Annotated in this window: 192 protein-coding genes, 4 tRNA genes, 2 pseudogenes and 1 riboswitch (2 of these 199 running past the window's edge); of the genes and pseudogenes, 108 read left to right on the plus strand and 90 right to left on the minus strand. The window is 72.6% G+C overall.

Annotated features, from left to right (window positions below; all coding sequences use genetic code 11):
• Nucleotides 1-407, minus strand: the start of a protein-coding gene (locus AC5WAM_RS23385) for a transglycosylase domain-containing protein (protein ID WP_495518692.1). Its footprint begins 1,519 nt before the window's first position; 407 of the gene's 1,926 nt are visible here — the first part of the coding sequence; its start codon is at nucleotides 405-407; its stop codon lies off the left edge, out of view.
• Nucleotides 408-738: 331 nt separating this feature from the next.
• Between AC5WAM_RS23385 and AC5WAM_RS23390 the strand changes: the two genes are divergently transcribed.
• From AC5WAM_RS23390 to AC5WAM_RS23400, 3 genes are all read left to right on the plus strand, one after another.
• A complete protein-coding gene (locus AC5WAM_RS23390) occupies nucleotides 739-1,737 on the plus strand; it encodes a DUF1648 domain-containing protein (protein WP_495518693.1) in 999 nt (332 codons plus the stop codon).
• A 378-nt stretch (nucleotides 1,738-2,115) separates the two neighbouring features.
• Nucleotides 2,116-3,294 carry a GNAT family N-acetyltransferase gene (locus tag AC5WAM_RS23395; protein ID WP_495518694.1) on the plus strand — a complete coding sequence of 393 codons (1,179 nt, stop codon included), beginning with the start codon at nucleotides 2,116-2,118 and terminating at the stop codon, nucleotides 3,292-3,294.
• Nucleotides 3,295-3,296: 2 nt separating this feature from the next.
• On the plus strand, nucleotides 3,297-4,520 hold the full coding sequence (locus AC5WAM_RS23400) for a DegT/DnrJ/EryC1/StrS family aminotransferase (RefSeq protein WP_495518695.1): 1,224 nt from the start codon (nucleotides 3,297-3,299) through the stop codon (nucleotides 4,518-4,520).
• A gap of 43 nt (nucleotides 4,521-4,563) precedes the next feature.
• Here AC5WAM_RS23400 and AC5WAM_RS23405 read toward each other — a convergent pair whose 3' ends face one another.
• Complete coding sequence (locus tag AC5WAM_RS23405; protein WP_495518696.1) at nucleotides 4,564-5,235, minus strand: nucleotidyl transferase AbiEii/AbiGii toxin family protein; 672 nt, start codon at nucleotides 5,233-5,235, stop codon at nucleotides 4,564-4,566.
• Nucleotides 5,236-5,402: 167 nt separating this feature from the next.
• On the opposite strand from AC5WAM_RS23405, the gene AC5WAM_RS23410 reads away from it, so the two are divergent.
• Nucleotides 5,403-5,858, plus strand: a complete 456-nt coding sequence (locus AC5WAM_RS23410; protein WP_495518697.1) for a hypothetical protein — start codon at nucleotides 5,403-5,405, stop codon at nucleotides 5,856-5,858.
• 1 nt (nucleotide 5,859) lies between these two features.
• Here the strand turns inward: AC5WAM_RS23410 and AC5WAM_RS23415 are convergent, their stop codons facing one another.
• From AC5WAM_RS23415 to AC5WAM_RS23425, 3 genes are all read right to left on the minus strand, one after another.
• Complete coding sequence (locus tag AC5WAM_RS23415) at nucleotides 5,860-6,393, minus strand: flavoprotein (protein ID WP_495518698.1); 534 nt, start codon at nucleotides 6,391-6,393, stop codon at nucleotides 5,860-5,862.
• A gap of 179 nt (nucleotides 6,394-6,572) precedes the next feature.
• A complete protein-coding gene (locus AC5WAM_RS23420) occupies nucleotides 6,573-7,580 on the minus strand; it encodes a PP2C family protein-serine/threonine phosphatase (RefSeq protein ID WP_495518699.1) in 1,008 nt (335 codons plus the stop codon).
• Between the two features lie 466 nt (nucleotides 7,581-8,046).
• On the minus strand, nucleotides 8,047-9,357 hold the full coding sequence (locus AC5WAM_RS23425; protein WP_495518700.1) for a hypothetical protein: 1,311 nt from the start codon (nucleotides 9,355-9,357) through the stop codon (nucleotides 8,047-8,049).
• Nucleotides 9,358-9,791: 434 nt separating this feature from the next.
• Between AC5WAM_RS23425 and AC5WAM_RS23430 the strand changes: the two genes are divergently transcribed.
• The 7 genes from AC5WAM_RS23430 to AC5WAM_RS23460 all read left to right on the plus strand — a co-directional run bounded on the left by AC5WAM_RS23430 (nucleotide 9,792) and on the right by AC5WAM_RS23460 (nucleotide 17,943).
• Nucleotides 9,792-11,954, plus strand: a complete 2,163-nt coding sequence (locus AC5WAM_RS23430) for an ATP-binding protein (protein WP_495518701.1) — start codon at nucleotides 9,792-9,794, stop codon at nucleotides 11,952-11,954.
• Between the two features lie 1,358 nt (nucleotides 11,955-13,312).
• Entirely contained in the window at nucleotides 13,313-13,624 is a 312-nt protein-coding gene (locus AC5WAM_RS23435; protein WP_495518702.1) for a hypothetical protein, read from the plus strand.
• A 345-nt stretch (nucleotides 13,625-13,969) separates the two neighbouring features.
• Complete coding sequence (locus AC5WAM_RS23440; RefSeq protein ID WP_495518703.1) at nucleotides 13,970-14,698, plus strand: hypothetical protein; 729 nt, start codon at nucleotides 13,970-13,972, stop codon at nucleotides 14,696-14,698.
• A gap of 507 nt (nucleotides 14,699-15,205) precedes the next feature.
• A complete protein-coding gene (locus tag AC5WAM_RS23445; RefSeq protein ID WP_495518704.1) occupies nucleotides 15,206-16,411 on the plus strand; it encodes a helix-turn-helix domain-containing protein in 1,206 nt (401 codons plus the stop codon).
• 250 nt (nucleotides 16,412-16,661) lie between these two features.
• Entirely contained in the window at nucleotides 16,662-16,898 is a 237-nt protein-coding gene (locus tag AC5WAM_RS23450) for a DUF7848 domain-containing protein (protein WP_495518705.1), read from the plus strand.
• Between the two features lie 235 nt (nucleotides 16,899-17,133).
• Complete coding sequence (locus tag AC5WAM_RS23455) at nucleotides 17,134-17,577, plus strand: ATP-binding protein (RefSeq protein WP_495518706.1); 444 nt, start codon at nucleotides 17,134-17,136, stop codon at nucleotides 17,575-17,577.
• Between the two features lie 102 nt (nucleotides 17,578-17,679).
• The gene (locus tag AC5WAM_RS23460; RefSeq protein ID WP_495518707.1) at nucleotides 17,680-17,943 is read left to right on the plus strand and encodes a hypothetical protein; all 264 of its coding nucleotides are present in this window, start codon (nucleotides 17,680-17,682) and stop codon (nucleotides 17,941-17,943) included.
• 40 nt (nucleotides 17,944-17,983) lie between these two features.
• Here the strand turns inward: AC5WAM_RS23460 and AC5WAM_RS23465 are convergent, their stop codons facing one another.
• Entirely contained in the window at nucleotides 17,984-18,523 is a 540-nt protein-coding gene (locus AC5WAM_RS23465; protein ID WP_495518708.1) for a hypothetical protein, read from the minus strand.
• Here AC5WAM_RS23465 and AC5WAM_RS23470 point away from each other — a divergent pair.
• Nucleotides 18,479-19,207: pseudogene (locus tag AC5WAM_RS23470) on the plus strand (recombinase family protein); the annotation flags it as partial. The gene AC5WAM_RS23465 and the pseudogene AC5WAM_RS23470 sit on opposite strands and share 45 nt — an antisense overlap.
• Nucleotides 19,208-19,818: 611 nt before the next feature.
• On the opposite strand, the gene AC5WAM_RS23475 reads toward AC5WAM_RS23470, so the two are convergent.
• Nucleotides 19,819-19,891 (minus strand) — tRNA-Arg (locus tag AC5WAM_RS23475).
• Nucleotides 19,892-20,121: 230 nt separating this feature from the next.
• On the opposite strand from AC5WAM_RS23475, the gene AC5WAM_RS23480 reads away from it, so the two are divergent.
• The 3 genes from AC5WAM_RS23480 to amaB all read left to right on the plus strand — a co-directional run bounded on the left by AC5WAM_RS23480 (nucleotide 20,122) and on the right by amaB (nucleotide 24,345).
• Nucleotides 20,122-21,228, plus strand: coding sequence for an NAD(P)/FAD-dependent oxidoreductase (locus AC5WAM_RS23480; RefSeq protein WP_495518709.1), 1,107 nt, complete (start codon nucleotides 20,122-20,124; stop codon nucleotides 21,226-21,228).
• A 43-nt stretch (nucleotides 21,229-21,271) separates the two neighbouring features.
• Nucleotides 21,272-22,732: a 2-oxoadipate dioxygenase/decarboxylase gene (gene hglS, locus AC5WAM_RS23485; RefSeq protein ID WP_495518710.1), complete on the plus strand. Its 1,461-nt coding sequence runs from the start codon at nucleotides 21,272-21,274 to the stop codon at nucleotides 22,730-22,732.
• A gap of 86 nt (nucleotides 22,733-22,818) precedes the next feature.
• On the plus strand, nucleotides 22,819-24,345 hold the full coding sequence (amaB, locus tag AC5WAM_RS23490; RefSeq protein ID WP_495518711.1) for an L-piperidine-6-carboxylate dehydrogenase: 1,527 nt from the start codon (nucleotides 22,819-22,821) through the stop codon (nucleotides 24,343-24,345).
• 28 nt (nucleotides 24,346-24,373) lie between these two features.
• On the opposite strand, the gene AC5WAM_RS23495 is transcribed toward amaB, so the two are convergent.
• The 3 genes from AC5WAM_RS23495 to AC5WAM_RS23505 form a co-directional block, all read right to left on the minus strand.
• Entirely contained in the window at nucleotides 24,374-24,895 is a 522-nt protein-coding gene (locus AC5WAM_RS23495; RefSeq protein ID WP_366791623.1) for a GNAT family N-acetyltransferase, read from the minus strand.
• Nucleotides 24,896-25,021: 126 nt separating this feature from the next.
• Nucleotides 25,022-25,837: an SDR family NAD(P)-dependent oxidoreductase gene (locus AC5WAM_RS23500; protein WP_366791624.1), complete on the minus strand. Its 816-nt coding sequence runs from the start codon at nucleotides 25,835-25,837 to the stop codon at nucleotides 25,022-25,024.
• Nucleotides 25,838-25,924: 87 nt separating this feature from the next.
• Nucleotides 25,925-26,215, minus strand: a complete 291-nt coding sequence (locus AC5WAM_RS23505) for a hypothetical protein (RefSeq protein WP_495518712.1) — start codon at nucleotides 26,213-26,215, stop codon at nucleotides 25,925-25,927.
• Between the two features lie 385 nt (nucleotides 26,216-26,600).
• Between AC5WAM_RS23505 and rho the strand changes: the two genes are divergently transcribed.
• Nucleotides 26,601-27,869 carry a transcription termination factor Rho gene (gene rho / locus AC5WAM_RS23510; RefSeq protein WP_495518713.1) on the plus strand — a complete coding sequence of 423 codons (1,269 nt, stop codon included), beginning with the start codon at nucleotides 26,601-26,603 and terminating at the stop codon, nucleotides 27,867-27,869.
• A gap of 14 nt (nucleotides 27,870-27,883) precedes the next feature.
• On the opposite strand, the gene AC5WAM_RS23515 is transcribed toward rho, so the two are convergent.
• On the minus strand, nucleotides 27,884-29,215 hold the full coding sequence (locus tag AC5WAM_RS23515; protein WP_495518714.1) for a M6 family metalloprotease domain-containing protein: 1,332 nt from the start codon (nucleotides 29,213-29,215) through the stop codon (nucleotides 27,884-27,886).
• Nucleotides 29,216-29,572: 357 nt separating this feature from the next.
• Here AC5WAM_RS23515 and AC5WAM_RS23520 point away from each other — a divergent pair, with 357 nt between their 5' ends.
• Both AC5WAM_RS23520 and AC5WAM_RS23525 read left to right on the plus strand, forming a co-directional pair.
• A complete protein-coding gene (locus AC5WAM_RS23520; protein WP_366791628.1) occupies nucleotides 29,573-30,241 on the plus strand; it encodes a TetR/AcrR family transcriptional regulator in 669 nt (222 codons plus the stop codon).
• A 269-nt stretch (nucleotides 30,242-30,510) separates the two neighbouring features.
• Nucleotides 30,511-32,040: an MFS transporter gene (locus AC5WAM_RS23525; protein WP_366791629.1), complete on the plus strand. Its 1,530-nt coding sequence runs from the start codon at nucleotides 30,511-30,513 to the stop codon at nucleotides 32,038-32,040.
• Nucleotides 32,041-32,089: 49 nt separating this feature from the next.
• On the opposite strand, the gene AC5WAM_RS23530 is transcribed toward AC5WAM_RS23525, so the two are convergent.
• From AC5WAM_RS23530 to AC5WAM_RS23540, 3 genes are all read right to left on the minus strand, one after another.
• The gene (locus AC5WAM_RS23530) at nucleotides 32,090-32,626 is read right to left on the minus strand and encodes a MarR family winged helix-turn-helix transcriptional regulator (protein ID WP_172384826.1); all 537 of its coding nucleotides are present in this window, start codon (nucleotides 32,624-32,626) and stop codon (nucleotides 32,090-32,092) included.
• A 69-nt stretch (nucleotides 32,627-32,695) separates the two neighbouring features.
• Nucleotides 32,696-33,865, minus strand: coding sequence for a questin oxidase family protein (locus AC5WAM_RS23535; RefSeq protein ID WP_495518715.1), 1,170 nt, complete (start codon nucleotides 33,863-33,865; stop codon nucleotides 32,696-32,698).
• Nucleotides 33,866-33,913: 48 nt separating this feature from the next.
• Nucleotides 33,914-34,450 carry a GNAT family N-acetyltransferase gene (locus AC5WAM_RS23540; protein WP_242719074.1) on the minus strand — a complete coding sequence of 179 codons (537 nt, stop codon included), beginning with the start codon at nucleotides 34,448-34,450 and terminating at the stop codon, nucleotides 33,914-33,916.
• A gap of 216 nt (nucleotides 34,451-34,666) precedes the next feature.
• On the opposite strand from AC5WAM_RS23540, the gene AC5WAM_RS23545 reads away from it, so the two are divergent.
• Nucleotides 34,667-35,671 carry a sigma-70 family RNA polymerase sigma factor gene (locus AC5WAM_RS23545; protein ID WP_138960222.1) on the plus strand — a complete coding sequence of 335 codons (1,005 nt, stop codon included), beginning with the start codon at nucleotides 34,667-34,669 and terminating at the stop codon, nucleotides 35,669-35,671.
• Between the two features lie 137 nt (nucleotides 35,672-35,808).
• On the opposite strand, the gene AC5WAM_RS23550 is transcribed toward AC5WAM_RS23545, so the two are convergent.
• Nucleotides 35,809-36,792 (minus strand): helix-turn-helix transcriptional regulator, encoded by a 984-nt coding sequence (locus AC5WAM_RS23550; protein WP_495518716.1) that lies wholly within the window; start codon nucleotides 36,790-36,792, stop codon nucleotides 35,809-35,811.
• Nucleotides 36,793-36,908: 116 nt separating this feature from the next.
• Here AC5WAM_RS23550 and AC5WAM_RS23555 point away from each other — a divergent pair, with 116 nt between their 5' ends.
• The 6 genes from AC5WAM_RS23555 (at nucleotide 36,909) to AC5WAM_RS23580 (ending at nucleotide 43,319) form a co-directional block, all read left to right on the plus strand.
• Nucleotides 36,909-38,444: an MFS transporter gene (locus AC5WAM_RS23555; RefSeq protein WP_495518717.1), complete on the plus strand. Its 1,536-nt coding sequence runs from the start codon at nucleotides 36,909-36,911 to the stop codon at nucleotides 38,442-38,444.
• Nucleotides 38,445-38,646: 202 nt separating this feature from the next.
• On the plus strand, nucleotides 38,647-39,414 hold the full coding sequence (locus tag AC5WAM_RS23560; RefSeq protein WP_366791633.1) for a DeoR/GlpR family DNA-binding transcription regulator: 768 nt from the start codon (nucleotides 38,647-38,649) through the stop codon (nucleotides 39,412-39,414).
• Entirely contained in the window at nucleotides 39,411-40,361 is a 951-nt protein-coding gene (gene pfkB / locus AC5WAM_RS23565) for a 1-phosphofructokinase (RefSeq protein WP_495518718.1), read from the plus strand. The genes AC5WAM_RS23560 and pfkB overlap by 4 nt, the downstream gene beginning before the upstream one ends.
• 82 nt (nucleotides 40,362-40,443) lie before the next feature.
• A complete protein-coding gene (locus AC5WAM_RS23570; protein WP_495518719.1) occupies nucleotides 40,444-42,471 on the plus strand; it encodes a PTS fructose transporter subunit IIABC in 2,028 nt (675 codons plus the stop codon).
• 90 nt (nucleotides 42,472-42,561) lie between these two features.
• Nucleotides 42,562-42,954 carry a hypothetical protein gene (locus AC5WAM_RS23575; protein WP_366791636.1) on the plus strand — a complete coding sequence of 131 codons (393 nt, stop codon included), beginning with the start codon at nucleotides 42,562-42,564 and terminating at the stop codon, nucleotides 42,952-42,954.
• Nucleotides 42,955-43,055: 101 nt separating this feature from the next.
• The gene (locus AC5WAM_RS23580; protein ID WP_366791637.1) at nucleotides 43,056-43,319 is read left to right on the plus strand and encodes a hypothetical protein; all 264 of its coding nucleotides are present in this window, start codon (nucleotides 43,056-43,058) and stop codon (nucleotides 43,317-43,319) included.
• A gap of 81 nt (nucleotides 43,320-43,400) precedes the next feature.
• Here AC5WAM_RS23580 and AC5WAM_RS23585 read toward each other — a convergent pair whose 3' ends face one another.
• The 4 genes from AC5WAM_RS23585 to AC5WAM_RS23600 form a co-directional block, all read right to left on the minus strand.
• On the minus strand, nucleotides 43,401-44,174 hold the full coding sequence (locus AC5WAM_RS23585; protein ID WP_366791638.1) for a DUF6227 family protein: 774 nt from the start codon (nucleotides 44,172-44,174) through the stop codon (nucleotides 43,401-43,403).
• Between the two features lie 204 nt (nucleotides 44,175-44,378).
• Nucleotides 44,379-45,611, minus strand: a complete 1,233-nt coding sequence (locus tag AC5WAM_RS23590; RefSeq protein ID WP_366791639.1) for a L,D-transpeptidase — start codon at nucleotides 45,609-45,611, stop codon at nucleotides 44,379-44,381.
• Nucleotides 45,612-45,942: 331 nt separating this feature from the next.
• Nucleotides 45,943-47,061, minus strand: a complete 1,119-nt coding sequence (locus AC5WAM_RS23595; protein WP_495518720.1) for a P1 family peptidase — start codon at nucleotides 47,059-47,061, stop codon at nucleotides 45,943-45,945.
• 74 nt (nucleotides 47,062-47,135) lie between these two features.
• Nucleotides 47,136-48,347 carry a low temperature requirement protein A gene (locus AC5WAM_RS23600; protein ID WP_366791641.1) on the minus strand — a complete coding sequence of 404 codons (1,212 nt, stop codon included), beginning with the start codon at nucleotides 48,345-48,347 and terminating at the stop codon, nucleotides 47,136-47,138.
• A gap of 299 nt (nucleotides 48,348-48,646) precedes the next feature.
• On the opposite strand from AC5WAM_RS23600, the gene AC5WAM_RS23605 reads away from it, so the two are divergent.
• On the plus strand, nucleotides 48,647-48,865 hold the full coding sequence (locus AC5WAM_RS23605; protein ID WP_366791642.1) for a hypothetical protein: 219 nt from the start codon (nucleotides 48,647-48,649) through the stop codon (nucleotides 48,863-48,865).
• Between the two features lie 40 nt (nucleotides 48,866-48,905).
• Here the strand turns inward: AC5WAM_RS23605 and mscL are convergent, their stop codons facing one another.
• The 6 genes from mscL to AC5WAM_RS23635 form a co-directional block, all read right to left on the minus strand.
• Nucleotides 48,906-49,403, minus strand: coding sequence for a large conductance mechanosensitive channel protein MscL (mscL, locus tag AC5WAM_RS23610; protein WP_366791643.1), 498 nt, complete (start codon nucleotides 49,401-49,403; stop codon nucleotides 48,906-48,908).
• Between the two features lie 138 nt (nucleotides 49,404-49,541).
• Nucleotides 49,542-50,210, minus strand: coding sequence for an RcpC/CpaB family pilus assembly protein (locus AC5WAM_RS23615; protein ID WP_495518721.1), 669 nt, complete (start codon nucleotides 50,208-50,210; stop codon nucleotides 49,542-49,544).
• Nucleotides 50,211-50,509: 299 nt separating this feature from the next.
• Nucleotides 50,510-51,361: an S-methyl-5'-thioadenosine phosphorylase gene (locus AC5WAM_RS23620; protein WP_495518722.1), complete on the minus strand. Its 852-nt coding sequence runs from the start codon at nucleotides 51,359-51,361 to the stop codon at nucleotides 50,510-50,512.
• A gap of 100 nt (nucleotides 51,362-51,461) precedes the next feature.
• Entirely contained in the window at nucleotides 51,462-51,794 is a 333-nt protein-coding gene (locus tag AC5WAM_RS23625) for an FmdB family zinc ribbon protein (protein ID WP_495518723.1), read from the minus strand.
• Between the two features lie 67 nt (nucleotides 51,795-51,861).
• Nucleotides 51,862-53,133 carry an MFS transporter gene (locus tag AC5WAM_RS23630; RefSeq protein WP_495518724.1) on the minus strand — a complete coding sequence of 424 codons (1,272 nt, stop codon included), beginning with the start codon at nucleotides 53,131-53,133 and terminating at the stop codon, nucleotides 51,862-51,864.
• A gap of 470 nt (nucleotides 53,134-53,603) precedes the next feature.
• Nucleotides 53,604-55,103, minus strand: coding sequence for a potassium/proton antiporter (locus AC5WAM_RS23635; protein WP_495523640.1), 1,500 nt, complete (start codon nucleotides 55,101-55,103; stop codon nucleotides 53,604-53,606).
• Between the two features lie 228 nt (nucleotides 55,104-55,331).
• On the opposite strand from AC5WAM_RS23635, the gene AC5WAM_RS23640 reads away from it, so the two are divergent.
• Nucleotides 55,332-58,172, plus strand: a complete 2,841-nt coding sequence (locus AC5WAM_RS23640; protein ID WP_495518725.1) for a penicillin acylase family protein — start codon at nucleotides 55,332-55,334, stop codon at nucleotides 58,170-58,172.
• Nucleotides 58,173-58,264: 92 nt separating this feature from the next.
• On the opposite strand, the gene AC5WAM_RS23645 is transcribed toward AC5WAM_RS23640, so the two are convergent.
• Nucleotides 58,265-58,876, minus strand: coding sequence for a 5-formyltetrahydrofolate cyclo-ligase (locus tag AC5WAM_RS23645; RefSeq protein ID WP_366791649.1), 612 nt, complete (start codon nucleotides 58,874-58,876; stop codon nucleotides 58,265-58,267).
• A 94-nt stretch (nucleotides 58,877-58,970) separates the two neighbouring features.
• Here AC5WAM_RS23645 and galU point away from each other — a divergent pair, with 94 nt between their 5' ends.
• From galU to AC5WAM_RS23680, 7 genes are all read left to right on the plus strand, one after another.
• On the plus strand, nucleotides 58,971-59,873 hold the full coding sequence (galU, locus tag AC5WAM_RS23650) for a UTP--glucose-1-phosphate uridylyltransferase GalU (RefSeq protein WP_172384844.1): 903 nt from the start codon (nucleotides 58,971-58,973) through the stop codon (nucleotides 59,871-59,873).
• 3 nt (nucleotides 59,874-59,876) lie between these two features.
• Nucleotides 59,877-61,253 (plus strand): molybdotransferase-like divisome protein Glp, encoded by a 1,377-nt coding sequence (gene glp / locus AC5WAM_RS23655; protein ID WP_495518726.1) that lies wholly within the window; start codon nucleotides 59,877-59,879, stop codon nucleotides 61,251-61,253.
• Nucleotides 61,254-61,384: 131 nt separating this feature from the next.
• Entirely contained in the window at nucleotides 61,385-61,876 is a 492-nt protein-coding gene (moaC, locus tag AC5WAM_RS23660; RefSeq protein ID WP_366791650.1) for a cyclic pyranopterin monophosphate synthase MoaC, read from the plus strand.
• Nucleotides 61,873-62,406 carry a MogA/MoaB family molybdenum cofactor biosynthesis protein gene (locus tag AC5WAM_RS23665; protein WP_138960200.1) on the plus strand — a complete coding sequence of 178 codons (534 nt, stop codon included), beginning with the start codon at nucleotides 61,873-61,875 and terminating at the stop codon, nucleotides 62,404-62,406. Before moaC ends, AC5WAM_RS23665 begins: the two co-directional genes overlap by 4 nt.
• Nucleotides 62,403-63,026, plus strand: a complete 624-nt coding sequence (locus AC5WAM_RS23670) for a GNAT family N-acetyltransferase (protein ID WP_366791705.1) — start codon at nucleotides 62,403-62,405, stop codon at nucleotides 63,024-63,026. Before AC5WAM_RS23665 ends, AC5WAM_RS23670 begins: the two co-directional genes overlap by 4 nt.
• 305 nt (nucleotides 63,027-63,331) lie before the next feature.
• The gene (gene sepX, locus AC5WAM_RS23675; RefSeq protein ID WP_495518727.1) at nucleotides 63,332-64,615 is read left to right on the plus strand and encodes a divisome protein SepX/GlpR; all 1,284 of its coding nucleotides are present in this window, start codon (nucleotides 63,332-63,334) and stop codon (nucleotides 64,613-64,615) included.
• 113 nt (nucleotides 64,616-64,728) lie between these two features.
• Nucleotides 64,729-64,802, plus strand: a tRNA-Ala gene (locus AC5WAM_RS23680).
• A gap of 79 nt (nucleotides 64,803-64,881) precedes the next feature.
• Here AC5WAM_RS23680 and AC5WAM_RS23685 read toward each other — a convergent pair.
• Nucleotides 64,882-65,775 carry a sigma-70 family RNA polymerase sigma factor gene (locus tag AC5WAM_RS23685; protein ID WP_495518728.1) on the minus strand — a complete coding sequence of 298 codons (894 nt, stop codon included), beginning with the start codon at nucleotides 65,773-65,775 and terminating at the stop codon, nucleotides 64,882-64,884.
• Between the two features lie 76 nt (nucleotides 65,776-65,851).
• Between AC5WAM_RS23685 and AC5WAM_RS23690 the strand changes: the two genes are divergently transcribed.
• The 3 genes from AC5WAM_RS23690 (at nucleotide 65,852) to AC5WAM_RS23700 (ending at nucleotide 68,338) form a co-directional block, all read left to right on the plus strand.
• Nucleotides 65,852-66,559, plus strand: a complete 708-nt coding sequence (locus AC5WAM_RS23690; RefSeq protein WP_366791653.1) for an FMN-dependent NADH-azoreductase — start codon at nucleotides 65,852-65,854, stop codon at nucleotides 66,557-66,559.
• An 83-nt stretch (nucleotides 66,560-66,642) separates the two neighbouring features.
• Nucleotides 66,643-67,107: a hypothetical protein gene (locus AC5WAM_RS23695; RefSeq protein ID WP_495518729.1), complete on the plus strand. Its 465-nt coding sequence runs from the start codon at nucleotides 66,643-66,645 to the stop codon at nucleotides 67,105-67,107.
• 13 nt (nucleotides 67,108-67,120) lie between these two features.
• Nucleotides 67,121-68,338 carry a sensor histidine kinase gene (locus AC5WAM_RS23700; protein ID WP_495518730.1) on the plus strand — a complete coding sequence of 406 codons (1,218 nt, stop codon included), beginning with the start codon at nucleotides 67,121-67,123 and terminating at the stop codon, nucleotides 68,336-68,338.
• Between the two features lie 283 nt (nucleotides 68,339-68,621).
• On the opposite strand, the gene AC5WAM_RS23705 is transcribed toward AC5WAM_RS23700, so the two are convergent.
• Entirely contained in the window at nucleotides 68,622-69,101 is a 480-nt protein-coding gene (locus AC5WAM_RS23705; protein WP_366791656.1) for a GNAT family N-acetyltransferase, read from the minus strand.
• A gap of 75 nt (nucleotides 69,102-69,176) precedes the next feature.
• On the opposite strand from AC5WAM_RS23705, the gene AC5WAM_RS23710 reads away from it, so the two are divergent.
• Nucleotides 69,177-69,965: an exodeoxyribonuclease III gene (locus tag AC5WAM_RS23710; RefSeq protein ID WP_366791657.1), complete on the plus strand. Its 789-nt coding sequence runs from the start codon at nucleotides 69,177-69,179 to the stop codon at nucleotides 69,963-69,965.
• Between the two features lie 158 nt (nucleotides 69,966-70,123).
• Nucleotides 70,124-71,143, plus strand: a complete 1,020-nt coding sequence (locus AC5WAM_RS23715) for a DUF6528 family protein (RefSeq protein WP_366791658.1) — start codon at nucleotides 70,124-70,126, stop codon at nucleotides 71,141-71,143.
• A 95-nt stretch (nucleotides 71,144-71,238) separates the two neighbouring features.
• On the opposite strand, the gene AC5WAM_RS23720 is transcribed toward AC5WAM_RS23715, so the two are convergent.
• Nucleotides 71,239-71,865: a MerR family transcriptional regulator gene (locus AC5WAM_RS23720; protein ID WP_366791706.1), complete on the minus strand. Its 627-nt coding sequence runs from the start codon at nucleotides 71,863-71,865 to the stop codon at nucleotides 71,239-71,241.
• 231 nt (nucleotides 71,866-72,096) lie between these two features.
• Here AC5WAM_RS23720 and AC5WAM_RS23725 point away from each other — a divergent pair, with 231 nt between their 5' ends.
• The 3 genes from AC5WAM_RS23725 to AC5WAM_RS23735 are packed head-to-tail and all read left to right on the plus strand — an operon-like array spanning nucleotide 72,097 to nucleotide 75,451.
• The gene (locus AC5WAM_RS23725; RefSeq protein ID WP_495518731.1) at nucleotides 72,097-73,641 is read left to right on the plus strand and encodes a flavin-containing monooxygenase; all 1,545 of its coding nucleotides are present in this window, start codon (nucleotides 72,097-72,099) and stop codon (nucleotides 73,639-73,641) included.
• Complete coding sequence (locus AC5WAM_RS23730; RefSeq protein ID WP_495518732.1) at nucleotides 73,638-74,579, plus strand: alpha/beta fold hydrolase; 942 nt, start codon at nucleotides 73,638-73,640, stop codon at nucleotides 74,577-74,579. The genes AC5WAM_RS23725 and AC5WAM_RS23730 overlap by 4 nt, the downstream gene beginning before the upstream one ends.
• Nucleotides 74,576-75,451, plus strand: coding sequence for an SDR family oxidoreductase (locus AC5WAM_RS23735; RefSeq protein WP_495518733.1), 876 nt, complete (start codon nucleotides 74,576-74,578; stop codon nucleotides 75,449-75,451). The genes AC5WAM_RS23730 and AC5WAM_RS23735 overlap by 4 nt, the downstream gene beginning before the upstream one ends.
• Nucleotides 75,452-75,839: 388 nt before the next feature.
• Here the strand turns inward: AC5WAM_RS23735 and AC5WAM_RS23740 are convergent, their stop codons facing one another.
• The gene (locus AC5WAM_RS23740; protein WP_144003910.1) at nucleotides 75,840-76,025 is read right to left on the minus strand and encodes a hypothetical protein; all 186 of its coding nucleotides are present in this window, start codon (nucleotides 76,023-76,025) and stop codon (nucleotides 75,840-75,842) included.
• A 92-nt stretch (nucleotides 76,026-76,117) separates the two neighbouring features.
• Nucleotides 76,118-79,393: a S41 family peptidase gene (locus AC5WAM_RS23745; protein ID WP_495518734.1), complete on the minus strand. Its 3,276-nt coding sequence runs from the start codon at nucleotides 79,391-79,393 to the stop codon at nucleotides 76,118-76,120.
• Between the two features lie 201 nt (nucleotides 79,394-79,594).
• On the opposite strand from AC5WAM_RS23745, the gene AC5WAM_RS23750 reads away from it, so the two are divergent.
• A complete protein-coding gene (locus AC5WAM_RS23750) occupies nucleotides 79,595-80,185 on the plus strand; it encodes a TetR/AcrR family transcriptional regulator (protein ID WP_495518735.1) in 591 nt (196 codons plus the stop codon).
• Between the two features lie 108 nt (nucleotides 80,186-80,293).
• Nucleotides 80,294-82,537, plus strand: a complete 2,244-nt coding sequence (locus AC5WAM_RS23755) for an MMPL family transporter (RefSeq protein WP_495518736.1) — start codon at nucleotides 80,294-80,296, stop codon at nucleotides 82,535-82,537.
• 19 nt (nucleotides 82,538-82,556) lie between these two features.
• Here AC5WAM_RS23755 and AC5WAM_RS23760 read toward each other — a convergent pair whose 3' ends face one another.
• A complete protein-coding gene (locus AC5WAM_RS23760; RefSeq protein ID WP_366791665.1) occupies nucleotides 82,557-82,925 on the minus strand; it encodes an SsgA family sporulation/cell division regulator in 369 nt (122 codons plus the stop codon).
• 265 nt (nucleotides 82,926-83,190) lie between these two features.
• Here AC5WAM_RS23760 and AC5WAM_RS23765 point away from each other — a divergent pair, with 265 nt between their 5' ends.
• Genes AC5WAM_RS23765 through AC5WAM_RS23780 form a run of 4 tightly spaced genes read left to right on the plus strand, consistent with a single transcriptional unit; the run spans nucleotide 83,191 to nucleotide 87,039 of the window.
• Nucleotides 83,191-84,297, plus strand: coding sequence for an energy-coupling factor ABC transporter permease (locus AC5WAM_RS23765; protein ID WP_495518737.1), 1,107 nt, complete (start codon nucleotides 83,191-83,193; stop codon nucleotides 84,295-84,297).
• 1 nt (nucleotide 84,298) lies between these two features.
• A complete protein-coding gene (gene cbiQ, locus AC5WAM_RS23770) occupies nucleotides 84,299-85,060 on the plus strand; it encodes a cobalt ECF transporter T component CbiQ (protein ID WP_495518738.1) in 762 nt (253 codons plus the stop codon).
• Nucleotides 85,048-85,806 (plus strand): energy-coupling factor ABC transporter ATP-binding protein, encoded by a 759-nt coding sequence (locus tag AC5WAM_RS23775; RefSeq protein ID WP_138960179.1) that lies wholly within the window; start codon nucleotides 85,048-85,050, stop codon nucleotides 85,804-85,806. Before cbiQ ends, AC5WAM_RS23775 begins: the two co-directional genes overlap by 13 nt.
• Before the next feature lie 36 nt (nucleotides 85,807-85,842).
• Nucleotides 85,843-87,039, plus strand: a complete 1,197-nt coding sequence (locus AC5WAM_RS23780) for a serine hydrolase domain-containing protein (RefSeq protein ID WP_495518739.1) — start codon at nucleotides 85,843-85,845, stop codon at nucleotides 87,037-87,039.
• A 205-nt stretch (nucleotides 87,040-87,244) separates the two neighbouring features.
• Here the strand turns inward: AC5WAM_RS23780 and AC5WAM_RS23785 are convergent, their stop codons facing one another.
• From AC5WAM_RS23785 to AC5WAM_RS23800, 4 genes are all read right to left on the minus strand, one after another.
• A complete protein-coding gene (locus AC5WAM_RS23785; RefSeq protein WP_495518740.1) occupies nucleotides 87,245-88,096 on the minus strand; it encodes an EamA family transporter in 852 nt (283 codons plus the stop codon).
• Nucleotides 88,093-88,623, minus strand: coding sequence for a YbaK/EbsC family protein (locus tag AC5WAM_RS23790; protein ID WP_495518741.1), 531 nt, complete (start codon nucleotides 88,621-88,623; stop codon nucleotides 88,093-88,095). Before AC5WAM_RS23790 ends, AC5WAM_RS23785 begins: the two co-directional genes overlap by 4 nt.
• Nucleotides 88,624-88,839: 216 nt before the next feature.
• Nucleotides 88,840-90,570 (minus strand): penicillin-binding transpeptidase domain-containing protein, encoded by a 1,731-nt coding sequence (locus tag AC5WAM_RS23795; protein ID WP_366791569.1) that lies wholly within the window; start codon nucleotides 90,568-90,570, stop codon nucleotides 88,840-88,842.
• Nucleotides 90,571-90,841: 271 nt separating this feature from the next.
• A complete protein-coding gene (locus AC5WAM_RS23800; RefSeq protein ID WP_495518742.1) occupies nucleotides 90,842-92,470 on the minus strand; it encodes a penicillin-binding transpeptidase domain-containing protein in 1,629 nt (542 codons plus the stop codon).
• A 351-nt stretch (nucleotides 92,471-92,821) separates the two neighbouring features.
• Between AC5WAM_RS23800 and AC5WAM_RS23805 the strand changes: the two genes are divergently transcribed.
• The gene (locus AC5WAM_RS23805) at nucleotides 92,822-93,589 is read left to right on the plus strand and encodes a polysaccharide deacetylase family protein (RefSeq protein WP_366791567.1); all 768 of its coding nucleotides are present in this window, start codon (nucleotides 92,822-92,824) and stop codon (nucleotides 93,587-93,589) included.
• A gap of 841 nt (nucleotides 93,590-94,430) precedes the next feature.
• Here the strand turns inward: AC5WAM_RS23805 and AC5WAM_RS23810 are convergent.
• From AC5WAM_RS23810 to kilB, 18 genes and pseudogenes are all read right to left on the minus strand, one after another.
• The gene (locus AC5WAM_RS23810) at nucleotides 94,431-95,654 is read right to left on the minus strand and encodes a tyrosine-type recombinase/integrase (RefSeq protein WP_495518743.1); all 1,224 of its coding nucleotides are present in this window, start codon (nucleotides 95,652-95,654) and stop codon (nucleotides 94,431-94,433) included.
• A gap of 79 nt (nucleotides 95,655-95,733) precedes the next feature.
• Nucleotides 95,734-95,976 (minus strand): helix-turn-helix transcriptional regulator, encoded by a 243-nt coding sequence (locus AC5WAM_RS23815; RefSeq protein ID WP_495518744.1) that lies wholly within the window; start codon nucleotides 95,974-95,976, stop codon nucleotides 95,734-95,736.
• A 174-nt stretch (nucleotides 95,977-96,150) separates the two neighbouring features.
• Nucleotides 96,151-97,311 carry a DUF3631 domain-containing protein gene (locus AC5WAM_RS23820; RefSeq protein WP_495518745.1) on the minus strand — a complete coding sequence of 387 codons (1,161 nt, stop codon included), beginning with the start codon at nucleotides 97,309-97,311 and terminating at the stop codon, nucleotides 96,151-96,153.
• Entirely contained in the window at nucleotides 97,308-97,664 is a 357-nt protein-coding gene (locus AC5WAM_RS23825; protein WP_495518746.1) for a hypothetical protein, read from the minus strand. Before AC5WAM_RS23825 ends, AC5WAM_RS23820 begins: the two co-directional genes overlap by 4 nt.
• On the minus strand, nucleotides 97,661-98,572 hold the full coding sequence (locus tag AC5WAM_RS23830) for a bifunctional DNA primase/polymerase (protein ID WP_495518747.1): 912 nt from the start codon (nucleotides 98,570-98,572) through the stop codon (nucleotides 97,661-97,663). Before AC5WAM_RS23830 ends, AC5WAM_RS23825 begins: the two co-directional genes overlap by 4 nt.
• An 82-nt stretch (nucleotides 98,573-98,654) precedes the next feature.
• Complete coding sequence (locus tag AC5WAM_RS23835; RefSeq protein WP_495518748.1) at nucleotides 98,655-98,834, minus strand: hypothetical protein; 180 nt, start codon at nucleotides 98,832-98,834, stop codon at nucleotides 98,655-98,657.
• Nucleotides 98,831-99,565: an exonuclease domain-containing protein gene (locus AC5WAM_RS23840; protein ID WP_495518749.1), complete on the minus strand. Its 735-nt coding sequence runs from the start codon at nucleotides 99,563-99,565 to the stop codon at nucleotides 98,831-98,833. Before AC5WAM_RS23840 ends, AC5WAM_RS23835 begins: the two co-directional genes overlap by 4 nt.
• Nucleotides 99,566-99,578: 13 nt before the next feature.
• On the minus strand, nucleotides 99,579-100,043 hold the full coding sequence (locus AC5WAM_RS23845; RefSeq protein WP_495518750.1) for a hypothetical protein: 465 nt from the start codon (nucleotides 100,041-100,043) through the stop codon (nucleotides 99,579-99,581).
• A 204-nt stretch (nucleotides 100,044-100,247) separates the two neighbouring features.
• A complete protein-coding gene (locus AC5WAM_RS23850) occupies nucleotides 100,248-102,380 on the minus strand; it encodes an FtsK/SpoIIIE domain-containing protein (protein WP_495518751.1) in 2,133 nt (710 codons plus the stop codon).
• Nucleotides 102,381-102,422: 42 nt separating this feature from the next.
• A complete protein-coding gene (locus AC5WAM_RS23855; RefSeq protein WP_495518752.1) occupies nucleotides 102,423-102,980 on the minus strand; it encodes a hypothetical protein in 558 nt (185 codons plus the stop codon).
• A gap of 28 nt (nucleotides 102,981-103,008) precedes the next feature.
• Nucleotides 103,009-103,197, minus strand: a complete 189-nt coding sequence (locus tag AC5WAM_RS23860; protein ID WP_495523786.1) for a hypothetical protein — start codon at nucleotides 103,195-103,197, stop codon at nucleotides 103,009-103,011.
• Complete coding sequence (locus AC5WAM_RS23865; protein WP_495523787.1) at nucleotides 103,185-103,739, minus strand: hypothetical protein; 555 nt, start codon at nucleotides 103,737-103,739, stop codon at nucleotides 103,185-103,187. Before AC5WAM_RS23865 ends, AC5WAM_RS23860 begins: the two co-directional genes overlap by 13 nt.
• Nucleotides 103,624-104,040, minus strand: a pseudogene (locus tag AC5WAM_RS23870) (DNA cytosine methyltransferase); the annotation flags it as partial. The pseudogene AC5WAM_RS23870 and the gene AC5WAM_RS23865, both read right to left, overlap by 116 nt.
• The gene (locus tag AC5WAM_RS23875; RefSeq protein WP_495518753.1) at nucleotides 104,037-104,945 is read right to left on the minus strand and encodes a DUF2637 domain-containing protein; all 909 of its coding nucleotides are present in this window, start codon (nucleotides 104,943-104,945) and stop codon (nucleotides 104,037-104,039) included. The gene AC5WAM_RS23875 and the pseudogene AC5WAM_RS23870, both read right to left, overlap by 4 nt.
• Nucleotides 104,942-105,163, minus strand: coding sequence for a hypothetical protein (locus AC5WAM_RS23880; RefSeq protein ID WP_495518754.1), 222 nt, complete (start codon nucleotides 105,161-105,163; stop codon nucleotides 104,942-104,944). Before AC5WAM_RS23880 ends, AC5WAM_RS23875 begins: the two co-directional genes overlap by 4 nt.
• Nucleotides 105,160-105,426: a DUF6284 family protein gene (locus AC5WAM_RS23885; RefSeq protein WP_495518755.1), complete on the minus strand. Its 267-nt coding sequence runs from the start codon at nucleotides 105,424-105,426 to the stop codon at nucleotides 105,160-105,162. Before AC5WAM_RS23885 ends, AC5WAM_RS23880 begins: the two co-directional genes overlap by 4 nt.
• Nucleotides 105,427-105,683: 257 nt before the next feature.
• Nucleotides 105,684-105,863, minus strand: a complete 180-nt coding sequence (locus AC5WAM_RS23890; protein ID WP_172382929.1) for a hypothetical protein — start codon at nucleotides 105,861-105,863, stop codon at nucleotides 105,684-105,686.
• 97 nt (nucleotides 105,864-105,960) lie between these two features.
• Entirely contained in the window at nucleotides 105,961-106,413 is a 453-nt protein-coding gene (kilB, locus tag AC5WAM_RS23895; protein WP_495518756.1) for a plasmid transfer protein KilB, read from the minus strand.
• Nucleotides 106,414-107,071: 658 nt separating this feature from the next.
• On the opposite strand from kilB, the gene AC5WAM_RS23900 reads away from it, so the two are divergent.
• Entirely contained in the window at nucleotides 107,072-108,079 is a 1,008-nt protein-coding gene (locus tag AC5WAM_RS23900) for an NsdA family TPR-like regulatory protein (protein ID WP_495523641.1), read from the plus strand.
• Here the strand turns inward: AC5WAM_RS23900 and AC5WAM_RS23905 are convergent.
• Together AC5WAM_RS23905 and AC5WAM_RS23910 are read right to left on the minus strand one after the other, a co-directional pair.
• Nucleotides 108,063-108,851, minus strand: a complete 789-nt coding sequence (locus tag AC5WAM_RS23905; protein WP_495518757.1) for an NUDIX domain-containing protein — start codon at nucleotides 108,849-108,851, stop codon at nucleotides 108,063-108,065. The two genes, AC5WAM_RS23900 and AC5WAM_RS23905, sit on opposite strands and share 17 nt — an antisense overlap.
• A 217-nt stretch (nucleotides 108,852-109,068) precedes the next feature.
• Nucleotides 109,069-110,811, minus strand: coding sequence for a dolichyl-phosphate-mannose--protein mannosyltransferase (locus tag AC5WAM_RS23910; RefSeq protein ID WP_366791566.1), 1,743 nt, complete (start codon nucleotides 110,809-110,811; stop codon nucleotides 109,069-109,071).
• Nucleotides 110,812-110,873: 62 nt separating this feature from the next.
• On the opposite strand from AC5WAM_RS23910, the gene rsmI reads away from it, so the two are divergent.
• The 10 genes from rsmI (at nucleotide 110,874) to AC5WAM_RS23960 (ending at nucleotide 124,042) form a co-directional block, all read left to right on the plus strand.
• Nucleotides 110,874-111,785, plus strand: coding sequence for a 16S rRNA (cytidine(1402)-2'-O)-methyltransferase (rsmI, locus tag AC5WAM_RS23915; protein ID WP_366791565.1), 912 nt, complete (start codon nucleotides 110,874-110,876; stop codon nucleotides 111,783-111,785).
• A 360-nt stretch (nucleotides 111,786-112,145) separates the two neighbouring features.
• A complete protein-coding gene (locus AC5WAM_RS23920; RefSeq protein ID WP_366791564.1) occupies nucleotides 112,146-112,574 on the plus strand; it encodes a hypothetical protein in 429 nt (142 codons plus the stop codon).
• A gap of 62 nt (nucleotides 112,575-112,636) precedes the next feature.
• On the plus strand, nucleotides 112,637-113,506 hold the full coding sequence (locus tag AC5WAM_RS23925) for a TatD family hydrolase (RefSeq protein ID WP_366791563.1): 870 nt from the start codon (nucleotides 112,637-112,639) through the stop codon (nucleotides 113,504-113,506).
• Nucleotides 113,507-113,665: 159 nt separating this feature from the next.
• Nucleotides 113,666-115,174, plus strand: coding sequence for a resuscitation-promoting factor (locus AC5WAM_RS23930; RefSeq protein ID WP_495518758.1), 1,509 nt, complete (start codon nucleotides 113,666-113,668; stop codon nucleotides 115,172-115,174).
• 239 nt (nucleotides 115,175-115,413) lie between these two features.
• Nucleotides 115,414-116,283: a 16S rRNA (adenine(1518)-N(6)/adenine(1519)-N(6))-dimethyltransferase RsmA gene (rsmA, locus tag AC5WAM_RS23935; RefSeq protein ID WP_495518759.1), complete on the plus strand. Its 870-nt coding sequence runs from the start codon at nucleotides 115,414-115,416 to the stop codon at nucleotides 116,281-116,283.
• Nucleotides 116,280-117,167, plus strand: a complete 888-nt coding sequence (locus AC5WAM_RS23940; RefSeq protein ID WP_366791560.1) for a 4-(cytidine 5'-diphospho)-2-C-methyl-D-erythritol kinase — start codon at nucleotides 116,280-116,282, stop codon at nucleotides 117,165-117,167. Before rsmA ends, AC5WAM_RS23940 begins: the two co-directional genes overlap by 4 nt.
• A gap of 84 nt (nucleotides 117,168-117,251) precedes the next feature.
• Nucleotides 117,252-119,057: an ABC-F family ATP-binding cassette domain-containing protein gene (locus tag AC5WAM_RS23945; RefSeq protein WP_366791559.1), complete on the plus strand. Its 1,806-nt coding sequence runs from the start codon at nucleotides 117,252-117,254 to the stop codon at nucleotides 119,055-119,057.
• A 146-nt stretch (nucleotides 119,058-119,203) separates the two neighbouring features.
• The gene (locus AC5WAM_RS23950; RefSeq protein ID WP_495518760.1) at nucleotides 119,204-121,036 is read left to right on the plus strand and encodes an outer membrane protein assembly factor BamB family protein; all 1,833 of its coding nucleotides are present in this window, start codon (nucleotides 119,204-119,206) and stop codon (nucleotides 121,034-121,036) included.
• 49 nt (nucleotides 121,037-121,085) lie between these two features.
• A complete protein-coding gene (locus tag AC5WAM_RS23955; protein WP_495518761.1) occupies nucleotides 121,086-123,044 on the plus strand; it encodes an outer membrane protein assembly factor BamB family protein in 1,959 nt (652 codons plus the stop codon).
• 290 nt (nucleotides 123,045-123,334) lie between these two features.
• Entirely contained in the window at nucleotides 123,335-124,042 is a 708-nt protein-coding gene (locus AC5WAM_RS23960; RefSeq protein WP_495518762.1) for a helix-turn-helix transcriptional regulator, read from the plus strand.
• Between the two features lie 295 nt (nucleotides 124,043-124,337).
• Here the strand turns inward: AC5WAM_RS23960 and AC5WAM_RS23965 are convergent, their stop codons facing one another.
• Together AC5WAM_RS23965 and AC5WAM_RS23970 are read right to left on the minus strand one after the other, a co-directional pair.
• A complete protein-coding gene (locus tag AC5WAM_RS23965; RefSeq protein ID WP_366791555.1) occupies nucleotides 124,338-124,610 on the minus strand; it encodes a hypothetical protein in 273 nt (90 codons plus the stop codon).
• Nucleotides 124,611-124,628: 18 nt separating this feature from the next.
• Nucleotides 124,629-126,314, minus strand: coding sequence for a sodium:solute symporter family protein (locus AC5WAM_RS23970; protein ID WP_495518763.1), 1,686 nt, complete (start codon nucleotides 126,312-126,314; stop codon nucleotides 124,629-124,631).
• A gap of 256 nt (nucleotides 126,315-126,570) precedes the next feature.
• Between AC5WAM_RS23970 and galT the strand changes: the two genes are divergently transcribed.
• From galT to galK, 3 genes are read left to right on the plus strand one after another with little or no spacing between them, the layout of a single operon-like run.
• Complete coding sequence (gene galT, locus AC5WAM_RS23975) at nucleotides 126,571-127,620, plus strand: galactose-1-phosphate uridylyltransferase (RefSeq protein ID WP_495518764.1); 1,050 nt, start codon at nucleotides 126,571-126,573, stop codon at nucleotides 127,618-127,620.
• A complete protein-coding gene (gene galE / locus AC5WAM_RS23980) occupies nucleotides 127,620-128,579 on the plus strand; it encodes a UDP-glucose 4-epimerase GalE (protein WP_366791552.1) in 960 nt (319 codons plus the stop codon). Before galT ends, galE begins: the two co-directional genes overlap by 1 nt.
• Nucleotides 128,580-128,586: 7 nt before the next feature.
• The gene (galK, locus tag AC5WAM_RS23985; protein WP_495518765.1) at nucleotides 128,587-129,732 is read left to right on the plus strand and encodes a galactokinase; all 1,146 of its coding nucleotides are present in this window, start codon (nucleotides 128,587-128,589) and stop codon (nucleotides 129,730-129,732) included.
• 173 nt (nucleotides 129,733-129,905) lie between these two features.
• Here the strand turns inward: galK and AC5WAM_RS23990 are convergent, their stop codons facing one another.
• The gene (locus AC5WAM_RS23990; RefSeq protein ID WP_366791550.1) at nucleotides 129,906-130,361 is read right to left on the minus strand and encodes a GNAT family N-acetyltransferase; all 456 of its coding nucleotides are present in this window, start codon (nucleotides 130,359-130,361) and stop codon (nucleotides 129,906-129,908) included.
• Nucleotides 130,362-130,596: 235 nt separating this feature from the next.
• On the opposite strand from AC5WAM_RS23990, the gene AC5WAM_RS23995 reads away from it, so the two are divergent.
• The gene (locus AC5WAM_RS23995) at nucleotides 130,597-131,376 is read left to right on the plus strand and encodes a LuxR C-terminal-related transcriptional regulator (protein WP_138960158.1); all 780 of its coding nucleotides are present in this window, start codon (nucleotides 130,597-130,599) and stop codon (nucleotides 131,374-131,376) included.
• On the opposite strand, the gene tamR is transcribed toward AC5WAM_RS23995, so the two are convergent.
• Nucleotides 131,335-131,832, minus strand: a complete 498-nt coding sequence (tamR, locus tag AC5WAM_RS24000; RefSeq protein WP_138960157.1) for a MarR family transcriptional regulator TamR — start codon at nucleotides 131,830-131,832, stop codon at nucleotides 131,335-131,337. The two genes, AC5WAM_RS23995 and tamR, sit on opposite strands and share 42 nt — an antisense overlap.
• A gap of 280 nt (nucleotides 131,833-132,112) precedes the next feature.
• On the opposite strand from tamR, the gene AC5WAM_RS24005 reads away from it, so the two are divergent.
• Together AC5WAM_RS24005 and AC5WAM_RS24010 are read left to right on the plus strand one after the other, a co-directional pair.
• A complete protein-coding gene (locus tag AC5WAM_RS24005; RefSeq protein WP_495518766.1) occupies nucleotides 132,113-132,958 on the plus strand; it encodes a trans-aconitate 2-methyltransferase in 846 nt (281 codons plus the stop codon).
• On the plus strand, nucleotides 132,958-133,326 hold the full coding sequence (locus tag AC5WAM_RS24010) for a VOC family protein (protein ID WP_495518767.1): 369 nt from the start codon (nucleotides 132,958-132,960) through the stop codon (nucleotides 133,324-133,326). Before AC5WAM_RS24005 ends, AC5WAM_RS24010 begins: the two co-directional genes overlap by 1 nt.
• A gap of 2,350 nt (nucleotides 133,327-135,676) precedes the next feature.
• Here AC5WAM_RS24010 and AC5WAM_RS24015 read toward each other — a convergent pair.
• The gene (locus AC5WAM_RS24015; protein WP_138960154.1) at nucleotides 135,677-136,396 is read right to left on the minus strand and encodes a TetR/AcrR family transcriptional regulator; all 720 of its coding nucleotides are present in this window, start codon (nucleotides 136,394-136,396) and stop codon (nucleotides 135,677-135,679) included.
• A complete protein-coding gene (locus tag AC5WAM_RS24020) occupies nucleotides 136,393-137,406 on the minus strand; it encodes an acyl-CoA desaturase (protein ID WP_366791548.1) in 1,014 nt (337 codons plus the stop codon). Before AC5WAM_RS24020 ends, AC5WAM_RS24015 begins: the two co-directional genes overlap by 4 nt.
• A gap of 311 nt (nucleotides 137,407-137,717) precedes the next feature.
• Between AC5WAM_RS24020 and ppc the strand changes: the two genes are divergently transcribed.
• Both ppc and AC5WAM_RS24030 read left to right on the plus strand, forming a co-directional pair.
• Nucleotides 137,718-140,480, plus strand: a complete 2,763-nt coding sequence (gene ppc, locus AC5WAM_RS24025) for a phosphoenolpyruvate carboxylase (protein WP_495518768.1) — start codon at nucleotides 137,718-137,720, stop codon at nucleotides 140,478-140,480.
• A gap of 134 nt (nucleotides 140,481-140,614) precedes the next feature.
• Entirely contained in the window at nucleotides 140,615-143,869 is a 3,255-nt protein-coding gene (locus AC5WAM_RS24030) for a hypothetical protein (protein ID WP_495518769.1), read from the plus strand.
• 189 nt (nucleotides 143,870-144,058) lie between these two features.
• On the opposite strand, the gene pth is transcribed toward AC5WAM_RS24030, so the two are convergent.
• From pth to AC5WAM_RS24060, 6 genes are all read right to left on the minus strand, one after another.
• A complete protein-coding gene (gene pth / locus AC5WAM_RS24035; protein ID WP_366791546.1) occupies nucleotides 144,059-144,655 on the minus strand; it encodes an aminoacyl-tRNA hydrolase in 597 nt (198 codons plus the stop codon).
• Between the two features lie 90 nt (nucleotides 144,656-144,745).
• Complete coding sequence (locus AC5WAM_RS24040) at nucleotides 144,746-145,333, minus strand: 50S ribosomal protein L25/general stress protein Ctc (RefSeq protein WP_366791545.1); 588 nt, start codon at nucleotides 145,331-145,333, stop codon at nucleotides 144,746-144,748.
• A gap of 185 nt (nucleotides 145,334-145,518) precedes the next feature.
• Nucleotides 145,519-146,508 (minus strand): ribose-phosphate diphosphokinase, encoded by a 990-nt coding sequence (locus AC5WAM_RS24045; protein WP_366791544.1) that lies wholly within the window; start codon nucleotides 146,506-146,508, stop codon nucleotides 145,519-145,521.
• Nucleotides 146,509-146,679: 171 nt separating this feature from the next.
• Nucleotides 146,680-148,137 (minus strand): bifunctional UDP-N-acetylglucosamine diphosphorylase/glucosamine-1-phosphate N-acetyltransferase GlmU, encoded by a 1,458-nt coding sequence (gene glmU, locus AC5WAM_RS24050; protein WP_495523642.1) that lies wholly within the window; start codon nucleotides 148,135-148,137, stop codon nucleotides 146,680-146,682.
• A gap of 125 nt (nucleotides 148,138-148,262) precedes the next feature.
• Nucleotides 148,263-148,333: transfer RNA gene (locus AC5WAM_RS24055), tRNA-Gln, on the minus strand.
• A gap of 11 nt (nucleotides 148,334-148,344) precedes the next feature.
• A complete protein-coding gene (locus tag AC5WAM_RS24060; protein ID WP_495518770.1) occupies nucleotides 148,345-149,205 on the minus strand; it encodes a hypothetical protein in 861 nt (286 codons plus the stop codon).
• A 177-nt stretch (nucleotides 149,206-149,382) separates the two neighbouring features.
• On the opposite strand from AC5WAM_RS24060, the gene AC5WAM_RS24065 reads away from it, so the two are divergent.
• On the plus strand, nucleotides 149,383-150,714 hold the full coding sequence (locus tag AC5WAM_RS24065; RefSeq protein ID WP_495518771.1) for a sensor histidine kinase: 1,332 nt from the start codon (nucleotides 149,383-149,385) through the stop codon (nucleotides 150,712-150,714).
• 171 nt (nucleotides 150,715-150,885) lie between these two features.
• On the opposite strand, the gene AC5WAM_RS24070 is transcribed toward AC5WAM_RS24065, so the two are convergent.
• Both AC5WAM_RS24070 and AC5WAM_RS24075 read right to left on the minus strand, forming a co-directional pair.
• Nucleotides 150,886-151,377, minus strand: coding sequence for an SUKH-3 domain-containing protein (locus AC5WAM_RS24070; protein ID WP_366791540.1), 492 nt, complete (start codon nucleotides 151,375-151,377; stop codon nucleotides 150,886-150,888).
• 67 nt (nucleotides 151,378-151,444) lie between these two features.
• The gene (locus tag AC5WAM_RS24075) at nucleotides 151,445-152,044 is read right to left on the minus strand and encodes a YwqJ-related putative deaminase (protein ID WP_366791539.1); all 600 of its coding nucleotides are present in this window, start codon (nucleotides 152,042-152,044) and stop codon (nucleotides 151,445-151,447) included.
• A gap of 247 nt (nucleotides 152,045-152,291) precedes the next feature.
• On the opposite strand from AC5WAM_RS24075, the gene AC5WAM_RS24080 reads away from it, so the two are divergent.
• From AC5WAM_RS24080 to AC5WAM_RS24090, 3 genes are all read left to right on the plus strand, one after another.
• A complete protein-coding gene (locus AC5WAM_RS24080) occupies nucleotides 152,292-153,281 on the plus strand; it encodes an SMI1/KNR4 family protein (RefSeq protein ID WP_366791538.1) in 990 nt (329 codons plus the stop codon).
• An 8-nt stretch (nucleotides 153,282-153,289) separates the two neighbouring features.
• Nucleotides 153,290-156,157, plus strand: coding sequence for an SUKH-4 family immunity protein (locus AC5WAM_RS24085; protein ID WP_495518772.1), 2,868 nt, complete (start codon nucleotides 153,290-153,292; stop codon nucleotides 156,155-156,157).
• 296 nt (nucleotides 156,158-156,453) lie between these two features.
• Entirely contained in the window at nucleotides 156,454-157,371 is a 918-nt protein-coding gene (locus AC5WAM_RS24090; RefSeq protein WP_495518773.1) for a cellulose-binding protein, read from the plus strand.
• Here the strand turns inward: AC5WAM_RS24090 and AC5WAM_RS24095 are convergent.
• The 3 genes from AC5WAM_RS24095 to AC5WAM_RS24105 form a co-directional block, all read right to left on the minus strand.
• Nucleotides 157,329-158,960: a sodium/solute symporter gene (locus tag AC5WAM_RS24095; RefSeq protein ID WP_495518774.1), complete on the minus strand. Its 1,632-nt coding sequence runs from the start codon at nucleotides 158,958-158,960 to the stop codon at nucleotides 157,329-157,331. The genes AC5WAM_RS24090 and AC5WAM_RS24095 overlap by 43 nt on opposite strands.
• Nucleotides 158,953-159,594 (minus strand): DUF485 domain-containing protein, encoded by a 642-nt coding sequence (locus AC5WAM_RS24100; protein ID WP_495518775.1) that lies wholly within the window; start codon nucleotides 159,592-159,594, stop codon nucleotides 158,953-158,955. The genes AC5WAM_RS24095 and AC5WAM_RS24100 overlap by 8 nt, the downstream gene beginning before the upstream one ends.
• A gap of 186 nt (nucleotides 159,595-159,780) precedes the next feature.
• Nucleotides 159,781-161,457: an MFS transporter gene (locus AC5WAM_RS24105; RefSeq protein WP_495518776.1), complete on the minus strand. Its 1,677-nt coding sequence runs from the start codon at nucleotides 161,455-161,457 to the stop codon at nucleotides 159,781-159,783.
• Nucleotides 161,458-161,979: 522 nt separating this feature from the next.
• Between AC5WAM_RS24105 and AC5WAM_RS24110 the strand changes: the two genes are divergently transcribed.
• The 4 genes from AC5WAM_RS24110 to mfd all read left to right on the plus strand — a co-directional run bounded on the left by AC5WAM_RS24110 (nucleotide 161,980) and on the right by mfd (nucleotide 169,822).
• Nucleotides 161,980-162,768: an ABC transporter ATP-binding protein gene (locus AC5WAM_RS24110; RefSeq protein WP_138960139.1), complete on the plus strand. Its 789-nt coding sequence runs from the start codon at nucleotides 161,980-161,982 to the stop codon at nucleotides 162,766-162,768.
• Complete coding sequence (locus AC5WAM_RS24115) at nucleotides 162,765-165,347, plus strand: ABC transporter permease (protein ID WP_495518777.1); 2,583 nt, start codon at nucleotides 162,765-162,767, stop codon at nucleotides 165,345-165,347. The genes AC5WAM_RS24110 and AC5WAM_RS24115 overlap by 4 nt, the downstream gene beginning before the upstream one ends.
• 212 nt (nucleotides 165,348-165,559) lie before the next feature.
• Nucleotides 165,560-166,144 carry a phospholipase A2 gene (locus tag AC5WAM_RS24120; RefSeq protein WP_366791531.1) on the plus strand — a complete coding sequence of 195 codons (585 nt, stop codon included), beginning with the start codon at nucleotides 165,560-165,562 and terminating at the stop codon, nucleotides 166,142-166,144.
• A 138-nt stretch (nucleotides 166,145-166,282) separates the two neighbouring features.
• Nucleotides 166,283-169,822 (plus strand): transcription-repair coupling factor, encoded by a 3,540-nt coding sequence (gene mfd / locus AC5WAM_RS24125; RefSeq protein WP_495518778.1) that lies wholly within the window; start codon nucleotides 166,283-166,285, stop codon nucleotides 169,820-169,822.
• A 67-nt stretch (nucleotides 169,823-169,889) separates the two neighbouring features.
• Here the strand turns inward: mfd and AC5WAM_RS24130 are convergent, their stop codons facing one another.
• The gene (locus AC5WAM_RS24130; protein ID WP_495518779.1) at nucleotides 169,890-170,315 is read right to left on the minus strand and encodes a nuclear transport factor 2 family protein; all 426 of its coding nucleotides are present in this window, start codon (nucleotides 170,313-170,315) and stop codon (nucleotides 169,890-169,892) included.
• 236 nt (nucleotides 170,316-170,551) lie between these two features.
• Between AC5WAM_RS24130 and AC5WAM_RS24135 the strand changes: the two genes are divergently transcribed.
• Both AC5WAM_RS24135 and AC5WAM_RS24140 read left to right on the plus strand, forming a co-directional pair.
• Nucleotides 170,552-171,289 carry an HNH endonuclease family protein gene (locus AC5WAM_RS24135; protein WP_495518780.1) on the plus strand — a complete coding sequence of 246 codons (738 nt, stop codon included), beginning with the start codon at nucleotides 170,552-170,554 and terminating at the stop codon, nucleotides 171,287-171,289.
• Nucleotides 171,290-171,411: 122 nt separating this feature from the next.
• Nucleotides 171,412-172,176, plus strand: coding sequence for an N-acetyltransferase (locus AC5WAM_RS24140; RefSeq protein WP_495518781.1), 765 nt, complete (start codon nucleotides 171,412-171,414; stop codon nucleotides 172,174-172,176).
• A 99-nt stretch (nucleotides 172,177-172,275) separates the two neighbouring features.
• On the opposite strand, the gene AC5WAM_RS24145 is transcribed toward AC5WAM_RS24140, so the two are convergent.
• Entirely contained in the window at nucleotides 172,276-173,091 is an 816-nt protein-coding gene (locus tag AC5WAM_RS24145) for a hypothetical protein (RefSeq protein ID WP_495518782.1), read from the minus strand.
• Between the two features lie 315 nt (nucleotides 173,092-173,406).
• Between AC5WAM_RS24145 and AC5WAM_RS24150 the strand changes: the two genes are divergently transcribed.
• From AC5WAM_RS24150 to AC5WAM_RS24215, 14 genes are all read left to right on the plus strand, one after another.
• A complete protein-coding gene (locus AC5WAM_RS24150) occupies nucleotides 173,407-175,524 on the plus strand; it encodes an N-6 DNA methylase (protein ID WP_495523643.1) in 2,118 nt (705 codons plus the stop codon).
• 292 nt (nucleotides 175,525-175,816) lie between these two features.
• Entirely contained in the window at nucleotides 175,817-176,320 is a 504-nt protein-coding gene (locus AC5WAM_RS24155) for a hypothetical protein (RefSeq protein ID WP_495518783.1), read from the plus strand.
• On the plus strand, nucleotides 176,317-177,855 hold the full coding sequence (locus AC5WAM_RS24160; protein ID WP_138966599.1) for a serine/threonine-protein kinase: 1,539 nt from the start codon (nucleotides 176,317-176,319) through the stop codon (nucleotides 177,853-177,855). Before AC5WAM_RS24155 ends, AC5WAM_RS24160 begins: the two co-directional genes overlap by 4 nt.
• A 179-nt stretch (nucleotides 177,856-178,034) precedes the next feature.
• The gene (locus tag AC5WAM_RS24165) at nucleotides 178,035-178,673 is read left to right on the plus strand and encodes a SurA N-terminal domain-containing protein (RefSeq protein ID WP_495518784.1); all 639 of its coding nucleotides are present in this window, start codon (nucleotides 178,035-178,037) and stop codon (nucleotides 178,671-178,673) included.
• Between the two features lie 150 nt (nucleotides 178,674-178,823).
• Nucleotides 178,824-179,801 (plus strand): nucleoside triphosphate pyrophosphohydrolase, encoded by a 978-nt coding sequence (locus AC5WAM_RS24170; RefSeq protein WP_495518785.1) that lies wholly within the window; start codon nucleotides 178,824-178,826, stop codon nucleotides 179,799-179,801.
• A gap of 243 nt (nucleotides 179,802-180,044) precedes the next feature.
• Nucleotides 180,045-181,340: a cytochrome P450 family protein gene (locus AC5WAM_RS24175; RefSeq protein ID WP_366791522.1), complete on the plus strand. Its 1,296-nt coding sequence runs from the start codon at nucleotides 180,045-180,047 to the stop codon at nucleotides 181,338-181,340.
• Nucleotides 181,341-181,469: 129 nt separating this feature from the next.
• The gene (locus tag AC5WAM_RS24180) at nucleotides 181,470-182,576 is read left to right on the plus strand and encodes a LysM peptidoglycan-binding domain-containing protein (RefSeq protein WP_495518786.1); all 1,107 of its coding nucleotides are present in this window, start codon (nucleotides 181,470-181,472) and stop codon (nucleotides 182,574-182,576) included.
• A 191-nt stretch (nucleotides 182,577-182,767) separates the two neighbouring features.
• A riboswitch (cyclic di-AMP (ydaO/yuaA leader) is annotated at nucleotides 182,768-182,953 on the plus strand.
• Nucleotides 182,954-182,957: 4 nt separating this feature from the next.
• The gene (locus AC5WAM_RS24185; protein ID WP_366791520.1) at nucleotides 182,958-183,698 is read left to right on the plus strand and encodes a transglycosylase family protein; all 741 of its coding nucleotides are present in this window, start codon (nucleotides 182,958-182,960) and stop codon (nucleotides 183,696-183,698) included.
• Nucleotides 183,699-183,965: 267 nt separating this feature from the next.
• Complete coding sequence (gene eno, locus AC5WAM_RS24190; RefSeq protein ID WP_138960126.1) at nucleotides 183,966-185,246, plus strand: phosphopyruvate hydratase; 1,281 nt, start codon at nucleotides 183,966-183,968, stop codon at nucleotides 185,244-185,246.
• A gap of 81 nt (nucleotides 185,247-185,327) precedes the next feature.
• Nucleotides 185,328-185,825: an FtsB family cell division protein gene (locus AC5WAM_RS24195; RefSeq protein ID WP_366791519.1), complete on the plus strand. Its 498-nt coding sequence runs from the start codon at nucleotides 185,328-185,330 to the stop codon at nucleotides 185,823-185,825.
• A 30-nt stretch (nucleotides 185,826-185,855) separates the two neighbouring features.
• The gene (locus AC5WAM_RS24200) at nucleotides 185,856-186,377 is read left to right on the plus strand and encodes a DUF501 domain-containing protein (protein ID WP_495518787.1); all 522 of its coding nucleotides are present in this window, start codon (nucleotides 185,856-185,858) and stop codon (nucleotides 186,375-186,377) included.
• A gap of 200 nt (nucleotides 186,378-186,577) precedes the next feature.
• Nucleotides 186,578-187,534, plus strand: a complete 957-nt coding sequence (locus AC5WAM_RS24205) for a Ppx/GppA phosphatase family protein (RefSeq protein ID WP_495518788.1) — start codon at nucleotides 186,578-186,580, stop codon at nucleotides 187,532-187,534.
• Nucleotides 187,535-187,976: 442 nt separating this feature from the next.
• Nucleotides 187,977-189,362: an NAD(P)/FAD-dependent oxidoreductase gene (locus tag AC5WAM_RS24210; protein ID WP_366791517.1), complete on the plus strand. Its 1,386-nt coding sequence runs from the start codon at nucleotides 187,977-187,979 to the stop codon at nucleotides 189,360-189,362.
• A 237-nt stretch (nucleotides 189,363-189,599) separates the two neighbouring features.
• Nucleotides 189,600-190,952, plus strand: coding sequence for a class I SAM-dependent methyltransferase (locus tag AC5WAM_RS24215; protein ID WP_495518789.1), 1,353 nt, complete (start codon nucleotides 189,600-189,602; stop codon nucleotides 190,950-190,952).
• Nucleotides 190,953-191,003: 51 nt separating this feature from the next.
• On the opposite strand, the gene AC5WAM_RS24220 is transcribed toward AC5WAM_RS24215, so the two are convergent.
• Together AC5WAM_RS24220 and AC5WAM_RS24225 are read right to left on the minus strand one after the other, a co-directional pair.
• Nucleotides 191,004-193,523 carry an ABC transporter permease gene (locus AC5WAM_RS24220; protein WP_495518790.1) on the minus strand — a complete coding sequence of 840 codons (2,520 nt, stop codon included), beginning with the start codon at nucleotides 193,521-193,523 and terminating at the stop codon, nucleotides 191,004-191,006.
• Between the two features lie 147 nt (nucleotides 193,524-193,670).
• Entirely contained in the window at nucleotides 193,671-194,444 is a 774-nt protein-coding gene (locus AC5WAM_RS24225) for an ABC transporter ATP-binding protein (protein WP_495518791.1), read from the minus strand.
• A gap of 530 nt (nucleotides 194,445-194,974) precedes the next feature.
• Here AC5WAM_RS24225 and AC5WAM_RS24230 point away from each other — a divergent pair.
• The 3 genes from AC5WAM_RS24230 to AC5WAM_RS24240 all read left to right on the plus strand — a co-directional run bounded on the left by AC5WAM_RS24230 (nucleotide 194,975) and on the right by AC5WAM_RS24240 (nucleotide 197,664).
• Nucleotides 194,975-195,057 (plus strand) — tRNA-Leu (locus tag AC5WAM_RS24230).
• Nucleotides 195,058-195,364: 307 nt separating this feature from the next.
• Nucleotides 195,365-196,549, plus strand: a complete 1,185-nt coding sequence (locus tag AC5WAM_RS24235) for a 4-hydroxybenzoate 3-monooxygenase (protein WP_495518792.1) — start codon at nucleotides 195,365-195,367, stop codon at nucleotides 196,547-196,549.
• Between the two features lie 203 nt (nucleotides 196,550-196,752).
• The gene (locus AC5WAM_RS24240; protein ID WP_495518793.1) at nucleotides 196,753-197,664 is read left to right on the plus strand and encodes a Bax inhibitor-1/YccA family protein; all 912 of its coding nucleotides are present in this window, start codon (nucleotides 196,753-196,755) and stop codon (nucleotides 197,662-197,664) included.
• A gap of 155 nt (nucleotides 197,665-197,819) precedes the next feature.
• Here AC5WAM_RS24240 and AC5WAM_RS24245 read toward each other — a convergent pair whose 3' ends face one another.
• Nucleotides 197,820-198,050 carry a DUF4287 domain-containing protein gene (locus AC5WAM_RS24245; RefSeq protein ID WP_138960116.1) on the minus strand — a complete coding sequence of 77 codons (231 nt, stop codon included), beginning with the start codon at nucleotides 198,048-198,050 and terminating at the stop codon, nucleotides 197,820-197,822.
• A gap of 101 nt (nucleotides 198,051-198,151) precedes the next feature.
• On the opposite strand from AC5WAM_RS24245, the gene AC5WAM_RS24250 reads away from it, so the two are divergent.
• A complete protein-coding gene (locus AC5WAM_RS24250; protein WP_366791512.1) occupies nucleotides 198,152-198,463 on the plus strand; it encodes a hypothetical protein in 312 nt (103 codons plus the stop codon).
• 35 nt (nucleotides 198,464-198,498) lie between these two features.
• Here AC5WAM_RS24250 and AC5WAM_RS24255 read toward each other — a convergent pair whose 3' ends face one another.
• The 3 genes from AC5WAM_RS24255 to AC5WAM_RS24265 form a co-directional block, all read right to left on the minus strand.
• Nucleotides 198,499-199,311, minus strand: a complete 813-nt coding sequence (locus AC5WAM_RS24255) for a hypothetical protein (protein WP_495518794.1) — start codon at nucleotides 199,309-199,311, stop codon at nucleotides 198,499-198,501.
• A 269-nt stretch (nucleotides 199,312-199,580) separates the two neighbouring features.
• Nucleotides 199,581-200,801: an acetyl-CoA C-acetyltransferase gene (locus AC5WAM_RS24260; RefSeq protein ID WP_366791510.1), complete on the minus strand. Its 1,221-nt coding sequence runs from the start codon at nucleotides 200,799-200,801 to the stop codon at nucleotides 199,581-199,583.
• A gap of 593 nt (nucleotides 200,802-201,394) precedes the next feature.
• On the minus strand, nucleotides 201,395-202,393 hold the full coding sequence (locus AC5WAM_RS24265) for an SGNH/GDSL hydrolase family protein (protein WP_495523644.1): 999 nt from the start codon (nucleotides 202,391-202,393) through the stop codon (nucleotides 201,395-201,397).
• A 234-nt stretch (nucleotides 202,394-202,627) separates the two neighbouring features.
• Between AC5WAM_RS24265 and AC5WAM_RS24270 the strand changes: the two genes are divergently transcribed.
• A complete protein-coding gene (locus AC5WAM_RS24270) occupies nucleotides 202,628-204,019 on the plus strand; it encodes a cystathionine beta-synthase (RefSeq protein WP_366791509.1) in 1,392 nt (463 codons plus the stop codon).
• Nucleotides 204,020-204,395: 376 nt separating this feature from the next.
• Here AC5WAM_RS24270 and AC5WAM_RS24275 read toward each other — a convergent pair whose 3' ends face one another.
• Nucleotides 204,396-204,824 (minus strand): hypothetical protein, encoded by a 429-nt coding sequence (locus AC5WAM_RS24275; protein ID WP_366791508.1) that lies wholly within the window; start codon nucleotides 204,822-204,824, stop codon nucleotides 204,396-204,398.
• Nucleotides 204,825-204,865: 41 nt separating this feature from the next.
• Nucleotides 204,866-206,278 carry a purine-cytosine permease family protein gene (locus AC5WAM_RS24280; protein WP_495518795.1) on the minus strand — a complete coding sequence of 471 codons (1,413 nt, stop codon included), beginning with the start codon at nucleotides 206,276-206,278 and terminating at the stop codon, nucleotides 204,866-204,868.
• Nucleotides 206,279-206,394: 116 nt separating this feature from the next.
• Here AC5WAM_RS24280 and AC5WAM_RS24285 point away from each other — a divergent pair, with 116 nt between their 5' ends.
• Nucleotides 206,395-207,228 carry a MurR/RpiR family transcriptional regulator gene (locus AC5WAM_RS24285; protein ID WP_366791506.1) on the plus strand — a complete coding sequence of 278 codons (834 nt, stop codon included), beginning with the start codon at nucleotides 206,395-206,397 and terminating at the stop codon, nucleotides 207,226-207,228.
• A 7-nt stretch (nucleotides 207,229-207,235) separates the two neighbouring features.
• Here AC5WAM_RS24285 and hutI read toward each other — a convergent pair whose 3' ends face one another.
• The 4 genes from hutI to hutU form a co-directional block, all read right to left on the minus strand.
• A complete protein-coding gene (gene hutI / locus AC5WAM_RS24290; RefSeq protein ID WP_495518796.1) occupies nucleotides 207,236-208,405 on the minus strand; it encodes an imidazolonepropionase in 1,170 nt (389 codons plus the stop codon).
• A gap of 240 nt (nucleotides 208,406-208,645) precedes the next feature.
• Nucleotides 208,646-209,995, minus strand: coding sequence for a formimidoylglutamate deiminase (locus AC5WAM_RS24295; protein ID WP_495523645.1), 1,350 nt, complete (start codon nucleotides 209,993-209,995; stop codon nucleotides 208,646-208,648).
• Complete coding sequence (locus tag AC5WAM_RS24300; RefSeq protein ID WP_366791575.1) at nucleotides 209,992-211,194, minus strand: allantoate amidohydrolase; 1,203 nt, start codon at nucleotides 211,192-211,194, stop codon at nucleotides 209,992-209,994. Before AC5WAM_RS24300 ends, AC5WAM_RS24295 begins: the two co-directional genes overlap by 4 nt.
• 80 nt (nucleotides 211,195-211,274) lie before the next feature.
• A complete protein-coding gene (hutU, locus tag AC5WAM_RS24305) occupies nucleotides 211,275-212,933 on the minus strand; it encodes a urocanate hydratase (protein WP_366791504.1) in 1,659 nt (552 codons plus the stop codon).
• A 116-nt stretch (nucleotides 212,934-213,049) separates the two neighbouring features.
• On the opposite strand from hutU, the gene AC5WAM_RS24310 reads away from it, so the two are divergent.
• Together AC5WAM_RS24310 and AC5WAM_RS24315 are read left to right on the plus strand one after the other, a co-directional pair.
• Nucleotides 213,050-214,438 carry a type III PLP-dependent enzyme domain-containing protein gene (locus AC5WAM_RS24310; RefSeq protein ID WP_495518797.1) on the plus strand — a complete coding sequence of 463 codons (1,389 nt, stop codon included), beginning with the start codon at nucleotides 213,050-213,052 and terminating at the stop codon, nucleotides 214,436-214,438.
• A 104-nt stretch (nucleotides 214,439-214,542) separates the two neighbouring features.
• Nucleotides 214,543-215,910, plus strand: a complete 1,368-nt coding sequence (locus AC5WAM_RS24315; RefSeq protein WP_366791502.1) for an APC family permease — start codon at nucleotides 214,543-214,545, stop codon at nucleotides 215,908-215,910.
• Nucleotides 215,911-216,025: 115 nt separating this feature from the next.
• Here AC5WAM_RS24315 and AC5WAM_RS24320 read toward each other — a convergent pair whose 3' ends face one another.
• The gene (locus tag AC5WAM_RS24320; protein ID WP_495523646.1) at nucleotides 216,026-216,979 is read right to left on the minus strand and encodes an RNA polymerase sigma factor SigF; all 954 of its coding nucleotides are present in this window, start codon (nucleotides 216,977-216,979) and stop codon (nucleotides 216,026-216,028) included.
• 271 nt (nucleotides 216,980-217,250) lie between these two features.
• On the opposite strand from AC5WAM_RS24320, the gene AC5WAM_RS24325 reads away from it, so the two are divergent.
• From AC5WAM_RS24325 to AC5WAM_RS24350, 6 genes are all read left to right on the plus strand, one after another.
• Nucleotides 217,251-217,619: an STAS domain-containing protein gene (locus AC5WAM_RS24325; protein ID WP_138960103.1), complete on the plus strand. Its 369-nt coding sequence runs from the start codon at nucleotides 217,251-217,253 to the stop codon at nucleotides 217,617-217,619.
• Between the two features lie 342 nt (nucleotides 217,620-217,961).
• Complete coding sequence (locus tag AC5WAM_RS24330) at nucleotides 217,962-218,474, plus strand: ATP-binding protein (RefSeq protein WP_366791500.1); 513 nt, start codon at nucleotides 217,962-217,964, stop codon at nucleotides 218,472-218,474.
• A 187-nt stretch (nucleotides 218,475-218,661) separates the two neighbouring features.
• A complete protein-coding gene (locus AC5WAM_RS24335; RefSeq protein ID WP_495518798.1) occupies nucleotides 218,662-219,417 on the plus strand; it encodes an LPXTG cell wall anchor domain-containing protein in 756 nt (251 codons plus the stop codon).
• 17 nt (nucleotides 219,418-219,434) lie between these two features.
• Nucleotides 219,435-220,376 (plus strand): COG1470 family protein, encoded by a 942-nt coding sequence (locus tag AC5WAM_RS24340; RefSeq protein WP_495518799.1) that lies wholly within the window; start codon nucleotides 219,435-219,437, stop codon nucleotides 220,374-220,376.
• Complete coding sequence (locus AC5WAM_RS24345; protein ID WP_495518800.1) at nucleotides 220,373-221,527, plus strand: hypothetical protein; 1,155 nt, start codon at nucleotides 220,373-220,375, stop codon at nucleotides 221,525-221,527. Before AC5WAM_RS24340 ends, AC5WAM_RS24345 begins: the two co-directional genes overlap by 4 nt.
• Before the next feature lie 89 nt (nucleotides 221,528-221,616).
• On the plus strand, nucleotides 221,617-222,933 hold the full coding sequence (locus AC5WAM_RS24350) for a hypothetical protein (protein WP_495523647.1): 1,317 nt from the start codon (nucleotides 221,617-221,619) through the stop codon (nucleotides 222,931-222,933).
• Nucleotides 222,934-223,178: 245 nt separating this feature from the next.
• Here AC5WAM_RS24350 and AC5WAM_RS24355 read toward each other — a convergent pair whose 3' ends face one another.
• Both AC5WAM_RS24355 and AC5WAM_RS24360 read right to left on the minus strand, forming a co-directional pair.
• Nucleotides 223,179-224,030: an alpha/beta hydrolase family protein gene (locus tag AC5WAM_RS24355; RefSeq protein ID WP_366791497.1), complete on the minus strand. Its 852-nt coding sequence runs from the start codon at nucleotides 224,028-224,030 to the stop codon at nucleotides 223,179-223,181.
• Between the two features lie 165 nt (nucleotides 224,031-224,195).
• Nucleotides 224,196-225,686: a peptide MFS transporter gene (locus tag AC5WAM_RS24360; RefSeq protein ID WP_366791496.1), complete on the minus strand. Its 1,491-nt coding sequence runs from the start codon at nucleotides 225,684-225,686 to the stop codon at nucleotides 224,196-224,198.
• A gap of 530 nt (nucleotides 225,687-226,216) precedes the next feature.
• Between AC5WAM_RS24360 and AC5WAM_RS24365 the strand changes: the two genes are divergently transcribed.
• Both AC5WAM_RS24365 and AC5WAM_RS24370 read left to right on the plus strand, forming a co-directional pair.
• Entirely contained in the window at nucleotides 226,217-226,894 is a 678-nt protein-coding gene (locus AC5WAM_RS24365) for a response regulator transcription factor (protein WP_366791495.1), read from the plus strand.
• A gap of 366 nt (nucleotides 226,895-227,260) precedes the next feature.
• On the plus strand, nucleotides 227,261-227,585 hold the start of the coding sequence (locus AC5WAM_RS24370) for a sensor histidine kinase (RefSeq protein WP_366791494.1). It continues 947 nt past the right edge of the window; 325 of the gene's 1,272 nt are visible here — the first part of the coding sequence; the start codon lies at nucleotides 227,261-227,263; the stop codon falls past the right edge of the window.

A 227,585-nucleotide genomic window follows, 5' to 3' on the forward strand; every position in this document is an offset into this window, starting at 1 on the left:
CTCGCCATGCTCGCCACGGCCCGCAGCAGGCCCTTGGGGGAGACGCCCGAATCGCTGTAGAAGCTGGCGTTCTCCGCGGCGATGGCGGCGTTGCGGACCGCCACGGGCACCTCGTCCAGCGGGATGTTCTGCCGGTTGACGTCCCCGGTGCTGACCATCTGCGTGCCGTCGGCCCAGTAGTACACGTTGGCCTCCTGCTGCGCCGCCGCGTTCTCGTCGGGGATGTCGACGGCCGCGTAGACGTAGGCGAAGAGCCCGCCGATGGCGCCGCCGCACAGCCCGAACGCGCTGAGCCACTGCCGCCAGGAGGGCAGCCAGCGGCGCACCCCCCGACGGCCGCGCCGCGGATAGTCGATGAGCCGGCGCCGCCGACGGTCCTTGGCGCTGCGCGCCGAGTGTGTGCCCATGCTGGAGGAGAAGTGAAAAACCTGCGCGAGGTTGAGCGCCAAGCTGTCAGCTCTTCGTAACAAGCCGCAGGTCAGGGCGTGTTGGCAGCAAACGGACGAATGGCGTCCGATGGGGCGAGCCGGTTTTTGGTGCCCTGGCGCGCGGCGGGTGGGCGCCGGGGCGCGCCCGTACGCGGGACGGGCGGGGGCCGGGTCTGTCTCGTGCGCGCGACGAGTGGGCGCCGGGTCCCGCCCGGCCGCGCGGCGGTTGGGCGCCGCGTCTCGCCAGGTCCCGGCCGGACGGGGCGAGTTACGGTGGGAGCGGCCTCGTCGGACTGATCAAGGGGGAGCCGTGGGCGGCGCAGGGGCGGACCGGGGGAGCGGGCGGCGGCCGTGGGGCGCCCTGGGCGCGAGTGCCGCGCCCCTGCTTCTGCTCCTCGCGCTGCCGCTCGCGGCGGCCCACCGGCTCCCCGACCGGCTCGCCACGCACTGGAGCGGCGGCTCCGCGCGCCCCGACGACTCGATGCCGCTGTGGGCGGCGACGCTGTTCCCCGCGCTGATCTGGGCGGTTGCCGCCGGGGGCACGCTGCTCGCGGGCCGCCGAGCGGACACCTGGCGCGCGGCCGTGCTGCTGCCCGCGGGCGTGGCGCTCGTCGGCGCGCAGGCGGCGATCGTCCGGGCCAACGTGGACCACGCCGACTGGCGCGACGCGGAATCGGCGCCCGTGTGGGGCGTGGCCGTGGCGGTGGCCGCCGTGGCGGCCGCGGTCCTGGGAGTGCTGCTCTCCCGCCGCCGGGCGCCGGACGCCCCGCCGCGGGCCGCCGCCCCGCACGCGGAGCTCGCGCCCGGTGAGCCCGTCGACTGGGTGTCCCGCACGTCGAGCCCCTGGATGCACGCGCTCGCCGCGGTCTTCGGCGCGGGGGCGGCGGCCGCGGCCGTGGTGTCGGTGGCCGGGCTCACCGACCCGCTGTGGCTGCTGGCCGCGCCCTTCGCCCTGGTCGCCGTCACCTGCCTGGGCTGCGCCTCCGTCGAGGCGGCCGTCACCGAAGCGGGGCTGCGGGTCTCGTTCGGCCCGCTCGGCTGGCCCGTGCGCCGCTGGGCCCCGGAGACCATCGAGACCGCGTACGCGGAGCACCGCACGCCCGGCCAGGTCGGCGGCTGGGGCTACCGCCTGAGCGGCCTCGGCACGACGGTGATGCTGCGCGCCGGGGAGTGTCTGGTCGTCCGGGCCAAGGGGAAGGCCTTCGCGGTGTCGGTGGACGACGCGGAGCGCGGGGCGGCGCTCCTGAACGGGCTGAACGAGCTGAACGCGCTGGGTGCGCGCCGTGCGCCGGGCGCGCGCAACCCCTGACGGCACCGCAGGCACCCTTGACAGGGTGCGTACTGCTTCGCCAGGTTTGAGCCGCGTCGGAACGGTTGGAGGACCGTCCGCCGGAGGGGCATGACGCGCACAGTGCCATGGGGGATTTGGGGGGAGGGGTCGCCCGTGCGATCCGTCAGGAAGGCTCCGCGCGCCCCGGGGATCCGGGCCGGAGCCGAGGGAATCCGGAACGGGTCCGAGGGAACCCGGACCGGAGCCGAGGGAACCCGGGCCGGAGCCGAGGGAACCCGGGCCGGTTCCGGAGTGCCGTCGCCCGCGGCCCGAGGCGCCGCCTCCGCGCGGCACCGCCCCCGCGTCCAGCGCATCGCCCGCGAGGCCGCACCGGCGCAGAAGGGCGGTTGATCCGACGTGGACATCGAGATCCACAGACCCGAGAAGCTGACCGACTCCCTGCGCGCGGCCTGGTACCGGGCCATGGACGAGTCGCCCGACTACGCCAACCCCTTCCTGGCACCCCAGTTCGCGGCCGGCATCGGCGGCTACCGGGGCGGGGCGCGGGTCGCGGTGCTGCGCGAGGCCGGCGAGGCCGTCGGCTTCTTCCCGTACGAGCGCAACGCCGTCGGCGTGGGCCGGGCCGTCGGCCTCGGCCTGTCCGACTGCCAGGCCCTCGTGCACCGCCCCGGAATCACCTGGAACGCCCGGGAACTGCTGCGCGCCTGCCGTCTCTCCGCCTTCGAGTTCGACCACCTGGTGGAGGAGCAGAAGCCCTTCGGCCGGTACGTCACGGGGATGTTCGACTCGCCCGTGATCGACCTGAAGGACGGCGACGACGACGTCGGCTACCCCGAGTGGCTGCGGGGCGCGTACCCGGGCATCGCCAAGACGACCCTGAAGAAGGAGCGCCGCCTGGGGCGCGACGCGGGCGAGATGCGCTTCGTCTTCGACGAGCGCGACCCCGCGCCGCTGCGCCAGCTCATGCGCTGGAAGTCCGCCCAGTACCGCAGGACCGGGCGCATGGACCGCTTCGCACGGCCCTGGATAGTCGACCTGGTACGGCACTTCTCCCAGGTCAGGGACGAGCACTTCACCGGCGTCCTCTCCGTCCTCTACGCGGGCGACCGCCCGGTGGCCGCACACTTCGGGCCGAGGTCGCGCACGGTCTTCGCCTGCTGGTTCACCGCGTACGACCCCGACTTCCGCTACTACTCGCCCGGCCTGATCATGCATCTGCGCCTTGCCGAGGCGGCGCGCAGGGACGGGGTGCGGCTCATGGACCTGGGGCGCGGCGACAAGGAGTACAAGAACTGGCTCAAGACCCGCGAGCTGCGCGTCGGCGAGGGCTTCGCGACGCGGCCGCACCCGGTGGCCGCGGCGTACCGCCTGTGGCGCAGACCGGTGCGCGGGCTGCGGAACACGGTCCTGGCCCACCCCCGCCTCCGGGACCCGGCGGACCGCCTCCTGAAGACGGCGGGCGCCCTGCGCACGGGCGCGCCGGACACCCGGCGAAGCCCCGAACGCACCGCACCACCGGCACCTCAGGCACCTTCTCAGCGCGACCCCCAACAGGCTCCTCGACGAAAGAGGTGACGATGCCGTACGGCTCACGGCTCGCCGCGACGATGACGCGGCGACTGGGACGCGAATGCGTCTACACGCCCTCGGCACGCCTGGCCCTCTACCTCGCGCTGCGGCGCTGGTGCAGGCCCGGCGCCCGGGTGCTGATGTCGCCGGTGAACGACGACGTGATCCTCTTCGTCGTCCTCGCGGCGGGCCTGCGCCCGGTGCAGGCCCCGGTCTCCCCCTGGACGGGAAACATCGACCCGGCCGCCGTACCCGACGCCACCTGGGCCTCCGTGGACGCGGTCCTCACCACGAACCTCTACGGCATGCCCGACCGCGTCGTCGAACTCAAGGCGCGCTGCGACGAACTGGGCATCCCGCTCTTCGAGGACGCCGCGCACGCGATCGGCACGCACGTGGACGGGCAGCCGGTCGGCACCTTCGGGAAGGCCGCGGCCTTCAGCCTGTCCAAGCACGTGGCGGGCATGGCGGGCGGATTCCTCGCCGTCGAGGACGCGCGCACCCGCCGCGAGCTGGAGGTGCTGCGCGACGACCTGCTTGTCCCCGGCCGCCTGCGCGAGGACGTGTACACGACCGTGCGTCCCCTCGCGCGTTCGGCCGTACGCGGACTGCACCTGGTGCGCCCGGTGTGGCGCACCCTCCAGCGCCTCGGCCTCCTCGAACGCGACTCCTTCCGCATGCCCCTGCACGCGCCGCGCCTCTCGGGCTGCGCGCACCGGGCGCCGAACCTGTCCGCGTACGAGCCGTGGGTCCGGGTCGACCTGCACGGCTACCGGGCCCGTCACGGGGCGCTGGTGCGGGGCCAGTTGGGGCTGCGCCTGGCCGGGCTCGACGCGGGGCTCACCCGGCGCAGGGCGGGGGTCGCCGAGCTCTCCGGCACCATCTGGGCCACGCCGGAGCTCCGCGCCCGCGCCACCGACGACGGCCCTCCCGCCCTCTTCCGGGCGCCCCTCCTGGTCCGCGACCGCGACGCGCTCGTCGACCGCCTCGTCCGGCGGGGCGTGGTCTGCGGCTACATCTACGACCCGCCGCTCGACGACTACGCGGGCGCCGAGTTCGTCGACCCGTCCCCCGACCCGACGGCCGCCCGCTGGTTCGCCTCCCACGTCCTCCCCGCCGACCCCCTCCTCGCCCACCACATCGCCACGGCCCTCACCAAGGAGTCCGCGGCCCCGGCCCGCTATCCGACCGCGCCCATCACACGGGCGCGGCCCACGCCCGTGGTCAACTGAGCCACACCCTGGGCGACATGGCCACACGGGGGGGCGCGGCACGTCACGCGTCCTCCGGGGCGGCCAGTTCCTGGAGGCGTTCGGCGATGTCGTCCGCCCACTCCTGGGCCCACCGGCGGAGGGCGTCGACGGCTCGGGGGTCGAGGCCGCACGAGGCGAACTCCCCGTCGTCGATCCACTCCGTGCCGCCCAGGCGGGCGTGCAGGTCGGTGAGGTCGAAGGCGTCGCGGGCGTGCCGCCGGCCCAGTTCCTCCAGTTCGACGCGGCTCCAGCGGTCCGCGGCGGCCCGGACGTCGACGAGGTCGCGGGCGAGGCCCCGGTCGGCGAGGGCGCGCACCTTCGTGCCGACCGTGTCCTCCAGGGACAGGACGAGCCCGTACTCGCTCAGCACCGGCGGCCGCCAGAAGGCCTCCTTCTGGACGGAGACCTCGCACTCACCGCCGCCGACGGGATCGGCGACGGCCATCCGCGCGGACAGCGGATCCGTCTCCCACCCCCACACGTCCCACCCGCGCCCCTCGATCCCCGTACACACCAGCGCGACGATCCCGTCCATCCCCTCCGGGCTCTCGGTGGCGAACTCAAGGCTCCCGCCGGACTCCCCGGCGAGCCCGTGCACCCGCACGGCACCCCCACCCGCGAGCACGAGCGGGTACCAGGCCCCCGCCTCCAGCACATCGACGACGAGCCGGAGCCGCAGCTCGGCGGGGCTCATAGGGGGATCCGCCCGAAGGGCCCGGCGAGGAGGGAAGACGACGTTGTTGACATGCCTGGATTATCGCCGCTGCCACTCTGCTCGACCCACTCGGCAAGTCGCGCTCAGAAACGGCCTCTTGGCGGTCGGGGCCGTCGGGGCTTTCCTGGACTCCAGGGGAGGGACCCATGGCCGACGAGAGTGATGTCCTGCTCGAACTCTGGAAGGGGCAACGCGACGAGGCCCGGCAGATGGAGAACCAACGAGCGGCGCTGACCAACATCGTGATCCTCGTGGCGGCGGCCGCGCTGGGTTTCCTGACGCAACAGGGCCACCTGGAGCTTTCGTCGCTCGGCGTGACAGTACCGCTGTGCTTCCTGGGAGCGTTCGGCGCGGCCGCGAGCAGCAAGTACGGGGAGCGCTGGGCCGTCCACTCGGGCCTGGCCGACCGCCTCCGGGACGAGCTGGCGGCACGCCACCCGCACCTGGACCTGGACGCCCTCGTCGCGGCGAACCGGACCGAGCACCGCGCGGAGTTCCCGTTGGCCTCCCGGATGCGCGTCTGGATCCTCTGGGTGGCGCTCCACACGGCCATCGGGGCGTGCGGGCTTCTCCTCAGCCTGTGGATCGTGGTCACCCAGTAGCTCAGGCGGCGCCGGTCAGCCGCCACTTGGCGGCAGCGAGCGCGGCGTCCCACGTCTTGTCCGTCGCCGCTTCGGGGGCGAAGCCGTCCTCGCCGTGCAGGACCGTGACCCCTTGCTCGCGCAATTCCACGACGCTCCGGTCCAGTTGCCGGTGCCGGGCGTACGCGGCGCTGACGCACGGCGCCGTCACCGTCGGAACGCCCTTGCCGACGGCCTCGGCGGCGACCCCCACCACGAAGTCCTGAGTGAGCCCGAGGGCCCAGGAGTTGATGCTGTTGAACGTCGCGGGCGCGAAGAGGATCACATCCGCCCGGGGCCAGACGTCCGGCTCGCCGGGAAGCGCGTAGGCGCTGCGCACCGGATGCCCGGTCAGCACGGCGAGCCCGTCCAGGCTCCCGTCCAGCCACCGCGCCGCCGTCGGCGTCAGCCCGAGACAGACGTCCCACCCGTCGGCCTGCGCCGCCTCGATCACCTTCGCCACGTCGAAGAGCGGCGGCGCGGCCGAGCCGAACAAGTACAGAGTCGGAGGGGTCATACACCCATCCCACCCCGCCCGGTGGATCACGCGCAACAGGCCCCGGAACCGCGTGCATACCGGCCCCCGGTATGCGCGGCTCCACCGGATCGAGGGCGACCGGCACGGCACGCTGCAACGGTTTCGTTCTGATTCGTTCCAGGAGGGGTGGTCGCGGAGCGCCCCGTGCCGACGATCGCCTACGGCTCCCTACGTGCTGCGGGGTTCGAGGGCCGGGCAGGGGGCGAGAGGGCGAACATGCTGGTCGGCTGGCACAGGGCGAGCGCGATGTCGTCGGCCGGTGCGCGGCCCGTGTGCGTGGCCACCATGGCGTACAGCGTGTCCAGCGCGTCGGAGGGGGAGAGCACGGTCAGTGCGTCACCAACCCGTTCGAGGAGCGGAAAGTCGACGCCGTTCGCATCGCGTGCCTCGCTCAGGCCGTCGGTGTAGAACAGCAGCCGATCCCGCCCCGTGAGATAGAAGCGGTACAGCTGCGGCTTCGGGTGCAGGCCCAACGGGGGCGCGGGCTCAAGTGGTTCCAGCAACCTGACCTGCTTGCCTGCCCGTACGGGCGCGGGGTGCCCGCAGTTGACGATGCGGACCTCGCCCGGGGCGAACTCGGCGAGCAGGGCGGTGACGAAGTCCTCCGCCCCCAGTTCCGGGGCGAGCCTGGCGTCCAGGGCCGTCGCCAGGTCGGCGAGGTCGGGGGTGAGATAGGCAAGGTCCTTGAAGGCCCCGATGGTCGCCGCGGTGGCCCGCAGGGCGTCCAGGTCGTGGCCGCGTACGTCCCCGATGAGCAGGCGCACTCCGTACGGGGTGTGGGCGACGTCGTACAGATCCCCGCACACCGACGCCCCCTGCGCGGCACAGCGGTGCCGGGCGCACACCTCGATGCCGCCGAACTCCACCGAGATCGGCCGCAGGATCGCGTTCTGGGACGCCTGCGCGACATCGGTGGCCCGGGCCAGTGCGGCCGCATCGGCCGTGTGCCGGGCGGCGTCGCGAACGGACAGCGCGCCTCCGGCCAGCAGGGCGAGGAACTCGATTCCGAAACCCGGAGTCACCATGAGACCGTTCGTGGCGCCCGCCCCGAGAGCGAGCAACAGCGCCAGGGCCGCCACCGCTGCGGTGCGCCGCGCGTCCAGGCGGGCGGAGGCCAGTACAGGACCTATGACCAGTACGGCGACTCCCAGGTGCCAGCTGCCCATACCGCTGCAGATGGCGAGCAGGCCACTCACCCCCAGCGCGAGCCCCGGTCGCCACCGGCTGCGCCAGTTCCGCGTGCTCGTCTTGAGCCACCTCCGCCCGACTGCCCTGACGGCCATGCGCGGCCCCGGCCTCCCCCCGCGCCTCGTGAGCCCGCGGTAGAGGTCGGCCACTCTGGTCCAATGTGCCTGCGTGTAGGGCCGGTTGACCGGAGTGGAGGGAGGGTTGATCGGTCGCTTTCGTCGTCGTGCGGTCATGTGAGCGCCTTGCTCGAATAGGCGGGCCTCTCGTGACATGCGCGGCCCGGGGGCGTAGCCGGGCAACGGACTTGGGAGAGGGCGCCGTGGCGCAGCGCGCCCACGCCCGCGCTTCGCGAGGGAACCCCCCGTTGCGCCCGGGTATGGACAAGGGACGGCGGTGGTCCAGGGTTGCCGCCCCGGATCACCGCCGCCGTCCTCTGTGGTCGCCCTAGCCCTGGAGCTTGGCCAGGGCGAAGTCGAGCCCGGTGCTGCTCGATGTCGCGCCTCCGGCGATGAGAATGTCGTCGCTGCCGGTCAGCGCGATGCCGCGAGCGACATCGGCCCCGCCGGAGAAGTCGACGGTTGCCTTGCCGTCCCCGCTGAAGCCGGTGTCCAGGCTGCCGTCGGAGTTGTAGCGGACGACGAGGGCGTCCCCGTCGACGGGGTCGACGGGGAACACGACGGTTTCGCCGGTCAGTCCGGCAACGACGATCTTGCCGTCGCCGTCCACGGCGACGGCGCGTGCCTCGTCGGCGCTCAGGGCGTTCACGTCCGTGGTGACCTTGCCGTCTCCGCCGAAGCCGGTGTCCAGGCTGCCGTCGGAGTTGTAGCGGACCACGCCGACCTTGATGGGGCCGGTGGTGCCGAACGGCTCGGGGGCGTCGACCGCGCCCGCGAGCACGTAGTCCCCGCCGGGCGCCTGGGTGAAGCCGAACGCGATGTCGGAGAGCCCGTTGAAGTCGGTGGTCACGATGCCGTCGCCGCTGAAGCCGGTGTCCAGGCTGCCGTCCGAGTTGTACCGGACCAGCAGGAAGTCACTGTTGGCGGTGCCGGCCGCGATCAGCTTCCCGCTGGACAGCTCCTCCAGCGCGAAGAGGTGGTCGCCGGTGCCGAAGTCGGTGGTCACGACGCCGTCGCCGCCGCCGAAGCCGGTGTCCAGGGTGCCGTCCGCGTTGTAGCGGGCGATGAAGGAGTCGTTCCCGGCCGCCCCGGCCGCGAGGATCTTGCCGCCGCTCGTCAGGCTCAGGCCACGGATACCGTCGCCGAGCCCGCCGGTCAGGTCGGTGGTGACCTTGCCGTCGCCGCCGAAGGAGGTGTCGAGGGTGCCGTCCGCGTTGTACTTGGCCAGCGCCAGGTCGGCGATCTGCTCCCCTCCGGTGAACCCGCCCACCAGGATCTTCCCGTTGCCGGCCTCGATGACCGACCGGGCCACCGACAGGGTGTCGCCGAAGCCGGTGGTGACCTTGCCGTCGCCGCTGAAGCCGGTGTCCAGCGCTCCGCTGGAGGTGTACTTGGCCACACCGAACGAGCTCGGGCCGACGCCGGGGGTGCCGAGGCCCTGCCGCCCGGCGACGAACAGGGACCCGCTGGACGTACGCAGCAGGTCGTTGCCGATCTCCGGTACCGACGGGGTGTCGCCGAAGTCGGTGGTGACCTTGCCGCTGGTGCCGAAGCTGGTGTCCAGGTCACCGGGCGCGGCCGCCGCGCTGGGCGCGAGGGCCACCATCAGGCCCACGGCCAGTGCGGACACGGCTGCCACGTGGGGCCTCCGCGTCGTGCGGTTTTGGAAGAGGGGGAAACGTCTGGTCATGAGAAGGACTCCTCACGTTTGCCGAGGCAGTATGCCCCCGGTACGGCGGGCACCATTCCGCGCCCTTCGCCCCCGCACAACCGGCGCACCGGTGGCGCTTGGGCGGGCGCCAGGGCGCGCCGGGCGTTAGCCGGAGTGTGTTGATGACGACGCTCCGTAGTGCGCGCCGTGTGCTCGTCGGCCCCGCCGGTCGTGGGCGGAGGCGAACTGGTCGCCACGCACCCCGAAGCGAACAGGGACGACCAGGCGATGCCGTGTTTCTGTCCGCATGGCCGGTGTCCCGCCACAGAGGGGTACCGCCGCAGCAGACTCAGCCGGGCCGGGTCAGGTAGGAAGCCAAGGGAGGGGGCCCCGTGTCACACGGCGTGCCGGGAGAGACGGAGATGAGCGAGTGGTCGGGGAACCTGCCGTCGGAGACTCGCAGTTTCATCGGGCGGCAGGACGAACTCGCCCGCCTCGACGTCATGCTGCGTCCGGATGACGGGCCGACCGAGGGCGGCGAGGGACGGAGGGACCGGAACGGCGGGCGCCGCCTTGTGACTCTCCTGGGGCCTGGTGGGATCGGCAAGACACGTCTCGCGGTGGAGGCCGCGCGCTGGATGCGGCCCGCCTACCCGGACGGTGTGTGGCTGGTGGAGCTCTCCTGCCTGCACGACAGCGGGATGATCGGCCCCAACATGCTGGGTCTTGCGACGATGGAGGCGCTGCGGGTGGCCGACCAGACGACGCGCCCGGCGGCGGAGGCGCTGGCCGAGTGGATCGCGGACAAGCGACTGCTGCTGGTACTGGACTCGTGCGAACACCTGCTGGAGGACTGCGCGGCCTTCATCGACGAGTTGCGGCTCGCTCCGCACGTGAACATCCTGGCCACAAGCCGCCGACGGCTCGGGCTGCCCGGGGAGCAGTGTCTGGAGGTCGAGCCGCTGCCGGTGGACGAGTCGGGTACCGCGGCTCGGGAGGACGCGGTGACCCTGTTCGCGGAGCGGGCGACCGCCGTGCGCCCCGGCTTCGTGCTCGACGAGGCCTCCCGGCCGGTCGCGGCCTCCGTCTGCCGGTACCTGGACGGCATCCCGCTGGCCGTCGAACTGGCCGCGGCGCGGCTGTCCACCCTGTCGCTCGCCGAACTCGACGAGCACCTCGGGACGCGGACGGACCACCGACTGGCCCTGCTGGCCTCGGACGACGACACCGAGGATCCGTCGCGCCACCGGGCCCTGCGCACCACCATCGGCTGGAGCCACGAGCTGTGCGCTCCGCTGGAGCGGCTGCTGTGGGCCCGGCTCGCGGTGTTCACCGGCGGCTTCGACGTCGAGGCCGCCCAGGAAGTGTGTGCCGGGGGACCGCTGGCGGCCGGGCGGGTGCCCGCCCTCCTTGACGAGCTCGTCGCCCAGTCCATCGTGCAGCGCGACCAGCGCACCGGCACGGACCGGTTGCGGATGCTCGACACGGTGCGCGAGTACGGCGCGGACTGGCTGGGGGAGTTGGGCGAGGAGGACGCCGTGCGGCTGCGCCACCGCGAGTACTACCGACGCCTGGCCCGCGACGGCTGCGCCGAGTGGAACACCGGCCGCCAGGTGCAGTGGAGCGCACGCGTGCTGACCGACCACGCCAACCTGCGCGCCGCGGTGGACTGGTCCCTCGACCGCCCCGACCCGCGGGCCGCCCTGGAGTTCGCGGGCACCGCGGGCTTCCTGTGGCGGCACTGCGGCCATGTGCGCGATGCGAACCACTGCCTCGACCGGGTGCTCGCCGCCGATCCGCCTCCAGGGCCCGATCTCCTCCGGGCCCTGTGGACGCGTGGTGCCGGAGCGATCATGCAGGGCGACGTGGACACCGCCGCCGAATACGGGCGGCGGTTCACCGACGTGGCACGGCAGCAGGCGGACCCGGACGCCCTCTCCGTCTCCGCCTACCTCACGGGCAGCCAGCTCGCCCTGCGCGGGCGGTCGGCCGAGGCGGTCGGCCTCATGTCCGTTGCCGCCCGCCTCCCCGTCCGGGACGACTGGCTCGGTTCGGCACAGATTCAGACGATCGGCGCCTTGGCGTACGCGCACCTGATGAGCGGCGATCACGAAGCGGCCCGCGCGGTGTCCGAAGAGGTCCGCGCCGAGTGCGCCCGGCGCGGCGAGCACTGGACGCGCTCGACCTCCGACGTGATCGTGGCGAAGCTGGACCTCGCCCACGGTGACCCCGCCTCGGGGGCCCGCAACGCCACCCGGGCTGTTGCCGCGCACTGGCTGCTGCACAACGCCAGCATCGTCGCGGCCTTGGCCATCGACACCCTGGCATCAGCCACGGTCGCCCGGGGCGAAGCTCACCGGGCGGCCGAACTCCTCGGCATCGCCCAGCGCTTGTGGCATCGGGCCGGCGGCCGCGTCCAACTCAACTCCCCGGACCTGATCGCCCCCCGCCAAGCCTGTGAACGCGCCATCCGTGACGAGATCGGCGACTCGGCCTACGAGCACAGCTACGAGGCGGGCCGCTCCATGTCGTACGAACAGGGAATGAGCTACGCGACAGACACCACGCCCCGCGCATCCGGCTGAGCCTGCCCCGGCTCACTCCGCCCGCTCACGCAAACGGCCCCGGACGAGAAGCCCGAGGCCGAACAAGTCCCCTCCCTGAGGGAGAAACCCCAGGTCAGAGTGGCAATGCGTAGTGCCCCCGGGGTGGGGTGGACTGGATCTGTACGGGGTGGGGAGCGGGGCATGGGGCGGGAGTTGGTGGTGTCGGCGACGGTTGGGGTGTCGGGTGGCGGCCGACGGGCAAAGGGTGTGGGCCGCTGACGCTCTCGTTGAACCCGATCAGTGCGTGTGCGCGGGAGTGCCGCGAGGTATCACCTTGGGAAGCTAGGGTGATATTGCCTTGATCGTCCAGTTCGCCTGCGGTGGAACGGTCGACGCTTGCTGGGCGAACCCGTTGATTCCCCTGGTTTCCCACTCGACCCGGCACGTGCCTGGCATGATTACTTCATCTTGAAGCGCAGGCCCGGCCCTACCAGGGAAGAGCTCCCACTGGCAGGGCCGGATGATCACCTGCGGTTGGTCCTTACTTCGTCACGCACCGCGCGAACAGAACGAATCGCAGTGATCAACTTTTGGGAGAGTGCCGGAACCTGGTCGAAGAGGTGTCCCACGACCGTGAACCCCCCAACGACCGCCGCGGTCCCGACAGTCACCCATCCCGCCAGTTCCATGTAGCCCCTTTCGAAGAGAGATCGGTGTAGGCACCAGGGGCTACTGGCGCCCTCGCTCGTAGCACCCGGTATCGCCTGGTCGGCACCGATCTCATTCCCGAACTACACGGACTGTCAGGTGACTTGAGTCTACCCACTGCTGCTGCCTCTGTCCGTACAGAGCTGAGGCTGACCACAGGTTCAACACGGTCGCTCGGTACAGCGGTGGGGTGTACCTTCGACGCCTAGGGTGCGATAAACAAATGGGGAGGACCTGTGCCCAAACCTCGTGGTAGCGATTTCGAGGGGGATGGCTTCTATGCGTCCATGAGGAAGCTTGAGGACTCCTGTGACGCGTTGTCAACTGATAGGATTCCCGCCCTAGGTGAAAAGGCGCCTAAGTTGTACACGACCCTCGGGACCTTACTGTCCCTCCTGGAGAGATCCTCTAGCTGCTATTGGGGTTGCTCAGGCGGGGATCATGCAATTGAGCACCTGACTGGAGGGGTCTGCAATGCGGCACGCGCCGCTATACGTCTAATGCATATGGGCTTCTACGACGAGGCTCTCACACTGTCTCGATCAATAGCCGAAAGGGTGAATCTGGCCTCCCTGTTCCTCTATGATCCAGAGAGCCTGGCCGAATGGAGAAGTGCAGACGGTAAGGATCGTCGGCGCAAGTACTCTCCCGTTCGGGTTCGGACGCGTCTGGAGCGGGGAGGCTGGGGAGTGCCAACTGATCAGGTCAGATATTCAAAGCTGAGTGGATATGGAGCTCATCCTGGCCACATCCCGCAACATTTCATTCCTCATGGCCCACCTGCGGCTGGCGGATTCTATAGCGAGATCGGCCTGTTGATTTCTCTGAATGAAATCGGCCGCAGTGTGATTCTCTATTCCGGAATCTTTATCGGTTCAATCGCCCTCCCCAAGGAGGTTTCGCAACGCTTCAGCACCCTAGCAGCAGAAGCTGCTCATTACCTAGGGAAGGTCAGCCTCGAAGGCATGGATGAATACTGGGAGCAACGCTCTGCTGAATAGCCCCATTCAAGCTTGGCGGATTCCCCGCGGAAAGCCAAATGTTAACGGTGGTCGGGATCAGTGGCCAGCGCACAATCGCCGCCCTGACTGGCGAGACAGCCCTCCGCTCTGACTAGCTTCAGGGGCCGGGGCTTCTGTTGTTGGTCGGCGTTATCTCCATGCAGCCCTAGGTCAGTCCGGGCTTCGAGCCGTGCAGTAGGTCAAGGATCGGTGGCCTGTGGTTGCCCTGCAGAACCACTCGTGACACGGCGCGCCCCTCCACCTAACAGCGACGTGCTGCCCTCAAATCGGTCAACCTCCCATAATCCGCGTAACGCTGCACATAAGCACGGCTACTATGGCCGCATGAAGAGTGTCGAGTCGGACTGGTGGCTGGAAAACGGCCTGCATGAATTCACGGAGAGCGGGCACGGAAAGAATGGCATCGGCGATTACGACCGAATGATGATATCGCGTGCTGAAGCTTCATTCCATCATGCGGCATACCGACTCTCGAACCACCGTGGAGAGTATGATCGAATTGACGCTGTTCTCGCCCTCAAGCGTGCTGTCGATACACGCCTCGAACACCTGAATTCGATTTACTGTTTTAGTCAGTACCTGGATTCGAGGAATGTCAGCTGGCTCGGCCTTCTCGAAACCTGGGGCGTAATCCTCCAGCGTTCACTGCGCCGCCTCAGGCGCCTGCGCAACGCCGTGGAGCACGATGGAGCCGAGCCGCCTACGCTGGACGAGTGTGAAGACTATCAGGAGGTCTGCTGGTGGTTCCTGAAGGGAACCATTGATTATCTTTCCCCGCTCTGCAACTATGACTTCTTTTGGGGTGAAAGCTCTGGATCCTTTTCCATCGAGTACAACCCGCTGACCGTCACGTTGATTGGTGATTTTGCGCCTGAAGTGATTTCGGATTGTCAAGTTGATGGATGGATTAGGTTGGGTGCGGCAGTAGGTATCTCGCCACGTCGAGCAGGGCGGTGCTTCCTCCAGGGGGAAGTGGTTGACGAAGATACGCGATTGGAGTTCTTGCAATTCGCTATGGACTACTTCGGGATGACGACACGTAGATTCGATTGAGGGTGTAAAAGCGAGAGTCGGGCGGAGCGGCTTTGGGCTGGAAGGCCCCTTTGGCGCGAGTGCGATCACGGCCCGTGAGCTCTCGGCACGTCGGGCAGTCTTTAGATCTACCCGGTAAGCACGACGTTGGGGTCATGGTCTTCGAGCCCGCACCAAAGTGGCTGCCTGAAGCTGTGGAGCCCTAGTCGCGACGTACCGGATTCTCCGACTTCAAGCAGCCGATCGCCGTATCGCGCGACGGGCTGGGGGAGGCAGTAGCGCAGGTCCAGCCGCGCGCGGATGCGAGCCGCCTTGAATCCGTGACGAAGGTCGTAACGCAGTCGGTTCGTTGGTCCTGAAGCCGCTTGTGCAGGACGGGCTCTCGGCCATCAGACAGTGATCGACAGCCTGCGTGCTGTGACGTTATCTACCGACACGGACCCTATGGGGTGACGGGAACTGATCACAGCTCTGCCGGGTGTGGGCGGGAGTACCGTTCTGAGTGTCTAGTTCAGAACGGGAGTCAGTATGCCCGACCCAACTGACAGCACCACAGGTGGGATTGGGGCGCGCATCTCCGAAGTGCGCGCTCTGCGCGCCCTCTCGCTTCGGGAGCTCGGGGCGCGTGCTCACGTCTCGCCGTCCATGCTCTCCAGGATCGAGAGCGGTGATCGCTACGCCAGCCCTGCCATCGTTGCGGCCATCGCACGGGCGTTGGGCGTGAGTGTGTCGGTCCTGCATGGGCAGCCGTACATCCACATGCTTCAGTCGGACCAGTTGGACCGGCTCGTCACTCCGATCAGCTCCGCGCTCGATGACTGGGATATCCCGCCCAGCGATGACGATCCGCAGCCCAGGTCGCTTGCGACCTTGGAAGCCGAGGTGGTGCGGCTCCGGGAGCGCCGGGCCAAGGCGGAGTACATCGAGATCGCCGAGCGGCTTCCCGCCCTGATCTCGGAGATCAATCACCGGGTTCTGCTGCACGATCAGCCTGATCACGAGCGTGAGCGCGTGTGCTGGCTGCAAGCGGAGATCGGGCGCACGGTGTACGTCGTGAGCCGTCAGATCGGCTACCTGGACCTTGCTCGGCTCGCGCTGTCTCGCATGGCGGCGGCCGCCCCACGGTCCGGGGACCCGCAGCAGGTGGCCATTGAGCGGTGGGATCGTGCGCAGCTGCTGGCCGATGCCGCTCGGCATGACCGGGGCCTGGCGCTGGTGCAACAGGCGCTGCGGGACCTGGATGACGACGGCGCTCGGGCCACGCGTGCGGTGCGTGGTGCCCTCCACTTGAAGGCCGCGATTCTCTCGGGCCGCATGGGCGACGCCGGCGCGGCCGACGACTGGCTTACGGCAGCCCATGAGATTGCCCGGAAGACGGGCGAGACGCGGGACTACGGCCTGGTGTTCGGTCCCGTGAACTGCGCGATCCACAGCATGGCTGCGGCCAGTGATCGGGACAAGCACGGCAAGGCGCTGGAGAAGGCCAGGGCCGTGCGCCTGCCCGATGACTATCCAGCGGCGCGCGCGGGGCACTACTGGGTGGACCGGGCTCGTGCCGAGGCGTGGACGGCGCGTCATGACGACGCACTGTCTTCGCTGGTGAAGGCCAAGGGCGTTGCTCCGCAACAGACCCGGTATCACCCCGGCGTGCACGAGACGGTGGCGACGCTGCTGCGCGCCAGGGCCAAGGCGCCCGATCCGCTGATGAAGTACGCGCAGTGGTGCGGCGTCTAGCGCAAGAATCGTGATTGAACAAGGGCCCCAGCGTTGCCAATTGGGCAACGCTGGGGCCTTTACACGGCGGAATGCTGTCGGGGTACGAGACCCCCGCGACCGCTGTCACGGCCCGGGGGCGTGGCCACCAACCCCGGGAGGTTGACGACGTGCCCCAAGTTATCGCGAGACTGTTCGCTCCGCCGGTGCGACTCCTGGCTCCTATCGACGGCTGCCACCGGAATCCTGTGCCCAATGGGCGGTGGTGTCCGTGAGTACGCGCGCTGTGCTGCGGTTCGAGACCTGGACGCTCGAACCTGACCGCGAGCCCGACGCGGAGCCGATCACGTACGCCATGCAGTGCGTCGTGGACGGCGAGACCTCGCCGGTGAGCGAGGACTACGCCGAGCCGCAGACGTGGGTGATGGAGCACTGTGGACGGCACCCGTCCAACCACACCTACCGAGAGCTCATCACACGGCCGTGGCGCGCTTGGCGGCGGCCATGATGCGCCATGCGATGGGTTCGGCTTCCGGCCGGGACTGGCTGACGGCCGTATGTGAATCTCAGGTGGGCGGAATGACTCTTCCTGTCTCGCTTCGAATTCGGGTACCTGTCTGTCTACCCATTAGAGGCGTAGCCCGTCTTATGGAGCTCTGTGCAGGTCAGGCGCTTCTTGGCCCTTCCTGTGCAGCCTGCAACTCCTCTACGAGGAAGTATTCGTACAGGTGCCGGGAGGGGCGATGACGCGCGCCGACGACGCCTTCGACGACAGTGGCGTGCCCGAACCGCTCGGCGGCATGGTCCTCTGCCCCGTTCCGAAATCAGCGAGATGTGCCCGTCGCTGGTTCCGGCGGTTCTCAGATTCCCACCACCTTGCCTGCTGCGCCGACGACTGCGTGCTCATGCTTTCGGAGCTCGTCACCAACGCCATCGTGCACGGCAAAGCCGACGAGCCCTGGCGGGTGCGGGTCTACTGGTACCGCGTGGGCGAGGCGCTGCGCGTTGAGGTGCACAACCCCGGCTGCCCCGCCCATGTCCGTCTGCGGACGCCCGAGGCCACAGCGGCCCACGGGCGCGGGCTGTTCCTCGTCGACGAGCTGGCCGACGAGTGGTGGGCCGGACCGAGTCGGCACGGCGGGACGGTCGTCGTGTTCGTCATGCACCGCGCTTTCAAGCCTGACTAAGGAAGTACTAAAGAGCACTTAATTGCTGCCACGGGTGTCAAAAACGTGCCCGGAATCCGGCCTCCTGGGGTGACATCAGGACCCAGGGGACCGGAGCCCGGCATGGACACCAACCCAGAAGGCTTCGATTACGAATACGAAGCTGAGCAGCAACCGTGGCGCCATCGCCAGACGACAGAGCGCGGGCGCGAGCGTACGTACTCCGGATACGTGACGAGCGTGGGCGGCAGCGAAGGCGCCCGGCTGCGGCGCAAGTTGGCGGATGCCATCCGCTCCCTCCTCGCGTGGGCCGCGACCGACTCCGCCAAGGCAGATTTATCTTCTTCATCTTCCGAGGTGAGACCCGATGACCGCGCGGACTCCTAGCCAAGGCAGGGCCACTTCTGCACCCGCCCTGTCGGACCTGTCAGTCTCCCCCTTCGGCATGCCCCTCGCTCTCCTGCACGGAGAAGTCCGCGTCGCCTGGGTGGGCCGCACCTCGACCGAGGACCAGCAGGACCCGAGGCAGTCGCTCCTGCGGCAGTGGGAGCGGTGCAAGTCCGCTCTGCCGGAGGCGTGGGCTATGGTCTGCCACTTCTACGACGTCGAGTCCGGCCGCAAAGAGCTCAGCGAGCGCAGCCAGGGCTCGGACTACGCACGCTTCGGCATCCCCATCGCCCGCGACGGCGGCATCGTCGACCTGCTCGCCGAGGCCGCCCACCCCAACCGCCGCTTCGACGCCGTCATCTGCGAGAGCACCTCCCGCGTGGCCCGCCGCATGTACGAGAACCTCTCCGTCGAGCGGGAACTGGAGCACGCCGGGGTGCCGCTCTTCGCCTGGAACGAACCGATCAAGCTCGACGGCGGCCGCGCTCAGCAGATCCTTCAGCGCCGGATCAATCAGTCCGTGGCCGAGTACGAGGTGTTCAACGCCCTGGAGACCTCCTGGGGCGGCCTGTGCACCCACGTCCGCGAAGGCTGGAACATCGGCAAGCCGCCCTACGGCTACAAGGCCAAGGCCTACCGCCACCCCAACCCCGCCAAGGCTGCCCGAGGCGCCACCAAGAGCAGGCTGGAGCCGGACGGCAAGCGGGCGGAGACGGTCACCCAGATCGCGGTGTGGCGCTACCACGACAACGTCGGCTACTCCACGATCGTGGATCGCCTCAACGCCGACCTGGACCGGTACCCGCCTCCGACGCCGCCGGGCGGAGCCTCGCGGGCGCGCGGCGCCTGGATCAAGTCCACCGTCTGCGAGCTCCTGCGCAACCCGAAGTACACCGGCTACCAGGTCTTCAACCGCAGGGCCACACGGTCCCGGCGCGGCGCCAACAATGATCCCCAGATGTGGGTGTGGTCACCGGAGCCCGTCCATGAGCCGCTGATCCCGAAGTGGATGTTTGACGAGCTGGCCGCCCGCCGCCAGGCCAAGCGCGGATCCCGCGACGGGAACGCTCCCAACAAGCACCCCGCCACCCGCCGCACCTACGTGCTGCGCGGCATGATCTACTGCGCCTGCGGGCGTCGCCTGTTCGGCAATCATCGGCATCGGACGACGTACTACACCTGCTGGCCCCGGGCCAACAATCGTGGCCGTCCCGACGTGTACGCCGGACACCCCAAGACCCTCTACGTGAACGAAGCCGACCTCCTGGAGGCCATCGGCGCCTTCTTCGCCGACCGTGTCTTCGGACCGCAGCGCCGTGCCCTCCTCGCCGCCGATCTGCGCGACGCAGACGTACGCGCGGCACAGGAGCGCGAGACGGAGCGGGAACGGTATCAGCGCACCCTCGCCGACATCGCGCGCCGACAGAGCAACGTCCTCCGCCAGGCCCAGGACACAGACTCCGACGATCCCTTCGCGCGCGGCCTGCGGCAGACGTACAACGACCTGGAAGCCCAGCGGAAGGCTGCCCTCGACGCCATCGCAGAGCTCGACGCGGCCGACGACGCCGAGCCCCCGCGCCCGTCCGCGCTAGCCGCCGATCTCCTGGACGCTCTGCCGTATCTGGCCCTCAATCTCGCGCGCGCCCCCGAACGGCTCCAGCGGCAGCTCTACGAGATCACCCACCTCGCCATCCGCCTCCACGCGAACAGCGACGACGTTACCCTCACCATCAGGCTCCCCGCCGACCGCATCCCGGAGATCAGCCAGGCGGCAGCGAAGGCCACCGGGACCAGGCACGCACAAGGGCCCACGACCAGCCAGGTCGGCCAGGTCGCGGGCCCTTGCCCAAGCGCACCCCGTACGGATGCCGTCCGTGCCCCCGGCAGGATTCGAACCTGCGACACCCGCTTTAGGAGAGCGGTGCTCTATCCCCTGAGCTACGAAGGCGTGCCGTCCGTGAGGGCGGCTTTGGACAGGGTATCCGATGGGGGGCCGGGGGCGCCCGGAGGGAGCGGGGTGGGGCTGGGGGACGGGCAGGGGGGTGGACGGGCGCGTGGCTACTGTCCGGTGATGGACCTCCACTGATCGTGTGCGTCACGATGGCACCCCCGGTGGTGGCGGAAGAGGTGGTCTCGGTGGCTCGGGCGTCGCGGGTCGTGATTGTCGGGGGCGGGGTCATGGGGGTCTCCGCGGCCTTCCACCTCGCCGAGGCGGGTGTGCGGGACGTCGTCGTGGTGGAGCGGGGCGCGCTCGGGGGCGGGAGCTCGGGCAAGCCGATCGGCGGGGTGCGGGCGCAGTTCTCCGACCCCGTGAACATCGCCCTGGGCGCCCGCAGCCTGCGGGCCTTCCGTGACTTCGCGGCGCGTCCCGGCGGCGACATCCACCTGGAGACGGTGGGCTATCTGTTCCTGCTCGACCGGCCGCAGGACGTCGAAGCCTTCGAGGAGAGCGTCCGCGTACAGGAGCGGATGGGGGTGCGCGGCCGGATCGTCGGGCCGCGGGAGGCGCACGAGCTGTGCCCGTACGTACGGCCCGAGGGGCTGCTCGCCGCCGCGTACTCGCCCGACGACGGGCACGCCCGGCCCGGCGCCGTCGTCGCCGGGTACGCGCGGGCCGCTGCCGCGGCCGGGGTCTCCTTCGTCACGGGGACCTCCGTGACCGGGATGGACGTGACCGGCGGGCGCGTCACCGCCGTGCGGACCGACCGCGGGACGATCACCTGCGACGCCGTGGTGTGCGCCGCGGGCGCCTGGTCCGCGGGGGTCGGCGCGCTGGCGGGGGTGGAGCTGCCGGTGCGGCCGCTGCGGCGGCAGATCGCCTTCACCGCCCCGCTCGTGCCGCCCCCGCCCCGCACCCCGTTCACCATCGACTTCTCCTCCACGGCGTACTTCCACACCAGCGACCAGGGGCTGCTGTTCGGGCTCGCCGACCCGGGGCAGGAGGAAGGCTTCGACACGACGTGGACCGAGGAGTGGGTGGAGCTGTTCCGGTCCGTGATGCGGCGGCGCGCGCCCGCGCTCGCGGACCTCGACGTCGTGGGCGGCTGGGCCGGGCTCTACGAGGTCACGCCCGACCGCAACGCCCTCGTCGGGCGGGCCGTGGATGTGCCCAACTTCCTGTACGCCACCGGGTTCTCCGGGCACGGCTTCCTCCAGGCCCCGGCCGTCGGCGAGGTCGTACGCGATCTGTATCTGGAGCGCGAGCCGTGCGTGGACGTGGCGTCCCTGAGCGCCGAGCGGTTCCGGGTCGGCGCGGGCGGCAGGCCGGAGGCGCACGTGGTGTGACGGTCACCGCCGCCTCCAGCCGGTACCCGTCGAGAGGAGCCCCATGAACCCCCCGTACGCCCCCTGGCAGCTCCGCGCCGCCTTCGCCGCGCGGCTCTCCGACATGTACGGGCGCGAAGTGCCCGCGTACACCACCCTCGTCGACGTCACCCGCGCGGTGAACGAGGACGTCCTGCGCGAGCGCGGCGCCGCCGCCGAGCGGCTCGGGTCCATCGGCCGGGTCACGGCCGAGCGGCACGGTGCGATCCGCGTCGGCACCCCGGCCGAACTCGGCCAGGTGGCGCGGGTCTTCGGGGCGCTCGGGATGCGGCCCGTCGGGTTCTACGACCTGCGCGAGGCCGCCGCGAGCGCCGTGCCCGTGGTGTCGACGGCCTTCCGGCCCGTGGACGCGGACGAGCTGGCCCGCAACCCGTTCCGGGTGTTCACCTCGCTCCTGACCCCCGCCGACCCGCGGTTCTTCGACGAGGGGCTGCGCAAGCGGCTTGAGTCCTTCCTCGCAGCGCGCGAGCTGTTCCCGCCGGAGCTGCTCGCGCTCGCCGACCGGGCCGAGGCCGAGGGCGGGCTCGGCGGGGCCGACGCCGAGCGGTTCCTCGGACTCGCCGTCGCCGCCTTCGAGCTGTCGCGCGAGCCGATCGACAAGGCGTGGTACGAGGAGCTGGAGCGGGTCTCCGCCGTGGCCGCCGACATCGGCGGCGTCCGCGGCACGCACATCAACCACCTCACGCCCCGCGTCCTCGACATCGACGAGCTGTACCGCCGGATGACCGCGCGCGGCGTCCGGATGATCGACACCGTGCAGGGACCGCCCGCGTGGGACGGGCCCGACGTGCTGCTGCGGCAGACGTCGTTCCGGGCGCTCGACGAGCCGCGCGCGCTGCGCCTGGCCGACGGCAGCGTCACCAGCGGGGTGCTGCGGGTGCGGTTCGGCGAGGTGGAGGCCCGCGGGATCGCCCTCACCCGGGCGGGACGCGCCCTGTACGACGAGCTCCTCACCCGCGTCGACGACCGCCTCGCCCGTGGCGACGGGGGCCTTGCCCCTGGCGACGGGCGCCGCCCGGCCACCCCGGCCGAGCGCACGGAGGCCGCCCGCGCGGTCTGGTCGGCCGCGCTGCCCCGCACCGAGCGCGAGCTGGCCGCGCGGGGGCTCGGCCACTTCACGTACCACGTGGTGGCGGACCGGCCCCGCGACGGCGCCCCGCCGCCCACGGCGCTCGGCGACCTCCTCGACGCGGGGTGGGTGCGGGCCGAACCCCTCGTGTACGAGGACTTCCTGCCCCGCTCCGCCGCCGGGATCTTCCAGTCGAACCTGGAGGGGGCCGGGGTGCGGGACGACGCGGTCGCGGGGGCCGCGTACGACAGCGCGTGGCTGTCGGGGGCGATGGGGCGCGAGGTCCTGGATCCGTTCGACCTGTACGAAGCGCGGCAGCGGGCTTCTCTGGCTGTGGTCGCGCGGAAGCTCCGCGTCCCCGGCCCCGGCGCCCCCGCTGGGGGCTGCGCCCCCTAGACCCCCGCGTCGCGCTGCGCGCTCGTCCTCAAACGCCGGACGGGCTGATGCGCCCCGTCCTCACCGCCCTCTCCGAAGGAGCCCCCATGCCGCCCACCCTCCCCGCCACCGACACCCTCCGCCACCGCGCCCACGAGGCCCTCTCCCGCGTCGGCGCCGAGATCCCCGAGGGCCGTGGGTGCCAGGCCCGTACGCCGATCACCGGTGAGGGGCTCTTCGCGCTCGCCGGGGCCGCGCCCGCCGCCGTCGACGAGGCCGTCGCCGCCGCGCACGAGGCCTTCCTCCAGTGGCGGGCGGTGCCCCCGCCGCGCCGCGGGGAACTGGTGCGCCGCCTGGGCGAGTTGCTGCGGGCGCACCAGGAGGACGTTGCCGATCTGATCACCATCGAGGCGGGCAAAATCCGCTCGGAGGCGCTCGGCGAGGTCCAGGAGATGATCGACATCTGCCACTTCGCGGTGGGGCTCTCGCGCCAGCTGTACGGGCGGACCATCGCGTCCGAGCGGCCGGCGCACCGGCTCGCGGAGACCTGGCATCCGCTCGGGGTCGTCGGTGTGATCTCCGCGTTCAACTTCCCGGCGGCCGTCTGGTCGTGGAACACCGCCGTCGCCCTGGCCTGCGGCGACACCGTGGTGTGGAAGCCGTCCGAGCTGACGCCGCTGGTCTCCCTGGCGTGCGCGCGGCTGCTCGACCGGGCCGCCGACGACGTGGGCGCACCGGCCGGGGTGCACCGGCTGCTGCTGGGCGACCGGGCCGTGGGGGAGCGGCTCGTGGACGATCCGCGGGTGGCGCTCGTCAGCGCCACCGGGTCCACGCGCATGGGCCGTGAGGTCGGGCCGAGGGTCGCCGCCCGCTTCGGGCGCTCGCTGCTCGAACTCGGCGGCAACAACGCCGCCGTGGTCGCGCCCTCCGCCGACCTCGACCTCACGGTGCGGAGCGCCGTGTTCGCCGCGGCGGGCACGGCGGGCCAGCGGTGCACGACGCTGCGCCGGCTCATCGTGCACGAGGACGTGGTGGACGCGCTGGTGGCGCGGCTCGCGGGCGCGTACCGGAAGCTGCCCATCGGGGACCCCTTCGACGCGTCGACGCTCGTCGGGCCGCTGGTCTCACCGGCCGCGCTCGACCGCATGCAGGAGGCGCTCGCCCGCGCCCAGGCCGAGGGCGGCAAGGTCCTGGCGGGCGGGCAGCGGCGCCTGGCCGACATCGCGCCCGGAGCGGCGTACGTGGAGCCGGTCGTGGTGCGCATGGGCGCGCAGACGGGCGTGGTGAAGGAGGAGACCTTCGCGCCGATCCTGTACGTGCTGACGTACGACTCCTTCGAGGAGGCGATCGCGCTGCACAACGACGTGCCGCAGGGGCTCTCGTCGAGCGTCTTCACGCGCGACCAGCGCGAGGCCGAGCTGTTCCTGTCCGCCGAGGGCTCCGACTGCGGCATCGTGAACGTCAACATCGGCACGTCGGGCGCGGAGATCGGCGGGGCCTTCGGCGGCGAGAAGGAGACCGGCGGCGGGCGCGAGTCCGGGTCCGACGCGTGGCGCGCGTACATGCGGTCCGCCACGAACACCGTCAACTACTCGGGCGGGCTCGCGCTCGCGCAGAACGTCAGCTTCCTGTAGCCGCCGCGGCCGTCGGGCGCCGGGTCCCTCAGGCGCCCGGCGTGCGGTCCGCCGGCCGCACGTCCGGGCCGGTCAGGTCGCGGACGTAGGTGATCCCGGGGCGGCCGTCCAGGACGGTCTCCCCGGCGGGCACGAAGCCGGTGCGGGCGAGCACGGCCTGCGAGCCGGGGTTGTCGGTGGTGGTCCCGGCCCGCAGCGACGTCAGGCCGTACTCGGTGGCGGCGAGGACGCACACCTGCCGCACCGCCGACGTGGCGAGCCCCCGGGAGGTGGCCTTCTTGGCGATGCGGTAGCCCAGCTCGGCCGAGCCGTCCGCCACGTCGACCAGGTTGACGCGCCCGAGGACCTCGCCGTCGCCGTCGACCACGACGTGGAAGTGGCAGGCCCCCGTCTCCTGTTCGGCGAGGAGCGCGCGGTGGCGCTCGTCGAACGCGGCGAAGTAGGCGTCGCCGCGGTCCGGGACCGAAGCGGCGAAGTAGGCGCGGTTCTCCCGCTCGAAGGCGAGCAGGGCCGGGGCGTGGTCTGCGCGCAGGCGCTGGAGTTCGGGCATGGTCCAACCGTACGTCGTGATGGGCCGTCAGCCACACTGCTCAACGGCCTGTGAACAGGCGACTTTTGGAGATCGAAGGCTCCGGAAGCAGGTCTTCCGGAGCCGTTTGTGCCGCGACCGCAGCCGTCAGCCCCGCCGGGTGATGTCGAAGCCGAACGCCAGCGTGCCCGGGTCGACCGCCGTCACTCCGCCGTCGACCGTGAGGGTCGCGCCGTTGACGAACGACGCCGCGGGCGAGAGCAGCCAGGCGATGGCCTCGGCGACCTCCTCCGGGGTGCCGGGGCGGCCCGCGGGAATCAGCCGCGTGCCCTGCTCGTACGCGGCGTCGAGTCCTTCCTCGCCGTCGCCGAGCCCGGCGGACCGCGCGAACGCGCCCATGCGCCGGTCGGCCATCTCCGTGCGCACCCAGCTGGGGCAGACGGTGTTGGCCCGCACGCCGAGCGCGCCGTAGTCGACGGCGACGGAGCGGCAGAGCTGGAGCAGCGCCGCCTTGGACGTGGCGTACGCGGCGTTGCCGACGCCGTTGCGCAGCGCGGAGACCGAGGCGACGGCGACGACCGAGCCGCGGCTTTCGAGCAGGTGCGGCAGCGCGGTGCGCAGCAGGTGGAAGGGGCCGGTGAGGTTGGTGCTGAGGACGGTCTCCCAGTCCTCGGGGGTCACGTCGCCGACGGCCCCCGGGCGGCCGGTCCCCGCGTTCAGGACGACGCCGTCGAGCCGTCCGTACGCCTTCACGGCCGCCGCGACGAGACCGGCGACGGCCTCGGGGTCGGCCGCGTCGGCGGGGTGGGCGAGCGCGCCGGTCTCCTCGGCGATCTGGTGCAGCGGCTCCGGGCGGCGCCCGGAGACGACCACGTGGTGCCCGGCGGCGCGCAACTGCCGGGCGGTGGCGGCGCCGATGCCCGTTCCGCCGCCGGTGACGAGGACAACGCGGGTATCCGTCATGGTCGTTCGGCCTCCTGTGCCCCTCGGGTGTCCGGACCCTCCAGGGTCGCACGCGGACCGCGCCGGGCCGCGTGCGCCCCTGGCGGGTCAGTCGACGTAGACGCTGGTGCCGAACTCGGAGACCGACGACTCGTCGGGAGCGACCAGTTCGAGGAGGGCGCCGGTGCAGTGCGGCCCCGAGAAGACGAGGGCGACCTCGTCGGTGTAGTTGTCGACGGTGAGCGGCCGACTCTCCGTGTCGTAGCAGCCGTCGGGGTCGGCGTACGCGACGCCGCCGACGACCAGCACGCCCTCCGCCGCGAGCGCGGAGCCCGGCGCCAGGGCCAGCGTTCCGGCCGCGACGACGGAGCCGAGGGCGAGGGCGGTGCGACGACGCATGAGGGGCTCTCCTGCCTGCCGGGGCCGCCGAGCGCGGCCCGCGAGGTAACCGAACGTACGCGATCACACGCGTACGGTCACCGGCGCGCGGAAGCTCAAGATCCCGTGCGCGGACGGCCGCGCACGCCAGGTCGTGTGCTACGGTGCGAGCAGCACGTGTGTACGCCCCTTCTGGGCGCCGTGCCTTCCTTCTCCGACCCGGCGCACTCTCCGCCCGGTCCGGACCCCGTTCCCACCAGCCCGTCGTACGAGGCCACGAGCCGTCGGCATCCGGTGCGCACGGCATCCGCCGTGCCCGGCACCCGGTGCGCACGGCCCCTCGCGACCGGCCTTCTCCGCGCAGTTCGCGCACGTCCCGCGGTTTCGCGAAAGGACCACCCACCCCATGAACCCCACCCAGACCACCCAGACCACCCAGACCACTCAGAACACCCAGACCGCCCAGACCCGGACCACTCAGACCGCCGAGGCCGTGCGGACCGCCCGGACCGCCCGGACCGCCCGGACCGTCCCGGCCATCCCGTCCCCGGCCCCCGCGGCCGACCTGCGGATCCACAGCGGCGTCCTGGACCTCGCGAAGGCCGACGGGCACCTGCGCGCCGAGGGCTGCCTGCCCGGGCCCGCGGACGTGCTCGTCCCGGCCGCCCTCGTGCGCCGGCTCGGCCTGCGCGCGGGCGACTTCGTCGAGGGCACCTGCGGCGGCAGGGCGCGCGTCCTCGCCGAGGTCACCCGCGTCAACGGCCGCGCCCCCCACGGCCTGCGCGACAGGCCCCGGTTCGGCGACCTCACCCCGCTGCACCCGCGCGAGCGGCTGCGCCTGGAGACGCCGGGCGGCGCCCTCGCCCCGCGCCTCGTCGACCTGGTGGCGCCCGTCGGCAAGGGCCAGCGCGGACTGATCGTCGCCCCGCCGCGCGCGGGCAAGACCGTGCTGCTGCGCCAGCTCGCGGACGCCGTCGCCGCCAACCACCCCGAGTGCCACGTCATGGTCGTGCTGCTCGACGAGCGGCCCGAAGAGGTCACCGAGATGCGCCGCGCCGTGCGCGGCGAGGTGCTCGCCTCCACCTTCGACCGGGTGCCCAAGGCGCACGTCGCGCTCGCCGAACTCGCCGTCGAGCGCGCCAAGCGGCTCGTCGAGGACGGCAAGGACGTCGTCATGCTCTTCGACTCGCTGACCCGGCTGTGCCGCGCGTACAACAACACCGCGGCGAGCGGCGGCCGCACGCTCAGCGGCGGCGTCGACGCGGCCTCCGTGCAGGGCCCCAAGCGGCTCTTCGGCGCCGCGCGCCTGGCCGAGGAGGGCGGCTCCCTGACGATGCTCGCCACCGTCCTGGTGGAGACGGGCTCGCGCGCCGACGAGTACTACTTCGAGGAGCTCAAGTCCACCGGCAACATGGAGCTGCGGCTGGACCGGACCCTCTCCGACCGCCGGGTCTTCCCGGCCGTCGACGTCACCCCGTCCGGGACCCGGCGCGAGGAACTGCTCGTCCCCGCCGAGGAGTTGGCGGCCGTGCGCGGGCTGCGGCGGGCGCTGGCGCGGCGCGACGGGCGCGAGGGGTTCGAGGCGCTCCTCGACCAGCTCCGCAAGGCGCCCTCCAACGCGGCGTTCCTGCGGCAGGTGCGCCTGTCCGTGCCCGGGGCCGTGCCGGAGGCGTGAGGGTGCCCGCCGCCTCAGGTGCGGGTCACCAGGACGCGGTAGTTGCCGTCCAGGTCCACGCCCGCCACCTTCACCTTCACTCCCGTCCCGCGGTCCGTGAAGGTCTCGCCGAGGGCGAACGGCGCGTCCGAGAGCTCCGCGTGCACGTTGGGGCTGCGGGTGCAGCCGCCGCTGTCGCGGGTCGCGTCGGTGACCGTGATGGGGCCGTGGCCGGTGTCGACGTCCGCGTCCACGCGGTACACGAGCACGCCGGGGCGGCACACCGCCTCGTCGTTGCCCGCGCGGGTGCGCAGCTCCACCGCGTACCCCGTCTTCGCGTCGACGGGCACGAACACCAGCTTCGTGCCGCCGCGCCCGGCGAGCGGGGTGAGCAGGTGCTCCGTGGTGCCGCGGGCCGGGGCGCAGTCGACCTGGGTGTCGTCCAGCCAGCCGAGCTTCCACTTGTGCCAGCCGAGCAGGTCGTTGTTGACGCCCCAGTCCTCGCTCATGATGTCCCAGTGGCCGACCGCGCCGCCGCCGTCGCGCGTGTACAGGTCGGGCAGGCCGAAGACGTGGCCGTTCTCGTGCGGCAGCACCCGGTAGCCGGTCCGGTCGTAGCTGCCGGAGCCGTCGTCCTGGCGGCTGTACACGAAGGAGGCGTTGGCGATCGGCACCCCGTCCGCCACCGGCGCCTCGTGGTTGCCCGCGAACGTCACCGACAGGACGGTGTCGAGCGCCGAGGGGCCCGCGTTCGGCGTGATGAGCACGTTGAGCAGGTCGTACGCGCGGAAGTCCACGGCCGGGTCGGCGGCGGTCACGATGTCCCGGACCAGGTCCCGGTAGCCCGGGTCGAAGGGGGCGCCGCGCGCTATCCCGTACTTCTTGAACGGCTTCGGCATCCGCAGCCAGTCGGGGACCGGCACCTCGGAGCGGTAGTCGAGACGGCCGTACGAGCTGGTGCGGAACCAGTCGGAGGTCTGCGGGAAGAACTCCCCGAGCCGGTCGAGCGCCGAGCCCTCGCCCGGCGCGTCGGAGAAGTCGACCATCAGGTTCAGGGCGCGCACGGTCCCGGTGGAGCGGGTGTAGCCGGGGCCCGTCGGGATGCCCTCCGACATCTGCACGCCGAGCTCGCCGCTGATCATGCAGGGGCCGAGTGCCGTGGAGCGGGCCTGCGAGACGGGGCCCGCGGCCGAGGGGGTGTCCGCGAGGAGGCGGCCGGTGCTCGCGGACGTGGTGACGGCGAGCACCACCGCGGCGGCCGAGCCGAGGGCCACGGCCCTGGCGACCCGGTGGCGGCGCGCCCGTCCCGGCGCCCGGGTCCCCGCGCCGCGGCCCCGGCCTATGCCCTTCCACCTCGGCTGCTGCATGCGTGGGCCCTCCGCTCCGCGGCAGCCGCCGGGTCCGGCTGCGCCCTGTGCGATCACCCTGTGCCGGGGGGTGCGCGGGCGCGCGCTGAGCGCGACCGATCGTGGGTTTCTCGGAAAGTTCCGGGGGAGCGGGGCCGGGGGTGTGACGCGACCCCCGGGAGGCCCGCCCGGGTGTGACGCAGGTCACGTCCAGGCCGGGAAATAACCGGGGACGGTCTCCCCGTTTAGACGGTGTCCGAGCGAAACGGGGATCCACTCCCCGGATCGCGCGCCTCAGCTCCCGCCGGGAAATTCGTTGGACCCGCCACCCGGGGTCCTGCGAACCTGAGGCCTTTGACCGCTTCGAGGAGACCTGCCGTGTCCACCGCCACCGCCGCGCAGCGCACCGCACCGCGACCGCGGGCCGACGCCCTGCGCAACCGGGAGCGGATCGTCGCCGCCGCACGCGAGATGTTCGTGCAGCACGGCCCCGACGTACCGCTCGACGAGATCGCGCGCCGCGCGGGCGTCGGCAACGCCACGGTCTACCGTCACTTCCCCGACCGCGCCGAGCTGGTGCACCACGTCCTGCTCTTCGTCACCGACCGCGTCTCGGCCCTGGCCGAGAAGGCCATCGAGGCCGTCGACGCGGAGCCGGACAGCGCCTTCGAAGCGCTGCGCGGCTTCGCGCACGCCGCGGTGGAGGAGCGCATCGGCGCCCTGTGCCCGATCGTCTCCGAGGCCCTCGACCCCGAGCACCCCGAACTGCACGCGGCGCGGCTGCGCGTCGAGGGCGCGGTGCAAGGGCTCATGGACCGCGCGCTCGCCGCGGGGCAGCTGCGCCCCGACATCGGCGTCGCGGACGTGATGATCGCCCTGTCGCAGCTCACCCGGCCGCTGCCGGGGTCCGGCGGCTGCCTCCTCGACTTCGACCGGTTCGTGCACCGCCATCTCCAGCTGTTCCTCGACGGCCTCATGGCACCGGCCCGCTCCCGGCTTCCGGGACACCCCGCGACCTTGGAGGACCTACGCCAGAAGGCCGACTGACCCGGTGACGGCCGTCCGCGGCCCCGGCTCCCCGCCGCCCCGGTCCGCGGACCGGGGACCAAAGGACCAGCCGGCCTCACGCCCGCGACCCATGTGCCGTCCCGACCGCCCGGTGTCTCCTTTGTCCGTGTCCGTGTCCGTGTCCGTGCCCGAACCCCGTGTCCGTGTCCGTGCCCGAACTCCGTGACCACGTCTGAATCAGCATTCGCCGACTACGTCTGAATCAGCACTCGCCTCGCTCACTCCTGCGTCTCTAGGTGGCTTCACCCATGTCTGCATCACCCGTCACATCACTCGCTCCGGACCCAAAGCGCTGGAAGGCCCTGGTCTTCATCGCGCTCGCCCAGCTGATGGTCGTCCTCGACGCGACCATCGTGAACATCGCGCTGCCCTCCGCCCAGGAGGACCTCGGCATATCCGAGGGCAACAAGCAGTGGGTCATCACCGCCTACGCGCTCGCCTTCGGCGGTCTGCTGCTCTTCGGCGGCCGCATCGCCGACCTCTGGGGCCGTAAGCGCACCTTCGTCACCGGCCTCATCGGCTTCGCCGCGGCCTCCGCGCTCGGCGGCGCCGCGACCGGCGAGGCGATGATGCTCGGCGCCCGCGCCCTCCAGGGCGTGTTCGGCGCGCTGCTCGCGCCCGCCGCGCTCTCCCTGCTCGCGGTGATGTTCACCGAGGCCAAGGAGCGCGCCAAGGCGTTCGGCATCTACGGTGCGATCGCCGGTGGCGGTGGCGCCGTCGGCCTGATCCTCGGCGGCTTCCTCACCGAGTACCTGAACTGGCGCTGGACGTTCTTCGTGAACATCCCCTTCGCGATCGTCGCCGCCGCCGGTGCCTACTTCGTGATCCGTGAGCCCGAGGGCGGCCGCAACCGCTCGCCGCTGGACATCCCCGGCGTGTTCCTGTCCACGCTCGGCCTGGTCGCGCTCGTCTACGGCTTCACCCGCGCCGAGTCCGAGGGCTGGTCGGACGGCGTGACCATCGCGATGTTCGTCGCGTCCGCCGTGCTGCTCGCCGCCTTCGTCCTCACCGAGGCCAAGGTCAAGCACCCGCTGCTCCCGCTGCGCGTCCTGACCGAGCGCAACCGCGGCGGCGTCTACCTGTCGCTCGGCCTGGCGATCATCTCGATGTTCGGCCTGTTCCTGTTCCTCACGTACTACCTGCAGATCGTGAAGGGCTACTCGCCGGTCAAGACGGGCTTCGCCTTCCTGCCGATGATCGCGGGCATGATCACGGGTTCCACGCAGATCGGCACCCGCCTGATGATCCGCGTGCCCCCGCGCTACCTGATGGCCCCGGGCTTCCTGGTCGCCGCAATCGGCATGCTGCTCCTGACGCAGCTGGAGGTCGACACCTCGTACGCCGGTCTGATCATGCCCGCGCAGCTGCTGCTCGGCCTCGGCATGGGTACGGCGTTCATGCCCGCCATGTCGCTCGCCACGCACGGCGTCGAGCCGCGTGACGCCGGTGTCGCCTCAGCGATGGTCAACACCTCGCAGCAGGTCGGCGGCGCCATCGGCACGGCCCTCCTGAACACCATCGCGGCCTCCGCGACCACGGCGTACATCGAGGACCACGCGGCCTCCGCGACCACCCCGGCGGCGCAGAAGCTGCTCGCCGCGCAGTCCATGGTGGAGGGCTACACCGCCGCCATCTGGTGGGCGGTCGGCATCCTCGCCGCGTCCGCGGTGATCGCCGCCGTGCTCATCAACACCGGCGCCCAGAACGGCGGCCAGTCGGCCTCCGGCGACGGCGACGGCGTCGAGGACGAGGTGAAGATCCCGGTGGTGGCGCACTGACGCCCCCGCGCAGGGGCTGAACCGCCCTGGCGTCCGCACCCGGCCGGGGTCAGCGGAGCCAGGGCAGGTCCGCCCCCGCCTCCTTCGGCTGAAGTCCCTCGGCGACGATCCGCATGATCTCGCCGAGGGACTTCTGCTGTTCCGGGGTGAGCCGGTCGAAGATGGCCTGGCGCACCGCTTCCACGTGCCCGGGCGCGGTCTGCCGCAGCACCTCCTGGCCGTCCTCGGTCAGGATCGCGAACTGCCCCCGCTTGTCCGTCGGGCAGTTCTCGCGCCGCACCCAGCCGCTGCGCTCGAGGCGTGCGATCGCGTGCGAGAGCCGGGACCGGGTGATCTTGGAGTCGCGCGCCAGCTCCGTCATCCGCATCCGGCGGCGCGGCGCGGCCGAGAGCTGCACCAGGAGTCCGTAGTACAGATGGGGCATGCCCGCGTCGCGCTGGAGCTGACGGTCGAGGTAGTCCTCCAGGAGCGTGGAGGCGTGTATGTAAGCGAGCCAGGTGCGCTGCTCCTCGTCGTCGAGCCAGCGCGGCCCGGCGGCGGCGCGCTCCCCGGCGGCGTCCGGCGCCTCGGTGGATGGCCTGTCCATGTAACCCACTGTACGAGCCTTCCCCGTGCCCCCGGCAGGGGTGTCCGCCGCCGGGCGTGGTGAACGCGCTCAGAGGGCGGGCGGGTTGAGCTCCACGCCCCGCAGCGCGGCCGCGCGCGCCCGCTCGTCGCCGACGTCCAGGGCGGTGTCCGCGAACTTGATCGTGTGGTCGTCGCCGTGCGCCGCGGCCCGCGCGAAGACCTCGTCGAAGGTGCTGCGCCCGGCCTCGGCGTACGCGGCGCGCAGCTCGTCGGCGGGTGCCGGGGCCGCCGGGCCGTAGGCGGCGGTGACGGCGGCGCTCGCCGCCCAGGCCGCCGCCAGGGAGGCGGGCCACAGCGCGCGGGGGAGCACGGGCAGGGTGCGCAGGACGGCGTTCGGCGCGGTCGCCGCGTGCACCAGCATGATCGGATCGGCGTGGCCGTGGTCGGCGTAGCGGTGCACGGCGGCGGTGACCAGGTCGCCGAGGCGGGCGCGCGCCGCGTCCGGGTCGGTGGCCGGGCCTGCGGGCCACACGGGCACGGAGGCCAGCTGCGCGAAGCGGTCCGGAAGACCGCCGTCCTGGACGGGGATGCGCTCCACCGATGCGAGCGCGTCGGCGGCACCGGCCGCGGCCGGCAGGGGGCGGGGCGCGCGCGGCGGCAGCGGGGTGTGCCGGGCCGCCCAGTAGCCGAGGCCGTGCGCCAGTTCGGTGACGCGGGGCGCGGTCTCCCCGCCCGGCGCGGTGAGGCCGCGCACGGCGTGCCCGACGCGGATCACCGGGTGCGTGGAGCCGCCCGCGATGCCGGGCAGGAGCACCGGCCACCAGGCGGCGAGCACCTCGCGCCAGGGCCGCTCGGCCAGGGCGCGGGCGAAGTGGTCGATCCAGTCGGCGGCCCGGCGCGGGTCGCCGAGGGCCGCGCGCCAGTCGTCGTCGCCGATGGGGGCCACGCGCGCGGGCATGTCCTCCAGCTTGTGGCGGTAGTGGTCGAGCCAGCGGTGCACGGTGTGGGCCTGGCCGCCCCGCACCAGGGCCTCGACGGCCATCGGGCCGTGGTTGGTGAGGCGCACGACCCGCTCGGGGCCGCTCGCGTGCAGGCGCTGGAGTGCTTCGTCGAGTACGCCGTCGGAGCCGGAGCCGGAGCCGGAGCCGGAGCCGGAGCCGGAGCCGGAGCCGGAGGTGGAGGTGGAGGTGGAGTCGGGGCCGGAACGGGAACCGGAGCCGGGGGAGGGCGTGCCGGGGGTGCCGCTGATCTCGTTCATGGCGGCACGCTAGGCGCGCCCACCGGCCGCCTGGAACGGTCAGCGGAACTAGTCCCTTGGCCCTAGGGGCAGCTCGTACCAGGCCACGTCCCAGTAGCGGTGAAACTTCCGGCCGACTTCCGCGTACGTACCGATGTGCCGGAAACCGAACCGTTCGTGCAGCCGCACCGAGGCCGCGTTGGGCAGCGCGATGCCCGCGTAGGCCCGGTGCAGGTCCTCGCCCTCCAGGGCGGCGAAGAGCGCGCGGTAGAGCAGGGTGCCGACGCCGCGCCCGGCCGCGCGCGGGTCGCAGTAGACGCTGACCTCCACGGAGGTCGCGTAGGCGGGCTTGGCGCGCAGGGGACCCGACGTGGCATAGCCGAGAATGTCAGGTTTCCCCGGTTTGCCGACCTGGGCAACCATCAGGCGGTACGGGCCGTCTTTGGGGTGGGAGAGCAGCCAACGGCGTCTCTCTTCCGGCAGGAACGGGACGGTGTCGAATGTGACGGCTGTCTCACGGACGTAGTGGTTGTAGATCTCCGTGAGGGCCCCGAGGTCCGCCTCGTCGCCGGGTCTGACCTGCACCTCTGTGGGTTCCTGCGCCACCCTGCCTCCCTGTGTGGCGGCACAGGGTACTGCATGGTCAGGAAAATGGACGCGCGGGTTGGGAATTCTGTCCGGATTCCAGTCGTTGTATCCATCGGATGCGGGGCACCTGGGAGGGTGTGCCGTCCACCACAGGTCCATACCGGGCCGCCCGGCCCGCCCGCCACCACGGGTCGCCGCCGGACCGACCAGTGACAACCACGCAAGGGAGCACGCATGGCAACCCGTGCCGTCGCCCGTCGCAAGTCCGCCGACACCGGCGAGACCGACGCGGCACGCAGTGTTCGCGCTTCAGGCGGCGAGATCGCCGACCGCGACCTGGTCGGCATGTACCTCGACGAGATAGCGCGCACACCTCTGCTCGACGCCGCGAAGGAAGTCGAGCTGTCCCAGATCATCGAAGCGGGTGTCTACGCCGAGAAGATCCTCGCGGGCGAGGTCGAGGAGAAGTCGGCCGTGACCGCCTCCGAGGAGGAGCTGCGCGCCCTCGTCGCCGACGGCGAGCGCGCCAAGGACGTCTTCATCCGGTCGAACCTCCGCCTGGTGGTCGCCGTCGCCCGCCGCTATCCGCGCAGCGGCCTGCCCCTGCTCGACCTCATCCAGGAGGGCAACGCGGGCCTGGTCCGCGCGGTCGAGAAGTTCGACTACGCCAAGGGCTTCAAGTTCTCCACGTACGCGACCTGGTGGATCCGCCAGGCCATCACCCGCTCCATCGCCGACCAGTCCCGGACCATCCGGCTGCCCGTGCACCTGGTGGAGGAGCTCGGCCGGATCCGCCGCGTGCAGCGCGAGTTCAACCGCGAGCACGGCCGTGAGCCGGAGGCCACCGAGATCGCCGCCGAGCTGGCGTCGACCCCCGAGCGCGTCACCGACGTCCTCGACTGGGCCCGCGACCCCGTCTCGCTGAACATGCCGGTGGACGACCAGGGCGAGACCCAGTTCGGCGACCTCCTGGAGGACACCTCGGCGGTCTCCCCCGAGCAGTCCGTCCTCACGCTCCTTCGCAGCGAGGAGCTCGACGACCTCATCGGCCGCCTCGACCAGCGCACCGCCTCCATCATCAAGATGCGGTACGGCATCGACGACGGCCGCGAGCGCACGCTCACGGAGGTCGGCAAGGAGCACGGCCTGACCCGCGAGCGCATCCGCCAGATAGAGAAGCACGCCCTGCTCGAACTGAAGAAGCTGGCCCGCGACACGGGCTTCGACGCGGCGGCCTAGGCCCGGGGCCCCGCCGCGCCGAGCGGCACCGGGCGGGCCAGGACCGCCCGCGCCCGGCCCTGCTCAGGCCTGGTCCTGCTCGGCCCTGGCCTTGTCCGCCCCTGGCGCTGCCCCGCCCCGGCCCGCGGTGCCGGGCCTCAGCGTCCGGTCCGGTCCACCGCCGTACTGAACCGACGCCCCAGGTCCCGTACGCGGGACACCAGCTGCTCGGGCCCGTGCACGGTGAAGTCGCACTCGACCCAGACGAGCCGGCCCGCCACCCACTCCACGGGCTCGGTCACCGTCCCGCGCAGCCGGCAGCGGTCGTCGCCGACGGCGGCGAGCTCACCGAGGGCGGCGGGCAGTCGCCCCCGCACCCGGTCCAGCGGAGCGTGGAACTCCACGTCCACCTCGTACGCCGAGGACTCCGGCCGCCGCGCGAGCACGCTGCGGCGCACATAGGCGTCCGCGCTCCCGCCCGGCAGCATCCGCGGAGCGAACCGCACCGCCGTGGGGAACGGCTCCGACATCCGGTCCACGCGGAACGTGCGCCAGTCCTGCCGCTCCAGGTCGAACGCGACCAGGTACCAGCGCCGCCCCGTGGACACCAGCCGGTGCGGCTCGGTCAGCCGCCTCGACGGGGTGCCGTCCTTGGCCTCGTAGGCGAACCGCAGCTGCTCGTGCGCGGCCGTCGCCGACGCGATCACCGTCAGCGTCTCCGGCGCGATCCGCGCCCCGTCCCCGCTGGTCAGCGACATCGTCGCGGCGCCCAGGGCGGACACCCGGTGGCGCAGCCGGGACGGCAGGACCTGCTCCAGTTTGGCCAGCGCCCGCACCGACGCCTCCTCGACGCCCTCGACGGCGTGCCCGGCCCCGGCGCGCAGCCCCACCGCGATGGCCACGGCCTCCTCGTCGTCCAGGACGAGGGGCGGCATCGCCTTGCCCGCGACGAGCCGGTAGCCGCCGCTGGAGCCCTGCGTGGCCCGCACGGGATAGCCGAGCTCCCGCAGCCGGTCGACGTCCCGGCGCACCGTGCGGCGCGAGACCCCGAGGCGTCCGGCGAGCTCGCCGCCGGGCCACTCGCGGGGGGTCTGGAGCAGCGAGAGCAGCTGAAGGAGCCGTGCCGGTGTGTCCGTGGTCATGGGGTCTCCCGCCGCCGTGGTCGTGCGTTCGCCGGGAACCGAGCGCCGCGAACGTGATCCCATGGTCCCGGAGAACTAGGTCACGAGCTGACCTATACGGCCTCTAGCCTCACGGCATGACTTCTCCCAGCACCCCCACCGATGCTGCTCCGTCCCCGGAGACACCGTCCGACCGCCGTCGGTGGTTCGCCCTCGCGATCGTGATGACGGCCGCCTTCATGGACCTCGTCGACGTGACGATCGTGAACATCGCGATCCCCTCCATCCAGCGGGACGCGGGCGCCACGTTCAGCCAGATCCAGTGGATCACCGCCGGATACGCGCTCGCGCTCGGTGCGGGCCTCATCACCGGTGGACGGCTCGGCGACATCTACGGCCGCAAGAAGATATTCCTCATCGGCATCACCGGCTTCACCGTCGCCTCGGCGCTGTGCGGCTTCGCCGCGAACCCGGAGATGCTGGTCGCCTCCCGCATCCTCCAGGGCTCGATGGCCGCGCTGATGGTGCCGCAGGTCCTCTCGATCGTGCACGCCACGTTCCCCGCGCACGAGCGCGGCAAGGTCTTCGGCCTGTTCGGCATGGTGGTGGGTCTCGGCGCGGTGTCCGGGCCGCTGCTCGGCGCGCTCCTGACGGAGTGGAACCTCTTCGGTCTCGAATGGCGCCCGATCTTCCTGATCAACCTGCCGGTCGGCATCGCGGGCCTGCTGCTCGGGCGGAAGTTCATCACCGAGTCCAAGGCGCCGCGCGCGCTGCGGCTCGACCTCGTCGGCGTCGTCCTGGTCACCGCCGGTCTGCTGATGCTCCTGTACCCGCTGACGCGCGGCCGCGAGCTGGGCTGGCCGCTGTGGGGCTACGCGATGATGGCGGGCGCGGTCGTCGTGTTCGGCGTGCTCGTCGCCTACGAGCGGCGCAAGGCCGCCCGGGACGGTTCGCCGCTCGTGGAGCTGTCCCTGTTCAAGGTGCGCAGCTTCGCCGCGGGCATCGCCGTGCAGACCGTGTTCGGCGTCTCGCTCGGCATCTTCTTCCTCGTCTGGACCATGTACATGCAGGTCGGCCTCGGCTGGAGCGAGCTGCGCGCGGGTCTGACCGGTGTGCCCTTCTCCATCGCCGTGTCCGCCGCCGCGGGCATCTCCGTGCAGAAGCTGGTGCCGCGCTTCGGCCGCAAGGTCCTCCAGGCGGGTGCCCTCGCCATGGCCGCGGGCGTGCTCATCTACATCTGGGAGGCCGGCCGGTACGGCGCGGACATCGCGCCCTGGCAGATGGCGCTCCCCCTCGTCGTGATGGGCGTCGGCATGGGCCTCATCGTGGCCCCGCTGACGGACGCGGTGCTCTCCGAGGTCCCGCGCGAGCACGCGGGCTCCGCGTCCGGCCTCATCAACACCGTGCAGCAGATGGGCAACGCGCTCGGGCTCGGCCTGGTGTCCGTGGTCTTCTTCGGCGTCATGGACGAGAACGTGGTGCCGCAGCAGGTCGCCGCGGAGTTCGCCCACGGGTTCCAGAACGCGCTGTGGTGGGTGTTCGGCGTCCTCGCCGTCATCTTCGTGCTGATGCTGGGGCTGCCGCGCCGTCCCGCGCAGCACGTGGAGGGCGCCGAGGCCGAGGCCCTTGAGGAGACCGCCCCCAAGGACCGCGAGCCGGCCCTCACCTCCTGAGGCCCCTCGGGGGGCGGGCGCTGGGCCCGCTCCCCGGGAGGGGTCCCCGCCAGGTCCCGCCAAGGCCCCGCCAAGCCCGTTCCGGGCTCCGGCGGGGCCCGTTTGTGTCCACATGGCGCCCGTTCCTGTTTACTTCCGCTCGGAGGGTCCGTACGATCCAAGAGAACCCACACACCCGGGCACAAGCAGGAGGCCCCGAGCCATGTACGCGCCAGAGCGGCAGCAGGAGATCCTGCGCCTGGCCAGAGCGGGCGGCCGCGTCGACGTCCTCTCGCTCGCCGCCGAGTTCCAGGTCACCGCCGAGACCATCCGCCGCGACCTGAAGGCCCTGGACCGCGCGGGCCTGCTCCGCCGCGTGCACGGCGGCGCGATCCCGGCGGGCCGCCTGGACTTCGAGCCGGACCTCGCGGAGCGCGAGGGCACCGCCGCCGACGAGAAGGACCGCATCGCCCGCGCCGCCCTCGCCGAGCTCCCCGCCGAGGGCACCGGCACGGTCATCCTCGACGCGGGCTCCACCGTCGCCCGCCTGGCCGCGCAGCTCCCCCTGGAGTCCGCCCTCACCGCGGTCACCCACAGCCTGCCCACCGCCGCCCGCCTCGCCGACCACCCGGGCATCCAGCTCCACCTGGTCGGCGGCCGCGTACGGCACCGCACCCGCGCCGCCGTGGACGCCTGGTCCCTGCGCGCGTACGCCGAGATCCGTGCCGACGTCCTCTTCCTCGCCGCGAACGGCTTCTCGGCCGCGCACGGACTGACCACCCCCGACCTCGCCGAGGCCGCCGTCAAGCGCGCCGCCGTCGCCGCCGCCCGCCGCGTCGTCCTGCTCGCCGACAGCGGCAAGTACGGCCAGGAGCACTTCGCCCGCTTCGGCGACCTCGCCGACGTGGACCTGCTGATCACGGACACGGGCCTCAGCCCCGACGACGCCGCCGCCATCGAGCGCGCGGGCACGGAAGTGGTGCGCGCATGATCCTCACCGTCACCCCGAACCCCTCCCTCGACCGCGCCTACGACGTCCCCGCCCTCACCCGCGGCGCCGTCGTCCGCGCCACCGGCGACCGCATGGACCCCGGCGGCAAGGGGGTCAACGTCTCCCGCGCGGTCGCCGCCGCGGGCGTGCCCACCCTCGCCGTCCTCCCGCTCGGCGGCGCCCCCGGCGCCCTCGTCGCCCAGCTCCTCGACGAGCAGGGCATCGACGTCGCCCCGGTCCCGGTCACCGGCCCCACCCGTTCGAACATCTCCGTGGCCGAACCGGACGGCACCCTCACGAAGATCAACGCCCCCGGGCCCGAGCTCACCGCGGCGGAGGCCGAGGCCCTGCTCGCCGCCGTCGCCGCGCACTCCGCCCGCGCCGACTGGATCGCCTGCTGCGGCAGCCTCCCGCGCGGCCTTCCCCCGTCCTGGTACGCGGACCTGGCCGACCGCTGCCACGCCACCGGGGCCCGGATCGCCCTCGACACCTCGGGCCCGGCCCTCCTCGCCGCCCTCGCGGGACGCCCGGACGTCGTCAAGCCGAACGCCGCGGAGCTCGCCGAAGCCGTCGGCCGCCCCCTCGCGACCGTCGGCGACGCCCTCAAGGCCGCCGACGAACTGCGCGAGCGCGGCGCCCGCGCCGTCCTGGCCAGCCTCGGTGCCGACGGCCAACTCCTCGTCGACGACTCGGGCACGTACTTCGGGCACGCCCGCGTCGACGCCGTGCGCAGCGACGTGGGCGCGGGCGACAGCTCCCTCGCCGGTCTCCTCGTCGCGGGCGGCACCGGGCCGCACGCCCTGGCCGCCGCCGTCGCGCACGGCGCCGCCGCGGTCCAGCTGCCCGGCAGCCTCATGCCCACCCCGGCCGACCTCGTCCCGGACGCCGTCACCGTCACCGACCGGGTCCCGCTCGACCTCGCCCTGACCGAGCCCGCCGCCGCCTGACCCCGTCCCGCCCGACCCCGCCCCTTCCCCGTCCCCTTCCTCGCCCGTGTCCCCGGGCCGTCCGCGCGCAAAGGAGCCCGCGATGAGCGAGAACCACGCCATGATCACCGCGGAGTCGGTCGATCTCGACCTCGACAGGACCGCCACCACCAAGGAGGCGGCGGCCCGCACCCTCGCCGAGCGCATGGTGGCCCTCGGCCGCGTCACCGACCTGGACGGCTTCCTCGCCGACGTGGCCGCCCGCGAGGCCCAGATGCCCACCGGCCTGGACGGCGGCATCGGCATCCCGCACTGCCGCAGCGCCCACGTCACCGAGCCCACCCTGGCCTTCGGCCGCAGCGCGGCGGGCATCGACTTCGGCGCCCCCGACGGCCCCGCCGACCTCGTCTTCCTCATCGCGGCCCCCACCGGCGCGGACGACGCCCATCTGACGATCCTGTCCTCCCTGGCACGGCAGTTGATGGACGAACAGTTCACGGCGGCCCTGCGCGCCGTGACCTCGGCGACGGACGCGGCGGCGCTGGTCTCCGGGGACCTGGCCGCGGACAGCTGGTCCGCCCAGAGGACGGACCGGGCGGACACGGCCCCCGGCGCCGAGCCACCGGACACGGGGGCGGAGGTGGAGGCGGAGGGCGGCGCCGACCGCTTCCGCATCGTCGCCGTCACCTCCTGCCCCACCGGCATCGCCCACACCTACATGGCCGCCGAGGCGCTGGAGAACGCCGCCCGCGAGGCCGGCGTCGAGCTCACCGTCGAGACCCAGGGCTCCGCGGGCTTCACCCGCCTCGACCCCGGGACCGTCGAGCGGGCCGACGCGGTGATCTTCGCCCACGACGTCCCCGTACGGGACAAGCCCCGCTTCGCGGGCAAGCCCACCGTCGACGTCGGCGTCAAGGCGGGCATCAGCCGCCCCGCCGAACTCATCGCGGAAGCGCGAGAGAAGGCCGCCCGCGGCGAGATCACGGCTCCGGCCCGCCCGAGCCCGGTGGACGGCGCGGGCGACAGCGGCGACAGCTACGCCACCAAGCTGCGCAAGTGGCTGATGTCCGGCGTCAGCTACATGGTGCCGTTCGTCGCCGCGGGCGGCCTCCTCATCGCGCTCGGCTTCGCCATCGGCGGCTGGAAGATCGACAAGGCCCCGTCCGTCGCGGAGCACTTCGTCTGGAGCGACCACACCAGCTGGGCGGCCCTGCTCTTCCAGACCGGCGGCCTCGCCTTCGCCTTCCTGGTGCCCGTCCTCGCGGGCTACATCGCGTACGGCATGGCCGACCGGCCGGGCCTCGTACCGGGCTTCGTCGGCGGTTCGGTCGCCGTCACCATCAAGGCGGGCTTCCTCGGCGGCATCGCGGCCGGTCTGCTCGCGGGCGCCGTGGTCATGGGCATCCAGCGGATCCGCATCCCCGCCGTGCTGCGCGGCATCATGCCGGTGGTGGTGATCCCGCTGGTCTCCGCCGCGGTCGTCGGCTTCCTGATGTTCCTCGTCGTCGGCAAGCCCATCGCCTCCCTGCAGAGCGCCCTCACCGACTGGCTGGAGGGCCTGTCCGGCGCCAACGCCGTCATCCTGGGCGTGATCCTCGGCCTGATGATGTGCTTCGACCTCGGCGGCCCGCTCAACAAGGTCGCGTACGCCTTCGCCGTCGGCGGCCTCACCCACCCCACCGACGGCTCGCTGAAGGTGATGGCCGCCGTGATGGCCGCGGGCATGGTGCCGCCGCTGGCCATGGCGCTGGCGACGACCGTCCGGGGCCGCCTGTTCACCCCGGCCGAGCGGGAGAACGGCAAGGCGGCCTGGTTCCTCGGCGCCTCCTTCATCACCGAGGGCGCGATCCCCTTCGCGGCCGCGGACCCGCTGCGGGTCATCCCCGCGTCGATGGCGGGCGGCGCGGTCACGGGCGCCCTGTCGATGGCGTTCGGCTGCACGCTGCGCGCCCCGCACGGCGGTGTCTTCGTGGTGCCGCTGATCGGCAGGCCGCTCCTGTACCTGCTCGCGATCGCCGCCGGCGTCTGCGTGTCGACGGCCGTGGTGGTGCTGCTCAAGAGCGCCCGGAAGACGACCGACGCTCCCGAGCGGGACACGGCGGACGAGCCGCGGGTTCCGGTCGCCGTCTGATCGGACGTTCCCCGGCCCCCCTCGCGTGGGCATACTGCTGGTACTGCGGCATGGGCGCCCGGACACGGGCCACACCCGTGGGGGGCCACTGTGAGTCAGCTTCAGCAGAGCCACCTCAGCAGCCTGCTCGGCATGGTCACCGAACTCACCGAGCAGGCGAGGGCCGGTCTCGACCGGCCCTCGGAGGCCGACCGCGTCTTCCTCGCCGTCTACTCCGGCTTCCTCATCGAGACCGGCGCGAGCGTCCGCTGGCTGCTCGAACCCTCCCTGATCGAGTACGCCGCGCAAGCCGTCCGCCGCCAGGCCCCCGCCGCCAGCCCGGCCCGCGCCGACGTCGCTTCCCGGCTGCTCGCCACCCTGTGGGCATCCTGTCTGCTCGCGGGCGTCGACACCGAGGACTGGGACCTGGAGGCCCCCGAACTCCCCGCCATCTGCGTCCGCATGGCGGGCCTGGTCACCGGCGAGCGCGAACCGGAATCCTGACGCCCGGATCGACCCCGCCCGATGGGAGATGCGTCACTTCAAGGCCAAAGTCCCATAAACGCCCCTGTTGTTAGGCTGGCGGCTGTTGTCTACTGAGCGGCATGTTCGACGGTGCTTCGATCGTTCAGCAGACAAGTGTGGCGCTGTTCGCCGCCGTGACCACCCTCTGGGCCGTGACCTTCCTGCGGCTGCGCCGCGGCCGGGACGCCGGACCACAGGTCTCGGGCGCGGGCGGCCCCGCGCTGCGCTCACTGCCCGTCCAGTCGGGTCCGCCGGGCGCGGAGTCCGTGCAGCTGACGGCGGCCGAGCGGGCCGCTTTCGCCGGTCTGGTCCGGCAGTTCGGCAAGGGGCGCGACCAGGCCTGAGACGCAGGCGCGGTCGGGGTCGCGCTCGCGGCCGGGCTCGGGCGCGGGTGCGCCCAGGCGGCTAGGACTGCGCCTGGGCGGCTAGCGGCTGCGCGTCACCGGGAACGCCCGGGCCCGCCGCTCCATCGCCGCGCGGGCCGCGCGCTCGCTCACATACACCTCGCACATGTGGCGGCCGTCGGTCGTCGCCGTGTGCTCGACCTCCCACAGGCTGACTTCCGAGCCGTCGAAGAGCAGGAAGGCGTGCTCGTACAGCGAGAAGCCGAGCCGGGCCTCGCCGGTGAGGCCGGAGCGGCCGAAGGCCTGGGTGATCTGGTGGGCGAAGGCCGCGCGCAGCAGTCGCGCCATGTCCTCCCCGGGGCGGTCCACGCTCGCCGGGTTCTCGGCGCGGCGCAGCAGCCTGCGCGCGTGGTCGGCCGAGTCGTCCGGCACGTACGTGTGCCGCGGTTCGTGCGCCGCGGTCAGCTGGAGGACGACCGGCAGGTCCCCGGCCGGGGTGTCGGGCGGCAGCGGAAGGCGCGCGGTGGCGACTCCGGCCTCCTCCTCGTCCAGATACAGCTCGTACTGGGCCTGGCTGCCGGGGCCCGCGTTGTGCACGAGCTCCCAGAGGGTGAGCGCGCTGCCGTCGGCGAGCAGCCAGGTGTGGCGGTACGTCTCGCGGTGCAGGCCCGCGCTGTGGTGCGCGGAGTGCAGCGAGCTGTCGTAGGCCAGGGACCGCTCCAGGCGCCGGACGGCTTCGTCCGGCAGGTCGAAGGAGTTCAGCGCGCGGCTGAGCAGTCGCTCGAGGTGCTCCTCTGGAGTCAGGGGCTCGGGCGACTCAGGTGGTTCGTACGCTGTCTCGTACGGAACGCTCACGGATACTCCCGGATGCTTCCGGCGTTGCTGCATGTCACCTTGTGCGTGCATACCGTAGCCCCTGGGTCCGACATCATGTCCGGGAACAGGAAAACGATCGAGCCGCACGGCAAGTTCCCGTGCGGCTCGCTCCGTTGAGGCTCCGAGTGCGCCGTTCGGGGCGCCACGCGCGCCCCTTTTGTGGCGGTGTCCGTCAGGCCCGTGTCACTCGGCGCTGCCCGCCGTCCACTGGCTCCACGACATGTTCCAGCCGTTCAGGCCGTTGTCGGGGGCGATGGTCTTGTCCGGCGAACCCTTGACCGTCACGATGTCGCCGATCAGCGAGTTGTCGTAGAACCACTTGCCCATCGTGTCGCCCTGCGCCCCTTGCACATCCTGGAGCCCCACACAGCCGTGGCTGGTATTGGTGCTACCGAAGATGGAGGGCGAGCTCCAGTAGTTGCCGTGGATGAACGTGCCGGACGTCGAGAGGCGCATGGCGTGCGGCACGTCCTTGATGTCGTACTCGCCGCCGAAGCCGACCGTCGAGCCGTTCATCCGCGTCTGGACGAACTTCTCGGAGATCACCATCTGGCCGTTGTACGTGGGGTTCTGCGGGCTGCCCGCGGAGATCGGGACGGACTTGAGGACCTTGCCGTCCCGCTCGACCGTCATCTTCTTGGCGCCCACGTCGACCGTGGAGACCTGCTTGCGGCCGATGGTGAAGGTGACCGTCTTGTCCTGGACGCCGGTGATGCCGTTGCCGCCCTTCACGCCGTCCAGGGCGATCTTCATCGTGACCTTGGAACCGGCCTTCCAGTACTCCTGCGGCCGGAAGTCCAGGCGCTGGTTGCCGAACCAGTGGCCGACGACCTTCTGCCCGCTGCTGGACGTGACCGTGATGTGCGACTGCACGTCCTTCTTGTTGGTGATCGCCTTGTCGAAGTTGAACGACACCGGCATGCCGACGCCGACGGTGGCGCCGCCGTCCGGCGCGTACGAACCGATGAAGCTGTTCGCCGACGACACCGTCGTGAATGTCGCGTTCTCCGTCGCCGGGCGGCCGTCGCCGTCCTTGGCGTTGGCGGTGACCTTGTACTTCGTGCCGCGCTCCAGCTGCGCCTTGGGCTTCCAGGTGCTGCCGTCGGCGGATATGGAGCCCTCGACCGCGGCGCCGGACGTCACCTGCGTCATCTTCACGCCGGTCAGCTTGCCGTCCTTGACCTTCACGCCGGTGGCGTTGATCGAGGCGTCGGTCGCGCCGTCCTTGGAGGAGATGGTTATCTGGGCGCCGGACGCGTCCTTGGCCGCCCCCGACTTCTTGTCGTCCTTGGCGTCGGCGTCACCGCCGCAGGCCGTCAGGGTCAGCGCGCCGACCGCTGCGAGCGCGGCGGTCGCCAGCATGACCCGCCGACGGCGACGGGGCTGAGGCTGCGCTGCAATGTCCGGCGTTGTCACGGGCTGCTCCCATTCGCTCTGCGTTCAGCACGTTCTTGGTATGTACGTGGTCTGATCCAGTACGGGTAAAGAGTCGACTGGTCGAGAATTGGTTCCGGGGCGCGGGTGTGAGCGCTGGCACATGGCTGCGCCCGCGGCTGTCCTCAAGGTCCTTCGGTTTGGCGGCACTTGAGGGGTTGAGGGCGCTATATGGGGCTTCGCCCCTTTCCCCCTTTGTTGGCCCTTCGGGCCTCGTCCTCAAACGCCGGACGGGCTGGAGTCCCCGGTTCTTCCCGGCCTCGTCCTCACATGCCGGACGGGCTGGAATCACCGGTCCTTCCCGGTCCCGTCCTCACATGCCGGACGGGCTGGGGTCACCGGACTTCCCGGCCTCGCCGCTCGCGCCGGTTTCGTACAGGCTTCGGTAGGACGGGAAGGTGCCGCCCGGGGTTTCCACCGGCTCTGCTGCCAGGAGGGCCCTGACGATCGCTCGCGTCACCATGTCCGCGCCCGCCGCCAGGATCTCGTTCAGTGCCAAGGGGTTCGCGGCGTCGAGTCGGTGCTCGCCGGTGGCCAGGGTGAACACCGTGTCGCCGTCGTTCAGCAGGTGCACCGGGCGCACGGCCCGCGCCATGCCGTCGTGCGAGGTGCCCGCGAGCTTCTGCGCCTGGGCCTTGGTGAGCTCGGCATCCGTGGCGACGACGGCGAGCGTGGTGTTCAACGGCGGCCGGCCGTTGCGCGCCGCGACCTCGGCCAGGCGCCGCCGGGCCGCCTCGTGGACCTCGGCCGCGGGCAGCCCGACCGGCGCTCCCTCGAAGAACCGCCCGTACAACGCCCCCGTCGCCGGATCCACCCCCGACCCCGCCGCGTTCGCCACCACCAGGGCGGCCACCGTGACGCCCGAGCCGAGGACCGTGCTCGCCGTGCCGACGCCGCCCTTGAGCAGGCCCACCACAGCGCCGGTGCCCGCGCCCACATTGCCCTCGGGCACCGCGTGACCGCTCGGGCGCGCCGCCGCGTCCTCCACCGCCGCCCGGCCGAGCGCCGCGTCGGGCCGCGCCCGGAACGCGCCGCCGCGCCCCAGGTCGAACACGCACGCCGCGGGCACCACCGGCACCACGTGCGCCCTCTCGGGCCCCACCCGCACCCCGCGCCCCTGCTCCTCCAGCCAGGCCATCACCCCGGTCGCGGCGTCCAGGCCGTACGCGCTGCCGCCCGTCAGCACGACCGCCTCCACCCGCTGGACCAGGTTCCGCGGGTCGAGCGCGTCCGTCTCCCGGGTGCCCGGGCCACCGCCGCGCACGTCCACGGCCGCCACGGCTCCGCCCTCCGGCGCGAGCACGACGGTCGTCCCGCTGAGCCAGCCGTCGCCCACCCGGTCCGCGTGCCCGACCCGCAGCCCCGCGACGTCGGTCAGTGCCCCGGCCGACCCGTCCCGCGTCCCTGCCTCAGGTGCGTCAGATGTCGTCATGCGGCATGCGTACCACGGGCTTCGCCGGAGGGGCAGGGCGCTCGGGACGGGCGGGTGCCCTCCCGCGGCGGCTTTCAGACGGCCTGCTCGGACCGCACCATCCGGGTCGTCAGCGTCACCCCGACCGCCACCGCGAGCGCCGCCACGACCCCCGCGGCGAGCACCGCCCAGCGGCCCGCGAACGTGCACGCCAGGATCACGACCGCCGTGACCGGAAGCACCAGTTGCTGCGCGAGCCCCACCTTGAAGTGGCGCGAGTGCAACAGCCACACCGCGAACATGTACACCGCCGCCGGAATCGTCACCGCCGCCGACGCCGCCGTCTCCGAGATGTGCGCCTTGCCGACCGCCTGCTCCACCGCCACCTCGATCCCCGCGCCGATCGCCGCGGCCGAACCGAAGATCACGTAGTGGCCGTAGCCCCAGAGGAACGCCTGCTGGTTGGAGCGGAGGTGGCCGTGGATCGGCACCACGAAGTAGATCCACCACGCGGAGAAGATCAACAGGAGTCCGCCGACGGCGATGGGCAGCAGCTCGCCGAGCGCGTCGTTCTCGTCGATGCCCGACTTCACCGCGATCGTCGCCGCGGAGATCGTCTCGCCGAGCATGATGATCGTGAACAGGCCGTACCGCTCGGCGATGTGGTGCGGGTGCCACGGCGTCGTCCGCGCCCGCTCCGCGATCGTCGGCACGGCCATCTCGGCGATCGCCATCACCAGGAACGTCCACGGCCGGGCGCCCTCCGGCAGGACGAGGAGGCCCAGCCAGCCCACCTGGCACAGCGCGACCCCGCCCGCGTAGCGCAGTGCCGTGCGCCGCTCGTCGCCCGTCGTCGAGGCCGCCGCCCGCAGCCACTGGGCGATCAGCGCGAGCCGCATGATCAGGTAGCCGAGCCAGAGGGCCAGGAACTGATGGTCCTCGAAGGCCTTCGAGACCCCGGCCGCGAGCACCAGGACACCGGCGATCTGGAGGAGCGTCACGACGCGGTACAGCGAGTCGTCGTTGTCGTACGCCGAGGCGAACCAGGTGAAGTTCATCCAGGCCCACCACACCGCGAAGAACACCATCGCGTAGTTGAGGACCCCGTCGCCCGGGTGTCCCTCGGCCACGGAGTGCACCAGCTGCACCCCGGCCTGGGCGACCGCGACCACGAAGCAGAGGTCGAAGAAGAGCTCCAGTGGTGTCGCCGCGCGGTGGGCCTCCTCCCGCCCGCGGGCGACCATCGGGCGCAGCGGCGGGGGAGGGGAGGCGGGAGCCGGACTCGCGGCGGAAGGAGTGGACATCATGGGGCAAGAACAGCAGAGCCGGGCGGCCCGAAGGACCGGGGCGAGCCGTGTCGGAGCGGGAGCACCCGGGTGGGCGGCGACGACGCTCCGCCAGGCGCCGGGCCGTGGCGGTGGCGCGCTGGGCCGTGGTGGTGACGCGCCGGGCCACGGTCGCCACGGGCCGGGCGGGATGCGTGACGCGCCGGGCCGGGGCCGTCGTGGGCCGCGCCGGGTTCGTCACGCCCCGGGGCGCGGCCCGCACATGCCGGGCCATGGCCACCGCGGGGCCGGGGCGGCGGGGGCGGACGTACGCTGGAGTCATGAGCACCGCCCCCGCCCCCGAGGCGCGCGACCCCGAGGACGCCACGCCCCGGCAGGCCCCCAAGAAGCCCGCCAGCGCGCTGATCTTCGACGATCCGCTGTCGCAGCAGTCCGCGGACGACTCGGACCGCGGCTGGGGCGAGCGGCCGACGGCGAGCGGCGACAGCGCCGCCGATCTCGCCCGCTTCCTGGACGAGAAGCCGCCCCACCACATCTGAGCCCGCGCCGCCGCCCGCGCGGCGCGGGCCCGTGGCCCCGCTAGCGCGCGTCGCCGCCGCTCTGCCCCGTCCCGCCGCCGCCCGCGCCGCGCTGGGCGACCAGGGCGTCGCGGATCTCCTTGAGCACCTCCAGCTCCGTCACTTCGATGACCTCCTGCGTGCCTTCCTTGGCCGCCTGGCGCGCGGTCTGCTTGGCCAGGTACTTCGACATCGGCAGGACCATGAGGAAGTAGACGACGGCCGCGGTGATCAGGAAGCTGAGGGTGGCGCTGAGCACCGAGCCCCACATGATCGGGATGCCGCTCACGGCTTCGCCGTTCTTCACCACGCACGGGTCCTTGAGACACGAGCTGTAGTGGTCGAGGTCCTTCGTCCCGAAGGCGCCCACCAGCGGGTTGATGACGCCCTTCACCACGGAGTTCACGACGCTCGTGAACGCGGCGCCGATGACGACCGCGACCGCCAGGTCGACGACGTTGCCGCGGGTCAGGAAGGCCTTGAAGCCCTGCCAGACGCTCGGTTCCTTCTTCTCGCTCACCACTAGGCCTTTCGTTGCAAATGCGGGTTGTGCGGCAAACCGCTTCGCAACCTACGGCAGCGCCCGGCAGCCCTGTCCACTTCCGTAACGCGAACGAGCGACTTGACAGGGGATCAGTCGTCTGCCCGGGCTTGCGGTTCATCGCAGCGTCACCGCGAGGCGTGCCGTGGCACTCGCTCCCGCGAGCCGTGCCGCCGTCGCTCCCGGCACGGAGAGGACGACCAGCGCCCCGGCCCCGGTCGTCCCGTCGGCGGTCTCGGGCACCTCGGGCACCTCGGCCACCCGGGCGTTGGCCGCGATCACGCGGGGTGCGGCGCCGCGGCCCGTCGCCGGGTCCTCCGCCGCGACCACGTCCACGCGGTCGCCGGGGCGCAGCAGGCGTGCCGTCGCCGCGTCCGCGATCCGGACCGGGGCGGTTACCGGCCGGGCCGCCCGCCGCACCGGCCCCGGGCCCCGGTCCGTCCCCTCGGCGGTCACGGACGCGGCGGAGCCCCCGGGCCGCCCGCTCCCGGCGTCCCGCGGGCCCGCCGCGGCGAGCGCGGCCGCGGTCATCGCCAGCCCCACGGCCACGGCCCGCCTGCGGTGCCGGGCGAGCCGCCGCAGCCGCTGCCGCCCGCCGCGCACGTGGACCGGGGAGAAGTGGGGCACCTGGCAGGGCGGTGGCGGGGCGCCCCCGCCTCCACCGCCGCCGGGCCCGGACCCGGGCCGCGCCTCGGGCCCGGGCCGCGCCCCGGACCCGTACGCCACGGTCCGGGCACCGGACCAGGTGCCGGTGTGCGTACCGATGTGTGAAGCGTCCTGCGTCATGACGACCACCGCCCGCCGTGAGGATGTCGGACCGATGAGCTCGGATTCCGATCCCACGATGCGGGCCCGCCGCCGATCCCGCTGAGCCCCGTGCGCTACCGCCCGGTTGTGGACAACTCCCTCACCCGAAGGGCACGTTCCGCCTAGGTCCACGCGAAGCCGCCCAAGGCCGCGCAAGCCTGCCGAAGGCCGCCCGCGCCGCCCAGCCCCGCCCGCGCCGTCGAGGCCCCAGCGCCGCCCGCGCCGCCCAGCGCCGCCCGAGGCCCCAGCGCCGCCCGAGGCCCCAGCGCCGCCCAGCGCTACGGCAGCCGGAACCCCGGATCCATCCCGCCCAGCGCCCCCACGCACAGACAGTCCCGCTCCCCCTCGGCCGGCAGCCCCGCCACCGCGTCGAAGAGCACCGTCCGCAGCCGGTCCACGTTCGCGGAGAAGACCCTCAGGACCTCGTCGTGGGAGACGCCCGCGCCCGACTCCGCGCCCGCGTCCAGGTCGGTGACCAGCGTCAGCGACGTGTAGCAGAGCTCCAGCTCCCGGGCGAGCGCCGCCTCGGGGTGGCCGGTCATGCCCACCACGGACCAGCCCTGCGCCGCGTACCAGCGCGACTCCGAGCGGGTCGAGAACCGCGGGCCCTCGATCACCACGAGCGTCCCGCCGTCCACCGGCTCCCAGTCCCGGCCGCGCGCGGCCTTGAGCGCGGCGGCCCGCCCGGCCGGGCAGTACGGGTCGGCCAGCGACACGTGCACCACGTTCGGCACGCTGCCGTCGGGCAGCGGAAGGCCGTCGAAGTACGACTGCGGGCGCCCCGACGTGCGGTCCACGAACTGGTCGGGCACGAGCAGCGTCCCCGGCCCGTACTCGGGGCGGAGCCCGCCCACCGCGCACGGGCCGAGCACCTGTCGCACGCCCAGGGAGCGCAGGGCCCACAGGTTGGCGCGGTAGTTGATGAGGTGGGGCGGCAGATGGTGGCCGCGGCCGTGGCGGGGCAGGAAGGCCACCCGGCGTCCCGCTATGTCGCCGAGGAAGAGGGAGTCGCTCGGGGCGCCGTAGGGGGTGTCGACGTGCACTTCGGTCACGTCGTCGAGAAAGGAGTAGAAGCCCGATCCGCCGATGACGCCGACATCGGCCTGCTGCGCGTTCGCCGTGTTCACCATGGCTCGCACAGTAGCCGTACGGGGAAACGGCCGGGAGTACGCCGAAGGCCCCGCCGTCCTGGGGACGGCGGGGCCTTTCGGAGTGCTGAGAACCGGCGCGCTACGCGGCCGAGGAGCTCGACGAGGTGGTGCTCGACGCCTTGGAGTCCGAGGACGACGAGGAGGAAGACGAAGACGAAGCGGACGACTTCGAAGACGACGAAGAAGACGAAGACGACGACGTCGACGAAGACGCGGGCGAGCTGCTCGACGACGAGCCGCGGCTGTCGTTGCGGTAGAAGCCGGAGCCCTTGAAGACGATGCCGACCGCCGAGAACACCTTCTTGAGGCGTCCGTCGCAGTTCGGGCACACGGTCAGGGCGTCGTCCGTGAACTTCTGCACCGCCTCGAGGCCCTCGCCGCACTCGGTGCACTGGTACTGGTACGTCGGCACTTGCTTCCTCCTGGCACTCTCACTCGATGAGTGCTAACGACGGTCCATAGTGACGTATTCCGCGGGTTCAGTCCACCGCCACCGGTACGCGGTGACCCACGCCACGTGCGACGGTCCGGCCCGTGCTGGGGGGCGTGAGCCGCGAACGCAGGGACAGGAGCACGGCCAGGGCGAGCGCGGTGCCGCCGAGCGGGACCAGGAATCCGGCGCCGTCCCAGAGGCGGTCCTCCAGCTGTCCCGCCACCGTGACGGCGGCGGCCTGCCCCAGCGCGACGGCGCCGGTGAGCAGGGTGAAGGCCTCCGTACGGGCGGTCGGCGCGACCAGGCTGTCGACCAGCGTGTAGCCGGTGATCAGGGCGGGCGCGATGCAGACGCCGACGAGCAGGCCGAGCCCGGCCAGCAGCAGCACGGACTGCGCGGCCCACAGGCCCGAGGCCATCAGGGTCAGCGCCGCGTACCCGACGACGAGGCGCCGCTGCGGGGAGACCTTCCAGGCGAGGGCGCCGCAGACGATCCCGGAGAGCATGTTGCCCGCGGCGAAGGTGCCGTACAGGACGCCGTTCAGACCGGGACGGTCGATGGACTCGGTGAAGGCGGCGAGGGAGACCTGCATGCCGCCGAAGACGGTGCCGATGCCGAGGAACGTCACGATCAGTACGCGCACACCGGGCACCCGGAGCGCCGAATCGTGCTTCACGCGTGCGTGGGCTTCGCCCGCGGCGGCCGGCTGCGGCTGGGTGCTCTTCTGGGCGGCGAACAGCAGGCCGCCCATCAGGGTCAGGCCGGCCTCCGTGAGGAGTCCGGCGGCCGGGTCGACGCCGGTGCACAGCGCGGTCGCCACCAGCGGGCCGAGCACGAAGGTCAGCTCGTCCGTGACGGACTCGAAGGCGGCCGCCGTCTGGGCGAGCGGAGAGCCCTGGAGCTGCACGCCCCAGCGGGCCCGCACCATGGGGCCGATCTGCGGCGTCGAGGCACCCGTGGGCACCGCGGCGACGAAGAGGGCCCACAGGGGGGCGTCGGACAGCGCGAGCACGGTGAGGGTGACGCCGGACGCCGTGTGCACGAGCACGCCGGGAAGGAGCACGGCGCGCTGCCCGAACCGGTCGGCGAGCTTGCCGCTGAAGGGGGCGAACAGCGCCATGGAGACGCCGGTGACGGCCGAGACGGCGCCGGCGGCGCCGTACGAGCCGGTGGTGTGCTGCACGAGCAGCACGATGGAGATGGTGAGCATCGCGAACGGCTGCCGCGCGGCGAAGCCGGGGAGCAAGAACGTCCAGGCGCGGGGGGTGCGCAGCAACTGCCCGTAGCCCGGGCGGGAGTCAGTGACCGTGGACGCCACGGCCCATGCCTTTCTGCTGCCTGGTAGCGCGCCCGTGCGGGGGCGCCGAGAGCTGTCCTCTAGCGCAGAACTGCGGTAGATACCGGGCAGCCCACTGCGAGGGCGCCGCGGCCGCCATACGGTCGCGCCAGCTCTGCGTCAGACAGAGTTGGTTCGATCAGTGTCGGTGCGTGGATCCCGGTACGCGCTCCGCCGACGCTTGTGCAGCGCGCTGACGGGACGTGCCGAGTGCGCCTTCATCGTACAGGTACATCACAAATGAGGCCTGTGATGACGAGAAGTGAGACGGGTGACACCTGGGAATCCCCGGCCGCGCGCCCGGGGGGCCCGGGAATCCGCCCGCGGCGCCCTGCACGCCCGGGATTCCCCCGGCCGCGCCTTGGCAGCGCCACCGGCCGCGCCGGGCCGCACCCCGCGGCCGCACCCCGCGGCCGCACCCCGCGCACGGTCGCACCCCGCGCCCGACACGGCTACCGCTGCGCGCCCTGCACCCCGAGCCAGCCCGCGAGCTTGCCGCCCTGGGCCACCGCGCGCAGCCGCTTCTCGGCCGCGTCGCGTGCCGGTTCGGTCGCCACCACCAGGAGCTCGTCGCCGTGCCGGAGGACCGTGGTGGGCAGCGGCACGAACGAGGTCTCGTCCCGTACGACGAGGGTCACGGCCGAGCCCGCGGGCAACCGCAGTTCGTTGACCTCGACGCCGTGCAGCCGTGAGCCCTCCGGTACGGGTACCGAGAGCAGATGGCCGCGCAGCCGCTCCAGGGGGGCCGATTCGATGCCGAGGTCGGAGGCCGTCGTGCCCTTGCCGAGGTCGAGCAGCTTGGCGAGCCCCGGCAGGGTGGGGCCCTGGATCAGCGTGTAGACGACGACCAGGACGAAGACGATGTTGAAGATGCGCTCGCTGTTCTCGACCCCGTTCACCATGGGGATCGTGGCGAGGATGATGGGCACGGCGCCGCGCAGGCCCGCCCAGGACATCAGCGCTTTCTCCTGCCAGGCCATCCTGAAGGGCAGCAGGCTCACGACGACCGAGACGGGCCGCGCGACGATCGTCAGGACCAGGCCGATGAGCACGGCGGGCCAGATGTCGTCGAGCAGCGTGTGCGGCGTGACGAGCAGGCCGAGCAGGACGAACATGCCGATCTGCGCGATCCAGCCGAGCCCCTCGGCGAAGCCCCGGGTGGCGGGCCAGTGCGGCAGCTTGGCGTTGCCGAGGACCATCGCGGCGAGGTACACCGCGAGGAAGCCGCTGCCGTGGGCCATGGCCCCGGCCGCGTAGGAGGTCACGGCGATGGCCATCACCGCGATCGGGTAGAGGCCGGAGGCGGGCAGAGCCACGTGGCGCAGGCCGTAGGCGCCGAGGCAGCCCACCGCGAGGCCGATGGCGGCGCCGATGGCGAGTTCCAGGGCGATCTCGCCGATGAGGACGTACCAGTGGTCCACGGGGCCGGCGGCCGAGAAGGCCACGACGAGGATCACCACGGGGGCGTCGTTGAATCCGGACTCCGCCTCCAGGACGCCGGTGACCCGGGAGGGGAGGGGGACCCTGCGCAGGACGGAGAAGACCGCGGCCGCATCCGTCGACGAGACCACCGCGCCGATGATGAGCGCCTGCCGCCATTCGAGCCCGACCAGGTAGTGCGCGCCCGCAGCGGTCACGCCGACGCTCACCGCGACGCCCGCGAGGGCCAGGGACGCGGCCGCGGGGAGGGCCGGTTTGATCTCGCCCCACTTGGTGCCGAGGCCGCCCTCGGCCAGGATCACGACGAGTGCCGCGTAGCCGATCACCTGGGTCAGCTGGGCGTTGTTGAACGTGAGGTTGCCTATGCCGTCCTGGCCCATGGCGACGCCGATGCCGAGGTACAGCAGCAGGCTGGGCAGTCCGCTGCGCGAGGAGATGCGCACGGCGGCCACCGCGACGAGCAGGACGAGCGACGAGACGAGCAGGAGCTGGTTGAGGTCGTGGACAGACAGGGGCGTTCCTTCCGTCGTGCGAGCCGTAATGCTTCGTTACTTTACCTAAGTTTTAACGCTTCCTTGACGTGGGCCCCTGTACTTCTTCCACAGTGAGCGAACTTTCGTTCGATGTCTCTTTCCGACTCCGCGTCCGGGGCCGTCTCGCCCTGCGCCTATGGTTGCTCCAGCACTCCAGGACCCGCCCATGCCCCGAACTGCCGCTCGCGAAGGACAGCAAGGACAGCGATGCCCTCCACCACCACCGCCCCTTCCGGCGCCAAGCCCGGGAAGAAGAAGGGGCGCCGCGCCCGACTGATCGTGATCCTCCTGGTCCTGGCCGTCGTCGGCGGCATCGGCTTCGGCGCGTACTGGAGCATCAGCACCGTCCGCGCCTCCTTCCCGCAGACCAAGGGCACCATCGACCTGAAGGGGCTGAAGGGCCCGGTCGACGTCAAGCGCGACGGCAACGGCATCCCGCAGATCTACGCCGACTCCGCCGAGGACCTCTTCATGGCCCAGGGGTTCGTGCAGGCGCAGGACCGCTTCTGGGAGATGGACGTCCGCCGCCATATGACCTCCGGGCGGCTCTCCGAGATGTTCGGCAAGAGCCAGGTCAAGACCGATGAGTTCCTGCGCACCCTCGGCTGGCACCGGGTGGCGAAGAAGGAGTACGACTCCAAGCTCTCGCCCGAGACGAAGAAGTACCTCCAGGCGTACGCCAAGGGGGTCAACGCCTACCTCGACGGCAAGGGCGGCAAGGAGATCTCGCTCGAGTACGCGGCGCTCGAGTTCAAGAACGACTACAAGCCCCAGAAGTGGACGCCGATCGACTCCGTGGCCTGGCTCAAGGCCATGGCCTGGGACCTGCGCGGCAACATGCAGGACGAGATCGACCGCTCCCTGATGACGAGCCGCCTCGGCCCGTCCCAGATCAAGGACCTGTACCCGGACTACCCGTACGACCGGAACAAGCCGATCGTCCAGGAGGGCGCGTACGACCCGGTCACCGGGAAGTTCAGCAGCGACGCCACGGACGACTCCCAGACGCAGTCCGGCACCGGCACCGGCACCGGCACTGGTACCGGTAGTACCGGTACCGGGAGTACCGGCACGGGCACCGGCGGCACGGTGGGCACGGGCACCGGCACCGCGGGCACCGGTGTCGCGGGCGGGACCCCGTCCCCCAACGGCCTCCAGTCGCAGCTCTCCGGCCTCTCCGACGTGCTCGACGAGGTCCCGGACGCGGGCCTCGGCTCGAACGGCAACGGCATCGGCTCCAACTCGTGGGTCGTCTCCGGCGCGCACACCATCACCGGCAAGCCCCTGCTGGCCAACGACCCGCACCTGGCGCCGCAGCTGCCGTCCGTCTGGTACCAGATGGGCCTGCACTGCCGCTCGGTCTCGGCGAAGTGCCAGTACGACGTCAGCGGCTACACGTTCTCCGGGATGCCCGGCGTGGTCATCGGCCACAACCAGGACATCGCCTGGGGCATGACGAACCTGGGCGCCGACGTCACGGACCTCTACCTGGAGAAGTTCAGCAGCGACGGCTACCAGTACGACGGCAAAACGGTGCCCTTCAAGTCGCGCGAGGAAAAGATCAAGGTCGCGGGCGGCAAGACCAAGACGATCACTGTTCGTGAGACCAGCAATGGCCCACTGATCTCCGACCGTGACGAGGAACTTCGCAAGGTCGGCCGGAAGGCCCCGGTCGACGCGGTGGCTCCCGACCGCGGCGATGGCTACGGCATCTCCCTGCGCTGGACCGCACTGACGCCCGGTAAGTCCATGGACGCCGTCTTCGAGCTGAACCGGGCCAAGGACTTCCAGGAGTTCCGCAAGGCAGCCAGCTCCTTCGAAGTGCCCTCGCAGAACCTGATCTACGCCGATACCAAGGGTCACATTGGCTATCAGGCGCCGGGCAGGATCCCCAAGCGTGGCGGAGGCAGCGACGGTTCGCTCCCGGCACCGGGTTGGGACTCCAAGTACCGCTGGAAGGGCTACATCAAACAGGATGAACTCCCTTGGGAGTACGACCCCAAGCGCGGCTACATCGTCACCGCCAACCAGGCCGTGGTCAGCGACAAGTACCCGTACAAGCTCACGACGGACTGGGGCTACGGCGCGCGCAGCCAGCGCATCGAGGACCTGATCAGGGCCAAGACCAAGAACGGCGGCAAGATCTCCACGGAGGACATGCGGCTGATGCAGACCGACAACAGCAGCGAGATCGCACGCCTGCTCGTGCCCAAGCTGCTCAAGGTCGACATCGGCGACAAGCACGTCCGTGAGGCGCAGAAGCTCCTGGAGGGCTGGGACTACACCCAGGAGGCCGACTCGGCGGCGGCCGCGTACTTCAACGCCGTCTGGCGTTCGATCCTGCAGCTCTCCATCGGCAACAAGCTGCCCAAGGAGCTGCGCGTCAAGGGCCAGTGCCTGTGGGTGGAGCGCACCAGCGACACCCAGCCCGCCGACGAGGACAAGAAGGTCCGCGAGTGCGGCGAGCGCGACGCGGACTCGGCGCAGCCCGACGGCGGCGACCGCTACTTCGAGGTCATCCGCAAGATCCTCAACGACGAGGACAACGACTGGTGGAAGACCCCGGGCAACCGCACGGACAAGGAGACGAAGAACCGCGACCAGCTGTTCGCCCGTGCCCTCGCGGACGCCCGCTGGGACCTGACGGCCAAGCTCGGCAAGGACATCGACACCTGGAGCTGGGGCCGACTGCACCGGCTCACGCTGAAGAACCAGACGCTCGGCACGGACGGCCCCGGCTGGATCCAGTGGGTGCTCAACCGCGGCCCCTGGAAGCTCGGCGGCGGCGAGGCCACGGTCAACGCCACCGGCTGGAACGCGGCGGGCGGCTACGACGTCATCTGGGTGCCGTCGATGCGGATGGTGGTGAACCTGAAGGACTTCGACAAGTCCAAGTGGATCAACCTCACCGGCGCCTCGGGCCACGCCTACAGCGACCACTACACCGACCAGACCAGCAAGTGGGTCAAGGGCGAGCTGCTGCCGTGGTCCTACTCCAAGAAGGGCGTCGACGACAGCACGAGCGACACCCTGGTGCTCAAGCCCTGAGCCGGAGCTGAAGCCCGCACGGGCAGGTGACGCGAAAGGGCCCTCCACGCGCGCGTGGAGGGCCCTTTCGCGTTCGAATCGTTCCGGAGGCCTCAGTCGAAACGCCGTACCCCTGAAGGCGTCACGACGGCGCGCACCGGGCGGTCGTGCGCCTCTCCGGGGACGTGCGCGACGACTTCGGCGTCGTACAGGAGCACGACGAGCGCCGGATCGGCGCCCGCCCGCTCCAGGCGCGCCAGGACCCGGTCGTACGAGCCGCCGCCGCGCCCCAGGCGCGTGCCGCGCCCGTCCACCGCCAGTCCCGGCAGCAGCACGACGTCCGCCTCCAGGACGGCGTCCGGGCCGAGTCGCGGTCCGGAGGGCTCCAAAAGCGCCATCTTGCCCGGGTGTTGGACGCGGGCGAGCGAGCCGGGTCCGGTGTACGCCGCCCAGTCCAGGTCGTTGTCCGGGAGCAACACCGGCAGCAGGACGCGGGTCCCGCGCGCGTGGAGGGTGTCGAGGAGCGCGCGGGTGCCCGGTTCGCCGCCCACGGAGACGTACGCGGCGACCGTGCGGGCCGCGGCGAGTTCGGGCAGGTCCAGGGCGCGCCCGGCCAGTTCGGCCGCCGCCTTGTGTGCGTCATCTGGCGGCAACCCCCTTCTTACCGCGAGGATCTCAGCACGCAATGTGCGCTTGATTCCCTTGCCGGAGTCGGGGTGATCCATGGCGAAGTCACACATCCTTCCTATTGTGCTCAAATATGGGCCAATAATCCGAAGCCGCAGATTCTCTGCATAGGCACCGGATATGGTGACGGGCATGACTGAGTCTCACCCCAAGATCACCAAGGCTGTCATCCCCGCAGCTGGTCTTGGCACGCGCTTCCTGCCCGCCACCAAGGCCACGCCCAAGGAAATGCTGCCGGTCGTCGACAAGCCGGCGATCCAGTACGTGGTGGAGGAGGCGGTCGCCGCGGGCCTGGACGACGTCCTCATGATCACGGGCCGCAACAAGCGTCCCCTGGAGGACCACTTCGACCGCAACTACGAGCTGGAGTCCGCCCTGGAGAAGAAGGGCGACGAATCCCGGCTCGCGAAGGTCCAGGAGTCCAGCGACCTGGCCACCATGCACTACGTCCGTCAGGGCGACCCCAGGGGCCTCGGTCACGCCGTCCTGTGCGCCGCCCCGCACGTGGGCCGCGAGCCCTTCGCGGTGCTCCTGGGCGACGACCTGATCGACCCGCGCGACCCGCTGCTCGCCCGCATGGTCGAGATCCAGGACCGGTGCGGCGGCAGCGTCATCGCGCTCATGGAGGTCGCGCCCGAGCAGATCCACCTCTACGGCTGCGCTGCGGTCGAGGCCACCGACGAGGGCGACGTCGTGAAGGTCACCGACCTGGTCGAGAAGCCGGACGTGGCGGACGCCCCCTCGAACTACGCGATCATCGGCCGGTACGTCCTCGATCCGCACATCTTCGACATACTGCGCAAGACCGAGCCGGGCCGCGGCGGTGAGATCCAGCTGACCGACGCCCTCCAGCAGCTCGCCGCCGACGAGAAGGTCGGCGGTCCCGTGCACGGCGTGGTCTTCAAGGGCCGCCGCTATGACACCGGCGACCGCGGCGACTATCTGCGTGCCATTGTCAGACTCGCGTGCGAACGTGAAGACCTGGGCCCCGACTTCAAGGCCTGGCTCCGCAGTTACGTCACCGAGGAGATGTAGCACTTGAGCAGCAGCGGCACGACGACGCACGACGGCACCGGGGCGCCCCGCGGGCAGGACACCGGCCAGGAGCACGTGTGGTCGGTGGACGAGCACCTGGAGGACGTCCTGGCGGCCGTCCGCCCGCTGGAGCCCATCGAGCTCCAGCTCCTCGACGCCCAGGGCTGCGTCCTGGTCGAGGACGTCACGGTGCCCGTGTCGCTGCCGCCCTTCGACAACAGCTCCATGGACGGGTACGCGGTCCGGGCCGCCGACGTCGCGGGCGCGGGCGAGGAGTTCCCCGCCGTCCTGACCGTCGTCGGCGACGTCGCCGCCGGGCAGGGCGAGCAGCCCACCGTCGGCCCCGGCCAGGCCGCCCGCATCATGACCGGTGCCCCGCTGCCGCCCGGCGCCGAGGCGGTCGTGCCCGTGGAGTGGACCGACGGCGGGCTCGGCGAGGGCCCGGTCTCCGGGATGCGCGCCCACAGCGCCGCCCCCGAGGGCGCCTCCGGGGAGGTCCGGGTGTACCGCCCGGCGAAGCCCGGTGCCCACGTCCGCGCCCGGGGCAGCGACGTGCGGGCGGGCGACCGCGCCCTGACCGCGGGCACGGTCCTCGGCGCCCCGCAGATCGCCCTGCTCGCCGCGATCGGCCGGGGCACGGTCACGGTGCGCCCGCGCCCGCGCGTGGTCGTCCTGTCCACCGGAAGCGAACTGGTCCAGCCCGGTGAGGAACTGGCCGACGGTCAGATCTACGACTCCAACAGCTTCTCCCTCACCGCCGCCGCCCGCGAGGCCGGGGCGATCGCCTACCGGGTGGGCGCCGTCGCCGACGACGTGGAGACCCTGCGCTCCACCATCGAGGACCAGCTCATCCGCGCCGACCTCGTGGTCACCACCGGCGGCGTCAGCGTCGGCGCGTACGACGTCGTCAAGGAGGCCCTCTGCGCCATCGGCGACCCGGACGACGAGAAGGGCCTCGGGGCGGGCGGCGGCGTGGAGTTCCGCAAGCTCGCCATGCAGCCCGGCAAGCCGCAGGGCTTCGGCTCGATCGGCCCCGACCACACCCCGCTGCTCGCCCTGCCGGGCAACCCCGTGTCGTCGTACGTCTCCTTCGAGGTCTTCGTACGGCCCGCCGTGCGCACCCTGATGGGCCTGCCGGACGTGCACAGGGCCACCGTCCGGGCCCGGCTGAGCGCCGCCGAGGCGCTCGTGTCGCCGTCCGGGAAGCGCCAGTTCCTGCGCGGCCGCCACGACGCGGACGCGGGCACGGTGACACCCGTCGGCGGCAGCGGGTCGCACCTCGTCGCCGCCCTCGCGCAGGCGGACGCGCTGATCGTCGTCCCCGAGGACACGACGTCGGTCGAGCCGGGCGCCGAGGTCGACGTGGTGCTCCTCGGCTGACGCCCGCCCCGGGCGGGGACGAGGGGCGTCGGCCTCGGGTGGGGCGACCGCGCGCGCCGGACGGGCGGTACGGTGTCGCGCACAGCAGGCCGCGCGCCCGCGCGGGGTCCGGACCAGGAGCGCCACAGCACATGAGCACCCAGCAGGGACTGACGCACATCGACGAAGCGGGTGCCGCCCGCATGGTCGACGTATCGGAGAAGGACGTGACCGCGCGCACCGCGCGGGCGAGCGGGCGCGTCCTGGTCGCGCCACGCGTGATCGAGCTGCTGCGCGGCGAGGGCGTCCCGAAGGGCGACGCCCTGGCGACCGCCCGGATCGCGGGCATCATGGGCGCCAAGCGCACGCCCGACCTGATCCCGCTCTGCCACCCGCTGGCCGTCTCCGGGGTGAAGCTCGACCTGTCCGTCGCCGACGACGCCGTGGAGATCACCGCCACCGTGAAGACGACGGACCGCACGGGCGTGGAGATGGAAGCCCTCACGGCGGTGAGCGTCGCCGCGCTCACGGTCGTCGACATGGTGAAGGCCGTCGACAAGGGGGCCGTCATCACGGACGTACGGGTGGAGGAGAAGACGGGCGGCAAGTCCGGCACCTGGAGCCGCGAGGAGGAGGGCGCGTGAGCGCCTCCACCGGCGCCGCCCCGGGCTCCCCGGCCCCGTACCGCGCACTCGTCGTCACCGCGTCCAACCGCGCCGCCGCCGGCGTCTACGCCGACACGGGTGGACCGATCCTCGCCGAGGGGCTCGCCGCGCTCGGCTTCGCCGTCGACGGCCCCCGGGTGGTGCCCGACGGCGACCCCGTGGCGCGGGCCCTGCGCGCCGGGGTCGAGGCCGGGTACGACGTCATCCTCACCACCGGCGGCACCGGCGTCTCGCCCACCGACCGCACGCCCGAGGCGACCCGCGGCGTCCTCGACCACGAGGTGCCGGGCATCCCGGAGGCGATCCGGGCGTACGGCCGCGAGAAGGTGCCCACGGCCGCGCTCTCCCGGGGCCTGGCCGGGGTCGCGGGCCGCACCCTGATCGTGAACCTGCCCGGCTCCAGCGGCGGGGTGCGCGACGGCCTCGCGGTCCTCGGGCCGCTCCTGCGGCACGCCGTCGACCAGCTGCGCGGCGGCGACCATCCGAGAACCGACGGGGGTGCGAGCTGAACACCCCCAGCTGGCCCGCCGAGCTGACGGACGGTGATGTCACCCTCCGCCCCATAAAGCTGCGTGACCAGCGCGCCTGGCGCGAGGTCAACCGGCGCAACCGCGACTGGCTGCGCCCCTGGGAGGCCACGATCCCGCCGCCCACGCCCGGCGGCCCGGTCGCGCACCGGCCCACGTACCGCCAGATGGTCCGGCACCTGCGGGCGGAGGCCAACGCGGGCCGGATGCTGCCGTTCGTCATCGAGTACCAGGGGCGGCTCGTCGGGCAGTTGACGGTCGCCGGGATCACCTGGGGCTCGATGTGCTCCGGGCACGTCGGGTACTGGGTGGACGAGTCCGTCGCGGGGCGCGGGGTGATGCCGACCGCCGTGGCGCTCGTGGTCGACCACTGCTTCCGGACGGTCGGGCTGCACCGCGTCGAGGTCTGCATTCGGCCGGAGAACGCGCCGAGCCGCCGGGTCGTGGAGAAACTCGGATTCCGCGAGGAGGGGCTTCGTCCACGATATCTTCACATCGACGGGGCCTGGCGCGACCACCTGGTGTTCGCGCTCACCGCGGAGGAGGTCCCGGAGGGCCTGCTGCACCGCTGGCACCGGGCCCGGCCACGGCACACCGCGTAGCGGAGCGTGTGCGCGGCGCAGGTGCGACGGCTCGCGCGGAGCGGTCGAGAGGGTGCTCACCTGGGCGCTTTGGCGCGCGGACGGGGCGAGTTGGCGCCCCGCGGCGGCCGCGGGGCGCGGATGCTGCCTCTCTCATAAATGAAATACCTGTTCGAAATTGCTCGGTGAGCGATCGTTAAATTCCTTGCGGGAACGGCCTGTTGATCGCACCAGTCGCAAAAAAAGTTTGAGATATCAGCCAGATCGTGCGACACACCGGCCCAATTGGCGGATGGCCTCGACAAAACCCCTCTACCGTGTGAGGCGTGAGCAGCAGCGGCCTCTTCTACGCAGTCATCGTCGGGGCCTGGGCCGCCTACTTGGTGCCGATGTGGCTCCGTAGGCAGGACGAGCTCAATGAAGCCCGTCCGACGGAACGCTTCAGCACCGCCATCCGGCTGCTGTCCGGACGGGCGGGCATGGAGCGCCGATACGCCAAGGACCTGCGCGCGCGTACGTCCGACTCGTCCGAGGAGGAGTCGCGCGCCGAACCGGACGCCGCCACCGACTCGGTGGACGTCCGGGCCTTCGCCATGCTCCCGGACGAGGACGTGGCGACCGAGCCCCGCGGCCGGGCGACGGGACGGCAACGGCCCCGGTCCCAGGCGGGCGTGGACACGGAGCCGCACGGCCGGCAGCCGTCCGCGCCGGACGCCGCGGACCGGCGCAAGGGCACCGACCGACAGGCCCCCGACCGGCAGCAGGCCCACCGCCAGGGTCCCCGCGGCGCGGCGGCCGAGCGGCGGGCCGCCCGCGGTGCCGCCGAGGCCGCCGCCCGGGCCCGGCGCTCCAAGGTCCTCGCGCGCCGCCGCCGCACCACGGTGATGCTGTTCCTCGCCTTCACGCTCGCCGCGGTCGTCGCCGCGGTCGGCGGCGTGGGGCTGCTGTGGGTGCCCGGTGTGCCCGCGGCGCTGCTGAGCGCGTACATCGTCTATCTGCGCCGCCAGGAGCGGCGGCGCTTCACGTACACGATGGACCGGCGCCGGGCCGAGGCCGCCGCGCGGCAGCTGCGCGAGCGGCAGCCGCGCCGGCCCGAGCGCGGCGCCGAGCCCGTCGCCGAGGAGCCCGCCCCGGAGGCCGACCCCGGTCTGTCCGCGCTCGCCGCCGACCGGCGCGCGCTCGTCGAGCAGACCGACCACGCCGAGTGGGTCGACCAGCAGCGCGAGCGGCGGCACGGCCCCGCCCGCGGCGACAGCTGGGACCCGGTCCCGGTGCCCCTTCCGACGTACGTGACGGCCCCGGTCGCCCCGCGCGCCACCGGCAGCGTCGACCTGGGCGCGCCCGACACCTGGAGCTCGGCCCGGTCGAGCACGGCGGAACCGGCCGCGGACGGTGCGGCGGACCGCGCCGGGCGGGACGGGGCCGAGCGCGCCGAGCAGGAGCACCCGGAGCGGGAGGAGCGCGCCGAGGCCGCCGGGGGCGAGGCCCGCAGCGACGCCCGCAGGGCCGCGTCCGCCCGCCGCTCCCGCGAGCGCGGCCGCACCCCGCTGTTCGACCAGTACGACGACGGCGCCTCCGCCGACGGCCGCCCGCGCGCCGCGAACGAGTGACCGGTGGCACACCCCGGGACCCCGGCGCGCCGTCGCGGGGTCCCGCTCGCTGACCAGCGGGGAACGGATTTCCAAGCACCCCGGTGGGGGTGCTAGAGTTTCACTCGTTGCAAGGGCCTGTGGCGCAGTCCGGTAGCGCACCTCGTTCGCATCGAGGGGGCCAGGGGTTCAAATCCCCTCAGGTCCACTGCACATGAAGATCCCGCCCGATCGAAAGATCGGGCGGGATCTTTGCGTTGGGCCTCCGTGCGGGGGCCCGGTGGGCCTCAGTCCGGCAGGAGCGCGAGGTCGAGCGCGTGCAGGCGGGACGGGGTGGCGATCACGTCGTACGCCGTGACGCGGCCGGACTCGATGGTGACGGTCAGGGCCAGGCGCAGCCGGCCGTGGGGGGCCACGACCAGGCCGGGGCGGCCGTTGACCAGGGCCGGGGCCGCGAACCGGGCGTTGCGGGCGAGCAGGATCGTCTCGCGGGCGACGGCGTCGGCGCCACGGATCTCCGGCCGCGTGCGCGCGGGCAGCGCCGCGGCCTCGGCGCGGCGGACGACGTCGGGGGCCAGGACCGCTAGCAGGGCGGTGAGGTCGCCGCCGCGGGCCGCGTCGAGGAAGGCCTCCACGACGTGCCGGTGCCGGGCCAGCTCCGCGTCGGGCAGGGCGGGGGTGCCGCGGACCTTCTGGCGGGCGCGGCTCGCCAGCTTCTTCGTGGCGGCGGTGGAGCGCTCCACGATGGGGGCGATCCGGTCGAAGGGCACCGCGAAGGAGTCGTGCAGCACGAACGCGACCCGTTCGGCGGGCCCGAGCGTGTCCAGGACCACGAGCAGGGCGCGCCCCACGGACTCGACCAGGACGGCCTCTTCCTCGGGGGTCGGCGTGGTCCGGCTGGGGACGCGGTCGAGGGCGCCCTCGTCGGACAGGAAGGCCTCGCGGCGCGACGCGCGCGTGCGCAGCATGTCGAGGCAGACCCGGGAGACCACCGTGGTCAGCCAGCCCGGCAGGTTCACGATGCCCGCGACGTCGGTGCGGCCGAGCCGCAGCCAGGTCTCCTGCACGGCGTCGTCGGCCTCGGCGGCGGAGCCGAGCATGCGGTACGCGACGGCCCGGAGGCGGCCGCGGTGCGTCTCGAAGAGGTCCGCGAGGCCGTCCGCCTCGTGCCGCTCGTCCATCGGTCACCTTTTCCCGGGTCGCTCCGTCAGGGCCGTGACGTAGCCAACCACCTTGTGGTGACAGGAGTGAACGACCATGGATGAGGCCGTACGGACCCAGGCACCGGTGCTGCTGCACCTGGACTCGAGCGCCGACCGGAGCGACGGCTCGGTGACCCGCGCCCTCGGCGCCGCGTACGCGCGCGGCTGGCTGGCCCGGCACCCCGGCGCGGAATACCGGTACCGGGACCTGACCGCGGAGCCCGTACCGCTCGTCGGCGAGGGGTACGTCCGGCTCGGGACACGGGCGGAGCGGCAGGGCGCGCTGCCCCTGGAGAAGGTGGCCGCGCTGACCGAGGGGACCGCCGAGGAGCGGGAGTGGGCGGTGACGCTGCCGCTGGTCACCGAGGTGCGGGCGGCCACGACGCTGCTCGTCGGGGCTCCCATGTACAACTTCTCCGTCTCCGCCGCCCTGAAGGCCTGGATCGACCGGGTCTCCTTCCCCGGCGCGTACGTCGACCCGGACAGCGGGCGGCCGCTGCTCGCCCGGACCCGGGTGGTGGTGGCCGCCGCGTGCGGGGGCGGCTACGGTCCCGGCACCCCGCGCGAGGGGTGCGACTTCCAGCTGCCGTACCTGCGGGCGTACTTCGCGCAGCTCGGGGTGGCCGAGGAGAACCTGCGCGTGGTGCGGGCCGAGCTGACGCGGGCCGGGGACATTCCGGCGCTCGGGCGGTTCCGCGAGCTCGGGGAGCGGTCGCTCGCCGGGGCCCGCGAGGCGGTGGGGGCGCTGGCGGAGTCGTTCTAGGCTCGGGCGGGCCCCGGGCCGGGCGTCCCTCCTCCGGCTGGTCTCCGCGCGTGCACCAATGGGGTGATCGTTACATTTGACGCATGCGGGGCAGCTGGAGGAGGCGTGCCGGAGCCGTCGGCGGGACGGTCCTTGCCGTCGTGCTCGCCGGGGGCTGCGCGGAGCACGAGGGGCTGCACGTCGAGGGCCCCGCGCTCAGGCCGACGCGGATCAGCGGTCCGGTGTACGTCGCCGACGCGCTCGCGCGGCCCCTCCAGCGGCCCACGGCCTTCGGCGTCACCGACGACGTGGCCATGTCCTCGCTGCGCTGGAAGGACTGGGGCGGGCCCACCGCGCGGGCCACCGGACGGCTCAGCGGCAGCTGGTGCCTGCCGGGCTGCGGCCGGGAGCCGTACGAGGCGACGCTGACGCTCAGCGGGGTCGAGCGGGAGGACTCCGCCGCCTACTACCGGCGGGCGACCGTCGAGCCCGCGAAGCCCGAGGTGCTGCCGCCCGCCGCCGTGAACGTGCAGTTCCAGGGCATCCGGCTGATGGCGCCGGACTTCTGAGGCCGGGGCGCCCATGGGACTGCGGACGAAGATCGGCCTGGCCATCGCGGGCACGGCGGCCGTGGTGTCCGTGGTGATCGGGCTGCTCGTGCACCACCGCACCGTCGAGGCGCAGTACGACAGCGCGCGCAGCCAGGCCGGGGAGCGGCTGCGGACCGCCGTGCAGGACCACGCGGCCGGGATCGACGGCGACCGCACCCTCATCGACCCGCCCGACCTGCCCAGACCCCTGGCGCACGCGGCGCGGGCGGGAAAGTGGGGCGTGTTCCTCGACCGGAGCGGGAAGGTGCCGCAGCTCTGGGCGGCCAGCGGCTACCGCGACGAGATCGTCGCGGTGAAGTGGCCCTACCGCTGGGAGACCGAGACGGTACGGGATCTGGACCGGGTGCTGTGGGCCGCGGGCGGCATCGGCACCGCCCTCGCGTGCGTGGCCGGGCTGCTGGTCGCGACGCGCCTCGGGCACCGGCTCACCGCGAAGGCGGACGCGGCGCAGCGGATCGCGGACGGCGATCTGACGGCCCGCCTTCCGCTGCACGGCAAGGACGAGATCACCCGGCTCGCCGCCGCCGTGAACACCATGGCGGACGCGCTCGCCGCGCGGCTGCGGGCCGAGCGGGAGGTCACCGCGAACATCGCCCACGAGCTGCGCACGCCCGTCGCGGGCATGGTCACGGCGGCGGGGCTGCTGCCGCCGGGGCGCCCCGCCGAACTCGTGCGGGAGGCCGCGGGGCGACTGCGGGAGCTCGTCGACGACGTGATCGAGGTGGCGCGGCTCGACGCGGCGGGCGAGGAGGTCCGCACGGAGGTGTGCGGGCTCGGGGACGTGGTGCGGCGGGCCGTGGCCGGGGCGGTGGGGGACGCGGAGGGGGTGTCCGTGCGGGTGGTGCGGGACGTGGAGGTGGAGACCGACCCGCGGCGGGTCGAGCGGATCGTGGCGAACTTCGTCACCAACGCCTTGCGGCACGGGCGGGTGCCGGTGGTGGTGGCGGTGGAGGGGGGTGTGGTGTCCGTGCGGGACCAGGGGGCCGGGTTTCCGGAGGCGCTGCTCGCCGGGGGGCCGCAGCGGTTTCGCACGGGGGCGCGGGAGACGGGGCTGGGGCTCGGGCTGACGATCGCGCGGGGGCAGGCGGAGGTGCTGGGCGCCTCGGTGCGCTTCGCCAATGAGGGGGGTGGGGCGGTGGCGACGCTTGACCTCAGCGCCGCCGTGCTGCCCTCCGGGGGTGGGGGCTGAGTACACGGCTGAGCGGCGCTGTGGGCTGTGCCCACCCGTCCCGCCCTGCGGGACGATTGCCCACAGCGGGGAAGGGGGGCGGGCCGTCCGCTGCCCGGCGCGTGGAGGGCCCCGTCAGGGGCGCGGGGAACTGCGCGAGCGGCCACGACGGACCGGCAGGCGGACGACGGCACGGCACGGCTCAGCCCAGCCCGGCGCGGGGAACTGCGCGAGCGGCCACGGTGGGCCGGCAGGCGGACGACGGGCTCGGCGCGGGCCGGTGCGGGCCGGGGTGGCGCGGAGCTCAGCGCAAGGGCTTGGCGTAGCAGCGGCTCAGGTCGTGGAAGCGGTAGTAGCCGAAGCGGTCGCAGAGGGCGTAGCCGCTGGAGGAGTAGAGGGCGATGGCCTCGGGCTGCTTGGTGCCGGTTTCGAGGACCATGCGGGCCCGCCCCGCCGCGCGGGCGTCCTCCTCCAGGGCGGCCAGGATCCGCCGGGCGAGCCCGAGGCCCCGCGCCTCGGGGACGACGTACATGCGCTTGATCTCGGCGTCGCCGTCCGCGTACCCCTCGCCGTTCTCGTCCATCACGCGCCAGCCGCCCGTCGCCACGGGCGCGTCCGCGGCGTCGTACGCGATGAGGTAGAGGCCGCGCGGCGGCCGGAACATCGTCGGGTCCAGCGGCGTGACGTCGCCCTCGTCCCCGTAGCGCTCGGCGTACTCGGCCTGGACACGGTCGTTGAGCTTCACGGCGTCGGGGTGGTCGAAGGCGACCCGGCGTATGTCCATGCTGTGAATCGTATCCCTATGCAGATGGTGTGGTGGCTGCGACGGTCGCCTCCAGTGTGCCGGTAGGGTGCCGGGATGCTCACTGTGACCAGCGTGAATGTGAACGGGCTGCGGGCCGCCGCCAAGAAGGGGTTCGTGGAGTGGCTCGACGGCACCGGCGCCGACGTGCTGTGCCTCCAGGAGGTGCGGGCCGAGCCGCACCAGCTGCCGGACGAGGTGCGCGCGCCCGAGGGCTGGCACGTGACGCACGCCCCGGCCGCGGCGAAGGGCCGCGCGGGCGTCTCGCTGTACACGCGGCGGGAGCCGGAGCGCGTGCGGGTCGGCTTCGGGTCCGCCGAGTTCGACGGGAGCGGGCGCTATGTGGAGGCGGACCTGCCTGGTGTCACGGTCGCGAGCCTGTATCTGCCCTCGGGCGAGGTCGGCACCGAGCGGCAGGACGAGAAGATCCGGTTCATGGGGGAGTTCCTCGCGTATCTGAAGGACCTGAAGGCGCGGGCCGCCGCCGACGGCCGCGAGGTCCTCGTCTGCGGCGACTGGAACATCGCCCACCAGGAGGCGGACCTCAAGAACTGGCGCGGCAACAAGAAGAACTCCGGCTTCCTGCCGGAGGAGCGCGCCTGGATGTCGGAGGTGTTCGCCGAGTTCGGCGACGTCATGCGCGTCCTGCACCCGGACGTCGAGGGCCCGTACTCGTGGTGGTCCTACCGGGGCCGCGCCTTCGACAACGACTCGGGGTGGCGCATCGACTACCACGTCGCGACGCCCGGCCTCGTGGACCGCGCGGTGAAGGGCTTCGTCGAGCGGGCCGCGACGCACGACGAGCGCTGGTCGGACCACGCCCCGGTGACCGTCGTCTACGAGTAGGCCCGGCCGTCCGGGTCGCGGGAGGGGCCCGCTTGCGCCCTCCGGGCGAACCGCCGGTGAAAGGTCCGGCGGAGGGCTGTCCCGGCTCCGTGCGGCATGGCAGATTGCGGACGCGTACACGGCAAGCGCGTCAACTGCCGGTCGGACGAGGGGGCTTCATGGCTGCTGGTCTTTCCAGACGGAGTTTTCTGATCGGGGCGGGCGCCGCGGGCGCGCTGGGGGCGGCACCCGCCGCGGCCGGGGCCGCGCCGCGCGGGGTGCCCGCGGGCACCCCGCCCGTGCTCGTCACCGAGCAGGCGAGCAGGCGCCTGCTCGTCCTCGACCCGAGGCGGCGGGAGTGGGACCCGGCCGCCGATCCGTCCGTCGTGCGCTGGCAGTTCTCGCCGCTCGGCGACCCGCGCTACGCGGACCTGCGGCCCGAGGCGAGCTGGGTCTACCCGTGCGAGGCGAGGCCGCGGCGGCTGCGGGGCCGCACGCTGGTCCTGACGACGGCGTCCTTCGGGTTCGTGGCCGCCGTGGAGTTCCCGTCGGGCCGCCGCTACTGGGGGACCGCGATCGGCCCCGGCGACGACCTGTTCAACCCGCACTCCGCCGAGCTGCTGCCCGACGGCAACGTGGCGGTCGCGTGCAGCACCGGCGCGCAGGTGCGCCTGTACGCCGCCTCCTGCGGGCCGGACGCCACGCGGTACGCGCAGGCGAGCCTCAAGGGCGCGCACGGCCTGCACTGGGACCGGGCGCGGCGCGTCCTGTGGGCGATCGGCGACGACGAGCTGGTGACGTACGAGGTCGGCGGGGAGCCCGCGCGGCCCGCGCTCACCCGGACGTCCGCGACGCCGCTGCCGGTGGCCGTGCCGGGGCGGACGGCGGGCGGTCACGACCTGTTCCCGGTGGCGGGGCGGCCGGGGCGGCTCTGGGTGACGACCAACACGGCGGTCTTCCAGTACGAGAAGCGGACGGGAGCCTTCGTGCGTGACTACCCGGGCCACGAGCTGATCGACCGGGACAAGGTGAAGGCGGTCGGCAACGACCCGCGCACCGGGCAGGTGCTCAGCACCGTGCCGGAAGGCGGCCTGGGGGAGACCTGGTGGACGACGCGGGTCAGCGTGCACCGGCCGAGCGGCAGCTATCACCTGGTCAACGGGGGGATCTACAAGGCGCGTTGGTGGCTGCCGAGCTGAGCGGGCCGACCGGGCTGAGCGGGTCCACTGGGCCGACCGGGGCCGAGCGGGCCGCCGGGCCGGGGCGGGCGGCCTCAGGGCCGGTTCAGGCCGGTTCAGGGCCGGTTCAGGCGCCGGTCGAGGGCCAGGGAGAGCTCCGCCTCCACCACGCTCTTGGCGAGCGGGCGCAGCTCGTCCGCGGTGACCTCCGGGTGCTCGGCGGCGTGCTCGACGGTGAACGCGACGAACAACTCGGCCAGCGCGTCGGCGTGTTCGCGGATGCGCTGGCCCGCCTCCATGACGGACGCCAGCGGTATGCCCTTGCGCACCAGGGCGGCCGAGGCGTCGAGCAGGCGGTTGCTGATGTGCACGATGTCGTCGCCGTCGGTGCCCAGATAGCCGAGCTCCATCGCGGCCGCCAGGTTCTCCGGGGTGACCTGGCCCGCGAAGCGGTCGGCCAGCTCCTCGGGGGTGAGGCGGACCGGGGTCTCCTCCGACGGGCCGTCGATGCCGAGGAGCTCGGCCACGTCGCGGCCCTTCTCGAAGGCCTCGGCCAGCTCGGCGATGCCCTGGAGGGTGTGGCCGCGCTCGAGCAGGGCGGCGATGGTGCGCAGGCGGGCCAGGTGGTGGTCGTCGTACCAGGCGATGCGGCCCTCGCGGCGCGGGGGCGGGATGAGGCCGCGCTCGCGGTAGAAGCGCACGGTGCGCACGGTGATCCCGGCCGCCGCGGCGAGTTCGTCCATGCGGTACTCGCGCACCGGCGGTCGGCCCTCGCCCGTGCCCGCCGCCCCTGCCGTTCCGTCCGTCACCGCGTCCGCCCCGTCTCCCGCCACAACCCGCACCCTATGTGCAGGCCCGAGCCCTACCGTCGGTAACTTTCCTCCGTCGCCCCCTACCCATGAGTACGGAGCTGCTCTACGCTCCGATTGTGCCAGCGATTACTGGCAGAGTCATGGACTTCGGGAGGCGGCGGCATGGCCGAGCGCAAGCGGGTACGCGACAAGGCGCACGAGCACGTCCGGGTGGCGGTGATCGGATCCGGGTTCGGCGGCCTCGGGGCCGCCGTGCGACTGCGCCGCGAGGGCGTCACCGACTTCGTCGTCCTGGAGCGCGCGGGCGCGGTCGGCGGCACCTGGCGCGACAACAGCTATCCGGGCTGCGCCTGCGACGTGCCGTCCCATCTGTACTCGTTCTCCTTCGCGCCCAACCCCGACTGGCCGCGCACCTTCTCCGGCCAGGAGCACATCTGGGACTACCTGGAACGGGTCGCCGACACCTTCCGGCTGCGGCCGCACATCCGCCTCGACACCGAGGTCCGCGGGGCGCGCTGGAACGGCGAGCGGCTGCTGTGGGAGCTGGAGACCAGCCGGGGGCACCTCACCGCCGACGTCGTGGTCTCCGCCACCGGGCCGCTGTCCGACCCGAAGACGCCCGACATCCCGGGCCTCGACACCTTCCCCGGCAAGGTCTTCCACTCCGCCCGCTGGGACCACGACTACGACCTGCGCGGCAAGCGCGTCGCGATGATCGGCACCGGGGCGTCCGCGATCCAGATCGTGCCGGAGATCCAGCGCGACGTACGCCGCCTCACGCTCTTCCAGCGCACGCCGCCGTGGGTCATGCCGCGCGCGGACCGGGACATCACCGGGGCCGAGCGCTGGCTGCACCGCCAGCTGCCCTTCACCACGCAGCTGCGGCGCGGCCTGCTGTGGGGCATCCGCGAGCTCCAGGTGCAGGCGTTCACCAAGCGGCCGAACGAGCTGGGCCTGGTCGAGAGCATCGCCAAGCGGAACATGGCGCGCGCCATCAAGGACCCGGAGCTGCGCGCCAAGCTGACCCCGACGTACCGCATCGGCTGCAAGCGGATCCTGCTGTCCAACAGCTACTACCCGGCGCTCGCGCAGCCGCACGTGGACGTGGTCGCGAGCGGCCTCGCGGAGGTGCGCGGCTCCACGGTCGTGGCCGCCGACGGCACCGAGGCCGAGGTCGACGCGATCGTCTTCGGCACCGGCTTCCACGTCACGGACATGCCGATCGCCGACCGCGTGGTGGGCGACGACGGCAGGACGCTCATGGAGACCTGGAAGGACGGCATGAAGGCGCTGCGCGGCGCGACCGCGGCGGGCTTCCCCAACTTCCTCACCGTCATCGGCCCGAACACGGGCCTGGGCAACTCCTCCATGATCCTCATGATCGAGTCCCAGCTGAACTACCTGGCCGACTACCTGCGGCAGTTGGACGTCCTCGGCGGCCGGGCCGCCCTCGCCGCCCGGCCGAGCGCCGTCAACGCGTGGAACCGCCGCGTCCAGGAGCGCATGAAGCGCACCGTGTGGAACACCGGCGGCTGCACGAGCTGGTACCTGGACGCCAACGGCGTCAACACGACGGTCTGGCCCGGCACCACGACGGAGTTCCGCGCGGCGACGCGCAGCGTGGACCTGAACGAGTACGAGGTGCTGCGGCCCCCGGCCCCGGTCCCCGCCGCCCGGGGCGGCCGCGCGCTTGAGGTCTCCGCGTGAGGGGCCGGGCGCACGTCCTGGCCGGCCCGTTCGCGCCGCCCGTACCCGCGCGCGAGCTGAGCGCCGTGTCGGCCGACGGCACCCGGCTGCACGTCGAGGCGCACGGGCCCGAGGGCGCGCCCGCCGTGGTCCTCGTCCACGGCTGGACCTGCTCGACCGCGTTCTGGGCCGCGCAGCTCCGCGCCCTGTCGGCCACGCGCCGCGTCATCGCGTACGACCAGCGCGGGCACGGACGCAGCGAAGCGCCGGTGGAGGCCGCCGGATACAGCACGCGGGCGCTCGCCGACGACTTGGAGGCCGTGCTCGCCGCGACCCTCGCGCCCGGCGAGCGGGCGGTGCTCGTCGGGCACTCCATGGGCGGCATGACGCTGATGGCGGCGGCCGCGCGGCCAGGGGTGCGCGCGCACGCGGCGGCGGCGCTGCTGTGCAGCACGGGCAGCTCCCGCCTGGTCGCGGAGTCGACGGTGCTGCCGCTGCGGGCGGGCGCGGCACGGACCCTGCTCACCCGGCGGGTGCTCGCCGCGCGGGCGCCGCTGGGCCCGGTCACGCCGTTCGCCCGCAGGCTGCTCAAGTACGCGACGATGGGCCCCGGTTCGGCCCCCGAGCGGGTCGAGGCGTGCGCGCGGATCGTGCACGCGTGCCCGCGCGTGCCGCGGTACCGCTGGGCGCACGTGCTCGACGGCCTCGGGCTCGACGCCGGGCTCGCCGACCTGACGGTGCCCACGGCCGTGCTCGCCGGGACCGCGGACCGGCTGACGCCCCTCGTCCACGCGCGGCGGCTCGCGGCGGCGCTGCCGCACTGCACCGGCCTGACCGAGCTGGTCGGCATCGGACACATGACGCCGGTGGAGGCACCGGAGGCGGTGACGCGGGCCGTCGCGGACCTCGCCGACACGTACCTGGACGGAACATCCGTACGACTGAAGGAGGGCGCGTGAGCAGGGTCAGCCTGGAGGGGCAGGTCGCGGTCGTCACCGGGGCGGCGCGGGGGGTCGGGGAACTCCTCGCCCGCAAGCTGTCGGCACGCGGCGCGCGCGTCGCGCTCGTCGGCCTGGAGCCGGAGGAGCTGAAGCAGGTCAGCGGGCGGCTGCACACCGAGAGCGACTTCTGGTACGCGGACGTCACCGACCACGGGGCGATGGCGCGGGTGGCCGCGGAGGTCAAGGAGCGCTTCGGCAAGGCCGACGTCGTGGTCGCCAACGCGGGCGTCGCCAGCGGCGGGCCCTTCATGGACTCCGACCCCGTCGCCTGGCGGCGGGTCATCGAGGTCAATCTGATCGGCAGCGCGGTGACGGCGCGGGCGTTCCTGCCCGTGCTCGCCGAGAGCCGAGGCTATCTGTTGCAGATCGCCTCGCTCGCGGCGATGACCCCGGCGCCGATGATGACCGCGTACTGCGCGTCCAAGTCCGGCGTGGAGGCGTACGCGCACGCGCTGCGGGCCGAGGTCGGGTACAAGGGCGTGAAGGTGGGGGTCGGGTATCTGTCCTGGACGGACACCGACATGGTGCGGGGGGCCGACCAGGACGACGTGATGCGGGAGTTGCGGCAGCGGCTGCCGTGGCCCTCCAACAAGACCTATCCGCTGGGGCCCGCGGTCGACCGGCTCGTGGCGGGCATCGAGCGGCGCTCCGCCCATGTCTACGGGCAGTGGTGGCTGCGGGGGTTGCAGGGGGTGCGGCCCTATCTGCCCGGGATCATCGCGGGGGTCGGGCAGCGCGAGATGCGGCGCCTTGAGCCGCGGCTCGGCCAGGTGTCCAGGGGCCTGGTCGGCGCGGGCGGCACCGCGGACGAGGCCATCCGCCCGCACTGAGGGGCCGGGCGGCGCCTGGGCCTCGGGCCCCGGTGGTACGGCTGGGCGGCACCTCGGCGCTGTGCCCACCCGTCCCGCCCTGCGGGACGATTGCCCACAGCGGACAGCGGACAGCGGACAGCGGACAGCGGGCAGCGGGCAGCGGGCAGCGGGGCGGTCCCACCCGCCCGCCCCCACCCGCCCGCCCCCACCTGGCCCGGCGAGGCCGCGGAGCTCCGGGTGGGCGGGCGGGAAGCCCCGCCGCGGCAGCGGCGGACCCACCCACCCGGCGGCAGCGCTCCGCGTCGGGGCCCGGCCTCGCAAGGCTGGGGAGACACGGGTGGGCGGGTGGGCGAAACCCTGCCGCGGTAGCGGCAGGGGCGCCCACCCGCCCAAGCACAGCGCAGCGTTACGCGTCGTAGTCCCGGTTGAACCGGTCCTCCGCCTCCCGCTGTGCGTCGTCCAGGGACTCCTGCGACTGCTCGCGCGCCTGCGAGGACCGCTCGCCGGCCTCGCTGCGCCCCCGCTGCGCGGCCTGCTTGGCCTTTTCGGAGAGCTCCTGCGCCTTGTCCTGGAACTGGTCCTTGATGCCCATGAAGGTTCACTCCCAATGTGGGTGAGGGGATTGGGCCTCGACCAGCCTGACACGGGCCGACATCCCACGCATGTCGGACAGTTACGCTCCGCTCACGCGCGCGGCGGCAGCGGCGGCCGCCGCCGGTCGGGCACGTCGTCGTACCCGGGAGGGACGGCCGCGGGGCGCGCGGCGAGGAGGTCGAGCGCGAGCCGCACCGCGTCGTCGAGCTGGGCGTGGCGCCCCTCGGCCCAGTCGAGCGGGGTGCGCAGCACGGCGAGGTCGGGCTCGACGCCGTGGTTCTCCACGCCCCAGCCGTACGCGTCGAACCAGCCCGCGTTCATCGGCACGGTGATCACCGTGCCGTCGCCGAGAGCGTGCCGCCCGGTCATGCCGACGACGCCGCCCCAGGTCCGCTGCCCCACCACGGGCCCGAGCCCGAGGAGTTTGAACACGGCGGTGATCATGTCGCCGTCGGACGAGGTCGCCTCGTCCGCGAGGGCCACCACGGGGCCCCGGGGCGCGCTGGAGGCGTACGACACGGGCTGCGCGTCGCGCGTGAGGTCCCAGCCGAGGATCTTGCGGGTCAGCTTCTCCACGACGAGTTCGCTGATGTTCCCGCCCGCGTTGCCGCGCACGTCGACGATCAGCGCGGGCCGGGAGACCTCCAGGCGCAGATCGCGGTTGAACTGGGCCCATCCGGAGCCGCCCATGTCGGGGATGTGCAGATAGCCGCACTTGCCGCCGCTGAGGTCCCGTACGACGCCGCGGCGCTTGGCGACCCAGTCCTGGTAGCGCAGCGGCCGCTCGTCGATCAGCGGGACGACGGCGACGCGCCGGGCGCGGCCCTCGCCCCCGGCGGGCTTGAAGGTCAGCTCCACGGTGGTCCCGCCCGCCGCCGCGAGCAGCGGGGACGGTCCGGTCACCGGGTCCACCGGGCGCCCGTCCACGTGGGTGAGCACGGCGCCCTCCCGGATGCCCGAACCGGCGAGCGGGGAGCGCGCCTTGGAGTCGGAGGACTCGCCGGGCAGGATGCGCTTCACCGTCCAGCCGTCGTCGCGGCGCACGAGGTTGGCGCCGAGCAGGCCGATGGCGCGCTGGTAGTGGGCGGGCCCCTCGTTGCGCCGGGCGGCGGTCACGTACGCGTGGGAGGTGCCCAGCTCGCCGAGGACCTCCCGGAGCAGGTCGGCGAACTCGTCGGGGGACGCGACGCGTTCCACGAGCGGCCGGTACTGGTCGAGAACGGCGTCCCAGTCGATGCCGCACATCCCGGGGTCCCAGAAGTAGGCGCGGATCAGCCGGCCCGCTTCTTCGAAGGACTGGCGCCACTCGGCGGCCGGGTCGACCTCGTGCAGGATGCGCCGCAGGTCGATCCAGACCGTGGTGTCGCCGTCGCCGGACTCCGTGGACGGCACGGCCCGCAGCTCGCCCTCGTCGACGACGACGAGCCTGCTGCCGTCGCCGCTGAGCGCGAACCAGTCGAGGTGGTCGACGAGTTCGGACTTCTTGGCCTTGGTGATGTTGAAGTACTCAAGGGTCGGCCGCCCCGAGGTGTCGGCCGGGTTGGCGAAGGTCTCGCCGAGGGCGCCCGAGATCGGCCAGCGCAGCCACACCAGGCCGCCGCCGCTCACCGGGTACAGCGCCGAGTACTTGGACGCCGCCACCGGGAACGGCGTCACGCGGCTCTCCAGGCCCTCCGCCTCCACGGTCACCTGCCCGTCCCGGGACTCGTCGTCGTCCGGGTCGAGCCCGCCCGCCGCGGGCCGCCCGTCCGGAAGGAGCGCGAAGGGGGAGGGCGTGGCGGAGGACAGCGGCACGAGGTAGGGGCGGCAGCCGAGCGGGAAGGACAGGTCGCCGGTGTGCACGTCGTAGACGGGGTCGAAGCCGCGCCAGGACAGGAAGGCGAGATAGCGGCCGTCCCGGGTGAACACCGGGTTCTCGTCCTCGAAGCGGCCGTTGGTGACGTCGATGACCGTGCGTGCCCCCGGGCCCTCGATCCGGGCCAGCTTGATCTGCCGCAGGGAGCGGCCGATGCCGGGGTGCGACCAGGCGAGCCAGGCGCCGTCGGGGGAGAAGGCGAGGTCGCGCACCGGTCCGTTGAGGGACCGGATCAGCTCGGTGACCTCGCCGTCGGAGTCCTCCGTGCCCGCGGCAGCCGCTTCGTCGGACACGGTGACCAGGAGCAGCCGCCCGTCGTGCGAGGCGATCGCGAGTCGCTCGCCGTCGGGGTCGGACACCAGCTCCAGGACCCGGCCGAGCTCCCCGGAGGCGAGGCGGCGCGGCGCGCGCTCGCCGCTGGCCCGGGGCAGATGGGCGATCTCGATCGCGTCCTCGCCCTCGGCGTCGGTGACGTAGGCGACCTGTCCGCCGGTGCCGAGCATCTCGGGGAGCCGGACGCGGACGCCGGGGGTGTCGGCGATGGTGCGGGCGGGGCCGTCGCGGTGGGTCAGCCAGTACAGGCTGCCCCGGACCACGACCGCGCTCGCCCGTCCCGTGGTGTCCACGGAGAGCGCGTCGACGTGGTGGGCGGCGGGCACCTGGTAGGTGCGCCGGCCCGCGCGCGGGCCGCCGAGGGTCACCGGGACGCGGCGCGGCACCGCGTCGGGGGCCAGGTCCTCGACGAGCCAGATCTCGCCCGCGCACTGGTAGACGACGCGGGTGCCGTCGCTGGCCGCGTGCCGGGCGTAGAAGGCGTCGTGGTCGGTGTGGCGCCGCAGGTCCTTGCCGTCGGGCAGGCACGAGTAGAGGTTGCCGACGCCCTCGTGGTCGGAGAGGAACGCGATGCGCCCGGCCACGAACATGGGCGCGTCCAGATGCCCTTCGAGGTCCTTCAGGATGTGCTCGCCGTGCAGCCACAGACGGCCCGTGGCGCCGCCCCGGTAGCGCTTCCAGGCGGCGGGCTCGTGCGGCGGCTTGCCGGTCAGGAGCAGCGTCTTGCGCTCGCCGTCGCGGTCGTCGACGGCGATGTCGTGGACCGGGCCCCAGGGCAGCTTGCCGCCGGGGGAGCCGTCGGTGGGCACGCTGTAGGCCCAGCAGAAGTGCGAGAAGGGCTGGCCGTGCGAGGACACGGCGAGGATCTGCCCGTCGGGCGTCCAGCCGCAGACGCGGGTGTCCGGGGAGCCCCAGTAGGTCAGCCGCCGCGCGGCCCCGCCGTCCACCGGCGCGAGGTGGATCTCCGGGTCGAGGCTGCGCCAGCTCGTGTACGCGATGTGGCGGCCGTCCGGGGCGAAGCGGGGGTGGCCGAGCTTGGTGCGGTCGGCCGTCACCCGCCAGGCCCGGCCCGGCGGGGCGCCCGCCGCGGCGAGCGGGGCCACCCACAGGTCGTCCTCGGCGACGAAGCAGAGCCGGTCGCCGCTGATGTGGGGGAAGCGGAGGTACGCCTGGGGCACGCCCCCATGCTTTTCCGGCGCGCCGGTCGCTGCAACTTATGGGGCTTCGCCCCTTTCCCCCTCATTGGCGCTGCGCGCCTCGTCCTCAATCGCCGGACGGGCTGGATGTGTGTGACCCAGTTCATGAACGAAACCGTTTCGTTTCGATACGGGATCCGCGTACAGTGTGCGGGGCAACCAGTGAAAGGAAAGGCGACGGCCATGGCGGACACGGCGACGGCCCGGCGCAGCCGGATCTCCCCCGAGCGCGCGGCGGAGCTGTACGAGGCCGTGCTCGACCTGCTGCGCGAGGTGGGCTACGAGAACCTCACGATGGACGCCGTCGCCACCCGCACCCGCTCCAGCAAGGCCACGCTCTACCGCCAGTGGGGCGGCAAGCCGGAGCTCGTCGCGCGGGCGCTCAGGCACAACAAGCCGGCGTCCCTCGCGGACATCGACACCGGTTCGCTGCGCGGCGACCTCATGCGCATGGCGACCCTCCAGGACGACTGCAAGATGGAGCAGGACCACGCCCTGATGCGCGGTCTGTTCCACGCCATCCACGGCAATCCCGAACTCCACCAGGCGCTGCGCCAGTTGCTCATCGAGCCGGAGCTCACCGGGCTCGACGCGATGCTGCGGCGCGCGGTGGAGCGCGGCGAGGTCGCTGCGGACAACCCGGCCCTTGAGTACGTCATCCACATGCTGGTCGGCGGCTTCGCCGCCCGTGAGCTCATCGAGGAGCGCACGGTCGACCAGGAGTTCCTCATCACGTACATCGACGCCGTGATCCTCCCCGCCCTCGGCGTCTGACCCGGCACCTCCTCGAAGGACGTTCCACCTGACGCGAGTCGCTCACGTCGTCGGGCCGATCCCCCCTGCCCTGTAGCCACCCCACGACCTGACCGGGAGTACCCCCTCGTGGCCACGTTCCTGTACAAACTAGGCCGAATCGCCTTCCGGCGACGGCACTTCGTCGCCCTGATCTGGGTGGCGCTCCTGACCCTCGCCGGAGTGGGCGCCGCCTCCGCGCCGACTGCAGCGTCGAGCTCCTTCTCGATCCCGGGCACGGAGGCCCAGCAGGCCTTCGACCTCCTGGAGAAGCGCGCCCCCGAGGCCAGCGCCGACGGCGCGAGCGCCCGGGTGGTGTTCAAGGCCCCGGACGGCCAGAAGGTCACCGATCCGGACAACAAGGCCGCGATCTCCAAGACCGTGGGCGCGCTCGCGTCAGGGTCGGACCAGGTGGCGCGCGCCGACGACCCGTTCGCGGCGAAGACGGTCTCCAAGGACGGCACCACGGCCTACGCGTCGGTGACGTACAAGGTCACCTCCATGGAGCTGTCCGACGACAGCCGGGACGCCCTGGAGAAGACCACCGACAAGGCCCGCACCGGCGGCATGACCGTCGAGGTCGGCGGTGACGCGCTCCAGGCCGTGCCGCACACCGGCGCCACGGAGGTCATCGGCATCGCCGTGGCCGCCGTCGTCCTTGTCATCACCTTCGGCTCGCTCGTGGCGGCCGGGCTCCCGCTGCTCACCGCCCTGATCGGCGTCGGCATCGGCGTCTCGTCGATCACCGCGCTCGCCAGCGCGCTCGACCTCGGTACGACCACGTCGACGCTCGCCATGATGATCGGCCTCGCGGTCGGCATCGACTACGCCCTGTTCATCGTCTCGCGCTACCGCGCCGAGCTGGCCGAGGGCCGCGACCGCGAGGACGCGGCGGGCCGGGCCGTCGGCACGGCGGGCTCCGCCGTGGTCTTCGCCGGTCTGACGGTGGTCATCGCGCTGGTCGGCCTCGCGGTCGTCAACATCCCGATGCTCACCAAGATGGGCGTCGCGGCGGCCGGCACGGTCGCCATCGCCGTCCTGATCGCGCTCACCCTGGTCCCGGCGCTGCTCGGGTACGCGGGCCGCAAGGTCAGGCCCGCGGGCACGAAGGGCAAGCGGTTCGGCCGCGGCAGGAAGGCCGCGCCGCGGGCCGCGGAGTCCGCCGCGCCCGCGAAGGAGAACCTCGGCACCCGCTGGGCCCGCTTCGTGGTCCGCCGCCCGCTCGCCGTCCTGCTGCTCGGCGTGCTGGGCCTCGGCGCCGCCGCCGTGCCGGTGGCCGGCCTCGAACTCGGCCTGCCCGACGACGGCGCACAGCCCGCCTCCACCACCCAGCGCAAGGCCTACGACCTCATCGCGGACGGCTTCGGCCCCGGCTACAACGGCCCGCTGATGACCGTCACCGACCTCAAGGGCGTCGCCGACCCCAAGGGCGAGGCCGCCGCCGTCGCCAAGAAGATCGGCGGCCTGGACGACGTGCTCAGCGTGAGCCCGCCGGTGTTCAACAAGGCGGGCGACACCGCGATCATCAGCGTCGTGCCGTCCTCCAAGCCGAGCGGCACCGAGACCGAGGACCTCGTCCACGCCATCCGCGCCGAGGCCGCGGACGTCAAGGCCGACAGCGGCGCCGACGTCATGGTCACCGGCACCACGGCCATGAACATCGACGTCTCGCAGAAGCTCAACGACGCGCTGGTCCCCTACCTCGCGCTGGTCGTGGGCCTCGCCTTCCTGCTCCTGATCGTCGTCTTCCGCTCGGTCCTCGTCCCGCTCAAGGCGGCGCTCGGCTTCCTGCTCTCGGTGCTCGCCGCGCTCGGCGCCGTGGTCGCGGTCTTCCAGTGGGGCTGGCTCGGCTCGCTGTTCGGCGTGGAGCAGACCGGCCCGATCATGAGCATGATGCCGATCTTCATGGTGGGCGTCGTCTTCGGCCTCGCGATGGACTACGAGGTGTTCCTGGTGACCCGCATGCGCGAGGCGTACGTCCACGGGGAGAGCCCCGAGGACGCGATCGTCACCGGCTTCAAGTACGGCGCGCGGGTCGTGACGGCGGCCGCCGTCATCATGATCGCCGTCTTCGCGGGCTTCATCGGCTCCGGCGAGCAGATGGTCAAGATGATCGGCTTCGGCCTCGCGATCGCGGTCTTCTTCGACGCGTTCATCGTGCGCATGGCGATCGTCCCGGCGGTGCTCGCGCTCCTCGGCCGCAAGGCCTGGAGCCTGCCGCGCTGGCTCGACCGGGCGCTGCCGAACGTGGACGTCGAGGGCGAGGGCCTGAAGGACATGGCGCCCCCGGCCGGCGGCGACCGCGAGGAGCGGCGGGAGCCCGTGGGCGTGTGACGCCCGCGCCCCCGGGCGCTCAGTGACTGACCGGCGTGGCGGCCGTGTACGTACGACGAAGGAAGCGCACCAGCGCGGACGAGTCGAACTGCACGACCGCCACGCCCTTCGGCGTGTGGAACTCCACCACCGCCTGCACCCGCCCGCACGGCCAGATCCGTACGTCGCCGTCGGCCGCCGGGGCCCTCAGCCCCCGCTCCAGGAGGTCGCGGTCGAGGACCCAGTCGGGTGATCCGGGGTGGTCCGCGGCCACCGTGCCGGGCAGGCCGATGCGCACCGAGCGCGGGTCGGCCTGCGGGTCGTACCGCAGGGCGACGGGGACGACGACGTGGTCGTCGGGGGAGTCGGTGACGAGGTGGGCCCGGGTGACTTGTTCGACCACTGACATGGCTCTGTCCTCTCGTCGTCCCGGCCCGCACACAGGCGGAGGCCCTCTCCCCAATGTCGCATATGTACAGATATTGACGCGCTGGGAGGGGCGCTGTTCCGGGTCGCGGGCGGGGGCGCGTATTGGTGCTCCTACGCTCTTGCGACCTTTTCGCAAGAGCGCACATCATTGGAAGGTTCACGAGCGTCCCGCTCGGGAGCGATCCGCTCATTTCGCGTGAGTGCCTCCCCACGCTCACGACATGCACCTTTCCAGGAGCGCGCGCATGCATGTCCCCGATGGATTCATCAACGCTCCCGTATCCGCCGCCGCGGCCGTCGCCGCGGTGGGTGCCGTCGCCGTCGCGCTGCGCGGAGCACGGCGTGAACAGGGGGGCACCTCCCGTCCGGGCGAAGCCGGGAGCGGGGGAGAGCGCACGGCGCCGCTCGCGGGCCTCGTGGCCGCCTTCATCTTCGCCGTGCAGATGCTGAACTTCCCCGTCGCCGCCGGGACGAGCGGCCATCTCCTCGGCGGCGCCCTCGCGGCGATACTCGTGGGCCCCTGCACCGGGGTCCTGTGCGTCTCCGTGGTGCTGCTCATGCAGGGCGTCCTGTTCGCGGACGGCGGCCTGACCGCGCTCGGCGTGAACATCACGGTCATGGCGGTCGTCACCACGGTCGTCGCGTACGCGGTCTTCCGGGGCCTGGTGAGGGTCCTGCCGCGCGGCCGCCGCTCGCTCACCGCCGCCGCGTTCACCGCGGCCCTGCTCTCCGTGCCGGCCGCGGCCGCCGCCTTCACCCTCATCTACGCCGTCGGCGGCACCACCGACGTGCCGATCGGCAAGGTCGCCACCGCCATGATCGGCGTCCACGTCCTCATCGGCGTCGGCGAGGCCGCCATCACGGCGCTCACGGTCGGCGCGGTGATCGCCGTGCGGCCCGACCTGGTGTACGGCGCCCGCGGCCTGAGCGCGCCCCTCAAGCTGCGCGTGGGCGGCGCGCTCGTCGACGCGCCCGCCGCCCCCGCCCCGGCGGCCCGCTCCCACCGCAAGCTGTGGGCCGCGGGCCTGGTCACCTCCTTCGTCCTCGCCGGATTCGTCTCCTTCTACGCCTCCACGAACCCCGACGGCCTGGAGAAGGTCGCCCACGACAAGGGCATCGACCGCAAGGAGGAGGAGCACGCCGCCAAGGACTCGCCCTTCTTCGGCTACGGCGTGCAGGGCATCACCGACACCCGCCTCTCCGGCGGCCTCGCGGGCGTCATCGGCGTCGGCGTGACCGTCGTCGCGGGCACCGGCGTCTTCTGGGCGGTGCGCAGGCGGCGCGCCCCGTACGCGGACCAGGCGGACCCGGCGGGGACCGCCGCGGTGGCCGAGCCCGCCGAGAGCGCCTGACGTGGGCGCGGGCCACGCGCACCGCCTGTACCGCCACGGCCGCTCCCCGGTGCACGCGCTGCCGCCGCACGCCAAACTCACCGCCGCCCTCTGCTTCGTGGTCGTGGTGGTGTCCACCCCGCGCGAGGTGCTCTGGACCTTCGCCGCGTACGCCGCGCTGCTCGCCACCGTCGCGTACGCGGCCCGCGTACCGCCCCTGTTCGTCCTCAAGCGGCTGCTGATCGAGATCCCCTTCGTGGGGTTCGCGCTGCTGCTTCCGTTCGTCGCGCAGGGCGAGCGCGTGCACGTCCTCGGCCTCTCGCTCAGCGAGAGCGGCCTGTGGGGCGCGTGGAACGTCCTCGCCAAGGGCACCCTCGGCGTCGCCGCGTCGGTGCTGCTCGCCGCCACCACGGAGCTGCGCGAACTGCTCCTCGGCCTCCAGCGCCTGCGGCTCCCGCCGCTCCTCGTCCAGATCGCCTCCTTCATGATCCGCTACGGCGACGTCATCACCGACGAGATGCGCCGCATGCGCGTCGCGCGCGAGTCCCGCGGCTTCGAGGCCAGGGGCGTACGCCAGTGGGGCGTGCTCGCCAAGTCGGCGGGCGCGCTCTTCATCCGCTCCTACGAACGGGGCGAGCGCGTGCACCTGGCCATGCTGAGCCGGGGCTACACGGGCTCCATGCCGGTCATCGACGAGGTGACGGCGAGCCGCGCCCAGTGGTCGTACGCCCTCGCCCTGCCCGTCACCGCCCTCGTCGTCTGCCTGTTGGGATGGACCCTGTGACCGCTTCCCTGGAGGTCTGTGGCCTCGCCTACGCCTACCCCGACGGCCACCAGGCCCTGTTCGGCGTGGACCTGACGATCACCCGCGGCGAGCGCGTTGCCCTGCTCGGGCCGAACGGCGCGGGCAAGACGACCCTCGTGCTCCACCTCAACGGCATCCTCACCGCGGGCGCCGGGACCGTCACCGTGGCCGGACTGCCCGTCGGCAAGCGGCACATGGCGGAGATCCGCCGCAAGGTCGGCATCGTCTTCCAGGACCCCGACGACCAGCTGTTCATGCCGACCGTGCGCGAGGACGTCGCCTTCGGCCCCGCGGCGGCGGGCCTGCGCGGCCCGGAGCTCGAAGCACGCGTGCACCGGGCGCTCGCCCGGGTCGGCATGGACGGATACGCCGACCGCCCGCCGCACCACCTCTCCTTCGGCCAGCGGCGCCGCGTCGCCGTGGCGACGGTCCTCGCGATGGAACCGGAGATCCTGGTCCTGGACGAGCCCTCGTCGAACCTCGACCCGGCCTCGCGCCGCGAACTCGCCGACATCCTGCGGGCGTTGGACGTCACCGTCCTGATGGTCACGCACGACCTGCCGTACGCGCTCGAACTGTGCCCCAGGGCGCTGGTCCTCAGCGAGGGCGTCATCGCGGCCGACGGCGCCACCGGCGAGCTGCTCGCCGACGAGGAGCTGATGCGCAGCCACCGCCTCGAACTCCCCTTCGGCTTCGATCCGAAGACGGCAGGAGCGGCCCGCTAGCGGAATCTTCGGCGACGCGGGCTGGTTGGCTCAGGTATGGACGCTGACGTAGTCGCTGTGGCGGGGGCGGACACCGACGTGCACGGCACGGTCGCCCCCGGGTACGAACCGGTCGGGGACGCCTTCCGGCGGAACTTCACCGCGCTCGGCGAGCGGGGCGCGGCGGTCGTCGTGTACCGCGACGGGCGGCGCGTGGTGAACCTGTGGGGCGGCACGCGGGACGTCGACGGGCCCGCCCCCTGGGAGCCCGGCACCGCCCAGATCGTCCGCTCGGCCACCAAGGGCGTGGCCGCCGCCGCGCTGCTCCTGCTGCACCAGCGCGGGCGCCTGGACCTGGACGCGCCCGTGGGGGAGTACTGGCCGGAGTTCAAGGCACGCGGCAAGGAGCGGGCGCTCGTGCGGCACGTGCTCGCCCACCGGGCCGGGGTGCCGGTCCTCGACCGGCCGCTGACCCCCGCCGAGGCGTACTCGCCGGACCTCGCGGCCGCGGTCGTCGCCGCGCAGGCGCCCGCGTGGGAGCCGGGCACCGACCACGGTTACCACGCGCACACCTTCGGCTGGCTCACCGGGGAGCTGGTGCGCCGCGTCACCGGCCGCGCCATCGGCGACTGGACCGCGGACGAGGTCGCGGGGCCGCTGGGCCTCGACCTGTGGCTGGGCCTGCCCGACGCGCTGGCATCGCGGGTCGGGCGCCTCGGCCCCCTCCCGGCCGACACCGGGCGCGGCGGGCTGCGCGCCCGGCCCAAGCCGGAGGTCGCCGCGGCGTACGCGGACCCCGCCTCCCTGACGCGGCGCGCCTTCGCGGTCATCGACCCGGCGCCCGACGAGAACGACCCCGCCCACCGCGCCGCGGCCCTGCCCGCCTCGAACGGCATCGCCACGGCCGACGGGCTCGCCCGCTTCTACGCCGCGCTCATCGGCGACGTCGACGGGGGCGGGCGCCTCTTCGCGCCGCCGACCTTGGCCCTCGCCCGCGGCGAGGCGTCCGCCGGGCCCGACCGGGTCCTCGTCACCCGCACCCGCTTCGGCCTCGGCTACATGCTCCACGGGCCCGCCGCCCCGCTCCTGTCCCCGGGCTCCTTCGGCCACCCCGGCCGCGGCGGCACCCTCGCCCTCGCCGACCCGGAGTCGGGCCTGTCCTTCGCCTACGTCACCAACGCCATGGCCAAGGGCATCACGGCGGACGCCCGGCCCCAGGCGGTGCTCCGGGCCCTGCGCACCGTGCCCGTGTAGCCCGCGTGGGACGCCCCAGACCCGCCCCTTCCCGCTTCCTGGGGGCTCCGCCCCCAGGCCCCGCTCCTCAAACGCCGGAGGGGCTGGATCTTCCAGCCCGTCCGGCGTTTGAGGACGAGGCGCGGAGCGCCGATAAGGGCGGGGGACCGGGGGCGGCAGCCCCCCGGTTCGGGAAGGGGCGGGTCTGGGGCGCCCCGCGAGGGCATCAGCCCGCGTGCAGCATCAGCCCGATCCCCGCCACCATCACGCCCGCGGCCAGCATCCGCGGCGCCCCGAACCGCTCCTTGAAGAACACCGCCCCGATCCCCGCCCCCACGATGATCGAGGACTCCCGCAGCGCGGAGATCGGCGCGAGATCGGCCCGCGTCTGCGCCCACAGCACGAGCGCGTACGCGGAGACGGACAGGCCCGCCCCGAGCAGCCCGAGCGGCGCCACCGGCCGCACCCGCCCCACGAACCCCCCGCGCCAGAGCCACAGCGCGTACAGCGGCACGACGGTGCCCTGCACGAGCATGAGCCAGGCGACGTAGCCGAGGGACGAGCCGGACGCCCGTACGCCGAGCCCGTCCACGACGGTGTACGCCGCGATGGAGACGCCGGTGGTGAGCGCGGCGCCGAGCGCGGTCCAGTCCGGCCGCCGCCCGGAGCCCCGGATGCCCCACAGGGCGAGCCCGGTGAGCCCGGCCGAGCAGACGGCGACCCCGGCGGCCTGCCACCCGCCGGGCACCTCGCCCACGAACACGGCCGCGAGCACGGTCACCACCAGCGGCGCGGTGCCGCGCGCGATGGGGTAGGCCTGCCCGAAGTCCCCGAGCCGGTAGGACCACATGAGCAGCGCGTAGTAGACGACGTGCAGGACGGCGGAGAGCAGCAGCCAGGGCCAGGCCCCGGCGTCGGGGACGGCCACGAAGGGGGCGAGCAGCAGCCCGATGAGGGCGCCGCCGCCCGAGATGAGCGTGAAGCCGACGAGCTTGTCGGTGATGTGGTGGGCGAGCGCGTTCCAGGCGGCGTGGGTGACGGCGGCGAGCAGGACGGCCGCGGTGACCAGCGGGGTCATCGAGCGGTTCCGGCGACCTCGCGCACGTCCACCAGGGTGCCCCCGGCGTGGGCGACGAGGGCCTCGGGAGCCATGGGGAACACCGTGTGCGGGGTGCCCGCGGCGGCCCACACCACGTCGTGGGCGAGCAGCGAACGGTCGGCGAGGACCCGGGTCCTGGTGGCGTGCCCGAAGGGCGGCACCCCGCCGATGGCGTACCCGGTGGTCTCCCGGACGAGGGCCGCGTCGGCCCGCGTGACCCGCCGCGCGCCGAGCTCCTGGCGCACCCGCTCGACGTCGACGCGCGAGGCGCCGTCCAGGAGGACGAGGACGGGCACCCCGTCCGCGGCGAAGACCAGGGACTTGCAGATCTGGCTCAGTGCGCAGCCGATCGCGGCGGCGGCCTCGGCGGCGGTCCGGGTCCGGTCGGGGAACCGCCGTACCGCGCCGCTCAGTTCGTCGAGGCCGAGCTTGCGCAGGGCCCGGGCGAATCGGGGGTGCGCGGGTGAACCGCCGGTGTCGTACGCGTCGCTCGCAGAAGTACCCATGCGGCGCACGCTAGCGGTGCGTGTACGCGCCACGCGACCAGGTATCCCGCAGCCCGGACGGCCCGCCCCGGCGCCACGCGACCGGGTATCCCGCAGCCCGGACGGCCCGCCCCGGCGCCACGCGGCCGGGGATCCGCGGAGCGGACGGCCCGCCCCGCAGGCCCGCCGCCCCGGCCCTCCGCAGGCCCGCCGCCCCGTCGCCCCGCCGCCCGGGCCTCAGCCCCCGGCCAGCAGCGCCGCCCGTACCACCGGGCCCGCCGAGTCGCCGCCGTGCCCGCCGGCCTGCACCACCGCCGCCGCGGCCACGTCCCCGCGGTACGCCGTGAACCAGCCGTTGGGCTTCTTCTGCCCGTCGACCTCGGCGGAGCCGGTCTTCGCGCCGGAGTCGGCGCCGAGGCCCGCCATCGGCTTGACCGCGGTGCCCGCGACCGCCGTGTAGTGCATGAGGTCGCGCAGGGCGGACGCCGTGGCGGGGGACATCCTCCGCGTGGCCGTCGCGAGCTTCCGCTTGTCCAGGGCGGGGGAGACCAGGTACGGCTGCCGGAACGCGCCGGACTTGACCGTCGCCGCCACCGACGCCATGTTCAACGGGTTCATCCGCACGCCGCCCTGGCCGATGAGCGACGCCGCCATCTGCGCGTCCGACTGCACCGGCACCGCACCGTCGAACGACGACACGCCGATCGACCAGTTGTCGTTGCCGAGCCCGAAGACCTCCCGGGCCTGCTTCGTCAGGTCGTCGTCGGAGAGCTTCTTCGCCTGGCTGATGAAGGCCGTGTTGCAGGACCGCGCGAAGCTCGCCCGGAACGTGCCGTTCTTGATCTGGAACTTGTCGTCGTTCTGGAACTTCCAGCCGCCGTACGTCTCGAACTTGGGGCAGGGATGCTTCTTGTCGACGCCCGCGAGCTTCTTCTCCAGGAGCATCGCCGACGAGACGACCTTCATCGTGGAGCCGGGCGCGAGCGAGCCCTGGAAGGCCGTGTTGAAGCCGCCGGGGCTGGAGTTGGCGACGGCCAGGATCTCGCCGGTGCTCGGCCGCACCACCACGACGGACGCCCGCTTCCGCTTGGCCGTCTCCCGCTCGGCCGTCGCCTGCGCCTTCGGGCTGATCGTCGTCTTCAGCGTGCCCGGGGTGCCGGGCGCGAGCGTCAGGAGCGTCTTGTCGGGCGTCACCTTCGCGTCGTCGCTCTTGGTCTTCGTGCGCGCCGCGTCCCGCGCGTCCTTGCGGACGATCCGCAGCTCGATGCCGCCGGTGCCGCCCGCCTTCTTGCCGTACTTGTCGCGCAGGCCGTCGAGGACCGTGCCGAGCGAGGGGTACTTCGCGGCCGTCAGCGGGCCGCCGTCACGGTCCAGGGCCTTGATCGGCGGGGTGCCCGCCTCGCCGGTGACCAGGCGGTCACCGGGCTTCAGCTCCGGGTGGACGACGGACGGGCGCCAGTCGACGAGCGTCCTGCCGTCGGACGCCCGGCGCACCACCCGCAGCGCCGACGCGTACGCGTACGGCTTGCGGACCGTGCCCACCGCGCCCTCGGCCTTGCGGTTTCCCTCGTACGAGACCGTCGCCGCGGCCTTGAACGGCACCTTCGGGCTCCTGCGGCCCGCAGGCTTGCCCGGCGTGAGCCGCACCTTCGTCATCCGGGCGTCCTTCCGATACGACCGCAGGGCCGTCCGGGCCGCCTCGCGGTCGTCCGTCAGCGCGGCCGCCCGGTCCACGTCGCCCGCGGCCCAGGCCGAGAGGAACCCCCGTGCGGTGGTGCGCACTTCCGCGGCCGTCGGCGGGCCCGTCGCCACCGACTTGCCGTCCGCCCCGCCGGAGCCGCCCCCCTCCGGCTCCCCGGCCAGGGCGTACGCGGCGAAGCCCACGCCGCACACGACGGCGACCGCGGCCCCGCCGAGCACGCCCGGACGCACCTTCTTGCGCTCGGCCACACGTCTTCTCTTGCCCACGAACCAGCCCTCCGCGATTCCCCGTCGGCCCCCGCCGCACTCTGCTCTACTCACCGAAGGCCCAACCTAGCGGGCGCCCGTCCGGGCATGGTTCGCAGTATTGTCGGATTGGGCTGGCGACAGCGCCCCACTGGCCGTGGGGTGTTCATTCCGCGGGCCGTCCGTGGCTGGGCGCGCCCGCGCGGCGGAGCCGCATAGGGACACAGCCCCGCGCCCCTTCGGGGCCCGATCAGCGGGGCCCGTTCAGTGGGGCGCGCCTCCCGGGGCCCGTTCAGCGGGCGGCTCGCAGGACCGCCGCTACGATCGGGCCCGCCGTGTCCCCGCCGTGGCCGCCCTGCTGCGCCACCGCCGCGGCTGCCACGTCCCCGCGGTAGCCCGTGAACCAGCTGTTGGGCTTCTTCTGTCCGTCGACCTCCGCCGAGCCGGTCTTCGCGCCGACGTCGGGGCCGAGGCCCGCCATGGCCCGCGCGCCCGTGCCGGACAGCGCGGTGCGCCGCATCATCTGGCGCAGCTGGGCGGACGTGGACCCGGACAGGCCGCGCGCGGTGGCCAGTTCGCCGTCGATGAACGACTTGGGCACGAGCACGGGCTGGCGGAAGGCGCCCGTCATCGCCGTGGCCGTCACCGACGCCAGGTTCAGCGGGTTGAGCTGCACCTGGCCCTGGCCGATGGCGTTCGCCGCCCGGTCGGGTCCGGTGGAGGCGGGCACGGAGCCGTCCGCGGAGCGGATGCCGGTGCGCCAGTCGCCGCGCCCCAGGCCGAAGTTGTCCCGCGCCTCCTCGGTGAGCGAGGCGTCGGTGAGCGGCTTCTCGTCGACGAGCTTCACGAACGCGGTGTTGCAGGACCGCGCGAAGCTGTCCGCGAGCGTGGCCCCGTCGTCCGGCGCGAGGCCGGTGAGGTTGGTGAAGGTCTGGCTCTGCCAGGTCGCCGTCGACGGGCACGGCGCCGGGCCGCCCGCCTCGGTGACGCCCTTGTCGATGAGCATCGCCGCGGTCACGATCTTCATGGTGGAGCCGGGCGCCAGCTTGCCCTGGAAGGCCGCGTTGAAGTCGTCCTGGCGGTGGTTGGCGACCGCGAGGACCTCACCGGTGCTCGGCTTGACCGCGACCACCGACGCGTCGGGGTGCCGGGCGACCGCGTCCTCGGCGGCCCGCTGCGCGGCGGCGCTGAGCGTCGTCGGCAGCGTGCCGGGTCTGCCCTTGGCGAGCGTGAGCAGCGTCGTCGTACCGGCGTCCGCCGAGGCCCGCTTCACATACAGCTCGATGCCGGGGCGGCCGTCCGCCTTCTCGCCGTACGCCGACCGCAGCTCCGCGAGCACCGGCGCGAGCGAGGGATAGGCATCGGCCGTCAGGACCCTGCCGTCGCGGTCCACGGCCCTGATGGGCGGCGCCGAGGCCTCGCCCGTCTCCAGGCTCTCGCCCTCGTGCAGCCGGGGATGCACGACGGACGCCTCCCAGTCGACCAGCGGCCGCCCGGTGGTCCGGCCGCGCACGACCTCGAAGGACGACTCGTACGCCAGGGTCTTGGACGTGCCCTCGTACGACACGGTGGCGCGCACCGAGAACGGCACGTGCGTGCCGTCGATCCGACCCGCCGTCAGGCGCACGCGGCGGATGTGCGCGTCCTCGCGGTAGCCGGTCAGGGCGCGCGCGGCGCTCTCCTGGTCGTTCGTGTACACGGCCGCCGTGTCCGCGTCCCCCTTCGCCCACGCCTGGAGGAACGTCCGCGCGGTGTCGCGGACCTCCTTCGCGTCGAGCGGCTCCTTCCGCGCCGCCGCGGGCGAGGCCGAACCGCCGTCGTCGTTCAGCGCGTTCACCACGTTGTACGTGCCGTATCCGGCGCCCCCCACCATGACGGCGAAGACCCCGCCGACGATGACGCCCTTCACTCGTTTGCGCATGAAGCGCTCCCTCCCCAGGAATCCCCTCACTTTAGGAGGCGGAAGAGCGCTCCACCCCGGCTTTCGCATGGGCGGGCGGGTCCTGGCCCGATGTTCTGGCGCATTCTCGGTCCTGATTAATCAATGCGAATCACAGATCTGTTGAGGATCGGTCGGAAAGAGCGGGGGAGGAGCGGGGGCGGGATCGGGCCAACTGGCGTGGTGCCGGCCGTCGTGCGGGGGAGTTGTCCGCGAACTCTCGCGGAATTGTCCGTGATCGGTAACAGCGGGATCCCCCGGCCGCCGTGCCTCATCTTGCCGTGCGGTCGTGAGGTGACCGGGGATCGGCAAGGGACTGTGAGAGGGGCGGACATGGCGCGGCACAGCGGCGGGCGGGGCTGGTACGGCAAGGTGGTCGGGGCGGCGCTCGGGGTGATGCTGCTCGCCACCGGCGCCTCGGTGTGGACCGCGCAGGCGGGTGACGCCGAGGACGCGGCACCGCAGGCGACCGGGCCCGCCGAGCGCGCCGTCAAGCCGGTCGCGGCGTCCATCGCGCACGCCTCGGAGAAGGGCGAGCGCGCCGTCAACATCACCATCGACGACGGCCCCGACCCCCAGTGGACCCCGCCGATGCTCGACCTGCTGCGCCAGTACGGCGTGAAGGCCACGTTCTGCATGGTGGGCACGCAGGCGCAGGCCCACCCGGACCTCGTCAAGAAGGTGGTCGCGGAGGGGCACCGGCTGTGCGACCACACGGTGTCGCACAACACCGCCATGGACAAGGACACCCAGGCCTACCAGTCGAAGCAGATACTCGACGCCGAACGCATGATCACCAAGGCGTCCGGGGGCGTGCGGCCGATGTACTACCGGGCGCCCGGCGGGGCCTTCACCCCCTACAGCCGCAAGCTCGCCGCCTCCCGCGGCATGCGCCCGCTGGGCTGGAACGTGGACACCAAGGACTTCGAGCGGCCCGGCACGGACGCCATCGTCGCCACCGTCCAGCGCGAGCTGTCCAACGGCCCGACGCTGCTCTTCCACGACGCGGGCGGCGACCGCACCCAGACCGTCGAGGCCCTGCGCCGCCTCCTGCCCTGGCTCAAGGGGCAGGGCTACTCCTTCGGCTTCCCGGTGCGCTGAACCCCGCCCGCCTCCCCGGCTAGACCCAGGTGTCCAGCCACATCCGCGACCGCCACGACTCGATCGGGATCGCGGTGCCCGTGTAGATCGGCCAGAAGTAGATGAAGTTCTCGCAGAGGCGACGAACGTCCCTCTGACCAGATGCAACAGTGGTCCAGCCTGCTGTCTGACGTTTCTGGGGCCGCCTGAGGGCCGTGATCATGGTAGTGAGCGCGTGTTGACTACTCGTGCGTCGTCATAGTGTGGTGAGAGATGCCCATGAAGCTATCCCTAGCCAGCTTCAGGGCAGACATTTGATCTTCGCATGCCTGCTGATGTTGCTGTCTGGCTGATCGTCCACCGGACTGTCGAACATCATCCCAGCGCACCAAGAGGGTATGGAGGCGAAGGGCTTCGTTGCCCAGTGTGTCGCCGCACACCGTTAGGGGGCCAGGGCCCCACAGCTGCAGGTGCGCAGTTGTCAACGTCAGTTGGTTGAGCTGCTCGGTTAGTTGAGGCTGTTGCTCGTCGGTGATGGCTACGCCATGTTCCACAGCGAGGGCGCAATCAACTGCTATGCGCGCGTACTGCGAGAACGCGTCAATTAGGGCAGTGCAAGCCTGCCTGCGTTGTTCTCGTACCCAGTGGAGGTGCTCAGCCATTGATTGTTGCTGAACTTGCGTTAGTGCGGCCTCGATCGACTTCTGCGCCCCGGTTCGGGCACCGTAGGCGGTGGCGAGTCCTCCGATGCCAGCGCCTACGACACCTGTGAGCCCTGCGAGCAGGGCGGCTACGCCTTGGTCCATCCGGTCATTCTCTGAGGCTGCGACTGCTGTGTCCTCTGAACTCTCGAACCAGTGCTTCAGGAACGGAAGACGTCATCAACGGCCTTTCGTGTTCGGCCCTCGCTGCTTGGCATGAGGTGGGTATAGGTCCGCAGCGTGAACCCCGGATCTGAGTGTCCCAGGTATGTACTCAGAGCACGGATGCTTTCTCCAGCATCGAGAAGAACTGAGGCATAGAAGTGCCTGAGCGCGTGCATGCCGTGCTCGCGCGCCGCCGCGTACCGCTCGCCTTCCTCGGGCTCCGGGATGACGCCAGCGACAGCGAGAGCGGGCTTCCACATGAAGTCGTTGAAGTAGCTGACGCGGACGTGCATGCCTTCGTTCCCGCTGAACAGCAGCCGCTTCGTGACGAGCGGTCCCTCAGGCGTACGCCACGGAAGCGTGACCGTGATGGGCGGGAACTCCTCCGAGTGGGCGCGTAGTGCGCTGCCCACCGCCGTGGGGAGAGGCGCACTGCGTTCCTTGCCGCCCTTCGGCGGAGCGAAAACGTACTTGCCGCGGATTCGCTTGAGCTGGTGCAGCACGTGCACCCATTCGCCTTCGTAGTCGAGTTCGTCTTCCGAAAGCCCGAAGATCTCGCCCTGCCGCAGTCCGCATCCCGCGCCGGGGTCCACGCTGGCCTGGAACCGCTTGGGGAGGGCCGACCGCACGTCGAAGACCCGAGCGGCCGTCCACGGGACGACGCGGGGCCGGGCGGGCTTCGGCAGGCGGACGGTGCGGGCCCGGCACGGGTTCTTTGGTAGAAGCCCGTCTTCCACGGCCGCGCTGAGCGCGGCCGACACGGTGCCGACGACGATGCGACGGCTCGACTCGGCGGGCACGGTGTCTTCCAGCGCACTGATCCAGTCCCGGATGTGCTCGGGCTTGAACGATCCGATGGGCCGCGTGCCGATGTGCGGATACGCGTGCAGCCTCAGGCGGCGCTCGGCCGCCTCGCGGCTGTTGACCTCGCCTGTGTGGGTCTTCACCCACCGCTCGGCGTACTGTCTGAAGGTGGTCCGGCTCGCCTTGGGGTCGATGTACTGGCCGCGCGCCATGTCCGCCTCGATGGAGGCGAGCCAGCGTTCGGCGAGACGCTTCTGACGGTCGGGGAAGCTCTTGGACTTCTCGGTTCCGTCGGGGCCGACGTAGCGGGCGCGGTAGCGCATGCCGGAGCCGTAGCGGTCGGTCTTGAGCCGGACGGCCTTGCCGTCGGCGGTGGCTTCGGTCTTGTACCAGCGGTCTTGGATGTGGCCTGCCATGAGGCGGTGGTCCTTTCGCGAAGCACGGCAGGGAGAGCCGCGCGAGGCGGCTCTCCCTGCCGTGCTGGGGTGTGTTCGGTTAGGCGGCGACGTCGGCCGTCATGCGTTCTGCGGTCCAGGCGCGGACGGCGGCGGGGTCGTAACGCAGGTGCTTGCCAACGCGGAAGCCAGGTGGGCCCGTGCGCTTCTTGCGCCACTGGTAGACGGTCTCCAGCGACACGGAGAAGAGGCTCGCGATGTCTTCCGGGGTGAGGTAGCGGTCGGGCAACCCGCCCCGCAGGGCTTCACGGGGATCTTTCGATGTGGGCGAGGGCGCTCTCATTGCTCGGCCTCCGTGGCAGACAGGGACCTTGGCCCCCTTCTGGGAAGTCCGCTACATCCGCTACGCCGCTACATGGCTGGTCAGCGGGGGGTTTTGTGTAGCGGAGGGGTGGCGTGTAGCGGCTACGCCCGCTTCACGGGGTAGCGGGTGTAGCCGCTACACGCTTCGGTGCCGCTACAGATTCACCGGCTCTGAGCTGGGGTGTAGCGGTGTAGCGGCTGTAGCGGAGTCCTGGGGAGGGGGCGGGCAGTAGCGGGCCCACGCGTCGGCCAGGTCCTCTGCGTGGAAGCCCTTGAGGACGCCTCCGGCGGTGCGGATGTTGCGGGAGCGGATGGGGGTGTTGTCGCTGGTCATGTACTCAGCGAGCATCCGGGCCAGGCGCCGGTTGTCCAGTGGCTTGCCGTCCAGGTCGGCCCACGGGGCGTCGTCCAGGGCGTTGAGCCGGTCCAGGATGGCGATGGTGGGCAGCTTGTCCACGCCGATGAGGACGTGGTCGCGCAGGTCGGTCAGGAGGCGGATGCCGAGGCTGTGCTTGTCGGTGGTCTGCGCGGCCTTGACCAGCGTCACGCACGCCTCCCGGGCCCGCTCGGGCCAGTGCCCGCCGATGGCGTCCGCGATGGCGAGCAGGGGTTCCCACACGTCGGCGGGCCGGTCGGTGACCCCGTCGGGCATCTCAGGCCACGCCCCCAGCACGAACCCGCGGGCCTGCTCCGCCCATCCGGCGAGCCGGTCGCGGAGCTTGTGTCCTTCCGTCTCGTGGACGCGGGTGCGGAAGGGTTCTACGCGTTCGTTGCGGGCCCGGCGTCGCATGCGGATGACGACGGAGCGGGTCAGGATCGTGTCGGGCAGGGAGCCGAGTCCGGCGACCGCGACCGCGCAGTAGGAGGGGAAGGCCTGCACGGTCTGGTTGCCGCCGTCTCCGATGCACCGGTAGGTGACGCCGGTGCGGCGGTGCCCGGCGTTCAGGAAGCCGCGCAGATCCTCGTTGTCCCCGGCTTTGGGGCCAAAGATCGTGTCGATCTCGTCGAACAGGATCGTGGGCCGCCCGTCCGCGCCGGACACGGCCCGGAACAGGGCAGCCGCGGAGGCGTTTACGGCCACCATCGGGTGCGGCACGAGGGTTTCCACGATCTCCAGGGCCCGCGACTTCCCCGAGCCCGGCTCGGGGCTCAGGAAGGCGAGGCGGGGGGTGGAGTCGAAGCAGTCGAGCAGATGGGCGTGGGCGTCCCACAGGGCGACCGCGACGTAGGCGGCATCGTGAGGGAAGACGTTGAAGCGGCGGTGGAAGGCTTCCACCTCGTCCAGCAGCGCGGCGCCGTCGGTGTGGTGGGTCATGCGGCGGCCCTTCCTTCCTGGGGAGCGCGCAGCGGGCATGCGTCGCGGTGGGCGGCGTGGTCGTCGACGAGGGCGAGCACACGGCCGTGCCCGACCGCGCTGCGGTCGCGTCCGCACGCGCACTTCGAGGTGGCGGTGGGAATGGCGCCGTACGGGGCGCAGATGTGCAGCCACGCAATCGGGTACAGGCCGCCTCCGCGGTGCGGGTCAGGACGAAGTGCAGTGAGGACGCCCTTGCGGGCGACGCCCTTCGGGGCGCTCACGGCCGCGGCGCGCACCGGCCGAGAGGCGGCCGACGGGCCGGACGCGGTCTCGGGCAGGCCTTCCAAGGGGAGGGCGGCTTGGGTGTTCATGCCGCCTCCCGGGGACGGGCTTTGCGCAGGGAGCTGTCCAGGGCACTGCGGATGGTGGCGCGGCACTCGGCCACGGTGAGCCCGTGAGCCTCCCCAGCCGCTTGGAAGGCGGCTTCCACCACGTACCGGGGGATCTCGCCCCACGCCACGAAGCGCCCCACCTTGAACGCGCTGCGGTTCAAGGTGGCGTTGCGCAGTCCCTCCGGCGCGGCAGCCACCGCCGCGCACTCGGCTTCCAGCGCGGCCTGTGCCGCGCGGCTCCCGTCGACCGCAGGGAGGCGCAGCGGGCTGACAGGGCGTGGCGGGGCGGGTTGCAGGATGGCGTGCAGCCACGAGGACAGAGCGGCCGTCTCAGCGGCGCAAAGGGCCTCGTAGGGCCCGGTGGGGGTGGTGCTGCCCGCGGCGACGACGTACCCGCCGTGCGCGCGGGTGTCGATCAACGGGCCGACCGCGCCTGCCGTGTTGGCCAGCCGTACCCCGTGCGGGGCGGTGAAGTACAGGTGCGTCCCGCCGCTCGCGGTCCGGGTGCGGTAGGTGTCGGGGACGGTGTGTCCGGCGCGCTCGCAGAGCGCCGCAAAGGTCGTCGCCCCGTCAGGGGCGCCTGCACTGCCCTTGTCCTTGCCGTGCTCGGACGTGTCCAGGTCGATGACGACCAGCCCGGACGGGCCGCAGGCCACGCCGATGTTGAACGGGGCGTGGGACCAGGCGGCGCGGATGCGGCCGGGGTCGGTGGTGGCGCGCTGCTCCCACTTCAGGTGCCCGGCCGCGCACGGGCCGGTGCGGGGGCAGGCCTTCTCGCCGTGGAGGGCGGGGCGCTTGGTGCCGGGGCGCAGAGGGAAGACGTGCCAGCCGCGGGCAGCGGCTTGTAATGCCGCCTTCAGCAGCGCGGCACGGGCGTCTTGGGTCATCCTGGAACCTCCACTGTTGAGTTGGCTGGACAAGGGCGGCCCCAGTTCTTGGCGGAATGGGGGGGCCGCCCTTGGCGTGTGGCTAGGTGTTCGGCTGGTCGTCCTTGGGCCGCTTCAGGTCGGCGGTGAGGTAGAGGCGGGTGCGCATGCCGTCGCGGGTGGGGTAGGTGCGGGCGGTGCCGGTGCGGAAGGCGTCGGCCAGTGCACGGGTGATGGCGTCGGCGTCGTGGTCGTCGCAGATGATCCGGATGTCGAACGTCACGAACTCTCCTCGGCAGGGGCGGGGATCAGGGGCCAGTCGGGGATGACGGTGGCGGTGGGGTCGGTGCGGCGCAGATGTGCTTGCAGGCCCGCGGCCTGCTCTGCCGCCCACGCCTGCTGCCCGGAGTGCAGGTCGGCGAGCGCGATGGCGGCGAGCTGGGGGTGGACGCGGGGCAGGCGCCAGGTGAGGCGGGCGGCGGCTAAGGCGTCCTGGACGGGGTCGTTGGGGCCGTCGTGGCGGACGCGGTAGTGCTCGCACAGCGCGGGCAGGGTGCGCCGCCCGCGCCGGTAGCGCTCCGCGTGCTTGTCGAGCACGGCCGGGTCGATGACCGGGGCCACGTCCCCGTCCAGGCCCGGCACGTCGTGGCGGGCGCACTCGCGGGCCAGCACGGTCAGCGCGTACGGGGCGCGGAAGACCACCAGCGGGAAGCCCGCGGCCAGCGGCTCGGTGAGCGCCGCGACGATCTCAGGCAGCGCCTCGGCGGGTGCTTGGCCGTCGGCGCGGGCCTGTTCGGTGGTGATGTGGTGAATCGAGGTCGCTTCGGCGGGGATCTCGATGCCGGGGTCCAGCAGCCACGTGGTGGTCTCCGGCGAGGTGCCGCCGCCGACCGCGGCGACCGCCGCGGCCACGATCCGGGCGGTCTCCGGGTCGGTGCCGGTGGTCTCTACGTCGAAGGCCAGCATCGGGCCGTCCGGCCACGCGGGGCTGCTGGTCACGGTGGGCGCGTTCATCGCGGGGCTCCTGTCAGCCGTGGAAGTGGTTGCGCTTGAAGATCGCTTTGCGGATGTTGACCGTGGTGCCGCCCTCGCGGCTGCTGGTGCTGAAGACCTGGAGGGCGATGAAGCCGCCGAAGATGACCGCGGCCAGGATGATGAGCTGCGTGACCAGTGCGGCGAGCGCGGCGATGAACGCGGTGAGCATGAGCAGGCCGCCGCACACGGCGAGGAAGCCGACGCCGCCCAGGGCGACGTTCACCGCGGCCCGCGAGATCGGCGGCTTGATGGTGACGGGTTCAGGCTTGGCGGGGGCGATGGCGTAGCCGGTGACGACGCGGCCGTCGGGCAGGACGACGCTCGCCACCGCCGCCACGGTGTTCGGCTGCGCGGGCACGAGCGGTGCCGGGGCGTGCACGGCGGGCGGGATCGGGGTGGGGTGGTGGACTTCCACGGCCCGTGCTTCGGCCGTGCGCGCGGGATGTTCGGGGTACATGTGGAATCCCTTCCGGTGATCGGTCAGGGAGGCGGGAGCACCCCCTTGCGGGGGCGCTGTGGAGGGGGTTTCAGGGGCGCTGGCCGGGGCGCCTCCCTGCCTCCCTGACAGCCAATGTGTGCAGGTCAAGCCCAGGGAGGCGGGGCAGGGAGGGGTTCAGGGAGTTCTCCCTGTCTCCCTGCCTCGGCGGGGTGCGGCTCCCTGTCACTCAGCGGCGGAAGCGGAGTCCTCGTTGCCGCGGTTGGTGAGGGCGCGGGCGACGCGGTCGCGGCCGACGACCATGCGGCCGTCGGACTTGTACGGCTCGGCGCCCGCGGCTTCCAGGACGCGCTTGAGGTCGCCGGGCGTCCAGCGGCCGTAGGTCTTGGCGTCCAGCGCGGTGAGGCGCTTGAGGACGTCGGCGGTCAGCACCCGGGCCGCGTCGCCGATGACGTCGGCGATGTCGGCGAGCGCGTCACGCTCCTCGCCCTGGTCCACGGCGCGCAGGGTGGTCACGCCGGAGCGCAGGGCCTTGGCTCGCTCGGCGATCTCGGCGGCATCGTCGTCGTCGATGAAGTGGGTGCGCACCGTGATGAACGACTGCCCCGCGGGCATCGTGATGCCGTCGGAAGCGACGACCAGGGTGCCCTTGTCCAGACCCTGCCGCAGCAGATGCGGGGCGGCGCCGTCGTCGACCGCCTTGTCACCAAGCGCCATGCGGGACTGCGACTCGGTTCCCACGACCAGGGACGCCCGGGTGTGGGCGCCCTCGCGGACCAGCTTGGGCAGGTTCTCGTTGGTGGGGTCCTGGGTGCCCTGCCATAGCAGGACGTCGACCGCGCGGCCCTGGTTGTGGAGCTTGCGGGCGGCCATGAAGTACCGGGAGGTGGAGGACGAGCCGCCGTAGGGGCGCTTGTCCTCGCCCTTGGCCGGGCACATGAACGCCACCTGCGCCTCGTCGACGATGACGATCAGCGTCGGGAAGACCGCGTTGGGGTTGGTGCGGCGCACCTCCATGCGGCGGTTCATCTCGTCCACGGCCGCTTCTACCATCTCCGTGACCTCGATGACGTGGTCATCGGTCGGGCCCTGGATGAGCACGTCGGCGATGCCGTCGAACATCTTCCAGTCGCCGATGCCCTTCAGGTCGCCCATCCAGAACTGCACGGACCTGTCCAGGGCCAGCCACAGCGCGAGCGCCCGCAGCGAGGCGGTCTTGCCCTGGTTGGAGCGGCCCGTGACCAACAGGTGGCGCTGGTACAGGCTCAGCTCCGCCGCGTCACCGCGCAGGTCCTGGCCCCACGGGGCCTTGCCGGTCTTGTAGTTCGCGGTCATCGTCTCGTCGGTGACCAGCGGAGACGGGCCGATCGGTTCGTCCAGCGCCCCGGAATCAGCGATCCACAGCCGCACGGTGCGGGCGGCTTCGGGGATGGTGATGAACACCTCGTGCTCGTGCCGGGTGAGGTTCTCCGCGAGCTTGCGCCGGCGGGTCTGCACCTCGTTCGTGGCCACCCCCGAAGGGAGGGCGACGTCGACCTCCACGCCGCACCCGGCGATGCGGATCGGCCCCAGCATGGCGGCCCCGGCGTCGCCCATCTCCTTGATGGCGCCCCGCAGTGCGGGCACGCCGAGGTCGCGCAGGGCCTTGACGACGATCGAGGGGGTGATGGGCTCGCCCTCGTGGGCGCGGACGTGGGCGGGCAGCGTCCAGGCGGGCGCGGCCTGCTGTCGGCGGCCCACAGCCCACAGGCCGAGCAGGGCCAGGAACGGGCTGAGCGTGAGCAGCGGGCCCCAGACCACCATCACGATGGTGACCAGCAGACTCACCAGGCCGATCACGGCGGCGAGGGGGGTGATGACGTCGGCGGGGTCCTTGGTGGCCAGCGCGAGCGCCACCCCCAGCGCGATCAGCCCGCCCATGCCCATCCCGGTTCCGACCAGGGCGGTCTTGGCGGCGTCGATGGGGGAGGTGAGCAGATCCATGCGGCGGCGGTGGCGGGCATCGCGGAAGCGCTGGCCGCGTTCCTCCCACTCCGCGGCCACCTCGTAGTTCCCGGCGGCTTCGGCGGCGCGGAGCATGCGCTCGTAGCGGGCCGGGGTGCGGGCATCCAGGGTGCGCCGGGCCACGATCCGGCCCCCGCCCACCACGTACATGCTGTGCCGGGCGACCGCGCGGGCCGCGGTCTTGGTGTGCTCGTGCGTGACCGCGGTGCGCAGGGCGCGGCTGGAGCGGACCCACAGCGGTACCACCGGCGCCGCCTCGGTGGCCGGGTCGGGGACCACGGTCAGCACGGTCGGCCCCTGCCCGGCCGGGGGCTCGTCGGGGTCCTTGTAGAGGTGAACGACGTTCTCGCTCATGGCGGTTGTCTCCTACCAGGGAAAGCGTGAGGGGGGCCGCGGTCAGGCGGCGGTGGCGCCGGGCACGAGCTGGTCGGCCAGGTACTCGCAGCCGTAGGCCTCCTGCTCGTGCTCCTCGACCAGGCGGGCGTGCTGGCGGGCCTGGCGGCGCGACTGGCGCTCCACACCGAACTGCACGCGCGTGTCCCGCGTGATCTGCTCGACGACGTGCTTGCGGCTGAACTGCATGGCATGCGTCAACTCGTGCACGAGCGTCACGGCGAACTGCGCCGGGTTGGCGTGCTGGTCGACGTTGACCAGCACCAGCACGCTTCCGCCCGTGCGGGGGATGGCGCGGCCGGAGGCGTCGCGGGCCAGGCGGCGGGCGGCGCGCTCGGCGCGGGTGCGCGAGCGCCGGTCCAGCACTCCGGCCAGCTCCGCGTCGGCGGCGGAGCCGAGTTCGGCCATGCCGCGGGTGTGGGTCAACACGATCTCGACGTCCGGCATGCGGCCGGGCACCGCCTGCTCCACCAGCCGCACGGCCTGCGGGGCAAGCTGCCGGGCGGTGCGGGCGGTGGCCCCGTAACCGGGGATCTTGTGGGTGCTCAGGGTGAGGCTCATCAAGATGCTCCGTCTGCTGTGGCCGCGCTCAGGCGGCAGCGTGGGCGGGGGAGGCGGCAGGGGTGAGGAAGCGGAGCGCGGCAACTGCCTGGTGCGGGACGACGCCGTTGCCCAGCGCTTTGAGCTGTGCGGAGCGGGACAGGCCGGGGACGTCGGTGACGTGTCCGGCGGGCAGGCCCATGAGCCATTCGACGAAGGCGGGGCTCAGCCGTCCCACAGCGTCAACTGGCCTGGGCGCCCTGCGGCCGAGCGTTTCTTCCCAGCGGGCGATGGCCGGGCCGTACTCGCCCCAGCCGGTCCCGCAGGGGCTGGCAGGCTGGCCATCTCCGCGGCCAGGCACTTGCCGTGCGTGCCCGCTTCCTGCGACGGGGTCCGCTTGGTCTGCCGGTTCTCGTTGGCCGACGCCCGCGGGGTCGGCAGCAGCGAGACGATGTGGCGCAGGTTCATCCCGCCCTGCGCGGCGTGCCCGGGACCGGTGTTCTCCGAGGTCGACGGGGTCGGCAGGAGCGAGCCGACAGCGGTCGGGAGCTGCCCCTTCTGCCCGCCGCCCTTGTAGTCCCTGGCTGCCGGAGTCGGCAGGCCAGGTGAGGACGAACAGGCGGTTTCGCTGGTGAGCCGCGCCCACGTCAGATGCGCGAAGAGTGCACCAGCGCGCATCGAACCCGAGGGCGGCAAGGTCAGCGAGGACGGTGTCGAATCCGAGAGAAAGGTGCCCTGCGACGTTTTCAAAGACCGCGAAGCGGGGTCGTAGAACGCCAAGGGCACGGGCGATGTGGGGCCAGATGTGCCGGGCATCGGCAACTCCCTTCCTCTTGCCGGCGGAGCTGAACGGCTGGCACGGATAGCCGCCGCAGACCACATCCACCGGTGCCACGCTCGTGAAGTCGGTGGTGGTGATGTCGCCCAGGTTCGCCACCTGGGGGTGGCGGTGGGCCAGGATGCGGCTCGCGCCGTGGTCGTTGTCCGCCACCCACGCCAGCTCGCCGCCGAACACCGCCCGCACGGCCATGTCCAGGCCGCCGTAGCCGGTGCACACCGAGCCGATCCGTAACGGCGTCATACCTCCACCGCCCCGGCCGGGGCGGTGCCCGCCCGCACGGCCCGCTCCTCGCGCAGCGTTTCCCGCAGCAGGCGCGCCTTCTCCGGCGACGTGCGCACCGACCGGCGGATGCCCTCGGCGGTCAGCTTGGCGTCCGGCCAGTCCGCGGTGGCGGCACGTGCCTCAGCGAGCAGTTGCTCGGCGCTGCGCCGCGGCCGACTCGATCGGGCGATGTCCGGCACCCGACCCGTCGCCCCGCGCGGGCGGGCCGACTCCGCGGCCACCGCCCGCCGACCGATCGGCCCACGCGAGGTGGTCGGGTCGGGTACGGGCTTGAGCGGGAGCGTCGACTTCAGGAAGCCGACCGGCACCGGGACCGGCAGTCGAGTCGGGTTCACGGACGCCGGTGCGGGGGCCGATTCCGGGAGGTCAGCCGTAGACCGTTTCAATACGATCTGTGGCGATTCCTCCGCATCTGGGGTCGGGGGATCGATCGGGGTGGGGGTGTGGTGCAGGACCTTGGCGACCAGATCGGAGCCGAAGTAGATCGACCCGACTGGCAGCGACGTGGCCAGCAGCACGAGGGCCCAGTTCGCGGGGTCCCAGTCGGCCAGTCGACCCCAGTCGACCGTACGGCCGTGGAGTGCGGGCACGAGGCCATGCACGTAGTTCAGCACCAGCGATGCGGCGGTGTAGGAAGCCAGTACCTTCAGCGCGAACTGCCGTGCATCGTCGGCCAGGACGAGGGCGGCGACCAGGGCCAGGGCCATCAGGCCGTCGACGACGAACGGGTACAGCGTCGCGGCCACGGGGTCCGCGCCGACCGCGCGGGCGACGTCGTGCAGGGCGTTCCACGACACCCGAAAGGCCATGCCGACCACGACGGCCAGCGCGACGACCAGCAGGATCTTGCCGCTCTTCTTCACCGGTCGCCCTCCCCACTCTCGTCGCGGTCCGGCCGGGGCGCGGGCAGCGGGGGCGCCTGGGTGCGCAGGTAGCGGGCGATGAGGAAGCAGCCCAGCGTCACGGCGAGGGCGGGCAGCGGGCGGGCGTAGACGAACGCGGACACGCCCCCGGCGACCGCGCCCAGCACGCACAGGACCACGGCGGCCAGACGCCACCGCTCCACTCGCACGGCGCTCACGCGGCACCGCCGGGGTTGAACACGAACGAGGGGACGTTCAGCGAGCGGCGGGCAGCCAGAACCTTGCGGCGAGCCCGGTGGATGCGCCGGGCGTCCAGCTCGTTCGGCACCCGGTCAAGGGCGGTGATCTGCGCGTCCAGCAGCTCAATCTCCGCCCGGATCACGGGCATCTCGGCGTCGATGGCGGCCAGCTCCGCGGCCGTGGGCTCCGCCCGCAGGGCGAGCGCGGTAACGGGGGTTTGAGCATTGACGATGTCGTTCATGGGTCGTGTCTCCTAGCGGTAGGAACGGCCCGAACAGAGCCCCCGGAGCGGCAACTCCGGGGGCTCACGCCGTTGGAAAGGAGGGGCCGCCGATGGGCGGCGGCGCGGTCAGCGAAGGCGACCGCAGTGCCTCGGCCGGGAGTCGAACCCGACCTACGACCATCGAGGCGGTTGAGCAGGTCAGAGCTTCTTCAGCTCACTGATGCTGCACAGCATCGGGCCGATCAGGAAGCCGATGCGAAGCACGGAAGGGCAGGTCAGCGGCGCTTGGGGCCGTACTGCTCTTCGGTGACCTCTAAGAACGCATCAAACGCGCAGTCGGCGTTGTACTTGTGCATCTCAGCGAGCTCGGGCCAGCCCTGCTCCTCGGCTGCCTTCTGCTTGGCGTAGTAGTAGCCGTGCGCGTCCAGGAGGTCCTGGGCCGGGTCGTTGCTCATGGAGAGCTCCCTCCGGGTTGTAGTGCTGGAGCCGGTCGGTCCGCTCCCCTCACCGCCCGTACGAGACGGGCGGATCAGGCACCGGACAGGCAGCAGCTCAGGCGTAGAGGTGACGGGCACCGGCCACGCGCAGTGCCGTGTGGGCCTTACGGGCTCGCAGCCCCGCGGCATCCAGATCGTCGGCGGGCACGTCCCCGATCGCGAACGCCGCATCCACCGCTTCCTGCGCGGATGACAGCAGCTCGGGGTCCTGCGTGGTCACGTGCAGCGTGTCCATCGCGCTGGTGACGGCCGACCGGGCGGCGTACCGGGCCCGACGCGCCTCCACGTCGTCCTCCAAGCCCTCGCGCTGCGCCACGATCTTCAAGTACTGCTGCTCGCGGTGGCGGACCACAGCGGCGAGCAGAGCCGTGACGGCCGCGGCCAGGGCCTTGCGCTGCTGCTCGGCCGTGGCCGAGCGCGCCGCGCGAGTGGTGGTCAGGTGCTGCATGAGCCCGGCGGCGAGCGTGCCCGCGAGGGTTCCGATCACGGCAATGAGCGTTGCAGTCATGGGGACTCCCAGAAACGAAGGGATGTTCCGGCTCCCCTCAGCGCTGCTCGTACGAGACGAGCAGCGGAGGCAACCGGCCGCAGCGAAGGGCTGCGGAGGGGTTGAGCAGTGCGAATGTCTCCTTCAGGTCTGCCGCTCCCGTGTCAGGTAGAGCGGCCATGCCTGGCGAAGGCGTATGGAGACGTGACCCTTGCGGGTCGAAGCCCTCCGGACTGCCAAGGGGTCCGGGTCCCTCGCCCCCGCCGAAACGGGGCCTCATGACCCCTTGCGGGGCCCTTTGCGCACCGGGAAGTCGAAGGCGACTCCGTAATCTGGTGCGCACCAGTAGAGTGCAACTGGTGCGCACCAGGGTCAAGAGGCTTCGCTGAATCGGTTGGCGATTGCCCGCCCCGGTGCATCTCCAGAAGACCTCTGCGGGAGGGGGTGTTGGTAGCCAACAGGGCTTAACTCCCGCTCTGTTAACCCCTGTTGACCTGCGCAGATGTAGGGCATGCTGGAGGCGTCGGAGAGTGGATCTACTGCCGGGCGGTGGCCTGTGAGCACAGGACTTCGGAACGCGCGAAAGGCACGAGGCTGGTCTCAGGAGAGACTGGTTCGCGAGATCGAGCAGTACGCCCGGCAACACGTCACAGCCGTGGCCTCCACTGCGAGTTTGCGTGTGTACGTGTCCGAGTGGGAGAACGACAAGCGCACCATCTCCGACCGGTACGCGGTGGTCCTGCGGCAGCTTTTGGGCGTCACAGACGCAGAGCTGCGAGGGGGTCCGTCGGCTGTATCTCCGCCGGCAGCCGACGGGTACGACGACCTGCTGAGCCGGATCGAGTCGGCGAACAGCGTCGGTCCGGCCATGGTGAAGGCCTTCGATGACCAGACCGAGCTGTTACGCACCATGGACCGGCAGATGGGCGCCTCCGCCCTCGTGGACCAGATGGCGGGGCACCTCCACGCTCTCGAAGACGCACTGAACTTCGCGGTGCTCCCCAGCGCACGGAGGCCTGTCGCGCTTGCTCTCGCGGGGGCGGCGACCCTGGCCGCGTGGCAGGCGATCGACTCCGGAGCCGTGGAACGGGCGTGGCGGCACTACGAGTTGGCCAAGCGGGCGGCGCGCGACGCAGAGGCACCCATGTACCTCACTCACGCCATGGCGGAGCAGGCGTACGTTCTCTGTGAGGCGGGTCGGCCATCGCTCGGCCTTGAGCTGGTCCGCGATGCCCAACGCAGCCTTGGACAGGGCGGGTCCCCTCGCCTACGGGCGTGGCTGCACGCCGCGGAGGCGGAACTGTGCGCCCACGCTGGCCTGCCGGACGATTGCCGGCGCGCGCTCGACGCGGCGCAGGCGAGCATTCCGCCGGGCCCCGAGGACCGCGACCCCGACATGTTGAGCATCTTCCTCAACGATGCCCACCTCAGCCGATGGCGCGGCAACATCCTTGCCTTGCTCGGCGATGGCGAGGCGGTCACCAGCCTGTACGGCGCGCTGGAAGTGGCGGACCCGTCGTTCGTCCGGGCCAAGGCAGGACTCCACGCCGACCTCGTACAGGCGCACCTGGCGCGCGCCGAGTACGACGAGGCGAACACCCATCTCCGGCAGGCGCGACTGTTGGCGAGCCGTACCGGATCGGTGCGGCAACGCCGCCGTGTTGACCTGCTCAGCGCCCGGCTTTGATCCCCGGTTTGCCGCGGCTCGCCAGGATGTGAAGCAGCGCGACGAGGGTGCCTGAGCCCATCAGCTCACCCCGGGCCATCAGTCCCGGAATGTCGGCCAGTGGTACCCACTCGATGTGGCCCGCCTCTTCCGCATCCGTTGGCGAACCGACCTGTTCAGCCCCATGACCCACGAAGATCTCGTGCGGCGAGTCGACCATGCCGACCATAGGCTGATACGTGACGACGTGCTCCACTGACTTCGGTCGCCACCCGGTCTCCTCGACGACCTCCCGCAGGGCCGTGTCCGCGGGGTCTTCCCCCTCGTCCACGATCCCGCCCGGCAGCTCCCACCCCCACTGCTGAGGAACGAAGCGGTAGCGCCACATCATCAGTACGCGGTCCTGGTCGTCCAGAACCGCAGTGATAGCGACGTGGTGCAGCTTCACCACGTGATGCTCGAACCGCTCCACTCCGGGCGGTTCCACATCCCAGAGTTGGAGTTTCACCCAGCGGTTGTCATAGAGGTCCCGCTCACCGTGGATACGCCAAGGCTCAAGCTTCTCTGGCTTCTTGACGCTCACAGCGCCGGGAACTCGGTACGAGCTGCGTCCGCGGACTTCCAAACAGCCTTCGGCTACGAGCCGCGCCAGCACCTGCCGGAGCGCGGTGCGCCCGATGCCGAGTTCTTCCACGAGGGTTCGTTCAGAAGGCATCTTGTCGCCGGGCGCGTACTCCCCGGAAGCGAGCCGAGCACGAATCGTCTCGTAGACCTTGGTCGTCTTCGGTCCCATCCGCGGAGCACTCTCCATTCTCAGGTGGTGCGTACCAGCGTAGCGGGATAAGTGCACACTGCCTCCGGTCGCATTTCGACGTTGGGGGAGCTGCGAATCGGGGCTCGTGGCGGGCCGCCTGTGGGCCGTACGAGGGCGACCAGCGTCGACCGCCGACGACCAATGACGCCCAACGGGGACACGACACTCGCCGTGTCCCCGTTGGGCGTCTGTCCTGCTAGACCCAGGTGTCCAGCCACATCCGCGACCGCCACGACTCGATCGGGATCGCGGTGCCCGTGTAGATCGGCCAGAAGTAGATGAAGTTCCAGAAGATCAGCAGGACCAGGACGCCCGCGCTCGCCGCGCCCGCCACCCGGCGCCGCTCGCTGGAGCCCGGCGGCCCGATCAGCGCGCCCACGAGCATCGCCACGGCCAGGCACAGGAACGGCACGAAGACCACGGCGTAGAAGTAGAAGATGGTCCGTTCCTGGTACAGGAACCACGGCAGATAGCCCGCCGCGACCCCGCAGACGATCGCGCCCGCGCGCCAGTCCCTGCGGAAGAACCACCGCCACAGCACGTAGAGCAGCGCGGCACCCGCCGCCCACCACAGCAGCGGGGTGCCGAGGGCGAGGACCTCGCGGGCGCACTTCTCCTTGGTGTCGGCCGGGCAGCCGTCCTTGCCGGGCAGCGGCGACTCGTAGAAGTACGAGACGGGACGGCCGTCGACGATCCAGCTCCACGGGTTCGACTGGTAGGTGTGCGGCGAGGACAGGCCGACGTGGAAGTCGTACACCTTGTTCTCGTAGTGCCACAGGCTGCGCAGCCAGTCCGGGAGCCAGGTGAAGCTGCCGCCCTTGCCGTCCGTCGCCGCCCAGTTGCGGTAGTAGCCGCCGGTGCCGTCGCTCGGCGAGAGGATCCAGCCGAGCCAGGAGAGCAGATACGTGCCGACGGCGACCGGCACCGTCGCCACGAACGCGGGCAGCACGTCCAGCCTCAGCACCGCCGCGTACGGCCGCCGCGCCCCGGCCACGCGGCGCGCGCCCACGTCCCAGGCCACGGTCATCAGGCAGAAGAACACCATGACGTACAGGCCGTTCCACTTGGTCGCGAAGGCCAGGCCGAGGCAGAGCCCCGCCGCCCAGCGCCACGGCCGCCACCCCAGGCGCGTGGTCTCGGCGACGCGCCGGTCCGGGCGCACCGCGCCGTCGGCGTCCGGCGGCAGCGCCGCCGCGAGCCGGGCGCGCGCCCGGTCCCGGTCCACCAGGAGACAGCCGAACGCGGCAAGCACGAAGAACATGAGGACCTGGTCGAGCAGCGCGGTCCGGCTCATCACGAAGTGCAGCCCGTCCACGGTGAGCAGCGCGCCCGCGAGGCAGCCGAGGAACGTGGAGCGGAACAGGCGCCGCCCGATCCGGCACAGCATCAGGACCGACAGGGTGCCGAGCACCGCCGTCATGAACCGCCAGCCGAACGGGTCGAAGCCGAACAGCCACTCGCCGACGGCGATCACGTACTTGCCGACCGGCGGATGCACCACGTACGCGGCGTCCGTGGGCAGCGCGATGCCGTCACCCTGCTGGATGACCGTGTCGTTGATCTTGTCGGGCCAGCTCAGCTCGTAGCCGCGGTGGAGCAGCGCCCAGGCGTCCTTGGCGTAGTACGTCTCGTCGAATATCACCGCCTTCGGGCTGCCCAGGTTCCAGAACCGCAGCAGGCCCGCCACCAGGGCGACCAGGAGCGGCCCGCCCCAGCCCGACCAGCGGGTCAGCCGCCGCGCGGTGGCCGGGGGCACCCCGAGCGCCGCCCAGATCCGCGAGCCCGGTTCGGCGTACGGCGGGACGAGCCGCGCCCGCACGTCGGCTCCGGCCCGGGCCACGTGGCCGAAGCGGCGCAGTCTGCGGTGCCAGGGCGACGGCTGCTGTTCCTCGGCTCGGCGGCCCTCACGAGTGTCCGGGGACGACGCGGTACTGGTCACCGCGCCATCGTAGGGAACCAGACTGTGACAGTCCCGCGGCCCGCCCCTGCGAGGATGGAACCGTGACAGGAAGCGCAGACTCAAGCCCCGACGGCCCGCCCGGCACCACGCCCGCGGGCTCTGGCGACGGCACCGGCACGCTCGTCCTCGCGGGCACCCCCATCGGCGACACCGCGGACGCCCCGCCCCGGCTCGCCGCCGAACTGGAGCGCGCCGACGTCGTGGCCGCCGAGGACACCCGCAGGCTCAAGCGGCTGACGCAGGCGCTCGGCGTGACGGTGGGCGGCCGCGTGGTGTCGTACTTCGAGGGCAACGAGTCGGCGCGCACGCCCGAACTCGCCGACGCGCTCGAAGGCGGCGCGCGGGTGCTGCTCGTGACCGACGCGGGCATGCCGTCGGTCTCCGACCCCGGCTACCGCCTGGTCGCGGCCGCCGTCGAGCGCGGCATCCGGGTCACCGCGGTGCCCGGGCCCTCCGCCGTGCTGACCGCGCTCGCGCTCTCCGGGCTCCCCGTGGACCGGTTCTGCTTCGAGGGCTTCCTGCCCCGCAAGGCGGGCGAGCGCCTCGCCCGCCTGCGCGAGTCCGCCGACGAGCGGCGCACCCTCGTGTACTTCGAGGCCCCGCACCGCCTGGCCGACGCCCTCGCCGCGATGGCCGAGGCCTTCGGGCCCGAGCGCCGGGCCGCCGTCTGCCGCGAGCTGACCAAGACGTACGAGGAGGTCCGCCGCGGCCCCCTCAAGGAGCTCGCCGAGTGGGCGGCCGACGGGGTGCGCGGCGAGATCACCGTCGTCGTGACGGGCGCGCCCGAGCCCAGCGCCGACGCGCTCGACGACGAGGAGCTGGTGCGCCGGGTCCGGGCGCGCGAGGAGGCGGGGGAGCGGCGCAAGGAGGCGATCGCCGCCGTGGCCGCCGACGCCGGGCTCCCCAAGCGGCGTGTTTTCGACGCCGTGGTCGCAGCGAAGCACGCGCCCTGAGGCGTGCGGCGAGACGGGTGCGTCAGCGTGTGCGCAGGGGCGTGAGATACCGGCGCACACGCTTGCTACCTGCACCTTTTCCGTGCTCGCCGGGCGGTGGGGGCGCGGGGGTTTTATTCCTCCGAGCGGCCCATCGCCTGGCAAAGGACTATCGTGAAAGGCAAAAGCGCGGGCCCCGCGTTCGGCCGAATTCCTATGGGAATGCCAAATCGGGCCCAACAGTGCACAGGTCTGGTGCACTCGCTGCGGGAAAGGCGTCCACTGGTGGTCAGGGACGCACCCGTCCCTCGCCGCCAGGCCCGGGTCCGGGCAGGACGCTCCGGGCCGGTGGCGCTTGTCCTGCGGACAAGAGGAGCTCGCATGAGTGAGATCGCAGACACCGGTCACCGCACGGCTGTCGACGTCGTCCATGAGTCCTACGCGTTCGCCTGCATGCGCTGCGGGCACGGCTGGGAACAGTCGTACGAGATAGAGCACCACGTGGACGCCAAGGGGCAGGAGTTCGTGATGTATCTGGCGGGCGGGCAGCGCGTGCCGTCCCCGCTCACCCGGCCCACCTGCCTGAACTGCGGGGGCCACGTCGTACGGATCATGCGCGCGGGCCAGGTGTCGACCGTGCGGTCCGCCCTCGAGTCCATGCACCGCCAGCCCCACACCGAGCACCCGCCGTCCGCCACGAAGGTCCCGGCGAGCGACGGCTCCGCCGAGGCCGCGGAGGGCTCCGCCAAGCACCACTGGCACCTCTCGGACCTGCTGCACCCCTTCCAGAACCACCGCAAGGCGGGCTGAGGCCCGCTGCGGCGCGGGGGCGGGGCGAGAGGGCCCGCGGCCGGGCTCCGTAGGATCGGGGCATGCCCGCCGACACCACCCCGCCCCCGGCACCCGCCCCGCTCAGGGTCCCGGTCGCCGACTCCCACACCCACCTGGACATGCAGTCCGCCACCGTCGACGAGGCGCTCGCCAAGGCCGCGTCGGTGGGCGTGACCACGGTCGTCCAGGTCGGCTGCGACGTCGCCGGGTCCCGCTGGGCCGCCGAGACCGCAGCCGCGCACACCGCCGTCCACGCGGCGGTGGCCCTTCACCCGAACGAGGCGCCGCGCATCGTGCACGGCGATCCCGACGGGTGGTCGCGGCAGGGGGCCCGGGTCGCCGGAGGCGAGGCCGCGCTCGACGAGGCGCTCGCCGAGATCGACCGGCTCGCCGCGCTGCCGCACGTCAAGGGCGTCGGCGAGACCGGCCTCGACCACTTCCGCACCGGCCCGGAGGGCATGGCCGCGCAGGAACGGTCCTTCCGCGCCCACATCGAGATCGCCAAGCGGCACGGCAAGGCCCTGGTCATCCACGACCGCGAGGCCCACGCCGACGTGCTGCGCGTCCTCAAGGAGGAAGGCGCCCCCGAGCGCACCGTCTTCCACTGCTACTCCGGCGACGCCGCGATGGCCGAGGTGTGCGCGGAGCACGGCTACTTCATGTCCTTCGCGGGCAACGTCACCTTCAAGAACGCCGGGCACCTGCGCGAGGCCCTCGCCGTGGCCCCGCTGGAGCTGGTCCTGGTCGAGACCGACGCCCCGTTCCTGACCCCCGCGCCCTACCGCGGACGGCCGAACGCCCCTTATCTCATTCCGGTCACGCTGCGCGCCATGGCCGAGGTGAAGGGTCTCGACGAGGACACCATGGCCGCGGCCGTCTCGGCGAACACGGGCCGCGCCTTTGATTACTGATCGATAACGACCGAAGCGTTCCGGGGCCTGACAGCCTGGGGCAGTGCCGCGACACAGAGTAGCCACCCTGCTTTGGAGAGTGACGGCCGCTCCGCTAGGTTCTGCAAGCCGATCTGCACATGGCTTGTCAGTGGTTCACATGTCAGCTGGAGCGTCGCCGTGAGCACACCGCAGTACGAGACGTATGGGCAGGCGCCGTTCGCGCCCCACGAGCCGTACGGGGGCGGCGCGGCCGCCGTGGGGCACGGAGGGTACGAGGATCCGTACCGGCCGGCGTACGAGATGGCCCCGGGAGCCGGGGAGTACGGCGCGTACGCAGTCGGCGGCGCCGGGAGCGCGCCCGGCGACCCGGAGTACGGCGGATACGCCGAGCAGACCGAGCACGTCGAGTACGCCGGGGCCGGGGCCGGGGCCGGGGCCGGGGCCGGGGCCGTGGACGACCTGGGCGGGCCCGGGCCCGCCCAGGACCCCGACGCCGAGGCCGACGCCGCGCCCCTGCTGCCCCGGCAGGCCGAAGGGCCCCGGAGCGCGGGGCGCGCCCGGGCCCGGCGCGCCGCGCGGCGCAAGCGGGGCGGCGAGCGGCCCGACGGCCTGCGCAGGCTCGTCCCGCAGGCCCTCGTCGTCGCCTTCCTCGCGGGCGGCACCTCCGCCTTCGTCGCCAACGACAAGGCCATCCAGCTCAGCGTCGACGGCAAGTCCCGCACCCTGCACACCTTCGCCGACGACGTCGGGGAACTCCTCGCCGACGAGGGCGTGGACGTCGGCACGCACGACATCGTGGCGCCCACCGCCGAGACCGTGCTCGCCAGCGGCGACGAGATCGCCGTCCGCTACGGCCGCCCCGTGCGGCTCACCCTCGACGGCAGGAGCCGCCAGGTGTGGACCACCGCCCGCACCGTCGACGGCGCGCTGCGCCAGCTCGGCGTGCGCGCCGAGGGCGCCTATCTGTCCGCCTCGCGCAGCAAGCGCATCGCCCGCGAGGGCCTGGAACTCGACGTCCGCACCGAGCGCACCGTGACCGTCATGGCCGACGGCCGGGCCCGCACCATCCGCACCAACGCCGCGACCGTCCACGAGGCCGTGGAGGAGTCCGGCGTCACCCTGCGCGGCTCCGACACGACGTCCGTGCCGCAGGACAGCTTCCCGCGCGACGGGCAGACCATCACCGTCATGCGCATCTCCGGCCGCAAGGAGGTGCGCGAGGAGGTCATCCCCTTCGAGGTCCGCAAGACCGAGGACGCCTCGCTGCTGCGCGGCACGGAGGCCGTGGTGCAGGCCGGGCACGAAGGGGCCCGGCGGGTCACCTACGCGCTGCGCACCGTCAACGGCGTGAAGCAGAAGCCGCGGCGCATCAAGAGCGAGGTGGTGCGCGAGCCGCAGACGCGCATCGTGAAGGTCGGCACGAAGGCCCCGCCCACGTCCGTGCCCGGGGCCGACGGGCTCGACTGGGGCGCCCTCGCGCACTGCGAGTCCGGGGGGCGACCCAACGCGGTCGACCCCTCCGGCACCTACGGCGGGCTCTACCAGTTCGACACGCGCACCTGGCAGGGCCTCGGCGGCTCCGGCCGCCCCCAGGACGCCCCCGCCGCCGAACAGACCCACCGCGCGAAGAAGCTCTACGTACAGCGCGGGGCGAGCCCCTGGCCGCACTGCGGCAAACGCCTCTAGCCCCGGGCTCCGACCAGCAGCGACCACCGGGGCCCCACCCACCCGCCCCCCGTGCCACCCCGGCTCCGCCCGCCCGACCCCGACGCACCGCGCCGCCCGTGGCGCCCTACGTGCCCGCCGCTACGCGCCGGGCGCTCTCCCACCCACTCGAAACTCCCCAGCCTTGCGAGCCCGGACCTCGGGGCACCCGGCCGGGCCGCCGGGCCGGGGGCGCGGCGGGGCGCGGATACCCTGGGGCGGTGAGTAGCACCGAGCACGACGCCCTCCTGGGCCCCGCCGACATCCGCGAGCTGGCCGCGACCCTCGGCGTCCGGCCGACCAAGCAGCGCGGCCAGAACTTCGTCATCGACGCGAACACCGTCCGCCGCATCGTCCGCACCGCGGAGGTCCGCCCCGACGACGTCGTGGTCGAGGTGGGCCCGGGCCTCGGCTCGCTGACCCTCGCGCTCCTGGAGACGGCCGCGCACGTCACCGCCGTGGAGATCGACGACGTGCTCGCCGGGGCCCTCCCGGCGACGATCGCGGCCCGGCTCCCGGCGAAGGCGGACTCCTTCGCCCTCGTGCACAGCGACGCCATGCTGGTGCGCGAGCTGCCGGGCCCCGCCCCGACGGCCCTGGTCGCGAACCTCCCGTACAACGTCGCCGTCCCCGTGCTGCTGCACATGCTGGACACCTTCCCCAGCCTGGAGCGCACGCTCGTGATGGTGCAGGCCGAGGTCGCCGACCGCCTCGCCGCCGCCCCCGGCTCGAAGGTGTACGGCGTCCCGTCCGTGAAGGCCAACTGGTACGCGGACGTCAAGCGCGCGGGCGCCATCGGGCGCAACGTCTTCTGGCCCGCGCCGAACGTCGACTCCGGCCTCGTGTCTCTGGTCCGGCGCACCGAGCCGGTCAGGACCACCGCCGCCAAGCAGGAGGTGTTCGCCGTCGTGGACGCCGCCTTCGCCCAGCGCCGCAAGACGCTGCGCGCCGCCCTCGCCGGCTGGGCGGGCTCCGCCGCCGCGGCCGAGGCCGCCCTGGTCGCCGCGGGCGTGTCCCCGCAGGCGCGCGGCGAGTCCCTGACCGTCGAGGAGTTCGCGCGGATCGCCGAGCACAAGGGGGCCGCGGCGTGAGCGTCACCGTCCGCGTCCCCGCGAAGGTCAACGTGCAGCTCGCGGTGGGCCCCGCCCGCCCCGACGGCTTCCACGACCTCGCCAACGTCTTCCTCGCCGTCGGCCTGTACGACGAGGTGACGGTGGCGCCCGCCGACGAGCTGCGCGTCACCTGCTCGGGCCCGGACGCCGCTCAGGTGCCCCTGGACCGCACCAACCTCGCGGCCCGCGCGGCCCTCGCCCTCGCCGAGCGCCACGGCCGCTCCGCCGACGTGCACATCCACATCGCCAAGGACATCCCCGTCGCGGGCGGCATGGCGGGCGGCAGCGCGGACGGCGCGGGCGCCCTGCTCGCCTGCGACGCGCTCTGGGGCACCGGCGCGACCCGGGCCGAGCTGCTCGACATCTGCGCCGAGCTGGGCAGCGACGTGCCGTTCAGCCTGGTCGGCGGCGCCGCCCTCGGCACCGGGCGCGGCGAGCGGCTCCAGGAGCTGGCGGTGGGCGGCGACTTCCACTGGGTGTTCGCCCTCGCCGACGGCGGCCTCTCCACGCCCGCCGTGTACCGCGAGTTCGACCGCCTCACCCCCGACGCCCCCGCCCCGCAGGCCTCCGGGGCCCTCCTGGAGGCGCTGCGCGCCGGCGACGCCACGGCCCTCGCGGCCGCCCTGTCGAACGACCTCCAGGCCGCCGCGCTCTCGCTGTTCCCCGCGCTCGCCGACACCCTGGCGGCGGGCACCGCGGCGGGCGCGCTCGCCGCCCTGGTCTCCGGCTCGGGCCCGACGACCGCCTTCCTGGTCAAGGACGCGGACGCCGCCGAGCAGGTCGCCGCCGCCCTGCGCGCGTCCGGCACCTGCCGCACGGCCCGCACGGCGACCTCGCCCGCGCCCGGGGCCACGGTCCGCTAGCCCAGCGCGCTCCTGGCGCCGGAGGTCCGTGCGGCGGGCGACTACGCTGGACGGTCGGGTTCGTCTTCCGTCGTCAGGAGTGAAATGGCCGTCAACCTCGTCAATGTCGAGGCAGTCAGCAAGGTGTACGGCACCCGGGCGCTGCTCGACGGCGTCTCGCTCGGCGTCTCCGAGGGCGACCGCATCGGCGTCGTCGGGCGCAACGGTGACGGCAAGACGACCCTCATCCGGATGCTCGCCAAGCTGGAGGACCCCGACACCGGGCGCGTCACGCACAGCGGCGGCCTGCGCCTCGGCGTACTGACCCAGCACGACTCGCTCGACCCCGCGGCGACCGTGCGGCACGAGGTCATCGGCGACCTCGCCGACCACGAGTGGGCCGGGAACGCCAAGATCCGGGACGTCCTCACGGGCCTCTTCGGCGGCCTCGACCTGCCGGGCTTCCCGCAGGGCCTCGACACCGTCATCGGCCCGCTGTCCGGCGGCGAGCGCCGCCGCATCGCGCTCGCCCAGCTGCTCATCGCCGAGCAGGACCTGATCGTGCTCGACGAGCCCACCAACCACCTCGACGTGGAGGGCATCTCCTGGCTCGCCCGGCACCTGCGCGAGCGCCGCTCGGCGCTCGTGTGCGTGACGCACGACCGCTGGTTCCTCGACCAGGTGTGCACCCGCATGTGGGACGTCCAGCGCGGAGACGTCTACGAGTACGAGGGCGGCTACTCCGACTACGTCTTCGCGCGCGCCGAGCGCGAGCGCATCGCCGCCACCGAGGAGACCAAGCGGCAGAACCTGGTCCGCAAGGAGCTGGCGTGGCTGCGCCGCGGCGCCCCGGCCCGCACCTCCAAGCCGCGCTTCCGCGTCGAGGCCGCCAACGAGCTGATCAAGGACGTGCCGGCGCCGCGCGACACCAGCGAGCTGATGAAGTTCGCCACCACGCGGCTCGGCAAGACCGTCTTCGACCTGGAGGACGTGTCCGTACAGGCCGGTCCCAAGCTGCTTCTGAAGCACCTGACGTGGCAGCTCGGCCCGGGCGACCGCATCGGCCTGGTGGGCGTGAACGGCGCGGGCAAGACCTCGCTCCTGCGGGCCATGGCGGAGGCCGCCCGCTCCGAGGGCGAGACGCAGCCCGTGGCCGGGCGGATCGCCGTCGGCAAGACCGTGAAGCTCGCCTACCTCTCCCAGGAGGTCGCCGAGCTCGACCCGGCCACGCGCGTCCTGGAGGCCGTGCAGCAGGTGCGCGAGCGCGTCGACCTCGGCAAGGGCCGGGAGATGACCGCGGGCCAGCTGTGCGAGACGTTCGGCTTCAGCAAGGAGAAGCAGTGGACGCCGGTCGGCGACCTGTCCGGCGGTGAGCGCCGCAGGCTCCAGCTGCTCCGCCTCCTCATGGACGAGCCGAACGTGCTGTTCCTCGACGAGCCCACCAACGACCTCGACATCGAGACCCTGACGCAGCTGGAGGACCTGCTCGACGGCTGGCCCGGCTCGATGATCGTGATCTCCCACGACCGGTTCTTCGTCGAGCGCACCACGGACCGCGTGTACGCGCTGCTCGGCGACGCCACGATGCGGATGCTGCCGCGCGGCATCGACGAGTACCTGGAGCGCAGGCAGCGGATGACCGAGGCCGCGGCCCCGGCGCCCGCAGCGCGCCCCGAGCCGGAGACCAAGGCGGCCTCCGCCGCCGACGTGCGCGCGGCGAAGAAGGAACTCCAGAAGATCGAGCGGCAGCTGGACAAGATCTCGGCCAAGGAGAGCACCCTCCACGCACAGATCGCCGATAACGCCACAGACTTCGAGAAGGTGGCCAAACTGGACGCCGAACTGCGTGAACTCGGCAGCGAGCGTGAAGAGTTGGAAATGCGCTGGCTGGAGCTCGCGGAGAACGCGTGAGCATCGCATAACAGACGCATCACGGGCCGGTCCGCCCTTGGGTACAGGGGCAGGACCGGTCCCGGCCATGGCTTGATTGGAGTGATAGAAAGGTCGGCCTGAGCACCACTTGGCGTGCCGAAAAATCAGTGAAGGGGGAAGCGCTGATGACTCAGCCGCCCAATCAGCCGCCGCACGGCGGCTTCGGAGCTCCACAGGATCCACAGGACCCGCGGCAGCCAGGACCGCCGCAGCCGCCGGCGCCTCCCGCGGGTCCGCCGCAGTCGCCTCCCCCGGCCCCGCAGCCCGGCTTCGGCCAGCCCCAGCAGCCGCCCGCGCAGGCAGGCGCGTACGGCTATCCGCAGCAGCCCGGCTACGGTCAGCCCGCACAGCCCGGCCCCTACGGCCAGCCCCAGCAGCCGGGCCCGTACGGCCAGCCCCAGCAGCCCGGCTACGGCCAGCCGCCGCAGCCCGGCCCCTACGGCCAGCAGCAGCCCGCCGGTTACGGCTTCCCGCAGCAGCAGTACCCGGGCGGCCCGGCGAGCGCGCCCCCGCCCGGCGGTGGCGGCGGCAAGGGCCCCTTCAAGGGCAAGACCGCGGTGATCATCGGGGCCGCGGTGGCGACCCTGCTCGTCGCGGGCGGCGCGGTGTTCGCGCTCACCCGCGGCGATGACGACGAGAAGAAGTCCGAGTCCAAGGACAAGGACTCCAAGCCCACCGCCTCCGCCCCGGTCAACCCGGGCGACGGCAGCGGCGACGGCCACGCGGGCAAGGAGGACCTCAACGAGGGCCGCAAGCCCGGCGAGTCGAAGGTGCTCTGGTACAAGGAGGCCCCCAAGGCCCCCGGCAAGGGCGCCGACGCCCCCGGCATGTGGGTCCAGGACGGCGTCGCCGTGAAGGCCGTCTACAAGGAAGTCCTCGGCTACGACGTCGAGTCCGGCAAGCCCGCCTGGCCCGCCCTCGAACTGCCCCAGGACATCTGCGCGGCGTCCAAGCAGGTCAGCGAGGACGGCAAGGTCGTCATCGCGTACAAGGGCGGCACGAAGAGCGACGCCAAGTGCGACCAGCTCCAGGTCATCGACCTGAAGACGGGCAAGAAGGGCTGGACGAAGCAGATCAAGGAGGAAGGTCTCTTCGACTCCACGCTCAGCATCGAGCTGACCATCACCGGGGACACGCTGATGGTCGGCCGCTCGCAGTCCGGCACCGCGTACAGCATGAGCGGCGGCGACGAGCTCTTCGTCTCCCGCAAGAAGGACGAGGGCACCTGCTTCCCGAACGGCTTCACCGGCGGTGACCGGATGCTGCGGGCGCTGTCCTGCGGCGCCAGCACGCCCACCGAGCACGACGAGATCCAGGAACTGGACCCGAAGACGGGCAAGGCCAAGTGGACGAAGAAGTTCCCCAAGGGCTGGCGTCTGAACAAGGTCTACTCCACCACCCCGGCCGTCCTCTACCTCACCAACGAGGACAAGAAGCAGTGGAACATCACCACGCTCAAGCCGGGTAGCTCCGCGACCCGTTCCGAGGTCCGCGTCAACGAGGACTTCGCGCCCGAGTGCGGCTGGGGCGGCGTCATGGTGAGCGACCTCCAGGGCTGCGCGGGCGCCGTCGCCGACGACACGTACCTCTACCTGCCGACCAAGAAGACGAGCGGCGCCAACGAGATCGTCGCGATCGGCCTGAACACCGGCAAGGCGAACTGGCGCGTCAAGTCGCCGTCGGACACCTCGATGATGCCGATGAAGATGCAGGACGGCCGGCTCGTCGCCTACGTCAAGCCGTCGTACAGCAGCGGCGGCCAGGTCGTCTCCATCGCGCCGACCGGCTCGCACGCGCCGAAGACGCTCCTCAAGAACCCCGAGGGCACGGCGAAGATCGAGAACGGCTTCTTCTCGAAGGCGATCGACTACGTGGACGGGCGCTTCTACCTCTCCACCACGCGCCTGTCCGGCAGCGCGCAGGGCCGCGAGAAGCTGATGCTCGCCTACGGCAAGTGACCCTCCCCCACGCCTCGTTCCCCTTCCGTCCCCCCAAGGAATTCACGTCATGACTCAGCCGCCTCAGCCGCCCAACGAGCCCCCGCAGGGCGGGTTCGGCGCCCCGCAGGACCCGCCGCCCGGCGGTTTCGGCAAGGCTCCGGAGCCGGGCTACGGCTACCCGCAGGCACCGGGCACCCCGCCGCCGCCCCCGCAGGGCCAGCCGGGTCAGGCGCCGTACGGCCACCCCCAGGCGCCCCAGCCGCCCCAGGCCCCGCAGCCGCCCCAGACGCCGCCGCCCGCGGCCCCGCCGCAGACCCCGCCGCCCGCCGCTCCGCCGCAGGCGCCGCCCGCCCCGCCCGCGTACGGCCAGCCCGCCGCTCCGGCCTACGGGCAGCCCGCGGCCCCCGCGTACGGCCAGCCCGCCGCGCCCGCCTACGGCCAGCAGCCCGGCTACGGCTACCCGGGCCAGCCCGGCGCGCCCGGACAGCAGCAGTACGGCTACCCGCAGCCGCCCACCGTGTCGATGCAGCCGCAGCCCACGGGCCCCGGCGGCCCCGGCGGTTCCAGCGGCAAGAAGAAGCAGATGACGATCATCGTCGCGGCGGTCGCCGCGATCGCGCTGATCGTCGGCGGCGGCGTGATCTACGCGTCCACGAAGAAGGACGACGACAAGAGCAGCAGCGCCAAGAAGGACGGCGGCAAGGACGGCAAGGGCGGCGACAAGAAGGACCTGCCCTCCGGCGGCCCCGCCAAGGAGAAGGCCCCGGCCGACACCGGCGCCAAGGTGGCCTTCCAGGTCCCCGCCCCGGCCGTCCCCAAGGACGACGTGTGGAGCGTCGAGGGCTCCTGGCTGACCGACGACGTGGTCGTCAAGTCCGGCTACCAGGGCAAGGACAAGGACCACGCCCTGATCGCCTACGACCCCGCGTCCGGCAAGCAGAAGTGGTCGGTTCCGCTCACCGGCGAGACCTGCGCGGTCTCCAAGGAGATCACCAAGGACGGCATCGCCGCGGTCGTCGCCAAGGACGCCAAGGCCACCAAGGCGAACAAGTACCCGGACTGCAGCCAGGTCTCCGCGGTCAACGTGAAGACCGGCAAGAAGCTGTGGACCAAGGACGTCACCAACAGCGGCATGAAGGTGGAGTTCGAGGAGATCACCATCTCCGGCTCCACCATCGCCGCGGGCTCCGGCACCGGCGGCACCGGCGCCGCCTGGGACCTCTCCGGCAAGCTCCTGTGGAAGCCGCAGATCGGCGACAAGTGCAAGGACGTCGGCTACGCGGGCGGCGAGCAGCTCGTCGCGGTCCGCAAGTGCGGCGACTACGACGACCCCAAGCTGAAGATCCAGCTGATCGACCCCAAGTCGGGCGACGTCAAGTGGAGTTACGCACTGGCCGCGGGCATCGACAACGCCAAGATCATCTCGACCAGCCCGGTCGTCTTCGGCCAGGACACCGAGGAGATCACCGCCAGCGGCGCCACGGACGTCTTCTCGCTGAGCAACAACGGCAAGCTGCGCGCCCGCATCAAGCTGGAGGACGGCAAGTACTCCCACGACTGCGACGTCAACAAGGTCTACAGCTGCCGCGCGATCGCCGTCGGCAACGACAAGCTGTACGTGCCCACGCGCCAGCACGACGCGGGCGGCTCCGGCTACGGCTTCACCAACGAGATCATCGGCTTCTCGCTGGCCACGGGCAAGACCACCGGTGACCGCGCGGACGCGGGCAAGGACGGCGAGATGTTCCCGCTGCGCATGGACGGCGGCAACGTCCTCGCGTACAAGGGCGGCGGCTACAACAAGGGCGCCAAGGTCGTCTCGCTCGACGGCAAGTCGATGAAGGAGACCACGCTCCTGGAGACGCCTGCGACCGAATCGGTCAGCAGCGCCATCAGCGGCATGGTCCCCAAGTCCAACGAGGTCCTGTACGGCAACGGCCATCTGTTCCTGGGCAAGGAGCTGATCAGCAAGCCGTACTCCAAGGACGACAAGGAGTACATCGCGCTCGGCTTCACCACGGAGTGAGCCGGTGCGTGACCGGTGCCCGACCGCTCGGGCACCGGTCACGCACCGCCACGAAAGGCCCCGGACCGCGCGGTCCGGGGCCTTTCCCGTCTCCGGGGCCGTTCACTCTCCGTACTCCCGTACTGCCGCTACCCCAAAGGCAGTGATTTCGGCATCCAGGGCTGCATCTGGACGGTAGGGGCAGCGCAACGTCGAACAAGCGTGTAGCTTCCGGGGGATGGAGGGCCGGGGCCCCGGGTCCGTGGGGGGACCAGTGGGGGAATCCGTGGGGGACATTGGGGGGTTGCTCGATGGGTGTGCGGCTCATGGTGGTCGACGACCACCGTCTGCTCGCCGAGGCGCTCGCGTCGGCGCTCAAGCTGCGCGGGCACCGGGTGCTGGCCGCGGCCGCACCGGCCGCGGGCGCGGCCGAACTGGTCATCAGCAGGGCCCCCGAGGTGTGTCTGCTCGGCACGGCGACACCTGCCGAGCCGGGCATGTTCGACCCCGTGGTCAAGATCAAGCGGGAGCGTCCGCAGGTGGCCGTGGTGGTGCTCGGGCCCGTGCCGTCGCCGCGCGGCATCGCGGCGGCCTTCGCCTCCGGCGCCTCCGGGTACGTACGGCACGACGAGCGCATCGAAGGAGTCGAGCGCGCCATCATGAAGGCGCGCGCCGGTGAGGCCGCCGTCGCGCCCCAATTGCTCCAAGGCGCCTTCAGCGAGCTGCTCAACCCCGCGGCACAGCCCGACGACGAGGGGCAGCGGCTCCTCCAGATGCTCACGCCGCGTGAGGTCGAGGTGCTCGTACGGGTCGCGGACGGTGAGGACACGCGGCTCATCGCGGCGGGGATGGGCATCGCGCCCAGTACGGCGCGGACGCATGTGCAGCGCGTGCTGATGAAGCTGGGCGTCGGCTCCCGCCTCGAAGCGGCGGCGCTGGCCGCCCGCACGGGCCTCCTCGACCGCGCCGAACGCCCCACCCCGGGCGGCCGCGTGAACAACTCGGGCTCGCCCCAGTAGCCCCCACAGCCCTGCGCGGCCCGGCCCCCATCGGCCTCCGGCCTCGTCCTCAAACGCCGGACGGGCTGAAGAGTGCCGCTGCGCGCCGCATCCCGTCTGTCGGCCGGGATGGGTCCGCGGCCTGCGGACGAGACGCGGCCCGCACCGGAGACATCCAGCCCGTCGAGGGGGTACCCCCTGCTCCTTAAGAGCTTGGGGGAGTTTGAGGACGAGGCGCGGAGCGCCGAAAGGGCGGGGGCCCGGGGGCGGCAGCCTCCGGATCGGGAAGGGGCGGGTCAGGGGCGTCCCACGCGGGTCAGTCCTCCCGGACAGGGGGCGGTGTCGGCCGCAGCCACAGCCAGACGAGGAAGAAGAGGCCGAGGGCGAGCATGCCCAGGCCGGTCCAGAGGTTGATGTTGATGCCCTCGGCCTTGTCGAGGTCGGCGTCGGACGCCGTGATCCCCGCGATCGTCACGATCACGCCGTAGACGACGAACAGCCCCCCGATGATGCGCCGGATGTCGAAGAGGCGCGCGGCCGTCGCGGACTTCCGCTCCAGGTCGGAGACTTCCTTCTGCAGGTCGGACATGGTGGCTCGGACCTCCGGTCAGAACGAGTAGGGGACGTAGCAGGCCGCGGCGAGCACCACCGCGCCCCACCCGAGCAGCGCGGGCCTGCGGTACCAGGCGGAGTCGCCCGGCTCGGCGCCGTCGTCCTCCAGGCCCGGCGACGCGGTGCCGTACACGAGCCCGGCGAGCTCGGCCGCGGGCTTGGGCGCGGTGAAGAGCGTGATCACCACCATCACCACCGCACCGGCGAGGAAGCCGACGATCGCGGAGACGAAGTTGGCGCCCTGGTCGGTGGGGATGTCGACGACGCCCTGCTTGTAGATCCAGAAGTAGTTGAGCATCGCGGCGCTGGTGCCCGCGACCAGGCCCCACACGCCGGATTTCATGGAGGCGCGCTTCCAGAACATGCCGATGACGAAGACCACGAACATCGGGACGTTGAAGAAGGAGAACAGCGTCTGGAGGTAGCCCATGATGTTGGAGAAGGACGAGGCGATGAAGGCCGTGCCGATCGAGGCGAGCACGCCGATCGCGGTGATGAGCCGGCCGAACCTCAGGTAGTAGCCGTCCTCGCGCCCCGTGACCACGTACCGCGCCCAGATGTCGTACGTGAACACGGTGTTGAAGGAGGACACGTTGGCCGCCATGCCCGCCATGAACGCGGCGAGCAGGCCGGTGACCGCGATGCCGAGGACGCCGTTGGGCAGCAGCTCCTGCATCAGATAGGGGATCGCGTCGTTGTAGGTGAGGTCCGAGCCCGCCGTGCCGATCTTCGGGACGAGCACGGCCGCGATGAGGCCGGGCAGCATCACCAGGAACACGATGAACATCTTCGGGAACGCGGCGATCAGCGGGGTGCGCTGCGCGGCGGAGAGGTTCTTCGCGGACAGGGCGCGCTGCACCTCGGCGAAGTTGGTCGTCCAGTAGCCGAAGGAGAGCACGAAGCCGAGGCCCAGGATGATGGTCAGCCAGTTGGCGCCGAGCGGGTTGGGGTCGCCGATGCCGGTGCCGCCCCAGGCGGTGAGGAAGTCGTCCCCGTGGCTCTTCTCCAGGTTGCCGCTCAGGCCGTCCCAGCCGCCGACCTTCTTCATGCCGATGACGCAGATCGGGATGAGCGCGGCGAGGATGACGAAGAACTGGAGGACCTCGTTGTAGATCGCCGAGGACAGGCCGCCGACGGTGATGTACGCGAGCACGAAGATCCCGGCGACCACGATCGCGACCCACTGCGGCCAGCCGAGCAGCGCCTCCACGACGATCGACAGGGCGTAGAGGTTCACGCCCGCGATGAGGACCGCGGCGAAGGCGAAGAGCGCCGAGCTGAGCAGGTGGGCGGACCTGTCGAAGCGCTGGAGCAGGAACTCGGGGACCGAGCGCACCTTCGAGCGGTAGTAGAAGGGCATCATCACGAGGCCCAGGAAGACCATCGCGGGGATGGCGCCGATCCAGTACCAGTGCACGACGGCGACGCCGTACTGCGCGCCGGTCGCGGCCATGCCGAGGATCTCGGTGGCGCCGAGGTTGGCGGCCACGAAGGCGAGGCCGGTCACCCAGGCGGGCAGCGAGCGGCCGGACAGGAAGAAGTCGAGGCTGGTCCGCACGGAGCGCCGGGCGGCGAACCCGATGCCGAGGACGACCACGAAGTAGAGGGCGAGGATGGTGTAGTCGAGGCCGTTGGTGGGCAGCCGGAGCCCCTCGGCCAGGGTGTATGTGGGTGCGGGCATGCAGAACTCCGGGATCCGATGAGAACTCGCTTCGGCACGCGAACTGATCAGACGGGAACCTACGCCGACCGCTTCAGTAAGTGAACAGTTCTGTTGATGTTCTTTGTTTGATTGTGATCGAGTCTCTACGGGTGCCTGGTTTACGTGATTACTGACGGTGTGGGGGATGCGCACCGGCGGTGGGCATTGACGATGCTGTTGGCTTGTGATTTGTTATGTTCGGTTCTGTTGGCGGGCCGGATGAGGAGCCCCACACGTGAAGAAGACCTCGACGCGTCTCGCTGACGGTCGTGAGCTCATCTACTACGACGTGCGCGACGACACCGTCCGCGCCGCCCCCGACCGGCGCCCCCTCGACGCCGTCGCCACCACCTCCGAGATCCGCCGGGACCCCCTCCTCGGCGACAGCGTGGCGATCGCGTCCCACCGCCAGGGCCGCACCTACCACCCCCCGGCCGACCAGTGCCCGCTGTGCCCCTCCACCCCCGAGCGGCCCACCGAGATCCCCGAGCCCACGTACGACGTCGTGGTGTTCGAGAACCGCTTCCCCTCCCTCGCGGGCGACGCGGGCCGCTGCGAGGTCGTCTGCTTCACCTCCGACCACACGGCGTCCTTCGCCGACCTCACCGAGGAGCAGGCCCGCCTCGTCCTGGACGCCTGGACCGACCGCACCGCCGAGCTGTCCCACCTGCCCGCCGTCCAGCAGGTGTTCTGCTTCGAGAACCGGGGCGCGGAGATCGGCGTGACCCTCGGCCACCCGCACGGCCAGATCTACGCCTACCCCTTCGTGACCCCCCGCACGGCCCTGATGCTGCGCTCCCTGGCCGCGCACAAGGAGACCACCGGCGGCCGCAACCTCTTCGACGACGTCCTCGCCGACGAGCGCGCGGGCGCCCGCGTCGTCCTGGACGCCGCGCACTGGGTGGCCTTCGTGCCGCACGCCGCGCACTGGCCCTACGAGGTGCACCTCTACCCCAAGCGCCGCGTCCCCGACCTGCTCGCCCTCGACGAGGCGGCGCGCGCCGAGTTCCCCGGCGTCTATCTGGAGCTGCTCAAGCGCTTCGACCGCCTCTTCGCCGCGGACGGGTCACCGACCCCCTACATCGCGGCCTGGCACCAGGCGCCCTTCGCCGCCCTGGACGGCGTCAACCGCGACGACTTCGCGCTCCACCTCGAGCTTTTCACCATTCGCCGCACTTCGGGCAAGCTGAAGTTCCTCGCGGGTTCCGAATCCGGCATGAGTGTGTTCATCAACGACGTGCCGCCGGAGACCGCGGCCGAGCGACTGCGAGAGGTAGCGAGTTGATGAGTGCGAAGTACCTGGTCACGGGCGGCGCGGGCTATGTCGGCAGCGTCGTCGCACAGCATCTGATCGAGGCCGGGCACCAGGTCACGGTCCTCGACAACCTCGCCACGGGCTTCCGCGAGGGCGTCCCCGCGGGCGCCACCTTCATCGAGGGCGACATCCGCGATGCCGCCAAGTGGCTGGATTCCTCATACGCGGGCGTCCTGCACTTCGCCGCCTTCTCCCAGGTCGGCGAGTCCGTCGCCAAGCCCGAGAAGTACTGGGACAACAACGTGGGCGGCACCATGGCGCTCCTCGCCGCCATGCGCGACGCGGGCGTGCGCACGCTCGTCTTCTCCTCCACCGCCGCGACCTACGGCGAACCGGTGAGCACCCCCATCAAGGAGACCGACCCGACCGCCCCGACCTCCCCCTACGGCGCCTCCAAGCTCGCCGTCGACCACATGATCACGGGCGAGGCGAAGGCCCACGGCCTGGGCGCGGTCTCCCTGCGCTACTTCAACGTGGCGGGCGCCTACGGCGAGTTCGGCGAGCGCCACGACCCCGAGTCCCACCTCATCCCGCTCGTCCTCCAGGTCGCCCAGGGCAGGCGCGAGGCGATCTCCGTCTTCGGCGACGACTACGCCACCCCCGACGGCACCTGCGTACGCGACTACATCCACGTCGCCGACCTCGCCGACGCCCATCTGCGCGCCCTCGACGCCGCCACGCCGGGCGAACACCTCATCTGCAACCTCGGCAACGGCAGCGGCTTCTCCGTGCGCGAGGTCATCGAGACCGTCCGCAAGGTGACCGGGCACCCGATCCCCGAGGTCGTGGCCGCGCGCAGGGGCGGCGACCCGGCGGTCCTCGTCGCCTCCGCCGCCACCGCCCACGAGCGCCTCGGCTGGCGGCCCGCCCGCGCCGACCTCGCGGGCATCGTCGCCGACGCCTGGGCCTTCGCCCAGCGAAAGGGGTAACCGGCCCATGTCCGTCGCCGAGGAGTTCACCACCCTCTACGGATACGAACCCGCCGGGGTGTGGGCGGCGCCGGGCCGCGTCAACCTCATCGGCGAGTACACGGACTTCAACGAGGGCTTCGTGATGCCGCTCGCCCTGCCGCACACGGCGGTGGCCGCGGTCGCCCGCCGCGACGACGGGACCCTGCGGCTGCACTCCGCCGACGTCGAGGGACCCGTCGTCGAACTCGCCGCGGCCGCTCTTGAGCCGCTCTCCGACAGCGGAGGCTGGGCCGCCTACCCCGCCGGCGTCGTCTGGGCGCTGCGCGAGGCCGGGCACCGGGTCGGCGGCGCGGATCTGCACCTGGCCTCCACGGTGCCGACCGGGGCGGGCCTGTCCTCCTCGGCGGCACTGGAGGTGGTGACGGCGCTCGCTCTGAACGACCTCTACCAACTCGGCCTGAACCGGCGGGAGTTGGCGCTCATCGCCCAGCGCGCCGAGAACGCGTTCGTGGGCGTGCCGTGCGGCGTCATGGACCAGACGGCGTCCGCCGTCTGCGAGCCCGGCCACGTGCTGCACCTCGACTGCCGCGACCTGTCCGTGCGCCAGGTCCCCTTCGACCTCGCCGCGCACGGCCTTCGCCTGCTCGTCGTCGACACGCGCGTGCGGCACGAGCTGGGCGACGGGGCGTACGCGGAGCGGCGCGCGGGCTGCGAGGCCGGGGCGCGCGCGCTCGGCGTGACCCATCTGCGCGACGTCCCGTACGCCGAACTCCCCGCGGCCCTGGACCGCTTGGCCGACGACCGCGTCCGCCGCTACGTGCGGCACGTCGTCTCCGACGACCACCGGGTCGAGCGGGTCGCGGCGCTCCTCGACGCGGGCGACGTACGCGGCATCGGCCCGCTCCTCACCGAAGGCCATGCCTCCCTCCGGGACGACCTGCGCATCTCCTGCCCCGAACTCGACCTCGCCGTCGAGACGGCGTGCGGGGCGGGGGCGCTGGGCGCGCGCATGACCGGGGGCGGGTTCGGCGGCTCCGCGGTCGTCCTCGCGGAGGCGGGCGAGACGGAGGCCCTCACGAAGGCCCTCCGCACCGCCTTCGCCCGGGCGGGCTTCCCCGAGCCCCGCGTCTTCGAGGCGGAGCCGTCGCGGGGGGCGCACCGGGTGGCGTAGCCCTGCCGGGGGCCTCCCCAGGCCCGCCCCTTCCCGAACAAGGGGGCTCCGCCCCCTTGGACCCCCGACAACGGCGCTGTGTTCCAGCCCCTCCGGCGTTTGAGGAGCGGGGGTCTGGGGGCGGAGCCCCCAGGAATCGGGAAGGGGCGGGATGGGGGAGGCCCCCGGCAGGGTCAGCCCAGGCGCTTCGTCAGGGTGTACTCCGTGACGCCCTCCGGGTAGTCGGGGATGGCGCACACCACCGCGTAGCCCTGCTGCTCGTAGAACGCGGGGGCCTGGAAGTCCCACGTCTCCAGGCGGGAGTTGCGGCAGCCGCGCTCCGCCAGGGCCACCGCCTCCGCCCGCGCGAGCAACCGCGCGCCCAGGCCCGCGCCCCGCGCGCCCGGCGCGACCCAGAGCAGGCCCACATGCAGCCACCCCGCCCACGTGTGCCCGGACAGGCCCCCGACCAGCGCGTCGTCGTCCCCCAACGCCCATATCCCGAGCGGAACTTCCCGCTCGGCGGGGGTCCCGCGCATCGCCCGCAGTACGGGTGAGGCGTCCGTATTGGCCGCCCGCAGCCGCGCCCGAAGCAGACGAAGCCGTTCTTTGTCGACTCCCGTCTCAATACGAAACATACGGCTCACCATAAACGCGCCGGACAATCAGTTCTGCAAATCCACTTCCGCTCCGGGCCCCCGTCCGTACTCTGAAGGACAGCGCCGGTGGGGGCCGGCGCCGTTCAGGGGGCGAGACAGTCGGGTACGACGCCCGGCCTGGGGGTGGCAGTCACAGCACGGCGGCGGCCGTGCGGCTGTGGCGCTCCCTCAGGCCGGGCGCCGTATCCGCACTTGGTCCACCGTCCTCCAGCCTGTGGGGGTTTCCGTGGTTCGTATCCGAGTCCTGGTCGTCGACGACCATCGCATCTTCGCCGAGTCGCTCGCGGCCGCACTCGCCGCCGAGCCCGACGTGGACGTGTCCGCCGCGGGCAGCGGCCCGGCGGCGCTGCGCTGCCTTGACCGCGCGGCCGCCGAAGGCCGCAGATACGACGTGCTGCTCGTCGACGCCGACCTCGGCGGCACCGCGCCCGTGCTGCACAGCGCGGCCCGCCCGGCGGTGCCGGTGCACGACGGCCAGGCGGACGGGCTCGTGGACGGCATCTCCCTGGTCACGGGCGTGCGTTCGGCGCAGCCCGCCGTGCGGACCGTCGTCCTCGCGGAGAAGGACGACCCGCGCCGCGCCGCGCTCGCGCTCCAGGCCGGGGCCTCCGGCTGGGTGGCGAAGGACTGCTCCCTGTCCCGGCTGCTCACCGTCATCCGCGGCGTGCTGCGGGACGAGACGCACCTGCCGCCCGCCCTGCTCACCGGCGTACTGCGCGAGCTGACGGCCGCCCGCAAGCACCGTACGGAGTCCGAGCGGCTCGTGGAGTCCCTGACGCCGCGCGAGCGCGAGGTGCTGCGCTGCATGGTCGCGGGCCTCGGCCGCAAGGCCGTCGCGGAACGCCTCTTCCTGTCCCCGCACACCGTCCGCACCCACATGCAGAACGTGCTCGGCAAACTCGGCGTGCACTCCACGCTCGCCGCCGTCGCCCTCGCCCGCAGGGCCGGGGTCGGGCCCGTCGACCTAGCCGGGGACGTTGTCGAACGGGGCGGTCAACTGGCGTAGCAGCGCCGCCAGTTCACCGCGCTGGGCGCGCGACAGCTCGCCGAGGATCGCCCGCTCCTGCTCAAGGAGCCCCGCGAGGGCCTGGTCGGCGCGGTCGCGGCCCTCGTCGGTGAGCCGCACGAGCACGCCGCGGCGGTCGCTCGGATCGGGCAGGCGCTCCACGAGCCCCTTCTTGGCGAGCCGGTCGATGCGGTTCGTCATCGTGCCCGAGGTCACCAGGGTCTGGGTGAGGAGCTGGCCCGGGGACAGCTGGTAGGGGGCGCCCGCGCGTCTGAGCGAGGTCAGTACGTCGAACTCCCAGGGCTCCAGCTCGTGCTCGGAGAACGCCAGCCGACGTGCCCGGTCGAGATGGCGCGCCAGCCTGCTCACGCGGCTCAGCACCTCGAGCGGTTCCACGTCGAGGTCAGGGCGCTCCCGACGCCATGCAGCGACCAGCCGGTCGACCTCGTCCTCCATGACGATCAGTGTAGGGGGTCTGTCGACATGAAGTCTCTTGACGTCAAGATAGTCGGGGGGTGAGGATGGCGACGACCGATCGGCACGCCCAGTCCGCACGGGGTGGCCGTACGGCGTGCGTCCGCACGCCCCGGTGGCGCGCGCCACGCGCCGCGCACCCGCCGGGCCGCGCGCGGACCCCCGCCGCCGCGCCCCGCCCGTACGGCCCCGTCCGACCGCACCCGCGCCCGTACGGTCCCGCCGTACGGCCTGCGCCCGTGCGCCGCAGAGGAGCCCCCTCATGCCGTCCACGCCGTCCCCCGCGTCCCCCACCTGGGACCCGAACCAGTACCTGCGCCACGCGGGCCACCGCAACCGCGCCCTCACCGATCTGCTCGCCCACGTGAGCGCGCCCGCCCACGGGCGGCCCCCGCGCATCGCCGACCTCGGCTGCGGGCCCGGCAACTCCACCGCCCTCATCGCCGAACGCTGGCCCGACGCCCACATCACCGGCTACGACAACTCGCCCGAGATGCTGGAGCGCGCCGCCGACCACGCCGGAACCACACCCCGCGGGGGCCGCGTGGACTTCGCCCACGCCGACCTCGCCCGGTGGACGCCACCGGAGCCGTACGACCTGATCCTGTCCAACGCCACCTTCCAGTGGGTGCCCGGACACGCCGACTCCTTCGCCGCCTGGATCCACGCCCTCGCACCCGGCGGCACCTTCGCCTTCCAGGTCCCGGCCAACTTCGACGCGCCCAGCCACGCGCTGATGCGGGACCTGGCGGCGGCGCCGCGCTGGCGCGCACGCCTCGCCGGGCACCTGCGCCACGCGGACGCCGTCCTCGAACCCGCCGCCTACCTCGACCTCCTCAGCGCGCTCGGCTGCGCCACCGACGTCTGGGAGACCACCTACCTCCAGGTCCTGCCCGGTCAGGACGCGGTCCTCGACTGGGTCAAGGGCACCGGACTCCGGCCCGTCCTCACGGCCCTCGCCGACGACCCCCGGGCCACCGAGGACTTCCTCGACGAGTACGGCGCCCTGCTGCGCGAGGCCTACCCCCGGCGGGACCACGGCACGGTCTTCCCCTTCCGCCGCCTCTTCGCGGTGGCCCGCAAGGCCGGGGCCGAGGGGGCGGTGTGATGCTGACCGCCCTCGACCACGTGCAGCTGGCCGCGCCGCCCGGCAGCGAACCGTCCCTGCGCGCCTTCTACGCGGACGTCCTAGGGATGGAGGAGGTGCCCAAGCCGCCGGGGCTCGCGGCACGCGGCGGCTGCTGGTTCCGGGCGGGGGCCGTCCAGCTCCACCTCGGGATCGAGGACGGCTTCCGGCCCGCGCGCAAGGCCCATCCCGGGCTGCGGGTCACCGGCATCGACGCGTACGCCGCGCGGCTCGTGGCCCACGGGGTCGGCGTCGTCTGGGACGACGCGCTCCCTGGCCATCGTCGTTTCTACGCCCACGACCCCGCAGGCAACCGCCTGGAGTTCCTGGAACCGTCCCCTCGGGCCTGAGCCCCACGGGGCCCTTGGGCCGGGCCCCTTGAGCCGTGCGCCTTGCGCCTTGGGCTGGGCCGCTTGGGTTGTGCGCCTTGGGCAGGGCCCCTTTTGTCCCTTGGGTCGTGCGCTTTGCGCCTCGGGCCGTGCGCCTTGGGCTGGGTCCCTTGGGCCGGGGCCCTGCGGGACGGGCGCCCGCCGCGGGCCCCGCCGGGGCGGTCCCGTCTGCCGCCCCGCCGCCCCGGGCGCGTGGTCCCGGGGCGGGGCGCTCGCCTGCGGCCCTCGCGACATGGGGCTGCGCTGCGCGCCGCCGGGGCAGGCCCACCCACCCGCCCCCACCAGGGGCCAGGGACCTGGCCCACAGGCCTCCACGCCGAAGCCGGGCTCCGGCGGGCCAGGACGGCCCCGCCGAGTTCCGTGGGGCACCACTGACGGCCCCCTCGCCGGGGCCGAGCCGCGTGGAGCCGGGGGGGCGGCCTCGGGGGCCATGGCCGCCACTGGTACGCCGGGGCGGCCCCATCCCCTCTGCCCTGCTTTGCACCCAGGACAGCGGGGCGATGGAGGACACCGGCCGCTAGCGCCTCCGCCGAGGCCAGGCGGCCCGGGGCGGGGGGCAGTCCCGCCACCCGCCCGGGTGGGGTCGCTGGGGCAGCGGCCGCGAGGGCCCGGATGGGGCTTGAGCAGCCCGGGCCCGGGGCGGTCACTGGCAAGGGTTCCGCGTCGGGGCCGGGCTTCGCACGTCGAGGGTGGTCCCGCCCGGCTCGGCCCGGTGGGGGCGGGCGGGTGGGCCTGCCCCGGCGGCGCGCAGCGCGGCCCCGTGCCGCCGGGGCTGGGCGACAGGGCAGCACCGGCAGGCCGAGCTGTGCCGGGGCAGGGCTGTGCGCCGCCGGGGGTGGTCCCACCGCCCGCCCCCGCCTGGGGTGGGGGGGGGCTGGGCGGCTGACTGGCAGGTGCCCCCGCCCTGGAGGCAGGCCGTGCGCAGCCTGGGATGGAGGTTGGCGGGGCGTCAGCGGCAGGCGTTTCGCGCCGGGGCCGGGCCGTGGAAAACCGGGGGCGCTCCCACCGCCCGGTCCCGTCCGGGAGGGGGGCTGGGCTGGGCTGTGCGATGCCGGGGGTGGTCCCCCCGGCCCGCCCCCGCCCCGGGTGGGGATTTGGAGGCTTACTGGCAGGTGCCCCGTCTTGGAGGCAGGCCCTGCACAGCCGGGGACGGAGGTTGGCGGGCCACCAGCGGCAGGCGTGCCGCGCCGAGGCCGGGCCGTGGAAAGCCCGGGGTGGTCCCACCGCCCGCCCCCACCCGGGACGGGGGTCTGGGCGCGCCACTGGCACGTGCCCCGTCCTGGTGGCAGGCCGTGCGCAGTCTGGGGCGGAGGTTGGTGGGGCGTCAGCGGCAGGCGTTTCGCCGGGGCCGAGCCGTGGGAAGCCGGGGCCGGGCCCGCCGCCCGTCTCCCGCCCAGAGTGGGGTCTGGGGGCCGACTGGCACGCGCCCTGCCCCGGAGGCAGGCGGTGCGCAGCCTGGGGTGGAGATTGGCGGGGCGTCAGCGGCAGGCGCTCCGGGTCGGGGCCGGGCCGTGGGAAGCCAGCGCCGGTCCCACCGCCCGCTCCCGCACGGGAGGGGTCTGGGGGCGCTACCGGCAAGCGCTCCGCGTCAGGGTCGGGCCCGCGAAGCCGTCCGCCGCGGTAGCGCCCCGCGCTGAAACGCTGGCCTCGCAAGGGCAGGGAGTTCCCATCGGGGGAGCCTCACCCGGTGGGGGCGGGTGGGTGGGACCGCGCGGCGGCGCGCAGCGCAAGCCCCGTGTCACCGGGCAGCAGCGTGAGGCACCGACGGCAAGCGTCCCGCGCTCTGGACCAGGGAGTTTCGGGCGGGTGGGAGAGGAACCGCCGCGCTAGCCGCGGGGTCGTCGGCCTTGGGGCGCTGCGTGTCGGGGTTCGGCGTCGCACGGCGGGGGAGTTTTGGGCGGGTGGGACGGGAACCGCCGTGGTGGCTGCGGGATCGTGGGCCCGGGGCGGCGCTTCGCGTCGGGGTTCGGCGTCGCAAGGCGGGGGAGCTTTGGGCGGGCGGGTGGGACGGGAACCGCCGTGGTGGCCGCGGGATCGTGGGCCCGGGGGCGACGTTCCGCGGCGGGGCCTGGCCTCGCGAGGCGGGGGAGTTTTGGGTGGGCGGGTGGGAGGAGAGGCCCCGCTGGGCTGGGAGGAAAGGCGCCCGCTGGGCGGGGAGAGGCCCCCGCTGGGCACAGGGACGGCCCCCGCTGGGCACGGGGACGGCCCCTGCTGGGCACGGGGACGGCCCCTGCTGGGCACAGGGACGGCCCCCGCTGAGGGAAGAGGCCCCCGCCGCGGTGGCGGTGGGGGGGGGGCTCGCGACCCGCCGTCAGGCCTTGCGGTGGCCTATCAGGCGCGGCTTCGGCTCCAGGCCGTCCAGACCGTGCCAGGCCAGGTTGACCAGGTGCGCGGCCACCTCCGCCTTCTTGGGCTTGCGCACGTCCAGCCACCACTGCCCGGTCAGGGCCACGCTGCCGACCAGCGCCTGCGCGTACAGCGGCGCCAGCTTCGGATCGAAGCCGCGGGTCTTGAACTCCTGCCCGAGGATGTCCTCGACCTGCGTCGCGATGTCGGAGATCAGCGAGGCGAAGGAGCCCGTGGACTGGGGGATGGGGGAGTCGCGGACCAGGATGCGGAAGCCGTCCGTGTACTCCTCGATGTAGTCGAGGAGGGCGAAGGCCGCCTGCTCGCACAGCTCCCGCGGGTGCCCGGCGGTCAGGGACCCCGTCACCATGCCGAGGAGCTGCCGCATCTCGCGGTCCACGACCACCGCGTACAGGCCCTCCTTGCCGCCGAAGTGCTCGTACACGACCGGCTTGGAGACGCCGGCCTTCGCCGCGATCTCCTCGACGGAGGTGCCTTCGAAGCCCTTGGCGGCAAACAGGGTGCGGCCGATGTCCAGCAGCTGTTCGCGGCGCTCGGCGCCGGTCATACGGGTCCGGCGGGTACGCCGGGGCTTGTCGTTGTTCGAATTCGACGGGCTCTTCGGGGCCCGGGAGGAGCCCTTCGTGCCCGGAGTGCTGGAGTCGGTCGCCACGTGTTCCATCATGCCGCGTCAGCGGCCTGACGGTTGCCAGGGGCATCGATCGCGTCGGCCGGCTTGCGGCGCGCGTCGATCCGGGACCGCGACGGCCACCGCACGTCGTACGCCCAGCCGAACTGTTCGAACCAGCGGATCAGACGCGCCGAGGAGTCGATCTGCCCCCGCATCACACCGTGCCGCGCGGACGTCGGGTCGGCGTGGTGCAGGTTGTGCCAGGACTCGCCGCAGGACAGGACGGCCAGCCACCACACGTTGCCCGAGCGGTCACGGGACTTGAAGGGCCGCTTGCCCACCGCGTGGCAGATGGAGTTGATGGACCACGTCACATGGTGGAGCAGCGACACCCGGACGAGTGAGCCCCAGAAGAACGCCGTGACCGCGCCCCACCACGACATCGTCACCAGGCCGCCGACCAGCGGCGGGAAGAGCAGCGACACGAGCGTCCACAGCACGAACTGACGCGAGACGGCACGGATCGCCGGGTCCTTGATCAGATCCGGCGCGTACTTCTCCTGCGACGTCTGCTCCTGGTCGAACAGCCAGCCGATGTGCGCCCACCACAGGCCCTTCATCAGAGCGGGCACCGTCTCGCCGTACCGCCACGGGGAGTGCGGGTCGCCCTCCGCGTCGGAGAACTTGTGGTGCTTGCGGTGGTCGGCCACCCAGCGCACCAGCGGGCCCTCGACCGCGAGCGAACCCATCACCGCGAGGGCGATCCGCAGCGGACGCTTGGCCTTGAACGAGCCGTGCGTGAAGTACCGGTGGAAACCGATCGTGATGCCGTGACAGCCCACGAAGTACATGAAGACGAGCAGACCCAGATCGAGCCAGCTCACCCCCCACCCCCAGGCCAGCGGCACCGCCGCGACCAGGGCGACAAAGGGGACGGCGATGAACAGGAGCAGCGTGATCTGCTCCAGGGAACCCTTCTGCTCGCCGCCCAGCGTCGCGGACGGGAGCGGGGCGCCGCCGGGCGCCCCCTGAGATTCTTCGATGACATCGGGGCTTGTGGTCATTGGGCGTTCCCCTGGGGGGTCGAGGGTGTGTGCGCAGGCCATGTGCCATGAGAGCGAGTGCCCGCGCCGCGGCCGGCGCATGCCGCGCCTACGGGACCGTAACCTACGGGCACGTAAGTATCGCAGCGCGCGGCCCGGCGGCAAGAGGCCGCGAGACAGCTGGAACGCATCGACACCTATCCTTGGATCGGTCGGACAGCGCGGTCCGCTCTGTTATCTCCCCCGGTTCACCCACCGGGACCCCTCCCAGACGTGCCCACCGTCTCCCACCTCCCCGCGAGGGCCGGGATTCACCGCAAGGAGCCGCACCTGTGAGCAGTGCCGACGACCAGACCGCCCCGCAGGCCGCCGCGAGCACCGCGACGACCACGGCCACCAGCGAGCTGCGCGCCGACATCCGCCGCCTCGGCGACCTCCTCGGCGAGACCCTCGTCCGCCAGGAAGGCCCCGAGCTCCTCGACCTCGTCGAGAAGGTCCGCCGCCTGACCCGCGAGGACGGCGAGGCCGCCGCCAAGCTGCTCGGCGGCACCGAGCTGGAGACCGCCGCCAAGCTGGTAAGGGCCTTCTCCACCTACTTCCACCTCGCGAACGTCACCGAGCAGGTGCACCGCGGCCGCGAGCTCCGCGCCCGCCGCGCCGCCGAGGGCGGCCTGCTCGCCCGCACCGCGGACCGGCTCAAGGACGCCGACCCCGAGCACCTGCGCCAGACCGTCGAGCACCTCAACGTGCGCCCGGTCTTCACCGCCCACCCCACCGAGGCCGCCCGCCGCTCCGTCCTCAACAAGCTGCGCCGCGTCGCCGAGCTCCTGGAAACCCCGGTCATCCCCTCCGACCGGCGCCGCCACGACATCCGCCTCGCCGAGAACATCGACCTCGTCTGGCAGACCGACGAACTGCGCGTGGTCCGCCCCGAGCCCGCCGACGAGGCCCGCAACGCCATCTACTACCTCGACGAACTGCACGCCGGAGCCGTCGGCGACGTCCTGGAGGACCTCACCGCCGAACTGGAGCGCGTCGGCGTCCAGCTGCCCGAAGGCACCCGCCCGCTGACCTTCGGCACCTGGATCGGCGGCGACCGCGACGGCAACCCCAACGTGACGCCCGACGTCACCTGGGACGTCCTGATCCTCCAGCACGAGCACGGCATCAACGACGCCCTCGACACCATCGACGAACTCCGCAGCTTCCTGTCGAACTCCATCCGCTACACCGGCGCCACCGAGGAACTCCTCGCCTCCCTCCAGGCCGACCTGGAGCGCCTGCCCGAGATCAGCCCCCGCTACAAGCGCCTCAACGCCGAAGAGCCCTACCGCCTCAAGGCCACCTGCGTCCGCCAGAAGCTGGAGAACACCAAGCAGCGCCTGGCCAAGGGCACCGCGCACGAACCCGGCCGCGACTACCTGGGCACCACCGAGCTCCTGCACGACCTCACGCTCATCCAGACGTCGCTGCGCGCCCACAAGGGCGCCCTCTTCGCCGACGGCCGCATGAACCGCACCATCCGCACCCTCGCCGCCTTCGGCCTTCAGCTCGCCACCATGGACGTACGCGAACACGCCGACGCCCACCACCACGCCCTCGGCCAGCTCTTCGACCGGCTCGGCGAGGAGTCCTGGCGCTACGCCGACATGCCGCGCGAGTACCGGCAGAAGCTGCTCGCCAAGGAGCTCAGGTCGCGCCGCCCGCTCGCCCCGTCCCCGGCGCCCCTCGACGCCGCAGGACACAAGACCCTCGGCGTCTTCGAGACCGTGCGGAAGGCCCTGGAGGTCTTCGGCCCCGAGGTCATCGAGTCGTACATCATCTCCATGTGCCAGGGCGCCGACGACGTCTTCGCCGCCGCCGTCCTCGCCCGCGAGGCCGGCCTGCTCGACCTGCACGCCGGCTGGGCCAAGATCGGCATCGTGCCGCTCCTGGAGACCACCGACGAGCTGCGCGCCGCCGACGTCATCCTCGACGAGATGCTCGCCGACCCGTCGTACCGCAGGCTGGTCGCGCTCCGCGGCGACGTCCAGGAGGTCATGCTCGGCTACTCCGACTCCTCCAAGTTCGGCGGCATCACCACCAGCCAGTGGGAGATCCACCGCGCCCAGCGCCGCCTGCGCGACGTCGCCCACCGCTACGGCGTGCGCCTGCGCCTCTTCCACGGCCGCGGCGGCACCGTCGGCCGCGGCGGCGGCCCCTCGCACGACGCCATCCTCGCCCAGCCCTGGGGCACCCTCGAAGGCGAGATCAAGGTCACCGAGCAGGGCGAAGTCATCTCCGACAAGTACCTGGTGCCCTCGCTCGCCCGCGAGAACCTGGAACTCACCGTCGCCGCCACCCTCCAGGCCTCCGCCCTGCACACCGCCCCGCGCCAGTCCGACGAGGCCCTCGCCCGCTGGGACGCCGCCATGGACGTCGTCTCCGACGCCGCCCACGCCGCCTACCGCAAGCTGGTCGAGGACCCGGACCTGCCGACCTACTTCCTCGCCTCCACCCCGGTCGACCAGCTCGCCGACCTGCACCTGGGCTCCCGCCCCTCCCGCCGCCCCGGCTCGGGCGTCTCGCTCGACGGCCTGCGCGCCATCCCCTGGGTCTTCGGCTGGACCCAGTCGCGGCAGATCGTGCCCGGCTGGTTCGGCGTCGGCTCCGGCCTCAAGGCCCTGCGCGAAGCGGGCCTGGACACCGTCCTGGAAGAGATGCACGAGCACTGGCACTTCTTCCGCAACTTCATCTCCAACGTCGAGATGACCCTGGCCAAGACCGACCTCAGGATCGCCCGGCACTACGTCGACTCCCTCGTGCCCGACGACCTCAAGCACGTCTTCGCCACCATCGAGGCCGAACACGAGCTGACCGTCCGCGAGGTCCTCCGCGTCACCGGCGAGAACGAACTCCTCGACGCCCAGCCCGTGCTCCGCCAGACCTTCGCCATCCGCGACGCCTACCTCGACCCGATCTCCTACCTCCAGGTCGCCCTCCTCAAGCGCCAGCGCGAAGCGGCCGCCGACGGCGGCGAAGCCGACCCGCTGCTCGCCCGCGCCCTGCTGCTCACCGTCAACGGCGTCGCCGCCGGACTGCGCAACACCGGCTGACCCCACCGCACGACCCAAAGGCCCCGAACCGGTGCGGTTCGGGGCCTTTCAGGTGAAAAGTGCGCTTAACGCCTTGTCGTAGCGGTGGAAGCGCACACGGCCACCCCACAGTTGACCCGTCCTCAGGTCCCCTCGTGGTCGGAAGTGCTGTGGTCCTCCTCGCCCACCGGTACCGTCGCGCGCTCGGCGCCACGGTGGCCGTCCTGCTCACCGCCCTCGCGGCGCTCGCCCTGGTCCCCAACGACAGCGCGGCCCGCGCCGACGCCCGCATGAGCGTCCGCCTCGACCCCGGCACCACGCCGGTGCCGTCCGGCGACCACGTCACCTACAACGGCTTCATCCAGTGCTCCATCCCCGGAGACTGCCAGTCGGTGACCGTCACCTTCACCCCGCCCCCCGGCGCCTCCGGCAAAGGCGTGATCTCCCAGCCGTACCCGCCCGGCGTCACCGGCGTCACCGCCCACGACGACGGCAGCGTCACCGTCACCTACAGCTCCATCGCCAGCGGCCAGAGCTCACAGCTCACCGTCAGCTGGCCCACCGAGGACTACTGGACACCCCCCGGCGACCAGCGCGCGACCATGTCCGCGACCGCCACCAACGGCGACGGCACCCCCAGCACCGACGACGCCGTCGTCGACGTCACCGCCGAACCCAATCCGGCCGTCCGCAAGGAAGGCCCCTCCCGCGCCCGCCCCGGCGAGACCATCACCTACAAGGTCACCGCCACCAACGACCCGCGCAACGCCAACCGCCCCCGCGGCAACCTCGCCCTGGAGCACGCCGTCCTCACCGACGTCCTCCCCGAAGGCGTCGACCTCGTCGACGCCACCCCCGCCGGATACACCTACGACCCTGACACCCGCACCCTCAGCTGGCCCGTCGACACCGAACCCGACCGCCCCGGCGACCAGCTCGCCCAGGTCAAGACCTACCCCTACGGCGTCGTCCACGAAATCCGGGTCAAGGTGCGCGACGGCGTCGCCGACGGCACCACCCTCACCGACACCGCCACCATCAGCGGCGACCCCTTCGGCCCCGGCACCGAAGAGATCACCAAGTCCGACACGGCCGACACCGTCGTCGGCACCGGCGGCGGCGAAGTCTCCGGCACCCTCGACAAATCCGTCGACACCCCCCTCGCCGCCGACGGCCAACGCGTCTCCTACGTCCTGCGCTTCGCCAACACCGGCACCGACCCCGCCGACGCCCGCCTCAGCGACACCCTCCCCACCGGCTTCACCCCCCGGACCCTCAGCCTCTCCACCCCCTCCGGCGGCGCCTACACCGGCGACTGGACCGTCCTCGTCACCCGCCGCGACGGCACCACCGAGACCATCACCCCCAGCGGCCAGACCATCGACCTGAGCCGCCTCGGCGACCTCGTGTCCGTACGCGTCGACGTCCCCGGCCTCGCCGCGGGCGCCAGCCTCATCGCCCAGATCGGCGGCACCGCCGACGCCGGCGAACTCCCCGGCGGCAGCGGCGACGTCGACAACTGCGCCCGCCTGAACCTCACCGGCGCCGCGGGCACCGCCGAAGAAGAGTCCTGCACCAGCTTCCACATCGAACCCGAGGTCTCCCAGCCCGAGCTGACCAAGTCCACCGACCCCACCCCCGTCGGCCCCGGCGGCAGCCACACCTGGACCGTCACCCTCCGCAACGACCGCTACCGCACCGGCTCCTCCCCGCTGCGCCCCCGCTTCGTCGACCTCGTCCCCCGCCAGCTCGCCTACGACAAGGGCTCCTGGACCCTCGCCGACGGCCAGCCCGACTACTGCCCCGCCGCCGACCGCTTCACCGAGACCGTCTCCGAAGGCCCCGACGGCCGCACCCGCGTCGAACTCACCGCCGAACCCGGCGCCGAGATCCCCGCCGACGACTCCTCCTGCACATACGAGTTCCGCACCACCGTCGAACCCGGCGTCGCCAGCGGCACCTACGGCGGCTCGCCCGACAGCGCCGACTACGCGGGCAACCGCGCCGGGCTCTACGACGCCGAGCGGCCCATCAACACCCGCAGGACCGACACCCACGACATCGACGGCGACGGCGACACCACCGAGAACGTCGCCGAGGCCACCGACGACTTCGCCATCGCCGAGTCCTCCGCCCTGTTCGTCACCAAAGAGGTCAAGGGCGACAAGGACGACGCCTTCAAGGGTTCCGCGGAGGTCCCCGGCAAGGAGGACGAGGTCGGCCAGTCCACCATCGGCGGCACCGTCGAATACCGCACCGTCCTCGGCAACATGGGCAACACCGACCTCACCAACGTCGTCGCCTACGACCTGCTGCCCGCACCCGGCACCTACGGCGTCACCAGCGGCCGCTACGAGGACGACGTGACCAGCCAGTGGCGCCCCACCCTCACCGGACCCATCGGCGCGGGCGGCGCCCCCGTGACCATCACCTACTCCGAGGAACCCGACCCCTGCCGCCCCGAGATGGACAACACCCCCGACAAGAGCGCCCCCTTCCAGTGCGGCGGCGAGACCGACCCCTCCTTCGTCCCCGCCGACGACGTCACCGACTGGAGCCGGATCCGCTCCATCCGCTTCGACTTCGACGGGCACGTGTTCTCCGCCGGTGAGCGCTATACGCTGCGCTGGCTGATGGAGGTGCCGGAGCGCTCCCCGGACGGGGAGCCGTTCGAGGGCGGGGAACGCACCTGGAACAAGATCGCCATCGCGGGCGACCGCCGCCAGCCGGACGGCTCCACGCGGGGCCTCCTGGCCACCGAGGCCCCCTGGGTCGTCGACGAAATCCAACCGGCTCCGTCGCCGTCCCCGTCGCCGTCGGATTCCCCGTCGCCTTCGCCCTCGCCGTCGGACTCGCCTTCGCCGTCGCCCTCGCCGTCGGACTCGCCTTCGCCGTCGCCCTCGCCGTCGGACTCGCCGTCACCGTCCCCGTCGCCGTCGGACTCGCCGTCGCCCTCGCCGTCCCCGTCGGATTCCCCGTCGCCTTCGCCGTCCCCGTCGGATTCCCCGTCGCCTTCGCCGTCTCCGTCGGATTCGCCGTCTCCGTCGCCCTCACCGTCGGATTCGCCGTCTCCCTCGCCTTCGCCGTCGGACTCCCCGTCTCCCTCCCCGTCGCCCTCGGATTCCCCGTCGCCTTCGCCTTCGCCTTCGCCGTCTCCGTCCGACTCGCCGTCTCCGTCTGACTCGCCGTCCCCGTCGGACTCCCCGTCACCGTCGCCGTCCGAGCCGACCGAACCCCCGTCGCCCTCGCCCTCGCCCTCGCCCTCCGAGTCGACCCGGCCGCCGACGCTGCCGGACACCGGGTCCGGGGGAGCGTGGCTGGCCTCCGGGATCGCGGCGGCACTGCTCGCGGCAGGCGCGCTCCTCGCGGCGATCGCCCGCAGGCGCCGGGAGGAACAGGGCCACCTGTGAGCTGAGCCCGACCAGAGAGGCCCCACCCCCCGGACCCCGGGCTGAAAAAGACCCCGCCCACCCGCCCCGAAAGGGGGCGGGTGGGCGGGGGAACGTCCGGACGACGGCGGGAAAGCCGCCAGGCCGGGGCCGAGCCGGGCAACCGGGGCCGCACGGGCGGGAGGGCGGGAGAGAAGAGCCCCCCACCGCTCAGGAGTTGTACGTGCCCTGGGCCCGCTCAAGACCCTCCACGACCAGGCACTCGACCGCATCCGCGGCCCGGTCCACGAAGTAGTCCAGCTCCTTGCGCTCCACGGAGGAGAAGTCCTTCAGCACGAAGTCGGCGACCTGCATCCGCCCCGGCGGGCGGCCGATGCCGAAGCGGACCCGGTGGTAGTCGGACCCCATGGCCTTGGTCATCGACTTCAGACCGTTGTGCCCGTTGTCACCGCCACCGAGCTTCAGCCGCAGCGTGCCGTAGTCGATGTCGAGCTCGTCGTGGACGGCGACGACGTTCGCCGTCGGCACCTTGTAGAAGTCGCGCAGCGCCGTCACCGGACCGCCCGACAGATTCATGTACGACGTCGGCTTGGCGAGGACGACACGGCGACTGCCGGGACCCATCGGCCCCAGACGGCCCTCCAGGACCTGCGCCTGGGCCTTGCCGGCACGCTTGAACGTGCCGCCGATCCGCTGGGCGAGCAGGTCGACGACCATGAAGCCCACGTTGTGCCGGTTCATCGCGTAGCCGGGCCCGGGGTTGCCGAGCCCCACGACCAGCCAGGGAGCGCTCGGGTCGGTCGTCATCTGGGTGTCTCCTCCATCGCTGCTCACAGCCCAACCGCCGCCCAGCGCCGGGGCGCTGGACGGCGGTTGTCACTGCCTTGAGAACGCGGCTCAGGCCTCGGCGGCCGCGTCGCCCTCGCCCTCGGCCGGGGCTTCCTCGGCCTGCGCGGCCAGGACCTGCAGGACCACGGTGTCGGCGTCGACGGCCAGGGTCGCACCGGCGGGCAGCGTGATGTCCTTGGCGTGGATGGAGGCACCGGCCTCCAGGCCCGCGATGGAGACCGTGACGGCCTCGGGGAGGTGCGTGGCCTCGGCCTCGATCGGCAGCGTGGACAGCACGTGCTCGAGCAGGTTGCCACCGGCGGCCAGCTCGCCCTCGGTGTGCACCGGAACCTCGACGGTGACCTTCTCGCCACGCTTGACCAGGAGCAGGTCGACGTGCTCGATGAAGCCCTTCAGCGGGTCACGCTGCACGGCCTTCGGGATGGCCAGCTCGCTCTTGCCGTCGATGTCCAGGGACAGCAGCACGTTCGGCGTACGCAGGGCGATCATCAGGTCGTGACCCGGCAGCGTGACGTGGACGGGGTCCGTGCCGTGGCCGTACAGGACGCCGGGAACCTTGTTCTCGCGGCGGATGCGGCGGGCGGCGCCCTTGCCGAACTCGGACCGGGACTCGGCGCTGAGCTTGACCTCAGACATGAAGCACTCCTCGTAGAAAGGTGAACGGATGCGTCACCCGGCCATACGACTGGCCTGCTACGAAGAGCGCGTCGATAACGGACCGCCGTACCCACGTTTGGAACAAACGCGTACGGCATCCCTCGCCGAGCAACTTCACCAGTCTACTCGGCAGGGAGGCCGCACCCAAAACGATCAAGCAGGACTCAGTCCGTCGGACCCGACTGCTCCTCGAAGAGGCTGGTCACAGACCCGTCCTCGAAGATCTCCCGCACCGCGTTGGCGATGGTCGGAGCGATCGAAAGAACCGTGATCTTGTCGAGCTCCAGCTCGTTCGGCGTCGGCAGCGTGTTCGTGAACACGAACTCGCTCACCTTCGAGTTCTTCAGCCGGTCCGCCGCCGGACCCGACAGCACACCGTGCGTCGCCGTCACGATGACGTCCTCGGCACCGTGCGCGAACAGCGCGTCGGCCGCCGCACAGATCGTGCCACCGGTGTCGATCATGTCGTCGACCAGGACACACACCCGGCCCTCGACGTTGCCGACCACCTCGTGGACCGTCACCTGGTTGGCGACGTCCTTGTCACGACGCTTGTGCACGATCGCCAGCGGCGCGCCCAGACGGTCGCACCAGCGGTCGGCCACCCGCACCCGGCCCGCGTCCGGGGACACGACCGTGAGCTTGTCCTTGTCGACCTTCGCACCCACGTAGTCCGCGAGGATCGGCAGCGCGAAGAGGTGGTCGACCGGACCGTCGAAGAAGCCCACGATCTGGTCGGTGTGCAGATCCACCGAGACGATGCGGTCCGCGCCCGCCGTCTTCAGCAGGTCCGCCACCAGACGCGCCGAGATCGGCTCACGGCCGCGGTGCTTCTTGTCCTGACGGGCGTAGCCGTAGAACGGCACGATCACGGTGATGCTCCGCGCGGAGGCCCGCTTCAGAGCGTCGATCATGATCAGCTGCTCCATGATCCACTTGTTGATCGGAGCCGTGTGGCTCTGGATCAGGAAGCAGTCCGCGCCACGTGCCGACTCCTGGTACCGCACGTAGATCTCGCCGTTGGCGAAATCGAAGGCCTTCGTCGGTACGACGCCGATGCCCAGCTGGTGGGCGACCTCCTCGGCCAACTCGGGGTGGGCGCGGCCGGAGAAGAACATCAACTTCTTCTCGCCGGTCGTCTTGATCCCGGTCACAGCACTGTCTCCTCAGACGAGTTCTTCCGCTGCTGCACCCGCGATACATCCAGAGGTCCAGGAGCGATACTCCGCATCCCAGGACATAGGCCGCGCCACGAGTCAGCCGATTGGTGTGCACCTATCACGGTACGCGGTGTTCAGCGCACCTTTTTCCAGTCACGTTGCCGGTCAGCCCTCGCCGACCGCGTTCTCGGACCCCCGGGAAGCCGCCTCGGCCGCCTTCGCCGCCGCGCTCCCCGGACGCTTACGGGCCACCCAGCCCTCGATATTCCGCTGCTGGCCACGGGCGACGGCCAGCGAACCCGGCGGCACGTCCTTCGTGATCACGGACCCCGCCGCCGTATAAGCACCGTCGCCAATCGTGACAGGAGCCACAAACATGTTGTCCGAACCCGTCTTGCAGTGCGACCCCACCGTCGTGTGGTGCTTGGCCTCACCGTCGTAGTTCACGAAGACGCTCGCGGCCCCGATGTTCGAGTACTCACCGATCGTCGCGTCCCCCACGTACGACAGGTGCGGCACCTTCGTGCCCTCACCGATCGTCGCGTTCTTCATCTCCACGTACGTCCCGGCCTTGGCCTTCGTCCCCAGCCGCGTACCCGGCCGCAGATACGCGAACGGGCCCACCGACGCCCCCGCACCGACCTCCGCACCGTCCGCCACCGTGTTGTCCACCCGCGCGCCCGCACCCACCACCGTGTCCTTCAGGCGCGTGTTCGGACCGACCTCCGCACCCTCACCCAGGTGCGTCGCCCCCAGCAGCTGCGTCCCCGGGTGCACCAGCGCGTCCCGCTCGAACGTCACCGTCGCGTCCACCCACGTCGACGCCGGATCCACGACCGTCACACCCGCCAGCATGGCCTCCGTCAGCAACCGGTCGTTCAACACCCGCCGCGCGTCCGCCAGTTGCACCCGGTTGTTGATCCCCGCGATCTCCCGGTGATCCGCCGCCACCGACGCCCCGACCCGGTGCCCCGCCTCCCGCAGGATGCCGAGCACGTCCGTCAGGTACTCCTCACCCTGACTGTTGTCCGTACGCACCTTGCCGAGCGCGTCCGCCAGCAGCTGACCGTCGAACGCGAACACCCCGGAGTTGATCTCCCGGATCGCCCGCTGCGCGTCACTCGCGTCCTTGTGCTCCACGATCGCCGTCACCGCGCCCGACGCCGGGTCGCGCACGATGCGGCCGTAGCCGGTCGCGTCGGGGACCTCGGCGGTCAGGACGGTGACGGCGTTGCCGTCGGTGGCGTGGGTGTCGGCCAGCCGCCTCAGCGTCGCGCCCGTCAGCAGCGGGGTGTCCCCGCACACGACCACCACGGTCCCCTCGACCCTGCCGCCGATCTCCTCCAGGCCGATGCGGACCGCGTGACCCGTGCCGTTCTGCTCCGCCTGGTACGCGGTGCGGGCCTCCGGGTCGATCTCCGCGAGGTGCGCCGTCACGCGCTCGCTGCCGTGCCCCACGACGGCGACCAGGCGCTCCGGCGCGAGCTCACGCGCGGCGGCGAGCACGTGCCCGACGAGGGAACGGCCACAGATGTCGTGCAGGACCTTCGGGGTGGCCGACTTCATACGGGTGCCCTCACCCGCTGCGAGGACGACGACGGCTGCCGGGCAATTGGCGCTCACGGGGGTGCCCTTCGGCTTCGGGGGCTGGGGAGTGGACATCCGCAGGATACCGGGGCGTAAGGGGGCGGAAATGGGGGCGGGTCCCGACCGTGGGCCAGGACCCGAACCTAGGTGATGTATCTGGGCTCCCGGGGAAGGAATCGAACCCTCATTCAAGAGACCAAAACTCTTTGTCCTACCATTAGACGACCCGGGATGGTACGTCCGCTATGCCCGATTCTGGCGATCGGCCTCGCGTGCGGACAACACTATGCCGTACCAGGCGCCTTCCATGCGACGGTACAGCTCCGCGCTCTGGCGGACGTAGATCACAAGGCACCCATGGTAAGAGTCCCCAGTGTTCTTCCGTACGGTCCGGGGGTTGTGCTTCTTCAGCGTCGCTCGACTGAAGGCTGAGATGTCGACCCCGGCGACGTCGGCCCAGAACGCTTCGGCGGCTGGCACATCGGCGGACTCGTGGATGCTCAGGCGCAGTGTGAGTTGCTCGGTCGTGACGCCGAGCAGCTTGAGCCAGCGCAAGAACAGGCGGATTACGTTGGGGTCGCTGTTGATGAAGTGCAGGACCTCGCTGCGGCGGTAGGACTTGCTCTTGGCGCCTTCCGCCCAGTACAGCGCGACTCCGGCGATGAAGAGTTCGCGGTCGGAAAGAGAGCCGATGGCTTCCGTCGCAGCCTGTCGTGTGGCGATGCGCTCACGGTCCTGCGCGGCGCGCAGCTCGGCCAGCCCCGCGTTCATGCGAGCCCTCTGCTCCTCCGGCGTGCAGCGCGGCTCCGGCTTCGGGAGGTCTCGTACCCATAGGGATACGGAACTCTTGGAGCAGCTGAGCTCCTCCTTGATCTCGTTGTACGTCCAGCCCTTGAGGCGCAGCTCGCGGGCGCGTGCGCGGAGGTCGTCCTTGGCCCTGGGGCGCTTGGTCCACTCGGGGGCGGGCTCGCCCGCGACCAGGCGTTGGAGGAGGTCCTTGCTGCGGACGTCGAGGGCGTCGGCGATCTGGCGGAGGCTGAGGCCCGCGCGGCGCAGGGTGAGGGCCCGGTCGCGGAGGGAGGCGAAGTCGGTGATCTCGGTCATGCGGCGAGCCTCGTTCGGATTTCGGGGTTCCGGGTCGAAAATCTGGGCGGTTCAACTGTTCGAGGGTTACCTGGCGGTTCGGGCGTCGTCCGTGGCCCGCCGGGGTAGGGCCGCGGGGTGCTCGCGTGCCGGAAACTCACCGGAAAACCGGGCGTCGGCGCCCGTAGGCTGGAAGACATGACCACGACGGGGGACAGCGGGACCGCGGCCAGGACAGGGCCGTGGTGGTGGGAGCGGCGGCGCAGTGCCGTGCTCGATGTGGGGCTCGGCGTCGTGTCGGCGGCGGAGTGCGGTGCGGAGGGCGTCGAGTTCGCGCGGGACGCGGGGCTGCCGTTGGCGGTGGGGGTGGGCTTCGGGGTGCTGGCCGGGGCGACGCTGGTGTTGCGTCGTCGTTGGCCGATCGCGGTGGTGCTGATCGCGGTGGCGATCACGCCGGCGCAGATGGGTGTCCTGATGACGATCGTGGGTCTGTACACGCTGGCGGCGTCGGAGCTGCCGCGTCGGATCATCGGGGCGTTGGCGGGGATGTCGCTGGCGGGCACGTTGATCGTGACGATGGTGCGGGCGAATCAGGACATAGCGAGCGGGGATCTGACGATCGGCGAGGGGGTCATTCCGTTCATCGCGATCAGTACGTCGCTGGGGGTGACGGCGCCGCCGTTGTTGCTGGGTCTGTATGTGGGTGCGCGGCGGCGGCTGATGGAGTCGTTGCGGGAGCGGGCGGACAGTCTGGAGCGGGAGCTTCAGTTGTTGGCGGAGCGGGCGGAGGAGCGGGCGGAGTGGGCGCGCAACGAGGAGCGCACGCGGATCGCCCGGGACATGCACGACGTGGTGGCGCACCGGGTGAGTCTGATGGTGGTGCACGCGGCGGCGTTGCAGGCGGTGGCGCGGAAGGATCCGGAGAAGGCGGTGAAGAACGCGGCGCTGGTGGGGGACATGGGTCGGCAGGCGCTGACGGAGTTGCGGGAGATGTTGGGGGTGTTGCGGGCGGGTGAGGCTCCGCCGAAGCCCGCTCCGGCTCCGGTGCCGTTGGCGGCGGTGGGGGAGGCGGCGTCGCGGGCGGCGTCGCGGGCCGGTGGTGGGGAGGCCGCGGAGTCGGCGGAGGGGCCGTGTCTGGCGGAGCTGGACGAGTTGGTGGATCAGTCGCGGGCGGCGGGCATGGTGGTGGACATGTCCGTGGAGGGTGAGGCGCGGCTGTATGCGGCGGATGTGGAGGAGACGGCGTACCGGGTGGTGCAGGAGGCGTTGACGAACGTCTTCAAGCATGCGGCGGGTGCGAAGGCGTATGTGCGGCTGGCGCATCGGGGTGCGGAGATCGCGATGCAGGTGGAGAACGGGCCGCCGCCGGAGACGGCTCCTGCGGATGCGCGGTTGCCGAGTGGGGGCAATGGTCTGGTGGGGATGAAGGAGCGGGTGACGGCGCTCGGTGGGGTGTTCGTGTCGGGGCCGACGGACGCGGGTGGTTTCCGGGTGTCGGCGGTGCTTCCGGCGGGGGCGGCCGGGGCCTGATCTCGGCGTCTGCCGCCGTACGGGAGCGCCCCGTAGGGGCGCGGGGCTGTGTCGATGGCGGCTCCGCCGCGTGGGCGCGATCAGCCACGAGGGACCCGCAGTGGCCGGACGGCGCGTGGCCGGGCGGCGCAGTGGCCGGGCGGCACGGGGCGGTGAAATCCAGCGAAGCGCCTACGCTCCGGCGGTGAGGCGTACGGGTTGGGTGCCTGCGATGAGGGTGGTGAGGGCCTGGTCGATGTGCTGGCCGAGGTACCAGTCGCCGGTGTGGTCGAGGCTGTAGACGCGGCCGCGGGCGTCGATGGCGAGGAGGGCCTGGGTGTCGGTCTCTTCGCCGATGGGGCTGACTTCGGTGCCGAGGGCGCGGCCGAGGTCGCCGAGGGTGCGTGCGGTGTGGAGGCCGTACATGGGGTCGAGGTGCAGGGTGGCGGGGGCTATCTGGCGGCCGGGGCCCTGGGGGGTGATGTGGAGGCCGCCGAATTCGGCCCAGGCTTCGACGGCGGCGGGGAAGACGGCGTGCTGGTGTCCTGCGGGTGAGGTGTGGCGGCGCAGGACGTCGGCCCAGATCTCGGCCTGTTTGATGTCCCAGCGGCCGGGGCGCCAGCCGGCGGTGCGCAGGGCGGCGTCGACGGGTACGGGGAAGCGGGTGGAGTGGTCGGTGTGCATGGTGGTGGGCGCCCTCGGGTGCGGTGCGGTGTGTTGCGGTGCGGTTGCGGTCGGTGCGGCGGGGGTGTCAGCCGTCGGCCGCCGTGGGGTCCACGACGCGGACGCCGAAGTGGTCGGTGAGGGCGGTGCAGGAGCGGCAGGGGCGGGCGAAGGAGCCGTGCAGGGGGTCGCCGTCCTCGCGGATGCGGCGGGTGGTGAGTTTGGCGTGCTTGAGGGCTTTGCGGGCTTCGCCGTTGGTCATGGGTTTGCGGCGGGCGCGTTTGGAGCGGCCGGCGTCGGCGGTGGTGAGGTGCCGGGAGACGAGCAGGGCTTCGGCGCAGCGTCCGGTGAAGCGTTCGCGTTGGGCGCTGGGGAGGGCGTCGAGGAAGTCCTGGACGAGGGGGTGGAGGTCGGGTGGTTCTTCGCCGCGTTTGGGGGTGCTGGTGAGGGTGGTGCCGCGGACGGAGAGCGCGGCGGCGACGGTGGGCAGGATGCCGTCGCGGCGGTGGAGCAGGATGGGTGCGTCGGCGGGGACGCTGCTCCAGCCGACGCGGGGGTCGCCGCCGGGGGTGCCTGGGGTCCCCGGGGTGCGCGCCGTGGTGGTGGCTGTGGTCGTGGAGTGAACGGTTCCGGCGCTTTCGGTGGATGTATCGGTGGTCCGTGACATGCTGGTTTGTGCCGTGTGCATGTGGTGTTTCCCTCCCCGTGCCCGCGGCGTCGGCCGCTGGTGCCACGCCCCCGCGTTGCGGGAACAGACTGCCAAATGGGGCGCGTGGTACGGAAGCTGGGTCGGTGCGACACGGCGGGGTTTCGTCTCTGGGTGACGGGCTCGTGGCGGGTGGTCACGGATCCGGCGGGCCGATGACCCGTGTCGTCCTTCCGCATAGGCTGTCGCCATTCGTGAACCTCGACAGTGCCGCAGGAGGGCAACCGCCATGACGACAGGTCGGCCAGGTCGGCTCGGGCAGCAGGCCGCGCCGCCGAACGCGGCCTACGCCGGGCAGGTCGTGCACTTCCCGGATCCGGTCCGTGCCGCGCGGCATCCCAGGGGGGTGCGGGTGGACGGTGAGGGCTATCCGGTCTTCTCGCCGTACGCGCGTGCGGCGGCGGAGATCGCGGAGCCGCCGGAGGGCTTCGGCGTGGACGAGCTGCGGCTCACGGACTACGTGTCGGCGAACGCGGCGCTCGCGGCGTCGGGTCATGAGCTGTGGGACACGATTCCGGCGGTGGCGACGCCGCACGGCTGGACCTGGCACCACGTGCCGGGTGGTCGCCGTCTTGAGCTGGTGCCGGTCGAGGTGAAGGCGTTGCTGCGGCATCACGGTGGCATCGCGACGTCCGCCGTGGATCACGGCAAGCGGGGGACGCGTCCGTTGCAGGAGACCCGTCCGGCGCATCTGGCGTTGCCGAAGGGGGCGCTGGCGGTCACGGAGGGCCAGGTCGCGGGGGTCGAGGAGGATCTGGGCTATCGGCTGCCGGGGGCGTATCGCTCCTTCTTGAAGGCGGCGGGCGGCTGTGCGCCGGTGGGGACGGCTCTGGACGCGGAGCTGGGTCTGCTGGTCGACCAGCCGTTCTTCACGGTGCGTGACGAGGCGGCCGTGAATGACCTGGTGTATGTGAACAAGTGTCTGCGCGACCATCTGACCAAGGATTTCCTGGGGGTCGGTTTCGTGCAGGGCGGTCTGCTCGCGGTGAAGGTGAAGGGCGATCGGATCGGTTCGGTGTGGTTCTGCGCGTACGACGACGCGCGTGACGTGGATCCGTCCTGGGCGCCCGCGGAGCGGGTGCAGCGGCTGCTGTTGCCGTGCGGGGACGACTTCGACGCGTTCCTGTCCCGGCTCGCGGGCAGTCCGCCCGAGCTGGAGACGGTGGCGAACCTGATGGTGGACGGCGGCTTCGCGCGCGTCGTCCCGGTGGGGGAGTGAGCTCCGAGATGGTGACCTTCGCACAGGCGCAGGAGCGCGCCGAGGAGTGGATCAACGGTGAGGTGCCGCCGCCCGGGCACCGTGAGGTGCGGGTGCGGGAGTTCGACCTGGGCTTCGTGGTCTGGGCGGAGGACCGTGAGGGCGGTCCTCGTTCGGACGGTGGCGGTCAGCGTCTCGTCATCGCCCGGGACAGCGGTGAGGCCACGTTGTGGCCCGCGCTGCCGGTGGGTGAGGTGATCCGCCGGTACGAGGAGGAGTACGGGGTGTCGGACGCGCCGGAGCCCGTCGCGGCGCCCGCGGCGCCGGAGCGCATGGATCTGCATCAGACGTCGTTCTTGTTGAGTCCGCCGGAGTGGTTGCAGGAGGCGGCGGACAAGCTGGGGATTCCGGACCGGCGGTCGTCGTCGTCCGCTCCGGAGCCCGCGGCCGCGGCCGCGGCCCCGGCTTCGCCGGAGCCGGTGCCGGAGCCCGCGGTGACGTCGGCGGGGCCTGTTCCGGCGGCGCCGCAGGGTGGTGGCACGTCGTGGCCTGCCGCCGGTGGGTCCGCCGGGGCGTCGGTGGGTGTGTCCGGTTCCGGTGTGCCGTCGTCGGAGACGCCGTGGGCCGGTACGGACACGAACGTCGGGGGCGATGACGACGACGTGGCGGTGCCGCTGCCCGCGACGGTGTTCTCGCCGCCGGTGAATCTGGACGGGGAGGAGGAGGACGTGCCGCCGCCGAGCGTGTCGCCGGAGGCGAAGACCGCGCTGATGTCGGGCGGCAGTCAGCTCCCGAAGACGGCGGTCGCACCCGCCCTGGACGACCCGGCGCCCGGGGCGCCTGGCTCGGACCCGCAGCTTCCGCCGCCGCCCGCGGGTGCCGCGGCGAGCGGCCCGGAGCTGCCTCCGCCGTCTGCGGGTTCGGCGGTGGGTGGTCCGAGTCTGCCTCCGCCGTCTGCGGGTTCGGCCGTGAGTGGCCCGGATCTGCCGCCGCCGCCCGTCGGCTCGGCGGTGAGTGGTCCTCCTGGGCCGCCTCCGCCCGCGGGTCCGGCGGTCAGCGGTCCTCCTGGGCCGCCTCCGCCCACCGGTCCGGCGGTCAGCGGTCCCTCTGTGCCGCCGCCCGCGGGTCCGGGTGCCAGTGGCTCGCATGTGCCGCTTCCGACGGCGGGCGGGCCTGGTGCGCCGCTTCCGTCCGCCGGTGCGCCGGGTACGCCGCTTCCGCCGGTGGGTGGGGTCCCTGGGGGCCCTGGTACGCCGCCGCCCGCCGGGGTGGCTCCGATTGGTCCGGGTATGCCCCCGCCGCCCGCCGGTGCGACGCCGAGCGGCCCCGGTATGCCGCCGCCGCCCGCCGGTGCGGCCGTGGGTGGTCCCGGTGCGCCGCCCCCGCCCGGCCCTGGGGCGCAGCCTCCGGCCGAGGGCGCCGGTGCGCCGCAGCCCGGTGCGCCCGGCGGCGCCTACGTGGCGACGCAGCTCGTGTCGTCGCTCGGCCCCGAAGGCCCGCAGCCTCCGGCCGCTCCGGGTTCTCCAGCCGCTCCGGGTGCCCCCGGCGCCCCTGGTGCGCCGCAGCCGCCTGCCGCTCCCGGTGTTCCGGGTGTGCCGCCCGGTGGGGTGCACCACGCGGCGACGATGCTGGCCGACCCGAGCCTCGGCGGCGCGCCCAAGCCTCCTGGTGCCCCGGGTGCTCCGGGTGCGCCCCAGCCTCCGGGCCCGCCCGGCGTCCCGGGTGCGCCCGGTGGCGGTGTCCACCACGCCGCCACCATGCTCGCGGGTCCCGCCGTCGGCGGTCCGGGTGCGCCCCCGCCGCCCGCGGCCCCGGGTGCGCCCGGCATGCCGCCGCCCGCGCCGGGCATGGTGCCGCCGGGCCCGGGGATGCCGCCGCCCGGTGCCGGGCAGCCGTACGGCTATCCGCAGCCGCCGGTCGGGCAGCCCACCGTGGGGCCCGGCTATCAGGCGGTGCTGCGGTACCGCGCCCCGGACGGGTCCGAGCAGCAGGTGATCCGGCGGTCGGCGCCGGGCACCCCGCATCCGGAGTGGCAGATCTTCCACGAGCTGCGGGGCATGAACATCCCGGCGGACCAGGTCCTGGAGCTGCACACGGAGCTGGAGTCGTGCGAGCTGCCGGGCGCGTACTGCGCGCGCATGATCCGCGAGACGTGGCCGCAGGCGCGCATCACCTCGATCGCGCCGTACGGCAGGGACCACGCGTCGCGTCAGCAGGGCATGCAGCAACTGCTCGCGCACCAGGGCGAGTTGCACCAGGTCGCGGACGGTCCGGCGCGCCCGGCGCCGGTGCGGGCCCCGCTGCCGCCGGTGGCGCCGGCGCCACCGGTGCCGCCGGAGGCCGTGGCGCAGGAGCTGGCGGGGGCGTTCGGGCCCGGGGTGTTCCGGTTCGACCAGCGGGCGGTGTCCCGGCAGGGTGTGCCGGACGTCGTGGCGCACACGCTGGTCGTGGCGGGCCTGCCGCTCGACTTCGGTCCGTTCTTCTGGGCGCAGGCCCAGCCGGGGCGGCCGGTGCCGACGCTCGCGGAGCTGGCGCAGGAGCGGGGGGTGGCGCCCGCGTCGGACGCGGGTTCGTACCTGGTGATGGGCAGCGACTTCGGCCGGTCGATCTGTGTGCAGTACGGCACGGCGCACATCGTCGCGGTGCCGGTGGAGGCGGGCCCTGGCGGGGCTCCGGTGCCGCCGCAGTTCGTGAACACGGGGCTGCCGGAGTTCGTGCGCTGTCTGGCGCTGCTCGGCCGCATGTGGCGGCTGCGCTACGGCCTCAACCAGGAGCAGGCGGGTCGCTGGACGGTCGACTTCCAGTCGCAGCTCGCCGCGCTCGACCCGGCGGCGCTGTCGTCGCCGGAGAGCTGGTGGTCGGTGCTCCTCGAGCAGATGTGGGACGGCTTGCTGTAGTCCGTGCGCGGTGTGCGACCGGGGCGCTCGACCTGTACGACGGGTCGGGCGCCCCGGCGCTGCGCCCCTGGTCGGCGGCCGAACGGCTCTTCGACGTACGGCGGAACGGCACCCCGATTCCGACTTCTGGTCCCAATTGGCGCATCCTTGACCGGGTGGCGCTGACGGAGTGTCGTGTTATGACCACTTCCGCTTGATCCATCAAGATGTGCGCCAATCGCGTTGTACGCGGGTGGCGCGGCGGAGAGAGTCAGCGCGACGGTGAGAGTCCGTGTGGGCGAAAGAGGGGAACCAGGATGAGCGGCAGCGGTGCGTCACCTCATGGCTTCGTCACCGGCCGCGGCCGCGGCTACCGTCCCGAGCAGGTGGACGCGTACGCCGACGCGCTGTCCCGGGACCGGGACGCCGCGTGGGAGCGGGCCGCCCGCCTCACCGTCCTCGCCCGGGACATGGGCGAGGAGGCGGCGCGCCTGCGCGAGGCCGTCGCGCACCTCGCCCCGCCGACGTACGACGAGCTCGGCCGGCGCGCCCAGTACCTGCTCGCGCTGAGCGAGGAGGAGGCCGCGGCCGTGCGGGACGCCGCCGCGGCCGACGTCTACGAGCTCGGGCAGGCCGTCGCGACCGCCGCCACCGAGCTGCGCGGGGCCGCGCGGGCGTACGCCGATTCGGTGCGGGGCGAGGCCGAGGAGCGGGCCAGGCAGCGGCTGCTCGCCGCGCGGGCCGCCGAGGACGAGCTGCGGACCGCGGCGCGCCGCGACGCGAAGGAGTGGCGCGGCGAGGCGCTCGACGCGCTGCGTGAGATGCGCCGGCGCACGAGCGGTCTCCTCGCCGAGCAGGAGAAGGAGCACGCCGAGCGCTGGGAGGCCACGGAGCGGGAGATCGCCGAGCGGGAGGCCGTCGCCGACGCCCGCGAGGCGGCCCTCGTCGCCGCGGCCGAGGCCCGTCTCACCGAGGCGAGGCGGGCCTGCGCCGAGGCGGCGGAGGCCGCCCGGCACCGCGAGGAGGACGCGGCCGCGCGCGCCGCCGAGCTGCTCGCGGAGGCCCGGGTGCGGGAGGAGCGGATCGGGCGGGAGACGGAGCGGTTGCTGCGCGAGCACGGCGAGCGCTGGGACGAGGTGCGGGCGCACATGGACCACGTCCGCAACAGCCTGGCCTCGCTGACCGGCCGGGGCTACGGCGACGTCCCCGGCCAGAGCCCGGGCGACGCCTCCTGAGGGCGGGGCCCGGCCAGGAGGTGGGGTTCGACCGCCTCGTAGCGCGCCCGCGCCGCGCGCTGGGCCGGGCGGCGGCTGAGGACCGTACCGAGCCAGCCGAGCAGGAAGCCCAGCGGGATCGAGACGACGCCCGTCGTGGTGAAGGGGAACCAGGCGAAGTCGTGCTCGGGGAACGCCGCGGCGGGTGAGCCGGACACCAGGTTCGTACCGGTCATGAGCACGATGCAGCCGACCGTGCCGCCGATGAGGGTCGACAGGAGTCCCGCCCGGGTGAAGCGCCGCCAGAACAGGGCGTAGCCGAGCGCGGGCGCGAGCGCGGACGCGCCGAGGCAGAACGACAGGGTGACCAGCGGCTGGAGGCTGCGGTCCCGGACGAGTACCGCGAGGCAGACGGCGCCCGCGCCCACGGTGAGCGCGCAGCCCCGGGCGAGCGCCAGCTCGTGGCGCGGGGAGAGGCCGCGGCGGCAGGCGGCGAAGACGTCGTGGGCGAGGGAGTTGGCGCAGGCGAGGATCATTCCGGCCACGGACGCGAGCAGCGTCAGGAAGATCGCGGTGGTGACGGTCGTGAAGAGGAGCGTCTCGGCGGTGGAGGTGTCCGCGCCGAGCACCGCGCGGGAGCCGAGCAGATAGGCCGTGTTGCCCTGCGGGTCGTGCCCGGCGATGGCCGCGCGGCCGAGCATGGCCGTGGCGCCGAAGCCGATGACGGTGATGACGAGGACGAAGAGGGCGACGCACGCCACGGCCCAGGACAGCGAGCGCCGTATCTCGGGTGCGGTGCGCGCGGTGTACATGCGCATGGTGATGTGCGGCAGGCACGCGCCGCCGAGGACCACGGTGAGCTCCGAGCTGATCATGTCGAGGCGGGGTGCGGGGCTGTCCTCGAACTGCAGTCCCGACTCCAGGAAGGCCGGGCCGAGGCCGCTGCCGGTGCGGGCGGCGGCGAGCAGGGCGCCGGGGTCCCAGTCGTAGCGGCGCAGGATGAGGGCGGCGACGGCGACGCCGGAGCCGAGCAGGATGACGACCTTGAGGATCTGGATGAGGGCGGTGCCCTTCATGCCGCCGATCGTCGCGTAGCTGATCATGAGGGCGCCGAGCGCGATCACGCAGCCGGTCTTCAGGCCGGGGCTGGTGAAGCCCAGGATGAAGGCGAGCAGGTCGCCCGCGCCCGCGAGCTGGACCAGCATGAGGGGGAGCAGCGCGGCGAGGGTCGCGGCGCTCGCGGTGACCCGGACGAGGCGGCCGGGCAGGCGGCGGGCGAGGACGTCGCCCATGGTGAACCGTCCGGCGTTCCGCAGGGGTTCGGCGAGCAGGAACATCAGCAGCAGCAGGGAGAGCGCGGTGCTCAGGGCGAGGACGACGCCGTCGTGGCCGAGGAGGGCGATGATGCCGGTGGTGCCGAGGACGGTGGCGGCGGAGATGTAGTCGCCCGCGATGGCGAGGCCGTTGCGCAGCGGGGTGAGGCGGCCGTAGCCGGTGTAGAACTCGCCGAGGTCGTCGCGGTCGGGGCTGGTCATCACGCACAGCAGCAGCGTGAGCGTGACGACGGCGGTGAAGGCGACGAGGGAGGTGCCCTGGGTGGTGTCAGGCACGGCTCGCCTCCCGTTCGAGGTGGGTGCGCAGCCGGGCGGCGAGCCGGTCGAGGCGGCGCCGGGCGGTGATCTCGTACACCGCGGTGGCCAGGCACATCACGGGCAGCTGGAGGAGTCCGGCGAGGAGCCCGGTGGTGAGGCCGCCGGTGACCGGGGCGGTCATGAGGGCGGGGGCGAAGGCGGACAGGAGGAGGAAGAGCGTGAAGGAGCCGAGGGCGGTGAGGGTGGCGACGCGGCGCTGCCACCGGTGGGCGTCGCGCAGCTGGCGCAGGTCGCCGCGGTGCCCGGGGACGGGGTCGCGGCGGGGGCTCGGGGCCGCGGGCCGCGGGGCGGGGGGCTGCCAGGGGTAGGTGAGGTGCGGCGGGGGCTGTGGGGTCGGTGAGGCGGTGGGGGCGTACGGAGCCTGTGGGTCGGGAGGAGCGTACGGATGCTGTGGGCTGGCGGGGGTGTACAGGTCCTGTGGGCCGGTAGAGGCGTAGGGGGCTTGTGGGTTGGTGGGGTTGTACGGGTCCTGTGGGGCGGGGGAGCCATACGGAGGGAGGTGGGACGAGTCCGGTGGGAGGTGGGACGAGTCCGGTGGGTGGGGGGACGAGTCCGGTGGGAGGGGGGACGAGTCTGGGGGGAGGTGGGGCATCCCGGTCTCCTTGCGTCTCCTTGCGCGGCTTCGGTCCGGTGCGGACCGAAGGACGCGGGCCGGTGGGGGCCGCGCGTCGGGTCCGGCAGGGGACCGCGGGTGCGGTCCGGTGCGGACCGCGAGGGAGCGAGGGCCGAGAACGTTACTGGCAGGTAGTGGAGGCGCGCGGGCTTTTCCCCATACTGATCAGTCGGTATGGGGCTTCTCGGGGCGCGTACGAGTCAACTGCGCCTCCTGGGGCGCCTGTTGCGCCCCGGCTTCGGCGGCGGCCCCCGCGCCCGCCTCCTCCGCGCCTGCCTCCTCGGTGCCCGGGTCTTCGGTGTCGGCCCCGTCGCCGCTCGACCTGTCGCCGCTCGCCCCCTCGCCGCTCGCCCCCTCGGGGTCCGGCTCCTGGATGACGGGGAACCGCCGGGGCGCGAGCAGCAGCAGGACGAGCAGGCACAGCACCGCCGCGCAGGCCGCGCCCACGTACACGGCGTCCACGGCCGCGTCGACGGCCCGGCGCAGCCGCTCGGGGTCGGCGACGGAGCCCGGGTCGTCCAGGGACTTCGCGACGGCGTCGAGCGAGCCCGCGCCGCCGAGCCTGGAGCTGAGGACGCCGTTGGCGATCGCCCCGAAGACGGCCGCGCCCATCGTCTGGCCGATCTGGCGGCAGAAGAGGACGGACGCGGTGGTCGTGCCGCGCTCCGCCCAGCCGACGGTCGACTGGACGCCGACGATCAGGGGGAGCTGGAAGAGCCCGAGCGCGGCGCCGAGCAGCAGCATCAGGAGCGCGGGCTGCCAGGCCGCGCCGGGGTAGGGGAGCAGCGGGAAGGCGAACAGGACGCAGGCGGCGGCGCTGATTCCGAGCATCGCGCTGTTGCGGAAGCCGATGCGCCGGTAGACGTGCTGGCTCAGGGCGGCCGACACGGGCCAGCTCAGGGTCATGATGGACAGGACGAAACCGGCTGCGGTCGGGGCGAGTTGGAGCACCGACTGCGCGTAGGTGGGCAGGAACACGGTGGGCGCGACCATCAGCAGGCCGAGCGAGCCGAGCGCCAGGTTCACGGCGGCGATGGGGCGGCGCCGCCACACCCAGCCCGGAATGATCGGGTCCGCTGCGCGTCGCTCGATGACCACGATCGCGCCGACGCCCGCGAGCCCCGCCGCGAACAGCGCGAGCGAGGGCGGCGACAGCCAGTCCCAGGCGACGCCGCCCTGGACGAGCGCGGTGAGCAGCGCCCCGCCCGCGGCGAACACGGCGAGCGCCCCGGGCCAGTCGACACGGTGCCGCTCGCCCGGCGGGCGTACCGGCTCGTGCAGGTGGCGGACGATCAGCCAGAGCGCGAACGCGCCGACGGGCAGGTTGACCAGGAAGATCCAGCGCCAGTCCGCGTAGGCGGTGAGCAGGCCGCCGACGGCGGGGCCCGCGACGGCGGACACGGCCCACACGGTCGAGAGCCTGGCCTGGATGCGGGGGCGCTCCTTGAGCGGGTACAGATCGGCGGCGACGGTCTGCACGGTGCCCTGGAGGGCGCCGCCGCCCAGGCCCTGGAGGACGCGGAAGGCGATCAGGGAGCCCATGTTCCAGGCGAGCGCGCACAGCACCGAGCCGGCGAGGAACAGGGCGCAGCCCACGATCAGGACGGGCTTGCGGCCGAAGGTGTCGGACAGCTTCCCGTAGACGGGCAGCGTGACCGTCGCGGCGAGCAGATAGCCGGAGAACAGCCAGGAGAAGACGGAGAAGCCGCCGAGGGAGCCGACGATCTGCGGTACGGCCGTGGAGACGATGGTGGCGTCCAGGGCGGCGAGCGCCATGACGAGCATGAGCGCGGCGACGACGGCGCCGCGCCGGTCCGAGCGCCGCGCCCGCGCTGCCGCCATGACCAAAGTCCTTTCCCCCTGCACCGGTTGCCCCGGTCACCTTCTCACTGTTGGCGCGCTCCAGGGAGGGGGGTGGAGAGCTTCTCCCCTGGTAGGGCGGTTGCTTGGTCAACAAGAGGGTGGAGCAACCCTGAGAAGCGCTCCACCGCCGGGTGGAGAACCCCTAGGGGGACCTCCGCACTAGGGACAGGGGGACGTTGGTACCGGCGGAGGACGAGAAGGCGCGGGCCCGTCCTTAGATTTGCTTTACGCCGCAGGGCACGGGGGCGAAGCCGCCGGGCTCGGGGCTGAGGCACCGGGCCCGGCCAAGGCGCTGAGCCGCTGGTCGCGGCGGCGGGGCGTGGGGCCGGCGACGGGGGTCCGGCTCCGCGTCCTGCGACGAACCACAGCGCGGGGGGTGGGGTTTTCCCCAGGAAAAGACTGCGCTGGGCACCAGGGCGCCGGAGTACCCCGGCGCTCCACACTGATCCACGTGGGCGCGCCGACACGCGTTCACCTCGTCACCGACATAGGAGACTTACCGTGACAACGGCTGTATCCACTCCCAGGCACGGGGGAACTGGCGGGCGTACGGCCGTCGCGGCGCGGGCACGCCAGGTCGTCAAGGCGTACGGCTCCGGAGAGACCCGGGTCGTCGCCCTCGACCACATCGACGTGGACATCGCCCGCGGCCAGTTCACCGCGATCATGGGCCCCTCCGGGTCCGGCAAGTCCACGCTGATGCACTGCCTCGCGGGCCTCGACACGGTCAGCAGCGGACAGATCTACCTCGACGAGACCGAGATCACCGGTCTGAAGGACAAGAAGCTCACCCAGCTGCGCCGCGACCGCGTCGGCTTCATCTTCCAGGCGTTCAACCTCCTGCCGACGCTGAACGCCCTGGAGAACATCACGCTGCCGATGGACATAGCGGGCCGCAAGCCCGACAAGGGCTGGCTCGACCAGGTCGTCCAGACCGTCGGTCTCGCCGGGCGCCTCAAGCACCGGCCCACCGAGCTCTCCGGCGGTCAGCAGCAGCGCGTCGCGGTGGCCCGTGCCCTGGCCTCCCGGCCCGAGATCATCTTCGGTGACGAGCCGACCGGAAACCTCGACTCCCGCGCGGGCGCCGAAGTCCTCGGCTTCCTGCGCACGTCGGTGACGCAGCTCGGCCAGACCATCGTCATGGTCACCCACGACCCGGTCGCCGCGTCGTACGCGGACCGCGTGCTGTATCTGGCCGACGGCCGCATCGTCGACGAGATGTACAGCCCCACCGCCGAGCAGGTCCTGGACCGCATGAAGCACTTCGACGCCCGGGGGCGCACGTCATGACCGTGTGGAAGACCTCGATGCGCAACTTCTTCGCGCACAAGGGACGCATGGCGCTCTCCGCGGTCGCCGTGGTCCTCTCGGTGGCCTTCGTGTGCGGCACCCTGGTGTTCTCCGACACGATGTCCACCACCTTCGACAAGCTCTTCGCGGCCACGTCCTCCGACGTCACCCTCACCCCGAAGGACGCGCCGGACGCGGGCGACGAGGGCCCGCGCACCGGCAGGCCCGAGACCCTGCCCGCCGCCACGGTCGCCCAGGTGAGGAAGGCCGACGGCGTGAAGTCCGCCGAGGGCGCGATCAGCAGCGACAGCGTCACCGTCGTCAACTCCAGGAACAAGGACATCGGCCCCTCCAGCGGCGCCCCCACCCTCGCGGGCAACTGGACGAAGAACGACCTGCGGTCCATGGAGATCACCTCCGGCCACGCCCCGCGCGGCCCCACCGAGGTGATGCTCGACGCCGACACCGCCGACAAGAAGAACCTCAAGATCGGTGACGAGCTGCGCACCATCGCCGCCACCGGCAGCTTCACCGCGAAGATCACCGGCATCGCCACCTTCAAGGTGACCAACCCCGGTGCCACCGTCGTCTACTTCGACACCGCCACCGCCCAGCGCGAACTGCTCGGCGCCACCGGCCGGTTCACGCACGTCAACGTCACCGCCGCGAGCGGGGTCAGCGACAGCCTGCTCAAGGCGAACGTGACGAAGACCCTCGGTGCCGACGCCGCCGCGTACAAGATCAAGACCCAGAAGGAGAGCGCCGACGCCAACCGCAAGTCCGTCGGCAGCTTCCTGGACGTCATGAAGTACGCGATGCTCGGCTTCGCCGGGATCGCCTTCCTCGTCGGCATCTTCCTGATCATCAACACCTTCTCCATGCTGGTCGCCCAGCGCACCCGCGAGATCGGTCTGATGCGGGCCCTCGGCTCCAGCCGCAAGCAGGTCAACCGCTCGGTGCTCGTCGAGGCCCTGCTGCTCGGCGTCGTCGGCTCCGTCCTCGGCATCGGCGCGGGCATCGGCCTCGCGGTCGGCCTGATGAAGCTGATGTCGGGCATCGGCATGGAGCTGTCCACCGAAGACCTCACCATCTCGGTGACGACCCCGGTGGTGGGCCTGCTCCTCGGCATCATCGTCACCGTCCTCGCCGCGTACCTCCCGGCCCGCCGCGCGGGCAAGGTCTCCCCGATGGCCGCCCTGCGCGACGCGGGCACCCCGGCCGACGGCAAGTCCAGCGCCGTGCGCGCCGCCCTCGGCCTGGTCCTCACCGGCGCCGGAGTCTTCGGCCTCTACGCCGCGGCGGCTGCCGACAAGGCGAAGGAGGGCTCCCTCTTCCTCGGCCTCGGCGTCGTCCTCACGCTCATCGGCTTCGTCGTCATCGGCCCGGTCCTCGCGTCCTTCGTGGTCCGTGCGATCAGCGCGGTCCTGCTGCGGATGTTCGGCCCCGTCGGCCGCATGGCCGAGCGCAACGCCCTGCGCAACCCCCGCCGCACCGGCGCCACCGGCGCCGCCCTGATGATCGGCCTGGCCCTGGTGGCCTGCCTGTCGGTGGTCGGCACGTCGATGGTCGCCTCCGCCACGGACGAGCTGGACAAGTCGGTCGGCGCGGACTTCATCATCCAGGGCAGGCAGCCGGTCAGCCACCAGGTGGAGCAGCGCCTCAAGGACACCCCGTACGTCGCCCACACCACCCGCTACAAGGAGGTCAAGGCCGACATCACCACCCCCGACGGCAAGACCGACAAGGGCGTCGACCTCAGCGCCAACGACCGCACCTATGTGCAGGACCTGCGCCGCGAGACCACCGCGGGCGACATGTCCGCCGCCTACGGGACGAACGCGATGTCGGTGGGCGAGGGCTTCGCCAAGGACCACCACCTGAAGGTGGGCGACAAGCTGAAGGTCGCGTTCGACGACGGCCGGACCGGAGAGCTGAAGCTCGCGGCGATCACCGAGGAGGAGGGCACCCTCGACCGGGGCGCGATGTATCTGAACATCACCACCGTCGAGCGGTACGTCGCCCCCGACCGGATGCCGCTGAGCGGCACCGTCTTCGCCAAGGCGGTCGACGGCAAGCAGGACGAGGCCTACGCGGCGCTCAAGAAGACCCTGGAGACGGACCCGCAGCTCAAGGTCCAGGACCAGACCGACTTCAAGCAGACCCTGAAGGACCAGGTCGGCCAGCTCCTGAACATCGTCTACGGCCTCCTCGGCCTCGCGATCATCGTGGCCATCCTGGGCGTGGTGAACACCCTGGCCCTCTCCGTGGTGGAGCGCACCCGCGAGATCGGCCTGATGCGGGCCATCGGCCTCTCCCGCCGTCAGCTGCGCCGCATGATCCGCATGGAGTCGGTGGTCATCGCCCTCTTCGGCGCCCTCCTCGGCCTCGGCCTCGGCATGGGCTGGGGCGCGACCGCCCAGAAGCTCCTCGCCCTGGAGGGCCTGAAGGTCCTGGAGATCCCCTGGCCGACGATCATCGCGGTCTTCGTGGGCTCCGCCTTCGTGGGCCTCTTCGCCGCCCTGGTCCCGGCGTTCCGGGCGGGCCGGATGAATGTGCTGAACGCGATCGCCACGGAGTAGCGCCACCCGCGAGCGACACCCCGCAGTGCCCCGGCCCGCACGGCCGGGGCACTGTGGTGTGCGCCACGGTAAGCGCTCTTCTCGGATTTTCCCTTTGCGGGCGCCGGGGGATGGGCTAATTTACTCCCGGCCGAGCACACCACCCGGAACTGCCCGGGCGGCAGGCATCGGCGTAAACGGGGAACAACGGGGACAACGGGGAATGGAGAAAAGTGAATAAAGCGTGTATCTCTCTTGGAGGTGCCCTGCTGGCCGGCGCGGTCGTCGCCACCTCGGCGCTGCCCGCCGTCGCGCACACGGAACCGAAGGCTCCGGCCTCGGTCGCGGATGCCGCGAAGGCGGACGCCTCGGCCACCGCGCTGCCCATGGTCGGCGCGGCCTACCGCCTGCAGAAGCTCAAGGCCCTGACGAGCAAGGGCGACGCCTCGCGTGACGAGTGGTTCAAGTACCTGGGTCTCTACCGGCAGGGTTCGAACTACTTCCGGTTCAATTGGGACACCGACTACTGCTCGGGCCCCGCGACTGAGAAGCAGCCCGGTGGATACGATTTCACCTTCTCCTGCTACCGGCATGATTTCGGCTACCGGAACTACAAGAAGTACGCCGGTGAGTACAATTTCAAGAAGTATCACCGCAAGCGCATTGACGACGTCTTCCTTCAGGATATGCAGAAGCAGTGCGGCAGGAAGTTCTGGGCCGACCCGCTCACGCCCGCGCTGCGCAAGAAGATGAAGGACGCGTGCAACAAGACGGCGAAGACGTACTACAACGCCGTCCGCACCGCCGGGCACCTCTAGAGCACCGCCCGAGCACCACGCCCCGGGGTTCGCCGGGGCGTGGGCTCCGGCCGGGCGTCGTACGCTGGAGGCCCCCCGGCCCGTGCGACGTGTCGGGTGGTTCGCGTTGCCCACGCCCCCCGGACGGGATGCCCCTTCATGACCCTGCACGGACTGCTGGACGCCGTCGTCAAGGACGCGGCCCTCACCGAAGCGGTGAAGGCCGCCGCAGACGGCAACCGGCACCACATCGACCTCGTCGGCCCCCCGGCCGCCCGGCCCTTCGCCGTGGCCGCCCTCGCGCGCGAGACACGGCGGACCGTGCTCGCCGTCACGGCGACCGGCCGCGAGGCCGAGGACCTGGCCGCGGCGCTGCGCACGATCCTGCCGCCGGAAGGCGTGGCCGAGTACCCCTCGTGGGAGACGCTGCCGCACGAGCGGCTGAGCCCGCGCAGCGACACCGTGGGCCGCCGCCTGGCCGTCCTGCGCCGCCTCGCGCACCCGAGCACCGACGGCGCCGACCCCGAGACGGGCCCGGTGAGCGTGATCGTGGCGCCCGTGCGCTCCGTGCTCCAGCCCCAGGTCAAGGGGTTGGGCGACCTGGAGCCCGTGGCCCTGCGCACGGGGAGTTCGGCCGACCTCGACGACGTGGTGGACGCGCTCGGCGCCGCCGCGTACTCCCGTGTGGAACTGGTGGAGAAGCGCGGCGAGTTCGCCGTGCGCGGCGGCATCCTCGACGTCTTCCCGCCCACCGAGGAGCACCCCCTGCGGGTGGAGTTCTGGGGCGACGACGTGGAGGAGATCCGCTACTTCAAGGTCGCCGACCAGCGGTCCCTGGAGGTGGCCGAGCATGGCCTGTGGGCGCCGCCGTGCCGGGAGCTGCTGCTCACCGACGACGTGCGGGCCCGCGCCCGGGAGCTCGCCGAGGCCCACCCCGAGCTGGGCGAACTGCTCGGCAAGATCGCCGAGGGCATCGCCGTCGAGGGCATGGAGTCCCTCGCCCCGGTGCTCGTGGACGACATGGAGCTGCTGCTCGACGTGCTGCCCGAGGGCGCGATGGCCGTCGTGTGCGACCCGGAGCGGGTGCGGACGCGGGCCGCCGACCTGGTGGCGACGAGCCAGGAGTTCCTCCAGGCCAGCTGGGCGGCCACGGCCGGCGGTGGCGAGGCCCCCATCGACGTGGGCGCGGCCTCGCTGTGGGGCATCGCGGACGTCCGCGACCGGGCCCGGGAGCTCGGCATGATGTGGTGGTCGGTGAGCCCGTTCGCCGCCGACGAGGTCCTGGGCGCCGACACCCTGAAGCTCGGCATGCACGCCCCGGAGACCTACCGCGGGGACACGGCGAAGGCGCTGGCCGACACCAAGGGCTGGCTGGCCGACGGCTGGCGGACGGTGTACGTCACGGAGGGCCACGGCCCGGCCGCCCGCACCGTCGAGGTGCTCGGCGGCGAGGGCATCGCGGCCCGCCTGGACACGGACCTCGCCGAGATCACCCCGTCCGTGGTGCACGTGGCCTGCGGCTCCATCGACTACGGCTTCGTCGACCAGCGGCTGCGGCTCGCCGTCCTGACGGAGACCGACCTCACCGGCCAGAAGGCCGCGGGCAAGGACGGGCAGCGCATGCCCGCCCGCCGCCGCAAGACCATCGACCCGCTCACCCTGGAGCCGGGCGACTACATCGTCCACGAGCAGCACGGCGTGGGCCGCTACATCGAGATGGTGCAGCGCACCGTCCAGGGCGCGACCCGCGAGTACCTGGTCGTGGAGTACGCCCCGGCCAAGCGCGGCCAGCCCGGCGACCGCCTGTACATCCCGACGGACCAGCTGGAGCAGATCACCAAGTACGTGGGCGGCGAGGCCCCCACGCTGCACCGGCTCGGCGGCGCCGACTGGACCAAGACCAAGGCCCGCGCGAAGAAGGCGGTCAAGGAGATCGCCGCGGACCTGATCAAGCTGTACTCGGCGCGGATGGCGGCCCCCGGCCACACCTTCGGCCCCGACACGCCCTGGCAGCGCGAGCTGGAGGACGCGTTCCCGTACGCGGAGACGCCCGACCAGCTCACGACGATCGCCGAGGTCAAGGAGGACATGGAGAAGTCGGTCCCGATGGACCGGCTGATCTGCGGCGACGTCGGCTACGGCAAGACGGAGATCGCGGTGCGCGCCGCGTTCAAGGCCGTGCAGGACGGCAAGCAGGTCGCGGTCCTCGTGCCCACGACGCTGCTCGTGCAGCAGCACTTCGGCACGTTCACCGAGCGCTACGGCCAGTTCCCCGTGAACGTACGGGCGCTCAGCCGCTTCCAGACCGACAGCGAGTCGAAGGCGACCCTGGAGGGGCTGCGCGACGGCTCGGTCGACATCGTCATCGGCACCCACCGCCTCTTCTCCTCCGAGACGAAGTTCAAGGACCTGGGCCTGGTCATCGTCGACGAGGAGCAGCGCTTCGGCGTCGAGCACAAGGAGCAGCTGAAGAAGCTGCGCGCCAACGTGGACGTCCTGACGATGTCGGCCACCCCCATTCCCCGTACGCTGGAGATGGCCGTCACCGGCATCCGCGAGATGTCGACGATCACGACGCCGCCCGAGGAGCGCCACCCGGTGCTCACCTTCGTGGGGCCGTACGAGGAGAAGCAGATCGGCGCGGCCGTCCGCCGCGAACTGCTGCGCGAGGGCCAGGTCTTCTACATCCACAACCGGGTGGAGTCCATCGACCGGGCCGCCGCCCGGCTGCGCGAGATCGTGCCGGAGGCGCGGATCGCCACCGCCCACGGCCAGATGTCCGAGCAGGCCCTGGAACAGGTCGTGGTGGACTTCTGGGAGAAGAAATTCGACGTACTCGTGTCCACGACGATCGTCGAGTCCGGCATCGACATCTCCAACGCCAACACCCTGATCGTGGAGCGCGGCGACAACTTCGGCCTGAGCCAGCTGCACCAGCTGCGCGGCCGCGTCGGCCGCGGCCGCGAGCGCGGCTACGCGTACTTCCTCTACCCGCCGGAGAAGCCGCTCACGGAGACCGCGCACGAGCGGCTCGCGACGATCGCCCAGCACACGGAGATGGGCGCGGGCATGTACGTGGCGATGAAGGACCTGGAGATCCGCGGCGCGGGCAATCTGCTCGGCGGCGAGCAGTCCGGGCACATCGCGGGCGTCGGCTTCGACCTGTACGTCCGCATGGTGGGCGAGGCCGTCGCGGACTACCGCAAGTCCCTGGAGGGCGGCGGCGCCGAGGAGGAGCCGCCGCTCGAGGTGAAGATCGAGCTGCCGGTCGACGCGCACGTCCCGCACGACTACGCGCCCGGCGAGCGGCTGCGCCTGCAGGCCTACCGCGCGATCGCCTCCGCCAACTCCGAGGAGGACGTCAAGGCCGTCCGCGAGGAGCTCACCGACCGCTACGGCAAGCTGCCGGAGCCGGTCGAGAACCTGCTGCTCGTGGCGGGCCTGCGGATGCTGGCCCGGGCCTGCGGGGTGGGCGAGATCGTGCTCCAGGGCACGAACATCCGCTTCGCTCCGGTGGAGCTGAGGGAGTCCCAGGAGCTGCGCCTGAAGCGGCTCTACCCCGGCTCGGTCATCAAGGGGGCCACGCACCAGGTGCTCGTGCCCCGGCCGAAGACCGCGAAGGTCGGCGGCAAGCCGCTGGTCGGGCGGGAACTGCTGGGCTGGGTGGGGGAGTTCCTGGCCTCGGTCCTCGGGTCGTAGCCGGGCGGCGCGCACACCTCGGGCGGGTGGCGGCGCGCGGGTCCCCGGCGGGTGGCGGCGTGTGCGCTCAGGGCGTGCACGCCGCCGCGATGGAGAGGCTGTTCTCGTACAGGTGGTGCCGGGTGATCCGGCCGTCCTCGACGGTCAGGCGCAGCGCGAACGGGCCCTCGAAGGACTTCCCGGTGGCGCGTACGGTGCCCGAAAGACGGCCCATGATCACGGCGTCCTGCCCGCTCACCAGGTAGGTGTCGACGCTGGCCCGCGCGTCCTCGGCGACGGTGTGGCTCGCCAGCTCCGCTCCCTGGGCGGCGCATTCGGCACCGGTGGAGCGCGGACGTATCCACGGCACGGCCGGGTTCTCGGCGAGCAGCCAGTCGACGTCGTCGGCGAAGATCTCGGTGAGGCGCGCGGTGTCGTTCGCGAGGCGCGCGGCGAAGAAGGCGTCGACGGTGGCGCGGGTGGCGTCCTCGACCGTGCGGGCTTCCGTGACCATGGGGGCTCCCTCGTTGACGTGACCGGCCCCTGCGCGGGGCCCGTTGACGTCCTTGAGGCTGCCAGGGCGTGCGGCGGCGCGCGATTACCTCCGAGGTAGCGCCCCGAAGGGGCGCGGGGCTGTGCCGATGTGCGGCTCCGCCGCGGGCGCGACCAGCCACCACGAACCCGCAGGTTGCGGACGGCCCAACCCGGCAATGCAAGTACGGTGGGGACCGTTCCACGGGAGGGAAATTCGTGAGGTTCGGAGTCACGGGGCGGCGCGCGGCCGCTCACGCCGTCGTACTGGTGGTCGCCCTCGGCGGTCTGGCCGCCTGCGACAAGGACGAGAAGGACGGGGCGGGGAAGGGCGGCGCGCCCGGCGGGCGTGCGGGCTCCGCGCTCGCCGCCGTGGACTCACTGACCGTCAAGGGCCGCGCCCCCAAGACCGGTTACGAGCGCGCGCGCTTCGGCAGCGCCTGGGCCGACACCGACTCCAACGGCTGCGGCACCCGCGACGACATACTCAAGCGGGACCTGAAGGACGTGAAGTTCCGGGGCGGCGGCTGCGTGGTCACCGCGGGGAAGCTCGCGCCCGACCCGTACACCGGCAAGGACGTGACGTTCACGCGCGGCCGCAGCCGCGTCGACATCGACCACGTCGTGGCGCTCTCCGACGCCTGGCAGAAGGGCGCCCAGCGCTGGGACGCGAGCAAGCGCATCGCCCTGGCCAACGACCCCCTGAACCTGCTCGCCGTCGACGCGGGCCCCAACCGCGGCAAGGGCGACGGCGACACCGCGACGTGGCTGCCGCCGGACAAGGGCTTCCGGTGCACGTACGTGGCCCGGCAGGTGGCCGTGAAGAAGAAGTACGAGCTGTCGGTGACGCGCGCCGAGCGCGATGCGATGCGCAAGGTCCTGTCGGGCTGCCCGCAGGAGAAGCTGCCCGGCGGCGGCAGCCCGACCCGGGCCCCGGAGCGCTTCCGGGCGCGGTGACGCGCACGTGGCGGGCTCGGTGACGCGCAGTGATGGTGATGCGCGTTCATGGTGACGCGCGTTCATGGTGACGCGCACTTATTCGGTGGGCGGACCGGGCCCGCGCCGCTAGCGTGCTGCGCGTGGACTTGACGATCACTACCCTCGCCGAGCGGCCCGGCCTCGCCGGGCCGATGTGGGCCATGGACGACTCCTGGGCCGAGTTCGTGGGCCACGACCTCATCGCCCGGTCGCACATGAGCCTGATCCCCGACGAGTTCCCGGAGTACGTCCTGCTGGCCACGGACGGTCAGGAGCGGGTGGTGGCGCGGGCGTTCAGCGTGCCCTTCGCGCTGCGCTCCGAGGAGCGGGGCGGCGACCGCGCCGAACTGCCGGACGGGGGCTGGGACCAGGTCCTTGTCTGGGCGTTCGACGACCGGTACTGCGGCGTGGAGCCGGACACGGTCAGCGCGATCGAGGTCGCCGTCGACCCCGCGCGCCAAGGGCACGGCCTCTCCGGCCGGATGCTGGCCGCCATGCGGGAGAACGCGCGCGCCCGCGGCTTCGCGGAGGTCGTCGCGCCGGTGCGGCCCAACGCCAAGCACCAGGAGCCCGCGACGCCGATCGAGGAGTACGCGTGGCGCACCCGCGACGACGGCCTGCCGTACGACCCCTGGCTGCGCGTCCACGTCCGCGTGGGCGGCGTCATTGCGAAGGTGGCGCCGGTGTCGATGACGGTGTCGGGTTCGCTCGCGCAGTGGCGGGAGTGGACGGGCCTGCCGTTCGACGGGTCCGGCGGGGAGCGCCTCGTCGAGGTGCCGGGTGCGCTCGTGCCGGTGCACCGCATGCCGGAGCACGGCTGCGCGGTCTACGTCGAGCCGAACGTGTGGGTGCGGCACGCCCTGTGACAGGGGTGCCGCACGGCCCGGCGGAGGTCCGCCGGGCGGGCCGGGCGGGTGTCCGCCGGGCAGGTCCGCCGGGTGTCGACCGGCCGGGCCCTGCGGGTGTCAGCCGTCCAGCTTGTCGAGGTCGAGCACGTCGCCCTTCGGCGGGGTCGCCTTCACGGGCTTGTCGAAGTCGGTGAAGACGATCGTGTCCCGCTTCTTGCCCTTGCCGGGGTCGTTGACCGCCTTCAGGAGGTACGGCTTGCCCTCGGTGGCCACGTAGAGCGTCGCCCGCCCCTCGCCGTCGGTCTCGTGCAGGGTGATCGCCGGGATGCCGTCGACCGTGGTGGCCTTGCCCTTGCGCGCCGCCGACCGGGTGTCCTTGAAGTCGGCGAGGACCGTCTTCAGGTCGCAGAACTGGTCGAAGTCCTTCTGGTCGGACTTCGTCGTGGTGGTCTTCACCCAGCGGTCCGCCATCATGTCGATCGACGCCTGGACGTCGGCCTTCGGCTCGCCCTTCATCTCGGAGCGCAGGAAGGCGGCGTCGTTGCGCATGTACACCGTGCGGCCCGTGCCGATCAGGTCGACCGAGCCCTCGCCGCCGGTGCCGATGGTGCCGACGCAGCTCCCCTTGGTGTCGAGCGCGAGGTCGATGGAGCCCGGGCCGCCGCCCTCCGACATGGACCCCTTCATACGGACCGAGGACGCGCCGGACGTCGCCTTCATGGCCTTGTCGACGATCTGGGGACCCGAGAGGTCCGCGAACGGGTCCTTCTTCTGCGCGGCCGCCGGCTTCTTGGTGTCGTCGGACTTGTCGCCCCCACAGGCCGTGAGCGTGACGGTCGCGGCGGTGGCGAGGCAGAGCGCGGCGAAGGCGGTGCGGCGCGAGTAGGCGTGCATGGAGAGTCCCCCCAGGGAGTTCGTGTTCAGCTCGGACATCAGACCAGATGCTTGTGAACCGAGTCAACACCGTTCACGGTCGACGGGTCGTTAACGGTCGTGAAAGGGGTTCGCCCGACTCGCCTGGGTAGGCTCGGCGTCACAGGCGGTGGGCGATGACCGACGCGCACCGCGGGCGGGACCGATAGGACGAGGGGCGGACCAGTGGGGACCAGCGGGCCGACGCGGCCGGGCGGGAGCACGGGGGACGGGGCGTACGACGCGACACGTGACGCGACACGTGACGCGGCGCGCGCAGCGAGCTACGACGCGGCGTACGACACAGGCGGGGCGGCCGGGCCGGGTGTCACCGAGGTGACCGCCGCCGGGATCGCCCGCCTCGCCGGGGTCGGCCGCGCCGCCGTCAGCAACTGGCGCCGCCGCCACGCCGACTTCCCCAGGCCCGTCGGCGGCACCGACACCAGCCCCTCCTTCGCGCTCGCCGAGGTCGAGCGGTGGCTGCGCGGCCAGGGCAAGCTCTCCGAAGTGCCGCTGCGCGAACGGGTCTGGCAGCAGCTCGCGGGCCACCCCGCGGGCCCCGTCACCGCCCTGCTGCACGCGGGCTGCGGCCTGCTCCTCGTGCACGACCGGCACACCGACTGGCTGCGCCTGAGCGCGGTGTCCGACGCGCACCTGGCGCGCGGGCTCCCGGACGCCCTGGACGCCGTGCTCACGCCGCGGTTCGGCAAGCCGCGGCGCACCCGCGCGGTGCCCGTCCCCGCGACGCCCGACCTCCTGCCGTCCGTCCCGCTGCTGCGCTCCGCCGCCGAACTCGCCGCCGAACTCGGCGCGCACAAGGCGTACGAGTTCCTGCTCGGCCGCCACCTCGACGCCAACCCCCGGCAGTACACGCTCACCCCCCAGGGCCCCGCCGAGCTCATGGCCGAACTCGCCGGGCCCGCCCGCAGCGTGCTCGACCCGGCCTGCGGCACCGGCGCCCTGCTGCGGGCCGCCGCCGGCGCCCCCGGCCAGCAGCTCTACGGCCAGGACAGCGCCGCCGACCTCGCGGCGCTCACCGCGCTGCGCCTGGCCCTCGGCTCCGACGCCCCGGCCACCGTGCGCACCGCCGCCGCCGACACCCTGCGCGCCGACGCCCACCCGGACCTCGCCGTCGACGCCGTCCTGTGCCACCCGCCGTTCAACGACCGCAACTGGGGCCACGACGAGCTGTCCTACGACGCCCGCTGGGAGTACGGACTGCCGGCGCGCACCGAGTCCGAACTCGCCTGGGTGCAGCACGCCCTCGCCCGGCTGCGCGACGGCGGCACCGCCGTCCTGCTGATGCCGCCCGCCGCCGCGTCCCGCCGCTCGGGGCGCCGCATCCGCGCCGACCTGCTGCGCCGCGGTGCCCTGCGCGCCGTGATCGCGCTGCCGCCGGGCGCGGCACCCCCGTACAACCTGCCGCTGCACGTCTGGGTCCTGCGCAGGCCGGGCCCCGGCGTGCCCGCCGCCCCCGAGGCCCTCCTCGTCGAGGCGGCCGGGGCCACGGCCGGCGCCGACGGCAGGCACCCCGACCCCCGGCACCCCGAGTCCCGCCACACCGACGGGCGCGACCCGCGCGCCTGGCCGCCGGTGCAGGACGCGGTACTCGACGCCTACCGCCGCTTCGAGCGGCACGGCACCCTCGCCGAGATCCCCGGCTTCGCCCTGTCCGTGCCCGTGCTCGACCTCCTCGACGACGAGGTCGACCTGGCGCCCGCGCGCCGCCTGCCGCCCCGGGCCGCGGGCGGCGGCGCGACGGAGCTGCGCGCGGTCCGCGACCGGCTCGGCGAGACCCTGCGCCTGACCGCCGAACTCACCCCGCCGCAGGCCGCCCCCGGCACCCCCGACACGGCCCGCTGGCCGCTCACCACCGTCGGCGAACTGGCCCGCGCGGGCCACCTGGTGCTCCACACCGGCGGCGTCGGCGGCGCCCCCGGGGTGCCCGTCCTCACCGACCACGACGTGCTCACCGGCGCGCCGCCCGCCGTCCCGGCCGCGCCCCACGACGACACCTCCCTGCCCGAGCGGCCGGAGCGGCCCGTGCTCACCGAGCCCGGCGACGTCGTCGTGCCCGTCTCCGGCACCGCCGCCGCCCGCGTCGTCGACGAGACCACCGCGGGCGCCGCCCTCGGCCGCGGCCTCGCCCTGCTGCGCCCCGACCCGGCGGCGCTCGACCCCTGGTTCCTCGCCGGGTTCCTGCGCGGCACGGCCAACACCCGCCAGGCCAGCAGCTACGCCTCCACCTCCGCCCGGCTCGACGTGCGCCGCCTCCAGCTGCCCCGCCTCCCGCCGGAGCGCCAGCGCGGCTACGGCGAGCGGTTCCGGGCGCTCGCCGCCTTCGAGGACGCGCTGCGGCTCGCGGGCCGCCTGGGTGAGCAACTGGTGCGCGGGATGTACGACGGGCTCACCGACGGCACGGTCGCGCCGGACGAGCCCGACCCGTCCCCGTGACCCGCCGTACGACCGGCCCCGCGGCCGCCCCCTGACCGACCCCACGCCCGGCCCCGCGACCGGCAGCACCCGCGCCACGCGCACCAGGAGTACCGGGAGCACCGGACCGCCACGTACCGCGTGATCAGTACGACAACGGTTCGGTACAACCCGATTCGGGTCCGCGGAGTCGGCCTATACGCTCGAATCCTCAACCGTCCGTCTCGTCAGGTAACCAGGAGCAGCCATGCACGGCCACGGCTATGCGCCGCCGCCCCCGCCGGCCCCGGGGCCCCCGTCGGCGGGTTCGCCCGTGACGCTGCGCGTGCTGTTCGTCGTGCTCGCCGCCCTGACGTGCGGCCTGCTGGCGTGGGCCGCGATGCTCCGGCTCGCGCTCGTCACGCGCGCGGTCCGCGACTGGGTGCTCTTCGTGGCCGTCGTCGCCCTCGACGTGCTCGCCGTCGTGCTCATCGGCGTCGACAAGGGCGACGAGGAGTTCACCGGGCCCGGCAACACGGGCATGACCATCCTCGTCGCCACCCTGGTGCCCGTGATCGCCTACTACCTGACCATGGACATCCGCCACCACGCACGGCTCGCCCGCGCCCAGGCCCCGTACCAGCAGACGCAGTTCCCGGGCTACCCCCCGCAGCCGTCCCCGCCCTCGTACGGCTACCCGACGCAGCACACGCCCGTCCCCGCGCCCGCGCCGCCGCCGACCCCGCCGGGCCGTCAGCCGCCCGCCCGCATCGACCAGGTCCGCGCCGAGCTCGACGAGCTGAGCGACTATCTGCGCAAGCAGGAAGGCGGCAGCTGACCGTGGCATCCGGGACCGACCGACGCGTCGTCGCCGGGCGCTACGAGCTGGCCACCCTCATCGGCCAGGGCGGCATGGGCCAGGTCTGGACGGCGTACGACCAGCGCCTGGACCGCCGCGTCGCGGTCAAGCTGCTCCGCCCGGACAAGGTCGCGGGCGCCGAGGCCGACGAGCTGCGCCGCCGCTTCATCCGCGAGTGCCGCGTCACCGCGCAGGTCGACCACCCCGGCCTGGTCACCGTGCACGACGCGGGCAGCGACGGTGACGACCTCTACCTCGTCATGCAGTACGTCGACGGCGCCGACCTCGGCGACCACCTCGCCGAGCACGCGCCCTACCCCTGGCAGTGGGCCGTCGCCGTCGCCGCCCAGCTGTGCGCCGTGCTCTCCGCGGTGCACGCCGTGCCGATCGTGCACCGCGACCTCAAGCCGCGGAACGTGATGGTCCGCCAGGACGGCACGCTCACCATCCTCGACCTCGGCATCGCCTCGGTCATGGACACCGACACCACCCGCCTCACCCACACCGGCTCCCCGATCGGCAGCCCCTCGTACATGGCGCCGGAGCAGGCCATGGGCGGCGCCGTCGGCCCGTACACCGACCTGTACGCGCTCGGCGTGCTGCTCCACGAACTCCTCAGCGGCGACGTGCCGTTCTCCGGCTCGACCGCCCTCGGCGTGCTGCACCGGCACCTGTACGAGCCGCCGCTGCCGGTGCGCAGGCTGCGCCCCGAGGTCCCCGAGTCCGTCGAGTCCCTGGTCCTGCGGCTGCTCGCCAAGGACCCCCAGCACCGGCCCGCGAGCGCCCAGGACGTCTACGAGGAGCTGGTGCCGCTGCTGCCCGCGCGCTCCGCGCCGTCCGGCCGCCCGCTCGACCCGACCCGCCCCTTCCTGCGCCCGCACGCGCCCTGGCCCGACCGGGCCGCGACCCCCGCCGCCACGCCCCAGGCCCAGCCGCCCCGGCCCGGCCACGGCCAGGACGTCGCCCGCGCCGTCGACGAGGTCAAGCGGCTGCTCGGCGAGGGCCGCATCACCCAGGCCGTCGACGTCCTCGGCTCGATCCTGCCGGCCGCCGCCGCCCAGCACGGCGAGCACTCGCCCGTCGTCCGCACCCTGCGCAAGCAGTACGCGGCCACGCTGATGGACGACGGCCAGTACCGCCGCGCCCTCCCCGAGCTGCGCCGCCTCGCCGACCAGCGCGCCGCCGAGTCCGGCCACGCCGACCCGCAGTCCCTCCAGTTCCGCTACGAGGCCGCCCAGTGCCTGGAGCAGCTCGGCGAACCCGCCGCGGCCCTGGCCGAGTACCGCGCCCTGCTCCCTTACTACGAGAACCAGTACGCGACCGACGACATCCGCCAGTCCCTGGAGATCCGCCGCCGCATCGGCCACCTCCTGCTGGCCCTCGGCGACCGCTCGGCGGCCCACGACACGCTGGCCCGCCTCGTCCTGGACGCGGAGCGCGTCCACGGCGTCGGGCACCCCTTCCCCGCGGAGATCCGCCGAACCCTCCAGTGGCTGGGGCAAGTGCGCGGATAGGGCGGATTCCGGGCGCCGGGGGTGCCCCAACTCCCGGTGAGTCGTTGGTGGTGGCGCGTCCCCCTGAACGAACCGGACGAGTTCTGGGGGAAGGGTGGCCGAGACGACCACCGCTGCCTACCATCGATCACCGCAAGACTTTGTGCAGCGAAGCACAATCTCTCCACCGGGAGGCCAACTTGCACCGCCGCCGTCGCACCGCGCTCCTCCTCTCCGCCGCGGCCGTCGCCGCTGCCCCGCTCCTCACCGCCTGCGGCAGTGACGCGCGCCCCGGCGCCGCGGCCGTCGTGGGCGACGACCGCATCACGGTGGCGCAGCTCGAACACCGGGTGAACGAGGTGCGTTCCGCGCAGCGCGCCGCCGTCCCCGACGACCGGCAGTACGAGCAGGTCATCGCCAAGACCGGCAGCCTCACCCGCAACACGCTGCACACGATGGTCCTCGACCGGGTCCTGCACCGCGCCGCGCGCGACGCCGGGGTGAGCGTCACCCGCAAGGAGATCCAGACCACCCGCGCCGAGATGGCGGAACAGGCGGGCGGCCGCAAGGCCCTGGAGGCGGGCTGGCTCCAGCAGTACAGCATCGCGCCCAAGCGCCTCGACGACAGCATCCGCACGGAGATCGAGGCCCGGAAGCTGTCGGCGAAGCTCGGCGCCGACATGACGTCCAAGGAGGGCCAGGACACCTTCTGGGCCGCCCTGTCCAAGGCCTCCAAGAAGCTCGACGTCGATGTGAACCCGCGCTACGGCACGTGGGACACCACCCAGAACAAGCGGATCGACACGAAGACGCCTTGGCTCCGCGAAGCAGCGGCCTGACCTCACGTGCGGCGGCGCCCCGCATCGCGCTGGCGCGCTCGTCCTCAAACGCCGGACGGGCTGAATCTGTCCGGCGGGCGGCAGCCGAGATCTTCTAGCCCGTCCGGCGTTCGAGGAGGCGTACCGCGAGGGCCGCCCGCTGTCGGAGGCGTGGGTTACGTTCGAGCGGTGAACGAAACCCCGGCGGGGCGCGTCGTCCTGCTCACCACCAGCCACCGCGTAGCCCCCGGCCTCCTGTCCTGGCCCGCCTGGCAGGCCCTGCACGGCGCCGACGACGTGCTGTGCGCCGACGCCGCCCATCCGCAGCTGCCGTATCTGCGCGAGGCGGGCGTCGACGTCAAGCAGGCCGCGCCCACCGCCGAGGAACTGGTGCGCGCCTGCGCGGGCGGCCGCACCGTCCTGGTCCTGGCCACGGCCGAGGGCGACCGCCCGCTGACGGACGGCCTGGCCCGCCTCGCGGGCTCCGGCCGCCACGCCATGCCGGACCTGGAACTGCTCCCCGGCTCCTACGACCTGCCGGGCGCCCGCCTCCTCGACCTCGTCCAGGTCATGGACCGCATCCGGGCCGAGTGCCCGTGGTCGTCGCGCCAGACCCACCGCAGCCTCGCGAAGTACGGCATCGAGGAGGCGTACGAACTGGTGGAGGCGATCGAGGACGGCGACCGCACGGAGCTCCGCGAGGAGCTGGGCGACGTCCTGCTCCAGGTCGTCTTCCACGCGCGCATCGCGGAGGAGGACGAGGAGGAGCCGTTCTCCGTGGACGACGTGGCGGGCACCATCGTCGACAAGCTCGTCCACCGCCACCCCCACGTCTTCGGCGACGACACGGCCTCGACGCCCGAGGAGGTCAAGGCGCACTGGCTGCGCACCAAGGCGGTGGAGAAGCAGCGCGACTCCGTGACGGAGGGCATCCCCCTCGGCCAGCCCGGCCTCGCCCTGGCCGCCAAGCTCGCCTCGCGCGCCCGCACGGCCGCCCTGGACGTCCCGCTGCCGACGGGCGAGGGCATCGGCTACGAACTCCTGGCGATGGCCGTCCGCGCGGAGTCCACCGGGGTGGACCCCGAGGCAGCACTCCGGGCAGCGGCCCGCGCCTACCGCGACGCGATCCGCACGGCGGAGACGGCGTAACCCTCGCGGGGCGCCCCTGACCCGCCCCTTCCCGCTTCCTGGGGGCTCCGCCCCCAGACCCCCGCTCCTCAATCGCCGGAGGGGCTGAAACACAGCCGCAAGCGGCACCGTCCAGCCCGTCCGGCGTTTGAGGACGAGGCGCGGAGCGCCGATAAGGGCAGGGGCACGGGGGCGGCAGCCCCCGGATCGGGAAGGGGCGGGCCTGGGGCGCCCCGCGAGGGACGGGCGGCTACCGTCGACCGCATGCACGACAACCCCCCCGTCCCCCCGGAGCCCGAGCTCTTCACCTGGGAGTTCGCCAGCGACCCCTACCCCGCCTACGCCTGGCTCCGCGAGCACGCCCCGGTGACCAGGCGGCGCCTGCCGAGCGGCGTCGAGGCCTGGCTGGTCACCCGCTACGCGGACGCGCGCCAGGCCCTGGCCGACCAGCGGCTCAGCAAGAACCCGGCCCACCACGACGAGCCCGCGCACGCCAAGGGCAAGACCGGCATCCCGGGCGAGCGCAAGGCCGAGCTGATGACGCATCTGCTGAACATCGACCCGCCGGACCACACCCGGCTGCGTCGCCTGGTGTCGAAGGCGTTCACACCGCGTCGCGTGGCGGAGTTCGAGTCCCGGGTGCAGGAGCTGACGGACCAGCTCATCGACGGGTTCGCGGAGCGGGGCGAGGCCGACCTCATCCACGAGTTCGCGTTCCCGCTGCCGATCTACGCCATCTGCGACATGCTCGGCGTACCGCGCGAGGACCAGGACGACTTCCGGGACTGGGCCGGGATGATGATCCGGCACGGCGGGGGCCCGCGCGGCGGCGTGGCGCGCTCGGTGAAGAAGATGCGCGGCTACCTCGCCGAGCTCATCCACCGCAAGCGGGAGTCCCTCGCGGACGAGGGCGACGACGACCTGATCTCCGGGCTCATCCGCGCCTCCGACCACGGCGAGCACCTCACCGAGAACGAGGCCGCGGCGATGGCCTTCATCCTCCTCTTCGCCGGCTTCGAGACGACCGTGAACCTCATCGGGAACGGTACGTACGCCCTGCTCACCCACCCCGAGCAGCGGGCCCTCCTGGAGCGCTCCCTGGCCGCGGGCGACACCGGTCTCCTCGCCACGGGCCTGGAGGAACTCCTGCGCTACGACGGGCCCGTGGAGCTGGCCACCTGGCGGTTCGCCACCGAGCCGCTGCGCATCGGCGGCCAGGACATCGCCACGGGCGACCCGGTGCTCGTCGTGCTCGCCGCCGCCGACCGCGACCCCGACCGCTTCGCCGAGCCCGACCGCCTCGACCTCTCCCGCCGCGACAACCAGCACCTCGGCTACGGCCACGGCATCCACTACTGCCTCGGCGCCCCGCTCGCCCGCCTGGAGGGGCAGACCGCCCTCGCCACCCTGCTGCGCCGCCTGCCCGACCTGCAACTGGCCGCGGCCCCTGAGGAGTTGAGGTGGCGCGGGGGGCTCATCATGCGGGGCCTCAGGACGTTGCCGGTGCGTTTCACACCCGCCCCGCGGGTCACTCGTGCTGATGGGCCGTCAACAATGTGACTTTCGCGTGATCTCGGCTGAACCGACTTGTGACTGGCGTTCGAGTGCCGCTACGTTCACGACGGCCCGGCACCCGCGCGCTCGCGCGCTCGCGCCGCGCCCGACCTGTCGTCCACGAAAGGCACCTGCATGCTCTCCGGCCAAGGCCGTCACCGTCGCCCCCGCCAGGTCCCGGCGATCCTCGTCACGGCGGGCGTCACCGGATCCGCCATCGCCATCCCGCTCCTCGGTGCGTCGAGCGCGAGCGCGGCGGACGCCGAGACGTGGGACAAGGTCGCGGAGTGCGAGAGCGGCGGCGCGTGGAGCGCCAAGGGCAGCGGCTACTACGGCGGCCTCCAGCTCACCCAGGACACCTGGGAGCGGTACGGCGGCCTGTCCTACGCGCCGAGCGCCGACCAGGCGAGCCGCTCCCAGCAGATCCACGTCGCCGAGAACGTGCTCGCCGACCGGGGCCCCGACGCCTGGCCGAACTGCGCCCCGGCCGCCGGCCTGACGAAGGGCGGCGAGGCCGCCGACGTCGACCCGGGCCTGCCGACGTCCCCGCCGCGCCCCGCGGACTCCGAGGGGTCCGCGACGTCCGGCAAGGACGAGGGCAAGGAGAAGGACAAGGACAAGAAGGGCGCGGGCGAGGAGAAGGACGCGAAGGGCGAGCGCGCGGGCGCCGCCACGGACGCGGACGGCTCCGGGAAGGCCGAGAGGCCCGGCGGTTCCGCCGGCGCGCGAGACAAGAGTCACGAAGCGGACAGCCGGGACGGCGGCGCCGACCGCGCCGAGGCGGGCGAGAAGAGCGACGGGCGCGGCGGCAAGCACCGCAAGCCCGCCGCCGACGGCTCCGACAAGTCCGGTGCGCACGACAGCGCTTCGCCGCGGGAGTCCGACAGCGCCGGGCCCGGCTCGGACGACGCGTCCCGGGACGGCACCTCCGGCCGCCACCGCGGCGACCGCGCCGACGAGAACGCCCCGTCCGGCGACACCGGCCCCGGGCGCCACGCCTCGCGCGGCGACGCGCGGGACGTCCCCGCCGCCGGGCGCGCCGCGGGCACGTACACGGTCCGCTCCGGCGACAACCTCTCGGCGATCGCCGACAGCCACGACCTTGACGGCGGCTGGACGGATCTGTACGCGGGCAACAAGAAGACCGTCGGCTCCGACCCGGACCTCATCCTCCCCGGTCAGCGGCTCGAACTGGGGGCCGAGGACAAGGAAGTGACGGAGGGGAAGCCGGGCGGGAAGTAGGCCGAAAGCCCGGCAGTTCGCGATGAATGTCCGGTTTAAAGACGGTGAGAGGCAAGTGAGAGATGGGTCTCAGAAGCCCTGATCGTCTTTGAAATTCGGCTGATTGCCTGACTACGGTCATGACCGCTCGCCACAGCGGGCCCCGCCGGTCGGTACGCCGAATCCTGCCAACGGCCGGACGGGAACAGTCGTCGCTTCGAGCGCCGAAGGCAGGAGCGGGGGACCCAAGGTAAGTGCCGGGCCCGGACGTTGAGCGGTCGCCAGACCGCGGGACGTACGGACACGGCTAGGGGTGAAGTCGCGCGCTAGGACGTGCGGCCGGGCACTCACCCGCCCGAACCCGACAGCTCACCTCGCAGGCGTCGGTGAGGGGATCACTTCATGCTGCGTTCCGGCAAGGGCAAGCACCGTCGTCCGACCAAGCTCGACAAGGCCACCCGCGCCGCCACCGTCGTCGGTGTCACCGGTGCCGCTGTCGCCGCCCCGCTGATGGCGGCCGGCACGGCCAACGCCGCCACTCCCGCCGAGTGGGACCGCGTCGCCGCGTGCGAGTCCGGCGGCAACTGGTCCATCAACACCGGCAACGGCTACTACGGCGGCGTCCAGTTCTCCGCCTCCACCTGGGCGGCGTACGGCGGCACCAAGTACGCGCCGACCGCCGACAAGGCCTCCAAGGCCCAGCAGATCGAGATCGCCGAGAAGGTCCTCGCGGGCCAGGGCAAGGGCGCGTGGCCGAAGTGCGGCGTGGGCCTGTCCGGCTCCCCGTACACCGGCGGCGGCTCCTCCGGCGGTGGCCAGCAGCAGCCGCAGCAGCAGAACAAGCCGCGGCCGCAGCAGCAGGCCCAGCCGCAGCAGCAGGCCGCTCCCAAGCCGCAGCCGCAGCCGCAGCACCAGCCGCAGCAGGCCGCCCCGCAGGTCGAGAAGAAGACCGTCCAGACCCCGACCGGCAAGGTCGTGAAGAAGGGCGACGGCGAGTACAAGGTCGAGTCCGGCGACACCCTGTCCAAGATCGCCCAGGAGCACGACGTCAAGGGCGGCTGGCAGAAGCTGTACCAGCTGAACGACGACATCGTCTCCGACGCCGACTTCATCTACCCGGGCCAGCAGCTGCACCTCAGCTGACCCGCCCCGGCCCCGGCAGCGCCCGGAGCCGCCCCGTCCCCATGGGCTACCGCCCCGGTGCGCGTCCCCCCGCCGCACCGGGGCGGTACCTTTTTGTCCGGTAGTTTGTTTGCTGAGGGAACTATCCGCGTTCGGTCCGTCGGTCCGTCCATGTGCTGGGCGGTCGGATGGCCGATGCCCCGGAGCCGGTTAGGCTCGTGTCGCAGGGGCCAGCGCGGCCCCTAGTACCCCCGCGTACCCCGCGTCACATCCCATAAGGAGATGCTCGTGCCGTCCATCGACGTCGTCGTAGCCCGGGAAATCCTGGACTCCCGAGGCAATCCCACGGTCGAGGTCGAGGTCGGCCTCGACGACGGCTCCACCGGCCGTGCGGCCGTCCCGTCCGGCGCCTCCACCGGCGCCTTCGAGGCCATCGAACTCCGTGACGGAGACGCCAACCGCTACGGCGGCAAGGGCGTGGAGAAGGCCGTCCTCGCCGTCATCGAGCAGATCGGCCCGGAGCTCGTCGGCTACGACGCCACCGAGCAGCGCCTGATCGACCAGGCCATGTTCGACCTGGACGCCACGGACAACAAGGGCTCCCTCGGCGCCAACGCCATCCTCGGCGTCTCCCTCGCCGTGGCCCACGCCGCCTCCGAGGCCTCCGACCTGCCGCTCTTCCGCTACCTGGGCGGCCCGAACGCGCACCTGCTGCCGGTGCCGATGATGAACATCCTGAACGGCGGATCCCACGCGGACTCCAACGTCGACATCCAGGAGTTCATGATCGCCCCGATCGGCGCTGAGTCCTTCTCCGAGGCCCTGCGCTGGGGCGCCGAGGTCTACCACACGCTGAAGAAGGTCCTGAAGAACAAGGGCCTGTCCACCGGCCTCGGCGACGAGGGCGGCTTCGCGCCGAACCTGGAGTCCAACCGCGCCGCCCTCGACCTCATCGTCGAGGCCATCAAGCAGGCCGGTTACGTCCCGGGCGAGCAGATCGCGCTGGCGCTCGACGTCGCCGCGTCCGAGTTCTACAAGGACGGCTCCTACGAGTTCGAGGGCAAGTCCCGCTCGGCCGCCGAGATGACCGACTACTACGCCGAGCTGGTCTCCGCGTACCCGCTGGTCTCCATCGAGGACCCGCTGTACGAGGACGACTGGGACGGCTGGAAGATCATCACCGAGAAGCTGGGCGACAAGGTCCAGATCGTCGGCGACGACCTCTTCGTCACCAACCCCGAGCGCCTCCAGCGCGGCATCGACGAGGACGCCGCCAACGCGCTGCTCGTCAAGGTCAACCAGATCGGCTCGCTGACCGAGACCCTGGACGCCGTCGAGCTGGCCCAGCGCAACGGCTTCAAGTGCATGATGTCCCACCGCTCCGGCGAGACCGAGGACGTCACCATCGCCGACCTCGCCGTCGCGGTGAACTGCGGCCAGATCAAGACCGGCGCCCCGGCCCGCTCGGACCGCGTCGCCAAGTACAACCAGCTCCTGCGCATCGAGGAGATCCTCGACGACGCCGCGGTGTACGCCGGCCGCAGCGCGTTCCCGCGCTTCAAGGGCTGAGGCCTAGCCAGTCGTACGTACGTCCCCGTACTCGGTCCCGTACCGTGTGCGGGGACGTACGCACGTAGTGGGGAGGCGGACATGGCAGTGCGGAACCGCGACCGGTTCTCCACCGCGACGCGGCTCAAGCTGCTCGGCGAGCAGACCGCGGAGCGCGTCTACCGCTCCCAGACCAAGCGCCAGGCCCGCCGCTCGCGGCTCACCGGGCGCGCGGCGCTGCTCGTCCTCGTGGTGTGCTCGCTGGTGGTCGCGCTCGCCTACCCGATACGGCAGTACGTCTCGCAGCGCGCCGAGATCGCCGAGCAGCGGCAGAAGCAGGCCGAGCACCGCGAGAACGTCGAGCGCCTGCGCGACGAGAAGGCCCGCTGGCAGGACGACGCCTACGCCGAGCAGCGCATCCGCGACCGGCTGCACTACGTGATGCCCGGCGAGACCGGCTTCACGGTGATCGACCCCCAGGCCGCCGACCGCCACCGCCCCGACGGGGGCGGCACCGACCGGCCCTGGTACTCCAACGTCTGGGACGGCATCGACAAGGCGGACGGCTCCGGCGCCGCGGGCCGTCCCGACGACAACTGATCCGACCCTCGCACCCACCGAAAGACAGGCATGGAAACGCCCCCGCCCCAGACCGAGTCCACCGCGCCCACGGACGCCGACATCGCCGCGTTCCAGGAGCAGCTGGGCCGCCCGCCGCGCGGCCTGCGGGCCATCGCCCACCGCTGCCCCTGCGGCAACCCGGACGTGGTCGAGACGGCCCCCCGTCTGGAGGACGGCACGCCGTTCCCGACGACGTTCTATCTGTCGTGCCCGCGCGCGGCCTCCGCGATCGGCACGCTGGAGGCGAACGGCGTGATGAAGGAGATGACGGAGCGGCTCGCGACCGACCCGGAGCTCGCCGCCGCGTACCGCGCGGCGCACGAGGACTACATCGCCCGGCGCGACTCCATCGAGGTCCTGGAGGGCTTTCCCTCGGCCGGCGGCATGCCGGACCGCGTGAAGTGCCTGCACGTCCTGGTCGCCCACTCCCTGGCCGCGGGCCCCGGCGTGAACCCCCTGGGCGACGAGGCCATCGCCATGCTCCCGGAGTGGTGGCGCAAGGGCCCGTGCGTTTCTCCTGCCGAGGGCTGAGCAGGTACCCGGACCCGCCGCTACCGCGGCGGGATCGCCCCCCACCCGCCCACCCGCAAGCCCCAGCTGTGCGAGGACCGGCCCCGACGCGGAGCGCCTGATCGTCCGTCTTCCCGGTGTGGGCCATCGTTCCGCAGGGCGGAACGGGTGGGCACAGCCCCCCGCTGCCCCCTACCCGTCAACGCAAAGGAGCACCCAGCGTGACCCGCGTGGCCGCCATCGACTGTGGCACGAACTCGATCCGCCTCCTCGTCGCGGACGCGGACCCGCGGACCGGCGAGCTCGTCGACCTCGACCGCCGCATGCAGATCGTCCGCCTCGGTCAGGGTGTGGACAAGACGGGCCGCCTGGCCCCCGAGGCCCTGGAGCGGACCTTCGCGGCCTGCCGCGAGTACGCCGCCGTCATCAAGGAGCACGGCGCGCAGCGCACCCGCTTCGTGGCGACCTCCGCGTCGCGCGACGCGGAGAACCGCGAGGAGTTCGTCCGCGGCGTCCTGGACATCCTCGGCGTCGAGCCGGAGGTGATCAGCGGCGACCAGGAGGCGGAGTTCTCCTTCACGGGCGCCACCAAGGAGCTGACGGGCCGCGCCGACCTGGAGACGCCCTACCTCGTCGTGGACATCGGCGGCGGCTCCACGGAGTTCGTCGTGGGCGACGGCAGCGTCCGGGCGGCCCGCTCCGTGGACGTCGGCTGCGTGCGCATGACCGAGCGGCACTTCGTGCGCGACGGCGCCGTCACCGACCCGCCGACCGCCGAGCAGCTCGCCGCCGTCCGCGCGGACATCGCCGCGGCGCTCGACCTGGCCGAGGAGACAGTCCCGCTGCGCGAGGCGCGGACCCTGGTGGGGCTCGCGGGCTCGGTCACCACGGTGGCCGGGATCGCGCTCGGCCTCGACGCGTACGAGTCCGCCGCGATCCACCACTCGCGCATCTCGTACGAGCAGGTCAAGGCCATCGTGGAGCGGCTCGCGCAGTCGACGCACGCCGAGCGCGCGGCGATCCCCGTGATGCACCCGGGCCGGGTCGACGTGATCGCGGCGGGCGCCCTCGTGCTGCTCTCGATCATGGAGCGGGTCGGTGCCCGCGAGGTGGTCGTGAGCGAACACGACATCCTGGACGGCATCGCCTGGAAGGTGGCGGAGGAGCTCGGCGCGTAGCCCCGCGCGGGTCTCCTCGGCGGGGCCCGGTGGATCATCGCTTGAGCGGGGCGGATGTCGTTTGAGCAGCCGTCGGGCGGCTTCGGCGGCCCGGCGGCGACACTCCGTCGGGAAAGTTCGTGAAGTTCTTCACAAGGAAAACGGCCCAGTAGGGCGTGGTTCCGAGGAGTTTCGGGCCCGCAGGCGGGGTTTTGAAGGCGCGAGACTGACGCTCGCGGCGCATCGCAGGTGTTACAGGGGTGTGAACCGAGGAGTGGTTCACCCGGTGTTGCGGCCCGGAGTGGCTGCTCACGAGGGGTTGACAACGACTCGCGGCACCGGCTGGTTCCCCTGAGGTGTCATGACCTCCGTCACGTGGGCGGCGAAGTGTAGCAGAGGCCCCACCCATCCTTGTGAAGGGGCGCACGAGCGACCCCCTCCGAGGGGGTGGATACTCAATGGCATGAGCACCACGGAGCGTCCCAGGATCCTCGTAGTAGGCGGTGGGTACGTAGGCCTGTACGCAGCTCGTCGCATTCTCAAGAAGATGCGCTACGGCGAGGCGACCGTCACGGTCGTCGACCCGCGCTCGTACATGACGTACCAGCCCTTCCTCCCCGAAGCCGCCGCCGGCAGCATCTCGCCGAGGCACGTCGTCGTCCCGCTGCGACGCGTGCTGCCCAAGGCCGAGGTACTGACCGGTCGGGTCACGACCATCGACCAGGACCGCAAGGTCGCCACGATCGCGCCGCTCGTCGGCGAGGCGTACGAGCTGCCGTTCGACTACCTGGTCATCGCCATGGGCGCGGTCTCCCGCACCTTCCCGATCCCCGGCCTCGCCGAGCAGGGCATCGGCATGAAGGGCATCGAGGAGGCCATCGGCCTGCGCAACCACGTGCTCGAGCAGCTGGACAAGGCCGACTCCACGACCGACGAGGAGGTCCGCCGCAAGGCGCTGACCTTCGTCTTCGTCGGCGGTGGCTTCGCCGGTGCCGAGACCGTCGGCGAGGTCGAGGACATGGCCCGCGACGCGGCGAAGTACTACAACACCGTGTCGCGCGAGGACATGCGCTTCGTCCTGGTCGACGCGGCCGACAAGATCCTGCCGGAGGTCGGCCCGAAGCTCGGCCAGTACGGCAAGGAGCACCTGGAGAGCCGCGGGGTCGAGGTCTACCTCTCCACCTCCATGGACTCCTGCGTCGACGGCCACGTCGTGCTGAAGAACGGCCTGGAGGTCGACTCCAACACGATCGTCTGGACCGCCGGTGTGAAGCCGAACCCGGCGCTCGCCCGCTTCGGCCTCCCGCTCGGCCCGCGCGGCCACGTCGACACCCAGACGACCCTCCAGGTCCAGGGCACCGACTACATCTGGGCCGCGGGCGACAACGCCCAGGTCCCGGACCTCGTCGGCCGCAAGGCGGGCAACGAGAACGCCTGGTGCCCGCCGAACGCCCAGCACGCCCTGCGCCAGGCCAAGGTCCTCGGCGACAACGTGGTCTCCGGCATGCGGGGCTTCCCGCAGAAGGAGTACAGCCACGCCAACAAGGGCGCGGTCGCGGGTCTCGGCCTGCACAAGGGCGTCGCGATGATCGTCATGGGCAAGATGAAGATCAAGCTCAAGGGCCGTCTCGCCTGGTACATGCACCGTGGCTACCACGGCATGGCGATGCCGACGTTCAACCGCAAGATCCGCGTCTTCGCGGACTGGACCCTCGGCATGTTCCTCAAGCGCGAGGTCGTCTCCCTCGGTGCGATGGAGACCCCGCGCGAGGAGTTCTACGAGGCCGCCAAGCCCGCGCCCAAGCCGGCCGCCGCCGCTCCGGTCGAGGAGAAGGCCAAGGCCTCTTAAGGTCCGGCGCACGCCGCATTGACCCGAAGGGTCCCCGCTATCCGTGGAGCGGGGGCCCTTCGGGTTTTTCGCGTCCCGGTGGGAAGAACGGGAAGGAGCGCTGCCCCCGGCCGATTTTCATGTCACGTACACGTATTTTGCCGATTCGTGACGCCGTGACGGGACTGCGCGCACGCGTCGGTGGTGTTTACGTGGAGTCGGACCGTTCCGGGGTACCCCATTGCGGAGGTGTGTGCCATGCAGGACGCCGCTTCGCGGCTGAAGGACATTGCCGAACAGGTGCTGGGAGCCCGGCTCCCCGTTCGGATCCGTGCCTGGGACGGTTCGGAGGACGGTCCGCCGGGGGCACCCGTCCTCGTCGTACGCCATCGGCGCGCGCTGCGCAGGCTGCTGTGGAAGCCGGGGGAGCTGGGGCTCGCCCGGGCCTGGGTGGCCGGGGACCTCGACGTCGAGGGCGACCTCTACCAAGCCCTCGACCTGCTCGCCGAGTTCATCTGGGAGCGCGACGACGACGCCCCCACGCTGCGGCAGTCCCTGCGCGACCCGCGGGTGCGCGCCGCCGTCCGCTCGCTGCTCACGCTCGCCGCGCCGTTCGTGCCGCCGCCCGTGCCGCGCGAGGAGATGCGCAAGCAGGGCAGGCTGCACCGGCACACCAAGGGCAGCGACAAGCAGGCCATCAGCCACCACTACGACGTCGGCAACGACTTCTACGAGCTGGTCCTCGGCCCCTCCATGGTCTACTCCTGCGCCTACTTCGAGGAGCCCGGGAGCACCCTGGAGGACGCCCAGCGCGACAAGCTCGAACTGATCTGCCGCAAGCTCGGCCTGAAGCCCGGCATGCGCCTCCTCGACGTCGGCTGCGGCTGGGGCTCCATGGCCATCCACGCCGCCCGCGAGCACGGCGTGCACGTCGTCGGCGTCACGCTCTCCCGCGAGCAGGCCGCGTACGCCCGCAAGCGCATCGCGGAGGAGGGCCTGACCGACCGCGTGGAGATCCGCGTCCAGGACTACCGCGACGTGCGCGACGGCCCGTACGACGCGATCTCGTCCATCGGCATGGCCGAGCACGTCGGGTCCGAGCGCTATCTGGACTACGCGCGCGACCTCCACACCCTCCTGAAGCCCGGCGGGCGGCTGCTCAACCACCAGATCGCGCGCCGCCCCCTCGGCGACGAGGCGGCGTACTCCGTCGACGAGTTCATCGACGCCTACGTCTTCCCCGACGGCGAACTGGCCCCGCTCGGCACCACCGTGGGCCTCCTGGAGCGCGCGGGCTTCGAGGTCCGCGACGTGGAGTCCATCCGCGAGCACTACGCCCACACCCTGCGCCGCTGGGTCGCCAACCTGGAGGCCGACTGGAAGCGGGGCCAGCGCCTGACGACGCCGGGCCGCGCCCGCATCTGGCGCCTCTACATGGCCGCGTCGGCCCTGGCCTTCGAGCGCAACCGCATCGGGGTCAACCAGGTCCTGGCGGTCAGAACCCCGGAGGACGGCAGATCGAACATGCCGCTACGCGCCCGGGACTGGCGCCCCGAAGGGGCGCGGGGAACTGCGCGACAAGCCACGACGGACCCGCAGACGGAGCATTGAAAAAAGGGGGGCCCGGGTGCTGGTGCACCCGGGCCCCCGCTCAGCCCGACGTCAGTCGGACTTGATGGCCTGCAACGGATTGAGCCGCGCAGCGCTCCGCGCGGGCCACACCGCCGCGAGCACGCCCACCACCGCCGCGATGGCGAGGAAGAGCAGGATCCGCCCGGCGGGGATCTCCATGGTGTACGTCTTCACCGAGCCGGAGATGCTGTCGCCCGCGACCCAGCCGAGGAAGAGGCCGAGGCCGACGCCGAGCACCGCGCCGAACAGGGAGATCACGACGGACTCCAGGCGCACCATCTGCTTGACCTTCGCGCGGTCGAGGCCGATCGCGCGGAGCATGCCGATCTCGTGCTTCCGCTCGAAGACGGACATCGCCAGGGTGTTGATGACACCGAGGACCGCGACCAGGATGGCCATGGCGAGCAGGCCGTACAGCATGTTGAGGATCAGGTTGATGGCGCCGCCGATCTCGTTGCTGATGTCGTCCTTGTCCTGGATCTTGATGGCGGGGTTGTCGCCGAGGGCCTTGACGACGGCGTCCTCCGACGCGTCGCTCACGCCGTCCTTCATCTTCAGCAGGACCTGCTGGTCGGCGATCTTGTTGAGGTGCGGGTCGACCACGGCCGTCGGCGTGAACAGGCCGTCGAGCATCTCGTTCGACTCGTACACGCCCGCGACCGTCAGCCGGACGGTCTTGTCGTCGTCGAACTTCACCGGGACGGTGTCGCCCGCCTTCAGGCCCTTCTTCTTCGCCGTGCCGTCGTCGACGAGCACGCTGTCGCCCTTGAAGCCGGCGGCGGAGCCGCTGGTGTAGTCGAGGGAGACCAGCTTGCCGAAGGACTGGGGGTCCACACCGGTGATGCGCGTGGACGTGCCGTCGGCCTCGCCCCAGGTGGAGCGCAGCGGGCTGGACGCCTCGACGTCCGGCAGCTCGGCCAGGTCGGCGCGGACCTTGGGGCTCAGCGGCTGGTAGTTGGCCATGGAGACGGTGTAGTCGGCCTTCAGGGAGCCCGCGGCCATCTTGTTGATGGCGCTGCCCAGCGAGGTCGCGATGACCGTCATCGCGGTGATGAGGGTCAGGCCGATCATCAGGGCCGAGGCCGTGGAGGCGGTGCGGCGCGGGTTGCGCACCGAGTTGAGGCGGGCCAGCTTGCCGGTGACGCCGAACGGCTTGAGCAGCGGTCCCGCGGCGGCGATGAACGGGCGGGAGAGCAGCGGCGTGAGGACGATGACGCCGACGAGGACGACGGCGGCGCCGCCCGCCATCACGTAGTTGTCCTCCATGAAGAGCATGACCACGCCGAGCGCGACGATGAGCGAGCCGATGGTGTTCCGCACGACCAGGCCGCGCGTGGTGGGCGAGGCGTGGACGCTGTTCATGGCGGCGACCGGCGGGATCTTCGCGGCCCGGCGGCCGGGCAGCCACGCGGCCAGCATCGTCACGACGACGCCGATGAGCAGCGCGACCACGATCGTCGTGGGCCCGACGATCAGGGGCCCGTCGGGCAGCGAGGCGCCGCCCGCGTTCATCAGGGACTCCAGGCCCACGGCCACGCCGATGCCGAGCGCGAAGCCCGCGACGGCGGCGACCAGGCCGACGATGAACGCCTCGATCAGGACCGAGCGCGTGACCTGGCGGCGCGAGGCGCCGACGGCCCGCATCAGGGCCAGCTCCTTGGTGCGCTGGGCGACCAGCATCGTGAAGGTGTTGGCGATGATGAAGATGCCGACGAACAGCGCGATCCCGGCGAAGATCAGCAGCACCTGGCTCATGGCGCTGGTGTTCTGCTCGATCATCCGGTCCTGCTCGTCCTTGAGCGAGGCCCCGGTCTCCGCCTCGGTGTCCTTCGGCAGGAGCTTCTCGACGGCGCTCTTCAGGGCGGTCTCGCTGGTGCCCGCGGCGGCCTTCACGTCGATCTCGTCGTACTCGGACTTGCCGAGGACCTTGCGCGCGGTGTCGTTGTCGAAGACGACGAGGCTGCCGCCCGCGACGACGCTGCCGTCGTCGGTGTCGAAGATGCCGGAGATCTTCGCGGTCTTCACGGGGCCGTCGGTGGAGTAGCGGACGGTGTCGCCGACCTTGTATCCGGCGCGGTCCGCGGTACGGCTGTCGAGGGCGATGTCCGCCCCGGACTTCGGGGCCCGGCCCTCGGTGAAGTCGTAGCGCGGGTCCTTGCCGCCCTTGCCGGGGTAGTAGTTGGCGCCGGTGGTGCCCCAGTCGCCGCCGACGAGCTTGCCGTCCTTGTCGGCGACGGCGGTGAAGCCGGAGTACGCGCCGATCGCGGACTCCGCGCCGGGCAGCTCCTTGGCCTTGCCGAGCAGGGCGTCGGTGAGCCGGGGGGCCTGCTTGGCCTCCTGGCCGTCGTCGTCGTGGGAGCCGCCTTCGGGGCGGACGGCGACGGAGACGTGGTCGAAGCTCTTCGCCGACTTGTTCTTGTAGGCGGAGCCGAAGGTGTCGGTGAAGACCAGCGTGCCGGAGACGAACGCGACGCCGAGCATGACGGCGAGCACGGTCATCAAGAGCCGGGCCTTGTGCGCGAGCACGTTGCGCAGGGCAGTACGGAACATGGTGAGGTCCTGGTGAGGGCGGGCCTGGGGGCGGGAGCGCCCCGAAAGGGGCGCGGGGAACTGCGCGAGCAGCCACAGACGGCCCGCAGGTTCGGCGAGAGGCGAGGGGAGGCGGCCGGGGCCACCCGGCGGAGGGCCGACCAGGGGCTAGCTGGTCCGGCCCTTCGCGTCGAAGTCCTTCATGCGGTCAAGCACCCGCTCGGCGGAAGGCTGGTGCATCTCGTCGACGATCCGCCCGTCCGCGAGGAAGATCACGCGGTCCGCGTACGAGGCGGCCACCGGGTCGTGGGTGACCATGACGACGGTCTGCCCCAGCTCGCGCACGGAGTTGCGGAGGAAGCCGAGGACCTCGGCGCCGGAGCGCGAGTCGAGGTTTCCGGTCGGCTCGTCACCGAAGATGATCTCGGGCTGGGAGGCGAGCGCGCGGGCCACGGCGACGCGCTGCTGCTGACCGCCGGAGAGCTCGGTGGGCCGGTGGGAGAGGCGCCCGGCCAGGCCCACCATGGAGATCACCTGCTCCAGCCACTGCTTGTTGACCTTGCGGCCCGCGATGTCCATGGGGAGCGTGATGTTCTCCAGGGCGGTCAGCGTCGGCAGCAGGTTGAACGCCTGGAAGATGAAGCCGATCTTGTCCCGGCGGAGCTTGGTGAGCTGCTTGTCCTTCAGCGTCGACAGCTCGGTCTCGCCGATGCGCACCGAGCCGGAGCTGAAGCTGTCCAGACCGGCCACGCAGTGCATCAGGGTGGACTTGCCGGAGCCCGAGGGGCCCATGATCGCGGTGAACTGGCCCTGCCCGAAGTCGACGGAGACCCGGTCGAGCGCGACCACCTGGGTCTCGCCCTGGCCGTACACCTTGGACAGATCCGTGGCGCGCGCGGCCACGGCGGTGGCGTGGGCGGCGAAGGGAGTGGTGGTGGTCACGGGGCGGTGCTCCTGTCGGGACGACGTGTCGGGGGGACTCCATCCATCGTCCTGTCCGAGGAGGGCCCCGTAGTCAGCCGCTGCTCCCGGTTCCGGGGGCGACTGCGGTCGGACCCGGGGCGTGCATGTCATACCTGGGGATGACGGGCACCCCTGAGACGCGGGGCCCGGCAGCGGCCGGTCCGGCCCCGTGCACACGACCGGGGGAACCCGGGGGACACGACCGGGGGAAGCGCTCGGGGCACTGGCCGGCCGAGGGTGTGCGCGGGGGCGGCGCACAACGGAGCACGGCCCTCGCGGGGGCGGGCGGGGAACGCATGCCGCACGAGGCGCGGAGAGGGCTAAATTCCGTCAATTCCCTCGTGTGCGCGGGCCTTGGCCGGTGAGGCCCGGGGCAAGTACCACCGGCGCGTACCAGGTGCTGATGCACCCTCAGACGTCAATAAAATAAGACAACGTCGGGCTGCCGTTCCGCTATTCGGGGGATGCCTCCCGATAGGGTCGAAGCCTTGATGCGGAGCCTACGGCCTGCCCGGGTGGTGGAATGCAGACACGGCGAGCTTAAACCTCGCTGCCCTTCATGGGCGTACCGGTTCAAGTCCGGTTCCGGGCACCTCCGCCACCTTCAGCTGACCGTCCTGACCTGGGGCGTTCCATGTCGAGCCCCCTTTGCTGACGGAGCGTCAACTACCGCCGACGGGCGCGCTCTTGATCACTGCGGCTCCGCCCCCAGACCCCCGCTCCTCAAACGCCGGAGAGGCTGGAAAATCCAGCCCGTCCGGCGTTTGAGGACGAGGCGCGCAGCGCCGAAAAAGGCGGGGGCACGGGGGCGGCAGCCCCCGGATCGGGAAGGGGCGGGTCTGGGGCGCCCCGCGAGGGCACCGTTGACACCCGCGGCGGGACGGCCGGAGACTCCCCGGATGCGGACGCAGGTGGGGATCATCGGGGCGGGCCCCGCGGGGCTCGTGCTGGCCCGGCTCCTGCACGGCGCGGGCATCGCTACCACCGTCCTGGAGGCCCGCGACCGGGCCTACGTGGAGGGGCGCCAACGAGCCGGAATCCTGGAGCACGGCACCGCCGAGGTGCTGCGCGCGGCGGGCGCGGGCGAGCGCATGGACCGCGAAGGGACGCGGCACGACGGCATCGAGCTCCGCTTCGACCGCCGCAGGCACCGCGTCGACTTCCCGTCGCTCACCGGCGGCAGGTCCGTGCGGGTCTACGCGCAGACCGAGGTGTGCAAGGACCTCATCGCCCTGCGGCTCCAGGACGGCGGCCCGCTGCTCTTCGGCGCCGAGGCGCTTGCCGTGGAGGGCGCGGACACCGACCGGCCGCGCGTCCGCTACCGCCACGAGGGCCGCGAGCGGACCCTGGAGTGCGACTACGTGGCCGGGTGCGACGGCTTCTGGGGCGTGGCCCGCGCCGCCGTGCCGGCCGCGGTGGCGCGCACCTACGAGCGCGCGTACCCCTTCGGCTGGCTCGGGGTCCTCGCCGCCGCGCCGCCCTCGCACCACGAGCTGGTCTACGCCCGCCACGACCGCGGCTTCGCCCTGCTCAGCCACCGCTCGCCCACGGTCTCCCGGCTCTACCTCCAGGTGCCCGCGGACACCGACCCCGCCGCCTGGAGCGACACGCAGATCTGGGACGAGCTGGAGCGCCGCTGCGAGACCGACGACGGCTGGCGGCTCGCGCGCGGCCCCCTCACCGCGAAGTCCGTCACGCCCCTGCGCTCCTACGTGCACGAGCCGATGCGCCACGGACGGCTCTTCCTCGCCGGGGACGCCGCGCACATCGTGCCGCCCACCGGCGCCAAGGGCCTCAACCTCGCCGTCGGCGACGTCGCCACCCTCGCCCGCGCCCTCGTCGCGCACGCGCGCACCGGCGACCCCGCGCTCCTGGACGCGTACTCCGCGACCTGTCTGCGCCGCGTCTGGCAGGCCGAGCGGTTCTCGAACGCGCTGACGGCCCTGCTGCACCGCCACCCGGACGCCACCCCCTTCGACGACCGCATCCAGCTCGCCCAGCTCGACCGCGTCGCCACCTCGCGCGCGGCCCGCGCGGACCTCGCCGAGGCCTATACGGGCCGCCCCCTGGACGGCGTACTGTGACCGACACCACCCGATAGGGGGGGCCACGGGCGGGCCGGGAACAGCACGCCCGGTCCCGCGCGTTCTCCGGGCGAAGAATGGGGATTCCAAGAGGGATCCCCCGCCACTTGGCGGGAAAGATCCTCCCCAAGCACTAGGCACATCCTTTTGCCTACGCATTACTCTTGAACCAAAGCCACGCACGGTGGCCATGGAGGAGTGAGATGAGGAGCAGCAACCCGGTCTTCTCGCGACGGGGGTTCAGCCGCGACAACGGCTATGCGGGCTTCAACGCGCAGCCGCAGGCCGGGGGCCCCGCAGTCGCGACCCAGGGCAATCCGTACGCCCCGGGGACCCCGCAAGCGGGCCAGCAGGCCCCCACCAACCCGTACGCGGCGAACCCGTACGGCCAGCAGGACCTCCAGGGCGCCCCGCCGCACGCCCCGGTGACCACCCGCATGACGATGGACGACGTCGTCATGCGCACCGCCACCACCCTCGGCGTCCTCGTCGTGACGGCCGCGCTCGCCTGGGCGCTGCTCCCCGTCGACGACGCGAACATCAGCAAGTCGTACGGCATCGCGATCGGCGCCGGCCTCGTGGCGATGGTCCTGGGCTTCGTCCAGGCCTTCAAGCGCAAGGCGTCCCCGCCGCTGATCCTGGCGTACGCCGCCCTGGAAGGCGTCTTCCTCGGCGTCGTCTCCAGCGTCGTCGACAACCGCATCGCGAGCGGCGCGGCCATGCAGGCCGTGCTCGGCACGATGGCCGTCTTCCTCGCCGTCCTGGTGGCGTACAAGGCGGGCTGGATCCGCGTCAACCGCCGCTTCTACGGCTTCGTGATGGCCGCGGCCCTCGGTTTCGTCCTCCTGATGGCGGTGAACCTGCTGTTCTCCGTCTTCGGCGGCGGCGACGGCCTGGGCTTCCGCAGCGGTGGCCTCGGCATCATGTTCGGCATCATCGGCGTGCTGCTCGGCGCGTGCTTCCTGGCCCTGGACTTCAAGCAGGTCGAGGACGGCATCGCGTACGGCGCCCCGCGCGAGGAGGCCTGGCTCGCCGCCTTCGGCCTCACGATGACGCTGGTCTGGATCTACATGGAGTTCCTACGCCTGATCGCGATCCTGCAGGGGAACGACTGAGCATCGCCGACGCGCCGGTGACCCCACCGGCCGGTCGGTGACACAGCGGCCGAAGGGCCCGCGGACCACGGTCCGCGGGCCCTTCGTCGTGTCGTGGTGGGGATCGGAATCGGGGGAACGGGGGGAACGGGGGACAGCGGAACTACGGGTGCCGGTCAGCCCAGGTTGCGCGCGGCACGCCTGAGGTCGTACTCGTGGATGATCGCCTTGGCGTGACCGTAGGCCAGATTGTGCTCGCCGCGGAGCCAGCTGACCTTCTCCTCGAAGCGGAAGAGGGAAGGGCCCTCGTCGACGGTACGCAGCCAGTCGGAGACTTCACGACCGGTGCAGTGGGGGATGCGAGCGAGCAGATTCCGGTGGGTCTCCGCGGAGAAGACTTGGGACATCGGCGCCTCCGGACGCGTTCGATGTGGTCCGTCCTTCACGCCACCGTGCCTGAGCGTTCGGACATTGGCAACAGTCCCGGCTCGGCGCATAGGGTCGCGGTGTGTTCGATACGACGCCTTTGATCGCCGCCGTGGACCGGTTCGCCGACCGGCTGCGGGCCGCGCCCCAGTCCCGTCTGCAGCGCGGCGCGGCCGCCGAAGCCCTGGCACTCGCCCGCGAGTTGGCGGTGCGGGCCCAGCTCAACGAGGCGCCGGAGGCCGAGCCCCGGCTGATGCCGGACGCCGGGATGTTCGCGGCCGCCGACCAGGTCACCGTGGCGGGCCGTGACTTGGCGGTCGTCCTGCGGGACGAGGGGGAGCTGACGGAGGCGGTACGTCTGGTGGAGGAGGCGCTGGCGCGGGCAGGGGTGTGACCGCGGCCGGGGGTCGGCGGGGCGCGGCCCGTTCCTCAGACCGAGGCGATGACGCGGTCCGCCAGGATGTAGACGTTCTCCGTACCGCAGGCGAACGTCAGTGCGTACGCGCCCGAGACGCCGGAGCCGCCGAGCAGGACCGGGGCCCGGCCGTCGCGCAGGGCCGCGGCGAGCAGTTCCGCGGTCTCGCGGTGGCCGGGGGTCATGCACAGCGTCGTGCCGTCCGCGAAGACGTACACGTCGAGGGTGCCGAGCGGCCCCGGGCGGACGTCGGCGAGGGCGGTGCGGGCGTCGGCGAGCTCCTCCAGGCAGGCCACCGTGCGCTCGTGGTCGGTGTGGGCGGGGGACTGCACCGGGACGAAGTCGGGGTGCGAGGGGTGGCGGCGGCGGGCCGCGGCCAGCTCCGCCGAGTCGCCCGCGAACTCGTCGGGGTCGGCGAAGGGCTCCACGACCGGTTCGAGACTGTCCGATTCCAGACCCGCCAGATCGGCCTGGCGCGGCAGGAACAGCTCGTCCGCGATGCTCTCCGGGAACCCGCCGAGCAGCGAGGGGGCGTCCGCGATGTCACGGCTCTCCTGCGCGGCCCAGAACGCGCGCGCCTCGGCCAGCTCCCGCTCCCGCTCCTCGGCGAGGGCGTCGGCGACCGCGGCGCGTATCTCGTCGGTGTCCACCGTCGTGCGGGCAGCCGGCACCACGGCCCGGCCGCCGGCCGCGGCGTGGCTCTCGGCGAGCTCGGTGCGCAGGTCGGTGATCTGCTGCCGCAGGCCCCGCACGGTGTGCAGGGACGCGGCGCCCACGGCCGTGGCGGCGGCCGCGGAGAGCAGCAAGGCAAGACTCATGGCGCTCACTGACGTACTCCCGGTTTCAAGTCGACCCCCGACTTACTACATCAGCTTGAAGCCTGCACGATCCCCCTGTCAGTGCATTACGTCACGAATTGGACAGGACTTTCGGCCCGGTGTTTCTCGGCGGGTCCACGCTGACCTGGGCATATGAATCTCCCCCAGGAGATTGGTCACATCCTGGGGGAGATTGGGTCACGAATGTGTGGAGGGGGCGGAGGGGCCGCCGTTTCCCGGTGGGCGAGGCGGGCGGCCCCGGGCCCGGCTCCGGCGCGTCAGCTGAGGCGCTCGATCACCATGGCCATGCCCTGGCCGCCGCCGACGCACATGGTCTCCAGGCCGAACTGCTTGTCGTGGAACTGGAGGCTGTTGATCAGCGTGCCGGTGATGCGGGCGCCGGTCATGCCGAAGGGGTGGCCGACGGCGATCGCGCCGCCGTTGACGTTCAGCTTGTCGAGGGGGATGCCCAGGTCGCGGTAGGAGGGGATGACCTGGGCGGCGAAGGCCTCGTTGATCTCGACGAGGTCGATGTCGGAGATCGTGAGCCCGGCCCGCCGCAGGGCCTGCTTGCTGGCCTCGACCGGGCCGAGGCCCATGATCTCGGGGGAGAGCGCGGAGACGCCGGTCGACACGATCCGGGCCAGCGGGGTCAGGCCGAGCTCGCGGGCCTTGGTGTCGGACATGATCACGAGGGCCGCGGCGCCGTCGTTCAGCGGGCAGCAGTTGCCCGCCGTGACGAGCCCGTCCGGGCGGAAGACCGGCTTGAGGCCCGCGACGCCCTCCATGGTGACGCCCGCGCGCGGGCCGTCGTCCGTGGCCACGACCGTGCCGTCGGGCAGCGTCACCGGGGTGATCTCGCGCTGCCAGAAGCCGTTCTTGAGGGCCTCCTCGGCGAGGTTCTGGGACCGTACGCCGAACTCGTCCATGTCCTGGCGGGTGACGCCCTTGAGCCGGGCGAGGTTCTCCGCGGTCTGGCCCATCGCGATGTACGCGTCCGGCACGAGGCCGTCCTCGCGGGGGTCGTGCCAGTCGGTGTCGGTCTGCTGGGCGCGCTCGGCGGTGCGGGCCTCGGCGTCGGCGAAGAGCGGGTTGTGGGTGTCGGGCTGGCCGTCACTGCTGCCCTTGACGCTGCGGGACACCATCTCCACGCCCGCCGAGACGAAGACGTCGCCCTCGCCCGCCTTGATGGCGTGCAGGGCCATGCGGGACGTCTGCAGGGACGAGGAACAGTAGCGGGTGATGGTGCAGCCCGGCAGGTGGTCCATGCCCATCTGCACGGCCACGATCCGGCCGAGGTTGTGGCCCTGCTCGCCGCCGGGCAGACCGCAGCCCAGCATGAGGTCGTCGATGTCCCTGGGGTCGAGCGCGGGGATCTTGTCGAGGGCGGCCCGGACGATCGTGGCCGTCAGGTCGTCGGGGCGGAGCTCCTTGAGCGAGCCCTTGAAGGCACGGCCGATGGGGGAGCGGGCGGCGGAGACGATCACTGCTTCGGGCATCAGGGGACTCCAGGGGTAACGGGCAGGGCTTCTTGGGAAGTTACCCGCACGTATGGTGAGGGTCACGGGGTCCGGGCTGTGACGCGGGCCGCATTTCTAAGCGAGCGCTCAGGGCGCGCGCGGGAACGGGCTGCGGCTTTCCCCGGGCATGCGGTGTCGCCGCTGCCGCGGCGGGGGGCTTTCCCGCCCACCCGCCCGTGACCGCGTGGTCTTTGCCCGCGCGGCTGTTCGGCGGCCCCCCGGAGCCCCTCGCGTGCCGCCGTTACGTGACCGGGGCCGGGTCCGGTGTCTGGATCCGGCGGCGCCTGCGCTTGAGGAGGGCAAAGCCGCCGCTGCCGCGGCCGGGGGCTTCGGTGCCCGCCCGTGACCGCGTGGTCTTTGCCCGCGCGGCTGTTCGGCGGCCCCCCGGAGCCCCTCGCGTGCCGCCGTTACGTGACCGGGGCCGGGTCCGGTGTCTGGATCCGGCGGCGCCTGCGCTTGAGGAGGGCAAAGCCGCCGCTGCCGCGGCCGGGGGCTTCGGTGCCCGCCCGTGACCGCGTGGTCTTTGCCCGCGCGGCTGTCCGGCGGCCCCCGGCGTCCCTCGCGTGCTGCCGTTACGTGATCGGGGCCGGGTCCGGTGTCTGGATCCGGCGGCGGCGCCTGCGCTTGAGGAGGGCGAAGGGGCCGCGCGGGCCGGAGGGCATTGCTCCGGTTACTTCCGTGCCGCCTTCGGAGGCGGCCCGCGCCGCCGCCCGGGCCACCGGCAGGAAGCCCTCGCGCCGCGACACGTCGGGGCGCTCCTCCTCCGGCCACAGGCCGAGCGCCGCGCAGAGCGTGGGCAGGACCGCCATCGCCGCGGTGGCGTACCCCTCTGCGGAGGGGTGGTAGTTGTCGGGACCGAACAGTTCACGGGGGTTCGCGGCGAACTCCGGGCCGAGCAGGTCGCCGAGCGACACCGTGCGGCCGCCCTGCTCGACCACGCCGATCGTCTGCGCGGCGGCCAGCTGCCGCGACACCCGGCGGGCCAGCCACCGCAGCGGCTGGTAGACGGGCTCGATCGTGCCGAGGTCGGGGCACGTGCCGACGACCACCTCGGCGCCCGCGGTGCGCAGTCTGCGCACCGCCGACGCGAGCAGCCGCACCGACCGCGTCGGCGGCATCCGGTGCGTCACGTCGTTGGCCCCGATCATCAGGACGCACACGTCGGGCATCCAGCCCGTCTCGTCGGACAGGACCAGCGTCACCTGCCGGTCGAGGTCGTCGGACTGCGCCCCGGCCTTGGCCACGACCCGCAGGTCCACCGGCCGCTCGGCCACCGCGGCGAGCCCGGACGCCAGCAGCGCGGCGGGCGTCTGCCGGGCCCGGTGCACGCCGAGCCCCGCGGCCGTGGAGTCCCCGAGCATCGCGAACCGCAGCGGCTCCCCGCACGCGGCCCGGGCCGCGAAGGCCGCCCCGTACCGCCCGTCGGCCCGCGGCGGCGTCCCGTGCCCGCCGTTGCCCACGGACCGCTTGGCCAGCTGCACCTCGGCGAGGACGATCCCGACCGTGGCCGCGCCGAGCAGCCCGATGCCTCCGCCGCCGTACGCCGCGCCCGCGGCGATGCGCCGCGCCACCCTCGCCCTCGACATCCCCGCTGTCACCTCTGCCAGGTCCCTGTGGAGCCGTTCGTCCCTTACATCCACTCATTGCCCCGTCAGGACGGTCGGCCAATCGCGAGAGGAGGTGACTCGGGCAGATGGCCCCGTAGTCTGACGGTTACCGAAAACCGAAATACGAACACCTCGTGCGAGCAGCCATGCCCTCACGACGTCGCGCCCCGGATACCCGGCCGGATACACGGAGACAACGTGCAATTCCACGACTCGATGACCAGCCTCGTCGGCAACACCCCGCTGGTCAGGCTCAACAACGTGACGCAGGGCCTGAAGGCCACCGTCCTCGCCAAGGTCGAGTACTTCAACCCGGGCGGCTCCGTGAAGGACCGCATCGCCCTGCGCATGATCGAGGCGGCCGAGGCCAGCGGCGAGCTCCGCCCCGGCGGCACCATCGTCGAGCCGACCAGCGGCAACACCGGTGTCGGCCTGGCGATCGTGGCCCAGCAGAAGGGCTACAAGTGCGTCTTCGTGTGCCCGGACAAGGTGAGCACCGACAAGATCAACGTGCTGCGTGCCTACGGTGCCGAGGTGGTCGTCTGCCCGACCGCCGTCGACCCCGAGCACCCGGACTCGTACTACAACGTCTCCGACCGCCTGGTCCGCGAGATCCCGGACGCCTGGAAGCCGGACCAGTACTCCAACCCCAACAACCCCCTGTCGCACTACCACTCCACCGGGCCCGAACTGTGGGAGCAGACGGAGGGGAAGATCACCCACTTCGTCGCGGGCATCGGCACCGGCGGCACGATCTCCGGCACCGGCGGCTATCTGAAGGAGGTCTCGGGCGGCAAGGTCAAGGTCGTCGGGGCCGACCCCGAGGGTTCCGTGTACTCCGGCGGCTCCGGGCGGCCGTACCTGGTCGAGGGCGTCGGTGAGGACTTCTGGCCGACGGCCTACGACCGCAACGTCACCGACGAGATCATCGCCGTGTCCGACAAGGACTCCTTCCAGATGACGCGCCGCCTCGCCAAGGAGGAGGGCCTCCTGGTGGGCGGCTCCTGCGGCATGGCCGTCGTCGCGGCGCTGCGCGCGGCGGAGGGCCTCGGCCCCGACGACGTCGTGGTCGTCCTGCTGCCCGACAGCGGCCGCGGCTACATGAGCAAGATCTTCAGCGACGAGTGGATGAACGACTACGGCTTCCTGGAGGAGGCCGGCGACCAGCCGCGCGTCGGTGACGTCCTGCGCCGCAAGGAGGGCGGCGAGCTGCCCTCGCTCGTCCACATGCACCCGGAGGAGACGGTCGGCGAGGCGATCGAGGTCCTGCGCGAGTACGGGGTCTCGCAGATGCCCATCGTGAAGCCGGGCGCCGGGCACCCCGACGTGATGGCCGCGGAGGTCATCGGCTCGGTGGTGGAGCGCGAGCTGCTCGACGCGCTGTTCGCGCAGCGGGCGTCGCTGCACGACCCGCTGGAGAAGCACATGTCCGACCCGCTGCCGCAGGTCGGCTCCGGTGAGCCGGTCGGGGACCTGATGTCCGTGCTCGGCACCGCGGACGCGGCCATCGTCCTCGTCGAGGGCAAGCCCACGGGTGTCGTGAGCCGCCAGGACCTCCTGGCCTTCCTCGCGGAGCAGCAGGGCAGCTAGGCCCGGACTTCGCGGAACCGGTACGTACGCGACACGTCCGCGCAGCACCCCCTTAACACGGCTCGGGCACTGTAGGGGGTGTCGGCGTCAGGACTTCCGGAGCGGCTCCCGGACCTCCAGCGACGCCCCGGACGCGAGCGCTCGGCCCTGACCTGTGCGCCCGTCCCCGCGGGGACCGCCGTCGTCCCGCCCCTCGGCCACGCCCGGGGGTGCGGCGGTCCCCGCGCTATGCGCGGGCGCTGTTTCCGGGGCCACGCCGGGTGGGCCTTCTTCCCCGCCGTATCCGCTCCCGCTTCAAGAACCGCGCTACCGCGCTTGTCCTCAAACGCCGGACGGGCTGGGAGCTTCCGGCTGGGCCGGAGGCTTCCCGTGGGGGTCAGTCTTCCCAGTCGGGCTTGCGGGGGGAGCGGCGGAGGAAGGGGAGGAGGCCCGTGCCGCGTGCGGCGTGGACCGCGTTGACGCCGACGATGCCGAACCACGTCACGAAGAGGCCGGACAGGCCCGCGTTCACCACGCCGATCGCCGAGAGGGGGATCGCGAGGATGAGCGAGACGACGCCGAAGCCGAAGCGCTCGCCCCAGGAGTCCACTCCGCTGGCGGGGTTGCGGGCGCTACGGGCCATGATCATCTGCTGTTCGGCCAGGTGACGGCGCATCTGCCGGTCGATCGTGCCGTCCAGGCGCTTCTCGACCTTCTCGAGGAACGAGTCGACGAGCGCGGACTCGTACTCCTCGCCGAGGTCCTTGCGCGCGTGCAAGGCGGCGTCGAGTTCCTTCTTGAGTTCGGCGTCACGTGTGGCTTCCATACCCCTTAAGGTACGCAGCCCGCGGCCCCCGGACAGTGGGGCTAACCCCCCATTCCGTCCTGGGCGAGGCCCCCGGTCGCCGGCGCGTGGGCCGGGTCGCGCCGGGCGAGCAGCCAGTACAGGAGGGCCGGGACCACGAGCCCCACGACCCAGGAGACGTCGGCGCCGCCGAGGGAGTCCACCAGCGGCCCGGTGTAGAAGTGCGTGACGAGGAACGGGAGCTGGGCCAGGAGGCCGGTCCCGTACACGGCGAGGGCGTCCCAGCGCCAGGCGCCGTACCGGCCGTGCGGGTCGAACAGGGCCGGGATGTCGTACCGCTCCTTGGAGATCAGGTAGTAGTCGACCAGGTTGATCGCCGACCACGGGGTGAAGAACGTCAGCAGGAACAGCAGGAAGTCCTTGAAGGACGTCAGAAAGCTGTCCTTGCCGAGGAGCGCCACCGCGGTGCCCGCGACCATGATCAGGCCGATGTACGCGGCCCGGCCGCGCGGCGAGAGCGTCTTCTGGGCGCGGAAGCCGCCGATGCCGGTGACCATCGACATGAAGCCGCCGTACGTGTTGAGCACGTTGATGGTCAGCTTGCCGAGCGCGATCACGAAGTACAGGAGCGAGGCCACGAGGCCGGTGCCGCCGAGCCCCACGACGTACTCGACCTGGTGGTCGAGGAACGCCCCGCCCGCGCTCGCGGCCACCAGGACTCCGAACGTCATCGACCACTGCGACCCGAGCGCGGACCCGGACAGCGTCCACCAGAACGTGGCGCGGGCCGACGTCGTGCGCGGCAGATAGCGCGAGTAGTCCGCGACGTACGGGCCGAACGCCAGCTGCCACGAGGCCGAGAGCGAGACCGCCAGCAGGAACACCGGCAGGTCGAAACGCGCGTCCGAGAGCAGGTCCTGGAGGTCGACGCGGTCCAGGAGGCGGATGCCGAGGTAGACGAAGGCGAGCGCGCAGACCACGCTCGCGATCCGGCCGAGGACGTGGATCACGCGGTAGCCGACCGTGGCCGTCACCGCCGTGACCACCGCGAAGAGGACGATCCCGGTGGTGTCGCCGGTGTGCGTCAGCTCGGCGGTGGCCTGCCCGGCGAGCACGCTGCCGCTGGCGAAGAAGCCGACGTACATCAGGATGACGAGGAGCAGCGGCACGACGGCGCCGCGCACCCCGAACTGGGCCCGGGACTGGATCATCTGGGGCAGGCCGAGCCGGGGGCCCTGCGCGGAGTGCAGGGCCATGACGGCGCCGCCGAGCACGTTGCCGAGGGCGAGGCCCACGATCGACCACACCACGTCGCCGCCGAAGACGACGGCGAGCGCGCCCGTGACGACCGCCGTGATCTGGAGGTTCGCGCCGAGCCAGAGCGTGAACTGGCTGACGGGGCTGCCGTGCCGCTCGGCGTCCGGCACGACGTCGATGGAGCGCTGCTCCACCAGGGACTTGGGTGACTCCGTCATGGTGCGCCGGTCCTCGCCTCGCCGGACTGTATATGGTCATGCAGAGTTCTGGTTTGCTGAATACTTTGTCAATGGTCGGGTGGCGACAGGAGCGGGAGCGGCGTGAGGAGTCCGGCATGAGTGACAGTCCAGCGGCACGGCTTCAGGCGCTCTTCGAGGGGCACCGGCTCACGCCGACGCAGCGCCGCATCGCCCACTGCATGGTGCGGCGCGCCGCCGACGCGCCCTTCCTGTCCAGCGTCGAGCTGGCCGAACTCGCGGGTGTCAGCCAGCCGTCCGTGACCCGCTTCGCGGTCGCGCTCGGCTTCGACGGCTACCCGGCGCTGCGGCGCCACCTGCGGGACGTGGCCCCGGCGGAGGCGCCGGAGGACGCCGCGGCGAACGAGTACCAGCAGGCCGTCGAGGCCGAGATCGAGAACCTGCGCCACCTCGCGGCCGTCCTCGCCGACCCCGCGCCCGTCGAACGCGCGGGCCGCCTCCTGGCCGCGTCCCGGCCCCTGCCGGTCCTCGGCCTGCGCGCCGCCGCCGCCCAGGCCTACGGCTTCTCGTACTTCGCCGCGAAGGTCCACCCCGACGTGCGGCTGCTCGACGAGGGCGGCTCCATGCTCACCGACCGCCTGGACGCGGCCGTGCGCGCCGGGGCCGACGCCCTGCTCTGCTTCGCGCTGCCCCGGCACCCGCGCGAGGTCGTGGACGCCCTCGCCCACGCCCGGGCCGCGGGCCTCACCGTCGTCACCGTCGCCGACTCCGCCTTCGCGCCCGTGGCCGCGCACTCCGACCTGCTGCTGCCCGCCGCCGTCGGCACCGGCCTCGCCTTCGACACGGCCTGCGCCCCCATGCTGCTCGGCCGGGCGCTCCTGGAGGCCGTGTGCGACGCGCTGCCCGACGCGCAGGCGCGACTGGAGGAGTTCGACGTGGGGGCGGCCGAGCGCGGCCTCTTCGTCGAGTGACGACCCGTCAGGCGACGCGGGTGCCGCGCCGCCACACCGCCGAGACCAGCGGTACGCCCGGCCGGTAGGCCAGGTGGACGTGGCTCGGCGCGTCCAGGAGCGCCAGGTCGGCGCGGGCGCCGGGGGAGAGGCGGCCGACGTCCGTGCGGCGCAGCGCCGCGGCGCCGCCCGCCGTGGCCGCCCACACCGCCTCGTCGGGGGTCATCCCCATGTCCCGTACGGCGAGCGCGACGCAGAACGGCACGGACGAGGTGAACGACGAGCCCGGGTTGCAGTCCGTCGACAGGGCCACCGTCGCGCCCGCGTCGAGCAGCCGCCGGGCGTCGGGCCACTCGGCGCGCGTGGAGAACTCCGCGCCCGGCAGCAGCGTGGCCACCGTGTCGCTGTGGGCGAGGGCGTCCACGTCGGCGTCCGTGAGATGCGTGCAGTGGTCGGCGCTCGCGGCGTCGAGCTCCACGGCCAGCTGGACGCCCGGGCCGTAGCTGAGCTGGTTGGCGTGCACGCGCGGGTGCAGTCCCTTCGCCCTGCCCGCCGTGAGGATCGCCCGCGCCTGGTCGCCGTCGAAGGCGCCCTTCTCGCAGAACACGTCGATCCAGCGGGCGTGCGGGGCGCAGGCGTCCAGCATCTCGCCCGTCACCAGGGCCACGTACGCCGCCGGGTCGGCGGCGTGGTCCGGCGACACGATGTGGGCGCCGAGGAAGGTGACCTCGTCCGTGTGGCGCGCCGCGATGCGCAGGGCGCGGGCCTCGTCCTCGGTCGTCAGGCCGTAGCCCGACTTCGTCTCGAACGTCGTGGTGCCCTGGCGCAGGGCCTCGGCGAGGTAGCGGGTGAGGTTGGCCTCCAGGGCCTCGTCCGATGCGGCGCGGGTCGCCGCCACGGTGGTGCGGATGCCGCCCGCCTCGTAGGGGCGGCCCTCCATGCGGGCGTTGAACTCCTGGGTGCGGTCGCCCGCGAAGAGGAGGTGGGAGTGGGAGTCCACGAAGCCCGGCAGGGCCGCGCGGCCCCGGGCGTCGTACGCCTCGTCCGCCGCCGGGGCCTCGGCGCTCGGGCCCACCCAGGCGACCTCATCGCCGTCCAGGACGACGGCGGCGTCCTCGACGAGGCCGAGGGGGCCGCGGCCGAGGGCGGGGTCGTTGGTCACGAGGCTGCGGATGCTGTGGATGACGGTGGTGGGCATGGGGGTGCGTCCTGTTCGTGGGTGGGTGCGGGGGGTGCCCTCGCGGGGTGCGCCCCAGACCCGCCCCTTCCCGAAACTGGGGGCTCCGCCCCCAGACCCCCGCTCCTCAAACGCCGGAGGGGCTGGATCTCTCAGCCCGTCCGGCGTTTGAGGACGAGGCGCGGAGCGCCGATTTCGGGGGGCCAGGGGGGCGGAGCCCCCTTGTTCGGGAAGGGGCGGGTCTGGGGCGCACCGCGAGGGCTAGTGCAGGGCTGTCACCGCTTCGGTCAGGGCCGACGGTACGTCGGGGACGAGGGTGTGGGCGCCGTCGCGGACCACGTGGCGGCCCCCGACCACGGTGTGCCGCACATCCACCGCGCTCGCCGCGAACACCGCCGCCTCCGCCCCGAGCCGCGCCGCGGCCCCCGCGGTCCGCACGGAGTCGAGCGCGACCGTGGCGAAGTCGGCGAGCCGCCCCGCCTCCAGGGCCCCGGCATCGGCCCAGCCGAGCGCCGCGTGCCCGTCGGCGGACGCCGCCCGCAGCAGCGCGGCCGCCGTCCAGTGCCCGCGGGTGTGCGTCCGGAGCCGCTCGTTGAGCTCCATCGCCCGCGCCTCCTCGAAGAGGTCGATGACGGCGTGGCTGTCGCTGCCGAGGGAGAGCGGGCTGCCCGCCCGCTGGAGGGCGGGCGCGGGCCCGATGCCGTCGGCGAGGTCCCGCTCGGTGGTGGGGCACATGCAGGTGCCGGTGCCCGAGCCGCCGATCAGGGCGATGTCGTCGTCCGTGAGGTGCGTGTTGTGGACGCCCGTCGTGCGCGCCCCGAGCACCCCGTGGTCGGCGAGCAGCCGCGTGGGCGTGCGGCCGTGCACGGCCAGGCACGCCTCGTTCTCGGCGGTCTGCTCGGAGAGGTGCACGTGCAGCGGGGCGCCGCGCGTCGCGGCCCACTCGGCCACGGTGCCCAACTGCCGCGCGGGCACGGCCCGTACGGAGTGGATCGCCGCGCCGATCCGGGCGTGCTCGCGGCCCTTCAGGAGCGCGGCCCGCTCCGCCCACGCCTGGGCCGTGCCGTCGGAGAAGCGCAGCTGGTGGTGGTCGGGCGGGGCGCCCTCGGCGGCACTGCGCAGACCGGAGGCCACGTACGCGGTGTCGAGGAGCGTGATGCGGATGCCCGCGTCGGCCGTGGCGGCGATGAGGGCCTCGCCCATGGCGTTGGGGTCGGCGTAGCGCTTCCCGCCGGGCGCGTGGTGCAGGTAGTGGAACTCGCCGACGGCGGTGACGCCCGCGAGCGCCATCTCCGCGTACACCGCCCGCGCGAGCGCGTGGTACGTCTCCGGCGTGAGCCGGTCGGCCACGGAGTACATGACCTCGCGCCACGTCCAGAACGTGCCGCTGCCGACCTGCACGGTGGAGCGCAGCGCCCGGTGGAAGGCATGCGAGTGGGCGTTGGCGAGGCCGGGCAGGGTCAGGCCGCGCAGGACCGTGGCCCCCGGCGGCGGGACCCCGACGCCGGTGCGGACGGCGGCGATCCGCCCGTCCGCGCCCACGTCGAGCGCCACGCCGGGCTCCACGACCGGCTCCAGCCAGGCGTGCTCCGCCCAGTACGTGTGCGTCACCGGCACGCCAGGCCCTCCAGTACGTCGGCGAGCGCCCGCACCCCGGCGACGCAGTCGTCCTCCGCCGCGTACTCGGCGGGGGAGTGCGAGACGCCCGTGGGGTTGCGGACGAACAGCATGGCGGTCGGGACGGACGCGGAGAGGATGCCCGCGTCGTGCCCGGCGCCGGTGCCGAGCACGGGCACCTCGCGGCCGGTGCGCCCGCGCAGGAGCGCGCCCAGCTCGTCGCGCAGCGCGTGCTCGAACTCGATGACCGGCGTGAACGACTCGCGCACGACGGCGAGGTCGACGCCGTGCCGGTCCGCGTACTCGCGGGCCGCCTTTTCGACGGCCGTCACCACGGTGTCGAGCGTCTCCTGGTCCGCGGCGCGCGAGTCGAGCCAGCCGCGCACCAGGGACGGGATGGCGTTGACGCCGTTGGGCTCGACGGAGATCTTGCCGAACGTCGCCACCGCGCCCGCGAGCTCCGCCTCGCGGCGGGCCGCGAGGACCGTCTCCGCGTAGCTCAGCATCGGGTCGCGGCGGTCGACGAGGCGGGTGGTGCCCGCGTGGTTGGCCTCGCCGCGGAAGTCGAAGCGCCAGCGGCCGTGCGGCCAGATGGCGCTGGCGATGCCGACCCGGTCGCCGGACAGGTCCAGGGCCCGGCCCTGCTCCACGTGCAGCTCCACGAACGCGCCGATCCGGGCGAGCCGCTCGGGGTCCGGGCCGATCCGGGCCGGGTCGTACCCGGCGGCCTCCATCGCCTCCGGCAGCCGTACGCCGTCGCCGTCGCGCAGCTCGTACGCCTGCTCCTTGGTGAGCTGCCCGGCCGTGAGCCGGGAGCCGACGCAGGCCAGGCCGAAGCGGGCGCCCTCCTCGTCGCCGAAGTTGGTGAGGGCGAGGGGGCGGGTGAACTCCGCGCCCCGAGCGCGGAGTTCGTCGAGCGCGGCGAAGGCGGAGACGACGCCGAGGGGGCCGTCGAAGGCGCCGCCGTCGGGGACGGAGTCCAGGTGCGAGCCGGTGACGACGGCGTCCCCCGCGGCCGGGTCGCCGAGCCACGCCCACTGGTTGCCGTTGCGGTCCGTCTCGTACGTCAGGCCACGGCTCTCGGCCTGCTCCTGGAACCAGGTCCGGCAGTCGGCGTCGGCCCCGGTCCAGGCGTGGCGTCGGTACCCGCCGGTCTCGGCGTTGCGACCGATGGGAAGCAGGTCGCGCCACATCGCCGTGAAGTCGGGCGGCGCCGGCGACCGCGGTGCCGTCGTGGCCGGGCGCGCGGTTCCCCGCGCCCCTTCGGGGCGCTTCACTCGCCCTCCCGCATGGGCACGCGGACGCCGCGCTCCGCGGCCACGGCCTCGGCGCCGTCGTAGCCCGCGTCGACGTGCCGGATCACGCCCATGCCCGGGTCGTTGGTGAGCACCCGGCGGATCTTCTCGCCCCCGAGCTTCGTGCCGTCGGCGACCGTGACCTGGCCCGCGTGGATGGAGCGGCCCATGCCGACGCCGCCGCCGTGGTGGAGGGAGACCCAGGAGGCGCCGGAGGCCACGTTGACCATGGCGTTCAGGAGGGGCCAGTCGGCGATGGCGTCGGAGCCGTCGCGCATGCCCTCGGTCTCGCGGTAGGGCGAGGCCACCGAGCCGCAGTCGAGGTGGTCGCGGCCGATGGCGAGCGGGGCCTGGAGCTCGCCGGAGGCCACCATGTCGTTGAAGCGCTCGCCCGCCTTGTCGCGCTCGCCGTAGCCGAGCCAGCAGATGCGGGCGGGCAGGCCCTGGAAGTGGACGCGCTCGCCCGCCATCTTGATCCAGCGGTGCAGCGACTCGTTCTCCGGGAAGAGGTCGAGGATCGCCTTGTCGGTCTTGTGGATGTCCGAGGCCTCGCCCGAGAGGGCCGCCCAGCGGAACGGGCCCTTGCCCTCGCAGAACAGCGGCCGGATGTACGCGGGGACGAAGCCGGGGAAGGCGAACGCCCGGTCGTAGCCCGCCAGTTGGGCCTCGCCGCGGATGGAGTTGCCGTAGTCGAAGACCTCGGCGCCCGCGTCCATGAAGCCGACCATGGCCTCGACGTGCCGGGCCATGGACTCGCGGGCGCGGGTGGTGAAGCCCGCCGGGTCCTTCTCGGCGGCCGCCGCCATGTCGTCGAAGTCCACGCCGACGGGGAGGTAGGCGAGGGGGTCGTGGGCGCTCGTCTGGTCCGTGACGATGTCGACGGGCGCGCCCTCGGCGAGCATGCGCGGCAGCAGCTCCGCCGCGTTGCCGAGCAGGCCGATGGAGAGCGGGCGGCGGGCGTCGCGGGCCTCGGTGGCGAGCTGGAGCGCGTGCTCCAGGGAGTCCGCCCTCACGTCGAGGTAGCGGTGCTCGATGCGGCGCTCGATGGCGCGCGGGTCGCAGTCGATGCAGATCGCGACGCCGTCGTTCATGGTGACGGCCAGCGGCTGGGCGCCGCCCATGCCGCCGAGCCCGGCGGTGAGCGTGATGGTCCCGGCGAGCGTGCCGCCGAACTTCTTCGCCGCGACGGCCGCGAAGGTCTCGTACGTGCCCTGGAGGATGCCCTGGGTGCCGATGTAGATCCAGGAACCGGCGGTCATCTGGCCGTACATGGTGAGGCCGAGCGCCTCCAGGCGGCGGAACTCCTCCCAGTTCGCCCAGTCGCCGACCAGGTTGGAGTTGGCGATGAGCACGCGCGGCGCCCACTCGTGGGTCTGCATGACGCCGACGGGGCGGCCGGACTGGACGAGCATCGTCTCGTCCTGCTTGAGGGTCCGCAGCGTGCGCACCATCGCGTCGAAGGAGCGCCAGTCGCGGGCCGCCTTGCCGGTGCCGCCGTAGACGACGAGCTTGTCGGGGTGCTCGGCGACCTCGGGGTCCAGGTTGTTCTGGAGCATGCGCAGGGCGGCTTCCTGCTGCCATCCCAGGGCGCTCAGTTCGGTGCCGCGCGGCGCTCGTACGGGGCGGGGTCCTGACATGGCGGTGCCTCCTCCGGGCTGTGACCTTGTTATTCACATCCTCGGTCGGTGAATAGCTCTAGTCAATAGCACCGTAGGGCCAGCGGACGCGGCGCTCGGGTGATTGTGTGGATCACATGAGCCCCGACGACGCGACGGTTCCCGGCCCCACCGTCGATCCCACGAGCCCCCCGGGCGCGGAGGCCGCCGCCCGCCGAGACCAGGCCGTGCGCGCCGCGATCGAGCAGGGCGTGGTGAGCCCGGAGAACCCGCTCGCGGGCCTCCTCGACGTCACCGGCGTCCGCGCGGCCGCCGCCGCGCTGCGCGCCGCCTTCGCCGGGGTCACCCCGCCCGCCACCCCCGTCCTGCACGCCTTCGCCGTGAAGGCGACGCCCCTGGTGCCCGTCCTGCGGCTGCTGTACGAGGAGGGGATCGGCGCCGAGGTCGCGAGCCCGGGCGAGCTGGCCCTCGCCCGCGCCGCCGGGGTGCCGCCCGCGCACACCGTCCTCGACTCGCCCGCCAAGACCCCCGCCGAGCTGCGCGAGGCCCTCGCCCTGGGCATCGCCGTCAACGCCGACAACCCGCAGGAACTGGCCCGCCTCGACGCCCTGGTGCGCTCGGCGCCCACCGGATCGCCGCTCGGAATCCGGGTGAACCCGCAGGTCGGCGCGGGCTCCATCGGCGCGCTCTCCACCGCGACGGCGACCTCCAAGTTCGGCGTGCCGCTGAGGGACGACGGCGGCCGCGACTGGCTCGTCCAGGCCTACCTCGACCGGCCCTGGCTGACCCGGCTGCACGCGCACACCGGCTCCCAGGGCATCCCCCTCGACCTGCTCGTGCGGGGCGTCGCCGCGGTGTACGAACTCGCCGAGGAGATCAACGCCCGCGCCGGACGCCGCCAGGTCGACACCATCGACATCGGCGGCGGCCTGCCCGTCAACTTCGCCTCCGACGAGGCGAGCCCGACCCACGGCGATTACGCGCGCCTGCTCAAGGACCGCGTGCCGGGCCTGCTCGACGGGCGCTACGGCCTGGTCACCGAGTTCGGCCGCTCGCTGCTCGCCAAGCAGGGGGTGCTGCTCGCCCGCGTCGAGTACGTCAAGGAGGCGGGCGGGCGGCCCATCGCGCTGACCCACGCGGGCGTCCAGGTGGCGACCCGCACGGTGTACGCGCCCGGGTCCTGGCCGCTCAGGCTCGCCGCGTACGACGCCAAGGGCCGCCCGAAGCAGGGGCCCGTCGTCGGCCAGGACGTCGCGGGCCCGGCCTGCTTCGCGGGCGACCTGCTCGCCGCCGACCACCCGCTGCCCCGGCTCGAAGCGGGCGACCACGTGGCCGCCCTCGACACCGGCGCCTACTACTTCGCCCAGCACTACTCGTACAACAGCCTGCCCCGGCCCGGGATCCACGGCTTCGCCGCGGGGGCGGACGGCACGGTCCGCTTCGCCACCGTGCGCGCGCCGCAGCCGGTGGCGGAGCTGGTCGCGGAGGCGGGCGGCGGCGCACCGGAGGCGCTGAACGGGCTGTGAGGGGCCGCCACGGGCTCTGATGTTGCTCAACTCCCGCATCGTCCCGGCGTGTCACGGGCAAGAGGTCCTTCCGAAGGTCCCGGGCACGTTCGGGGGAGGCTCCTGTGACGACTTCAGGAACGAGCGGTACCACCACGCATCCGGCCGAGGAGGAGCCCGGCCTGCGCCGGGTCCTCGGCCCCAAGCTGCTGATCCTCTTCGTGATCGGCGACATCCTCGGCACCGGCATCTACGCCACCACCGGCAAGGTGGCGGGAAAGGTGGGCGGTGCCCTGTGGGTGCCGTTCCTCATCGGCTTCGTCGTGGCGATCCTGACGGCCGCGTCGTACGTGGAACTGGTCGGCAAGTACCCGAGGGCGGCGGGCGCCGCGCTCTACACCCAGAAGGCCTTCAAGGTCCCCTTCCTGACCTTCATCATCGCGTTCATGGTGATGTGCTCGGGCCTGTCGTCCGCGAGCGCGGCCGCCCGCGCCTTCAGCGGGGACTATCTGAGCGAGCTGACCGATGACGCGCTGCCGCCGACGCTGGTGGCGATCGCGTTCGTCCTGGCCCTCGCCGCGCTGAACCTGCGGGGCGTGTCGGAGTCGGTGAAGGCGAACGTCGTGCTGACCGCGGTCGAGCTGACCGGTCTGCTGATCATCCTCGCGATCGGCGCGTGGGCCGTGCTCACGGGGGACGGAGAGCCGTCGCGGCTCACCGAGTTCGAGTCGAGCGGCACCGGATACGCCCTGATCACGGGCGTCCTCGGGGCCACCGCGCTCGGCTTCTTCGCCTTCGTCGGCTTCGAGGACTCGGTGAACATGGCCGAGGAGACCAAGGACCCCACCCGCACCTTCCCGCGTGCGATCTTCATCGGCGTGGCGGTGACCGGCACCATCTACGTCCTGGTCGCCCTGGTCTCCTCGCTCCTGGTCGACCACAAGACCCTGGAGGGCTCCAGCGGACCGCTCCTGGAGGTCGTGAAGGCGGGCGGCGTCGACTTCCCGCACAAACTCTTCGCGCTCATCGCCCTGTTCGCGGTCACCAACTCCGCCCTCATCAACATCATGATGGCCTCCCGCCTCTGCTACGGCATGGCCAACGAACGCATCCTGCCGCGCTCCATGGGCCGCGTCCTGGCCGGTCGCCGCACGCCCGTCGTGGGCATCGCGTTCGTCTCCCTGCTCGCCATCGGCCTGGTCTCCACCGGCGAGATCGAGGGCCTCGGCGACACCACGGCGTTCCTGCTCCTGTGCGTGTTCGCCGTCGTCAACGTCGCGGTCCTGGTGCTGCGCAGGGACCCCGTGGACCACGACCACTTCCGCACGCCCACGGCCCTGCCCGTGCTCGGCGCGATCACCGCGCTCGTCCTCGCGAGCCCGCTCGCCGACCGCCCGGCCGACGTCTACGTCCGCGCGGGCGTCCTGCTCGCGATCGGCATCGCCCTGTGGGCGGTGAACAAGCTGGTGATGCGGGCGCGCACGGAGGGCTGACCGAGGGAGAGGGCCCCGGAACCCGAACGCCGGAGGGGGCGAACGCTGCCGCGAGCGGCACCGTCCGGCCCGTCCGGCGTTCGGGGACGAGACGCGGAGCGACGACGGGGCGCTGCTACTCCTCGACCGTCAGAGCTCTGCGCAGCCGCACCAGCGTGCGGGACAGCAGACGCGAGACGTGCATCTGGGAGATGCCCAGCTCCTCGCCGATCTCCGACTGGGTCATGTTCGCCACGAACCGCAGGGAGAGGATCTTCCGGTCCCGCGGCGGCAGTTCGGCGATCAGCGGCTTCAACGACTCGACGTACTCGATGCCTTCGAGCCCGTGGTCCTCGTAGCCGATGCGGTCGGCGAGCGCGCCTTCGGAGTCGTCGTCCTCGGGCTGCGCGTCGAGCGAGCTCGCGGTGTAGGCGTTGGACGCCGCCATGCCCTCGACGACCTCGTCGTGCGAGAGGCCGAGGCGCTCGGCGAGCTCGGCCACCGTCGGCGAGCGGTCGAGCTGCTGAGCGAGTTCGTCACCCGCCTTGGCGAGGTCGAGGCGGAGCTCCTGGAGCCGTCGCGGCACGCGCACCGACCACGAGGTGTCGCGGAAGAAGCGCTTGATCTCGCCGACGATGGTCGGCATCGCGAAGGTGGGGAACTCGACGCCGCGGCTGAGCTCGAAGCGGTCGATCGCCTTGATCAGGCCGATGGTGCCGACCTGGATGATGTCCTCCATCGGCTCGCTGCGGGAGCGGAACCGGGAGGCGGCGAACTTCACCAGGGCGAGGTTGAGCTCGACGAGGGTGTTGCGTACGTACGCGTGGGCGTGGGTGCCCTCTTCGAGGGACTCGAGCCGCTCGAAGAGCGTCTTGGACAGGGCTCGCGCGTCGAGGGGGCCCACCTCGTCGAACGGGGGGATCTCGGGGAGCCCGGAGAGTGAATCGGGCCGCTCGTCGGGGCGCGACGGGTCCGTCGCGGCCGCCGGCAGGGCCTCTTCGGCGGGGCCGGGGATCGAGGTTCGGGTGCGGTTCGGCGGGGGTGTCGACGTCGCTTGGTCAGTACGCGATTCGTCGAGCCGGGGTGACATGGTGTCCTCCATCGTTCTCGGCATATGGCTGCCGATGCCACTACGTGCACTGCGGTGTGCGGCGCCTCCATGGCCGTCCGGGTCGGGTGATGTCCCTTCTACCCCTACCCGCTTCCGACGCGGAGTCGCAAGTGCGGTGCGTGGCGAAATGTCCGAATTCAGGGGGATGTTCGGGTACCCCGGGGCGTACGGAAGGCGTAATGTTCAAGGGCGTCATCGCGCGTCACGGCGCGCGCCAGTAACAGCCCAACGGTCGGAAGAGAGTGACGGCATGGACCGCGGGACGGTCGGCAGCGCACACAGGGGCCGACTTTCGGTCGAAGTCCGGAAAGAGGGCCGCAGCGCCGTCGTGACTCCGGCGGGTGAGCTCGATCACCACACCGCCGATGTGCTGCGCGAACCGCTCGAAGGCTGCGTCGACGAGGGCTTCTCGCGCCTCGTGGTCGACTGCTCACGGTTGGAGTTCTGTGATTCCACGGGTCTCAACGTGCTCCTCGGGGCCCGTCTCAAGGCCGAGGCCGCGGGCGGCGGCGTGCATCTCGCCGGGATGCTGCCGGTGGTGGCCAGGGTGTTCGAGATCACGGGGGCCGACGCCGTCTTCACTGTCCACGAGACGCTCGAAGCGGCGCTGGCCGACTGAGCCGGACCTCTCTTCGCGGGGAGTACGAGGTGTGTGGGGGGCAATATGACGGGTGACGTGAAGCGTTATGTGTCAGTTGCCGCGGTGTGACCAATGCGTTACCGGCGTCACACGGTTCCCACCGAATCCATGGGTGTTCGTCCGGTTCGGCCGGGCAGGAGTCACCCTGAATCCGGAGTCGGCCGGCGTCCGGCGGCGCCGGAGCGAACAGCAGACCAACGTCGGATCAAACGTCAGAAATGGCAAGCGGCCGGGGAGCGGCCGGGCGGGCGAAGGCCCCGCCACCGGGCTCCCGTGGTCCGTCCTTGTCCAGAGTCCTCTTGTCGGTGAGGTGAAGTGCTGATGAGCGCCACCCGGCCTTACTCGCCGGGCGACCGTGGCCCGGAGCCGGAGGCCGCTGTCGCGGACGCTCCCGCGCACGCGGCCCCCGGGCCCGGGGGCCGCCAGGTCCGCAGGCTGAGCCTGGACGGCGCGAGCGGCGTGGTCCCGCTCTCGCGGGACTTCACCCGCGAGGCGCTGCACGCCTGGGGCTGGCTGCCCGCGGCCTCCGCCGACCGGCGCGCCGCGGCGGAGGACGTCCTGCTCGTGGTCTCCGAACTGGTCACCAACGCCTGCCTGCACGCCGAGGGCCCCGACGAGCTCTGGCTGTCCTGCGACGGCGGCCGGAAGGTGCTGCGCATCGAGGTCTCCGACCGCGGTGCCGGGCAGCCCGCGCCGCGCACGCCGCACCGGGCCGGGCGGCCCGGCGGGCACGGCATGTTCATCGTGCAGCGGCTCTGTCTGGACTGGGGGGTTGTGCGGACCCCTGGGGAGACGGGCAAGACGGTGTGGGCGGAGCTGGAGGCGCCGGGCTAGCGCCCGCGCCCGGAGTCACAAGGGTTACCCGCGGTTCGAAGGACGCGCCGGATCTCCACGGATCCGGGGCGTCCTTTGTCTTCCCTCGACAAGGTCCCCGGCGTACCTTGAGCGCCCGATCTGATGTGCCGTCAGCAAATCAGTGCGCGCGGCACGGATTTCGCCACCGGCATGAGGGGACCACGAGGTGCCGTACCAGAGGAAGCCCACCGCGCTCGCACTCACCGCCGCCCTGGCCGGATCGGCGCTGCTGCTGACCGCACCCGCCGCACGGGCCGAGGTCCAGGACGTCGACTACCAGTGCAAGACGCCCATCGGGAACAAGGGCGCCGTCTCACCGATCGACATCAAGAGCGTCAGGAGCGGCAGCGGCTACAAGCTCACGATGTCCTTCCAGAAGGGCGTCTCCTCCAGCCCCGTCGAGCTCGGCAAGGGCGCCATGAAGCCGAGCGCGCTCATCGAGCTCGGCGGCGCGGAGAGCGGCACCGTCCCGGTGTCCGGGCCGCCCAACTCCGCGCCCATCCCGGCCAACACCCCCATCAAGATCAGCACCCTGACGGGCACGTACACGCCCAAGAAGTCCGGCAAGGTCACCTTCACCGCCGGTGTCCTGACCATCAAGGCGCTCGGTACGACGACGACGTGCACGCCCGCGAACGACCCGAAGCCGTCGCTGACCCTGAACGTGAAGGGGAGCGGCTCGGACGCCGGCTCCGGCGCGGGCTCGGGATCCGGCGCCGGTTCCGGTTCCGGAACGGGCTCGGGCTCCGGCTCCGGCGACACGTCCGACGGCACGCAGGGCACGCCGTCCGGCGGCGAGGACCTGCCGCAGACCGGACCCGCCGACTCCGCGATCGCGCTCGGCACGCTCGGCGGCACGGTGCTCCTCGCGGGCGCGGCCGGGGTGCTGTGGCTGACGCGCCGGAACCAGGCGCCGCGCTGAGGGCGGGGACGCGGGCGATGCGGATGCGGGCCGCCGCGCGGGCGCTCGCCACGGCCGGCGCGCTGCTCGCGTGCGCTGCCGCGCCCCTCGCCCGCGCGGCCGACGGCGGCGGCTGGTCGCTCGGGCCCGCGGGCTCCGCACGGCCCTCCCTGTACGCGGAGGGCGCGCCCGGTGCCGTCCTTGAGGACAAGGTGTCCGTCACGAACCGGAGCGCGCGGCCCCGCACGGTGACCCTGCGCGGCACCGGCCCCGACGGCATCGGGGCGTGGATGGCCTTCGCCCGGCGGAAGGTGACGGTGCCGCCGCGCACCCGGGCCGACGTCCCGTTCACCGTGGCGGTGCCGAGGGGGGCCGCCCCGGGCGACCGCTCCGGCGCGGTGGTCGCGCGCGGCGGCGGCCGGGGCGCCCGGGTGCCCCTGCGCCTCCGGGTGGCCGGGCCCGCCCTGGCCGCGCTGACCGTGGAGCGCGTACGCCTCGACGCGGACGCGGAGCGGATCACGTACGAGCTGGTGAACCGGGGCACCACGGTGCTGGCGCCGCGCGTCGCGGTGCGGGCCGACGGCGTCTTCGGGGAACTGCTCGACCGGGCGCCGCACCGCGTGCCCGTGCGCGTTGCGCCCGGCAGCCGGGTCGCGCTGAGCGAGCCGTGGCCCGGCGTGCCGTCGTTCGACGCCGTGGACGTGCGCCTGACGGCCACGGCGGCGGGCGGGGTGCGGGCCGAGGGGTCCGCGTCCGCACGCCTCGTGCCGTGGCCCGCCGCCGCGGGCGCGGGCGCCGGTGCCGTCGCGGCGGGCGTCGCCGCGTGGTGCGCCGTACGGCACGTCGTACGCCGCCGGAGACGGGACGCCGGCCCACCGGCGGAGACGACAGCGGCAGCGGAACCGGAGACGACAGCGGCGGCGGAGACGGCGGCGGCGGAGCGGGAGCCGACGGCCACGGGGACGGGAGGCAAGCCGTGAACGTACAGCGGACGTGGCCGCGCTGCTGCGCGTCGGCCCTGGTCATCGCCCTGGCCTTCGCGCTGCTCGGGCCCGTGCCGGGCGCCGCGGCCGAGCCGAAGCCGAAGGTCATGCTCTCCACGTCCCAGGCGGGGACCGGGGGCTCGGTCACCGTGACCGGCAAGGGGTGGCGGCCGCGCGCGCTGCTCATGATGCTCGTCTGCGGGCAGGGCACGCCCGCCGCGGGGGTGCCCGGCGGCACCAACTCCTGCGCCAACGCCGAGGGCCGTGCCGTCACCACCGGCGGCGACGGCACGTTCCGCAAGCGGCTGCCCGTCGCCGAGCCGCCGAAACCCTGCCCGTGCGTCGTGCACGTCGCCACGGTGACCGGCGGGAAGGCCGCGGTGGACGCGGCGTTCAAGGTCGCGGGGCATCCGGTGAAGCCGCTGCGCACGCCGCGCGGCGGGCGGCTCGCGGTGCTCGCGGACCCCCGGCTCGACGGGTCGAGCGGCCTCCTCACGTGGTTCGGCTCCCCGCCCTCGCGGCAGCTGGTGGTCACCGTGGGCAACCCGGGCACCGCGCCGGTCAAGGACCCGGTCTTCCAGGTCGGCACCTCCCACGGCGTGTTCGCCCCGCAGTGGGAGCAGCAGCAGTGGCGCGGCACCATCGCACCCGGTGCGAAGGCGAGGATCAGGCTTCCGGTCGAGCTGCCCGCGGGCGCCCACGGTGACTACCTGGTCTCGCTCCGGTACGGCAGCGATGTCCTCGCCGAGCAGCCGTGGGGCGTGGGGCGGCCCTGGGGCGTGACCCTGTTCTGGGTGCTCCTCGCCCTCGTGGTGCCCGCGGCCGTCTTCCGCGTCGGCATGGTGGCCGTCGACCGGCTCCGCCCCGCCAAGGGGTCCGGCGGCCGCCCGCAGGGCCGCCACCGCACGCGGCGCGTCACCGCGGCCCTGCCCGGCGGCACCCGGCTCACGAAGAGCGCCCTGCTCGCCAAGGCGGCGCTGCTCAGAAGGCCGGACACCGCCGCCGACGACTCGGCACCCCCCTCCCGTGACACCGGGTCCACCTCCACCGGCCTGCCGTGGTTCACCCCGGACACCGACCCGGGCGCCCCGGCGGGACAGCTCTCCGCACCGTCCGACAACGGCCCCCCGACGAAAGGAAAGCCGTGACGAGGAAGCCGACGCAACGGAGCGCGAGAGCGGGCAGCCCCAGAAGGGGCGCACCACCCCGGACGAGAGCGGCCGCGGCCTCGGTCGCCCTGGCGCTCGGCGGCGCGGGCCTCGCCGTGTTCGGCGCGGCGGGCCCGGCGAGCGCCGCCGAGGTCGCGTACAGGACCGAGTGCGTGCCGCCGCCCGTCTCCCAGCTGCCGCCGGTGCACGGCACCACGAAGGCGGACGTGACGGCGCCCGCCGAGGCGAAGGTCGGCGACGAGGTCGAGGTGGTGTGGAAGACGGTCGAGGCCGCCTCGAAGAACCCCGACATCCTCGACCTCGCCAAGGACACCGTCCTGCCGACCGGCACCGTCACGGTGGGCGGCGCCCAGAGCGGCGACCTGAAGGTCGAGGGGACCCGCACCAATCCGCCCATCCCCAAGGGCGGCGCGATGGTCCTGTCCGACATGAAGGGCAAGCTGAAGCTGACCGCGCCGGGCGAGGTGACGCTGACCCCGGGCGCGTACGCCATCAACGTGAGCAAGCCGATCTCCACGGACACCACGTGCAAGCCCGAGGAGGCCGTGAAGCCCGCCGTGACCATCAAGGTGACCGATGGCGGCGGCACGTCCGGCGGTACGACGTCCGGCGGTACGACATCCGGGGGATCCTCCGGCGGTACGGCCTCCGGCGGCGGTGACAGCGGCGGCACGTCGGGCGGGACGACGGGGGGCTCGTCCGGCGGTTCGTCCGGCGGCGGCGACGGCCAGACCGACTTCCCCGGCAAGGAGGTGCAGGTCCCGTACAAGTGCAAGACGCCGATCGGCGACAAGGAGGCGACCTCGCCGGTGCAGATCGACGCCCGGAAGGACGGCGGGAAGTACGGCCTGACCGTGCGGTTCAAGAAGTCCGTGATGGACAGCCCGGTCGACATCCCCAAGGGTGCGGTGAAGCCCTCCATGGCCGTGCTCCTCGGCGGCGCCGACAAGGGCACGGTGCCCGTCGAGGGCCCCGCCAACAAGGAGCCCATCAAGTCCGGCGCCCCGATCGCCGTCCCGGACCTGACCGGCACCTACACGCCGGGCGCCGACGGGAAGGCGACGCTCTCGCCCGGTGTCCTCACCGTGAGGGCCCTCGGCACGACCACCACCTGTACGCCCGTGAAGACCGGGGTGTCCCTGGTGCTCGACACCTCGGCGCAGCCGGGCGGCACGGCAGGCGGCTCGGGTTCGGGCTCCGGCTCGGGCTCCGGCGGCGGCTCCGCGGGCGGCGCCCCGGGGGACGCGTCCGGCGGCGGCCTCGCCGACACCGGCGCCGACGGCGACGGCGCGCTGCGGGCCCTCGCCCTGGTCGCGGGCACGGCGGTGCTGCTGGGCGGCGCGGTGTTCACGTTCCTGCCGCGCAGGCGGGGGCGGCTGCGCTGAAGCGCCCCGAAGGGGCGCGGGGAACGGCGCGATCAGCCACGGCGAGCCCGCAGTCGGTCACCGGCCCCGGGAGCTCCCGGCATGGCCCCGCAGCCACCGCAGCACGCCCGCGGCGAGCCCCTGCTCCCGCAGGAGCGCCGCGCCGTGCGGTCACGTTCCTGCCGCGCAGGAGGCGGCGGCTGCGCTGAAGTGCCCCGAAGGGGCGCGGGGAACGGCGCGGCCAGCCACGGCGAACCCGCAGTCGGTCACCGGCCCCGGGAGCTCCCGGCATGGCCCCGCAGCCACCGCAGCACGCCCGCGGCGAGCCCCCGCTCCCGCAGGAGCGCCCCGCCGTGCGCCGCGCCGGGCAGCGTGCGCACGGTCACGTCCCGCAGGCCCGCGCGGCGCTGCGCGGCGGCGAGGTCCGCGGAGTGCGCGGGCGGCACGAAGTCGCCCGCCGAGTGCGCCAGGTACAGCGGAGCGTCTCGCGCGCCCGACGCGTGGGAGGCGGCCGACAGGTCGTCCCAGCGCTCCCGGCACGGCCGCCCGGCGCGGTCCGGGTCGCACCCGGCGAGACGTTTCGCCGCCCGGGCGAGCGCCCGCCGCCGGTCCGGGGCGCCCGGCGCGGTGCCGTCACGCCAGGCCCGGTACGGCGAGGCGACGGGCGAGAGGGCGACCACGCCCCGGGCGTACGCGCGCCCGTCGCGGTACGCCCCGACGCTCACGGCGAGGTGCCCGCCCGCCGACGAGCCGAGCAGCAGGGGCCGGGGCGCGCCCGGCCCCTCGCGGCGGGCGATCCAGCGCAGCGCGGCCAGGACGTCGGTGCGCTGCGCGGGCCAGACGGCGTCCGAGGAGAGCCGGTAGTCGGTCTCGTACACGGTGAAGCCGCGCGCGGCGAACCACCGGGACCAGCCGCTCCAGTCGTTGTCCCGCGCCCACGAGCCGCCGTGCAGGATCACCAGGGCCGTGCCGCCGTGGCCGTACACGGTCACGGTCTGGCGCGGGTGCGCCCCGTAGGAGTACGCGCGTCCGGGCGCGTGCGAGGCCTCGGCGGCCGCGCTGGAGGACAGGAGCGTGCCGCACAGGGCGAGGGTCAGGAGCGTCCGGCGTACGGTCATGGCCCGATGCTGCACCGGCGGGCACCGCGCCGCCCCCGAAAAGGCCCGAGGGCCACCGCACCGGGTGGTGCGGCGGCCCTCAGTTCGTACGGGTGCGGCTCCGCCGCGGGGCGCGACCAGCCACGGACGGCCCGCAGGTTCCTTACTGCGGCTCCAGCGAAGCGACTAGTGGACGTCGCCCATGAGCGCCTTGACCTTCTTGCGGTACATGAACACCGCGACGGCCGCGATGACCGCCATCGTGGCCTCCATGGCGACCACGCCGGACTTGTTCAGGTCGACGCCCGCGATGGAGAGCAGACCCGTGGTGCAGTCACCGGCGGTGACGGCGAGGAACCAGACGCCCAGCATCTGGGAGGCGTACTTCTGCGGGGCCATCTTCGTGGTGACCGACAGGCCGACGGGGGAGACGCACAGCTCACCGACGGTGTGGATGAAGTAGATCGCGACGATCCAGTACGCGCCGACCTTCTCGCCGTCGCCCGCCATGGACAGCGGGATCAGGAAGACGAAGAACGAGACGCCGACGATGAAGAGACCGGAGGCGAACTTCACGACCGAGTTCGGCTCCTGGCCGCGCCGGTTGAGCGCCAGCCAGATCCAGGCGACGACCGGGGCGAGGGCCATGATCAGGACCGGGTTGACCGACTGGAACCAGGAGACCGGGAAGTCGAAGCCGAGGATCGAGGTGTCGGTGGAGTTCTTGCCGAACAGGGCCACGGTGGACGCGCCCTGGTCGTAGATCATCCAGAAGACCGCGGCGGCCACGAAGAACCAGATGTACGCCGTCATCTTGGACTGCTCGGTCTCGTCCAGCGACTTGTCGCGCTTGATCTTGGTCAGGACCCAGATCGGGATGAGCAGACCGGAGACCGTGATCGGGACGATGGCCCAGTTCAGGGTGTAGACGTCCGTGGCGACGGCGACGCCGTAGAAGACGACGGCGGCGATGATCCACAGCATGGCCTTGCGGACCAGGCCCATCAGCTCGGCGCGCGGCACCGGCTTCGGCACGACGCTGCTCTGCGGGCTCAGGTGGCGGCCGCCGAGCAGGAACTGGATCAGGCCGAGGCCCATGCCGAAGGCGGCGATGGCGAAGCCGAGGTGCCAGTTGACCTTCTCGCCGACGGTGCCGATGGCCAGCGGGGCGAAGAAGGCACCCAGGTTGATGCCGATGTAGAAGACCGTGAAGCCGCCGTCGCGGCGCGGGTCGTCCGGGCCGTTGTAGAGGTGGCCGACCATCGTGGAGATGTTGGCCTTCAGGAGGCCGGAGCCGATCGCCACGAAGACCAGGCCGAGGAAGAACATCGCCTGGCCCGGCAGCGCGAGCGTGAGGTGACCGAGCATGATCACCAAAGCGGCTATCGTGATCGTCTTGCGCGGGCCCCACAGGCGGTCCGCGAACCAGCCGCCCGGCAGGGCGAGCAGATAGACCATCGCCATGTAGATCGAGAAGATCGCCGTGGCTGTGGCGGCGTTCATGTCCATGCCGCCGGGCGCGACCAGGTACAAGGGGAGCAGGGCCTTCATGCCGTAGAAGCTGAAGCGCTCCCACATCTCGGTCATGAAGAGAGTGGCCAGGCCGCGGGGGTGGCCGAAGAAGGTCTTCTCGGTGCCAGGAGTGCTGGCCGAGTCCTTCGTCAGGCTGGACGCCATGGGTCGATCCTCGTGGTGTCGGGACGCGCGTGGCGAGGCCGCCATGGGCGCGCCCGGTGGGGGCGGTCGGCACCGGCGCCGGACCGTCCACCCCCCACGCCTGCGAGGGGAACCGGTCCGCTGGGCGGAGCACGAGAGACGGCGACACCGAGATCCACACCCCGGACGCATCATCGCGAGCGGGGCCCGACCACAGGTCATTGCTTTCAGGCTGGTGATCACCAGCCCACACACAGAAGGACCCTTGGCGCGCAATAGCGGGCCAAAGGTCCTTGAGTAGTGCTACAGGCGTCTCGCCACCATACGCCACGACAGAGCGTGATTTGGAAGGAGTTGAGACATGGATCACAGGTGACCTAGGAACCAATGGAGCACATTCCAAGGTGTCCCCTAGATGTATCCAAGGATCGCATCCTGGATTGTGATCTTCCGGTCCCGGGGGGCCACCCCGGACGGGCCCCCGGCGCGGACCGCGCCCGCTCCTGGCGATCACCCTTCGGCGGCCGTCCGCAGCGGACTACCATCACCCCATGACCCGTGTACTGCTCGCCGAGGACGACGCGTCCATCTCGGAGCCGCTGGCCCGCGCACTGCGCCGCGAGGGCTACGAGGTCGAAGTGCGCGAGGACGGTCCCACCGCCCTCGACGCCGGGCTGCAGGGCAGCATGGACCTGGTCGTGCTCGACCTGGGCCTGCCCGGCATGGACGGCCTGGAGGTCGCGAGGCGGCTGCGCGCCGAGGGGCACACGGTGCCGATCCTCATCCTCACCGCGCGCGCCGACGAGGTCGACACGGTCGTCGGGCTCGACGCGGGCGCCGACGACTACGTCACCAAACCGTTCCGGCTCGCCGAGCTGCTCGCCCGGGTCCGGGCCCTGCTGCGGCGCGGCGCCACGGAGCCGGCGCAGCCGCCCGCCACGCACGGGGTGCGGATCGACGTCGAGTCGCACCGGGCCTGGATGGGCGAGGAGGAACTCCAGCTCACGGCGAAGGAGTTCGACCTCCTGCGGGTGCTCGTCCGGGACGCGGGCCGGGTCGTCACCCGGGACCAGCTGATGCGCGAGGTCTGGGACACGACGTGGTGGTCCTCCACCAAGACCCTCGACATGCACATCTCCTGGCTCCGCAAGAAGCTCGGCGACGACGCGGCGAACCCCCGCTACATCGCCACGGTCCGAGGAGTCGGCTTCCGCTTCGAGAAGTCGTAGCCGCGTTTCCCTGCGGGGGCGCGCACCAGGGGCCGCCCTGCGCGCGACCGGCGTACCGGGGCCGCGCTGCGCGATCCGCGTACCGGGGCCGTGCTGCGCGCGACCGGGGCGGGCCCGCCCGCCCCCACCCGGGCGCGCGACCACTCGCCGGCGGCGCTCCGCGTCGGGGCCGGTCCCGCGCGGCCGGGGAGTTCCGGGCGGGCGGGTGGGTGGGAAAGGCCCCGCCGCGGCAGCGGCGGCATGGCGCCCCGGGCGACCGGAAGGCGAGGCCCCGCCCAGGCCAGGGCAAGGGCCGGGGGTGACCGGGCCCCCGCAGGGGAGGGGCACACTGGTCAGGTCCGTCCCCCTGCCCGGCCGGAGGGCCCCGTGCGCCGTCGCCTCATCAACTCGACCCTCGCCGTCGTCCTCGTAGTGATCGCCGTCTTCGGCGTCTCACTGGTGATCGTCGAGACCCGCACGATCAGCAACAGCGCCCAGGAGCGCGTGAACTCCGAGGCCGTCCGTCTCGCGAGCATCGTGGACAGCCGTCTGATCAGCGACGAGCGCGTCAGCGGGGCGATCCTGCGGGAGCAGGTGGACACCGAGCGCTACGCCCGCATCGACATCCCGGGCCGCGCCCCCATCGAGGTCGGCACCCGCCCGACGGGCGACGTCATCCGGGCCACGGAGGACGGCGAGGAGGGCGAGAAGG

This window comes from Streptomyces sp. JLYT201 (genome assembly GCF_059448825.1).

What these genes read in the sequence shown, in the direction of transcription:
- AC5WAM_RS23400 (WP_495518695.1), top strand. Translation starts at nt 3,297, where the DNA reads ATGCCGTACGGCTCACGGCTCGCCGCGACGATGACGCGGCGACTGGGA.
- AC5WAM_RS23405 (WP_495518696.1), bottom strand. Translation starts at nt 5,235, where the DNA reads ATGAGCCCCGCCGAGCTGCGGCTCCGGCTCGTCGTCGATGTGCTGGAG.
- AC5WAM_RS23410 (WP_495518697.1), top strand. Translation starts at nt 5,403, where the DNA reads ATGGCCGACGAGAGTGATGTCCTGCTCGAACTCTGGAAGGGGCAACGC.
- AC5WAM_RS23415 (WP_495518698.1), bottom strand. Translation starts at nt 6,393, where the DNA reads ATGACCCCTCCGACTCTGTACTTGTTCGGCTCGGCCGCGCCGCCGCTC.
- AC5WAM_RS23420 (WP_495518699.1), bottom strand. Translation starts at nt 7,580, where the DNA reads ATGGGCAGCTGGCACCTGGGAGTCGCCGTACTGGTCATAGGTCCTGTA.
- AC5WAM_RS23430 (WP_495518701.1), top strand. Translation starts at nt 9,792, where the DNA reads ATGAGCGAGTGGTCGGGGAACCTGCCGTCGGAGACTCGCAGTTTCATC.
- AC5WAM_RS23440 (WP_495518703.1), top strand. Translation starts at nt 13,970, where the DNA reads ATGAAGAGTGTCGAGTCGGACTGGTGGCTGGAAAACGGCCTGCATGAA.
- AC5WAM_RS23445 (WP_495518704.1), top strand. Translation starts at nt 15,206, where the DNA reads ATGCCCGACCCAACTGACAGCACCACAGGTGGGATTGGGGCGCGCATC.
- AC5WAM_RS23455 (WP_495518706.1), top strand. Translation starts at nt 17,134, where the DNA reads ATGACGCGCGCCGACGACGCCTTCGACGACAGTGGCGTGCCCGAACCG.
- AC5WAM_RS23460 (WP_495518707.1), top strand. Translation starts at nt 17,680, where the DNA reads ATGGACACCAACCCAGAAGGCTTCGATTACGAATACGAAGCTGAGCAG.
- AC5WAM_RS23480 (WP_495518709.1), top strand. Translation starts at nt 20,122, where the DNA reads ATGGGGGTCTCCGCGGCCTTCCACCTCGCCGAGGCGGGTGTGCGGGAC.
- hglS (WP_495518710.1), top strand. Translation starts at nt 21,272, where the DNA reads ATGAACCCCCCGTACGCCCCCTGGCAGCTCCGCGCCGCCTTCGCCGCG.
- amaB (WP_495518711.1), top strand. Translation starts at nt 22,819, where the DNA reads ATGCCGCCCACCCTCCCCGCCACCGACACCCTCCGCCACCGCGCCCAC.
- AC5WAM_RS23495 (WP_366791623.1), bottom strand. Translation starts at nt 24,895, where the DNA reads ATGCCCGAACTCCAGCGCCTGCGCGCAGACCACGCCCCGGCCCTGCTC.
- AC5WAM_RS23500 (WP_366791624.1), bottom strand. Translation starts at nt 25,837, where the DNA reads ATGACGGATACCCGCGTTGTCCTCGTCACCGGCGGCGGAACGGGCATC.
- AC5WAM_RS23505 (WP_495518712.1), bottom strand. Translation starts at nt 26,215, where the DNA reads ATGCGTCGTCGCACCGCCCTCGCCCTCGGCTCCGTCGTCGCGGCCGGA.
- rho (WP_495518713.1), top strand. Translation starts at nt 26,601, where the DNA reads ATGAACCCCACCCAGACCACCCAGACCACCCAGACCACTCAGAACACC.
- AC5WAM_RS23515 (WP_495518714.1), bottom strand. Translation starts at nt 29,215, where the DNA reads ATGCAGCAGCCGAGGTGGAAGGGCATAGGCCGGGGCCGCGGCGCGGGG.
- AC5WAM_RS23525 (WP_366791629.1), top strand. Translation starts at nt 30,511, where the DNA reads ATGTCTGCATCACCCGTCACATCACTCGCTCCGGACCCAAAGCGCTGG.
- AC5WAM_RS23530 (WP_172384826.1), bottom strand. Translation starts at nt 32,626, where the DNA reads ATGGACAGGCCATCCACCGAGGCGCCGGACGCCGCCGGGGAGCGCGCC.
- AC5WAM_RS23535 (WP_495518715.1), bottom strand. Translation starts at nt 33,865, where the DNA reads ATGAACGAGATCAGCGGCACCCCCGGCACGCCCTCCCCCGGCTCCGGT.
- AC5WAM_RS23545 (WP_138960222.1), top strand. Translation starts at nt 34,667, where the DNA reads ATGGCAACCCGTGCCGTCGCCCGTCGCAAGTCCGCCGACACCGGCGAG.
- AC5WAM_RS23550 (WP_495518716.1), bottom strand. Translation starts at nt 36,792, where the DNA reads ATGACCACGGACACACCGGCACGGCTCCTTCAGCTGCTCTCGCTGCTC.
- AC5WAM_RS23555 (WP_495518717.1), top strand. Translation starts at nt 36,909, where the DNA reads ATGACTTCTCCCAGCACCCCCACCGATGCTGCTCCGTCCCCGGAGACA.
- AC5WAM_RS23560 (WP_366791633.1), top strand. Translation starts at nt 38,647, where the DNA reads ATGTACGCGCCAGAGCGGCAGCAGGAGATCCTGCGCCTGGCCAGAGCG.
- pfkB (WP_495518718.1), top strand. Translation starts at nt 39,411, where the DNA reads ATGATCCTCACCGTCACCCCGAACCCCTCCCTCGACCGCGCCTACGAC.
- AC5WAM_RS23570 (WP_495518719.1), top strand. Translation starts at nt 40,444, where the DNA reads ATGAGCGAGAACCACGCCATGATCACCGCGGAGTCGGTCGATCTCGAC.
- AC5WAM_RS23580 (WP_366791637.1), top strand. Translation starts at nt 43,056, where the DNA reads ATGTTCGACGGTGCTTCGATCGTTCAGCAGACAAGTGTGGCGCTGTTC.
- AC5WAM_RS23595 (WP_495518720.1), bottom strand. Translation starts at nt 47,061, where the DNA reads ATGACGACATCTGACGCACCTGAGGCAGGGACGCGGGACGGGTCGGCC.
- AC5WAM_RS23600 (WP_366791641.1), bottom strand. Translation starts at nt 48,347, where the DNA reads ATGATGTCCACTCCTTCCGCCGCGAGTCCGGCTCCCGCCTCCCCTCCC.
- AC5WAM_RS23605 (WP_366791642.1), top strand. Translation starts at nt 48,647, where the DNA reads ATGAGCACCGCCCCCGCCCCCGAGGCGCGCGACCCCGAGGACGCCACG.
- AC5WAM_RS23615 (WP_495518721.1), bottom strand. Translation starts at nt 50,210, where the DNA reads ATGACGCAGGACGCTTCACACATCGGTACGCACACCGGCACCTGGTCC.
- AC5WAM_RS23620 (WP_495518722.1), bottom strand. Translation starts at nt 51,361, where the DNA reads ATGGTGAACACGGCGAACGCGCAGCAGGCCGATGTCGGCGTCATCGGC.
- AC5WAM_RS23640 (WP_495518725.1), top strand. Translation starts at nt 55,332, where the DNA reads ATGCCCTCCACCACCACCGCCCCTTCCGGCGCCAAGCCCGGGAAGAAG.
- AC5WAM_RS23645 (WP_366791649.1), bottom strand. Translation starts at nt 58,876, where the DNA reads ATGGATCACCCCGACTCCGGCAAGGGAATCAAGCGCACATTGCGTGCT.
- galU (WP_172384844.1), top strand. Translation starts at nt 58,971, where the DNA reads ATGACTGAGTCTCACCCCAAGATCACCAAGGCTGTCATCCCCGCAGCT.
- moaC (WP_366791650.1), top strand. Translation starts at nt 61,385, where the DNA reads ATGAGCACCCAGCAGGGACTGACGCACATCGACGAAGCGGGTGCCGCC.
- AC5WAM_RS23685 (WP_495518728.1), bottom strand. Translation starts at nt 65,775, where the DNA reads ATGGACGAGCGGCACGAGGCGGACGGCCTCGCGGACCTCTTCGAGACG.
- AC5WAM_RS23690 (WP_366791653.1), top strand. Translation starts at nt 65,852, where the DNA reads ATGGATGAGGCCGTACGGACCCAGGCACCGGTGCTGCTGCACCTGGAC.
- AC5WAM_RS23695 (WP_495518729.1), top strand. Translation starts at nt 66,643, where the DNA reads ATGCGGGGCAGCTGGAGGAGGCGTGCCGGAGCCGTCGGCGGGACGGTC.
- AC5WAM_RS23700 (WP_495518730.1), top strand. Translation starts at nt 67,121, where the DNA reads ATGGGACTGCGGACGAAGATCGGCCTGGCCATCGCGGGCACGGCGGCC.
- AC5WAM_RS23705 (WP_366791656.1), bottom strand. Translation starts at nt 69,101, where the DNA reads ATGGACATACGCCGGGTCGCCTTCGACCACCCCGACGCCGTGAAGCTC.
- AC5WAM_RS23710 (WP_366791657.1), top strand. Translation starts at nt 69,177, where the DNA reads ATGCTCACTGTGACCAGCGTGAATGTGAACGGGCTGCGGGCCGCCGCC.
- AC5WAM_RS23715 (WP_366791658.1), top strand. Translation starts at nt 70,124, where the DNA reads ATGGCTGCTGGTCTTTCCAGACGGAGTTTTCTGATCGGGGCGGGCGCC.
- AC5WAM_RS23720 (WP_366791706.1), bottom strand. Translation starts at nt 71,865, where the DNA reads ATGGACGAACTCGCCGCGGCGGCCGGGATCACCGTGCGCACCGTGCGC.
- AC5WAM_RS23725 (WP_495518731.1), top strand. Translation starts at nt 72,097, where the DNA reads ATGGCCGAGCGCAAGCGGGTACGCGACAAGGCGCACGAGCACGTCCGG.
- AC5WAM_RS23740 (WP_144003910.1), bottom strand. Translation starts at nt 76,025, where the DNA reads ATGGGCATCAAGGACCAGTTCCAGGACAAGGCGCAGGAGCTCTCCGAA.
- AC5WAM_RS23750 (WP_495518735.1), top strand. Translation starts at nt 79,595, where the DNA reads ATGGCGGACACGGCGACGGCCCGGCGCAGCCGGATCTCCCCCGAGCGC.
- AC5WAM_RS23760 (WP_366791665.1), bottom strand. Translation starts at nt 82,925, where the DNA reads ATGTCAGTGGTCGAACAAGTCACCCGGGCCCACCTCGTCACCGACTCC.
- AC5WAM_RS23765 (WP_495518737.1), top strand. Translation starts at nt 83,191, where the DNA reads ATGCATGTCCCCGATGGATTCATCAACGCTCCCGTATCCGCCGCCGCG.
- AC5WAM_RS23775 (WP_138960179.1), top strand. Translation starts at nt 85,048, where the DNA reads ATGGACCCTGTGACCGCTTCCCTGGAGGTCTGTGGCCTCGCCTACGCC.
- AC5WAM_RS23780 (WP_495518739.1), top strand. Translation starts at nt 85,843, where the DNA reads ATGGACGCTGACGTAGTCGCTGTGGCGGGGGCGGACACCGACGTGCAC.
- AC5WAM_RS23785 (WP_495518740.1), bottom strand. Translation starts at nt 88,096, where the DNA reads ATGACCCCGCTGGTCACCGCGGCCGTCCTGCTCGCCGCCGTCACCCAC.
- AC5WAM_RS23790 (WP_495518741.1), bottom strand. Translation starts at nt 88,623, where the DNA reads ATGGGTACTTCTGCGAGCGACGCGTACGACACCGGCGGTTCACCCGCG.
- AC5WAM_RS23800 (WP_495518742.1), bottom strand. Translation starts at nt 92,470, where the DNA reads ATGCGCAAACGAGTGAAGGGCGTCATCGTCGGCGGGGTCTTCGCCGTC.
- AC5WAM_RS23805 (WP_366791567.1), top strand. Translation starts at nt 92,822, where the DNA reads ATGGCGCGGCACAGCGGCGGGCGGGGCTGGTACGGCAAGGTGGTCGGG.
- AC5WAM_RS23810 (WP_495518743.1), bottom strand. Translation starts at nt 95,654, where the DNA reads ATGGCAGGCCACATCCAAGACCGCTGGTACAAGACCGAAGCCACCGCC.
- AC5WAM_RS23815 (WP_495518744.1), bottom strand. Translation starts at nt 95,976, where the DNA reads ATGAGAGCGCCCTCGCCCACATCGAAAGATCCCCGTGAAGCCCTGCGG.
- AC5WAM_RS23820 (WP_495518745.1), bottom strand. Translation starts at nt 97,311, where the DNA reads ATGACCCACCACACCGACGGCGCCGCGCTGCTGGACGAGGTGGAAGCC.
- AC5WAM_RS23825 (WP_495518746.1), bottom strand. Translation starts at nt 97,664, where the DNA reads ATGAACACCCAAGCCGCCCTCCCCTTGGAAGGCCTGCCCGAGACCGCG.
- AC5WAM_RS23830 (WP_495518747.1), bottom strand. Translation starts at nt 98,572, where the DNA reads ATGACCCAAGACGCCCGTGCCGCGCTGCTGAAGGCGGCATTACAAGCC.
- AC5WAM_RS23840 (WP_495518749.1), bottom strand. Translation starts at nt 99,565, where the DNA reads ATGAACGCGCCCACCGTGACCAGCAGCCCCGCGTGGCCGGACGGCCCG.
- AC5WAM_RS23845 (WP_495518750.1), bottom strand. Translation starts at nt 100,043, where the DNA reads ATGTACCCCGAACATCCCGCGCGCACGGCCGAAGCACGGGCCGTGGAA.
- AC5WAM_RS23850 (WP_495518751.1), bottom strand. Translation starts at nt 102,380, where the DNA reads ATGAGCGAGAACGTCGTTCACCTCTACAAGGACCCCGACGAGCCCCCG.
- AC5WAM_RS23855 (WP_495518752.1), bottom strand. Translation starts at nt 102,980, where the DNA reads ATGAGCCTCACCCTGAGCACCCACAAGATCCCCGGTTACGGGGCCACC.
- AC5WAM_RS23885 (WP_495518755.1), bottom strand. Translation starts at nt 105,426, where the DNA reads ATGAACGACATCGTCAATGCTCAAACCCCCGTTACCGCGCTCGCCCTG.
- AC5WAM_RS23890 (WP_172382929.1), bottom strand. Translation starts at nt 105,863, where the DNA reads ATGAGCAACGACCCGGCCCAGGACCTCCTGGACGCGCACGGCTACTAC.
- kilB (WP_495518756.1), bottom strand. Translation starts at nt 106,413, where the DNA reads ATGACTGCAACGCTCATTGCCGTGATCGGAACCCTCGCGGGCACGCTC.
- AC5WAM_RS23905 (WP_495518757.1), bottom strand. Translation starts at nt 108,851, where the DNA reads ATGGGACCGAAGACGACCAAGGTCTACGAGACGATTCGTGCTCGGCTC.
- AC5WAM_RS23920 (WP_366791564.1), top strand. Translation starts at nt 112,146, where the DNA reads ATGAGTGAGATCGCAGACACCGGTCACCGCACGGCTGTCGACGTCGTC.
- AC5WAM_RS23925 (WP_366791563.1), top strand. Translation starts at nt 112,637, where the DNA reads ATGCCCGCCGACACCACCCCGCCCCCGGCACCCGCCCCGCTCAGGGTC.
- AC5WAM_RS23945 (WP_366791559.1), top strand. Translation starts at nt 117,252, where the DNA reads ATGGCCGTCAACCTCGTCAATGTCGAGGCAGTCAGCAAGGTGTACGGC.
- AC5WAM_RS23950 (WP_495518760.1), top strand. Translation starts at nt 119,204, where the DNA reads ATGACTCAGCCGCCCAATCAGCCGCCGCACGGCGGCTTCGGAGCTCCA.
- AC5WAM_RS23955 (WP_495518761.1), top strand. Translation starts at nt 121,086, where the DNA reads ATGACTCAGCCGCCTCAGCCGCCCAACGAGCCCCCGCAGGGCGGGTTC.
- AC5WAM_RS23960 (WP_495518762.1), top strand. Translation starts at nt 123,335, where the DNA reads ATGGGTGTGCGGCTCATGGTGGTCGACGACCACCGTCTGCTCGCCGAG.
- AC5WAM_RS23965 (WP_366791555.1), bottom strand. Translation starts at nt 124,610, where the DNA reads ATGTCCGACCTGCAGAAGGAAGTCTCCGACCTGGAGCGGAAGTCCGCG.
- AC5WAM_RS23970 (WP_495518763.1), bottom strand. Translation starts at nt 126,314, where the DNA reads ATGCCCGCACCCACATACACCCTGGCCGAGGGGCTCCGGCTGCCCACC.
- galE (WP_366791552.1), top strand. Translation starts at nt 127,620, where the DNA reads ATGAGTGCGAAGTACCTGGTCACGGGCGGCGCGGGCTATGTCGGCAGC.
- galK (WP_495518765.1), top strand. Translation starts at nt 128,587, where the DNA reads ATGTCCGTCGCCGAGGAGTTCACCACCCTCTACGGATACGAACCCGCC.
- AC5WAM_RS23990 (WP_366791550.1), bottom strand. Translation starts at nt 130,361, where the DNA reads ATGGTGAGCCGTATGTTTCGTATTGAGACGGGAGTCGACAAAGAACGG.
- tamR (WP_138960157.1), bottom strand. Translation starts at nt 131,832, where the DNA reads ATGGAGGACGAGGTCGACCGGCTGGTCGCTGCATGGCGTCGGGAGCGC.
- AC5WAM_RS24005 (WP_495518766.1), top strand. Translation starts at nt 132,113, where the DNA reads ATGCCGTCCACGCCGTCCCCCGCGTCCCCCACCTGGGACCCGAACCAG.
- AC5WAM_RS24010 (WP_495518767.1), top strand. Translation starts at nt 132,958, where the DNA reads ATGCTGACCGCCCTCGACCACGTGCAGCTGGCCGCGCCGCCCGGCAGC.
- AC5WAM_RS24015 (WP_138960154.1), bottom strand. Translation starts at nt 136,396, where the DNA reads ATGATGGAACACGTGGCGACCGACTCCAGCACTCCGGGCACGAAGGGC.
- AC5WAM_RS24020 (WP_366791548.1), bottom strand. Translation starts at nt 137,406, where the DNA reads ATGACCACAAGCCCCGATGTCATCGAAGAATCTCAGGGGGCGCCCGGC.
- pth (WP_366791546.1), bottom strand. Translation starts at nt 144,655, where the DNA reads ATGACGACCGACCCGAGCGCTCCCTGGCTGGTCGTGGGGCTCGGCAAC.
- AC5WAM_RS24040 (WP_366791545.1), bottom strand. Translation starts at nt 145,333, where the DNA reads ATGTCTGAGGTCAAGCTCAGCGCCGAGTCCCGGTCCGAGTTCGGCAAG.
- AC5WAM_RS24060 (WP_495518770.1), bottom strand. Translation starts at nt 149,205, where the DNA reads ATGACCGAGATCACCGACTTCGCCTCCCTCCGCGACCGGGCCCTCACC.
- AC5WAM_RS24065 (WP_495518771.1), top strand. Translation starts at nt 149,383, where the DNA reads ATGACCACGACGGGGGACAGCGGGACCGCGGCCAGGACAGGGCCGTGG.
- AC5WAM_RS24070 (WP_366791540.1), bottom strand. Translation starts at nt 151,377, where the DNA reads ATGCACACCGACCACTCCACCCGCTTCCCCGTACCCGTCGACGCCGCC.
- AC5WAM_RS24075 (WP_366791539.1), bottom strand. Translation starts at nt 152,044, where the DNA reads ATGCACACGGCACAAACCAGCATGTCACGGACCACCGATACATCCACC.
- AC5WAM_RS24080 (WP_366791538.1), top strand. Translation starts at nt 152,292, where the DNA reads ATGACGACAGGTCGGCCAGGTCGGCTCGGGCAGCAGGCCGCGCCGCCG.
- AC5WAM_RS24085 (WP_495518772.1), top strand. Translation starts at nt 153,290, where the DNA reads ATGGTGACCTTCGCACAGGCGCAGGAGCGCGCCGAGGAGTGGATCAAC.
- AC5WAM_RS24090 (WP_495518773.1), top strand. Translation starts at nt 156,454, where the DNA reads ATGAGCGGCAGCGGTGCGTCACCTCATGGCTTCGTCACCGGCCGCGGC.
- AC5WAM_RS24100 (WP_495518775.1), bottom strand. Translation starts at nt 159,594, where the DNA reads ATGCCCCACCTCCCCCCAGACTCGTCCCCCCTCCCACCGGACTCGTCC.
- AC5WAM_RS24105 (WP_495518776.1), bottom strand. Translation starts at nt 161,457, where the DNA reads ATGGCGGCAGCGCGGGCGCGGCGCTCGGACCGGCGCGGCGCCGTCGTC.
- AC5WAM_RS24115 (WP_495518777.1), top strand. Translation starts at nt 162,765, where the DNA reads ATGACCGTGTGGAAGACCTCGATGCGCAACTTCTTCGCGCACAAGGGA.
- mfd (WP_495518778.1), top strand. Translation starts at nt 166,283, where the DNA reads ATGACCCTGCACGGACTGCTGGACGCCGTCGTCAAGGACGCGGCCCTC.
- AC5WAM_RS24130 (WP_495518779.1), bottom strand. Translation starts at nt 170,315, where the DNA reads ATGGTCACGGAAGCCCGCACGGTCGAGGACGCCACCCGCGCCACCGTC.
- AC5WAM_RS24145 (WP_495518782.1), bottom strand. Translation starts at nt 173,091, where the DNA reads ATGTCCGAGCTGAACACGAACTCCCTGGGGGGACTCTCCATGCACGCC.
- AC5WAM_RS24175 (WP_366791522.1), top strand. Translation starts at nt 180,045, where the DNA reads ATGCACGACAACCCCCCCGTCCCCCCGGAGCCCGAGCTCTTCACCTGG.
- AC5WAM_RS24180 (WP_495518786.1), top strand. Translation starts at nt 181,470, where the DNA reads ATGCTCTCCGGCCAAGGCCGTCACCGTCGCCCCCGCCAGGTCCCGGCG.
- AC5WAM_RS24185 (WP_366791520.1), top strand. Translation starts at nt 182,958, where the DNA reads ATGCTGCGTTCCGGCAAGGGCAAGCACCGTCGTCCGACCAAGCTCGAC.
- AC5WAM_RS24195 (WP_366791519.1), top strand. Translation starts at nt 185,328, where the DNA reads ATGGCAGTGCGGAACCGCGACCGGTTCTCCACCGCGACGCGGCTCAAG.
- AC5WAM_RS24200 (WP_495518787.1), top strand. Translation starts at nt 185,856, where the DNA reads ATGGAAACGCCCCCGCCCCAGACCGAGTCCACCGCGCCCACGGACGCC.
- AC5WAM_RS24210 (WP_366791517.1), top strand. Translation starts at nt 187,977, where the DNA reads ATGAGCACCACGGAGCGTCCCAGGATCCTCGTAGTAGGCGGTGGGTAC.
- AC5WAM_RS24215 (WP_495518789.1), top strand. Translation starts at nt 189,600, where the DNA reads ATGCAGGACGCCGCTTCGCGGCTGAAGGACATTGCCGAACAGGTGCTG.
- AC5WAM_RS24220 (WP_495518790.1), bottom strand. Translation starts at nt 193,523, where the DNA reads ATGTTCCGTACTGCCCTGCGCAACGTGCTCGCGCACAAGGCCCGGCTC.
- AC5WAM_RS24235 (WP_495518792.1), top strand. Translation starts at nt 195,365, where the DNA reads ATGCGGACGCAGGTGGGGATCATCGGGGCGGGCCCCGCGGGGCTCGTG.
- AC5WAM_RS24240 (WP_495518793.1), top strand. Translation starts at nt 196,753, where the DNA reads ATGAGGAGCAGCAACCCGGTCTTCTCGCGACGGGGGTTCAGCCGCGAC.
- AC5WAM_RS24245 (WP_138960116.1), bottom strand. Translation starts at nt 198,050, where the DNA reads ATGTCCCAAGTCTTCTCCGCGGAGACCCACCGGAATCTGCTCGCTCGC.
- AC5WAM_RS24260 (WP_366791510.1), bottom strand. Translation starts at nt 200,801, where the DNA reads ATGCCCGAAGCAGTGATCGTCTCCGCCGCCCGCTCCCCCATCGGCCGT.
- AC5WAM_RS24275 (WP_366791508.1), bottom strand. Translation starts at nt 204,824, where the DNA reads ATGGAAGCCACACGTGACGCCGAACTCAAGAAGGAACTCGACGCCGCC.
- AC5WAM_RS24280 (WP_495518795.1), bottom strand. Translation starts at nt 206,278, where the DNA reads ATGACGGAGTCACCCAAGTCCCTGGTGGAGCAGCGCTCCATCGACGTC.
- AC5WAM_RS24285 (WP_366791506.1), top strand. Translation starts at nt 206,395, where the DNA reads ATGAGTGACAGTCCAGCGGCACGGCTTCAGGCGCTCTTCGAGGGGCAC.
- hutI (WP_495518796.1), bottom strand. Translation starts at nt 208,405, where the DNA reads ATGCCCACCACCGTCATCCACAGCATCCGCAGCCTCGTGACCAACGAC.
- AC5WAM_RS24300 (WP_366791575.1), bottom strand. Translation starts at nt 211,194, where the DNA reads ATGTGGCGCGACCTGCTTCCCATCGGTCGCAACGCCGAGACCGGCGGG.
- hutU (WP_366791504.1), bottom strand. Translation starts at nt 212,933, where the DNA reads ATGTCAGGACCCCGCCCCGTACGAGCGCCGCGCGGCACCGAACTGAGC.
- AC5WAM_RS24310 (WP_495518797.1), top strand. Translation starts at nt 213,050, where the DNA reads ATGAGCCCCGACGACGCGACGGTTCCCGGCCCCACCGTCGATCCCACG.
- AC5WAM_RS24320 (WP_495523646.1), bottom strand. Translation starts at nt 216,979, where the DNA reads ATGTCACCCCGGCTCGACGAATCGCGTACTGACCAAGCGACGTCGACA.
- AC5WAM_RS24325 (WP_138960103.1), top strand. Translation starts at nt 217,251, where the DNA reads ATGGACCGCGGGACGGTCGGCAGCGCACACAGGGGCCGACTTTCGGTC.
- AC5WAM_RS24330 (WP_366791500.1), top strand. Translation starts at nt 217,962, where the DNA reads ATGAGCGCCACCCGGCCTTACTCGCCGGGCGACCGTGGCCCGGAGCCG.
- AC5WAM_RS24340 (WP_495518799.1), top strand. Translation starts at nt 219,435, where the DNA reads ATGCGGATGCGGGCCGCCGCGCGGGCGCTCGCCACGGCCGGCGCGCTG.
- AC5WAM_RS24355 (WP_366791497.1), bottom strand. Translation starts at nt 224,030, where the DNA reads ATGACCGTACGCCGGACGCTCCTGACCCTCGCCCTGTGCGGCACGCTC.
- AC5WAM_RS24360 (WP_366791496.1), bottom strand. Translation starts at nt 225,686, where the DNA reads ATGGCGTCCAGCCTGACGAAGGACTCGGCCAGCACTCCTGGCACCGAG.
- AC5WAM_RS24365 (WP_366791495.1), top strand. Translation starts at nt 226,217, where the DNA reads ATGACCCGTGTACTGCTCGCCGAGGACGACGCGTCCATCTCGGAGCCG.